This is a genomic window from Belnapia mucosa, assembly GCF_016775475.1.
GTDB lineage: Bacteria > Pseudomonadota > Alphaproteobacteria > Acetobacterales > Acetobacteraceae > Belnapia > Belnapia mucosa.
Genome location: NZ_JAEUXJ010000001.1, coordinates 110523 through 332818, shown reverse-complemented (window position 1 = coordinate 332818; position 222296 = coordinate 110523). Strand labels below are relative to the sequence as shown.

208 protein-coding genes, 2 tRNA genes and 1 other annotated feature (2 of these 211 cut by a window edge) are annotated in these 222296 nt (G+C 70.8%); of the genes, 105 read left to right on the top strand and 105 right to left on the bottom strand.

Annotation, left to right across the window (positions count from 1 at the left end; all coding sequences use genetic code 11):
* Positions 1 to 583 carry the 3' portion of a class I SAM-dependent methyltransferase gene (locus tag JMJ55_RS01565; protein WP_202823726.1) on the top strand. 158 nt of this gene lie to the left of the window's left edge, so 583 of the gene's 741 nt are visible here — the last part of the coding sequence; its start codon lies off the left edge, out of view; it ends in the stop codon at positions 581 to 583.
* 67 nt (positions 584 to 650) lie between these two features.
* Here JMJ55_RS01565 and JMJ55_RS01560 read toward each other — a convergent pair whose 3' ends face one another.
* Together JMJ55_RS01560 and JMJ55_RS01555 are read right to left on the bottom strand one after the other, a co-directional pair.
* Positions 651 to 1829, bottom strand: a complete 1179-nt coding sequence (locus JMJ55_RS01560; protein WP_202823725.1) for an acetyl-CoA C-acetyltransferase — start codon at positions 1827 to 1829, stop codon at positions 651 to 653.
* Between the two features lie 60 nt (positions 1830 to 1889).
* On the bottom strand, positions 1890 to 3122 hold the full coding sequence (locus JMJ55_RS01555; protein ID WP_202823724.1) for an alpha/beta fold hydrolase: 1233 nt from the start codon (positions 3120 to 3122) through the stop codon (positions 1890 to 1892).
* A 267-nt stretch (positions 3123 to 3389) separates the two neighbouring features.
* Here JMJ55_RS01555 and phaR point away from each other — a divergent pair, with 267 nt between their 5' ends.
* The 5 genes from phaR to JMJ55_RS01530 all read left to right on the top strand — a co-directional run bounded on the left by phaR (position 3390) and on the right by JMJ55_RS01530 (position 7331).
* Positions 3390 to 3992 (top strand): polyhydroxyalkanoate synthesis repressor PhaR, encoded by a 603-nt coding sequence (phaR, locus tag JMJ55_RS01550; protein WP_202824313.1) that lies wholly within the window; start codon positions 3390 to 3392, stop codon positions 3990 to 3992.
* A gap of 110 nt (positions 3993 to 4102) precedes the next feature.
* Complete coding sequence (locus JMJ55_RS01545; RefSeq protein WP_202823723.1) at positions 4103 to 4564, top strand: helix-turn-helix domain-containing protein; 462 nt, start codon at positions 4103 to 4105, stop codon at positions 4562 to 4564.
* A gap of 56 nt (positions 4565 to 4620) precedes the next feature.
* Positions 4621 to 5424 (top strand): hypothetical protein, encoded by an 804-nt coding sequence (locus tag JMJ55_RS01540; protein WP_202823722.1) that lies wholly within the window; start codon positions 4621 to 4623, stop codon positions 5422 to 5424.
* 72 nt (positions 5425 to 5496) lie between these two features.
* A complete protein-coding gene (locus tag JMJ55_RS01535; RefSeq protein WP_202823721.1) occupies positions 5497 to 6207 on the top strand; it encodes a ribonuclease activity regulator RraA in 711 nt (236 codons plus the stop codon).
* Positions 6208 to 6278: 71 nt separating this feature from the next.
* Positions 6279 to 7331 (top strand): EamA family transporter, encoded by a 1053-nt coding sequence (locus JMJ55_RS01530; protein WP_202823720.1) that lies wholly within the window; start codon positions 6279 to 6281, stop codon positions 7329 to 7331.
* Here JMJ55_RS01530 and JMJ55_RS01525 read toward each other — a convergent pair.
* From JMJ55_RS01525 to JMJ55_RS01510, 4 genes are all read right to left on the bottom strand, one after another.
* Positions 7255 to 8733, bottom strand: coding sequence for a SulP family inorganic anion transporter (locus JMJ55_RS01525; protein ID WP_202823719.1), 1479 nt, complete (start codon positions 8731 to 8733; stop codon positions 7255 to 7257). The two genes, JMJ55_RS01530 and JMJ55_RS01525, sit on opposite strands and share 77 nt — an antisense overlap.
* Positions 8734 to 8795: 62 nt before the next feature.
* Positions 8796 to 8851: a sequence feature (sul1 is cis-regulatory element that is thought to sense ions involved in sulfur or methionine metabolism; They are found in Alphaproteobacteria), on the bottom strand.
* A 53-nt stretch (positions 8852 to 8904) separates the two neighbouring features.
* The gene (locus tag JMJ55_RS01520) at positions 8905 to 9726 is read right to left on the bottom strand and encodes an ABC transporter permease (protein WP_202823718.1); all 822 of its coding nucleotides are present in this window, start codon (positions 9724 to 9726) and stop codon (positions 8905 to 8907) included.
* Entirely contained in the window at positions 9723 to 10661 is a 939-nt protein-coding gene (locus JMJ55_RS01515) for an ABC transporter permease (protein WP_202823717.1), read from the bottom strand. Before JMJ55_RS01515 ends, JMJ55_RS01520 begins: the two co-directional genes overlap by 4 nt.
* The gene (locus tag JMJ55_RS01510) at positions 10662 to 11426 is read right to left on the bottom strand and encodes an HpcH/HpaI aldolase family protein (RefSeq protein WP_202823716.1); all 765 of its coding nucleotides are present in this window, start codon (positions 11424 to 11426) and stop codon (positions 10662 to 10664) included.
* A gap of 132 nt (positions 11427 to 11558) precedes the next feature.
* Between JMJ55_RS01510 and JMJ55_RS01505 the strand changes: the two genes are divergently transcribed.
* The 14 genes from JMJ55_RS01505 to JMJ55_RS01440 all read left to right on the top strand — a co-directional run bounded on the left by JMJ55_RS01505 (position 11559) and on the right by JMJ55_RS01440 (position 30128).
* Positions 11559 to 11840 (top strand): hypothetical protein, encoded by a 282-nt coding sequence (locus JMJ55_RS01505; protein WP_202823715.1) that lies wholly within the window; start codon positions 11559 to 11561, stop codon positions 11838 to 11840.
* A 38-nt stretch (positions 11841 to 11878) separates the two neighbouring features.
* Complete coding sequence (locus JMJ55_RS01500) at positions 11879 to 12736, top strand: dimethylarginine dimethylaminohydrolase family protein (RefSeq protein WP_202823714.1); 858 nt, start codon at positions 11879 to 11881, stop codon at positions 12734 to 12736.
* Positions 12733 to 14127, top strand: a complete 1395-nt coding sequence (locus JMJ55_RS01495) for an FAD-binding oxidoreductase (RefSeq protein WP_202823713.1) — start codon at positions 12733 to 12735, stop codon at positions 14125 to 14127. Before JMJ55_RS01500 ends, JMJ55_RS01495 begins: the two co-directional genes overlap by 4 nt.
* 30 nt (positions 14128 to 14157) lie before the next feature.
* On the top strand, positions 14158 to 15342 hold the full coding sequence (locus JMJ55_RS01490) for an MFS transporter (RefSeq protein ID WP_202823712.1): 1185 nt from the start codon (positions 14158 to 14160) through the stop codon (positions 15340 to 15342).
* 10 nt (positions 15343 to 15352) lie between these two features.
* Positions 15353 to 16183 carry a universal stress protein gene (locus JMJ55_RS01485; protein ID WP_202823711.1) on the top strand — a complete coding sequence of 277 codons (831 nt, stop codon included), beginning with the start codon at positions 15353 to 15355 and terminating at the stop codon, positions 16181 to 16183.
* An 85-nt stretch (positions 16184 to 16268) separates the two neighbouring features.
* Entirely contained in the window at positions 16269 to 17903 is a 1635-nt protein-coding gene (locus JMJ55_RS01480; RefSeq protein WP_202823710.1) for an alpha-D-glucose phosphate-specific phosphoglucomutase, read from the top strand.
* A 361-nt stretch (positions 17904 to 18264) separates the two neighbouring features.
* Complete coding sequence (locus tag JMJ55_RS01475) at positions 18265 to 19458, top strand: efflux RND transporter periplasmic adaptor subunit (RefSeq protein ID WP_202823709.1); 1194 nt, start codon at positions 18265 to 18267, stop codon at positions 19456 to 19458.
* A gap of 6 nt (positions 19459 to 19464) precedes the next feature.
* Positions 19465 to 22662 carry an efflux RND transporter permease subunit gene (locus JMJ55_RS01470; protein WP_202823708.1) on the top strand — a complete coding sequence of 1066 codons (3198 nt, stop codon included), beginning with the start codon at positions 19465 to 19467 and terminating at the stop codon, positions 22660 to 22662.
* Positions 22659 to 23906, top strand: a complete 1248-nt coding sequence (locus JMJ55_RS01465; RefSeq protein ID WP_202823707.1) for a glycosyltransferase — start codon at positions 22659 to 22661, stop codon at positions 23904 to 23906. Before JMJ55_RS01470 ends, JMJ55_RS01465 begins: the two co-directional genes overlap by 4 nt.
* Before the next feature lie 77 nt (positions 23907 to 23983).
* Positions 23984 to 26317: a xanthine dehydrogenase family protein molybdopterin-binding subunit gene (locus tag JMJ55_RS01460; RefSeq protein WP_202823706.1), complete on the top strand. Its 2334-nt coding sequence runs from the start codon at positions 23984 to 23986 to the stop codon at positions 26315 to 26317.
* Between the two features lie 97 nt (positions 26318 to 26414).
* A complete protein-coding gene (ppa, locus tag JMJ55_RS01455) occupies positions 26415 to 26948 on the top strand; it encodes an inorganic diphosphatase (protein WP_202823705.1) in 534 nt (177 codons plus the stop codon).
* Positions 26945 to 27664, top strand: coding sequence for a PIG-L deacetylase family protein (locus JMJ55_RS01450; RefSeq protein ID WP_202823704.1), 720 nt, complete (start codon positions 26945 to 26947; stop codon positions 27662 to 27664). The genes ppa and JMJ55_RS01450 overlap by 4 nt, the downstream gene beginning before the upstream one ends.
* 83 nt (positions 27665 to 27747) lie before the next feature.
* Complete coding sequence (locus JMJ55_RS01445) at positions 27748 to 28938, top strand: DUF445 domain-containing protein (protein WP_202823703.1); 1191 nt, start codon at positions 27748 to 27750, stop codon at positions 28936 to 28938.
* Between the two features lie 155 nt (positions 28939 to 29093).
* Positions 29094 to 30128, top strand: coding sequence for an LLM class flavin-dependent oxidoreductase (locus tag JMJ55_RS01440; RefSeq protein ID WP_202823702.1), 1035 nt, complete (start codon positions 29094 to 29096; stop codon positions 30126 to 30128).
* On the opposite strand, the gene JMJ55_RS01435 is transcribed toward JMJ55_RS01440, so the two are convergent.
* The 7 genes from JMJ55_RS01435 to JMJ55_RS01405 all read right to left on the bottom strand — a co-directional run bounded on the left by JMJ55_RS01435 (position 30065) and on the right by JMJ55_RS01405 (position 35723).
* Positions 30065 to 30670 carry a hypothetical protein gene (locus JMJ55_RS01435; RefSeq protein ID WP_202823701.1) on the bottom strand — a complete coding sequence of 202 codons (606 nt, stop codon included), beginning with the start codon at positions 30668 to 30670 and terminating at the stop codon, positions 30065 to 30067. The genes JMJ55_RS01440 and JMJ55_RS01435 overlap by 64 nt on opposite strands.
* A 32-nt stretch (positions 30671 to 30702) precedes the next feature.
* The gene (locus tag JMJ55_RS01430; RefSeq protein ID WP_202823700.1) at positions 30703 to 31053 is read right to left on the bottom strand and encodes a hypothetical protein; all 351 of its coding nucleotides are present in this window, start codon (positions 31051 to 31053) and stop codon (positions 30703 to 30705) included.
* Between the two features lie 24 nt (positions 31054 to 31077).
* Positions 31078 to 31350 carry a hypothetical protein gene (locus tag JMJ55_RS01425; protein WP_236033379.1) on the bottom strand — a complete coding sequence of 91 codons (273 nt, stop codon included), beginning with the start codon at positions 31348 to 31350 and terminating at the stop codon, positions 31078 to 31080.
* A 97-nt stretch (positions 31351 to 31447) separates the two neighbouring features.
* Entirely contained in the window at positions 31448 to 31879 is a 432-nt protein-coding gene (locus tag JMJ55_RS01420) for an NfeD family protein (RefSeq protein ID WP_202823698.1), read from the bottom strand.
* Positions 31864 to 32820, bottom strand: coding sequence for an SPFH domain-containing protein (locus tag JMJ55_RS01415; RefSeq protein WP_202823697.1), 957 nt, complete (start codon positions 32818 to 32820; stop codon positions 31864 to 31866). The genes JMJ55_RS01420 and JMJ55_RS01415 overlap by 16 nt, the downstream gene beginning before the upstream one ends.
* A gap of 27 nt (positions 32821 to 32847) precedes the next feature.
* Positions 32848 to 34851 carry a DNA/RNA helicase domain-containing protein gene (locus tag JMJ55_RS01410; RefSeq protein ID WP_202823696.1) on the bottom strand — a complete coding sequence of 668 codons (2004 nt, stop codon included), beginning with the start codon at positions 34849 to 34851 and terminating at the stop codon, positions 32848 to 32850.
* The gene (locus JMJ55_RS01405; RefSeq protein WP_328702553.1) at positions 34848 to 35723 is read right to left on the bottom strand and encodes a DMT family transporter; all 876 of its coding nucleotides are present in this window, start codon (positions 35721 to 35723) and stop codon (positions 34848 to 34850) included. Before JMJ55_RS01405 ends, JMJ55_RS01410 begins: the two co-directional genes overlap by 4 nt.
* Before the next feature lie 117 nt (positions 35724 to 35840).
* On the opposite strand from JMJ55_RS01405, the gene JMJ55_RS01400 reads away from it, so the two are divergent.
* Together JMJ55_RS01400 and JMJ55_RS01395 are read left to right on the top strand one after the other, a co-directional pair.
* The gene (locus JMJ55_RS01400) at positions 35841 to 37421 is read left to right on the top strand and encodes an ABC transporter substrate-binding protein (RefSeq protein ID WP_202823695.1); all 1581 of its coding nucleotides are present in this window, start codon (positions 35841 to 35843) and stop codon (positions 37419 to 37421) included.
* Positions 37422 to 37471: 50 nt separating this feature from the next.
* Positions 37472 to 37912 (top strand): GNAT family N-acetyltransferase, encoded by a 441-nt coding sequence (locus tag JMJ55_RS01395; RefSeq protein ID WP_202823694.1) that lies wholly within the window; start codon positions 37472 to 37474, stop codon positions 37910 to 37912.
* A gap of 58 nt (positions 37913 to 37970) precedes the next feature.
* On the opposite strand, the gene JMJ55_RS01390 is transcribed toward JMJ55_RS01395, so the two are convergent.
* From JMJ55_RS01390 to JMJ55_RS01365, 6 genes are all read right to left on the bottom strand, one after another.
* On the bottom strand, positions 37971 to 38741 hold the full coding sequence (locus JMJ55_RS01390; protein ID WP_202823693.1) for a Crp/Fnr family transcriptional regulator: 771 nt from the start codon (positions 38739 to 38741) through the stop codon (positions 37971 to 37973).
* 156 nt (positions 38742 to 38897) lie between these two features.
* A complete protein-coding gene (locus JMJ55_RS01385; RefSeq protein ID WP_202823692.1) occupies positions 38898 to 39155 on the bottom strand; it encodes a DUF6894 family protein in 258 nt (85 codons plus the stop codon).
* 172 nt (positions 39156 to 39327) lie between these two features.
* Complete coding sequence (locus JMJ55_RS01380; protein WP_202823691.1) at positions 39328 to 39906, bottom strand: peroxidase-related enzyme; 579 nt, start codon at positions 39904 to 39906, stop codon at positions 39328 to 39330.
* A 36-nt stretch (positions 39907 to 39942) separates the two neighbouring features.
* Positions 39943 to 40935, bottom strand: a complete 993-nt coding sequence (gene acuI / locus JMJ55_RS01375) for an acrylyl-CoA reductase (NADPH) (RefSeq protein WP_202823690.1) — start codon at positions 40933 to 40935, stop codon at positions 39943 to 39945.
* Between the two features lie 65 nt (positions 40936 to 41000).
* Positions 41001 to 41933, bottom strand: a complete 933-nt coding sequence (locus tag JMJ55_RS01370; RefSeq protein ID WP_202823689.1) for a Gfo/Idh/MocA family protein — start codon at positions 41931 to 41933, stop codon at positions 41001 to 41003.
* 54 nt (positions 41934 to 41987) lie between these two features.
* Positions 41988 to 44606 (bottom strand): PAS domain S-box protein, encoded by a 2619-nt coding sequence (locus tag JMJ55_RS01365; protein WP_202823688.1) that lies wholly within the window; start codon positions 44604 to 44606, stop codon positions 41988 to 41990.
* Between the two features lie 282 nt (positions 44607 to 44888).
* Between JMJ55_RS01365 and secD the strand changes: the two genes are divergently transcribed.
* The gene (gene secD, locus JMJ55_RS01360; RefSeq protein WP_202823687.1) at positions 44889 to 47471 is read left to right on the top strand and encodes a protein translocase subunit SecD; all 2583 of its coding nucleotides are present in this window, start codon (positions 44889 to 44891) and stop codon (positions 47469 to 47471) included.
* A 176-nt stretch (positions 47472 to 47647) separates the two neighbouring features.
* Entirely contained in the window at positions 47648 to 48487 is an 840-nt protein-coding gene (locus JMJ55_RS01355) for an EAL domain-containing protein (RefSeq protein WP_202823686.1), read from the top strand.
* A gap of 6 nt (positions 48488 to 48493) precedes the next feature.
* Here the strand turns inward: JMJ55_RS01355 and JMJ55_RS01350 are convergent, their stop codons facing one another.
* From JMJ55_RS01350 to JMJ55_RS01340, 3 genes are all read right to left on the bottom strand, one after another.
* The gene (locus JMJ55_RS01350) at positions 48494 to 49663 is read right to left on the bottom strand and encodes an iron-containing alcohol dehydrogenase (protein WP_202823685.1); all 1170 of its coding nucleotides are present in this window, start codon (positions 49661 to 49663) and stop codon (positions 48494 to 48496) included.
* Positions 49664 to 49735: 72 nt separating this feature from the next.
* Positions 49736 to 50521, bottom strand: a complete 786-nt coding sequence (locus tag JMJ55_RS01345; protein WP_202823684.1) for a DUF305 domain-containing protein — start codon at positions 50519 to 50521, stop codon at positions 49736 to 49738.
* 93 nt (positions 50522 to 50614) lie between these two features.
* Positions 50615 to 52048, bottom strand: a complete 1434-nt coding sequence (locus tag JMJ55_RS01340; RefSeq protein ID WP_202823683.1) for an amidohydrolase family protein — start codon at positions 52046 to 52048, stop codon at positions 50615 to 50617.
* A gap of 114 nt (positions 52049 to 52162) precedes the next feature.
* On the opposite strand from JMJ55_RS01340, the gene JMJ55_RS01335 reads away from it, so the two are divergent.
* Both JMJ55_RS01335 and JMJ55_RS01330 read left to right on the top strand, forming a co-directional pair.
* The gene (locus tag JMJ55_RS01335) at positions 52163 to 53743 is read left to right on the top strand and encodes an ABC transporter substrate-binding protein (RefSeq protein ID WP_202823682.1); all 1581 of its coding nucleotides are present in this window, start codon (positions 52163 to 52165) and stop codon (positions 53741 to 53743) included.
* Positions 53744 to 53811: 68 nt separating this feature from the next.
* Positions 53812 to 54336 (top strand): hypothetical protein, encoded by a 525-nt coding sequence (locus tag JMJ55_RS01330; protein WP_202823681.1) that lies wholly within the window; start codon positions 53812 to 53814, stop codon positions 54334 to 54336.
* Here JMJ55_RS01330 and JMJ55_RS01325 read toward each other — a convergent pair.
* Genes JMJ55_RS01325 through JMJ55_RS01315 form a run of 3 tightly spaced genes read right to left on the bottom strand, consistent with a single transcriptional unit; the run spans position 54333 to position 56924 of the window.
* On the bottom strand, positions 54333 to 55187 hold the full coding sequence (locus JMJ55_RS01325) for a type 1 glutamine amidotransferase (RefSeq protein ID WP_202823680.1): 855 nt from the start codon (positions 55185 to 55187) through the stop codon (positions 54333 to 54335). The genes JMJ55_RS01330 and JMJ55_RS01325 overlap by 4 nt on opposite strands.
* 2 nt (positions 55188 to 55189) lie before the next feature.
* The gene (locus JMJ55_RS01320) at positions 55190 to 55975 is read right to left on the bottom strand and encodes a class II aldolase/adducin family protein (protein ID WP_202823679.1); all 786 of its coding nucleotides are present in this window, start codon (positions 55973 to 55975) and stop codon (positions 55190 to 55192) included.
* A gap of 1 nt (position 55976) precedes the next feature.
* A complete protein-coding gene (locus JMJ55_RS01315) occupies positions 55977 to 56924 on the bottom strand; it encodes a 2-hydroxyacid dehydrogenase (protein ID WP_236033312.1) in 948 nt (315 codons plus the stop codon).
* A gap of 130 nt (positions 56925 to 57054) precedes the next feature.
* On the opposite strand from JMJ55_RS01315, the gene queE reads away from it, so the two are divergent.
* Positions 57055 to 57669, top strand: coding sequence for a 7-carboxy-7-deazaguanine synthase (gene queE, locus JMJ55_RS01310; RefSeq protein WP_202823678.1), 615 nt, complete (start codon positions 57055 to 57057; stop codon positions 57667 to 57669).
* On the opposite strand, the gene JMJ55_RS01305 is transcribed toward queE, so the two are convergent.
* Complete coding sequence (locus JMJ55_RS01305; protein ID WP_202823677.1) at positions 57666 to 58139, bottom strand: nucleoside deaminase; 474 nt, start codon at positions 58137 to 58139, stop codon at positions 57666 to 57668. The genes queE and JMJ55_RS01305 overlap by 4 nt on opposite strands.
* Positions 58140 to 58228: 89 nt before the next feature.
* Here JMJ55_RS01305 and JMJ55_RS01300 point away from each other — a divergent pair, with 89 nt between their 5' ends.
* Positions 58229 to 59170 carry a Bug family tripartite tricarboxylate transporter substrate binding protein gene (locus JMJ55_RS01300; RefSeq protein ID WP_202823676.1) on the top strand — a complete coding sequence of 314 codons (942 nt, stop codon included), beginning with the start codon at positions 58229 to 58231 and terminating at the stop codon, positions 59168 to 59170.
* On the opposite strand, the gene JMJ55_RS01295 is transcribed toward JMJ55_RS01300, so the two are convergent.
* A complete protein-coding gene (locus tag JMJ55_RS01295; RefSeq protein ID WP_202823675.1) occupies positions 59142 to 60284 on the bottom strand; it encodes a CaiB/BaiF CoA transferase family protein in 1143 nt (380 codons plus the stop codon). The genes JMJ55_RS01300 and JMJ55_RS01295 overlap by 29 nt on opposite strands.
* Positions 60285 to 60341: 57 nt before the next feature.
* The gene (locus tag JMJ55_RS01290) at positions 60342 to 60707 is read right to left on the bottom strand and encodes a cupin domain-containing protein (RefSeq protein ID WP_202823674.1); all 366 of its coding nucleotides are present in this window, start codon (positions 60705 to 60707) and stop codon (positions 60342 to 60344) included.
* Between the two features lie 178 nt (positions 60708 to 60885).
* Between JMJ55_RS01290 and JMJ55_RS31875 the strand changes: the two genes are divergently transcribed.
* Entirely contained in the window at positions 60886 to 63294 is a 2409-nt protein-coding gene (locus JMJ55_RS31875; protein WP_328702552.1) for a PAS domain-containing protein, read from the top strand.
* On the opposite strand, the gene tsaD is transcribed toward JMJ55_RS31875, so the two are convergent.
* Positions 63284 to 64327 carry a tRNA (adenosine(37)-N6)-threonylcarbamoyltransferase complex transferase subunit TsaD gene (gene tsaD / locus JMJ55_RS01280; protein ID WP_202823672.1) on the bottom strand — a complete coding sequence of 348 codons (1044 nt, stop codon included), beginning with the start codon at positions 64325 to 64327 and terminating at the stop codon, positions 63284 to 63286. The two genes, JMJ55_RS31875 and tsaD, sit on opposite strands and share 11 nt — an antisense overlap.
* A gap of 41 nt (positions 64328 to 64368) precedes the next feature.
* Here tsaD and JMJ55_RS01275 point away from each other — a divergent pair, with 41 nt between their 5' ends.
* The 4 genes from JMJ55_RS01275 to JMJ55_RS01260 all read left to right on the top strand — a co-directional run bounded on the left by JMJ55_RS01275 (position 64369) and on the right by JMJ55_RS01260 (position 67905).
* Positions 64369 to 65106 (top strand): uroporphyrinogen-III synthase, encoded by a 738-nt coding sequence (locus tag JMJ55_RS01275; RefSeq protein ID WP_202823671.1) that lies wholly within the window; start codon positions 64369 to 64371, stop codon positions 65104 to 65106.
* 8 nt (positions 65107 to 65114) lie between these two features.
* Positions 65115 to 66467: a hypothetical protein gene (locus JMJ55_RS01270; protein ID WP_202823670.1), complete on the top strand. Its 1353-nt coding sequence runs from the start codon at positions 65115 to 65117 to the stop codon at positions 66465 to 66467.
* Between the two features lie 4 nt (positions 66468 to 66471).
* Complete coding sequence (locus JMJ55_RS01265; RefSeq protein WP_202823669.1) at positions 66472 to 67782, top strand: heme biosynthesis HemY N-terminal domain-containing protein; 1311 nt, start codon at positions 66472 to 66474, stop codon at positions 67780 to 67782.
* Between the two features lie 48 nt (positions 67783 to 67830).
* Positions 67831 to 67905 (top strand) — tRNA-Thr (locus tag JMJ55_RS01260).
* Between the two features lie 19 nt (positions 67906 to 67924).
* Here JMJ55_RS01260 and JMJ55_RS01255 read toward each other — a convergent pair.
* A complete protein-coding gene (locus JMJ55_RS01255) occupies positions 67925 to 68158 on the bottom strand; it encodes a hypothetical protein (RefSeq protein ID WP_202823668.1) in 234 nt (77 codons plus the stop codon).
* A gap of 92 nt (positions 68159 to 68250) precedes the next feature.
* On the bottom strand, positions 68251 to 69564 hold the full coding sequence (locus JMJ55_RS01250) for an NtaA/DmoA family FMN-dependent monooxygenase (protein ID WP_202823667.1): 1314 nt from the start codon (positions 69562 to 69564) through the stop codon (positions 68251 to 68253).
* A 92-nt stretch (positions 69565 to 69656) separates the two neighbouring features.
* Here JMJ55_RS01250 and JMJ55_RS01245 point away from each other — a divergent pair, with 92 nt between their 5' ends.
* Positions 69657 to 70994 carry an MFS transporter gene (locus JMJ55_RS01245; RefSeq protein WP_202823666.1) on the top strand — a complete coding sequence of 446 codons (1338 nt, stop codon included), beginning with the start codon at positions 69657 to 69659 and terminating at the stop codon, positions 70992 to 70994.
* Here JMJ55_RS01245 and JMJ55_RS01240 read toward each other — a convergent pair.
* Entirely contained in the window at positions 70934 to 71824 is an 891-nt protein-coding gene (locus tag JMJ55_RS01240) for an NAD(P)H-hydrate dehydratase (RefSeq protein ID WP_202823665.1), read from the bottom strand. The genes JMJ55_RS01245 and JMJ55_RS01240 overlap by 61 nt on opposite strands.
* Entirely contained in the window at positions 71821 to 72579 is a 759-nt protein-coding gene (locus tag JMJ55_RS01235) for a histidine phosphatase family protein (RefSeq protein WP_202823664.1), read from the bottom strand. Before JMJ55_RS01235 ends, JMJ55_RS01240 begins: the two co-directional genes overlap by 4 nt.
* Positions 72580 to 72695: 116 nt before the next feature.
* Here JMJ55_RS01235 and JMJ55_RS01230 point away from each other — a divergent pair, with 116 nt between their 5' ends.
* Positions 72696 to 73958 (top strand): Gfo/Idh/MocA family protein, encoded by a 1263-nt coding sequence (locus JMJ55_RS01230; RefSeq protein WP_202823663.1) that lies wholly within the window; start codon positions 72696 to 72698, stop codon positions 73956 to 73958.
* Positions 73959 to 73968: 10 nt separating this feature from the next.
* On the opposite strand, the gene JMJ55_RS01225 is transcribed toward JMJ55_RS01230, so the two are convergent.
* From JMJ55_RS01225 to JMJ55_RS01215, 3 genes are all read right to left on the bottom strand, one after another.
* Positions 73969 to 74050 (bottom strand) — tRNA-Tyr (locus JMJ55_RS01225).
* Between the two features lie 37 nt (positions 74051 to 74087).
* Positions 74088 to 74633, bottom strand: coding sequence for a hypothetical protein (locus JMJ55_RS01220; RefSeq protein ID WP_202823662.1), 546 nt, complete (start codon positions 74631 to 74633; stop codon positions 74088 to 74090).
* Complete coding sequence (locus JMJ55_RS01215; protein WP_202823661.1) at positions 74630 to 75640, bottom strand: hypothetical protein; 1011 nt, start codon at positions 75638 to 75640, stop codon at positions 74630 to 74632. Before JMJ55_RS01215 ends, JMJ55_RS01220 begins: the two co-directional genes overlap by 4 nt.
* 188 nt (positions 75641 to 75828) lie before the next feature.
* Between JMJ55_RS01215 and JMJ55_RS01210 the strand changes: the two genes are divergently transcribed.
* Positions 75829 to 77466 (top strand): peroxidase family protein, encoded by a 1638-nt coding sequence (locus JMJ55_RS01210; protein WP_202823660.1) that lies wholly within the window; start codon positions 75829 to 75831, stop codon positions 77464 to 77466.
* 23 nt (positions 77467 to 77489) lie between these two features.
* Positions 77490 to 77915 (top strand): hypothetical protein, encoded by a 426-nt coding sequence (locus JMJ55_RS01205; RefSeq protein ID WP_202823659.1) that lies wholly within the window; start codon positions 77490 to 77492, stop codon positions 77913 to 77915.
* A 10-nt stretch (positions 77916 to 77925) separates the two neighbouring features.
* Here the strand turns inward: JMJ55_RS01205 and JMJ55_RS01200 are convergent, their stop codons facing one another.
* The 3 genes from JMJ55_RS01200 to JMJ55_RS01190 are packed head-to-tail and all read right to left on the bottom strand — an operon-like array spanning position 77926 to position 84394.
* Positions 77926 to 79977, bottom strand: coding sequence for a BTAD domain-containing putative transcriptional regulator (locus tag JMJ55_RS01200; protein WP_202823658.1), 2052 nt, complete (start codon positions 79975 to 79977; stop codon positions 77926 to 77928).
* Positions 79978 to 80013: 36 nt separating this feature from the next.
* On the bottom strand, positions 80014 to 81282 hold the full coding sequence (locus JMJ55_RS01195; protein ID WP_202823657.1) for a YcaO-like family protein: 1269 nt from the start codon (positions 81280 to 81282) through the stop codon (positions 80014 to 80016).
* A 31-nt stretch (positions 81283 to 81313) separates the two neighbouring features.
* Positions 81314 to 84394 (bottom strand): Ig-like domain-containing protein, encoded by a 3081-nt coding sequence (locus JMJ55_RS01190; RefSeq protein ID WP_202823656.1) that lies wholly within the window; start codon positions 84392 to 84394, stop codon positions 81314 to 81316.
* Between the two features lie 201 nt (positions 84395 to 84595).
* Here JMJ55_RS01190 and purC point away from each other — a divergent pair, with 201 nt between their 5' ends.
* From purC to purQ, 4 genes are read left to right on the top strand one after another with little or no spacing between them, the layout of a single operon-like run.
* Positions 84596 to 85360: a phosphoribosylaminoimidazolesuccinocarboxamide synthase gene (gene purC, locus JMJ55_RS01185; RefSeq protein WP_202823655.1), complete on the top strand. Its 765-nt coding sequence runs from the start codon at positions 84596 to 84598 to the stop codon at positions 85358 to 85360.
* Entirely contained in the window at positions 85357 to 85596 is a 240-nt protein-coding gene (gene purS / locus JMJ55_RS01180; protein WP_202823654.1) for a phosphoribosylformylglycinamidine synthase subunit PurS, read from the top strand. Before purC ends, purS begins: the two co-directional genes overlap by 4 nt.
* Positions 85597 to 85600: 4 nt before the next feature.
* Positions 85601 to 85837 carry a hypothetical protein gene (locus tag JMJ55_RS01175; protein ID WP_236033311.1) on the top strand — a complete coding sequence of 79 codons (237 nt, stop codon included), beginning with the start codon at positions 85601 to 85603 and terminating at the stop codon, positions 85835 to 85837.
* Between the two features lie 4 nt (positions 85838 to 85841).
* Positions 85842 to 86540: a phosphoribosylformylglycinamidine synthase subunit PurQ gene (purQ, locus tag JMJ55_RS01170; protein WP_202823653.1), complete on the top strand. Its 699-nt coding sequence runs from the start codon at positions 85842 to 85844 to the stop codon at positions 86538 to 86540.
* Between the two features lie 7 nt (positions 86541 to 86547).
* Here the strand turns inward: purQ and JMJ55_RS01165 are convergent, their stop codons facing one another.
* Positions 86548 to 88314: an LCCL domain-containing protein gene (locus JMJ55_RS01165; protein WP_202823652.1), complete on the bottom strand. Its 1767-nt coding sequence runs from the start codon at positions 88312 to 88314 to the stop codon at positions 86548 to 86550.
* 102 nt (positions 88315 to 88416) lie between these two features.
* Between JMJ55_RS01165 and purL the strand changes: the two genes are divergently transcribed.
* The 6 genes from purL (at position 88417) to JMJ55_RS01135 (ending at position 95679) form a co-directional block, all read left to right on the top strand.
* Positions 88417 to 90615 (top strand): phosphoribosylformylglycinamidine synthase subunit PurL, encoded by a 2199-nt coding sequence (gene purL / locus JMJ55_RS01160; RefSeq protein WP_328702565.1) that lies wholly within the window; start codon positions 88417 to 88419, stop codon positions 90613 to 90615.
* Positions 90616 to 90620: 5 nt separating this feature from the next.
* The gene (locus JMJ55_RS01155; RefSeq protein WP_202823651.1) at positions 90621 to 90854 is read left to right on the top strand and encodes a BolA family protein; all 234 of its coding nucleotides are present in this window, start codon (positions 90621 to 90623) and stop codon (positions 90852 to 90854) included.
* Positions 90855 to 90872: 18 nt separating this feature from the next.
* Entirely contained in the window at positions 90873 to 91211 is a 339-nt protein-coding gene (gene grxD / locus JMJ55_RS01150; RefSeq protein WP_202823650.1) for a Grx4 family monothiol glutaredoxin, read from the top strand.
* A gap of 223 nt (positions 91212 to 91434) precedes the next feature.
* Complete coding sequence (locus tag JMJ55_RS31870) at positions 91435 to 92958, top strand: AAA family ATPase (RefSeq protein WP_202823649.1); 1524 nt, start codon at positions 91435 to 91437, stop codon at positions 92956 to 92958.
* 33 nt (positions 92959 to 92991) lie between these two features.
* Complete coding sequence (locus JMJ55_RS01140; protein ID WP_202823648.1) at positions 92992 to 95034, top strand: NAD(+) synthase; 2043 nt, start codon at positions 92992 to 92994, stop codon at positions 95032 to 95034.
* Positions 95035 to 95070: 36 nt separating this feature from the next.
* Complete coding sequence (locus JMJ55_RS01135) at positions 95071 to 95679, top strand: cysteine hydrolase family protein (protein ID WP_202823647.1); 609 nt, start codon at positions 95071 to 95073, stop codon at positions 95677 to 95679.
* Positions 95680 to 95758: 79 nt separating this feature from the next.
* Here the strand turns inward: JMJ55_RS01135 and JMJ55_RS01130 are convergent, their stop codons facing one another.
* Genes JMJ55_RS01130 through JMJ55_RS01105 form a run of 6 tightly spaced genes read right to left on the bottom strand, consistent with a single transcriptional unit; the run spans position 95759 to position 101911 of the window.
* Positions 95759 to 96070: a DUF4387 domain-containing protein gene (locus JMJ55_RS01130; protein ID WP_202823646.1), complete on the bottom strand. Its 312-nt coding sequence runs from the start codon at positions 96068 to 96070 to the stop codon at positions 95759 to 95761.
* Positions 96070 to 97410: an acyclic terpene utilization AtuA family protein gene (locus JMJ55_RS01125; protein WP_202823645.1), complete on the bottom strand. Its 1341-nt coding sequence runs from the start codon at positions 97408 to 97410 to the stop codon at positions 96070 to 96072. The genes JMJ55_RS01130 and JMJ55_RS01125 overlap by 1 nt, the downstream gene beginning before the upstream one ends.
* Positions 97411 to 97421: 11 nt before the next feature.
* On the bottom strand, positions 97422 to 98399 hold the full coding sequence (locus JMJ55_RS01120; RefSeq protein WP_202823644.1) for a Bug family tripartite tricarboxylate transporter substrate binding protein: 978 nt from the start codon (positions 98397 to 98399) through the stop codon (positions 97422 to 97424).
* Positions 98396 to 99751, bottom strand: coding sequence for an LLM class flavin-dependent oxidoreductase (locus JMJ55_RS01115; RefSeq protein WP_202823643.1), 1356 nt, complete (start codon positions 99749 to 99751; stop codon positions 98396 to 98398). Before JMJ55_RS01115 ends, JMJ55_RS01120 begins: the two co-directional genes overlap by 4 nt.
* A 16-nt stretch (positions 99752 to 99767) precedes the next feature.
* A complete protein-coding gene (locus JMJ55_RS01110; RefSeq protein WP_202823642.1) occupies positions 99768 to 100973 on the bottom strand; it encodes a CaiB/BaiF CoA transferase family protein in 1206 nt (401 codons plus the stop codon).
* Positions 100970 to 101911, bottom strand: coding sequence for an HpcH/HpaI aldolase/citrate lyase family protein (locus tag JMJ55_RS01105; protein ID WP_202823641.1), 942 nt, complete (start codon positions 101909 to 101911; stop codon positions 100970 to 100972). The genes JMJ55_RS01110 and JMJ55_RS01105 overlap by 4 nt, the downstream gene beginning before the upstream one ends.
* Before the next feature lie 12 nt (positions 101912 to 101923).
* Here JMJ55_RS01105 and JMJ55_RS01100 point away from each other — a divergent pair, with 12 nt between their 5' ends.
* Both JMJ55_RS01100 and JMJ55_RS01095 read left to right on the top strand, forming a co-directional pair.
* A complete protein-coding gene (locus JMJ55_RS01100) occupies positions 101924 to 102823 on the top strand; it encodes a LysR family transcriptional regulator (protein ID WP_202823640.1) in 900 nt (299 codons plus the stop codon).
* A gap of 6 nt (positions 102824 to 102829) precedes the next feature.
* Positions 102830 to 103735, top strand: a complete 906-nt coding sequence (locus tag JMJ55_RS01095; protein ID WP_202823639.1) for an alpha/beta hydrolase — start codon at positions 102830 to 102832, stop codon at positions 103733 to 103735.
* On the opposite strand, the gene JMJ55_RS01090 is transcribed toward JMJ55_RS01095, so the two are convergent.
* Genes JMJ55_RS01090 through JMJ55_RS01080 form a run of 3 tightly spaced genes read right to left on the bottom strand, consistent with a single transcriptional unit; the run spans position 103732 to position 105952 of the window.
* Positions 103732 to 104421, bottom strand: coding sequence for a glutathione S-transferase family protein (locus JMJ55_RS01090; RefSeq protein ID WP_202823638.1), 690 nt, complete (start codon positions 104419 to 104421; stop codon positions 103732 to 103734). The genes JMJ55_RS01095 and JMJ55_RS01090 overlap by 4 nt on opposite strands.
* A gap of 20 nt (positions 104422 to 104441) precedes the next feature.
* Complete coding sequence (locus JMJ55_RS01085; protein ID WP_202823637.1) at positions 104442 to 105668, bottom strand: anion transporter; 1227 nt, start codon at positions 105666 to 105668, stop codon at positions 104442 to 104444.
* A complete protein-coding gene (locus tag JMJ55_RS01080; protein ID WP_202823636.1) occupies positions 105665 to 105952 on the bottom strand; it encodes a hypothetical protein in 288 nt (95 codons plus the stop codon). The genes JMJ55_RS01085 and JMJ55_RS01080 overlap by 4 nt, the downstream gene beginning before the upstream one ends.
* Positions 105953 to 106073: 121 nt before the next feature.
* Between JMJ55_RS01080 and JMJ55_RS01075 the strand changes: the two genes are divergently transcribed.
* Positions 106074 to 106829: an SDR family NAD(P)-dependent oxidoreductase gene (locus tag JMJ55_RS01075; protein WP_202823635.1), complete on the top strand. Its 756-nt coding sequence runs from the start codon at positions 106074 to 106076 to the stop codon at positions 106827 to 106829.
* Between the two features lie 12 nt (positions 106830 to 106841).
* Here JMJ55_RS01075 and JMJ55_RS01070 read toward each other — a convergent pair whose 3' ends face one another.
* The 11 genes from JMJ55_RS01070 to purD all read right to left on the bottom strand — a co-directional run bounded on the left by JMJ55_RS01070 (position 106842) and on the right by purD (position 118352).
* On the bottom strand, positions 106842 to 108011 hold the full coding sequence (locus tag JMJ55_RS01070; RefSeq protein WP_202823634.1) for an acyl-CoA dehydrogenase family protein: 1170 nt from the start codon (positions 108009 to 108011) through the stop codon (positions 106842 to 106844).
* A gap of 4 nt (positions 108012 to 108015) precedes the next feature.
* Positions 108016 to 108789, bottom strand: a complete 774-nt coding sequence (locus tag JMJ55_RS01065; RefSeq protein WP_202823633.1) for an enoyl-CoA hydratase/isomerase family protein — start codon at positions 108787 to 108789, stop codon at positions 108016 to 108018.
* Positions 108786 to 109856: an acyl-CoA dehydrogenase gene (locus tag JMJ55_RS01060; RefSeq protein ID WP_202823632.1), complete on the bottom strand. Its 1071-nt coding sequence runs from the start codon at positions 109854 to 109856 to the stop codon at positions 108786 to 108788. Before JMJ55_RS01060 ends, JMJ55_RS01065 begins: the two co-directional genes overlap by 4 nt.
* Positions 109853 to 110491, bottom strand: coding sequence for a 3-oxoacid CoA-transferase subunit B (locus tag JMJ55_RS01055; protein ID WP_043359562.1), 639 nt, complete (start codon positions 110489 to 110491; stop codon positions 109853 to 109855). Before JMJ55_RS01055 ends, JMJ55_RS01060 begins: the two co-directional genes overlap by 4 nt.
* 14 nt (positions 110492 to 110505) lie before the next feature.
* Positions 110506 to 111201 carry a 3-oxoacid CoA-transferase subunit A gene (locus JMJ55_RS01050; RefSeq protein WP_202823631.1) on the bottom strand — a complete coding sequence of 232 codons (696 nt, stop codon included), beginning with the start codon at positions 111199 to 111201 and terminating at the stop codon, positions 110506 to 110508.
* 69 nt (positions 111202 to 111270) lie between these two features.
* Entirely contained in the window at positions 111271 to 111843 is a 573-nt protein-coding gene (locus JMJ55_RS01045; RefSeq protein WP_202823630.1) for a 3'-5' exonuclease, read from the bottom strand.
* Between the two features lies 1 nt (position 111844).
* The gene (locus JMJ55_RS01040) at positions 111845 to 112705 is read right to left on the bottom strand and encodes a MaoC family dehydratase (RefSeq protein WP_202823629.1); all 861 of its coding nucleotides are present in this window, start codon (positions 112703 to 112705) and stop codon (positions 111845 to 111847) included.
* 70 nt (positions 112706 to 112775) lie between these two features.
* The gene (locus JMJ55_RS01035; RefSeq protein WP_202823628.1) at positions 112776 to 114908 is read right to left on the bottom strand and encodes an acetate--CoA ligase family protein; all 2133 of its coding nucleotides are present in this window, start codon (positions 114906 to 114908) and stop codon (positions 112776 to 112778) included.
* Between the two features lie 82 nt (positions 114909 to 114990).
* Positions 114991 to 115209, bottom strand: a complete 219-nt coding sequence (locus tag JMJ55_RS01030) for a hypothetical protein (RefSeq protein WP_202823627.1) — start codon at positions 115207 to 115209, stop codon at positions 114991 to 114993.
* A 92-nt stretch (positions 115210 to 115301) separates the two neighbouring features.
* Entirely contained in the window at positions 115302 to 116840 is a 1539-nt protein-coding gene (locus JMJ55_RS01025; protein WP_236033309.1) for a transglycosylase SLT domain-containing protein, read from the bottom strand.
* 243 nt (positions 116841 to 117083) lie between these two features.
* Entirely contained in the window at positions 117084 to 118352 is a 1269-nt protein-coding gene (gene purD / locus JMJ55_RS01020) for a phosphoribosylamine--glycine ligase (RefSeq protein ID WP_202823625.1), read from the bottom strand.
* 45 nt (positions 118353 to 118397) lie between these two features.
* Between purD and xseA the strand changes: the two genes are divergently transcribed.
* The 3 genes from xseA to JMJ55_RS01005 are packed head-to-tail and all read left to right on the top strand — an operon-like array spanning position 118398 to position 121471.
* Complete coding sequence (xseA, locus tag JMJ55_RS01015; protein ID WP_202823624.1) at positions 118398 to 119855, top strand: exodeoxyribonuclease VII large subunit; 1458 nt, start codon at positions 118398 to 118400, stop codon at positions 119853 to 119855.
* Complete coding sequence (locus tag JMJ55_RS01010; protein ID WP_202823623.1) at positions 119852 to 120658, top strand: M23 family metallopeptidase; 807 nt, start codon at positions 119852 to 119854, stop codon at positions 120656 to 120658. Before xseA ends, JMJ55_RS01010 begins: the two co-directional genes overlap by 4 nt.
* 54 nt (positions 120659 to 120712) lie before the next feature.
* Entirely contained in the window at positions 120713 to 121471 is a 759-nt protein-coding gene (locus JMJ55_RS01005) for an SDR family NAD(P)-dependent oxidoreductase (RefSeq protein WP_202823622.1), read from the top strand.
* Positions 121472 to 121489: 18 nt separating this feature from the next.
* On the opposite strand, the gene JMJ55_RS01000 is transcribed toward JMJ55_RS01005, so the two are convergent.
* Entirely contained in the window at positions 121490 to 123118 is a 1629-nt protein-coding gene (locus JMJ55_RS01000; protein ID WP_202823621.1) for an ABC transporter substrate-binding protein, read from the bottom strand.
* Between the two features lie 225 nt (positions 123119 to 123343).
* Between JMJ55_RS01000 and JMJ55_RS00995 the strand changes: the two genes are divergently transcribed.
* Complete coding sequence (locus JMJ55_RS00995) at positions 123344 to 124570, top strand: ABC transporter substrate-binding protein (RefSeq protein WP_202823620.1); 1227 nt, start codon at positions 123344 to 123346, stop codon at positions 124568 to 124570.
* An 83-nt stretch (positions 124571 to 124653) separates the two neighbouring features.
* Complete coding sequence (locus tag JMJ55_RS00990) at positions 124654 to 125100, top strand: OmpA family protein (protein WP_202823619.1); 447 nt, start codon at positions 124654 to 124656, stop codon at positions 125098 to 125100.
* Between the two features lie 99 nt (positions 125101 to 125199).
* Here the strand turns inward: JMJ55_RS00990 and JMJ55_RS00985 are convergent, their stop codons facing one another.
* A complete protein-coding gene (locus JMJ55_RS00985; RefSeq protein WP_202824308.1) occupies positions 125200 to 125691 on the bottom strand; it encodes a CHAP domain-containing protein in 492 nt (163 codons plus the stop codon).
* 139 nt (positions 125692 to 125830) lie between these two features.
* On the opposite strand from JMJ55_RS00985, the gene JMJ55_RS00980 reads away from it, so the two are divergent.
* Positions 125831 to 126478 (top strand): hypothetical protein, encoded by a 648-nt coding sequence (locus JMJ55_RS00980; protein ID WP_202823618.1) that lies wholly within the window; start codon positions 125831 to 125833, stop codon positions 126476 to 126478.
* On the top strand, positions 126475 to 126990 hold the full coding sequence (locus JMJ55_RS00975) for a hypothetical protein (RefSeq protein WP_202823617.1): 516 nt from the start codon (positions 126475 to 126477) through the stop codon (positions 126988 to 126990). Before JMJ55_RS00980 ends, JMJ55_RS00975 begins: the two co-directional genes overlap by 4 nt.
* A 53-nt stretch (positions 126991 to 127043) precedes the next feature.
* Here the strand turns inward: JMJ55_RS00975 and JMJ55_RS00970 are convergent, their stop codons facing one another.
* Both JMJ55_RS00970 and JMJ55_RS00965 read right to left on the bottom strand, forming a co-directional pair.
* Positions 127044 to 127940 carry a hydroxymethylglutaryl-CoA lyase gene (locus JMJ55_RS00970; protein ID WP_202823616.1) on the bottom strand — a complete coding sequence of 299 codons (897 nt, stop codon included), beginning with the start codon at positions 127938 to 127940 and terminating at the stop codon, positions 127044 to 127046.
* Complete coding sequence (locus tag JMJ55_RS00965; RefSeq protein ID WP_202823615.1) at positions 127937 to 129124, bottom strand: CaiB/BaiF CoA transferase family protein; 1188 nt, start codon at positions 129122 to 129124, stop codon at positions 127937 to 127939. Before JMJ55_RS00965 ends, JMJ55_RS00970 begins: the two co-directional genes overlap by 4 nt.
* A gap of 275 nt (positions 129125 to 129399) precedes the next feature.
* Here JMJ55_RS00965 and JMJ55_RS00960 point away from each other — a divergent pair, with 275 nt between their 5' ends.
* Together JMJ55_RS00960 and JMJ55_RS00955 are read left to right on the top strand one after the other, a co-directional pair.
* Positions 129400 to 129579, top strand: a complete 180-nt coding sequence (locus JMJ55_RS00960) for a hypothetical protein (RefSeq protein WP_202823614.1) — start codon at positions 129400 to 129402, stop codon at positions 129577 to 129579.
* The gene (locus tag JMJ55_RS00955) at positions 129576 to 130970 is read left to right on the top strand and encodes an amidase (protein WP_202823613.1); all 1395 of its coding nucleotides are present in this window, start codon (positions 129576 to 129578) and stop codon (positions 130968 to 130970) included. Before JMJ55_RS00960 ends, JMJ55_RS00955 begins: the two co-directional genes overlap by 4 nt.
* Here JMJ55_RS00955 and JMJ55_RS00950 read toward each other — a convergent pair.
* Positions 130967 to 131770, bottom strand: a complete 804-nt coding sequence (locus JMJ55_RS00950; RefSeq protein ID WP_328702551.1) for an SDR family NAD(P)-dependent oxidoreductase — start codon at positions 131768 to 131770, stop codon at positions 130967 to 130969. The two genes, JMJ55_RS00955 and JMJ55_RS00950, sit on opposite strands and share 4 nt — an antisense overlap.
* 98 nt (positions 131771 to 131868) lie before the next feature.
* Here JMJ55_RS00950 and JMJ55_RS00945 point away from each other — a divergent pair, with 98 nt between their 5' ends.
* Genes JMJ55_RS00945 through JMJ55_RS00925 form a run of 5 tightly spaced genes read left to right on the top strand, consistent with a single transcriptional unit; the run spans position 131869 to position 136603 of the window.
* Complete coding sequence (locus tag JMJ55_RS00945) at positions 131869 to 132222, top strand: hypothetical protein (protein ID WP_202823612.1); 354 nt, start codon at positions 131869 to 131871, stop codon at positions 132220 to 132222.
* Entirely contained in the window at positions 132219 to 133016 is a 798-nt protein-coding gene (locus tag JMJ55_RS00940; RefSeq protein ID WP_202823611.1) for an ABC transporter permease, read from the top strand. The genes JMJ55_RS00945 and JMJ55_RS00940 overlap by 4 nt, the downstream gene beginning before the upstream one ends.
* Before the next feature lie 3 nt (positions 133017 to 133019).
* Positions 133020 to 133667 carry an ABC transporter ATP-binding protein gene (locus tag JMJ55_RS00935; protein WP_202823610.1) on the top strand — a complete coding sequence of 216 codons (648 nt, stop codon included), beginning with the start codon at positions 133020 to 133022 and terminating at the stop codon, positions 133665 to 133667.
* Complete coding sequence (locus JMJ55_RS00930; protein WP_236033308.1) at positions 133624 to 134826, top strand: capsule biosynthesis protein; 1203 nt, start codon at positions 133624 to 133626, stop codon at positions 134824 to 134826. Before JMJ55_RS00935 ends, JMJ55_RS00930 begins: the two co-directional genes overlap by 44 nt.
* On the top strand, positions 134816 to 136603 hold the full coding sequence (locus JMJ55_RS00925) for a polysaccharide biosynthesis/export family protein (RefSeq protein ID WP_236033307.1): 1788 nt from the start codon (positions 134816 to 134818) through the stop codon (positions 136601 to 136603). Before JMJ55_RS00930 ends, JMJ55_RS00925 begins: the two co-directional genes overlap by 11 nt.
* A gap of 22 nt (positions 136604 to 136625) precedes the next feature.
* Here the strand turns inward: JMJ55_RS00925 and JMJ55_RS00920 are convergent, their stop codons facing one another.
* Together JMJ55_RS00920 and JMJ55_RS00915 are read right to left on the bottom strand one after the other, a co-directional pair.
* A complete protein-coding gene (locus JMJ55_RS00920; protein WP_202823609.1) occupies positions 136626 to 138857 on the bottom strand; it encodes a glycosyltransferase family 4 protein in 2232 nt (743 codons plus the stop codon).
* Between the two features lie 97 nt (positions 138858 to 138954).
* Positions 138955 to 139125 (bottom strand): hypothetical protein, encoded by a 171-nt coding sequence (locus tag JMJ55_RS00915; protein WP_202823608.1) that lies wholly within the window; start codon positions 139123 to 139125, stop codon positions 138955 to 138957.
* A gap of 162 nt (positions 139126 to 139287) precedes the next feature.
* Here JMJ55_RS00915 and JMJ55_RS00910 point away from each other — a divergent pair, with 162 nt between their 5' ends.
* Positions 139288 to 140634 (top strand): glycosyltransferase family 4 protein, encoded by a 1347-nt coding sequence (locus JMJ55_RS00910; protein ID WP_202823607.1) that lies wholly within the window; start codon positions 139288 to 139290, stop codon positions 140632 to 140634.
* Positions 140635 to 140956: 322 nt separating this feature from the next.
* Positions 140957 to 141397: a response regulator gene (locus JMJ55_RS00905; protein WP_202823606.1), complete on the top strand. Its 441-nt coding sequence runs from the start codon at positions 140957 to 140959 to the stop codon at positions 141395 to 141397.
* Between the two features lie 9 nt (positions 141398 to 141406).
* Here JMJ55_RS00905 and JMJ55_RS00900 read toward each other — a convergent pair whose 3' ends face one another.
* The gene (locus JMJ55_RS00900) at positions 141407 to 142579 is read right to left on the bottom strand and encodes an E22 family MetX-like putative esterase (RefSeq protein WP_236033306.1); all 1173 of its coding nucleotides are present in this window, start codon (positions 142577 to 142579) and stop codon (positions 141407 to 141409) included.
* A 179-nt stretch (positions 142580 to 142758) separates the two neighbouring features.
* Here JMJ55_RS00900 and JMJ55_RS00895 point away from each other — a divergent pair, with 179 nt between their 5' ends.
* Entirely contained in the window at positions 142759 to 144876 is a 2118-nt protein-coding gene (locus JMJ55_RS00895) for a sodium-translocating pyrophosphatase (protein WP_202823605.1), read from the top strand.
* An 80-nt stretch (positions 144877 to 144956) separates the two neighbouring features.
* On the opposite strand, the gene JMJ55_RS00890 is transcribed toward JMJ55_RS00895, so the two are convergent.
* The 8 genes from JMJ55_RS00890 to JMJ55_RS00855 form a co-directional block, all read right to left on the bottom strand.
* Positions 144957 to 145157: a hypothetical protein gene (locus tag JMJ55_RS00890; protein WP_202823604.1), complete on the bottom strand. Its 201-nt coding sequence runs from the start codon at positions 145155 to 145157 to the stop codon at positions 144957 to 144959.
* A 64-nt stretch (positions 145158 to 145221) separates the two neighbouring features.
* A complete protein-coding gene (locus tag JMJ55_RS00885) occupies positions 145222 to 145428 on the bottom strand; it encodes a cold-shock protein (RefSeq protein WP_043337870.1) in 207 nt (68 codons plus the stop codon).
* A 172-nt stretch (positions 145429 to 145600) separates the two neighbouring features.
* Positions 145601 to 146173, bottom strand: coding sequence for a GNAT family N-acetyltransferase (locus tag JMJ55_RS00880; RefSeq protein ID WP_202823603.1), 573 nt, complete (start codon positions 146171 to 146173; stop codon positions 145601 to 145603).
* Positions 146173 to 148098, bottom strand: a complete 1926-nt coding sequence (gene rpoD / locus JMJ55_RS00875) for an RNA polymerase sigma factor RpoD (RefSeq protein WP_202823602.1) — start codon at positions 148096 to 148098, stop codon at positions 146173 to 146175. The genes JMJ55_RS00880 and rpoD overlap by 1 nt, the downstream gene beginning before the upstream one ends.
* A gap of 60 nt (positions 148099 to 148158) precedes the next feature.
* Positions 148159 to 150030, bottom strand: coding sequence for a DNA primase (gene dnaG, locus JMJ55_RS00870; RefSeq protein WP_202823601.1), 1872 nt, complete (start codon positions 150028 to 150030; stop codon positions 148159 to 148161).
* A 43-nt stretch (positions 150031 to 150073) separates the two neighbouring features.
* Entirely contained in the window at positions 150074 to 150856 is a 783-nt protein-coding gene (locus JMJ55_RS00865; protein WP_202823600.1) for a GGDEF domain-containing protein, read from the bottom strand.
* Positions 150856 to 151308, bottom strand: coding sequence for a hypothetical protein (locus JMJ55_RS00860; RefSeq protein WP_202823599.1), 453 nt, complete (start codon positions 151306 to 151308; stop codon positions 150856 to 150858). Before JMJ55_RS00860 ends, JMJ55_RS00865 begins: the two co-directional genes overlap by 1 nt.
* A gap of 63 nt (positions 151309 to 151371) precedes the next feature.
* Positions 151372 to 151836 carry a GatB/YqeY domain-containing protein gene (locus JMJ55_RS00855; protein ID WP_202823598.1) on the bottom strand — a complete coding sequence of 155 codons (465 nt, stop codon included), beginning with the start codon at positions 151834 to 151836 and terminating at the stop codon, positions 151372 to 151374.
* Positions 151837 to 151921: 85 nt separating this feature from the next.
* On the opposite strand from JMJ55_RS00855, the gene carA reads away from it, so the two are divergent.
* From carA to JMJ55_RS00815, 8 genes are all read left to right on the top strand, one after another.
* Positions 151922 to 153304: a glutamine-hydrolyzing carbamoyl-phosphate synthase small subunit gene (gene carA / locus JMJ55_RS00850; RefSeq protein ID WP_202823597.1), complete on the top strand. Its 1383-nt coding sequence runs from the start codon at positions 151922 to 151924 to the stop codon at positions 153302 to 153304.
* Positions 153304 to 154062 carry an SDR family NAD(P)-dependent oxidoreductase gene (locus JMJ55_RS00845; protein ID WP_202823596.1) on the top strand — a complete coding sequence of 253 codons (759 nt, stop codon included), beginning with the start codon at positions 153304 to 153306 and terminating at the stop codon, positions 154060 to 154062. The genes carA and JMJ55_RS00845 overlap by 1 nt, the downstream gene beginning before the upstream one ends.
* 3 nt (positions 154063 to 154065) lie before the next feature.
* A complete protein-coding gene (locus tag JMJ55_RS00840) occupies positions 154066 to 154701 on the top strand; it encodes a LysE family translocator (protein ID WP_202823595.1) in 636 nt (211 codons plus the stop codon).
* Positions 154698 to 154958: a hypothetical protein gene (locus JMJ55_RS00835; protein WP_202823594.1), complete on the top strand. Its 261-nt coding sequence runs from the start codon at positions 154698 to 154700 to the stop codon at positions 154956 to 154958. The genes JMJ55_RS00840 and JMJ55_RS00835 overlap by 4 nt, the downstream gene beginning before the upstream one ends.
* Positions 154959 to 155139: 181 nt before the next feature.
* Entirely contained in the window at positions 155140 to 158385 is a 3246-nt protein-coding gene (gene carB / locus JMJ55_RS00830) for a carbamoyl-phosphate synthase large subunit (protein WP_202823593.1), read from the top strand.
* Between the two features lie 164 nt (positions 158386 to 158549).
* Positions 158550 to 159023, top strand: a complete 474-nt coding sequence (greA, locus tag JMJ55_RS00825; RefSeq protein WP_202823592.1) for a transcription elongation factor GreA — start codon at positions 158550 to 158552, stop codon at positions 159021 to 159023.
* A gap of 9 nt (positions 159024 to 159032) precedes the next feature.
* Positions 159033 to 160244: a threonine ammonia-lyase gene (locus JMJ55_RS00820; protein ID WP_202823591.1), complete on the top strand. Its 1212-nt coding sequence runs from the start codon at positions 159033 to 159035 to the stop codon at positions 160242 to 160244.
* Positions 160245 to 160659: 415 nt separating this feature from the next.
* Positions 160660 to 160908, top strand: a complete 249-nt coding sequence (locus tag JMJ55_RS00815; RefSeq protein WP_202823590.1) for a tetratricopeptide repeat protein — start codon at positions 160660 to 160662, stop codon at positions 160906 to 160908.
* Here JMJ55_RS00815 and JMJ55_RS00810 read toward each other — a convergent pair.
* Positions 160898 to 161377: an Lrp/AsnC family transcriptional regulator gene (locus JMJ55_RS00810; protein WP_202823589.1), complete on the bottom strand. Its 480-nt coding sequence runs from the start codon at positions 161375 to 161377 to the stop codon at positions 160898 to 160900. The two genes, JMJ55_RS00815 and JMJ55_RS00810, sit on opposite strands and share 11 nt — an antisense overlap.
* 160 nt (positions 161378 to 161537) lie before the next feature.
* On the opposite strand from JMJ55_RS00810, the gene trxB reads away from it, so the two are divergent.
* The 7 genes from trxB (at position 161538) to JMJ55_RS00775 (ending at position 170132) form a co-directional block, all read left to right on the top strand.
* The gene (gene trxB, locus JMJ55_RS00805; protein ID WP_328702550.1) at positions 161538 to 162518 is read left to right on the top strand and encodes a thioredoxin-disulfide reductase; all 981 of its coding nucleotides are present in this window, start codon (positions 161538 to 161540) and stop codon (positions 162516 to 162518) included.
* Position 162519: 1 nt separating this feature from the next.
* Positions 162520 to 163407, top strand: a complete 888-nt coding sequence (locus tag JMJ55_RS00800; RefSeq protein ID WP_202823587.1) for a LysR family transcriptional regulator — start codon at positions 162520 to 162522, stop codon at positions 163405 to 163407.
* A 205-nt stretch (positions 163408 to 163612) separates the two neighbouring features.
* A complete protein-coding gene (locus JMJ55_RS00795) occupies positions 163613 to 164803 on the top strand; it encodes a DNA methyltransferase (protein ID WP_202823586.1) in 1191 nt (396 codons plus the stop codon).
* Between the two features lie 69 nt (positions 164804 to 164872).
* Complete coding sequence (locus JMJ55_RS00790; RefSeq protein ID WP_202823585.1) at positions 164873 to 165877, top strand: SH3 domain-containing protein; 1005 nt, start codon at positions 164873 to 164875, stop codon at positions 165875 to 165877.
* Between the two features lie 5 nt (positions 165878 to 165882).
* Positions 165883 to 168771, top strand: a complete 2889-nt coding sequence (locus tag JMJ55_RS00785; protein WP_202823584.1) for a caspase family protein — start codon at positions 165883 to 165885, stop codon at positions 168769 to 168771.
* Positions 168772 to 168788: 17 nt separating this feature from the next.
* Positions 168789 to 169394 carry a nuclear transport factor 2 family protein gene (locus JMJ55_RS00780; RefSeq protein ID WP_202823583.1) on the top strand — a complete coding sequence of 202 codons (606 nt, stop codon included), beginning with the start codon at positions 168789 to 168791 and terminating at the stop codon, positions 169392 to 169394.
* A 15-nt stretch (positions 169395 to 169409) separates the two neighbouring features.
* Positions 169410 to 170132: a hypothetical protein gene (locus tag JMJ55_RS00775; RefSeq protein WP_202823582.1), complete on the top strand. Its 723-nt coding sequence runs from the start codon at positions 169410 to 169412 to the stop codon at positions 170130 to 170132.
* Positions 170133 to 170644: 512 nt separating this feature from the next.
* On the opposite strand, the gene JMJ55_RS00770 is transcribed toward JMJ55_RS00775, so the two are convergent.
* Genes JMJ55_RS00770 through JMJ55_RS00760 form a run of 3 tightly spaced genes read right to left on the bottom strand, consistent with a single transcriptional unit; the run spans position 170645 to position 173794 of the window.
* Complete coding sequence (locus JMJ55_RS00770; RefSeq protein ID WP_202823581.1) at positions 170645 to 171778, bottom strand: bifunctional 2-methylcitrate synthase/citrate synthase; 1134 nt, start codon at positions 171776 to 171778, stop codon at positions 170645 to 170647.
* The gene (locus JMJ55_RS00765; protein ID WP_202823580.1) at positions 171775 to 172251 is read right to left on the bottom strand and encodes a GNAT family N-acetyltransferase; all 477 of its coding nucleotides are present in this window, start codon (positions 172249 to 172251) and stop codon (positions 171775 to 171777) included. The genes JMJ55_RS00770 and JMJ55_RS00765 overlap by 4 nt, the downstream gene beginning before the upstream one ends.
* A gap of 4 nt (positions 172252 to 172255) precedes the next feature.
* Complete coding sequence (locus tag JMJ55_RS00760) at positions 172256 to 173794, bottom strand: MmgE/PrpD family protein (protein WP_202823579.1); 1539 nt, start codon at positions 173792 to 173794, stop codon at positions 172256 to 172258.
* A gap of 120 nt (positions 173795 to 173914) precedes the next feature.
* Here JMJ55_RS00760 and JMJ55_RS00755 point away from each other — a divergent pair, with 120 nt between their 5' ends.
* Together JMJ55_RS00755 and JMJ55_RS00750 are read left to right on the top strand one after the other, a co-directional pair.
* Positions 173915 to 174826, top strand: coding sequence for a LysR family transcriptional regulator (locus tag JMJ55_RS00755; RefSeq protein WP_202823578.1), 912 nt, complete (start codon positions 173915 to 173917; stop codon positions 174824 to 174826).
* A 35-nt stretch (positions 174827 to 174861) separates the two neighbouring features.
* A complete protein-coding gene (locus JMJ55_RS00750; protein ID WP_202823577.1) occupies positions 174862 to 176247 on the top strand; it encodes a dihydroorotase in 1386 nt (461 codons plus the stop codon).
* 3 nt (positions 176248 to 176250) lie between these two features.
* Here JMJ55_RS00750 and JMJ55_RS00745 read toward each other — a convergent pair whose 3' ends face one another.
* Positions 176251 to 177228 carry a Bug family tripartite tricarboxylate transporter substrate binding protein gene (locus tag JMJ55_RS00745; RefSeq protein ID WP_202823576.1) on the bottom strand — a complete coding sequence of 326 codons (978 nt, stop codon included), beginning with the start codon at positions 177226 to 177228 and terminating at the stop codon, positions 176251 to 176253.
* A 137-nt stretch (positions 177229 to 177365) separates the two neighbouring features.
* Here JMJ55_RS00745 and JMJ55_RS00740 point away from each other — a divergent pair, with 137 nt between their 5' ends.
* The 3 genes from JMJ55_RS00740 (at position 177366) to JMJ55_RS00730 (ending at position 179977) form a co-directional block, all read left to right on the top strand.
* Entirely contained in the window at positions 177366 to 178598 is a 1233-nt protein-coding gene (locus JMJ55_RS00740) for an ABC transporter substrate-binding protein (protein WP_202823575.1), read from the top strand.
* 63 nt (positions 178599 to 178661) lie between these two features.
* Positions 178662 to 179627 (top strand): N-carbamoyl-D-amino-acid hydrolase, encoded by a 966-nt coding sequence (locus tag JMJ55_RS00735; protein ID WP_202823574.1) that lies wholly within the window; start codon positions 178662 to 178664, stop codon positions 179625 to 179627.
* A gap of 38 nt (positions 179628 to 179665) precedes the next feature.
* A complete protein-coding gene (locus tag JMJ55_RS00730) occupies positions 179666 to 179977 on the top strand; it encodes a hypothetical protein (protein ID WP_202823573.1) in 312 nt (103 codons plus the stop codon).
* Between the two features lie 8 nt (positions 179978 to 179985).
* Here JMJ55_RS00730 and JMJ55_RS00725 read toward each other — a convergent pair whose 3' ends face one another.
* Genes JMJ55_RS00725 through JMJ55_RS30780 form a run of 6 tightly spaced genes read right to left on the bottom strand, consistent with a single transcriptional unit; the run spans position 179986 to position 186861 of the window.
* On the bottom strand, positions 179986 to 181482 hold the full coding sequence (locus JMJ55_RS00725; RefSeq protein ID WP_202823572.1) for a Ppx/GppA phosphatase family protein: 1497 nt from the start codon (positions 181480 to 181482) through the stop codon (positions 179986 to 179988).
* 4 nt (positions 181483 to 181486) lie between these two features.
* The gene (locus JMJ55_RS00720) at positions 181487 to 183661 is read right to left on the bottom strand and encodes an RNA degradosome polyphosphate kinase (RefSeq protein WP_202823571.1); all 2175 of its coding nucleotides are present in this window, start codon (positions 183659 to 183661) and stop codon (positions 181487 to 181489) included.
* Between the two features lie 9 nt (positions 183662 to 183670).
* On the bottom strand, positions 183671 to 184414 hold the full coding sequence (locus tag JMJ55_RS00715; protein ID WP_202823570.1) for a P-loop NTPase family protein: 744 nt from the start codon (positions 184412 to 184414) through the stop codon (positions 183671 to 183673).
* Positions 184414 to 185565, bottom strand: a complete 1152-nt coding sequence (locus tag JMJ55_RS00710; protein WP_202823569.1) for an AI-2E family transporter — start codon at positions 185563 to 185565, stop codon at positions 184414 to 184416. Before JMJ55_RS00710 ends, JMJ55_RS00715 begins: the two co-directional genes overlap by 1 nt.
* Positions 185566 to 185570: 5 nt before the next feature.
* Positions 185571 to 186194 carry a CDP-alcohol phosphatidyltransferase family protein gene (locus JMJ55_RS00705; protein ID WP_236033304.1) on the bottom strand — a complete coding sequence of 208 codons (624 nt, stop codon included), beginning with the start codon at positions 186192 to 186194 and terminating at the stop codon, positions 185571 to 185573.
* The gene (locus JMJ55_RS30780) at positions 186181 to 186861 is read right to left on the bottom strand and encodes a hypothetical protein (protein WP_236033303.1); all 681 of its coding nucleotides are present in this window, start codon (positions 186859 to 186861) and stop codon (positions 186181 to 186183) included. The genes JMJ55_RS00705 and JMJ55_RS30780 overlap by 14 nt, the downstream gene beginning before the upstream one ends.
* Before the next feature lie 99 nt (positions 186862 to 186960).
* On the opposite strand from JMJ55_RS30780, the gene purM reads away from it, so the two are divergent.
* The 3 genes from purM to JMJ55_RS00690 are packed head-to-tail and all read left to right on the top strand — an operon-like array spanning position 186961 to position 188859.
* Entirely contained in the window at positions 186961 to 188034 is a 1074-nt protein-coding gene (gene purM / locus JMJ55_RS00700) for a phosphoribosylformylglycinamidine cyclo-ligase (protein ID WP_202824303.1), read from the top strand.
* The gene (gene purN, locus JMJ55_RS00695) at positions 188031 to 188690 is read left to right on the top strand and encodes a phosphoribosylglycinamide formyltransferase (protein ID WP_202823567.1); all 660 of its coding nucleotides are present in this window, start codon (positions 188031 to 188033) and stop codon (positions 188688 to 188690) included. Before purM ends, purN begins: the two co-directional genes overlap by 4 nt.
* 10 nt (positions 188691 to 188700) lie before the next feature.
* Complete coding sequence (locus tag JMJ55_RS00690; RefSeq protein ID WP_202823566.1) at positions 188701 to 188859, top strand: hypothetical protein; 159 nt, start codon at positions 188701 to 188703, stop codon at positions 188857 to 188859.
* Between the two features lie 140 nt (positions 188860 to 188999).
* Here the strand turns inward: JMJ55_RS00690 and ndk are convergent, their stop codons facing one another.
* Positions 189000 to 189422: a nucleoside-diphosphate kinase gene (ndk, locus tag JMJ55_RS00685; protein ID WP_202823565.1), complete on the bottom strand. Its 423-nt coding sequence runs from the start codon at positions 189420 to 189422 to the stop codon at positions 189000 to 189002.
* 112 nt (positions 189423 to 189534) lie between these two features.
* Between ndk and JMJ55_RS00680 the strand changes: the two genes are divergently transcribed.
* A complete protein-coding gene (locus JMJ55_RS00680) occupies positions 189535 to 189705 on the top strand; it encodes a hypothetical protein (RefSeq protein ID WP_202823564.1) in 171 nt (56 codons plus the stop codon).
* 44 nt (positions 189706 to 189749) lie between these two features.
* On the top strand, positions 189750 to 191615 hold the full coding sequence (locus tag JMJ55_RS00675; RefSeq protein WP_202823563.1) for an ABC-F family ATP-binding cassette domain-containing protein: 1866 nt from the start codon (positions 189750 to 189752) through the stop codon (positions 191613 to 191615).
* Here the strand turns inward: JMJ55_RS00675 and JMJ55_RS00670 are convergent, their stop codons facing one another.
* Positions 191616 to 192089, bottom strand: a complete 474-nt coding sequence (locus JMJ55_RS00670; RefSeq protein ID WP_202823562.1) for a DUF1203 domain-containing protein — start codon at positions 192087 to 192089, stop codon at positions 191616 to 191618.
* 214 nt (positions 192090 to 192303) lie between these two features.
* Here JMJ55_RS00670 and JMJ55_RS00665 point away from each other — a divergent pair, with 214 nt between their 5' ends.
* Positions 192304 to 192645: a hypothetical protein gene (locus tag JMJ55_RS00665; protein ID WP_202823561.1), complete on the top strand. Its 342-nt coding sequence runs from the start codon at positions 192304 to 192306 to the stop codon at positions 192643 to 192645.
* Positions 192646 to 192828: 183 nt separating this feature from the next.
* On the opposite strand, the gene JMJ55_RS00660 is transcribed toward JMJ55_RS00665, so the two are convergent.
* The 7 genes from JMJ55_RS00660 to JMJ55_RS00630 all read right to left on the bottom strand — a co-directional run bounded on the left by JMJ55_RS00660 (position 192829) and on the right by JMJ55_RS00630 (position 202035).
* Complete coding sequence (locus JMJ55_RS00660) at positions 192829 to 193746, bottom strand: isoaspartyl peptidase/L-asparaginase family protein (protein WP_202823560.1); 918 nt, start codon at positions 193744 to 193746, stop codon at positions 192829 to 192831.
* Complete coding sequence (locus JMJ55_RS00655; protein ID WP_202823559.1) at positions 193743 to 194687, bottom strand: DUF1835 domain-containing protein; 945 nt, start codon at positions 194685 to 194687, stop codon at positions 193743 to 193745. Before JMJ55_RS00655 ends, JMJ55_RS00660 begins: the two co-directional genes overlap by 4 nt.
* 162 nt (positions 194688 to 194849) lie before the next feature.
* On the bottom strand, positions 194850 to 195818 hold the full coding sequence (locus tag JMJ55_RS00650) for a tripartite tricarboxylate transporter substrate binding protein (protein ID WP_202823558.1): 969 nt from the start codon (positions 195816 to 195818) through the stop codon (positions 194850 to 194852).
* 104 nt (positions 195819 to 195922) lie between these two features.
* On the bottom strand, positions 195923 to 198220 hold the full coding sequence (locus JMJ55_RS00645; RefSeq protein WP_236033302.1) for an LPS-assembly protein LptD: 2298 nt from the start codon (positions 198218 to 198220) through the stop codon (positions 195923 to 195925).
* Entirely contained in the window at positions 198217 to 199341 is a 1125-nt protein-coding gene (lptG, locus tag JMJ55_RS00640; protein ID WP_202823557.1) for an LPS export ABC transporter permease LptG, read from the bottom strand. The genes JMJ55_RS00645 and lptG overlap by 4 nt, the downstream gene beginning before the upstream one ends.
* Positions 199338 to 200510, bottom strand: coding sequence for an LPS export ABC transporter permease LptF (gene lptF / locus JMJ55_RS00635; protein WP_202823556.1), 1173 nt, complete (start codon positions 200508 to 200510; stop codon positions 199338 to 199340). The genes lptG and lptF overlap by 4 nt, the downstream gene beginning before the upstream one ends.
* Before the next feature lie 100 nt (positions 200511 to 200610).
* Positions 200611 to 202035, bottom strand: coding sequence for an FAD-binding oxidoreductase (locus JMJ55_RS00630; RefSeq protein ID WP_202823555.1), 1425 nt, complete (start codon positions 202033 to 202035; stop codon positions 200611 to 200613).
* 89 nt (positions 202036 to 202124) lie between these two features.
* Here JMJ55_RS00630 and JMJ55_RS00625 point away from each other — a divergent pair, with 89 nt between their 5' ends.
* From JMJ55_RS00625 to JMJ55_RS00615, 3 genes are all read left to right on the top strand, one after another.
* Positions 202125 to 202487 (top strand): DUF2946 family protein, encoded by a 363-nt coding sequence (locus JMJ55_RS00625; RefSeq protein WP_202823554.1) that lies wholly within the window; start codon positions 202125 to 202127, stop codon positions 202485 to 202487.
* Positions 202488 to 202529: 42 nt separating this feature from the next.
* Positions 202530 to 204587: a TonB-dependent receptor family protein gene (locus JMJ55_RS00620; RefSeq protein ID WP_202823553.1), complete on the top strand. Its 2058-nt coding sequence runs from the start codon at positions 202530 to 202532 to the stop codon at positions 204585 to 204587.
* 82 nt (positions 204588 to 204669) lie between these two features.
* Positions 204670 to 204918, top strand: a complete 249-nt coding sequence (locus JMJ55_RS00615; RefSeq protein ID WP_202823552.1) for a hypothetical protein — start codon at positions 204670 to 204672, stop codon at positions 204916 to 204918.
* A 9-nt stretch (positions 204919 to 204927) separates the two neighbouring features.
* On the opposite strand, the gene JMJ55_RS00610 is transcribed toward JMJ55_RS00615, so the two are convergent.
* Genes JMJ55_RS00610 through JMJ55_RS00600 form a run of 3 tightly spaced genes read right to left on the bottom strand, consistent with a single transcriptional unit; the run spans position 204928 to position 206668 of the window.
* Positions 204928 to 205446, bottom strand: coding sequence for a chromate transporter (locus JMJ55_RS00610; RefSeq protein ID WP_202823551.1), 519 nt, complete (start codon positions 205444 to 205446; stop codon positions 204928 to 204930).
* Complete coding sequence (locus JMJ55_RS00605; RefSeq protein ID WP_202823550.1) at positions 205443 to 206024, bottom strand: chromate transporter; 582 nt, start codon at positions 206022 to 206024, stop codon at positions 205443 to 205445. The genes JMJ55_RS00610 and JMJ55_RS00605 overlap by 4 nt, the downstream gene beginning before the upstream one ends.
* Positions 206025 to 206074: 50 nt before the next feature.
* Positions 206075 to 206668 carry an HdeD family acid-resistance protein gene (locus JMJ55_RS00600; protein WP_202823549.1) on the bottom strand — a complete coding sequence of 198 codons (594 nt, stop codon included), beginning with the start codon at positions 206666 to 206668 and terminating at the stop codon, positions 206075 to 206077.
* A gap of 112 nt (positions 206669 to 206780) precedes the next feature.
* On the opposite strand from JMJ55_RS00600, the gene JMJ55_RS00595 reads away from it, so the two are divergent.
* Positions 206781 to 208814 carry a TRAP transporter permease gene (locus tag JMJ55_RS00595; RefSeq protein WP_202823548.1) on the top strand — a complete coding sequence of 678 codons (2034 nt, stop codon included), beginning with the start codon at positions 206781 to 206783 and terminating at the stop codon, positions 208812 to 208814.
* Positions 208815 to 209273: 459 nt separating this feature from the next.
* On the opposite strand, the gene JMJ55_RS00590 is transcribed toward JMJ55_RS00595, so the two are convergent.
* Positions 209274 to 210089 (bottom strand): NUDIX hydrolase, encoded by an 816-nt coding sequence (locus tag JMJ55_RS00590; protein WP_202823547.1) that lies wholly within the window; start codon positions 210087 to 210089, stop codon positions 209274 to 209276.
* A 5-nt stretch (positions 210090 to 210094) separates the two neighbouring features.
* Complete coding sequence (locus JMJ55_RS00585; RefSeq protein ID WP_202823546.1) at positions 210095 to 211102, bottom strand: Bug family tripartite tricarboxylate transporter substrate binding protein; 1008 nt, start codon at positions 211100 to 211102, stop codon at positions 210095 to 210097.
* A 102-nt stretch (positions 211103 to 211204) separates the two neighbouring features.
* On the opposite strand from JMJ55_RS00585, the gene JMJ55_RS00580 reads away from it, so the two are divergent.
* The 3 genes from JMJ55_RS00580 to JMJ55_RS00570 all read left to right on the top strand — a co-directional run bounded on the left by JMJ55_RS00580 (position 211205) and on the right by JMJ55_RS00570 (position 213931).
* Complete coding sequence (locus JMJ55_RS00580) at positions 211205 to 211924, top strand: DUF1028 domain-containing protein (RefSeq protein WP_202823545.1); 720 nt, start codon at positions 211205 to 211207, stop codon at positions 211922 to 211924.
* 92 nt (positions 211925 to 212016) lie between these two features.
* Positions 212017 to 212799, top strand: a complete 783-nt coding sequence (locus JMJ55_RS31490) for a calcium-binding protein (RefSeq protein WP_202823544.1) — start codon at positions 212017 to 212019, stop codon at positions 212797 to 212799.
* A 55-nt stretch (positions 212800 to 212854) separates the two neighbouring features.
* Complete coding sequence (locus tag JMJ55_RS00570; RefSeq protein WP_202823543.1) at positions 212855 to 213931, top strand: tartrate dehydrogenase; 1077 nt, start codon at positions 212855 to 212857, stop codon at positions 213929 to 213931.
* A 22-nt stretch (positions 213932 to 213953) separates the two neighbouring features.
* On the opposite strand, the gene JMJ55_RS00565 is transcribed toward JMJ55_RS00570, so the two are convergent.
* Positions 213954 to 214586: a hypothetical protein gene (locus tag JMJ55_RS00565; RefSeq protein WP_202823542.1), complete on the bottom strand. Its 633-nt coding sequence runs from the start codon at positions 214584 to 214586 to the stop codon at positions 213954 to 213956.
* A 79-nt stretch (positions 214587 to 214665) separates the two neighbouring features.
* Positions 214666 to 215136, bottom strand: a complete 471-nt coding sequence (locus JMJ55_RS00560; RefSeq protein ID WP_328702549.1) for a MarR family winged helix-turn-helix transcriptional regulator — start codon at positions 215134 to 215136, stop codon at positions 214666 to 214668.
* 59 nt (positions 215137 to 215195) lie between these two features.
* Here JMJ55_RS00560 and JMJ55_RS00555 point away from each other — a divergent pair, with 59 nt between their 5' ends.
* The 3 genes from JMJ55_RS00555 to JMJ55_RS00545 are packed head-to-tail and all read left to right on the top strand — an operon-like array spanning position 215196 to position 218008.
* Positions 215196 to 216176, top strand: coding sequence for an MBL fold metallo-hydrolase (locus tag JMJ55_RS00555; protein ID WP_202823540.1), 981 nt, complete (start codon positions 215196 to 215198; stop codon positions 216174 to 216176).
* A 6-nt stretch (positions 216177 to 216182) separates the two neighbouring features.
* Positions 216183 to 217784, top strand: coding sequence for an FAD-dependent oxidoreductase (locus JMJ55_RS00550; RefSeq protein ID WP_202823539.1), 1602 nt, complete (start codon positions 216183 to 216185; stop codon positions 217782 to 217784).
* A complete protein-coding gene (locus JMJ55_RS00545; protein WP_202823538.1) occupies positions 217784 to 218008 on the top strand; it encodes a DUF2783 domain-containing protein in 225 nt (74 codons plus the stop codon). The genes JMJ55_RS00550 and JMJ55_RS00545 overlap by 1 nt, the downstream gene beginning before the upstream one ends.
* Here JMJ55_RS00545 and JMJ55_RS00540 read toward each other — a convergent pair.
* A complete protein-coding gene (locus JMJ55_RS00540) occupies positions 217992 to 218927 on the bottom strand; it encodes a class I SAM-dependent methyltransferase (protein ID WP_202823537.1) in 936 nt (311 codons plus the stop codon). The two genes, JMJ55_RS00545 and JMJ55_RS00540, sit on opposite strands and share 17 nt — an antisense overlap.
* Before the next feature lie 87 nt (positions 218928 to 219014).
* Here JMJ55_RS00540 and JMJ55_RS00535 point away from each other — a divergent pair, with 87 nt between their 5' ends.
* Together JMJ55_RS00535 and JMJ55_RS00530 are read left to right on the top strand one after the other, a co-directional pair.
* Positions 219015 to 220193 carry a M20 aminoacylase family protein gene (locus JMJ55_RS00535; RefSeq protein ID WP_202823536.1) on the top strand — a complete coding sequence of 393 codons (1179 nt, stop codon included), beginning with the start codon at positions 219015 to 219017 and terminating at the stop codon, positions 220191 to 220193.
* An 80-nt stretch (positions 220194 to 220273) separates the two neighbouring features.
* Positions 220274 to 222208 (top strand): AI-2E family transporter, encoded by a 1935-nt coding sequence (locus tag JMJ55_RS00530; RefSeq protein WP_202823535.1) that lies wholly within the window; start codon positions 220274 to 220276, stop codon positions 222206 to 222208.
* A 24-nt stretch (positions 222209 to 222232) separates the two neighbouring features.
* On the opposite strand, the gene JMJ55_RS00525 is transcribed toward JMJ55_RS00530, so the two are convergent.
* A protein-coding gene (locus JMJ55_RS00525; RefSeq protein WP_202823534.1) for an MFS transporter crosses the window boundary here: on the bottom strand, positions 222233 to 222296 show its end. It continues 1424 nt past the right edge of the window; the window shows 64 of its 1488 coding nt (coding positions 1425-1488); the start codon falls outside the window, past its right edge — the gene reads right to left on this strand; the stop codon is at positions 222233 to 222235.

Genomic DNA, 222296 nt, shown 5'->3' with positions numbered 1-222296 from the left:
AGATGACAGCCGGGTGGTGGATGTCGGCTGCGGCGCGGGCCGGCTCACCGCCCAGCTCACCCGCTATCCGGGCCTCCGCTACCTTGGCCTCGATGTCGTGCCGGAACTGTTGGATTATAATCGGCGGAAGGCGGCGCGGCCGGATTTCCGGCTGGAGCTGTGCCAGGACAACCGCATCCCGCTCGGCGAGAATGGGGCGGATTTTGTCACCTTCTTCTCGGTCTTCACCCATCTGTTGCACGAGGAGTCCTATTTCTACCTCGAGCAGTGCCGGCGGGTCCTGGCGCCGGGCGGGCGGGTGATCTTCTCCTTCTTCGAATTCGCCGTGGACCAGCAATGGAGCGTCTTCGAAGGCAATGTCGACTGGGTGCGCAAGCGCTCCTATCTTGGCCACATCAACGTCTTCATCCATGCCGACGACTTGCGGCTCTGGGCCCGGCGCCTCGGCTTCGAGGTCGTGGCGATGGAGCGGGGCGATGCGCCGGCGGTCGTCGTCACCTCGGCCAGCGCCGGGGGCAAGGTCGCCCCCGGCCAGCACGCCCTCGGCCAGTCCTTCTGCGTGTTGGAGAAGCCGGGCGGCTAGTATTCTCCCGCCTTCCACGGCCAAGCCGTGGAAGGCCGTCGGGCAGGGTCGAGTCCCGACCGGTGCGCTACTGCACCCGCTCCAGGCACATCGCGACGCCCATGCCGCCGCCGATGCACAGCGTCGCCAGGCCACGCTTCGCCTCGCGCCGCCGCATCTCGAACAGCAGCGTGTTCAGCACCCGCGCGCCCGAGGCGCCGATCGGATGGCCGAGCGCGATCGCCCCACCATTCACATTCACCTTGGACGTATCCCAGCCGAGATCCTTGTTCACCGCGCAGGCCTGCGCCGCGAAGGCCTCGTTCGCCTCGATCAGGTCGAGGGTCGCGATATCCCAGCCGGCCTTCTGCAGCGCCTTGCGGCTGGCCGGGATCGGCCCCGTGCCCATGATCGAGGGGTCGACACCCGCCGTCGCCCAGGAAGCGATGCGCGCCAGCGGGGTGATGCCGCGCTTGCGGGCCTCCTCGGCCGACATCACCACCAGCGCCGCGGCGCCGTCATTGATGCCGCTGGCATTGCCCGCCGTCACCGTGCCGTCCTTGCTGAAGGCCGGGCGCAGCTTCTGCAGCACCTCGAGCGTGGTCTCCGGCTTCGGATACTCGTCGTCGGAAATCGTCACCTCGCCCTTGCGGGTCTTCACCGTCACCGGGGCGATCTCGTCCTTGAAGCGCCCGGCCCGCATCGCCTCGCCCGCCTTGCGCTGGCTGGCGGCGGCGAATTCATCCTGCTGCTCGCGGGTGATCTGATACTTCTGAGCGACGTTCTCGGCGGTCGTGCCCATGTGGTAGCCGTGGAAGGCATCCCACAGCCCGTCCTTGATCATGGTGTCGACCAGCTGCAGGTCGCCCATCTTCTGCCCGGCGCGGAGCTGCTGGGCATGCGGCGCCTGGGTCATGCTCTCCTGCCCGCCGGCGACGACGATCTTCGCATCGCCCGTGGCGATCTGCTGCGCCGCCAGCGCCACGGCGCGGAGGCCGGAGCCGCAGAGCTGGTTGATGCCGAAGGCGGTCCGCTCGACCGGGATGCCGGCGGCCACGGCCGCCTGGCGGGCCGGGTTCTGGCCGGCCCCGGCGGTCAGGATCTGGCCGAGGATGACCTCGTCCACCTCCTCCGGCGCCACGCCGGCCCGCTCCATCGCCGCACGGAGCGCGATGGTGCCCAGAGCATGCGCCGACAGCGTGGCGAAGGCGCCCGAGAAACTGCCGACCGGCGTGCGTGCCGCCGAGGCGATGACGATATCGGTCATGTTTGGCTCTCCACCCTTGATCTGATGCTGCGCCGCAGTGTGGACCAGCGCCGGCCGGCGCTACAAGCCGAGCCCCACCATCCAGTGCCGCAGCGGCTGCCAGAGCGCCGCCTCGGCCCCCTGTCCCGCCACCATGCCGATATGGCCAGCCGCGGCGTGATGCACCAGGGGCCCCGGCAGCGCCGTCGCCAGGGCAAGCGCCGAGGCCGGCGGGACGATCCGATCTCGCTCCGGGATCGCCAGGAAGGTGGGACAGGTCAGCCGGCCCGGCGCCACCGCTTCGCCGAGGATGCGCCACTCGCCCCGCGCCGGGGTATTGGCGCCGTACCAGCCGCCGAGGCATTCCCGTGCCACCGGCGCCGCCAGCGCGATGCCATCGTTCAGCCAGTCCTCCAGCGCGACGAAGCGCCGCGCCCGGAGGCTGTCCGGGTCGAGTTCCCCGAAGCTGCGATATTTCGCAGCAATGGCGAAGGGATCGGGCAGGGCGAACAGCGCCTGGATAGTATCGACCGGCAGCGCGCCGGTCGCGGCCAGCAGCGGCTCCAGCCCCCGCAGCATGGCGCCGATCGCCCGCGCCCGCTCCGGCGCCTCGGCCCAGAAATCCCAGGGCGTTGCCAGCAGCGCCAGCCCCCGGACCCGTCCCGGCTGGCGCTGCGCGGCGGCGAGCGTGAGCAGCCCGCCCATGCAGTAGCCGGCGAGCAGGACCGGGCCATCGGCGGCGGCCACCGCCAGCGCCCGCTCCAGCCGCCCGGCGATGTAATCCGCAAGGCCGAAGCCCCGCTCCACCGGCCCCGGCTCGCCCCAGTCGAGCAGCAAGACCCGCAGACCCTCGCCCGCCAGGTAGCGCAGCAGGGAGGCGCCCGGCTGGAGGTCGAGGATCGAGGCCCGGTTGATGAGGGAGGGGACGACCAGCACCACCGGTCCCTCCCCGCCATAATCCAGCAGCCGGCTGCCCCCTTCGGCCCAGGCGACCGGCAGGTCCGGCTCCTCACGCCGCGAGGGATGCCGGCGATAGGCGGTGATCCCGCTCAGCAGCCCGGCATCCGCCCGGTTCAGCGCCTCAAAGACCGCGGCGGCGAAGGCTTCAGGCGCGTGGCCGCCGGCTTCGAGCTTTTGGGCGATCCGCGCCATCGCCGCGGGCCTCGAGCGCGGCCAGCCGCTGCTCGAGCCCGGCGATCCGGGCTTCGAGGCGAGCAAGGGCAGCGCCGCCATCGCCATCCAGCGGCGCATCGCCATCAGGCCGAGATGCAGCGGCAGCGGGCGGGGCCCCCGCCGGGGGGTGCCTTGGCTCATGCAGACCTCCCCAGCCCGCCAGCGCCTGGCGCCAGACGGCGGCGGCATCCCCGTCCGCGGCCAGCGCGGCGATCTCCTCCTGCCACAATGCGATCCATTCCTCGGCCAGCCCGTCGAGGCCGGGTCTGCTCCCCTTCTCGGCCATGGCACCCCTCTCCCACAGCCCTGCACGCGGAAGTGTGCAATGCAAAAACCCGCTTCCGCGCGAGGCCGGCCCGCGTGCTACTCTTCCTGTCCTGTCGCAAACCCATTTTCGTCGGAACCGTCATGGCCGAAAGCACTGCCCGCGCCGAACCCGCGACCGAGGCGTCTTCCGCCGGGACGCCGCCGGTGGTGGTCAAGAAATACGCCAACCGCCGCCTCTACAACACGGAATCCTCCAGCTACGTGACGCTGGAGGACCTGGCCGGGATGGTCCGGCTGGGCCGCGACTTCGTGGTCTATGATGCCAAGACGGGCGACGACATCACCCGTTCCGTGCTGACCCAGATAATCGTCGAGGAGGAGTCGAAGGGCCGCAACCTGCTGCCCGAAAGCTTCCTTCGCCACCTGATCGGCTTCTACGGCGACAGCCTGCAAAGCGTGCTGCCCCGCTATCTGGACGTCGCCATGAACGGCTTCGCCCGGCAGCAGACCCAGCTTCGCCGCTCGATGGAACAGGCGATGGGCGGTTTCCTGCCCTTCCCCGGCATCGAGGAGATGAGCAAGCAGAACATGGCGATGATGGAACGGGCCATGAGCCTCTTCGCACCCTTCCGTGCGAATGACAGCTCGCAAACCATTGAATCCCTGAGAGAGGAAAACGAGGCGCTGCGCCGCCAGCTCGCCGAGCTCCAGGGAACCAAGCCGGGCGCATCGCGCTCCGGGTGAATCACTCGCGACTTGGCTCCATCACGCATACGTCACGCGCAACGGTGGAACGGGGAGGGTGCCACGGCATTGCCCAAGGTGAGACAACCCTGGGCCATAAAGGATACAATATGCCGCCTAGCACCGAGACCACCCTTCCTCGGGCCGGAGCTGCCAAGGTTGGCCAGCGTGCCAATGCGGCGGACCGCCATGTGGGTGCCCGGATCCGGGAGCGGCGGGTGATGATGGGGCTCTCGCAGCAGCAGCTCGCCCGCATGATCGGCGTCACCTATCAGCAGGCGCACAAGTATGAGCGCGGTCTGAACCGGATCTCCGCCGGTCGGCTGTTCGAGATCGCCCAGGTGCTGAACGTCGCCGTTTCCTGGTTCTTCGAGGGCCTCGCCGATGAGGGCGAGCCGGCCGAGATCTCCCCGCGGCAGCGCATGTGCCTGGAGCTCGCGCGGAATTTCGCGCTCATCGACAACGAGAAGCATCAGGAGGCGCTGAGCCAGATGGCCCGTGCGCTGGCGGCCCAGAGCCTGGCCGAGCACCCTGAGCGCGAGCTGGCCGTCGAGACGGCCGAGCGCCACTGAGCGGCAGCCGCAGCCCGCGCCCGGGCCTTTCGGACCCGGCGCATGGCCTGAACCGCATGCTGGACCGGCGCCCACCCGCCCCGCCCCTGCTGCGCCCGCAGCGGCGGCAGGGGCGCGTGGTGCTGGTCGGGCTGGTGCTGGCGGTGCTGGGTCTGGGCGGCGGATTGCTGCTTGGTCTCGGCCTGCGGCATCCCCCCGTCGCGCCGCCTGTTGCCCAGCAGGCTGCGGCGCCGGCTGCCATGCCGGTCCCCGCCGCCCCGGTGCCTGCCGTCCCCCCTGGCCCTGATCGCACCGCGCTGGAGGCCGATCTCGCCTCCCTTCGCGCCTCTGTCGCCGCCGAGCAGGCACGGCTCAATGCCCTGCGCGAGGCGAGGCAGGCAGCCGAGGCCGATCTCGCCACGACCCGCCGCGAGCTGGCTCTCGCCCAGGCCCAGGCCAGCCGGCGCGAGGCCGCGCCGCCGCTTCCCTCGGTGGCGCAGCCGCCCGCGCCGCCAATCGTGCTCGGCGCCCCGCCGCGCCCGCTGACCCTGCCGCCCGGCATCGCAGCCACGCCGGCGCCGTCGGCCGGCTCCGGCCAGGCGCGCGTCTTCCTGCATATGCGCGCCGGCTCGGTGGCGGCGGCGGATAGCGCGGCCGAGCTGGTGCCGCAGCTCCGCGATTCCGGCTTCGAGGTGGCCGATACCCGCCTCGTCACCAGCACGCCGTCGCAGCGCGTGGTCCGCTACTTCCACACCGAGGATGCGGCGGCGGCGGCACGGCTCGCCGGGCGGCTCGGCCGTGGCTGGGCGATCCAGGATTTCCGCAATTACGAGCCGGCTCCCTCCTCCGGCACGCTGGAGATCTGGCTGCCGGACCGCTAGCCGGCGCCGCCTCGACAGCCGGAGTGCAGTCTCGGCAGACTGGCCGGGCCAGATCACAGCCGCAGGGACGCCATGAACCCCGAAACCCGCCGCAAGCTCGCCGAGGTGAGCACCGCCACGCTGACCACCGTGCTGTTCAAGCACGGCTTCCGGAATCTCTTCCTCCAGGGCCCGCGGCTGGTGAACCCCGCCGCACCACGGCTGGTCGGCCCCGCCTATACGCTGCGCTACATCCCGGCCCGCGAGGATCTCGACAAGCTCGAGGCCTTCCTCGATCCCGACCATCCGCAGCGCAAGGGCGTCGAGGAGTGCCCGGCCGGCAACGTCTTCGTGGTGGACAGCCGCGGCGACCCCAAGGCCGCCAGCGCCGGCGGCATCCTTCTGACGCGGCTCATGGCCCGCGGCGTCGCCGGCGCCATCACCGATGGCGGCTTCCGCGATACGCCGGAGATCGCCGAAATGCCCTGGCCGGTCTACCACGCCGCGCCCAGCGCCCCGACCAACCTGATCCGCCACCATGCGGTCGACCTGAACGTGCCGATCGCCTGCGGCGAGGTCCCGGTCTATCCCGGCGATATCATGGTGGGCGATGGGGAGGGCGTGGTCTGCATTCCCGCCCATCTCGCCGACCAGGTTGCCGAGGAAGCCTATGAGCAGACGGTCGGCGAGGATTTCGTCCAGGAGCGCGTCGCCGCCGGCCACACGATTCGCGGCCTCTATCCGATGACGGATCCGAAGAACCGGGAACTCTTCGCCGCCTGGCGGAAGGAGAAAGGGCGCTAGATCAGCGCCGAACTTTGCCGCGCCACCCGTGTTCGCCCCTCCTGCGCTGACGGCCGGAGGGGGGAGGATTCATGGCCAGGTCCTTGCCGCGCGCCATGGGCTGGCGCGTCCCGCTCGCCCTGGCCGCGACCTATGCCAGCTTCGGCTCCGGACCGGCCGGTGCCCGGGCGGCGCTGGATACGCTGCCGCCGCTGCTTCTCGTCGGTGTCCGGGGGCTGGTGGCGGGGGCGGTCCTCTTCGCCTGGTCCCGCGCCGCCGGCGCGCCGCGCCCGACCCGCCGCCACTGGCTGGCGGCCTTCGGGATCGGGCTGCTGATCCTCGCCCTCGGCGCCGGGGTCGGGACGGCCGGGCAGCGGACGGTGCCCTCCGGCATCGCAGGGGTGATGTCCGCGCTGCTGCCGATCTTCGCCGCCTGCCTCGGCTACGTGCTGTTCCGCGAGCGCCCGCATCGCCGTGCCCTGCTCGGCTTGGTGGTCGGGGTGGTCGGCCTCGGCCTGCTGCTGCGCCCCGGCGCCGGGCTCGACCCCTTCGGCGTCGCGCTGCTGGTCGCCAGCCAGGGCGCCTGGGCGCTAGGCGCGGTGCTGGCGCCGCGCGTCGGCCTGCCGGAAGATCCTCGGCTGGCGGCAGGGATGGAGTTGCTCTGCGGCGGCGCCGTCCTGCTCATCGCCGCCAGCCTCAAGGGCGATGTCACCGGGCTGGACTGGCACGCTGTATCGGGCCAGTCCTGGCTCGGCCTGCTCTGGCTCACCCTCACCGCCGTGGTCGGCTTCACCGCCTATGGCTATCTGGTCAGTGCGGTGGTGCCAGCGGTGGCGACCACCTTCTCCTATGTGAACCCGGTGGTGGCGATGGGGCTCGGCTGGCTCATCTTCGCCGAGCCGCTCTCGCCGCTGGCGATGCTGGCGACGGCCGTGGTCGTCGCCGGCGTCTGCCTGATCATCTCCAGCCGGTCGGAGGAGTCGGGACCGGCGCATCATCCGATGACCTCGGGCCACGGCCATCGCCGCTTCATCGTGACGTCCACGCCGTTGCCGGAGGCCCGCGCGGTCAATGCGCGGCCGGCGCCGCCCCGTCCTGCCGATGCGTCCCGAAGCGTTCCACCATGGTCTCGCTCGCCGCGTTGAGCCCGATGACCTCGACCGCCCTGCCCTGGCGCCGCGCCTTCATCACGACGCGGTCCAGCGCGCCGACCGCCGAGATGTCCCAGAAATGGGCGGCGCCGACATCGATGACGATGCGCTCCACCGGCTCCGTCACGTCGATCGCCTCGGCGAAGCCGCCGGCCGAGGCGAAGAAGACCTGCCCCTCCACCCGGTAGGTCCGCACCGTCCCATCGGCTGAGAGCTCGCCCGTCACCCGGCTGAGGCGCGAGACCTTGCCGGCGAAGAACACGCCCGAGAGCAGCACCCCGACCAGCACGCCCTTGGCCAGGTCCGCCGTCGCCACCACCGTCGCCACCGTCGCCAGCATGACCACGGAGGAGGGCAGCGGGTTGCTCCGCAGCCGGGCAATGGAGTCCCAGGAGAAGGTGTTGACCGAGACCATGATCATCACCGCCGTCAGCGCCGCGACGGGGACGATGGCGAGCAGATCCTGCAGCAGCACCAGCAGCACAAGCAGGAACAGGCCGGCGACGAGGGTCGAAAGCCGCCCCCGCGCGCCGGAGCCGACATTGATCACCGACTGCCCGATCATGGCGCAGCCGCCCATGCCGCCGAAGAAGGCCGAGGCCATGTTCGCCAGCCCCTGCCCGGCGCATTCGCGGTTCTTGTCGCTCGGCGTGTCGGTCATGTCGTCAACGATCTGCGCCGTCAGCAGCGACTCCAGCAGCCCGACCGCGGCCAGCGTCAGCGAATAGGGGGCGATGATCCGCAGCGTCTCGAAGCTCAGCGGCACATCCGGCAGGATGAATTCCGGCAGCGCCGAGGGCAGCTGGCCGAGATCGGCGACCGTCCGCACGTCGAGGCCGAGCCAGGCCGTCAGCGCCGTCAGCACCGCGATGGCGACCAGCGGCGAGGGCACCGCCCGCGTCACCCGCGGGAAGAGATAGATGATGGCCAGGCCGAGGGCGATCAGCCCATAGGTCACCGGCGGCACGCCGATGAGCTCCGGCAGCTGGGCCAGGAAGATCAGGATCGCCAGCGCATTGACGAAGCCCGTCATCACCGAGCGGGAGACGAAGCGCATCAGGCGCCCCAGCCGGAGCGCCGCGGCGATGAGCTGGAAGATGCCCATCAGGATGGTCGCGGCCAGCAGGTATTGCAGGCCATGGTCGCGGACGAGGTCCGTCATCACCACCGCCGTCGCCGCCGTCGCCGCCGAGATCATGGCCGGCCGGCCGCCGGCGAAGGCGATGACGCAGGCGATCAGCACCGAGGCATAGAGCCCGACCTTCGGATCGACCCCGGCAATGACCGAGAAGCCGATCGCCTCCGGGATCAGCGCCAGGGCGACGACGATGCCCGAGAGGATGTCGGCGCGCGGGTTGCCGAACCAGTCGCGCCACCAACGAGAATGCGTTTTCATGAATATCATCCGCACAGGGCGAGCGCACCGCGTCCTGCGCGGTTGGACTCACCGGATCGATGCGTTGTCCGGCGGATCGGCGGCCGGAAGAGCCACCCGGGTTTGCACCGGGTCCGAGCGAATGACGCGACCGTAAACCGCACCTCGCTGCGGCGCAACAGCGCCCCGGCCTCAGCGGCGCCGCAACCCGTCCGCCGCCAGGGTGCAGCCCGCGACAGCGAGCAGGATGCAGAGCCCCGGCCAGACCGCCTGCATCGGTGCCGAGAAGACCATCTCCTGCGCGTTGGAGAGCATGTTGCCCCAACTCGGCGCCGGCGGCTGAATCCCCAAGCCGAGGAAGCTCAGCGTGCTCTCGGCCAGGATCGCTCCGGCGACGGCCAGCGCCGCGGCGACTCCGATCGGCCCCGCGATATTCGGCAGCACATGCCGCAGCAGCACCCGCCCCTCGCTGGCGCCCGAGACCCGCGCCGCCGCCACATAGTCGAGCGAAAGCTGCGTCAGCGCCGCCGCCCGGGCCAGCCGCGCCGTGCCCACCCAGCCGAAGATAAGGAGGATCAGCACGATCCGCAGGATGTCGGAGGCCGCCTCGCCCCGTAGCAGGCCGAAGCGCCCGGTATCCACCGCGGCCAGCACCACCAGCAACGGCAGGGCCGGCAAGGCGAGCATGCCGTCCGCGACGCGCATCAGCACCGCATCCACCCAGCCGCCCCGCCAGGCCGCCAGCAGCCCGATCGCCGTGCCGAGCCCCGTCGCCCCGACCGCCACCGCCAGCCCGACGCTGAGTGAGACCCGCGCGCCATGCAGCAGCCGCAGCAGCAGGTCCCGCCCCAGCTCGTCGGTGCCGAGGGGATGGGCGGCGGAGACCGGGCCATAGCGTGCCATCAGGTCGGGAGCGAAAGGGTCGGTGCCCAGCCAAGCCTGCACCCAGGGCGCCGCCAGTGCGCCGAGCCCGAGCATCCCCAGCAGCAGCAGGCCCAAAGCCAGCCGGATCAAGCGGCCAGCCGCGGGTCGATGATCCGCTGCACGATATCGGCCGCCAGCGTCGCCAGCATCGTCACCAGCGCCGCCAGCAGCAGGGCGAGCAGCGCCAGGTTGTAGTCGTTGCCCATGATGCTGTCATAGATCAGCTTGCCCATGCCGGGGCGGGCGAAGATCGTCTCCGTCACCAGCGCGCCGGAGACCAGGCTGCCGGCATCCAGCGCCGCGACCGTCACCACCGGGATGGCGGCATTGGGGAAGGCATGGCCCCAGATCACCTGCCGCTCCGGCAGGCCTTTCATGCGCGCGGTGCGGATATAAGGCTGCGCCATCTCCTCCCGCATGGCCGAGAGGCTGTGCCGCGCATAGGCGGCGATGTTGACGAAGGCGAGGGTCGCCACCGGCAGCGCCAGGAAGCGCGCGCCCTCGGCGAGGCCCCAGCCTTCGGCCATGCCGCCCGCCGGCAGCCAGCCGAGCTCCACCGCGAAGAGGATGATGAGCAGGATGCCAAGCCAGAAGCCCGGCAGGGACTGCGCCAGCAGGGCCACGCCATCCGCCAGCACCCCGGCGCCGCGCCGCACCGCCCCCAGCACGCCGAGCCCGATGCCGAGCCCCGCCGAGAGCAGCAGCGACCAGCCGAGCAGCACCAGGGTGGAGCGCAGCGCCGGCCAGAGCACCTCCGTCACCGGCACCGCATAGAGGCGGGAGAAGCCGAACTCCCCCCGCAGCACCGCCCCGGCCCAGGCGAGGTAGCGCTGCCACAAAGGCTGGTCGAGCCCGTGCAGCGCCCGGAGCCGCGCCGCATCCTCGGCGGTCAGCCGAGGGTCGGCGCTCAGCGCCAGATCGACCGGGTCGCCCGGCATCAGCCCCATCGCCAGCCAGGTCAGTGCCGATAGGAGGGTGAGCACCACCCCGATCTGCACCAGCCGGCCGGCGAGGAGGCCCGGCATTCAGCCGCCGCGCGCTTCCTTGATCGCGGCCTTGGCTGCGTTGACCATCAACCCGACATCGTTGCCGCCGACGGTCACCAGCTTGAAGCCCATATCGATCATCTTCTTCGCGTATTTCGGCGAGGAATTATGCAGCCCGGCCGCGATGCCGCGCTTCGAGGTCTCCTTGATCAGCCGCTCGTAGATCTTGAGGATTTCCGGCTCCTCGCGGTCGAGGATGGCCGGCATGCCGAGCGACAGGCCGAGATCTGAGGGGCCGACATAGATCGCGTCGATCCCCGGCACGTCGAGGATGGCTTCGAGGTTGTCGAGCGCGGTCTGGGTCTCGATCATCGGGATGACGAGGATCTCGTCATTGGCGGTCTTCTGGTAGCCGCCCGCCTCGCCATAGACGCCGGCGCGGATCGGGCCGTTGCTGCGCGTCCCCTTCGGCGGATACTTCGAATACTGCACCAGGGCGCGCGCCTCGGCCTCGGTATTCACCATCGGGCAGATCACGCCATAGGCGCCGGCATCCAGCACCTTGCCGATGATGCCCGGCTCGTTCCAGGGCACCCGCACCATGGGGGTAACGCCGGAGGGCTGCATGCCCTGGAAGCAGGCGACGCAGGAGAGGTAGTCCTGCACGCCATGCTGCATATCGACGGTCACGCTGTCCCAGCCGGCCTGGCTGTACATCTCGGCGCTGAAGGCATTGGGAATGGCGAGCCAGCCATTCACCACGGCCTTGCCGGCCTTCCATGCTGCCTTGACCTTGTTGGGCATCGCTTCCCCCTTGGGATTCCATTCGCAGGGGCGACGCTAGGCGCCGGGCAGAGGGTCGTCAACGCGAGGGCGGGCCGGAGAATGCGCGGGGCCGCAATCCGCCCGCCATGCCCCGGCAAGCGGAACAGGCCCATGGTCAGCCGTCTGGACCGGTCTCGCCGCATGCATCTCCGCACCCTCGTCATCACCCGGGATGACCCGGAACGACCCGGGCTGCTGATCCGCCGCTACGCCTGCGTCCGCGTCTGCTGGGAGCCGACCCTCGGCAATTGGGGCTGGCAATTGCTGAACGCGGCCGGCAAGCCCGCCACGGCGATGATCGGCCCCTTCCCGGCCGGCGATGCGGCCTTCGAAGACACCATCGCCCGCCTCGGGGGGCATTGGGAAACCGAGGACTCCGTCCTGCGCCCCTGACCCTGGACGCCGCCCGCCCGCGGCGGCACCCTGGCGCCATGCCTGAATGGACCGTCACCTCCGAGACCGGGCGGCTGCGCGACGTGCTGGTCTGCGCGCCTGACCATTACCGCTGGCTGCCGACCAACAGCATCGCCCGGCGGACGCTGGCCGGCGGCGGCCAGGCCGACCTCCAGAGGCTGCAGGCCCAGCACCGGGAACTGGTCGCGGCGCTGGAAGCGGGTGGCGCCACCGTCCATCACCTGCCGCCCGAGCCGCACCTGCCCTACATGGCCTATACCCGGGACAGCGTGGTGGTGACCCATCGCGGCCCGGTGCTCTGCCAGCTGGAACGGCCGCAGCGGCGGGGCGAATATGCTGCGCTGATCGATTGGCATGAGGGCCGCTTCTGGCGGAAATCCTCGGCCGGCACGCTGGAGGGGGGCGACATTCATATCCTCCGCCCCGGCCTTGCCCTGATCGGCGCCAGCGGCGGCCGCACCGATCTCGACGGCGCCGAACAACTCGCCGGCTGGCTGCGCGCCGAGGGCTGGGAGGTCCGCATCCAGCCCTTCGAGGAGCATTTCCTGCATCTCGACGTGCTGTTCTGCCTGGCCGCGCCCGGCCTCGCCGTCGCCTGCCTCGATGTCCTGCCGGATGATTTCACCGCCTGGCTGGCGGCCAGAGGCATCCGCTGCCTGCCGGTGCCCTACCGGGCAGCGATGCAGCTCGGCTGCAACATCCTTTCCCTCGGCGCGGGCCGCGTGATATCCGCGGCCGAAAGCCGCGACCTGAATGCCGCGCTCCGGGCCGAGGGCCTCACCGTGCTCGACCCCGCCCTTTCGCTGTTCACCGCCGGCGGCGGCGGCCCGCATTGCCTGACCTGCCCGCTCGCGCGGGACGAGGAAACCCCATGAACACCATCGCTTCCCGCCCCGTCGACGCCGTCATCGCCGGCATCCGCGACCTGATCGGCGACCGCCTCTCGACCGCCCAGGCGATCCGCGAGCAGCACAGCCGCGGCGAGGACCAGACGCCGCCGACCCTGCCGGACGCGGTCGTTTTCGCCGAATCGACCGAGGAGGTCAGCCGCATCCTCGCCCTCTGCAACCAGCATGGCGTGCCGCTGGTCGCCTTCGGCGCCGGCACCAGCCTGGAGGGGCATGTGAACCCGGTGCGGCGGGGCATCTCGCTCGACCTCTCGCGCATGGCCAATATCCTCGAGGTCAATGCCGAGGATATGGACTGCCTGATCGAGCCGGGCGTGACCCGCCAGCAGCTCAACGACCATCTGCGCGACCAGGGCATGTTCTTCCCGGTCGATCCCGGCAGCCATTGCACCATCGGCGGCATGTGCGCGACGCGCGCCAGCGGCACCGCCGCCGTCCGCTACGGCACCATCCGCGAGAATGTCCTGGGGCTGGAGGTGGTGCTGGCTGATGGCCGGGTCATCCAGACCGGCGGGCGGGTGCGGAAGGCGGCCAATGGCTATGACCTCACCCGGCTCTTCATCGGCTCCGAGGGCACGCTCGGCGTCATCACGAAGATCCGCCTGCGCCTGCATGGCATCCCGGAGGCGATGTCGGCCGCGGTCTGCCAATTCCCTGACCTGAAATCCGCGGTCGAGACCACCATCGCCACCATGCAGGCCGGCATCCCCGTGGCCCGGATCGAGCTGCTGGATGCCGACCAGATGCAGGCCTGCATCCGGTATTCGAAGCTCGAAGGCTACCGCGCCACGCCGACGCTCTTCCTCGAATTCCATGGCAGCCGCGCCGCCGTCACCGAGCAGGCCGAGGCGGTGGAGGCGATCGCGGCCGATTTCGGCGGCGAGGGCTTCGCCTGGGCGACCGATGCCGAGCAGCGCAACCGCCTCTGGAAGGCCCGGCACGATGCCTATTGGGCGGCGATCGCGCTGATTCCCGGCTGGCGCGGCATCACCACCGATGTCTGCGTGCCCATCTCCCGCCTCGCCGAGGCGATCCTCGGCGCCAAGGAGGATGCGCTGGCCGCCGGCGCCACGACCTGCATCGTCGGCCATGTCGGCGACGGCAATTTCCATCAGGTCATCCTGTTCGACCCGAACGACCCGCAGGGGCATGAGAAGGCCTGGGAGATCGACCGCAAGATCGTCGCCCGCGGCCTCGCCCTCGGCGGCACCTGCTCGGGCGAGCATGGCGTCGGCCTCGGCAAGCGCGAATTCCTCGAGCAGGAGCATGGCGCCGAGGCACTGGCCCTGATGCGCGGCATCAAGGCGAGCTTCGACCCGAAGGGTATCCTCAACCCGGGCAAGATGTTCCGGAACTAGGCCGCAGGACCCATCACCCTGGGAGGAAACGTGCCGCAGAATCGCGGCCCCGCGGTGCCGATCCTGGCGCTCGCGCTCGGCCATGTGCTCTCCAATGCCGTCCGCACCCTGCCGGCGATTGCAGCCGATGTGATGCAGCGCGATCTCGGCCTATCGGCCGAGGGGCTGGCGGCGCTCACCGGCGCCTTTCCCTTCGCCTTCGCCATCGCCATGGTCCCGGTCGGCGTCGGGCTGGACCGCTTCGGGGTGCGGCGCACCGCGCTCTCGGTGCTGGCGGTGGCCGGGATCGGCGCGGCGCTGGCAGCCATGGCGCCCGGCGTGCCGGGCATGCTCCTGGCGCAGCTCGTGCTCGGCACCGGCTGCGCCGGGATGCTGATGGGCCCGATCACCTATGCCGCACGCGCGGTGCCGGCCAGCCGCTTCGGCCTCTGGTCCGGGATCATCCTGACGGTCGGCAATACCGGGATGCTGCTCTCCTCCAGCCCTCTCGCCTGGCTGGTGGACCGGTCGGGCTGGCGGGCCGGCTACTGGGCCATGGCGGGGCTGGCGGCCTTCGCCTTCACCGCCGTCGCGCTCACCGTCCGCCAGCCGGCACCGCCGCGCCAGGCCGGACGATCCCTGCTGCAGGATGCCGGGGAGGTGCTGGCGATCGCGGTCTCCCCGGCGCTGCGCGCCCTGATGGTCTTCGGCTTCGCCAGCTTCGCCGTGGTGCTCGGGCTGCGCGGCCTTTGGGGCGGGCCCTGGCTGATGGAGGTGAAGGGCCTCACCCGGATCGAGGCAGGGCATATCCTCTTCGGCTGCGCCCTGGCACTGACCATCGCCCCCGTGGTCTGGGGCTGGGTGGAACGGGTGGTCGGGCGGCCGGTGCTGCTGCTGGCCGGCAGCCATTACGCGGTGGCCGCGCTGATCCTGGCGCTGATCGCCGGGGTGAGGCTGCCAACAGGCTGGGATGCGGTGATCTTCGCGCTGATCGGTGCCATCATCTCCTTCCAGATGGTGGCCTTCGGCCTGGTCCGCGCCGCGGTGCCGCCGGAGCGCACCGGCCGGGCGCTCTCGGCGCTGAACATCGCCTTCTTCGGCGGGGCGGCGGTGATGCAGGCGGTCTCCGGCCTGGTCGCCGCCTGGGGTGGCATCGGCGCGGCGCTGGCAAGCCTCGCCGTCGCGCTGATCCTCTGCACCACCGGCTTCCTGGTCCTCCGGCGGCAGGCGGCTTAGGCTGCGGCCCATGCTCCGCAGCATCCTGCTCGCCCTCGATGACACTCCTGGCGCCCTGGCGGCGCGGGCGATGGCGATTGCCCTCGCCCGCCGCACTGGCGCTGCCCTCACCGCCGCGGCGATCCTCGACCGGCCCCATACCCTCGGTGCGCGCGAAGCTGTGCCGGTCGGCGGCGCTGCCTTCGCCGCGCATCGCAATGCGGCGCTGGCCGCCCGGCTGGAGGCGGAGGCCGCCGCTGCCCTCGCCGCGGCGCGGGAGGCAGCCGGCGACCTGCCGATCGAGACCGTCACCCTGGAGGAGGCGCCCGAGCCTGCCCTGCTGCGAGCCGGGGTGCGGCACGACCTCATCATGCTGGGCCGCGACAGCACCCTCGGCCGGGAGGAGACGGAGGATGGCCTCGCCCCGGTGATCCCGGCCCTGCTGCGCGACGGCGCCCGGCCATTGCTGGTCGTCCCGCCTGGCCCCGCAGCCGCAGGGCCAGTGCTGGTCGGCTATGACGGCTCGCTGCCGGCGATGCGGGCGCTGCACTCCTTCGCCCTGCTCGGCCTCGGAGCGGGTGCGCCGGTGAAGCTGTTCTCGGCCGATCCGGATGCGGCGGAGGCGGCGCGGCTGGCGGCCGAGGGCGCCGCTCTTCTCCGCCGGCACGGGCTGGCGGTGGAGGAATGGGCCGTGGCCGGCGGGCATCCGGCCGAATTGCTGTTGGCCGAAGCCACCACGACCCATGCCCGGATGCTGGTCATGGGTGCCTTTGAGAATTCCGGGCTGCGCACCCTGCTGCTCGGCTCGGCGACGCGCATCCTGCTGCGCCGGGCACCCTGCCCGATCTTCGTGCAACACTGAGAGGCCCCCGGCCTCGTGGCTTGACGCGGCCGGAACGGCGCCCGAATCCCTCCCCGGACGTCCGCCCCCCTGCCGGAGACCGCGCATGAGCATCCGCATCGTGCCCACCCGCCCCTATGCCGACCAGAAGCCCGGCACTTCCGGCCTGCGCAAGAAGGTCGCGGTGTTCCGGCAGCCGCATTACGTCGAGAATTTCGTCCAGGCGATCCTCGATACCGTGGGCGAGCGGCTGCGCGGCGCCACGCTGGTGCTGGGCGGCGACGGGCGCTTCCTGAACCGCGAGGCGGCGGAGACGGTGATCCGCATCGCCGCGGCGAATGGCGTCGGCCGCATCCTGGTCGGCCAGGGCGGATTGCTCTCGACCCCCGCCGCCTCTGCCCTGATCCGATCGAGCGGCGCGGTCGGCGGCATCATCCTCTCGGCCAGCCATAATCCGGGCGGGCCGGAGGGTGATTTCGGCATCAAATACAACATGGCCAATGGCGGCCCGGCGCCCGAGGAGGTGACCGGTGCCATTTACCGCCGCGCCTCGGCACTGACCGGATACCGCATCATGGAGGAGGCGGCCCCGAATCTCGACCGGCTCGGTGAGACGCGGCTTGGCGAGGCACGGGTCGAGGTGGTCGACCCGGTCACCAACTACGCCGCGCTGATGGAGCAACTCGTCGATTTCGACCGGATCGCCGGCCTGTTCCGTGGCGGCTTCCGCATGCGCTTCGACGCGTTGAGCGCGGTGACCGGCCCCTATGCGCAGGAGATCCTGGAGCGCCGTCTCGGCGCCCCCGCCGGCACGGTGGTGAATGCGACGCCGCTGCCCGATTTCGGCGGCCACCACCCGGACCCCAACCCGGTCCATGCCGAGGCGCTGATGGCCGAGATGATGGGGCCCGATGCGCCCGATTTCGGCGCCGCCTCGGATGGCGATGGCGACCGCAACATGATTGTCGCACCCGGCCTTTTCGTGACGCCGAGCGACAGCTTGGCCATCCTCGCGGCGCAGGCGCATCGCGCCCCCGGCTATTCGCGGGGCCTCTCGGGCGTCGCCCGCTCCATGCCGACCAGCCGGGCGGTGGACCGGGTGGCGAAGCGCCTCGGCGTCCCCTGCTACGAAACGCCGACGGGCTGGAAATTCTTCGGCAACCTGCTGGATTCCGGCCGCATCACCCTCTGCGGCGAGGAAAGTGCCGGCACCGGCTCCGACCATGTGCGGGAGAAGGATGGGCTCTGGGCCGTGCTGCTCTGGCTCGACATCCTCGCCGCCACCGGCCAGCGCGCCGATGACCTGGTGCGGGCGCACTGGGCGGAATACGGCCGCGATTACTACACCCGCCACGACTATGAGGAGGTGGATGCCGCTGCCGCGCAGGGGCTGATGACCGCCCTGCGTGAGCGCCTCGCCACCCTCCCCGGCACCCGCTTCGGCGGGCTGACGGTGGAGGCGGCGGACGACTTCGCCTATGCCGATCCGGTCGATGGCTCGGTCACCGCGGCGCAGGGCGTGCGCATCCTGTTTGCCGAGGATGCGCGGGCGGTTTTCCGCCTCTCCGGCACCGGCACGGTCGGCGCCACGCTGCGGGTCTATCTCGAGCGCTTCGAGCCGGATCCGGCGCGCCATGCCCTGCCGGTGCAGGAGGTGCTGGCCCCGATCATCGCCGCCGCGCGCGAGATCGCCGGGATCGAGGCGCATACCGGCCGGGCGGAGCCCTCCGTCATTACCTGAGGGCGGCTCCTGGAACACCAGCTGGGCCAGGCGATGCAGGACGGACACAGACGAAGGCTGAGAGGCGGCGGGCGTCAGGATGGGTCGCGGCGTCTTGCAAGTGAGAATTCGAGGCAAAGACGAGCTGGTGACGACCTCACGCATTCCGGAGCGTCTCGAATTGTTGCATCGCTCACCGGTTTTTACAGAATGTAACTGCATTTTCGGCATTCGGACGGTCCCGGGCCTTCGAGCGGCGCCGGAAGCGGCGGCAGCCATCGCAGGCTTGCGAAACTTCGCGACATGGATATGTGCCAAAGCCGTCTGGTGCCGGGTTCCCCACCCTGGTATCGCGACGCGCCCCCCGATCCGGATTGCATCGATGCGCCTCCTGCCTGCGGCCCTCCTGCTCAGCCTGCTCGCCCTGCCGGCGGCAGCCCAGTTCGGTCCGCAGGGGCCGCCGGCGGTCGGCGTGATCCCGGCCGACCGCCAGCCGGTCACCGAGAGCACGGATTTCACCGGCCGGATCGAGGCGGTGAACCGCGTCGAGATCCGCGCCCGCGTCACCGGCTTCCTCCAGGAACGCGCCTTCACCGAGGGCCAGGAGGTGAAGGCGGGCGACGTGCTGTTCCGGATCGAGAAGCCGCCCTTCGAGGCGCAGCTGGAACAGGCGCGAGCCAATGTCGCCTCCGCCCAGGCGACGCTCGAGAATGCCCGCGTGGCCCTGGCCCGGGCGCGGGAGCTGCAACAGACCGGCGCCGGCACCCGCGTCGCACTCGACAACGCCCAGGCGCAGGAGCGCACGGCGAATGCCCAGCTGCTCGGCGCCCAGGCGGCGGTGCGGGTCGCGGAGATCAATCTCGGCTACACGGACATCCTATCGCCGATCGACGGCAAGATCGGCCGGGCCAGCCTGACGCCGGGCAATGTGGTGACGCCGACCCTGACCGATCCGCTGGCCGTGGTGGTCAGCCAGGATCCGATGCGCGTCGTCTTCACCGTCAGCTCCCGCGCCGCAAATGAGCTGCGCAACCGCTACGAAAGCCGTGGCGGGGCCAGTGCCGTGGTGATCCGCGTGCGGCTCAGCGACGGGCGCCCCTATCCTCAGGCCGGACGGATCGAGTTCATCGACACCCAGGTGGACCGCAACACCGACAGCATCCTGCTCCGTGCCCTCATCCCCAATCCGGTGCGCAGCGGCGTCCAGGCCGGCACGCCGGGCGACCGCGAGCTGATCGACGGGCAATTCGTCACCGTCGCGGTGGAGGGCAGCGAGCCGGTGCAGGCGATCGTCCTGCCCCGTGCCGCGGTCCTGCAGGACCAGGGCGGCAATTACGTCCTCGTCGTCGACAATGAGAAGAAGGCGCAGCGCCGCCCGGTCCGCCTCGGCCGGACCGTCCGCGACCAAGTGGTGATCGAGGACGGGTTGCAGGGCGGCGAGCAGGTGATCAGCGAGGGGTTGCAGCGGGTGCGGCCGGGCCAGGAGGTGAATGCCGCACCGGCCGGCGCCCCGCCCGCAGGGGCAAGGCCACCCGGCGCTCCAGCGGCCACGCCCGCCGGCGGCCGGCCGGGCTGATCCGCCATGATCTCCAGCGTCTTCGTCGACCGCCCCCGCCTGGCGATCGTTATCGCCATCGTCATCACGCTCGCGGGCCTGCTCGCCCTGCTGCGCATCCCGGTGGCCCAGTTCCCGGACATCGTGCCGCCCCAGGTCTCGGTGAACGCGACCTATCCGGGCGCCTCGGCCGCCGTCATCGAATCGACCGTCGCGCAGATCATCGAAAGCGCCGTCAACGGCGTCGAGAACATGATCTACATGCGCTCGAACAGCGCCAATGACGGCACCTATCAGCTCTCGGTCAGCTTCGCGCTCGGCTCGAACCCGGATATCAATACCGTCAACGTCAACAACCGCATCCAGGCGAATATCGCCCGATTGCCGCAGGAGGTGCAGCGGGCAGGCCTGATCGTGCGCAAGCAGTCCTCCTCGGTGCTGCAATTCATCGCGCTGACCTCGGCCAACCCGGACCACAACCCGCTCTTCCTGTCGAACTACCTCACCATCAACATGGTGGACCGGATGTCGCGGGTGCCGGGCGTCGGTCAGGTGAACATCTTCGGCGCGCAGAACTACTCGATGCGGGTCTGGTTCGAGATCGATCGGCTGACCAGCCTGAACCTGACGCCGCAGGACATCATCGACCAGATCCGCAGCCAGAACATCCAGGCCGCGGTCGGCCGCATCGGCGCCCAGCCGATCCCCGATACGCAGCAATTCCAGATGAACATCCAGACGCTCGGGCGGCTGATCACGCCGGAGCAGTTCAGCGACATCATCATCCGCGCCAATTCGGACGGATCGGTGCTGCGGGTGCGCGACGTGGCGCGGGTCGAGCTCGGCGCCCAGAGCATGGACACGGTCAGCCGGCTGAACGGCCAGCCGGCGGTGACGGTCGGCGTCTATCTTTCGCCGGGCGCCAATGCGGTGACCGTCTCCAACGCCATGAAGCGCACGCTGGAGGACATGGCGAGCCGCTTCCCCGAGGGGATGCGGCAGCAGGTGCTCTATGACAGCTCGACCTTCGTGGTGGATACGATCCAGGAGGTCATCCGGACCCTGCTCGAGGCCTTCGTCCTCGTCGTCATCGTGGTCTATCTCTTCCTCGGCTCGCTCCGCGCCACCATCATCCCGACCATCGCGGTGCCGGTCAGCCTGATCGGCGCCTTCGCCATCCTGCTGGCTATCGGCTACAGCGCGAATACCGTCTCCCTGCTCGCCATGGTGCTGGCCATCGGCATCGTCGTCGATGACGCGATCGTCGTGGTGGAGAACGTCGAGCGGGTGATGGAGGAGCATCCGGACTGGACGCCGTCGCAATCGGTGAAGCAGGCCATGGCCGAGATCACCGCGCCGATCATCGCCATCACCCTGGTGCTGCTCTCGGTCTTCGTCCCGATCGCCTTCATCCCGGGCCTGTCGGGCGTGCTGTTCCGGCAATTCGCGGTGACGATCTCGGCCGCTATGGTGATCTCGGCGCTGAACGCGCTGACCCTCTCGCCGGCGCTCTGCGTGCTGTTCCTGCGGCATACCGGGCCGAAGCGGGGGCCGATCAAATACGTCCTCCGCGGCATCGACAAGGTGCGGGACGGCTATGCGGCGGTGGTGCGGCGGCTGGTCCGCATCTCCATCCTCTCGCTCGCCCTCACCGCGGCGATCGCCTTCGGCATCTTCACCATCGGCTCGAAGACCCCGCAGGGCTTCCTGCCGCAGGAGGACCAGGGCACCTTCTTCGTCCAGGTCTCCCTGCCCCAGGCGGCCTCGCTGTCCCGCACGCGGGCGGCGGTGGAGCAGGTGGAAGACATCCTGCGCGGCATCCCGGCGGTCGAGAACATCCTGGCCATCGTCGGCTTCTCGCTGATCGACCAGGGCGCGCAGTCGAATTCCGCCTTCATGGTGGCGCGGCTGAAGCCCTTCGAGGACCGGACGAGCGCGGCGGATTCGGTCTTCGCCTCCATCGGCCGGGTCTTCCAGCAGGGCGCCGGGGTACGGACGGCGACCGTCGTCGCCTTCAACCTGCCGCCAATCATCGGCCTCGGCACCGGCGGCGGCTTCGAATACCAGCTCCAGGACCTCCAGGGGCGTGACCCGGCGGAACTGGGCAGCGCGATGCTCGGCCTCGTCGTCGCGGCCAACCAGGATCCCCGGCTGCAGCAGGTCTTCTCGACCTTCTCGGCGGCGACGCCTTCGCTCTTCCTCGATGTGGACCGGGACAAGGCCCAGGCGCTCGGCATCCCCATCTCCAACATCTTCTCGGCGCTGCAGGCGGCGCTGGGCGGGTTCTATGTCAACGACTTCAACCTGTTCGGCCGCACCTGGCAGGTGAATATCCAGGCCGAGGCGCAGGACCGCGACGACATCGACGACATCTGGCGCATCCGGGTCCGCAACACCCGCGGCGACATGGTGCCGCTGCGCGCCTTCGCCGATGTGCGGATCGTGGTCGGGCCGCAGACGATCAGTCGCTACAACAACTACCGCGCGGTGCTGGTCAATGGCGCGCCGAAGCCCGGCATTTCCTCGGGCGATGCGCTGAACGCCATGGAGGAGCTGTCGCGCCGCGTGCTGCCGGCGGGCTATGGCTATGAATGGACCGGCACCGCCTATCAGGAGAGGCTGGCGGCGGGACAGACCATCTATGTCGTCGCGCTGGCCATCCTCTTTGCCTACCTGTTCCTGGTCGCGCTCTATGAGAGCTGGACCATCCCGGTGCCGGTGCTGCTCTCGGTGGCGGTGGGTGGCCTCGGCTCCTTCCTCGCCATCCAGTTCTCGGGGCTCAGCCTCGATGTCTATGCGCAGATCGGCCTCGTCGTGCTGATCGCGCTGGCGGCGAAGAACGGCATCCTCATCATCGAATTCGCGAAGGATGCCCGGGAACGCGGCATGCCGATCCGCGACGCGGCGATCGAGGGCTCCCGCCTCCGGTTCCGCGCGGTGATGATGACCTCGATCGCCTTCGTCCTCGGCCTGGTGCCACTGGTGACGGCGACGGGCGCGGCCATGCTGTCCCGCCGCGCGGTCGGCACGCCGGTTTTCGGCGGAATGCTGGCGGCCTCCATCATCGGCATCTTCATGATCCCGATGCTCTACGTGGTCTTCCAGGCCACACGTGAGAAGGTGAAGGGCTGGATGGGCATCCGCCCGGTGGAGGCGCATGCCTCGGTCGGTCCCGGCCAGTCGCCGCATCCGGCGCCGGACAAGACGGACAGCACCCGGTCTTGAGCCGGATCCTTCTCGCCACCACTGGCTCGCTGGGGGATCTCTTCCCCTATCTGGCGGTGGCGGCGGGGCTGCAAGGCCGGGGCCATCGGGTGGTGATCGCCACCGCGGATGGCTACCGCGAGAGGGTGGAGGCGGCCGGACTCGGCTTCGCCCCCATGCATCCGCATATGCCGGAGGGCGAGCCGGACCCCGCCCTGTTCGCCCAGGCCATGGACCCGCGCGGCGGGCCCGAATTCGTCTGGCGCAAGCTGGTGGCCGAGCCGATCCGCGAGGCCCATGCCGACCTACTCGCGGCCTCCGAGGGCATGGACCTGATCCTCGCAAGCCCGGTCGCCGCCGCGGCACCGATGGTCGCCGAGCAGCGGGGCATCCCCTGGGCCCCGGCCTATCTCCAACCCCTCACCCTCTTCTCCGCCGAGGATCCCGGCATTCCGGCGGGCTATGCCTGGCTCGGTCGGATGGATTGGCTGCGGCGACTGCTCGGCCCGGTGATGCGGCGCACGGCGCGGCGGATCGTGCGCGGCTGGTCGCGCGAGGTCACGGCCTTCCGGGCGGAACTCGGCCTCGCCTTCGCCCGCGACCCGATCCTGAACGCGGCGCAGCCGCCGGCCTTCTCCCTGGCGCTGTTCTCGCCGCTGCTGGCGCAGGTTGAGCCGGAGCCGACCGGCTTCCCCTTCTGGGACGAGCCGGCGCCGATGCCGCGGGCGCTGGCACGCTTCCTCGCCGCCGGCCCGCCGCCGCTGGTCTTCACCCTCGGCTCCGCGGCGGTCCATGCCCCGGGACGCTTCTTCGCCGCGAGTCTGGCGGCGGCGCAGCAGCTCGGCCAACGGGCGGTGCTTCTGACTGGGACGGCACGGAGCCGGGAGGCGCTGGGGCCACTGCCCGAGACCGTGCTGGCGATGGATTACCTGCCGCATGCGGCGCTCTTCCCCGCCGCCTCCGTCATCATCCACCAGGGCGGGATCGGCACCGCCGCCCAGGCCATGCGGGCCGGGCGGCCGATGCTGGTGGTGCCCTTCAGCCATGACCAGCCGGATAATGCGGCGCGGCTGGCCCGGCTCGGCATCGCCGGCATCCTGCCGGCCCCGCGCTACCGGGCGGACCGCGCCGCCCGCGCCCTCGCTCCTCTGCTGCGGGAGGAGGGCTTCGCCGCCCGTGCCGGCGCCATCGGCCTTGCGGTCCGGGCGGAGGACGGGGTCGGCGCCGCCTGCGATGCAGTGGAGGCCAACCTGCGCCGCGGGTGATTTCCAGACCACCCCCCCTTCCCGTCCCCCCCTTCCTCCGCAGATGATACGGCAGACATCCCAGGGAGGGTTTCCCCATGGCCAAATTCGGGCTGAGCCAGCCGGTGCGACGGATCGAGGATCCGCGCCTCCTGATCGGCGGCGGACGCTATACCGACGACATCGTGATGCAGGGCGTCGCCCATGGGGTGGTGCTGCGCAGCCCGCATGCGGCGGCGACGATCCTCTCGATCGACACCGCGCCGGCGCTGGCCGTGCCGGGCGTGCTTGCCGTCATCACCGGCAAGGACTGGGAAGCCGAGGGCCTCGGCGAGATTCCCTGCGTCATCCCGTTGAAGAACAAGGACGGCAGCAGCCGCGCCGATACCCCGCGCGGCGCCCTGGCCACCGATCGGGTGCGCCATGTCGGCGACCCCGTCGCCTTCGTCGTTGCCGAGACGCCGAAGGCGGCCCGGGACGGCGCCGAAGCGGTGATGGTGGAATACGATGTGCTGCCGGCCGCGACCGATCTCGCCACCGCGCATCAGCCCGGCGCGCCGCTGGTCTGGGACAACATCCCGAACAACATCGTCTTCGACTGGGAGACGGGCGACAAGGCGAAGGCCGAGGCGCTGGTCGGCCAAGCGGCCCATGTGACGCGGCTGACTGTGGTGAACAACCGCGTGATCGTGAACAGCATGGAAGTGCGCGCCGCGACCGCGGAATACGACTCGGCAAACGAGAAGTTCACCCTGTTCTGCGGCACCCAGGGTTCCTGGCTGGTGAAGAACCTGCTGGCCGAGACCGTCTTCAAGCTGCCGCCGGAGAAGTTCCGGGTGGTGACGCCGGATGTCGGTGGCGGCTTCGGCATGAAGCTCTATCTCTATGCCGAATATGCGCTGGTCTGCATGGCGGCGCGGCGGCTCGGCCGGCCGGTGAAATGGACCAGCGAACGGACCGAGGCCTTCCTGTCCGACACCCAGGGCCGCGACAACATCACCGAGGCAGAGCTGGCGCTCGACAAAGAGGGCAAGTTCCTGGCGCTGCGCACCACCAACTATGCTGGGATGGGCGCTTATCTCTCAACCTTCGCGCCGATGATCCCGACCGGTGCGGGCACCAAGGTCCTGGCCAGCGTCTACAATTTCCAGGCGATCCACGCGAACGTCATCGGCGTCCTGACCAACACCGTGCCGGTCGATGCCTATCGCGGCGCCGGGCGGCCCGAGAGCAATTACGTGGTCGAGCGGCTGATCGACGCCGCGGCGCGGGAGACGGGCATCGACCGCATCGAACTGCGTCGGCGCAACATGGTGCCGCCGAGCGCCATGCCCTATATCACCGCGGTCGGCCAGCGCTATGACAGCGGCGATTTCGCCGCGGTGCTGGAAGCGGCGCTGAAGAATGCCGACTGGTCTGGCTTCGCCGCACGCCGCGCAGCCTCGGAGGCCAAGGGCAAGCGGCGCGGAATCGGTCTCGCCTATTACCTCGAGGCGACGGGCGGCGGGCCGACGGAGCGGGCCGAGGTGCGCTTTGCCGCCGATGGCATGGTGGATGTCCTGGTCGGCACCCAGAGCACCGGCCAGGGGCATGAGACGGCCTATGCCATGCTGACCAGCCATGAGCTCGGCATCCCGATGGAGAAGATCCGCATCGTCCAGGGCGATTCGGACGAGATCCCAACCGGCGGCGGCACCGGCGGCGCGCGCAGCCTCTATTCCGAAGGCCAGGCGATCCTGCTGACCGCCGCCACGGTCATCGAGAAGGGCAAGCAGGCCGCCTCCGAGCATCTGGAAGCCTCTGTCGCCGATATCGAGTTCACGACCACGGGCGGCCGCTTCTCGGTGGTCGGCACGGATCGCGGGGTCGACATCCTCTCGCTGGCCAATATCCAGCGGGAGCGGGCGGCGCGGGGCGAATCCGCCACGCTGCTGGACGCGGCCGAGGTCGCCGAGATCAAGTCCCACACCTTCCCCAATGGCTGCCATGTCGCCGAGGTGGAGGTCGATCCGGATACCGGCCTGATCGAGGTGCCGCGCTATGTGGTGGTGGATGATGTCGGGCATGCGATCAACCCGATGATCGTCCGCGGCCAGGTGCATGGCGGCGTCGCCCAGGGCATCGGCCAGGCGGTGCATGAGAAGACCGCCTACGACCCCGAAAGCGGCCAGCTCCTCTCCGCCTCCTTCATGGACTATGCCGTGCCGCGGGCCGAGGACCTGCCGGATATCGAGGTCGAGTTCCTCTCCGTCCCCTGCGAGACCAACCCGCTCGGGGTGAAGGGGGCCGGCGAGGCAGGGGCGGTCGGCTCGCCGCCGGCGCTGATGAATGCGCTGGTCGATGCGCTCTCGACCATGGGCGTGACCCATGTGGACATGCCCGCGACCCCGGAGAGCGTCTGGAAGGCGATCGCCATGGCGAAGGCCGCCTGAGCGGCCTCACGCCGGACGGATTGGCCCCCAGGGGCCGGTCAAGGTAAAGGAAAGGGACCCGGCCCAGATTGGGGCCCTTTCCGGAGATCACTCGCCCATGCGTCTCGACGCCATCGCCATCGGCAAGAACCCACCCGAAGACATCAATGTGGTGGTGGAGGTCGCGATCGGCGGCGAGCCCATCAAATACGAGATGGACAAGGAAGCGGGCACGCTGGTCGTGGACCGCTTCCTCTACACGCCGATGCGGTATCCGGGGAATTACGGCTTCGTTCCGCATACCCTCAGCGACGACGGCGACCCGATCGACGTGCTGATCGCCAATACCCGTCCGATCGTCCCCGGCGCGGTGATCAATGTCCGGCCGGTCGGCGTCCTCAAGATGGAGGACGATGGCGGCGTCGATGAGAAGATCATCGCCGTCCCCTCGACCAAGCTGACCCGGCGCTACGAGAAGGTCGCCAACTACTCCGACCTGCCGCAGATCACCCTCGACCAGATCAAGCACTTCTTCGAGCACTACAAGGATCTCGAGCCCGGCAAATGGGTGAAGATCACCGGCTGGGGTGACGCGGCCGAAGCCAAGCAGCTGATCCTGGAAGCGATCGAGCGGGCCAAGACGGCGAAATGAGTGCCGGCACCGCCCTGGTCGTCAGCGCGCATTCGGCGGATTTCGTCTGGCGCGCCGGCGGTGCCATCGCGCTGCATGCCGATCGCGGCATGCAGGTGACGGTTGTCTGCCTCTCCTTCGGGGAGAGGGGCGAGAGCGCCAAGCTCTGGCGCCAGCCGGACATGACGCTGGAGCGGGTGAAGACCGAGCGCCAGGGCGAGGCGGAGCGGGCCGCCGCCGCCCTCGGCGTGCACGACTTGCAATTCTGGGATCTCGGCGACTATCCGCTGACCCTCTCGCAGGACAGCCTGTTCCGCTTGGCGGCGCTCTACCGCGCCATCCGGCCGCGCTTCGTGCTGACGCACAGCAAGGACGACCCCTACAACCACGACCATCCGGCGACGACCGACTTCGCCCAGCATGCCAGGATCATCGCCCAGGCCCATGGGCATGAGCCGGGGGTGCCGGTGATCGCAGCCCCGCCGGTCTTCCTGTTCGAGCCGCATCAGCCGGAACAATGCGGTTGGAAGCCGGACATGCTGCTCGACATCACCCCGGTCTGGGAGCGGAAGCTGGCCGCCATCCGCTGCATGGCCGGGCAGGAGCATCTGTGGGAATATTACACCCGCGTCGCCCTGCAGCGCGGGGCCCAGACCGCGCGAAATTCCGAGAAGCCCATCACCTATGGGGAGGGCTTCCAATCCGTCTTCCCGCATGTGGTGGAGAGCCTAGCCTGACCCTGCCGCCCACCGACCCCGAAGCCCCGCTCCGCCGGGCGCTCGCGCGCCAGCGCGCCATCGCCACCGGCCTGCTGTTGCTGATGGCGGGGCTGCTGCTGCTCGGCTTCTGGCTGCCGCCGGGCTATTGGACCGATCTGTTGCAGGCGGCGGCCAAGGCAGGCGTCGTGGGCGGCATCGCCGACTGGTTCGCGGTGACGGCGCTGTTCCGCCGCCCGCTCGGCCTGCCGATCCCGCATACCGCCATCATCCCCCGGCAAAAGGAAAGGCTGGGCCAGGGCCTCGGCCGCTTCGTCGCCAACCATGTCTTCACCGAAGCCGAGATCCGGCGGGTGCTGGGCCGGCTCGACCTCGCCGGCATCCTGCGCGGCTTCATGGCCGACCCTCAGGCGGCGCGCCCGGCGGCGGAGGCAATGGCCGCCACCCTGCCCCGGTTGCTGGCGAGCCTCGAGGACGGGCGCGCGAAGCGGCTGCTCGGCCGGCTGCTGCCGCGCATGGCGGGCGGGCCGGGGACGGCGCGCATCCTGGCCCGGGCGCTCCGGGCGCTGGTCGCCGGCGGCAAGCATCATGAGGTCTTCGACCTCGCCATCGCCCAGCTCCGCGTCATCCTCTCCAGCAAGGAGGAGCAGCTCCGCGGCGCGATCGAGGCGCGCGTCAGGGTGGAAGGTGGGGCGCTGGTCGGCTGGCTGGCCGGCGCCGCGGTCGCCCGCCGCATCCTCTCGACCGTGAATGCCGAGCTGGCGAAGATGGAGCCCTCGGACAGCGACCTGCGCGCCGCCTTCGAGGCCTGGCTGAAGAGTGAGATCGACCGGCTGGAGACCGACCCGGAACGCGCCGCGGCGGTCGGCCGGGCCCTGCGGCAGGCTGTCGCCCACCCCACCGTCGCCGCCTGGATCGAGGATATCTGGGGCCGGCTGAAAGCGGCGCTGGTCGCCGATGCCGGCAATCCCTCCGGCCGGACGGTGGCGCTGCTGGAAGGCGCCTTCGCCAATGCCGGCACCCTGCTGGAACAGGACAGCGTGGCGCGGGAGAGGCTGAACCGCGCGGTGGAAGCCCTGCTGGTCCGGCTGATGCCGACCGCCCGGGCCCGGCTGGCGGATTTCATCGCCCAGGTGGTGGCGGGCTGGGACACCGCTCAGGTCACCGAAAAGATCGAGCTGCGGGTCGGGCGCGACCTGCAATATGTCCGGATGAACGGCACCCTGGTCGGCTTCCTGGTCGGCGGCGCCCTCTTCGCCTTGCTGACGGCGGCCTTCGGTCAGGTTGCGTTCTGAATTGTGCAAGTAAGCCTGCCGTGATGTGCACCGCCCATGCCGTGCCGCTGCTGCATCGGGACCGGGATTTCGCGGCGATGGCGGCGCATTGCGGGCTGCGGGTCCAGCCGGCCTGACCCCTTCCGCCCCGGCCGGAGCGGGGCCAGACTGGCGGCATGACGCTTCGCCTCGGCATCCTCGATCAATCGACCATCGCCTCCGGCCGCGGGGCCGACGCGGCGATCCGCGAGACGCTGGCCCTGGCACGGCTGGCCGATGAGTGGGGCTTCGGTCGCTATTGGCTGGCCGAGCACCATAACAGCCAGTCTCATGCCGGCTCGGCGCCGGAGATGCTGGTCGCCGCCATTGCCGCCACCACGCAGCGCATCCGGGTCGGCACCGCCGGCGTCATGCTGCCGCACTACTCGGCGCTGAAGGTCGTCGAGCAGTTCAAGGTCGCGGAGGCGATCGCGCCGGGCCGGATCGATCTCGGCCTCGGCCGGGCGCCAGGCAGCGATGGGCGCACCGCCTTCGCGCTGAACCCGAATGCCAACGAGGCCGCCGACCGCTTTCCCAACCAGGTCGTGGACCTGCTGGGCTGGCTGGGCGATGGCCTGCCGGAAGGCCACCCCTTCCGCGCCGTCGCCGCCAGCCCGCAGGTGCCGACCCGGCCTGAGGTCTGGATTCTCGGCTCCAGCGATTACGGCGCCCAGCTCGCCGCCTATCTCGGCCTGCCCTACTGCTTCGCGCATTTCATTTCCGACCGCGGGTCGGAACAGGTGACGGCGCTCTACCGCGATGGCTTCCGGCCGCAGCCGGGGCGGCTCGCCGCGCCGCATTGCGCCCTCGGCGTTTTCGCCCTGACGGCCGAAACCGAGGCGGAGGCTTGGCGGCTCTACAAGTCGCGCGAGCTCTGGCGGCTGTTCCGCGATACCGGCCGCTTCCCACCCCTGCCGAGCGTGGCGGAGGCGGAGGCCTACCCCTATTCCGAGGCCGAGCGGGCGCATCTGGACCGGATTCGCGCCCGGGCCATTGTCGGCGCGCCGGAACAGGTGAAGGCGAAGCTGGAGGCGCTGGCCGCGGCGCATGGGGCGCAGGAAGTGGCCGTCCTCACCCCCTGCCACGATCCAGAGGCGCGGCAGCGTAGCTACCGGCTGCTGGCCGAGGCCTTCGGGCTCAAGCCGGTCCCCGCCCCGCTCGCCGCCGCATAGCGCCAGGCGATCCCGGCCAGCGGCAGGGCCAGCACCGGCAGGACCAGGCCCTGCGCCTCGGCGAAGCCGGTGCCGAAGCGGCGCGACAGGGCCAGCACCGCGGCCAGCAGGACAAGATTGACCAGCAGGTGCAGCAGGAGGGCAAGCGCGAAGCCGGGCGCGAGCCTGCCCCGCCGCCGTGCCACGGCCCCAGCCAGGCCGCCCAACGCCGCATGCAGCACCACGGCGCCCAGGGCACCGGCCAGTAGGGGGCCGATCGGCGCGGGCGGCGGATGGACCAGGCGCAGCATCGCCTCGCAAAGGCCGAAACTGGCGCCGAGCGAGGCCCAGCCCAGCAGGCCGCCAGCGAGCCGCAGCATCAGCAGCTTCGCCGCCTCGGACATAACCGGGACCAGCAGGCCGAGCCAGAGCATGCCCGCGACCCGCGCCGGCAAGCCGAGCGCCGGCAAGGCCAAGGAAGCCACACCGCTGCCGAGAAAGGCCAGACCATAGGCCGCCATGCCACCGAGCATGGGCCGCCAGAGCCATGCGAGTGCCGCCATGGCGGGGAGCCTAGCAGTAATCCGTAACGATCTCACCCATGCCCGGAGGGGAAATCGCGGCTGCGACTGAGATGCCGGTGGCGATGCGGACGCCGATGGCGCCACCAGTCGAGCACTGGTCCGACCGCAACCAAGGGCGTCGCCGCGAGCATCGCCAAGGCTAAGCCAGCCGCCCAGAGCCGGGCACCCAGGACGAAGCAGAGCACGCAAAGCCCGGCCAGTGCGCCAGTCACCATCGCGCCGAGCGCGGTCCAGGCCAGAACCTGCCGATGACGCGGGCCGAGCCATTCGGGGTCGGTGCCGGTATCGGTCCGAGGAATGCCGTCGCGGCCCACTTCGTAAAGCCGCGCATGATCGATCTGGAAGGGCCGCTGTTCAGCCATGCTGGCCCGTCCCCGGGCCGGCGCTCAGCGCCGGATGACGACGAAGCGGACCGGGCCCGCCCCACCAGCACGGCGCAGCCGCCGCAACCGCCACCAGAAGGAGACGAAGGCGATCAGCCCAGCGCCGAGCACCACCGGCAGCAGCAGCCCGACGAAGACCAGGGCCAGCGCCACCAGCACCAGCCCGCCCCCGGCGAGCGTGACCAGCAGCGCCAGCCCGCCGACGCGCCCCAGCGCCCGGTCGAGCCAGGTTCGGCGCGGCGGGGGCGGGTCCCGAAATTGTCCATCCGCCGTCATGTCCAGCACGGGCGGGGACGGGTCCCGGCCAGGCGGGCCGGGGCGCCGAAAAGGGTCCATAGGGCAGATGTTGCCCGTCCGCCCGCCCGGTTCAAGTCTATTCGGGCCGGACAATGAGGGTGGTGCCGTCCACCCCCTCCACCCGCACCTTCAGCGCGACATCCGGCACCTTGATGTCGCGCGGCAGCCGCGCCTGCCATTCGGAATCGCCGATGCGGACGCGGAGCCCGGGCCCCGCCGCCTCGCCCAGCGGCAGCAGCAGCCCGCTGCGCCCGACGAGACCCGATCCGGGCGTATTGAGCCGCGACGCGGGCGCCGGCCGGCGCAGCCGGAGCGCCAGCCAGATGCCGCCGCCGAGCAGGGCCAGGAAGACCATGCTCGCCATCTCGAAGGAGGGCGTGGAGAGCAGCAGCAACAACCCTGTCCCGATGGCGGCGATGCCGATCCAGAGCAGGAAGATGCCCGGCAGCGCCAGCTCGGCCAGCAGCAGCAGCAGGCCGGCGAGGACCCAGATCAGCCCCGGCTCCACGGACTGGCCCCCGTTGGTGCGGCGCCTGCCGGCGGCGGGTTCTGCCGCAGCAGCTCCATCGCCTGGGTGATGCCGCCGGCCATGGCAGAGGCCTCCATCGGCACCACCACCAGCTTGCTGCTGGGGTTGGCCGCCAGCGCCTCGAAGGCCTTCACATATTTGTCGGCAATGAAGTAGCGCAGCGCATCACCGCCCGCCCCGGCCGCCGCGGCGGCGACCATCTGGGTTGCCTTCGCCTCAGCCTCGGCCAGGCGCTCGCGGGCCTCGGCATCGCGCATCGCTGCCTGTTGCCGCCCCTCCGCCTGGAGGACGAGGGCCTGCTTCTCGCCCTCGGCGCGCTGGATGGCCGCCGCCCGGTCGCCCTCGGCCTTCATCACCGTGGCCCGGCGCTCGCGCTCGGCGGTCATCTGCAGGTTCATGGCGCGGACCAAGTTCTCCGGCGGCTCCACCTTGCGCAGTTCGACGCGGCTGACCTTCACGCCCCAGGGATCAGTCGCACCATCGAGGATGCCGAGCAGGGAGGAGTTGATCCTCTCGCGCGAGGAAAGGGTGGCGTCGAGGTCCATCTCGCCGATGACGGCGCGGATATTGGTCATGGCCAGCGCATTCAGCGCCTGCTGCAGGTTCTGCACCTGATAGGCGGCCTTCGCCGGGTCCATCACCCGGTAATAGACGATGCCGTCCACAACCACCGTCGCATTGTCCTTGGTGATGACGGATTGCTCGGGGATGTCGAGCACCACCTCCTGGACGTTCAGCTTGTGACCGACGGCGTCGATGAAGGGGATGAGGAAGTTCAGCCCCGGCTGCAGCAGCCGGGTGAAGGCGCCGAAGCGCTCGACGGTCCAGACCTGGCCCTGGGGCACGGTGCGGATGCCGCGGGCGGCGGTGACGATCGCCAGCAGCAACAGGGCGATGAGGACGATCTGGGTGCCGGTCATCCGGGGGCTCCGCGGGGAAGGGCCAGATTATAGCAGCCCTGGAAGGAGTTGGGGCGCCGGTCGAGGTTGCGGCGCCAGCGGCCGAGCGCCGCAGGCGAGGAGGTGCTCGGCGATGGCATCCATCTCGGCGGCTGGCCGGGTCGCATCCGCGAAGGGATCATCGGCCGGGGAGCCGCGCGGGACCCAGAGGATCGTCTCGTAGCGGGCGCGGGTCAGCAGCACGCGATAGGTGTTGCGGATGAAAACGCGCTCCTCGGCGCCCCGCACCTGCTGCCAGCCGGTGCCGGCAAAGCGGCGGGCCTGCCAGCCCCCGGCGGCGCGGATGAAATCGCCGCCCCAGGCAAGGCCGACGACATCAAGCTCCAGCCCTTGGCAGTCATATTCGGTGGCGAAGGTCTCGAGCGCCTCGGAGCTGCGGATATCCGGCCAGCGGTTCAGGAACCACTCGGCCACATCCGGCACCTGCACGCCGAGCCCCTCGGCCCGCAACCGCCGCGCCCCGGCCGAGGCAACGAGGCCGGCACGGCGCAGCCCGCGGCAGAAGCCGCGCAGCCCAGCGCGGAGCGCGGCGAGGTCGCGGGTGACGAAGAAGGGCACGCCACCCGCCGCCTCGGCGATGCGCTGGGCCTCGGCCGCATCGCCGCGCAGCAGCGCATCGACCCAGGGCGCGCCGGCGGCATCGCGCACGCTGCGCATGGGCACGGTCAGGTCGAGATCTTTGTCGATGCCGAGCCAGGGCGGCTCGCCCTCGGCCAGGCGCTGCGCTGGCTCCACGGAGGCCAGCACCCGAGGAGCGGCAACCGCGCGCCAGCGCGGATCGGCGGCGATGACGCGGCCCCATTCGGCGAGGCCCGCCTCGCCGGTATTGATCTCCTGCCCCTGCCCGATCAGCGCGATGATGACCGACCAATCCTCATGGCGGGCCATGATCTCCAGCGCATGCGCCGGCTCGCTGGTGGTGAGGTGGCTGCGGCGGCGGAGACTGCCCTTGGTCGCCTGTGCCGCATCCCAGGCGCGCTGCGCCTCGTCGAAGACGATGATGCGGGCTTCCGGAACATGCTCCGGCTGGAGGACATGCGCCTCGAGGAATTGGTGAACGTTCTGCAGCGCCGTGACGGCGCGGCGATGCGCCAGGGCGCGGGCCTGGCCGCCCGCCGGGGCGGCATCGCGCGCCAGCGCCTCGCGCAGCACCGTCACCAGCGGCGCATTGCCGGTGAGGAAGGCAGCGCCGTCCTCGCGCAGCGCGCCGAAGACGATGTTGAGGCCGCAGAGCGTCTTGCCGGCGCCCGGGATGCCGGTGACGAAGACGACGCAATGCCCGCCCTCCTGCCGCGCCGCCGCGATCGCGCGGGCGATCGCCGCCGTGGTGCGGGTGAGGTTCGCCGCATCGGCCCGGGCGGCGGCCAGGTCGGCGACCGAATTGCGCCGATAGAGCAGCGTTGCCGCCTCCAGCACGGTCGGCACCGGACGATAGGGCGCCATCTCCCAGGCGGCGGGGTGGAGCGGTTCGGCCGGTGGACCGATCGCCGCCTGGGTGGCGGCCAGCAGCGGGCCGAGGCTCTGCGCATTGGCGCGCAGCACCGGGGCGACGCCGTGCCAGAGCAGCGGGAAGTCTACCTGTGGCTCCGGCGCCTCGGTCGCCACCAGCACGGGAATGACGGAATGGCGGCGGCTGCCGGCATGGAAGTCGTGCAGGTCGAGCGCGTAATCCTCCGCCTGACGGAGATCGGCCGCCTCGAAGCGCCGTGCGCCCTGCTTGAACTCCAGCACCAGAATGGCGCGGTCGGTCAGCAGCACCGCGTCGACGCGCTTTTCCAGCCGCAGCAGGTCGAATTCGAAGAGTAGGCGCCAGGCAGGATCGGCCCCGGCCAGGGCGGCGTGCAGGATGCCGGCCGCGGCTTCCCAGGCCTGACGCTGCGCAAGTTCCAGGGTGGCGAAGCGCCCGGCCTGGGCATAGGCGAGGCGCGCGGCCACCTCCGCCGGGGTCAGCGCCGCGAATTCAGCGATGGAGAGGGAGAGCCAGGCCCTCATCCCCGCCCCCTCCCCGGCCAGGTCGCCAGCAGCAGGCTCGCCCCCATCAGCAGGAAGCCCAGCCCGTGCACCGGCGTGAACTGCTCCCCCAGCACCACCACCGCAACCACCGCGGCGCTGGCCGGCAGCAGGGTGGTGAAGATGCCCGCGGTGCCGGCCGGCACCTGCCGCAGCCCGGCATACCAGAGCAGCAGGCAGAGCACGCTCGCGGTCAGGCTGTGGAAGACCAGCAACCCGGCGAGCCGCGGCTCGGCCAGCGCTGCCGCGGCACCCACCCAGGGCAGGGAAAGCGGCACCAGCAGCGCCGCGCTGAAAGCCTGCATCCAGAAGCTCGCCGTCACCACGGGCACCTGACCCGCGAGGCGCTTGGCGAGGAGCACATAGGCCGCCTCCCCCATCACCCCGCCAAAGACCAGCAGATTGCCGAGCGCATGCCCGCCGCCCCCGGCGCCGAGCCGCGCGATGGTGATGACCGCCATGCCGACCACCGCCAGCGCGGCCGCGGCCCATTGCCGGGCCCCCAGCCTCTCCCGCAGCCAGAGCGCGCTGCCGAATGCCACCACCGCCGGGAGCGTCGCCAGGACGAGGCCACCTTCCAGCGCCGTGGTCAGCCGCAGCCCGGCCAGCAGCCCGGCATTGTAGAGGACGGTGCCGAACAGCGCCTGCAAACCCAGGTTCCGCAGCGCGGCGGGCCGCGGCCGGACGCGCCCCTCCATCACCCGCGCCAGCGGCCAGAGCACCAGGCAGGCGAGGAGGCAGCGCAGGCAGGCGATCATCGGGATTGGCAGCGCCTCGGCCAGCAGCTTGGCCACGCCGACATTGGCGCCGACCAGCACCATCGCGCCGGCGAGCTGGGCATAGGCAAGCAGCACCGGCGGCGATCCCCCTCCCCCCCGCCTCATAGCATGCCGCTTGCGCGCCGCATCCTGGGCTGCTTCCTTCGCCGGTGGAGACGCCGGTCCGCCAACCCCCGCCGGGAGAGACCGATCATGCTGAGACGCACCCTGCTCACAGGGGCCGCCACCGCCGCCCTGGCTCGCCCTGCCCTGGCGCAGCCCGCCACCGCGCGCGTTCTGCGCTTCGTGCCGCAGTCCGACCTGACCGTGCTCGACCCGGTTTTCACCACCGCCTACGTCACGCGCTTCCACGCGATGATGATCTACGACCAGCTCTACGGCCTCGACAGCAAGCTGCGGCCGCAGCCGCAGATGGTCGAGGGCCATGTTGTGGAGCAGGACGGGCTGTTCTGGCGCTTCACCCTGCGCGAGGGCCTGCGCTTCCATGACGGCGAGCCGGTGCGCGGGCGGGATTGCGTCGCCTCGATCAAGCGCTGGGCGCAGCGCGACGCGCTCGGCCAGGCGTTGATGGCCCGCGTGGCCGAAATGGCGGCGCCGGAGGATCGGGTCTTCACCATCCGCCTCAACAAGCGCTTCGGCCCGATGCTGGAGACGCTGGCGAAGGTCGGGCCCTCCGCCCTCTTCGTCATGCCGGAGCGCATCGCCAGCGTCGATGCCAACACGCAGATCCGCGAGACCATCGGCTCCGGCCCCTTCCGCTTCAAGGCGGATGAGCGGATCGTCGGCGCGCGCGTCGTCTATGAGCGCAACCCGGACTACAAGCCGCGCGAGGGCGGGACGACGGACTGGGGCGCGGGGCCGAAGCAGGTCTTCTTCGACCGCGTCGAGTGGGCGGTGATGCCGGACCCGGCGACGGCCGCCGCCGCCCTGCAGAACGGCGAGGTGGATTGGTGGGAGAACCCGCCGAACGACCTGCTGCCGTTGCTCCGCCGCTCCCGCGACGTGATGATGAAGAGGAGCAACCCGCTCGGCACCTTCGGCACCGGCATTTTCAACACGCTGCACCCGCCCTTCGACAAGCCGGCGGTGCGCCGCGCCATCCTCCGCGCCATGTCGCAGGCCGACTACATGACGGCGACGGCGGGGGCCGACCCCTCGCTCTGGAAGGCGGGCATCGGCGTCTTTACCCCCGGCACGCCGCTGGCGACCGAGGCGGGGCTGGAGGCGATCACCGGGCCGCGCGACATCGAGCGCTCCCGCCGGGAGCTGCGCGACGCCGGCTACAATGGCGAGACGGTGGTGGTGATGAGCCCGAGCGACCAGCCGACGCTGACCGCGCTCGGCGAGGTCGGGCAGGACCTGCTGAAGCGCCTCGGCATGAAAGTCGATTTCCGCGTCTCGGACTGGGGCACGCTGGTGCAGCGCCGCTCCAGCAAGGAGCCGCCCGAGAAGGGTGGGTGGAGCATGTTCCACACCACCTGGAACGGCATCGATGGCATCAACCCTGGCGTCATGACCTATCTGCGGGCCAATGGGCAGAGTGCCTGGTTCGGCTGGCCGGACGTGCCGAAGCTGGAGGCGCTGCGCCTCTCCTGGTTCGACGCGCCCGACCTCGCCGCGCAGCAGAAGATCGCCGCCGAGATCCAGCAGGTGGTCTTCGACGAGGCACCCTATCTGCCGCTCGGCCAGTATTTCGCCTCGACCGCCTGGCGGAAGACGATCACGGAGCCGATTTCGGAGGTGGTGTCCTTCTGGGGTGTGAAGCGGGCCTGACCGGCGCTCGACCCGGCGACGCGGCGATGGGGATGGGGAAGGCCCAGCCCATGCCCGCTGCCAGGCTCGCCCGCGCGGAGGATCTCGACGGGCTGCTCGCCCTGTTCCGCGCCGCCGAGGTCAGCGCCGCGGCGCCGCCGGAGGAGGCCGCGCACATCTGGCAGACGATGCTGGGGCGGGAGGGGCTGGCGGTTTTCGTCGCCGAGGCGGCGGGCGGGATCGTGGCAACCTGCATGCTGATCACCGCGCCCAACCTGCTGCGCGACGGGCGGGCGCATGGCTTCCTGGAGAATGTCGTCACCGCCGCGGCGCATCGCGGCCAGGGGCATGGCCGGGCGGTGGTGCGGGCGGCGCTCGACCATGCCTGGGCGCTGGGCTGCCACCATGTGCTGCTCCAAAGCGGGCGGGCGGACCCGCGGGTGCACCGGTTCTATGAGGGGTGCGAGTTCGTGCCGGGGCTGCGGCTGGGATATGTGGCGCGGCGGAGCTGATGGTCCGTCGTACCGCGCAGCACGGCAGGCTGGAAGCCTTCCGGCAGCCTGCCCGCCCTCAGTGACAGGACAGAGCCTGCGGTTGCCCCTTCGCCCCGAACAGCTGATCCAGGGCCTGCCTGGCGAGGCCGTAGCACTCGCAGGCGCGGGCCTCCAGCCCGGTCCGGTCGGTGACCTGGATATGGCCCCGCCCGTAATGGATCAGGCCGGCCCGCTGGAACAGGCCCGCCGCGACCGTGACCCCGGCCCGGCGCACGCCGAGCATGGTGGCGAGAAGCTCATGCGTCATCGGGAACGGGCCGCCGCCCGAGCGGTCCTGCGCGGTCAGCAGCCAGCGCGCCAGGCGCTGGTCGGTGGAGTGGCGGCCGTTGCAGGCCGCCATGCGCGCCACCTGCCGATGCTGATACAGGGCGGTGCGCATCAGGAGGCTGCGGAAGGCCGGCGTGCGATCGAGCTCCGCGCAGAACAGGCCCGCATCCATGCGCAGCGCGGTGCCGGGGCCGGGACCGGGGCCGGGGCCGGGGCCGTTCATGACAGCTTCGCAGGTGTCGCTGTCATCCCCGAATAATACGGGCAGTCCGGTGATCCCCTCGGGGCCAACGCCGCCGACCTCGATGGCGTCGCCGCTCGACAGATAGGAGAGCATCGAGACATAGCCGGTCTCGATGAAATGGACGGCCGTGATCGGCTCGCCCGGGGCATAGAGGGTTGCGCGCCCTGGCAGTTGGACCACGTCGAGCCGGGGCCGGAGCCGGTTGAAATCCTCAGGCGGCAGGGCTGCCAGCAGGCGGTTGCGGGGTGCGTTCGTAACGCCGTTGACAAAGGCCATGATGGGCTCCCATGCGACGGGGTGTCGGCGGGAGTACGAGCCTCTCTCAGCCGCCCGCGCCGGATAGCCTCGGCGGGCGATACCCTAAGATATCGGAGGTTGAGAGAGGCGATGTAAGGTCCGTACAGTCGTCAGCCGATCACGGCCGCGTGTCGTTCAACGCTGCGGCCCGGCCCCATCCTTCCATTCCACCTCCAGGGACAGGCTGGCCGAGAGAATCGGCCTTCCGGTCTCGTCCCGCACGAGGATGACGAGACTGTCCCGGTCCGAGCCACTTCCCGGCAAACCGCGCGCCATTTCCGACAAGGTCAGGACGACTTCGTCCCGGGCGGCTTCGTGGTCCCGAAGATCCTGGCCCTCTTCGTCCTGGAACAGCGCGCCCTTGATCTCGGCGTCGAAATAAAATCTCGCCATGCCAGTCGAAGCGCCCCGATCCAGTTCACGGATGTCTGGCCGAAACTGGCTAAGGGAAGATTTACCTGGCTCGGCCTTGCCAGCGTGTGATGCAGGATCGAGGAGGTTGGGGCAGGCGCCGTCTCGCCCCCACCCCCAGCCCGATCGCCGCATGGCCCTCCATGAGGGCTGCCTATCGGCCCATGGTGTAAAATTCGTCGTTCGGCCGCATGCTGGTGACATTCGCCATGCGGTTCGACATGCCGAAGAAGGCTGCGATCGCTGCGATGTCCCAGGCCTCCTCCTGGCCCAGGCCGTGCTGCGCCAGGGTGGCGAGGTCGTCATCGCCCACCGCATAGGCCTCGAAGGCGACCTTCATGGCGAAGTCCAGCATCGCCTTCTGCCGCGGCGTGATATCGGCCTTGCGGTAGTTGATGGCGACCTGATCGGCGATGAGCGGGTTCTTCGCCCGGATCCGCAGGATGGCGCCATGCGCCACGACGCAATACTGGCACTGGTTGGCGTTGCTGGTCGTCACCACGATCATCTCGCGCTCGGCCTTGGTCAGGACGCCGGGCTTGTCCATCAGGGCGTCGTGATAGGCCATGAAGGCGCGGAATTCCTCGGGCCGATGCGCGAGGACGAGGAAGACATTCGGAATGAAGCCGGCCTTCTCCTGCACGAGGAGGAGCCGCTCGCGGATATCCTCCGGCAGCTCCCCGAGCGTGGGGACGGGAAAGCGGCTGATCGGGAGTGGGGCCTGCGCGGACATCGCGTCACCTTCGTCTGGAATTGGGCCGGGCGGCACTCAACCGGCGTCAGGGTTGACCGGGACGATGATCCGGCCGCGGACCTGGCCGGCCATGAGGAGATCGGTCGTTGGGATGACATCGGCCAGCGGGACCTCCCGGGTGAGCGCGTCGAGCTTGCCGGGGTCGAGGTCGCTGGCGAGGCGGCGCCAGGCCTCCAGGCGCTCGGCCCGCGGGCACATCACGCTGTCGATGCCCGCCAGCGTCACGCCGCGCAGGATGAAGGGCGCGACGGTGGCGGGCAGCGCCATGCCGCCGGCCAGCCCGCAGGCAGCGACCGTGCCCCGGTAGCGCATCGCCGCGCAGATATTCGCCAGGACCTGGCCACCGACCACATCCACGGCACCGGCCCAGCGTTCGCGGGCCAGGGGCTTGCCCGGCTGGGTGTAGTCCCCGCGGTCGATGACCTCCCCTGCGCCGAGCGTCGTCAGATAATCGGCCTCCTCCCGCCGCCCGGTCATCGCCACCACGCGGTAGCCGAGCTTCGCCAGCAGGGCGACCGCGACACTGCCGACCCCGCCGGCGGCGCCGGTGACCAGGACCTCGCCCGCATCCGGCGTGACGCCATGCCGCTCCAGCGCCATGACGCAGAGCATGGCGGTATAGCCCGCGGTGCCGATCGCCATCGCCTGGCGGAGGGTGAAGGGCGATTGCAGCGGGACGAGCCAGTCGCCCTTCAGCCGCGCCTTGCCGGCCAGCCCGCCCCAATGGGTCTCGCCGACGCCCCAGCCATTCAGCACGACCTTGTCGCCCGGCTTGTAGCCAGGGTTGTCCGACTGCTCGACGATGCCGGCGAGGTCGATGCCGGGGACCATGGGGAAGCTGCGGACCACGGGGCCCTTGCCGGTGATGGCGAGGGCATCCTTGTAGTTCAGGGTCGACCAGGCGACGCGGAGGGTGACGTCGCCCGGCGGGAGGCGGTCCTCCTCGAGCGTCGTCAGACTGGCGCGCGACCCTTGGTCACCCTTCTCGATCAAGACGGCATCGAACATCCGGAACTCCTGGCATGGGGACCGCGCCCCAGCGTCGCGCGCCGCCCCATGAAAGCCAACCCCCGCTACCCCGCCGCGATCGCTGCCTCCACCCGCAGCGCCGCATCCAGCGCCGCCAGCCCCACCTCCCCGCTCGCCTCGACTGGCGCCCCCGTCTCGATGCTGGCGATGAAGGCCGCCTGCTCGGCCTCCAGGCTGTCATGCTCGGTCCAGGTGGCGCGGGTGATGCCCCAGCCGGGCATGGTCTCGACCGGCTCTGCCCCGCCGGGATGCACCCGCTCCAGGCTGCGGGCGAGGAAATCGACCCGCGTTTCCCCGGCATGGCCGAGGATGCGCAGGCGCCGCTCCATCCCGACGCTGACCCGGCTGGCGGTGATGGTGGCCGCCGCGCCGCCCTCGAAGCGGAGATGCGCCACGGCGAAATCCGGGTGGTCGGACATCACCCGGGCGCCCACCGCCCGCACCTCCGCCAGCGGCGTGGCGGCGAGGCTGAGGACCAGGTCGAGGTCATGGATCATCAGGTCCAGTACCACGGAGACATCGAGGCTGCGCGGCCGGAAGGGGGCGACGCGCGTCGCCTCGAAGCTCCGCGCGCCCTCCCCGGCGCCGCTGGCGCGGAGGGTGCGGATGGCGGCCGAATAGCGCTCGATATGCCCGGTCTGCAGGACGAGCCCGGCGGCGCGGGCGGCCTCGACCAGCGCGCGCCCCTGATCGAGCGTCGCCGCGATCGGCTTCTCGATGAACACATGCCGGCCGGCCCTGATGGCCTGCATCGCATAGTCATGGTGCCAGGCGGTCGGCACCGCGACGATGACGGCGTCCGAGGCATCGAGCAGCGCCTCCGGCGCCAGGGCCGGGGCGCCGGTCTCGGCGGCGATGGCGGCGGCGCGGGCCGGGTCGGCATCATGGATGCCCGACAGCACGCCGCGGGCGGCGAGCTTCAGCGCGTGGAAGCGGCCGAAATGGCCGGTGCCGAGGACGCCGATGCGGATGGCCATGGCGCGGATACCCCCTGATTCGGGCCGCGCTTGTAGCAGCCCCCGGCCGGGCGGTCAGCGCGCCTCGATCAGCTCCCGGATCCGGTTGGCGAGCATCTCCATGGCGAAGGGCTTGGTCAGCACATGCATCCCCGGCTCGAGCCGGCCCTCGCCCATCACCGCCGTCTCGGCATAGCCGGTGATGAAGAGGACGCGCAGCTCCGGCCGCAGCGCCCGTCCGGCATCGGCCAGCTGCCGGCCATTCATCCCGCCCGGCAGGCCGACATCGGTGACCAGCAGGTCGACCCGCGCCTCCGACCGCAAGATGCGCAGGCCCGCGGCGCCATCCTCGGCCTCGATCGGCGCATAGCCCAGCTCCTCCAGCACATCGAGGACGAGCATGCGGATGGTCGGCTCGTCATCGACGACGAGGACCGTCTCCCCGGCCCCCGGTCGCGCCTCGGCGGCGGAGGGTGCCTCGGCCGTCTCCGAAGGGCCGAGATGGCGCGGCAGGTAGAGCGAGACCACCGTGCCCCGCCCGACCTCGGAGCGGATGCGGACCTGGCCGCCGGATTGCCGGGCGAAGCCATAGATCATCGACAGGCCGAGCCCGGTGCCCTGGCCGAGCGGTTTGGTGGTGAAGAAGGGGTCGAAGGCCTTGGCGATGACATCGGGCGGCATGCCGGTGCCGGTATCGCCGACCCGCAGCGCGACATAATCGCCGGGCGGCAGGTCACGGCCCGCCGCCGTCCGGGGATCGAGCTGGCGGTTGGCGGTCTCGATCACCAGCCGCCCGCCATCCGGCATGGCATCGCGTGCATTGATGCAGAGATTGAGCAGCGCATTCTCCAGCTGGCTGCGATCGACCATGACAGTCCAAAGCCCCTCCCCGGCATGGACCTCGACCGCGATGGCGGGGCCGACGGTTCGGCGCACCAGCTCCTCCATCCCGGCGACGAGACGGTTCGCATCGGTGGGCTTCGGCTCCAGCGTCTGCCGGCGGGAGAAGGCGAGCAGCCGGTGGGTCAGGGCCGCGGCGCGGTCGGCGGCGCCGCGGGCCGCGGTGAGGTAGCGCTGCACCTCCGGCAGGCGGCCCTGGGCGATGCGGGCCTTCATCAGTTCGAGGCTGCCGACGATCCCGGCGAGGAGGTTGTTAAAATCATGCGCCAGGCCGCCGGTGAGCTGGCCGACCGCCTCCATCTTCTGCGACTGGCGGAGCGCCGCCTCGGCCTCCATCAGCGCCTCGGTGCGGGCGGCGACCTGGGATTCCAGCGTTTCGGCCAGGCTTCGCAGGTCCCGCTCTGCCCGGCGGCGGGCGACGACCAGACGGGTGCGCTCGGCAACCTCGCGGGCGAAGGCCAGCTCCTCCGGCAGCCAATCGCGCGGGGTCGGGTGGTTGATAAAGAGCAGGCCGATCCGGCCATTGCGCTCGGCGATCGGGATGTTGATCAGGGCCATGGCCGCGGCAGCACGCAATATCTCGGCCCGTGACGCAGTGCGGGGGTCGGCGGCGGCATCGGTGATGACCACCGTCTCGCCACGGGTCAGCGCCTCGATGAAGCTGCCATAGTCGTGCAGCCGGTGCTGGCCGACCATGGCAGCAATGCCGGGGGCGGCCCAGGCGCATTCGATCGTCAGTACCCCGGTGCCGGGATCGATGCTGCCATAGCCGGCGCGGGCGACGCCGAGGGTGCGGCCGAGGACGGCGCCGGCGGCCAGGCCGATCTCCTCCGGCGCATCGAGGCCGCGGACCCGGTCGGCCAGTTCGAGCAGCGCGTGGTCGCGGGCCTCGGCCTGCTTGCGGGCGGTGATGTCGCGCGCCGTGCCGGCGAGGCGGAGCGGCCGGCCGGCCAGGTCGCGGACCAGGCGGGCGCGCAGCTCGACCCAACCGGTCCGGCCATCCGGGCGGCGCAGCCGGTATTCGACCGCATAATCCTCGCCGGTGGCGATGCTATGGGCCAGCGCCGCCTCCATCCGCACCCGGTCCTCGGGATGGGTGGCGGCGCGGAGGAGGTCCCAGGTCAGCGGCGCGTCATGGGCAAAGCCGAAGATGGTGCGGCAAAGCGGCGAGGCGGTGAGCGCCTGCACATCCAGCGCCAGCTCCCAGATGCCGAGCTGGCCGGCCTCGGTGGCGAAGCGCAGCCGCGCCTCGCTCTCCTCGAGCGAGCGGAGCCTTTCATTCAGTTCCGCGAGGAGGGCGGCGTTGTGGCTCTCGAGTCCCTCCAGCCGCTCGCGCTCGCGGGTGACGTCGAGCTGGCTGGCGAAGAAATAGGCCAGCCCCCCGGCCGCATCGCGCACCGGGGCGAGCAGCAGCCGGTTCCAGAAATGGCTGCCATCGCGGCGGTAATTGCGGATCTCGATCTCGATCGGCTCGACCGCGGCGACGGCGGCGGAGATCCGGCGGATGGCCTCCGGGTCAGTCCCGCCTCCCTGGAGAAAGCGGCAATTGCGGCCCAGCACCTCCTCCCGCCGATAGCCGGTCAGGCGGCAGAAGGCGTCATTGGCGAAGGCAATGGGATTGTCCGGCAGGCGGGGGTTGGTCACGATCATCGGCATGCGCGTGGCGCGCACGGCGGCGACGAAAGGGTCCGTGCTGGCATCGAGGCCGAGCAGTTCCGCCCCGATGCGGGCGCGCTCGGCGGCGAGTTCGGTCGGGGTGCTGCCGGGGATGTCGCGCCCCGAGGATTCAGGCATGACGACGTGTCGATTCCGCTGGCCGCCGGATGGAACCGGAGGGTGATAAGGTTGCCTCAGGCAGGTAGCGCCGCTGGGCGGAAGCGCAAGCCGCTGTATACGTCAGGATGGCATGACGGGACATGGCGTCAAATCAGGGGTTGCACGTTCCGCCCCTGAACACCTCCGTGCGGCTCAGGGTTGCATAGGGGGCGCGTGATCGTCACATTCCGCCCCGCCCGTCAGGGGGGTCCGGCACTGCCCCCGGTCGGGATAGTCCCGTGCCATGAGTAGCACCGTATCATGATGTTCTTCGCCCGCTGGAAGACCCTGTCGATCCTGGCGGTCTGCCTGCTCGGGGTGCTGCTCTGCGCCCCCAATCTCTTCCCGAAATCCTCCCTCCCCTCCTGGGCCCGGCAATTCTCGCTCGGCCTCGACCTGCGGGGCGGGTCCTATCTGCTGCTCGAAGTGGATATGGACGCGGTCGTGAAGGAGAGGCTGGAGAGCCTGGCGGATGCCGCGCGGGGCCGGCTGCGGGCGGCCAATATCGGCTATGTCAACCTGGCCGCCGAGCCGGCGCAGCGGCGCGTCGGCCTCCGCGTGCGCGATCCCGGCCAGGTGCAGGCGGCGGTCGCGGTGCTGCGGGAACAGGCGAACCAGATCCCGACCAGCCTCGGCACGACGGTGCCCGATATCGAGGTGGCGACGACCCCCGACGGCCAGGTGACCGCGACGCTGAGCGAGGCCGGGCTGCGCGCCAAGGCGACCGGCGCGGTGGAGCAGTCGATCGAGATCGTCCGCCGCCGCATCGACGAGACCGGCGTCTCGGAGGCGCTGATCGCCCGCCAGGGGCAGAGCCGCATCCTGGTGCAGCTCCCGGGTGTCGAGGATCCGAACCGGATCAAGCAGCTGCTCGGCCAGACGGCGCGGATGACCTTCCACCTGCTGGATGAGAGCGCCAACCCCGCCTCCCCCTCCCCGCCGCCGGGAGTGATGTTCCTGAATGGCGAGGCGCGGCCGGGCCAGCCGCCGACCCGCTACGCCGTGCGGCGGCGGGTCGAGGTGGATGGCGCCAACCTGACCGATGCCCGCGCCGGGCAGGACAACCGCACCGGCGAATGGGTCGTCAACTTCACCTTCGATTCCACCGGCACCCGGCGCTTCGCCGACGTGACCCGGGCCAATGTCGGCCGGCCCTTCGCCATCGTGCTGGACGAGAAGGTCATCACCGCCCCCAACATCCGGGAGCCGATCACCGGCGGCCGGGGCCAGATCAGCGGCAGCTTCGATGCCCGTTCGGCCAATGAGCTAGCGGTGCTGCTGCGCGCGGGCGCACTGCCGGCGCCGCTGACGGTGATCGAGGAACGGACGGTCGGGCCGGAGCTCGGGGCGGATGCGATCCGCGCCGGCATCCTGGCGCTGGCGCTCGGGGCGGCCTTCGTCTTCCTCTATATGGGCTTCGCCTATGGCCTGTTCGGCTGGTTCGCCGACCTGGCGCTGCTGGTGAACATCATCTTCCTCCTCGCCGCGCTGTCGGTGATGGAGGCGACGCTGACCTTGCCGGGCATCGCCGGCATCGTGCTGACCCTCGGCACCGCGCTCGACGCGAATATCCTCATCAATGAGCGCATCCGCGAGGAGGTGAAGAACGGCCGCCCGCCCTTGAGCGCGCTGGAAGCGGGCTTCACCAAGGCCTCCGGCACGATCATGGACAGCAACCTGACCAACCTCATCGCCATGGCCTGCCTCTACGGCTTCGGCAGCGGGCCGGTGAAGGGCTTCGCGGTGACGGTCGCCATCGGCACCATCGTGCAGATGTGGACGGCGACCACGCTGGTGCGGCTGATGGTCTCCGTCTGGTACCGCTGGACCCGGCCGAAGGCTCTGCCGGTGCTGGAGGATGGGCGCGGCTTCTGGGGCCGGATGGCGCGGCCGCTGTTCCGGCTGATCCCGGACGTCACGCATATCCCCTTCATGAAGGGTGCGCGGGCGGGGCTGCTGGTCTCGGCCATCCTGTCGACGGCGTCTTTGATCGGCGCTTTCTACCCTGGGCTGCAGAAGGGAATCGACTTCAAGGGCGGCATCGTCATGGAGGTCCGCACCCAGGGTCCGGCCGATCTGGCGGCGCTCCGGACGAAGGTCTCCGGCCTCGGTCTCGGCGATGTCGGGCTGCAGCAATTCGGCGATGCCGAGACGGTGCTGGTGCGGCTGCCGGTGCAGGGCGACGAGAACGGCACCCAGGCGGCGGTGAATGCGGTGCGCGGCGGCGTGGAGCAGGTGGCGCCGGGCGCCCGCATCCTCCGCGTCGAGGCGGTGGGCAACCGCGTCTCGGACGAGCTCTTCCTCGGCGGGATGATCGCGCTCGGGATCAGCCTGCTGGCGATGCTGATCTACATCTGGTTCCGCTTCGAATGGCAGTTCGCCATCGCTGCCATCGTCACGCTGATCCTTGATACGACAAAGACCGTTGGCTTCATGGTGCTGTTCGGCGTGGAGTTCAACCTGACCACGGTCGCGGCGATCCTCACCGTCATCGGCTTCTCCGCCAACGACAAGGTCGTGGTGTTCGACCGTATGCGGGAGAACCTGCGGAAGTACAAGCAGATGCCGCTGCGGCAGCTGGTGGACCAGTCCATCAACGAGACGCTGAACCGCTCGCTCGGCACCTCCATGACGCTGCTGCTCTCGGCGGTGCCGCTGGCGCTGTTCGGCGGCGACACGCTGGCGGGCTTCGCCTGGGTGATGCTGTTCGGGATCGTGGTCTCGGCCTCCTCCTCGGTCTTCATCGCGGCGCCGATCGTGCTGTTTACCGGGGAGAACCGGCTGCGCCGCGGCGAGGCGCCGGCGCCGGTGCGGCCGGGGAACCAAGCCCCGGCCGGTGTGTGAGGCCCGATGCAACGGAGAGAATTGCGCGGGAATCAGGGGTGAATCTCAATAAAACTACGCCCCCGTGACGATTGGCCATGGCGCTGGACGAGCCCTCCCGGTATCGTGTCATGCAAGGTCACCGGAAAGATGCCTAGCCCATGACGATGGCGGTCGGGCCCGCGATGTTGCGTCCCTTGTCTCCGCCACTGGCTGTATTGGCGGAATTTCCGCTGCGGTCCCCCCAGGGCACGGCGCATGTTCCCCATGCGGATGCGGCGGCGCTGGCCGAAGGCCTGTGCAATGGCGAGGTGCAGGTCCATTACCAGCCGGTCGTGCGGCTGGCCGACCGCCGCCCGGTGATGGTCGAGGCGCTGGCGCGCTGGCACCGGCCGCCGGTGCCGATCTCCCCCACCCGTTTCGTCCCGCTGGCCGAGCGCAGCGGGCTGGCGCGCGACCTGTCGGTGCTGGTTGCGACGCGGGCGGCTTCCGAAGTGGCGCCGCTCTGGCAGCGGCTGCGGCTGAAGGTCTCGGTCAACCTGCCGCTGGGGGAGCTGCTGCTGCCCGACCTGCCGGCCTGGTTGCGCCGGGCCTTGCGGGCGGGCGGCCTGCATCCGGCCCAGGTGGCGCTGGAGCTGACCGAGACGACCGAGGTGCGCGACCGCTCCGCCCTGCGCCGGGCATTGCTGCGTCTGCGCCGGGCCGGGCACCGGGTGCTGCTGGATGACGTCATCCTGCATGATGACCGGAGTTGGCTGTTCTGCCTGCCCTTCGCTGCCATCAAGCTGGACCGGTCGCTGGTGGAGCGGTTGCCGAGCGATGCCCATGCCCGGTCCGAGGTACGGCGCCTGGTGCGGCTGGCCAACCGGCAGGGCAAGCAGGTGATCGCCGAGGGCGTCTCCGACCGCCGGCTATGGCAGGCGGCGCGGGCACTCGGCGTGCATCACGCCCAGGGCTACCTGGTCAGCCGGCCGCTCCCGGCCGAGGCGTTGACGGAATGGCATGGGCAGTGGCGGGGCTTCCGCAGCCCCGCCTGAGGCCGCTCAGGCATAGACCCGGCGATAGAGGTCGATGATATCCGCCTCGCTCGGCACCCGCGGGTTGTTGGCGGGGCTGCCGGAGGCGAGCGCCTGCTTCGCCATCAGGGGCAGCAGCCCCTCCCAGCGATTACCGCCGATGCCGTAATCCTTCGGCGTCGGCACGCCGAGCTCCTGGTTCAGCGCCCGCAGCTCCTCGAGCAGCTTGGAGGCCGCGGCCTCGTCGCTATCCTCGCGCGTGGCGACACCGATGGCGCGGGCGGCTTCCGCATAGCGCGGCAGGGCGTCGTTCAGGCCGAATTCCGTCACCGCCGGCAGCAGCATGGCGTTGGACAGCCCGTGCGGGACATGGAAATGCGCGCCGATCGGCCGGCTCATCCCATGCACCAGGGCGACCGAGGAGTTGGAGAAGGCGAGCCCCGCCTGCATGGCGCCGAGCATCATCGCCTCCCGCGCCTTCGCATTCTTCGGCTGGTGGAAGGCCGGGCGGAGATGCCGGCCGATCAGCTGCATGGCCGAGAGCGCCAAGCTGTCCGCATGCGGGTTGGCGCGCTTCGAGACATAGGCCTCGAGCGCATGGGTCAGGCTGTCGATGCCGGTATCGGCGGTGGTACGGGGCGGGACGCTGAAGGTCAGCTCGTAATCGACGATGGCGGCGAGCGGCAGGGCGCCGAGGCCGGCGATCAGCATCTTCTCATCCGTCTCGGTATCGGTGATGACGGTAAAGCGCGTCGCCTCTGACCCCGTGCCGGCGGTGGTCGGGATGCAGACGACCGGGACCAAGCCGCGATCGGCCTGGGCCGGCACCTTGAACTCCCGCATCTTCGCGCCCGGCGCGGCGGCGGCGAGGATCGCCATCGCCTTCGCCGTATCCATCGGGCTGCCGCCGCCGAAGCCGATCAGACAGTCATGGTCGCCGCCGCGCAGCAGGGCAGCGCCGGCCTCGATCACCGTGTCGGTCGGGTCGGGCACGGTCTCGCTGAAGATGGCGAAGGGGATGCCGGCGGCCCGCAGCGGGGCGAGCAGCGCACGCTCGATGGTGCCGGAGGAAACCATCCAGGGGTCGGTGACGATCAGCGGGCGGGACAGGCCGATGAGGGCCAGCACCTCCGCGGCCTGGGCGACGCTGCCGCCGCCGATGCGCATCAGGCGCGGCGAGACGATGGTGGCGGTCATGGGCGCGGCTCCCTCCCCGGATTTGGCCGCGGAGGATAGGCGCGCCGGCCCCAAACATCCAGGCGGGCCGGGTCAGTGGCGATGCGGTGCCGGCGCCGGATTGGAATGGCCTTCATGGCCCGTCCCCGCCATGCCCATCCCCTCCATGCCATGGATCATCGAGGGGTCGAGCGGTACCGAATCCGGGTTGCCCGGATAGGCGGCGATGACCCGCTGCATCAGCGCGATCTCCTGGCTCTGATCGGTGATGATGTCGATATTCATCAGGGCGAGGAAGCCGTTCCGCGCCGCCCGGTTGGCGTGATAGGCGCGCGCCATCTCCAGCGCCGCCTGGTGGTGCACGATCATGCCCTTGGCGAATTGCACATCCCGCGCGGTCACCGGCGCGCCGGGATCGGCCAGCGCGGCCGCGGGGCCCGGGATCGGGGTGCGGATGAAGCGCTGAATCTGGGCCATGCCCTCGGTCGCCACCGGCTGCAGGGAGAGGCGCGTGAGGCCGAGATTCACCACCAGCGGCGGGCGGTCGAGATTGCGGGACACCTCATCCAACAACCCGATCTCGAAGCGCTGGTTGCGGATGATGGCCTGGGCGAGCGCCTTGAGGATCGGGCTGCTCGCCGCGGGATCGGCGAGATAGGCCTCGCTCATCGTGAGCGCACCGGCATGGTGCGGCCGCATCCCGGCCAGATAGTCGCGGTCGGCCTGCCGGGCGGCGGCATCCATCCGCTCGAACCAGGTCGTCGGCACCGGCGCACCGCCCGGGTCGTAGCCATCCTCGATGGCGGCCCGGGCGGGGCCGGCGAGCGGCATGGCGAGGGCGGCGGCAAGGCCGAGCCGGGCCAGGATGGGAAGGGGCATGGTCGCATATCCTGCTATCCGGCCGCGCTTCGGATCGCGGCCGGACAGGGATATGGGGCTTCCCCCTATGGGAGGGTCAAGGCTCCGGCGCGGCTACTTCCAGAGGAAGCTGGGCGGCGCAATCTTCTCGGCTGGCCGGTGCGCCCAGTCGCGCTCCGGTACGGTCTCGGCGACGCGCTTCTGCGCCTCGTTCAGCTGCTCGGCGGCGGCGCGGTAGTCCATGGTCAGGACCTCGCCATCCTCCACCACCTTCTGGCCATCGACATAGACCGCCTTCAGGGCGCGGTCGCCGGCGGCGTAGATCAGGCTGCGGACTGGGTCGCGGGCCGGGCGCATCATCGGGTGGGTGATGTCCACCATGACGAAATCGGCGCGGCAGCCGGGGGCGAGCCGACCGATATCGTCGCGGCCCAGCGCCCGGGCGCCGCCGATGGTCGCCGCCTCGAACAGCTCGGTCGTGGTCAGGCTGCGCGGGTCGGTCGCCTGGGTGCGGGCGAGATAGGCGGCGAGCCGCATCTCATCCAGCATGTTGTGCGGATAGGTATCCGTGCCGAGGCCCATATTCACGCCCGAGCGCTTGTAGCGGCCGAGATGCTTCAGGGTGATGCCGCGCCGGGCGAAGACGGTCGGGCAATGGGCGACGGTGGTGCCGGTCTCGGCGAGGATGTCGAGGTCGCGGCGGGTGTGCCAGGGCGTACTCGGATGGTCGTCGAGGAAAATGCCATGGCCGATGATCGCCCGCTGGTCGAGCAACCCCTGCTCCTGCAGCCAGCCGACCGGGGTGAAGCCGTGGCGGCGAGTGATCTCGTGGAATTCCGAGACCGACTGCGCCGCATGGATCTGCCAGGAGATGCCGCGCCGGCGCGCCTCGTCCCGGCTGTCCTTCAGCAGCTCCGGCGTGCAGGTGTCGATCTGCGCCGGCACCGCCATGCCGAAGAGCCGCCCGCTTTCATGCTGCTCGGCGCGCTCGACCAGAGTGAAGGCTTCCTCCATCGCCTTCTCGCCGGCCTGCGGGTCCCAGGCATATTCCACCATATGCCCGTTCTTGGTGTACCAGCGGGCGGAGCGGAACATCGGCGCGACGCAGACGCGCATGCCCGATTCCGCCAGCAGGTCCAGCCAGCCCGGATGCGCCATGGAGAGATCGGCGACGGTGGTGACGCCCGACAGCAGCAGCTCCGACAGCGCGACGCGGACGCAGCTATGCACCGCATCCGGCTCCGGCCGGAAGATCGGCAGGTATTCGTAGAGCGAGGAATTATAGAGACCGGGCGTCCCCACCTCGTCGGTGAAGCCCTTGTTCATCGGCTCCGAGGAGGGGTGGGAATGGATGTTGACCAGGCCGGGCATGAGCATGAGGCCGCTGCCGCTGAGCGTCTCCGCCGCCGGGCCGCGATAGTCGCGTCCAACGAAGAGCAGGCGCCCATCCTCGAAGGCGAGATCGGCATTCGGCAGATAGACATGCTGCTGCGCCGCCGCGTCCCAGGCGAGGACGAGATCGGCATTCTGGATCAGGGTGACGGGCATCGCGGGACCTCGCTCGGCTCAGGCGAAGCCTCCGATGCGCGGCGGGCCCGGTCAAGCGTTGCGCGGGCAGCGCGGTGCGGCGAGACTGCGCCTCTCCGCCGAAACGGGGTGACGATGACCCGACGCTTCCGCCTCCTCGCCGCCGCCGCGCTCTCGGCGCTGCTCTCGACCTCCCTCCCCTTGGCCACCACGGCGCAGACGCTGCGCGTGGTGCTGGTGAACGACCTCGCCAGCCTCGACCCGGTGCAGTCCACCGCGGCCTTCGTCCGCAACCACGGCTTCATGGTCTATGACCAGCTCTTCGCCCTCGACAGCAAGGGCGAGGCGCAGCCGCAGATGGTGGAGCGCTTCGAGCGCTCCCCCGACGGGATGTCCTGGCGCTTCATCCTGCGCGAGGGGCTGGCCTTCCATGACGGCACGCCGGTGCGGGCGGCGGATGCGGTCGCCTCGATCCGGCGCTGGGCGCAGCGGGACGTGGTCGGGCGGGCGCTGGCGGCGGCGACCGGATCGCTGGAGGTGGTGGACGACCGGACCTTCAGCCTCACCCTCGCCCGCCCCTTCGCCCTGGTGACGGAGGCGCTGGCGCGACCGACCGCGAGCGCACTCTTCGTGATGCCGGAACGCCTGGCGCAGACGCCGGCGACGACCGCGATCACCGATGCCACCGGCTCCGGGCCCTTCATCTTCCAGGCCAATGAGTGGCAGGCGGGCAACCGCGCCGTCTATCGCCGCAACCCCGCCTACCGGCCGCGGCCGGAGCCGGCGGATGGCCTGGCGGGCGGCAAGCGGGTGATGGTGGAGCGCCTCGAATGGCTCTCCATGGCCGATCCGGCGACGGCGGCGGCGGCGCTGCAATCGGGAGAGATCGACTTCCTCGAGAACCCCTCCCCCGACCTGATCCCGACGCTGGAGCGCAACCGCAATATCCGGTTGTTTGCGCTGAATCCGGTGGGTTCGGTGGTCTGGCTGCGGCTGAACCATGCGCAGCCGCCCTTCAACGACCCGCGGGCGCGGCGGGCGCTGCTGTACTTGATCAACCAGAAGGAAAACCTGGACGCGATCGGCATCCGCCCCAGCGAGCAGGTGCCCTATTGCCCGGCCTATTTCCTCTGCGGCACGCCGCTGGAGAGCACGGCCGGAGCCGAGGGGCTGCGGGAGGCACAGCCCGACCGCGCCCGGGCGCTGCTGCGCGAGGCGGGGTATGACGGCCGCAAGGTGGTCTTCCTCAACGCCACCGACAGCGCCGCAAACAATGCCGTGACGCTGACCATGGCGGAGGCCTTCCGCAAGGCGGGGCTGAATATGGACGTGCCCGCCATGGACTGGGCAACCCTAACCCAGCGGCGCAACCGGCGCGACCCGGTCGAGGCGGGCGGGTGGAATCTCTTCGTGACCATCGCCAATGTGCTCGATGCGCAGAACCCGCTGACCAACCTCTACCTCGCCAGCCCCTGCGAGGGCGGCCTCGCCGGCTGGCCCTGCGACGAGGAGTTGGAGCGGCTGCGCCGCGCCTGGTGGGAGGAGCCGGACCCGGCGAAGCGCCGTGCGGTGCTGGAACAGGTGCATGCCCGCGCCTACCAGGTCCTGCCTTATATCAATGCCGGGCAGTACCGGACGCTGAGCGCCCATCGCGCCGCCATCGAGGGGCTGCGGCCCACCACCATCCCGGTCTTCTGGGGGGTCGAGAAGAAGTAGGTCCAAGCCAGGGCACCGATCCCTCCGTTCCGCGTTCTTCCACCGGAACCTGACGGAAAGGGATCGAGATGAGCGAGCGCTTGGAAGGCAGCGGGGCCGCGGCGGTCGGGGCCCACAGCAAGGATGCGATGCAGTCGGGCGCCATGCCGGGCGGGCGGCCGCAGGGGATCGATCCCTCGGCGGTTGGCAGCAAGGCGGCGGGCACCGCGGATGATGCCGCGAGCCAGGTGCGCGACAAGGCGGGCCAAGTGGCAGGCCAGGCCAAGGAGATGGCCGATGACGCCGCAGGCCAGGTGCGCGAGAAGGCGGGCCAGGTGGCCGGCCAGGCCAAGGAGATGGCCGACGACGCGACCGACCGCGTGCGCGAGGTCGCCGACCAGGCCTGGGACCGCGCCGGGGAATACGGCGCCCAGGCCGGGCAGATGGCGCGGCAGGCGGGCGAGAGCCTGTCCCAGGCCGGTAGCCAAGCCTATCGGCAGGGTCAGCAGGCCGGCGACTATATCGGCGAGCGCGTGCGCGAGGAGCCGCTTCTGGCGCTGCTCGGCGCCGGTGCGGTGGGCTTCGCCCTGGGGCTGTTGCTCGGCCGACGCTAGGCGCGACGGCTCCGCGGCAGCACCACGTCGCGGAGCCAGTTGCCCAGCTCGACGGTATGGCGCCGGCGGTCCAGGACCTCCGGCCCTATACCCGTGCGCCAGGCGAGGTCCCGGCGCTCCGGCGCCGCTTCCAGCGCCCGGAGATCGGCGGCATGGGCCGCCATCGCCGCCTCGCTTTCGGCGAAACCCTCGGCGACCAGCACATCGGCGCGCAGCGTGACCAATGCGGCGATGCAGCCGAGGGTCATCTCCGGATGATACTGCGTGCCGTGAAAGGTGCCGCCCCCTGGCAGGTGCAGCGCCATGGCCTGTACGCCGCTGACCGCATTCCAGGCCAGCACCTCAGCGCAGGGCGGCGGTGTCTCTACCTCATCCATATGCGAGCAGATCGCCTCGAAGACCGGCGGCCGGCCCTCCAGTAGCGGATGGGCGCGGCCGGACTCCGTGCGGGTAATGCCGCGGGCGATGCCGATCTCACGGCCGCGCGGGTTGCTCCGCACGGTCCCGCCGAGCGCGGCGGCGGCGAGTTGCAGCCCCCAGCAGCTGCCCCAGACCGGGATGCCGGAGGCGAAGGCGGCGCGGGTGAACTCGACCTGACGCATCACCGCCGGACCGCCACCGGGGATGTGCAGCGGCGAGCCGGTGAGGACCAGCCCGCTGAAATCACCGAGCGTCGCCGATTGCGGCAGCGCCTCGCCATCGGCGAGGTTGAAGGCAAGGCAGTCCAGCCCCGGCTCATGCAGGCGCAGCGCCGCCTGGAACATCGCGATGTTCGAGGGGCCACCGAACACCATGAGTTCCGCGGTGGCGGCGGCCGGGGTGCAGTCGGCGATCAAGATGCGGGGCGTCACGGTCAGTTCTTGTAGTCGGGCTGCTCGCGGTCCAGCTTCCGCTTCAGCGCCTGCCAGGGCAGCCAGCCCTTGTTCGGGCCGGGGTTGCTGAACTGCATCCGCGTCCGGGCCAGGGTCTCGGCCGAGGGCAGCGCCAGCGGCACGCCGGATCCCTGCGCCGCGATCTGGATGCGGCAGGCCTGTTCCAGATACCACATCCAGTAGAAGGCCTCCCGCACCGAGGCGCCGACCGTCAGCAGCCCATGGTGGCGGAGGATCATGCAGGGCATCTCGCCGAGGTCGCGCACCAGCCGCTCGCGTTCCGAGAGGTTGTCGTCAGCGGCGACGCCTTCGTAGTCGTGGTAGGCGACGCGGCCGTCGAACTCCATGCTCATCTGGTTCAGCGGCAGCAGCCGGCCCGCCTGCGCCGCGACGGCCATGCCGGCGAGCGTATGGGTGTGCATCACGCAATGCGCGTTGTCGCGCCCGAGATGGACGGCCGAATGGATGACGAAGCCGGCAGGGTTCACCGGCCAGTCGGTCTTCTGGGCCGGCTCGCCCTCGGCATCGACGACGACGAGGGAGGAGGCGGTGATCTCCTCGAACAGCAGCCCGTAGGGATTGACCAGGAAGCGGTGGCCCGGCCCCGGGATGCGAGCCGAAAGATGGGTGAAGACCAGATCCGTCATGCCGTAGAGGGCGATGAGGCGATAGGCGGCGGCGAGGTCCTCGCGCAGTTCCCGCTCATCCGGGATGTGGTCAGGGTCGGGCCGGCGGGGCGGCGGCGGCAGCGGCAGCGGCAGCGGCATCTCAATAGCCCTTTGCATGGTCGAAGAGGTTGGGCAGGGGCTCGCCCCGCTCGAAGGCGGCGATCCGCTCCACCACCGCGGCGGCGCGCTCGGCCCGGCTCGGCAGGCTGGCGACATGGGCGGTGACGATGGCGCGCGGATGGGTCCAGAGCGGATGCTCGGGCGGCAGCGGCTCCTGCTCGAAGACATCGAGCACGGCGCCGGACAGGTGCCCGCTGTCGAGTGCGGCGAGGATGTCGGGCAGGTTGTGCTGCATCCCGCGCCCGACGCCGATGAAGCCGGCGCCCTGCGGCAGCTTCGCAAGCAGGGGCGTGGCGATGATGCCGCGTGTCTCCGGCGTCGCCGGCAGCAGGCAGACCAGCATGTCGCTGGCGGCGAGGAAGGCGTCCAGCTCGGCCAGGCCGGCATAGCTCTCGATCCCGGGGACGGATTTCCGCGTGCGCGACCAGCCGATGACGGGAAAGCCGATCCCCCGCAGCATGGTCGCGGCGCGGGTGCCCATCTCGCCGAGGCCCATGATGCCGATGGTGCGCTGGCTGGCGCGGTGCGGCGCATTCACCTCGTCCCAACGCCGCTCGGCCTGGGCGATCGCCATCCGGCGCGCTTCCTTCAGCAGCGAAAGCGCGGACCAGCAGACGAATTCGCCCATCCGCTCGGTCGCGGCCGGGATGCTCATCCGCACCAGCGGGATGTGCTTCGGATAGGCGGGGTCGGTGGCAATCGCATCCACCCCAGCGCCGGAGCCGAAGCAGGCCCGGAGATTGGGCATGGCGGCGAGACGGCCGGGCTCGGGGTCCCAGACCAGGGCGTAGTCCACCTCCTCGGGCCGCAGTGCCGGGTCGTCCCACCAGCGCAGCTCCAGCCAAGGGGCAGCGGCGAAGCCCGCACGCCATTCGGGCAGGGCTGCCTCGCCGCCCGACTTCACCACGATCACGCGACGCGCCGCCATCCGGACCTCATGCAGGGGATTCCAGCCTAACGGCTAGCATGATTCAGGCCAGCCCCACTCGGCGGCGAGGCTTACCATTGACAGGGGACCGGGGCTGGCGGAAGGGGGGCGCCAGACCGGAACCCTGCTTGTGTCCTATACTGTTCACGAAATATTCCTGACTGCCCAGGGCGAAGGCGCCAATCTCGGCCGCACCGCCGTCTTCATCCGCTTTGCCGGCTGCAACCTGTGGTCCGGGCGGGAGGAAGACCGGGCGACAGCCGTCTGCCAGTTCTGCGACACCGAATTCCGTGGCGGCGAGCGGCATGACGCGGCTTCCCTGGTCGCCGCCGCCTCGGCGCTCTGGCCCGAGGGCGTCGGTGGGCGCTTCTGCGTCCTGACCGGGGGCGAGCCGTTGCTGCAGGTCGACGCGCCGCTGCTGGCCGTCCTGCGCGCCGCCGGCTTCACCATCGCCATCGAGACCAACGGCACCCAGCCCCTGCCCGGTCCGATCGACTGGGTCTGCGTCAGCCCCAAGGCCGGCGCGCCGCTGGTGCTGGACCGAGCCGATGAGCTGAAGCTGGTCTTCCCGCAGGCGGGACTCAGCCCGGCCGATCTGCGCGGCTTCCCGGCGCGGGAGCGCTGGCTCTCGCCGATGGACGGGCCGGCGCTCGCCGCCAACACCGCCGCCGCGGCCGAGTATTGCCTGCGGCACCCGGAATGGCGGCTGAACATCCAGGCGCATAAGGCCTGGGGCGTGCGTTAGCCCCAGTCGTAGCGCGCCATGATTGCGACAGCCTCCGCCCGCAGCAGCTCGCCCCGGATCTCGGGCATCCGCCAGCCGGGACGGTGCTCGGCCGCCCAGGCGGCGGCGCCGGTCAGGTCGGCCTCGAACAGGCGCCGCGCCCCGGGCACCTCATCCCCACGCGCGGCGAAGACGACGCGGCGGAGGCCGAGCTGGGTGATGGCACAGCTGCACATCAGGCAGGGCTCGCAACTGGTATAGAGGGTGCAGGCGGCGAGGCCCTGCCGGTCGCCGAGCCGGTTCCAGGCGGCGCGCAGCGCCACCACCTCGGCATGCGCCGTGACGTCCCGGTCGGCGGCGACGGTGTTGTGGCCCTCGCCCAGCACGGCGCCCTCGGCATCCACCACCACCGCGCCGAAGGGCGCCTGGCCCGCCGCCAGCGCGGCCTCGGCCCAGTGCAGCGCCCGGCGCATCCCGTCGTCGTCCTCCATCGGCCCCTCCGTCAGCGCCTCAACGCGCCGCGGGCCCTGGCGTGCCGCCGCATGGAGGGGGATGCTCGGCCCCGGGAGGATCGAAGACCATGCCAGGCCGCCGCGCGCTGCTCGCCGCCCTTACCCTGCCCTTGCCGGCCCTCGCCCAGGCGCGGCCGATGCGGATCATCGTGCCCTTTGCCCCCGGCGGCTCGGGCGATATCACCGCCCGGCTGGTCGGCCGGCATATCGAGGCCACGACCGGCCAGCCGGTGGTGGTGGACAACCGCCCCGGCGCGAATGGCGTCATCGGCACCATGGCGGTGAAGGCGGCGGCGCCGGATGGGCTGACCCTGCTGCTGGCGACCAGCAGCACCCATTCGGCCAATCCCAGCCTGGTGCGGGACCTGCCCTATGACCCGGAGCGGGACTTCACCGGCATCGGCTTCTTTGCCTCGAACGGCGCCTATCTCATGGTCCGGGCGGATTCGCCCCTGCGCAATGTCCCCGCCCTGGTCGCCGAGGCCAAGGCGCGGCCGGGGCGGATGTTCTTCGGCCATTTCAACGCCTCCTCCCGCCTGCCGGGGGAGATGCTGAACCTGATGGCCGGGACGCAGATCCAGGGCGTGCCCTACCGCACCATCGGCGCGGCCTTCGGCGACCTGCTGGCCGGGCGGCTCGACCTGATCTTCGTCGATACCACGGCGGGCGATGCCTATCTGGCGCAGGGCCAGACGCGGGCGCTGGCGGTGACCTCGCCGCGCCGCTGGGCCCGCTGGCCCGAGCTGCCGGCCATGGCGGAGACCTGGCCGGATTATCACCTGACCGGCTTCCTCGGCCTCGCTGTGCCGGCAGGCACCCCGCGGCCCGTTGCCGAACGGCTGAACGCTCTGGTCAACGAGGCAGGCCAGGCCGAGCCGGCACGCAGCAAGATGCGCGAATTCGGCCTCGACCCGCAGGTGCTCGACCTGGAGCAGATCGCGGCGCTGCTGCGGACCGAACGGGAGAAATGGTCCCGCTTCGTCAGGCTCGCGGGGATCGAGCCGGAATAGGCGCGCCCAGCTCGGTATTCGCCTCGCCGAGGGACGGCGCGCCGGTGCGGATCGGCGGCCGCGCACCGTCGAAGGAGACGGGCAGGCCGATGCTGCGCGGCGCCGCCGGTCCCGCCGTCACCATCCCCAGCGCCTCGGTCTGCGGATGCGTCGCGACCGCGGCGAGGTCGTGGATCGGTGAGCAGGGGATGCCCGCCGCCTCCAGCGCCTCGGCCCAGTCCTCGCTGCCGCGAGTCCGCATTGCCGCCTCCAGCAGCAGCAGCAGAATCTCGCGATGCGCGATGCGGTCCTTGTTGGTGCGGAAGCGCGGGTCCTCGCCCCATTCGGGATGGCCGAGCACGGCGGCGAATTTGGCAAACAGCCGGTCATTGGCCGCGGCGACGACGATCTCGCCATCCGCCGTGTCGAAGGCCTGGAAGACGATCAGCTTCGGATTGCCGCTGCGGTGCCGCGGCGGCTGCCGCCCCGTCTCGAAATAGCCGGCGAAATGCTGCCCCATCCAGCCGAGCCCGGTCTCGAAGAGCGAGGTATCGACCGTCGCCCCCTCCCCGGTCAGGTGCCGCCGCTGCAAGGCCGCGAGGCAGCCGAGCGCCGCCCAGACGCCGGTGCCGAGATCGAGCACCTGCATGCCCACGCGGGCCGGCGGCGCCTCGGCGCTGCCATTCACGCTGAACATGCCGGCGAAGGCCTGCACGATCGGCTCGTAGCCCGGCTTCAGCGCCAGCGGCCCGACCGCGCCGAAGGCATGGAGCGAGCAGTAGATCAGGCGCGGATTCAGCGCCCGCACCGCCTCCGGCCCGAGGCCCATCACCTCCAGCGAGCCGGGGCGCATGTTCTGGACGAAGATGTCAGTCTCCCGCAGCTGCCCGCGCAGCCAGTCCAGCGCCGCCTTGTCCTTCAGGTCCAGCGCCACGCTGCGCTTGTTGCGGTTCACCGCATGGAAGGTGGTGGCGGTCCCGGCATGGAAGGGCGGGCCCCAGCCTCGGGCGTCATCGCCCTCCGGCCGCTCGATCTTCACGACCTCGGCGCCGAGCATGGCCAGGATCTCGCTGGCATAGGGGCCGGCGAGGTTCTGGCCGATCTCGACCACCTTCACCCCCTGCAAGGGCAGCATGGCGGCGCATTCCTTCCGGACGTTGTCCGGGCAAGTCTGCGCCCCGGCCGCTGCCGGTCAAGCCGGGTTGAAGTCGAAGTCGCCGTCGCGGGACTGCCATTCCTGCACCGTCAGCACCTGGGCGCCGCCCTCGCTCTCATGCGGGCCATGCACCTGGCCGGCGGCATGGGTCAGGAAGGCGCCGGGGCCGAGCCGCCTTCCGGCATCGATCAGGTCACCGCTGAGGACGTAATGCATCTCGCTGCCCTGGCGGTGGGAATGCGCCGGGATATGCCCGCCGGGCGGAATATGGACGATGCTCGTCACCACGCCGCGCGACTGGTCCTCGTTCAGCAATTGGATGCGGAACTCGCCCTTTCCGCCTGGAATCATGAAGGGCGTCGCCGCGACCTCCGTCGCCATTGCCTGCACCGTATCCGCCATGCGCCCCGTCTCCCGGCCCTTGATCCGGCGGGCAACGCCCCGTCCGGAGGCCGGGTTGCCGATACGCCTCCCGAATTGTTGAGCAGGCATGGACCGCTCGGCAGTCGCATGGCCGCGACCGCCATCCTAAAGGGAGGTTCCCGGTTTCGGGACTCAACCAGGGCGCGTCACGGCATCGGTGGAACGGGGAACCCTCAGCCTTCGCGCGCTGATGCTGCTGCTCGTCGGAGCGGTGGCGCTGCCGCTCACCCTCCTGGCGGGGCTTGGCGTCTGGCAGGCGCATGAGCAGGCCTGGGCGCGCGCCGAGTCCGAAGCCCTGGGCCAGGCGCGGCTGCTGGCGGCGGCGGTGGACCGCGAATTCGACCGGCTGGAGGTGGGGCTGCGGGCGCTGGCCAATTCCACCGCCCTGGCCGAGGGCCGGCTCGACGGCGTCGAGGCGGAGATGCGCGCCCTTTCCTCCCAGCTGGACGGCACGCCGATCGGGCTGGTGAAGGCCGGCGGGCCGCAGCTGGTCAGCACGGTCTGGCCGCCGGGCGAGCGGCGGCCGGAGGCAACCATCCCGCCGGCGGTGGTGGGAAGCCTGGCCAGCGGCCGGGCCGAGATCAGCGACCTCATCACCAGTCACAATACCGGCCGGCAGGTGATCGCGGTGGTGATGCCGGTGCCGCCGCCGGCGCCGGATGGCCGGCCGGGCCCGGTGCCGCCGACCCATGCCTTCGCCGCCGCCCTGCCGCCGGGCTGGCTCGCCACGGCGCTGCGCCGGCCGGCAGGGGCGGAGGCGGAGGCGCCGATCGTCACCGTCATCGACCGCACCGGCCGGATCGTCGCCCGCAGCCGGGGCGAGGCGGAATTGCTGGGGCGGGCGGTGCGGCCCGCCTTCCTCGACCGCCTGCATGGCGCCGCCGAGGGCATCTTCACCAATGCCGCGACCTATGAGGGCGAGTCGGCGCGCTTCGCCTTCGCCCGCGCCCCGCGCAGCGGCTTCACCGTGGCCCTGGCCCTGGCGGAGGCGGATCTCCAGGCGCCGCTGCAGGAGGCGCTCGGCCGGGTCGGGCTGCTGGCGGCCGGCATCCTGGCCGCCGGGGCGGCGCTGGCCGCCTGGCTCGCGGCGCGGATCGCCCGGATGCTACGGCGGCTGGGCGCCGCGGATGCCAGCCGGCCGCTGCTGCGGGAAGTGGACGAGCTGGCCGGCGCCATCGCGGCGCGCGACCGGGCGATCCAGCGCCTGGCCGAGAGCGAGCGGCGTTTCCGCGCCCTCGGGGCGGCGGGCGCGCTGGTGCTGTGGCGGGGGGATGCGGGCGGCGGCATCCTCGAGGCCGAGGGCTGGGAGACGCTGACCGGCCAGCCCGATACGGCGCTGCGCGGCGATGGATGGCTGACCATGCTGCACCCGGCCGACCGGAATTCGACGGTGGCCGTCTGGGGCGCGGCGCGGTCGGCGGGCAGTCCGGTCGATGTCGAATACCGGGTGCGGACCCGGGCAGGCGATTGGCATTGGGTGCGCGCCCGCGGCGTGCCGGTCGGCGATGGCGATGCGCTCGAATGGGTCGGCGTGGTCGAGGATGTGCATGAGCGGCGCCTGGCGGCGCTGGCCCTGGCCGAGCGGCAGGAACGGCTGCGGCTCGCGGTCGAAGCGGCGCGGCTGAACACCTGGGAATACGAGCCGCCGAGCGACCGCGGCACCCGCGCCGCCCGGGTCGAGGAGGCGCTGGTGGCGCCGGAAGGTTCGGGATTCCGCTTGGCCGACTGGATCGCCTCGGTCCATCCGGAGGATCGGGCGGCGGCGGAGGAACAGTTGCGGTCGCTGATCGAGGGGCGGAGCGCCGCCTTCCGCGCCGAATTCCGGGTGCGCCGCCGGCCGCCGGCCGAGGGCTGGGCCTGGATCGCCACCTATGGCGCGGCCGTGGAGCGGGATCCGGCGACCGGGCAGGCGCTGCGCCTCGCCGGCGTCTCGCAGGATGTCACCGAGCGGCGGGAGGCGGAGCAGCGCCGCACCCTGCTGATGCGGGAGGTGGACCACCGGGCGAAGAATGTGCTGGCGGTGGTGCAATCCGTGCTCCGCCTGACCCGGCGCGACGACCCAGCCCGCTTCGCCACCGCGGTCGAGGCCCGGGTCGCGGCGCTGGCCCGGGCGCATACGCTGCTCGCCGAGGCGGGCTGGGCCGGTGCGGAGCTGCGCGAGCTGGCGGGGCGGGAATTGGCCGGCTGTCCAGCCAGAATGGAGGGGCCGCGGCTGACCATCGCCGCCGCCGCGGTGCAGCCCCTGGCTATGGTGCTGCACGAGCTGGCGGCCAATGCCGCCAAGCATGGCGCGGCGACGCGGCCGGAGGGGCGGATCGCCCTGACCTGGCGGCTGGAGGGCGACCGGCTGCTGCTGGCCTGGACCGAGCAGGGCGGCCCGCCGGTGCAGGCGCCGGCACGGCAGGGCTTCGGCTCCCGCATGATCGAGGCGATCGTGCGGAACCAGCTCGGCGGGACGCTGGAGATGCGCTGGCTCGCCGCCGGGCTGGATTGCCGGATTTCCCTGCCCGCGGCACGGGTGGTAGCGGGCGAGGAGGCATCCCCCGTGCCGGCCGCTACGCCGTAAGCTGATCGAGCGGCCAGCGCGGCCGCGGCGCATGGCCGAGCGGGTCCGTGAGACCGCGCCGCAGCCGCTCGATCCCTGCCCAGGCGACCATCACCGCATTGTCGGTGCAGAGCCGGATGGGCGGAGCAACCATCGGCAGCCCACGCTCCCGCGCGGCGCCAGCCAATGCAGTGCGCACCGCGCCATTGGCAGCGACCCCGCCGGCGACGACCAGGGCGGTGGCGGCTGGCAGCATGTCGAGCGCATGCCGGGCGCGGTCGGCCATCACCGCCGCGACCGAGGCCTGGAAGCCGGCGGCGAGGTCGGCCCGGTCCGCCTCGGGCAGCGCCCCCGGCGGGTGGCGGGCGACAGCATGGGCGACCGCGGTCTTGAGGCCACTGAAGGAGAAGTCGCAGCCGGCGCGGCCGAGCAGCGGCCGCGGCAGGCGGATGCGCGCGGCATCACCGGTGGCGGCCAGCCGTTCCAGCGCGGGGCCGCCGGGCCAGGGCAGGCCGAGTAGCTTCGCCGCCTTGTCGAAGGCCTCGCCCACCGCATCATCGAGGGTGGTGCCGAGCCTTCGGAAGTGGCCCACCCCCTCCACCGCCACGCACTGGCAGTGCCCGCCCGAGAGCAGCAGCAGCAGATAGGGGAAGCGGGCACCGCCCTCGACCAGGCCCGGCAGGGTCGCGGTCAGGGCATGCGCCTCAAGGTGGTTCACCGCGACAAAAGGCAGGCCATGGGCGATGGCGAGGCCCTTGCCGAAGGAGGCACCGACGATCAGCCCGCCGATCAGCCCGGGGCCCGAGGTGGCGGCGATGCCGGCGAGATCGGCGAAGCCGAGCCCCGCTTCCGCCATCACCCGGGCGGCGAGGCGCGGCAGGTGGTCGAGATGGGCCCGGGCCGCGATCTCCGGCACCACCCCGCCGAAGGCCGCATGCTCCTCAAGCTGGCTGAGCACCGCCTCGGCCAGGATAGTGCCGTCGGCGCGCAGCACCGCGGCGGCGGTCTCGTCGCAGCTCGATTCCAGGCCCAGCACCGCGGCCGTGTCGTCCATCCGCCCTTTCCCCGTCGAAACGCCGGTTCTATGACGCGCCGATGCCGCTTGACGACCCCCACCCGCCCCCGACCGGCATATTGGTCACCCGGCCGGAGCCGGGGGCGGCGGAGACGGCGCGACGCCTGGCGGCGCTGGGTTGGGACCCGGTGGAGGCCCCTGCCCTGCAGCTGGCCCCGCGTCCGCTCGTCGCTCCAGAGGCGGCGCAGGCCCTCCTACTGACCAGCCGGGCGGCAGTGCCGGCCCTGGCGAACAGCGCCCTGCCCCGCACCATGCCCGTGCTGACGGTCGGCGCCGCCACAGCCGAGGCGGCGCGGGCGGCGGGTTTCGCGAACGTGATTGCGGCCGACGGCGATGCCGCGGCGCTGGAGACGCTGGTCGCGGCACGGCTCGTCCCAGCGGCGGGACCGCTGCTGCTGGCGGTCGGCGCTGGCTATGCCCAGGATCTGGCGCTGGCACTGCGTCGGCGGGGCTTCCGGGTGCTGCGGCGCATCGCCTATGCCGCGGCACCGGCCCCAGACCTGCCTGACCCGGCGCGGGCGGCGCTGCGGGAGGGGCGGGTCGTTGCTGCGCTGTTCTTCTCGCCGCGTTCGGCGCAGTGTGCCATCGCCCTCATCAGGCAGGCCGGGCTGGCCGCAACCACGCCGGCGCTGGTCGCGTTGGCGCTGAGCCCCAGGGTCGCGGCGGCGCTGAGCGCGTCGCCCCTGGCATGGCGCGCGGTACGCGTTGCTGACCGGCCCGACCAGGACTCACTACTGCAACTGCTCGGACCCAGGTAAGCCGCACCATGAGCAAAGCACCCGATTCCAAGGCGAAGGCGGCCGCCGCCTCGCCACCCCCGCAGCCCACCGCCGCGGCGCCCCCGCCGCCGCCGCGCAATTCGCCACTCAACCCGCCACGCCAGCCGGGGCTGCTGGCTGGGCGGCGGCTCGACCCCGCGGCGATCATGATCGGCATCGGCGGCCTCGTGCTGGTGCTCGCGGTCTGGTGGCTGCTGGTGACGCCGCGCTCCTCTTCGGATGCCGCGGTCGATCCGGCGCGGGTGGCGCAGATCGAGCAGCGGCTGACCGCGCTCGACGGGGTGCGCGGCGAGGTCGGGGCGCTCGGTGCCCGGGTGCAGGCGGTGCAGCCGCTGGAAGGCCGCGTGCATGCGCTGGAAGAGCGCCCGCGCCCGGTCGATATCCGCCCGCTCGAGACCCAGCTCGCGGCGCTGACCGAGCGGCTGGCCGGGCTGGAGCGCAACACCACCGGCGCCGGCGAGCGCGACGCGGCGGTGGAGCGCCGGGTGCAGGCGCTGGAGGCGAAGCCCGCCATCGATCCCGCCACCCTCGCGCCGCGCGAGGCGGTGGATGCGCTGAACGGCCGGATCGAACGCCTGACCGAGCGGCTGGAGGCCCAGGCCAAGGCGCTCGAAGCCCAGGGCAAGACACTGGACGACCGGCTGGCCGAGGCAGCACGCGCTGCCGAGCAGCGCCAGGGGCAGCAGGACCAGGCGCTGCAGCAGCGCCTCGGGCAGCTCGACCAGGCGGCCCAGCAGCGCGGTGCGGCGCTGGAGCAGACCATCACGCAGCGGCTGACCGCGCTGGAGGGCACGCTCACCCAGCGCATGACAACGCTGGAGCAGGCCCAGGCGCGGATCGCCGCGATCGAGGGACGGACGGCGCGGCTCGCTGCGGTGGACGGGCTGCGCGGGGCGCTGCTCGCTGGCCAGCCGCTCGGCGATTCCCTCGGCCGCCTCGGCCAGGGGGCGCCGCCGGCGCTGACCCGCTTCGCCCAGGTGGCCCCGCCGACCGAGTCCTCGCTCCGCCTTTCCTTCGAGGATGCGGCCAAGGCGGCGCGCGCCGCCTCGGATGCGGCACAGGCGCCGGATGGCAGCCGTGGCGGCGTGGTGGACAGCGCCCTCGCCCGGCTCGGCGGGCTGGTGACGGTGCGGCGCGGTGACCAGGTGGTCTGGGGCGATGCCGCCGAGGGACAGATCGAGCGCGCCCGGCGGGCGCTGGAGGCCGGGGATATCGAGATGAGCCTGACGGAGATCGACAAGCTGCCGCCCCCGGCGCGGGCGGCGATGCAGAACTGGGCCGAGCAGGCGCGGGCCCTGGTCGCGGCGCGCAGCGCGCTGCGCCAGCTGGCGGCGGGCTAGGCCGATGCTGCGTGCGATCTGGATCCTGCTGCTGCTCGGCATCGGCGTCGCGGTGGCGATGTATCTGGGCGAGCTCGGCGGGACGGTCGAGATCCAGGTGGGCCAGGCCTATGTGGGCACGAGCTTCCCTATCGCCCTGCTGATCCTCTGCCTCACCTTCCTGCTGCTCTACGCCGTGCTTGCGGCGATCGGCGCCCTGCGGCGCTGGCCGTCCCGGATGCGGGCACGGCGCGAGGCGCGGCACCGGCGCGAGGGCGATGCCGCGGTCTCCCGCGCGCTGGTCGCGCTGGCCGCCGGCACTGCCGATGCGGCACGGCTGGAAGTGCGGAAGGCGCAGCGGCTGCTGGGCGAGACGCCGCAGACCCTGCTGCTCTCGGCCGAGGCGGAGCGCCTGTCCGGCCATGAGGAAGCGGCGGCGGCGGTGTTCCAGAAGCTCGCCGAGCGGGATGATTCCCGCTTCATCGGACTGCGCGGGCTGCTGCGCCAAGCGATGGCGCGCGGCGACTGGGAAGCTGCCGCGCAGCTAGCGCAGGAGGCTGAGCTGGTGCAGCCGGGTGCGGCGTGGCTGCGCGAGGCGCGGTCCCAGCTCGCGCTCCAGACGCGGAATTGGCGGGAGGCCCTGAGCCTCGCCCCGGCGGGCGAGCCGCAGCAGCGGGCGCCGCTGGCCCTCGCCGCGGCGGGACAGGAACCGGACCCGGCGAAAGCCGCCGAGCTGGAGCGGCAGGCGGTGCAGGCCGACCCGGCCTTCGCCCCGGCGGCCCTGGCTTATGCCGAACGGTTGCGCGCCGAGGGCAGCCCGCGCCGCGCCAAGGCGGTGCTGGAGGAGGCCTGGGTGCAATCGCCGCATCCGAACCTCGCCGAACCCTATCTGGCCGATGAGCGTGACCCGCTGATGCGGGTGAAGGCAGTGGAGCAGCTGATCCGACGCAATCCGACCGCAGCCGAAAGCCGGCTGCTGCTGTCGCGGGTGGCGCTTGCCGCCCGGCTGACCGGCCGCGCCCGCAGCACGCTCGAGGCGCTGGTGCAGAGCGGAGATGCGGATCGGCGGGCCTATCTCCTGCTCGCGGAGCTGGAGGAGGCGGAGCATGGCGAATCCGCCGAGGCCCGCGCCGCCCAGTCGCGCTGGCTGCGCGAGGCGGCCGGCGCCCGGCCGGAGCCGCGCTGGCGCTGCGGGCAGTGCGGGACGGAGCAGCGCGCTTGGGCCCCCGCCTGCCCCGCCTGCGGCACGGTGGGGCGGATCGGCTGGGGCCTGGCGGCGGAGGGTGTGGAGCCCGGACCGCGGCCGGGGCCAGCATTGCCGGCCTTGGCCGGTTAAGGTGTTGCCGAGGCGGGCGCCCCGCTGTATCAAGCGCCCGCCTGCGTGGCCGACATAGCTCAGCGGTAGAGCAACTGATTCGTAATCAGTAGGTCCCCAGTTCAATCCTGGGTGTCGGCACCAGTGCTTCCCAACAAGCGGTTCAAGCTGCCAGCGGCGTCGATTGCGGCCGCCAGCGCTGACCCTCTTCCAGCATCACCAGCACCTTCTGCCCATCGCGCCAGGCATCCTCGGCGCAGCAGAAGCTGCGCTCTGCGCGTTCGGTCAGGGTGTCGCAGCCTTCCTTGTAGATGCGCCAGGTCCAGCGCCGTGGATGGCGGGACTGGAGCTCGACCTTCACATAACCATGGAACTGCTTGCGGCGCTCTGCTTGCATGGTCCACCCTGCTGCGAAACCTGTGGTGGCATGACGCAGCAGACCGCAGCCGGATCATTCTGGTTTGGGTCACATCGGCGTAAGTCGGGTGGTTAGTCCAGCTCCCGCAGATTCTCCCGCAGCGTCCGTCCGCGATACTCCCGCCGCACCAGGCCGCGCCGCTGCAGCTCCGGCACCACCATGCGGCCGAATTCCTCGAAGGTGCTGGGGAAGACGGTGGGCGGCAGGATGAAGCCGTCGCAGGCGCCGCTCTTGAACCAGTCCTCCATCCAGTCGGCGATCATCGCCGGCGTGCCGGCCAGAAGGGCGCGCGGGCGGCGCACCGCCTCGGCGAAGCTGATGCCCTGCTCGCGTGCCACCTGCAGCATCCGGTCGCGGTGGCCCTGGACGCCCTGGTTGCTGCCGCCGCCATCCAGCGCCTCCGGCGTCTCGATCCGGCTGAGATCGGCGACCACCGACCAGGAACTGGCGGCCAGCACCAGCTCGGGATCGACCAGGGATTCAAGATAGGCAGCACGCTCGCGGGCGATGCTCTCGGTCTCGCCCACCACCACGGTGACGGAAGGCAGGACGGCGCAATGCTCGGGCGGGCGGCCGAAGGCGGCCATGCGGCGGTGGATGTCCTGGCGATAGGCCAGCGCATCCGCCTTGGTCGCCGGGGTGCAGAACAGCGCCTCGCCCCAGCGTGCGGCAAAATCCCGCCCGCGCGGCGAGGAGCCGGCCTGCATCAGCACCGGCCGCACCTGCGGGCTGCGCGGGATCGACAGCGGGCCCTCGGTGCTGACATGCCGGCCCTGGTAATTGGCGGGGTGAATCTTGCCGGGATCGGCGAAGCGGCCGCCCGCGCGGTCCAGCACCAGCGCATCCTCCTCCCAGCCGGACCAGAGCGCGTCGCAGGCCTCCAGCACCTCATCGGCCATGTCGTAGCGCTGGTCCTTCGGCGGCAGGCCGGCGGGCATGCTGCAATTCCGCGCCTCGAAGTCGCGCGCCGTGGTAACGACATTCCAGGCGGCGCGGCCTTCGCTGAGAAGGTCGATCGAGCCGAGATAGCGGGCGATGATGTAGGCCGGCATGAAGCTGGTGGAGAGCGTGATGCCGAGGCCGAGATGCCGCGTCACCCGCGCCATCAGCGGCAGCAGCGCCATCGGATCGACCAGTGTGAGCTGCCCGCCGCGGCCGACATAATCGGCATAGCTGCCCTGGTAGAGATCGGGGATGCCGAGCCCGTCGGCGAAGAAGAAGGCGTCGAAGCAGGCGGCTTCCAGCACGCGGGCGATATGCTCCCAGCGGCCGGGGGTGAAGAGGTCGTCGAGGCTCGCCTCCGGATGGCGCCAGCTGCTCGGGTAGCTGGCCGAAGGACCGGCCTTCAGATAGGCGACCAATGCCATCCGGCGCCGCTCGGCCATGCTGTCTCTCCTCTCCTGCTGCCCTCACGCCCACGGCAAGAACCGGGCCGGGATGCCGGCGTTCGGGCCCCGCCGGGATGCGGGAGGAGAGTATGGCAGTCATTGAAGCCAAGACACCGCGCATCCGGGCCATCCAGCGCACCGCGCTGGCGCTGCTCGTCATCAGCGGCGTCGTCAATTACATCGACCGGGCGACCTTGTCGGTCGCCAATCCGCTGATCCGCGAGGAGCTGGGGCTGTCGGTCGCGGATATGGGGTTGCTGCTCTCGGCCTTCCTCTGGGCCTATGCGCTGGCGCAGCTGCCGGTGGGCGCGCTGGTCGATCGGCTGGGGCCGCGGCTGATGCTCTCGCTCGGGCTCGGCCTCTGGTCGCTCGCCCAGGCGGCGGGCGGGTTGGTGCACAGCTTTGCCCAATTCTTCACCGCCCGCGCCGTGCTCGGCCTCGGCGAGGCACCGCAATTCCCGACCGCCGCCCGGGTCAGCCGCGACTGGTTCAACCCGGCCGACCGCGGCACCGCGACCGGCATCTGGAATTGCTCCTCGACGCTCGGCACCGCGCTCTCGGTGCCGCTGCTGACCTTCCTCATGCTGCATCTCGGCTGGCGCTGGATGTTCGGCATCATGGGCGCGCTCGGCGTGCTGGTCGCGCTGGCGGCCTATGCAATCTACCGCAACCCGGCCCAGACCGTGCTGACGCCGGAGGAACGGCGGCACCTGACCGAGGGCGAACCGCCGCCGGCCGCTCGCCTCACCTGGCCGGAATGGCGCCGGCTCTTCGGCTTCCGCACCACCTGGGGGATGCTGATCGGCTTCTTCGGCACGATCTACGTCACCTGGATCTACGGCGCCTGGCTGCCGAGCTATCTGGAGATGGAGCGGCATATGAGCATCGCCCGCACTGGGGTGATGGCCGCGATCCCCTTCGCCTTCGGCGTGGTCGGCAGCCTGCTCGGTGGGCGGCTGGCGGATGCGCTGGTGCGGCGCGGCGTCTCGCCGATGAACAGCCGGAAATGGCCGATGGCGGCGGCGCTCGCCGGCACCGCGGGTTTCACCGCCGCGGCGGCGCTGGTGGCGGACAACAACCTCGCCATCGCCTGCATCTCGGCGGCGATGTTCCTGTCCTATGTGTCGAGCTCGACGGCCTGGGCCATGGCCTCGGTCGCGGCGCCGGCCAATTGCACCGCTTCGCTCGGCGCGATGCAGAATTGCGGCGGCTATCTCGGCGGCGCGCTGGCGCCCACCGCGACCGGCTTCATCGTGCAGGCCACCGGCTCCTTCGCGCCGGCGCTGCTGCTCGGCGCCGGCGTCGCGCTGGTCTGCTCGGTGCTCTACTTCCTCATTGTGCAGGAGCCCATCCCGCCGCTGGCCCTTCAGCCTAGTAGCGAGGCCATGATGCCCGGCACCTCGCCGGGAATCTCCCGGGCGAGATAGCCGACGGGGCCACGGGCGCGGGCGAGTCTCTCGCCCGCCTCCGCATGCAGGAAGACGCCCCAGAGTGTGGCGGCCAGCGGCACCGCGCCGCGAGCCAGCAGCCCGGCAATGATGCCGGCCAGCGTATCGCCCGAGCCGGAGGTGGCGAGGCCGACATTACCGCGGCCGCAGAGCCAGGCCTTGCCGTCCGGCGTCACGACATGCGAGCAGCCGCCCTTCATGTCGACGACGGCGCCGAAGCGCATCGCCGCTTCCCGCCCCGCCGCCAGCGGGTCGGCGGTGACCCGTGCCTCGGGCCAGTCGAGCAGATGTGCCATCTCGGTCGCATGGGGCGTGAGGATCAGGCACCCGGCATGGCGGCGCAGCGCCTCGCGGCTGCCGGGCAGGGCGGCGAGCGCCGCGGCATCGAGCACGAGGGCCGGGCCGGTCGCCACTTCGGCGAGCAGGCCGGAGGTGAATTGGCGCGCCGTCTCGATCTCCATCATGCCTGGCCCTACCACCAGCGCGTCGCAGCCGCCGCAGCGATGAGCCAGCCGCCCGGCCTCGGTCGGGTCGATATCGCCCTCCGGCGTCTCGGCGAGGCCGGTGACACGCGCCTCGGGCATGGCCAGCGCCAGCTGCGCCGCCATCGACCGGACGGTGGCGAGCTGCACCTTGCCCGCGCCGGCCCGCAGCGCCGACTCGCCGGTCAGCAGGGCGGCGCCCGGCACCTCGACGCTGCCGCCGATGACGAGGACGCGGCCGCGGGAATTCTTGTCCGCCCCTTCAGCATGAGAGGGCAGCGGCATGCTCCGCAGCAGCTCGGGCGTGATCGGGGTCGGGGAGCTCATCGGGCGGCTACCGGCGCATCGGGCTCGGCTGTCACCGGCGCACCCTCGGCCTCGATCGGGATGGTGTGGTTGTAGGCGCGCAGCACCAGCCCGCCGCGCGGCCCGGCAGCCGGGTCGAAGGCATAGGCGGTGATGCTGCAATTGGCGACATCGCCTTCGGCATCCACGGCGAGGATCTGATCCTCCGTCATGCCCTCGATCAGGTAGCGCAGGCAGAGTACGACCACCTGATGCGCCACGATCATCACCCGCTGCCCGGCATGGTGCAGCGAGATGGTGTCGAGTGCGCCGCGCAGCCGCAGGATCACGTCGCACCAGCTCTCGCCGCCCGGCGGACGGTGGTAGAATTTGCCCAAGATGCGGCGCAGCTCCGCCTGCTGCGGATGCTCCGCCTCGATCCCCCAGCGGGTCAGCCGGTCGAGGATGCCGAATTCCTTCTCGCGCAGCCGCTCGTCCTGGAGGAAGTCGCGCGGGTCGGCCTCCATCCCGCCTTCCGCCTGCATCAATGCAGCGGTCTGCTGGGCGCGCAGATAGGGGGAGACGAAGACCACATCGGGCCGCAGGTCCTGGCCAGAGAACCAGCGGCCGAGGGCGCGGGCCTGGGACTCGCCCCGCTCGCTCAGCGGCACGTCCACATCGCGGGCCAGGGTGTCGATGCGCGGCAGGCGCGCGGCATGGGCCGCGTCGCGGGCGAGGTTCCCGGCGCTCTCGCCATGCCGGATGATCCAGAGGTGGTCGGGCCAGCGCTGGTTCATGGCTGCTCCTGTCGTCACGCAGCGGCAACGCGGCAGGGCGGCGCCGGTATGCGCGGGAATCGGCAACCCGCGACAGGGCGGCCCGTTCGCCTGGGCATCCCAGGAAAGCGACCTTCATGCCTCCCATTCCCAGCACCCGCCGCGGCCTCGTCCTCGCCGCCGCCGCGCTCGGCACGACCGGGGCCGGCGCGCCCGGCTACCCGCCCCCCTCCCCGATCGATTCCGGCAATGTCGAGGGCGGCCGCATCCGCTTCCCCGACTGGCGCGCCCCGGCCGATCCGCCGAGCGGGGCGCTGCCGCAGCCGCTGCCGCCCGGCGAGCGGGTCGGCTTTGCCGTGATCGGGCTCGGCCGCATCGCGCTGGAGGAGGTGCTGCCGGCCTTCGCCCAGTGCAAGACCGCGCGGCCGGTGGCCCTCGTCAGCGGCAGCCCGGAGAAGGCGCGCCTCGTCGCCGCGCAATACGGCATCCGGCCCGAGGCGGTGCATGGCTATGCCGAGATGGAGCGGCTGCGCGACGACCCGGCGGTGCAGGCCGTCTACATCGCCCTGCCGAACGGAATGCATCGTGAATACACCGAACGCGCGGCGGCGATCGGCAAGCATGTGCTGTGCGAGAAGCCAATGGCGACCAGCGCCGAGGATGCCCGCGCCATGGTCGCGGCCTGCGCCAAAGCCCAGCGCTGGCTGATGATCGCCTATCGCTCGCAATACGAGCCGACGAACCGCGCCGTCATCGCCCTCGTCCGCTCCGGCGAGCTGGGCAAGCTGCGCTTCATCGAGGCGACGAATACCCAGGCCAATGGGCCGGGGCCGCAATGGCGCTACAGCAGGCAGCTCGCTGGCGGCGGGGCGCTGCCGGATATCGGCCTCTATTGCCTGAACGCGGCCCGCTACGTCACGGGCGAGGAGCCGGTGGAACTGACCGCGACCACGCTGAGCCCCGAGGGCGACGAGCGCTATCGCGAGGTGGAAGAGAGCGTCGCCTTCCAACTCCGCTTCCCCTCCGGCGTGCTGGCGCGCTGCCTGTCGAGCTATGGCGCCTATCAGGACCGGATGCTGCGGCTGCAATTCGAGCGCGGCGCCGTCACCATGCCGCATGCCTTCGACTACCAGGGCCAGCGGCTGGTGGTGCAGCGCCGGGTCGGCGACGTCCCCGGCGAGGAGGAGCGGATCATCCGCCCCCGCAACCAGTTCGCGCAGGAGATCGACCATTTCGCCGGCTGCGTCCGCGAGAACCGCCGCCCGCACACGCCGGGCGAGGAAGGGCTGCAGGACCAGGTGCTGATGGAGGCGATCTACCGCGCCGCAGCGGAACAGCGGCCGCAGCATCTGCGCCCGCCGGCGGAGGCGACGCGCGGGCCGGAACCGCAGCAGGGGTAGAGGAGAGGAATGGAGGGGGTTGGATTCGAACCAACGTAGGCTGAGCCAGCGGATTTACAGTCCGCCCCCTTTAGCCACTCGGGCACCCCTCCGGAGAGCCGGGGGGATATCCGGCTTCACCCTGCCCTGTCAATCCGCAGAGGCCTGTCCGGCGAGGAACTCGCCCAGCCAGCGGATGCGTGTGGCCTGGAGGTTCCAGGCCGTGGCCTCGGGGCTGCCCTCGGGCGGGTCGGGGACATCGGCCCGCACTTCCTCCCCGCCGCGGCGGCCGCGCAGATGGGCGTAGCGACCGGCCGCCTCCAGCCGCAGCGCGCCGGCCGGGCCAGCCAGCCGGGCGATTCCGTCGCTGGGATGGAAGACGCCGGCCAGGCTGAGGCCGGGCGGGCAGTGGCGGAGCAGGAGGAATTGGTGCCCCTCCCCCGCCATCCTGAGGCCGAGAAAGGTCGCCTGCGGGCGCAGGCCGATCGGCGCCTCGGCCTCGCCCGGATCGCCGGCCGGACCGGCGCGGGCGATGCTGAGATACTCGCCCTCCTCTCCCCAGCGGCAGAGGATCAGCCATTCCGCCGTGGCAGGGCCGGAATGGTGGGGCGCGTCATAGGGAGCGAAGGCGAGGCTGCCGCGCATCGCCATCGCAAAGCCTTCGGGCACCATGGCGCGGGGATCGGTCTCGATCATGCACCGATGCTCCCGTTGGCTCCACGGCGGCAGAGCTCCAGCACCTGGTTCTCCGGATGGCAGTCCGGCAGCAGGCGGCAGAGCGCCAGCTCGGCCGGCGGCAGGCCATGCGCCAGGCGCAGCATCCCGGCGCCGTCGCGCTGGAAGCGGACCCAGTCGAGGCAGGCTTCGAGATAGCCGGCATCCACCGCCTCGCGGTCGGTATTGGCCAGCAGCAGCCGCCCGCCCGGGCGCAGCAGGGCGAAGCAGGCGGTGGTGACGGTATGGGCCAGCCGGTCCGTCAGGTCGTCGAACAGCATCGTCGCATAGATCAGGTCGAAGCCGCCGCGCGGCAGGGTGCCGTCGAAGGTCGCCTTGGGGCTGCGCTGCAGGGTCTCCACCCCGGCATGTTCCATCTGCACCAGGGCCAGCGAGGCGGCATCCTGGTCGAGCGCGACGAAGCGGCCGATCCGCCCCGAGCGCAGCGCGCGGGAGAGCCCGGCCTCGCGCAGATGGCCGCAGCCGAGGGCGAGGATATGCGGCGCTTGGCGCTCCTCCGCCGCCGCGTCGATCGCCCGCGCCATGATCCCGATCCGCTCCCGCGCCGCGACGGCCGACGGGGCGGCCGTGTCGCGGCGGAACAGCGCCGCGCCGAGCGGCGTGACCTTCTCATTCGTGAGCGCCGCCTCACCCAGATAGAGCATGTCGAGCATCGGGGCATCGCCGGCATAGCCGCGCGGCTTGTGAAAGCTGCGGCGCGCCAGCGGATTCTCATGCAGCAGGGGCAGCAACGGATGGGCGCGGAGCGCCTGGACGCTGCGCTGCCAGGCGGCAGGGGCGGCGGTGTTGCGCAGCCAGCGCAGCCCATCGGCGAGCGCATCCACCACGGCGCCCGGATCCTCCCCGCCGCGCAGCCGCGCCAGTTGCTCGTCCAGCAGCCGGCGCGGGTCGGGCGAGGCGGAGGCAAGCGAGGGGCGGGGGGTTCGCGCCGGGGGCTGGGCTGCGACCGGCATCGGCATATGGGTCATGGGGTCGCCTCATCCGCTGGGCCACCCTGGACCGGAGGTCCGGGCGGCGTCTGTCTCATGCGGCGGAGACTGGAACAGCCAGCGTGACCTCAGCGTGAATGCCGGGACCGGCCGCGGCTTCGGCGCGTAATTCACGCTGGCATCACGCAGGTGTGGGGAGGATCATTCCGGCACAAGGGAGGCAGGGGATGACGGGTGCGGCGCAATGCCCCTTCGGGGCCGGCATCACGGGGCCGCTGCCCGGCTTCCGCCACCTGTTCGGCTCGCCGGAGCCGAATGAGCGCTTCGCAGTGGACGGCGCCGACCCGCGCAGCAGCCGCGAGGCGTTGGCGGTGCTGCGGCGACGGATGCGCGGCCTCGCGACCCTGATGAATGAGCGGCCGGAGGGAGCGGCGGAGAATCCGGGCATCCCCTCGGGCTATACCTACCTGCTCCAGCTCATGGCGCATGATCTGGTCTCGACCACCATGGCCTTCTGGGCCGCCGAGGGGCCGGCGCCGGGCGTGGCCAATGCGCTCGGCGCGCCTCTGCGGCTGCGGACGCTCTATGGCGATGGGCCGGGCGCCTGCCCCTTTGCCTTCGCCCCCGACGATGCGCGCGACCAGTATCGCAGCCGGTTCCGCTTCTCCGCGGTTGGCGGCGATGCGCCGAAGACCGCGGCGCAGTATCGCGATATCGGCCGCGCGGCGACGCCGGGCGTCTCCGCCAGCCGCGGCGGACGCGGCGAGGCCCTGATCGCGGATTCACGGAACGACCAGAGCGCCCTGCTCTCCCAGGTCACAGGCCTGTTCCAGATGCTGCACAATGCGGTGCTGGAGATGATCCCCGCGCCCGGCACGCTCCCCGCCAAGCCGCTGCGCGAGGCCACGGCGGCCCGTTTCGCCTTGGCGCGGGAAGCGGTGACGCTGGTCTTCCGCACCCTGCTGCGCGACGACCTTCTGCCGCGCCTGCTCGACCCCGCGGTGCGCAACGCCTATGCGGCCGCCGGCGGCCCGCTGCTGGAGCCCCGCCCGGAGCCGGGCATGCCGCTGGAAGCCACGCATGGCGCGCTGCGCTTCGCCCATGCGATGCCGCGCGACCGCTACCAGATCGGCGGATTCACCGACGCGACGCTCGCCGACCTGCTGCGGCAATCCTCGACCCGCAGCCCGAATGCCATGCCGCTGACGGCGAAGTGGATCCTGCGCTGGTCGCAATTCTTCCCGCTGCCGGGGCAGCCCGCACCCAATCTCAGCATGCGGCTCGGGCCGCAGCACAGCGCGATGCTGCTGGGCGACGGGCTGTTCGACCCGATCGAGGAGGGCGACCCGGCCGGCCTCGCCTTCCGCGACCTGATGAGCGCGGGGCTCTGCGGCCTCCGCTCCGTCGCCAGCCTTGCATCGCGGGTGGTGCAGGCGGCGCCGCAGCTCGCGGCGCGCTCGCCGATGCTGCGCGACCGCGCGGCGCGGGAGGCGGCGTTGGCCGACTGGCTCGGGCGCGATGCGGAGACCAGCCTGCTGACCCCGGCCGATGTCGCCGCGCTGGCCGCCAATCCGCCGCTGCCCTTCTACGTGCTGTTCGAGGCGGAGCGGGAGGCCGATGGCCGGCATCTCGGCATCCTCGGCTCCCTGCTGCTGGCGGAGACCGTCCATGGCGCGCTGGCGCGGGAGCGGCTGGCCTCGGAAGTCGCCGGGGAAAGCCTCGCCCAGGCGCTCAACCGGGCCTGCGCCTTCTGGCGCCCCGGCTGGCATTTCCCGGATCCGCCGGCGGTGCATGACATGGCCGGCCTCGTCACCTGGCTGGCCCGGCGGCTGCATCTCGGCGCTGCCGATCCCGCCTTTCTCTAGACCCCGAGGAGAGGACCCAAGCGATGGCGATCGACCCGACCGAGCCGGTGAACATGGTGCCGGTGAATTACGAGAATTGGGGCAAGCTGGTGAAGAGCTGGGCCACCGGCGAGGACTACGTGAAGAACGGCCATAAATACCCGGTGCCGAAGACACTTGATGAGGTGAAGCAGCAGCTCAAATCGGCGCATACCGGCCTCACCCTGCCGGCGCGCATCCAGCATCTGCAGGTCGTGGTCGGACGCAGCGACACGCTGCTGCTGCGGCTGCCGCCGCCCGATCTGGTGAAGGCTTCGGAGAAGCGGCTGACGACCGAGGATTACGCCCTCCCCGCCTTCTATAACGACCATTATTCCGGCCAGGCGCCGACGCCGCTGCCGGACAAGGCGGCGCGGATGAAATTCCACGCCCAGCGGATCGGCGACTACTCGATCGCCAATTGCCAGTGACGGCGGGCGCCTACCAGTCGCCGTGCCGGGCGCCCTCGGTGGGCAGCCCGGCCAGTGCCAGCCCGTCGTGCAGCCGGGTCCATTCCTCGGCCCGGCGAATGGGATAGAGATGGAGCAGCCAGCGCACCGCTTCCAGGTCGCTCGGCGGCGGGCCGGTGCACCAGGCGGCGCGGATGCCGCGGAGATAGCGCTCCGCCGCCCCTCGCGCCTCCTCCAAGCGGCCGAGCCGGGCGAGCGCGGCGGCGCGCCAGGCCGGCAGGGTGCGGATCACATCCTGGGCGCGGTCGCAGGCTTCCAGCGTCGCCGCATCGTCGCCGCGCAGATAGGCGATGGTCACCTGATAGCCCCAATGGGTCAGGCTCGGCATCAGCGTCATCTCGAGCGACTGCGCGGCCAGCTCCGCCGCGCGCTCATGCTCGCCGCAAAAGGCATGGAACAGCGCGGTCGAGATCAGCGTCCAACTGTCATTCGGATTCAGCTCGCAGGCAAGGCGCATCGGCACCTCCGCCTGGGCATGCTGGCCGCTCATCGCCAGCGACCAGCCGAGGGTGAGCTGGGCGCGGGAATCGGTCGGGTCGAGATGCACGGCACGGCGGGCAAGGCTGACCGCGCGCGCCTCCCGCTCCCGCCCGCGCCGCTCGCCCGGATGGATGATGTGGACGGAATTCTCCATCTGGGCGAGGCCGCTATAGGCCGAGGAGAAGCCCGGCGTCGCCTCGATGCATTCGCGGAAAAGCTGCTCGGCGCGGGTCCAGTTCTGCGGGCTGAAGCTGCGGATCATCGCCGTCGCGCGCAGCCAGCGGTCATAGCTTTCGAGCGAGACATCGGATTCGACCGAGAGCCGCTGCAGCCGGGCGGAGGAGATCTGCAGGTTCAGCGCGATGGCGATGCGGCGGACGATGTCGCGATGCGCCTCGAACCAGCCATCCAGGCGCAGCTCCATCCGCTCCGACCAGACGAAGATGCCGCTATCCTGCTCGGCGAGGGTCAGCACCAGGCTGATCCGGTCGCCGACCTGATAAGCGGTGGCGCTGATGCGGTAGCGGCCGGAGACGCGACTGCCGGTTTCGGCCGCGGTCGGCATGGCCGGACCATCCACGACGAACCATTCGCGGAACCGCACCAGGCAGGCGATCAGGTCGTGGCGGAAGCCTTGGGCCAGATGAAGCTGCCCCTCGGCGACGCCGTTCAGTGCGAAGGGCTCGACCAGCAGGGCGATGCGGGCCGGGGCGCCGGCAGGGCGGGGCGCCGCCGGCTCCGAAGCGGCGGGCATGGCGGCCACCGGCATGATGCGGCCGAGCTTGATGTCGGCGACCAGGGCCTGGGTCGCGCTGGAGGGCTCGGTATCGTACTCCTCCTCCAGCAGCCGCCAGAGCTGCTCATAGGCGCGCAGCGCGCCGACCGTGTCACCCGCCTCGGCGCTGGCGCGCATCAGCACGCGGCAGGCTTCCTCATGCGTCGGGTCGAGATGGAGGATGGCTTCGGCCAGGCGCTGGCGGGCGGTGCGCGGCCCGGCCTCCGGCCGCATGGCTGATTCCAGCGCCCGCATCAGCCGTTCATGGTAGCCCTGGCGGGTCACCATCAGCCAGCCGCGGAAGGCGGGGTCGAGATCCTCGAAGCCCTGCAGCAGGGTTTCGCTCAGCCGCGGCGTGGCCAGCAGCAGCGGATGGGCCTGGCCACGCTCGGCGGTGCGCAGCACCTCCCGCGCATCGGCCTGCACCCGGGCGGGGTTGAGGCCGATGGCGAGGCGCCCGGCACGGAAGGCGGCGAAGCCAGCGGCGTCCAGCGCCTCGCGCAGCTCATGCACCACCTGGCGGAGCGAGGCGCGGGCCTTCTCCTCCCCGGTCTCGCTCCAGAGCAGGCCGACCAGCCGCTCGCGGCTCTCCTCGCCGGCCTCCATGAGGGTGAGATAGCCAAGCAGCGCCCGCGCCTTGCGGCTGCGCAGCCGCACTTCCCGTTCGCCGACGGTTGCGCGCAGCGGACCCGTGAGCGAAAGCTGGAGCGTCGGAGACGCCGTGGCTTGGCCAGGATCGGCATCGGCCTGCGGCGTTTGCTGCTGCATCAGTCTCCGGCCGGGCTACGGCATCTCATGCGGGTATTACAACAACGCAATTCGTCCATGCTGTCCATCGGCTGAGCCGCTTTCGATCAGAGTCCGGGCCAGTCTCGCGCCAAGAATGCGCGAGGGTTCCACTTCCAACCCTGGACAGACCATGCGTACCACCGGAATGCCGAGCTCCGGACGGGTGAGATCGAGGGCGAGGACCGGAATTCCGCGGGCATCGAGCCGGCCGATCAGCGACTCCATCGCCGGCTCCGGCAGGTCGGGCGCGGGATCGGCGGCGCCAAGCGGATGCAGCAGGGCGCAGTCGCCGGCACGGATGCCGTGATAGCGGGCGAGTAGCGCCTCGTCATGGGCGTTGAGGCGGCTGCCGGGCTCGGCCTGCTTCACCAGCACCACGGCATGCGCCATCTCCATCTGGGCCATCTCCAACACCGCGGCGCGGGCGGCGGCGGCGCGGCTGGGACGGGCGGCGAGGCCACAGCAGAAGCCATCGCCCGCCGGGTTGGTGGAGAGGGCGGCCAGCACCGGCACGCCGAGATCGGTGGTGAGGTCGAGCAGCCAGCTCCGCCGCCCCGCCTGCCCGGCGCGCAGGGTGGCGAGCAGCGAGGTGGCGGCAATGCTGGCCGGATCCTCCAGCGCCACCGGCCGGCCGCGCCGCCCGCCACGCCACCAGAGGGCAGCGGCATCGCGCTCGATCAGCTCCAGCAGGGCATGTTCGGCGGCGGCCTCGCGGGTCGGCCCGGCAGCGCAGCCGATGCTGAGCGGCCAAGGAGCCGGGAAGTCGGGCGCGGCGCGGCGTAGGAGGAGGCCGGCCGGCAGCCAGGCGGAGCCCGGGGCGTCGAGGCGGAGCAGTTCCAGCCATTCCGTCGGGGTGGCGCCAGCGGGCAGCAAGGCGGCGAGCCAATCGGCATGCTCGGGCGCGGCCGGGGCGGGGCGGAAGGCGGCGCGATCCTCTGCTGTCTCGACCGTGGAGAGCAGTTCCACCCCCTCCCCGACGCAGCCCTCGAAGGCGTCGAGCAGGCTGGCGCCCGTGCCGGAGGCCGCGGCCTGGGCGAAGCCGAGCGGCACCTCGGCGCCGAAGACGGCGAGGCCCGGGGCGGTCGGGCAGTCCAGGCTGAACAGGCGGGTGAAGCGGGCCGCAGCCCGGAGCAGCAAGGCGCGATTCCGCTCGGCCGGGCCGGGGCTGGCGGGGATGGGGCAGCCCAGCCAATCGAGGAACTCCGCCGCATCCTGCGCGGCAGGGCCGAACGGGTCGAGCAGGAGACGGGCGGCGTCCTCGCAGAGCGCGGCGGTGTCGTGCATGGGTCGAGGCTACAGGCGGCAGGGCGGCGCGTCAGCCGATCAGGACATCGCCGGCGGCGAGCGCAGCCTTTGGGACGTGCAGCAGGGTCAGGCTGTCGCCGCCGCCGAGATCGATGACGGCGCTGCCGGCTCGCTCGGTAGTGGCGGCGAGCACCGCGGCAAAATTGGCGAAGCCGCTTAAGCGCAGATGGTCGGCGCCTGGGGTGAAGTCGCCGATCAAGGTCGCGCCATGGCCGACCAGGAACAGGTCGGCGCCCGCACCGCCGAACAGGGTATCGCTGCCTCCGCCGCCATCCAGCGTATCCGCGCCGGCCCCGCCGAGGAGCCAGTTGCCGGAAGCGCTGCCGGTCAGGCTGTTGTTGCCGGCATTGCCGCGGCCGAACAGCGTGGTGCCGAGCAGCACCAACGCCTCGACATTTTCGGGGAGGGTCGCGCCGCCGCCCGGGATGTTGGCCAGAACGGTGTCCCAACCGCCACCCGGCCGTTCCATCACCCGCTCGCCCCCGCCATGGATCAGGTAGCGGTCATCGCCCGGGCCGCCGATCAGCAGATCGGCCCCGCCGCCGCCATCGAGGCTGTCGTCGCCACCCAGGCCACGCAGCAGATTGGCCCCGGCGGTGCCGGTAATGCTGTTGTCGCCGGCATTGCCGCTGCCATTGCGGGCCGCGCCGACCAGCCGCAGCGCCTCGACATTCGCCGGCAGCGTGGCGTCCACCGAGGCGAGCAGCGTGTCATGCCCGTCACCGGGCGGAACCTCAGGGCCGGGACCAGGGGTGTCCTGGATAAAGAGGTCGTCGCCCGGCCCGCCGCCCCCGCCATAGCGGAGGGTGACGGCGCCGAGCCCGCTGCCCTCCCAAGGGTTGCCGGCGGCATCGGTGAGGCTGGCGCTGCCCAGCCGCAAGCCGAGGATCTGCACATCCTGTGGCGCCGCGGCGAGATCAAGATGGAAGGCCAGCCGATCCGGCGAGGGCGTGCCGGCCAGCCCCGCCACCATCGCCACCCCATCCACCAGCAGGTCCAGCTCGGGGGCGCCGCCAGACAGGATGAGGGGTTCCGAGAAGAGCAGGGTCAGGTCGAAGGGCGCACCATGGCCGGGCGGCTCCGGCCGCAGCAGCACCGGTGGCTGCTGGTCCTCGGGCCAGAGGCTGGCGGCAAGCGGGCCGCTCGGAAGAGTAGCGTGGAGCGGATTGCCGGCAGCGTCCTGCAATCGGCCCGCCGGATCGTCGAGGCCGAGCAGGGTGATGCCGCTGCGGGCCAGGTCGCCCGGCTGCACCGCCAGGCTGAAGACAAGTTTGGTTGAAGTGCTGAGCGCCGCATCGAAGACCGCCGGCCGGATGGCAGCCCCGACCCCGACCAGCAGGGCAGGCAAGGCGTCGCCGGGGGCGAGGTGCACCGCCTCCGAGACCGCAAGGGTGAGACGGAGGGTCTGGCCGGGGATGAAGCGGGCGGTGGCGGGGGCGATAAGGGTGGCCTCCGGGACCACCCCATCCAGCAGCAGCCCGGCCAGGGACGGAGCGGCCGGCAGGCCGGGCAGCAGGACATGGCCAGCCGCGTCCTGCACCGCCCCCTCCAGACCGAGCAGCGTGAACCCCTGCCCAAGCAGGCCGGGCGAGACGATGAAGCCGAACCGGAGCAGAGTCGGATCGGTCCCGCCCGGGAGCATCGCCGCGGTCACCGCCTGGCCACCGACCGAGAGGTCGAGCTGGGTGGTCGGGCCGGCGATCACCGCCTCGCTGAGATGCAGGGCGATCACGACCATGGCACCTAGGCCGGCGGGACCGCCACTCTCCAGGGCGATGGAGGTGATCGCAGGCGGGTCGAAATCTGCCTGGACGAAGACCGAGGAAAAATCAGGCAGCGTACCGAGCGCGCCGGACCAGGCATTGCCGGCCCGGTCGGTCACGGTGGCGCCATCCAGCAGCAGCCGGCCGAGGGCAATGCCGGTCTGCGCCACCGCCTCCGCCTCCACCACCAGGCCGAAGGCGAGGCGGTTGGGCGCCGGCTGGCCGGTCAGCGCGGCCTGCCAAGTGGTGCCGCCGATCAGCACCTCCAGCACCGGTGCGCCGCTGCCAGCGAGTTGGACTGCTTCCGTGAAGACCAGGGTGAAGGCCAGCAGGTCGCCGGCCCGGTGATTGCCGGGGGCGGGGCCAAGGATGGCGGCGATGGCGGGCGGGGTGAGGTCCGCCGCGACCAGCACGCCAGAGAGGTCCGGCACCCCGGCCAGCCCGCCGGAAACCGGATTGTTCGATGTATCGGTGATGCTGCCGAGCAGCCCACCGAGGCCGATCCCGTCGCCGTCCGATACCCCCGCCGGCAGGATGAGGCGAAACGTCAGCCGATGCGGCGCCGGGCTGGCGAGGTAGCCCGCGGTCAGGATCTGGTCGCCGACCAGCACCTCCAGCCCCGGGATGGGGATGCCGGCGCCGGTATGGATCACGACCGGCTTGTTGAATTGCACGGTGATGTCGATCGCCTGGCCCGGCTGGTAATTGCCCGGCGCCGGGGCCTGGATGGCGGTGACGACCGGCACCGTGGTCTCGCCCAGGCGGAGATTGACCACCGTCCGGGTGGAGGTATTGCCGGCGCCGTCCTCGGCCTCGATCCCGATCGCGTAGTATTGGCCGAGCGGCAGGCTGCCGAGATCGAGGCTCCAGGCCCCGCCGGCCCCGGCCAGGGCGGTGGCGAGCAGGCGGTTGCCGTCCCAGGCCCGGATGATGGCGCCTGGCTCGGCGGTGCCGGCCACACTCGGCGTGGTGTCCACCGTCTGCCAGATGGGTTGGCTGCGGTCCCCGCTGGTGTCGCCGGCGAAGCCCGTGAGCAGCGGGGCGGCGGGGGCGGTCTGATCCACCGCGAGGCGGAAGGGGGCGCTGTCCCCGCCCGCATCCCGCGCGATGAGGGTGACCGAGGCCTCCCCGATCACATTGGCCAGGGCCTGCCAAATGCCGTCCGGCCCGGCGGTGGCGCTGCCGATCTGCACTCCGCCGAGCAGGAGCCGAACCGTGGCCTCTGGGGTGGCGGTGCCGAAGAGCATCGGGGCGGAATCGGCGGTGATGCCGTCGCCCGGCGTGCCGGTATCGTTACGAAGCCCGATGATGACGGGGGGCATGGCCATCCTGGTCCTGTCCGCTTTCGGGCCCAGGATGGGGCGGCAGAGGTAAAGGAAGCGTGGCAGGGATGCCGGGCGGGGCGTGGCGGGATGGGCGGGCCCTTGCTATATCGCATCCGCCGGGGCACCCGCGGGACGGCCAGGGCGCCCCGTGTCCGGCTGCGCGCGCGCCAGCGGGACGTCGCCTATAGAAGGAAACCGGTAACCATGGCGCGACGCCGTCAGCTCTATGAGGGAAAGGCCAAGATCCTGTTCGAGGGCCCCGAGCCGGGGACGCTGGTGCAGTATTTCAAGGACGATGCCACCGCCTTCAACAGCCAGAAGAAGGGCACCATCACCGGCAAGGGTGTGCTGAACAACCGGATCAGCGAATACCTGATGACCCGGCTGATGGAGATCGGCGTCCCGACCCATTTCATCCGGCGGCTGAACATGCGGGAGCAACTGATCCGCGAGGTGGAGATCATCCCGCTGGAGCTGGTGGTGCGGAACGTGGCCGCCGGCAGCCTCTCGACCCGGCTCGGCATCGCCGAGGGGACGCGCCTGCCGCGCTCGATCATCGAATATTATTACAAGAACGATCAGCTGAACGACCCGCTGGTCTGCGAGGAGCACATCACCGCCTTCGGCTGGGCGGCGACCCAGGACCTCGACGACATGGTCGCGCTGGCGCTCCGAGTGAACGACTTCCTGACCGGGCTGCTGCTCGGCGTCGGCATCACGCTGGTAGACTTCAAGGTGGAATTCGGCCGCCTCTACGAGAACGAGGAAATGCGGATCGTCCTGGCGGATGAGATCAGCCCGGATAATTGCCGGCTCTGGGACGCCAAGACGGGCGAGAAGATGGACAAGGACCGCTTCCGCCGCGACCTCGGCAAGGTCGAGGAAGGCTATCAGGAAGTGGCGAGGCGGCTCGGCATCCTGCCCGAGGCGGGGGTACGGGACCTCAAGGGGCCGGAGATGATGCAATGAAGGCGAAAGTCGTTGTGATGCCGAAGGCCGGCGTGCTGGACCCGCAGGGCAAGGCGATCGGCCATGCCCTGGCCGGCCTCGGCTTCGAGGGCGTCGGCGAGGTGCGGGCGGGCAAGGTGATCGAGCTGGAGCTGGCCGAGACCGACCCAGTGAAGGCGAAGGCCGAGGCCGAGGCCATGGCGCGGAAGCTGCTGGCGAATACGGTGATCGAGAGCTTCTCGGTCAGCTTGGACTAAGGCTTTGAAAACCTCGCTCTTCATCATGCTTGGGCTGACGGTGCTGATCGCTATCGGCCTGCGCTGGCGGGAGGAGCGGGTGGCGGTGCTGCGGCCGGCGGCCGGGCCGCGACGCAAGGGGTTCCTGGCGGCGCAGAAGCACCGGCTGAACCGATGGCTGACTGCCGCCACCTTGGCGGCCTTGACGACGATGCTGGTGCTGGGCGGGCTGCATTGGCTGCGCGTCTGGCAGGGAGGTTAGGCGGATGCAGGCAGGGATCGTGATGTTCCCCGGCACCAACCGGGAACGCGACATGGCGCTGGCCCTCCAGCGCGCGACGGGTCGGAAGCCCGCCATTCTCTGGCACCGCGATACGGAGCTGCCGGCCGGCACCGACCTCGTCGTGCTGCCGGGCGGCTTCTCCTACGGCGACTATCTCCGCTGCGGGGCAATGGCGGCGCAGAGCCCGATCATGCGGGCGATTCACGAATTTGCCGGACGCGGCGGGCATGTGCTCGGCGTCTGCAATGGCTTCCAGATGCTGGCCGAGGCGGGGCTGCTGCCGGGCGCGCTGCTGCGCAACGCCTCGCTCCGCTTCCTCTCGATGGACTGCCATATGCGGGTGGAGCGGACGGATACCGCCTATACCGGTCGCTTCCAGCGCGGCCAGATCTTCCGCTCTACCATGGCGCATGGCGACGGCAACTACTTCGCCGACGAGGCGACGCTCGACCGGCTGGAGGGCGAGGGGCTGGTGGCGCTGCGCTACACGACCGCCGACGGCCAAGTGACCGAGGCGGCGAACCTCAACGGCAGCGCGCGCAACATCGCCGGCATCCTCTCGCCCAATCTCCGGGTGCTGGGGCTGATGCCGCATCCGGAGAACCAGGTCGATCCGCTGATCGACGGCACGGACGGCCTGCCGCTCTTCGAGAGCCTGGCGGAGGCGCTGGCGACGGCCTGAGCCGTCGCTACAGCCGCGCCGCCTGCACCCGGCGGTTCAGCGCCCGGCCGCTCTCGCTGCCATTGTCGGCGATCGGCTCATTCGGCCCCCTCCCCTCCGAGCTCAGCCGCTCGGCCGGGATGCCGGCCGCGACCAGCCATTGCCGCACGCTCTCGGCCCGGCGCTGGGACAGCGGCAGGTTGGTGGCCGCCGACCCGGTGCTGTCGGTATGGCCGATCAGCCGCAGCCGCAGCGCGGGGTCGGCGACCAGCGCATCCCGCAACTGGGTCAGTACCGGGGCGGCGCTGATATCGAGATCGGCCGAGTTGGTGCGGAAGGTGATGTAGAGCTGCACCTGGCCGGTGCGCTGCAGGGTTTCGGCGACCGGCGCCTGGACCGGAGCGCTGGATTTTGTCGCCCTCGGGTTGCCGGTGAAGCGGTAGCTGGCGTTGTAGGCGCCGTAATTCTGGCTCTGCACGCCGTTGCGGGTGGTGCCGGGATAGCGTGCGGCACCGGGGAGCATCTGGAGCGCGACGGTGCCGCCGGTCTGGGCGATCATCCCGGCATGGACGGCGGCGCGGCAGGTGGCGCTGTCGGCGGTGTAGGTGTCCGTGCCCCAGACCGCGCCGCGCAAGGTCGCCTCGCCGGGGCAGAGGCAGCTCAGGGCCTCGCCGCTATCGGCATAGCTGGTCATGTCGTCGGGGCAGAGCTGCGGCCCGGCCGAGGCCGCCTGGCGCGGGCCGCCCTGGAAGCGGTAGCTGGCGCCATAGGCGCCGTAATTCTGGCTCTGCACGCCATTGCGGGTGGTGCCCGGATAGCGGGCCGCACCCGGCAGCATCTCCAGCGTCACCTGGCCACCTTGCCGGCCGAGGATGCCGGCATGCAGCGCCGCGCGGCAGGTCGCACTGTCGGCGGTATAGGTATCCGTCCCCCAGACCGAGCCCTGGCCGATCTGAGCGGCCGGGCAGGAGCAGGTCACGGTCTCACTGCTATCGGCATAGGCGGTCATGTCGTCCGGGCATTGGCTGATGGCGGCCGGGCCGGCGGGCGTGGCCTGGGCCGATTGCGGGGCGCCCTGGAAGCGGTAGCTGCTGCCATAGCTGCCGTAATTCTGGCTCTGCACGCCATTGCGGGTCATGCCGGGGTAGCGCGGCTGGCCCGGCAGCATCTCCAGCGTCACCTGACCGCCCTGCCGGCCGAGGATGCCCGCATGCAGCGCAGCCCGGCAGGTGGCGCTGTCCGAGGTATAGGTGTCGCTGCCCCAGACCGAGCCCTGGCCGAGCTGGGCGGCCGGGCAGCCGCAGGTCACGACCTCGGCGCTGTTGGCGAAGGCCTCCATAGTGTCCGGGCACTGGCCGAGATTGGTCGGCGCCGCCGGGGCGGCCGGTGCCTGGGCCTGCTGCGGACTGCCCTGGAAGCGGTAGCTGGCGCCGTAGCTGCCGTAATTCTGGCTCTGCACGCCGTTCCGGGTGGTGCCCGGATAGCGCGGCTGGCCGGGCAGCATCTCGACCGTGACGGTGCCGCCCTGCCGCCCCAGAATGCCGGCATGGACCGCGGCGCGGCAGGTGGCGCTGTCGGCGGTGTAGGTGTCGCTGCCCCAGACCGCGCCCTGCCCCGCCTGGGCGGCCGGGCAGGTGCAGGTCAGGACCTCGTTGCTATCGGCATAAGCCTCCATATTGTCGGGGCACTGGCTCGGCGCCGCCGGGGCCTTGGAACTGCCGCCCAGCGGCTGGCCCAGGGCCGGCGCGGCAGCCAGCAGCAAGGGCAGGAGCAGCGACAGGAGCGCGCGCGGCATGGCAGGTCTTCCTCGGCCCGGCGCGCCGGCCCCCTGCCGGCCGCACCTTTCCTGCTATAACCACCGACATTCCGGCCGCATGGGAATCCCGAACGCGTGAAGATCGACACCCTCGCCCCCGAGAGAGCCCGCCAGCTGGCCGCCGAATTCGGCCTGAAGCCGGACGAGTATGAGCGCGTCCTCGCCATCCTCGGCCGGGAGCCCTCGCTGACCGAGCTCGGCATCTTCAGCGTCATGTGGTCCGAGCATTGCTCCTACAAGTCGAGCCGGGTCTGGCTGCGGGAGCTACCGACCAAGGCGCCCTGGGTGATTCATGGCCCGGGCGAGAATGCCGGCGTCATCGATATCGGGGACGGGCTCGCCGCCGTCTTCAAGATGGAGAGCCACAATCACCCCTCCTTCATCGAGCCCTATCAGGGCGCGGCGACGGGAGTGGGCGGCATCCTGCGCGATGTCTTCACCATGGGCGCACGGCCGATTGCCAACCTCAACGCGCTCCGCTTCGGCAGCCCCGATGCGCCGCGGATGAAGCAGGTCATCGACGGCGTGGTGCGCGGCATCGGCGGCTACGGCAATTGCGTCGGCGTGCCGACCGTGGGCGGCGAGGTGAACTTCCACCCGCGCTACAACGGCAACCCGCTGGTCAATGCGATGACGGTCGGCATCGCGCCGCGCGACCGCATCTTCCTCAGCGCCGCGGCCGGCGTCGGCAACCCGGTGGTCTATGTCGGCTCGAAGACCGGGCGTGACGGCATCCATGGTGCGACCATGGCCAGCACCGAATTCTCGGCCGATTCCGAGGAGAAGCGCCCGACCGTCCAGATCGGCGACCCCTTCGCCGAGAAGCTGCTGATCGAGGCCTGCATGGAGCTGATGGCGACGGACGCCATCGTCGCCATCCAGGATATGGGCGCGGCCGGCCTCACCTCCTCCTCGGTCGAGATGGCCGGCAAGGGCGGCGTCGGCATCGAGCTCGACATGGAGCGTGTCCCCCAGCGCGAGCAGGGGATGAGCGCCTATGAGATGATGCTGTCGGAAAGCCAGGAGCGGATGCTGATGGTGCTCCGCCCCGGTGCCGAGCACATCGCCGAGCGCATCTTCACCAAATGGGAGCTGGATTTCGCCGTCATCGGAAGGCTGACCGAGACCGGCCATATCGTCATCCGCCACAACGGCGTGGTGGAGGCGGACATCCCCCTCGCCCCGCTCGAGAGCGAGGCGCCGCTCTACCGCCGCCCGACCGCCGAGACGCCGAAGCAGCCGGTGCTGGACCCGGCCTCGGTCGCCGATCCGGTGGGGCTGGAGGCGGCGCTGACGACCCTCGTCGCCTGCCCCGATCTCTGCTCCCGCCGCTGGATCTGGGACCAGTATGACAGCATGGTCGGCGGCCAGACGGCGAAACGCCCCGGCGCCGCCGATGCCGCCGTGGTCCGCATCGAGGACCACCGCCGCGCCCTGGCCATGACGACCGACACCACCCCGCGCTATTGCCTCGCCGATCCCGAGGAGGGCGGGCGCCAGGCGGTGGCCGAGGCCTGGCGGAACCTGACCGCCACCGGCGCCCTGCCGCTGGCCGTCACCGACAACATGAATTTCGGCAACCCGGAGAAGCCGGAGATCATGGGGCAGTTCGCCGCCGCCGTCCGCGGCATGGCGAGCGCCTGCACCGCGCTCGACTTCCCCGTCGTCTCGGGCAATGTCTCGCTCTACAACGAGACGGAAGGCCGCGGCATCCTTCCCACCCCCGCCATCGGCGGCGTCGGCGTGCTGGAGGATGTGACCCAGGCGATCGGCCTCGCCCTGCCGGCCGGCACCGAGTTGGTGCTGATCGGCGATACGCAGGGCTGGCTCGGCCAGTCCCTCTGGCTGCGCGAGATCTCGGGGCGGGAGGAAGGCGCGCCGCCGCCGGTCGACCTCACGGCCGAGCGCCGCAATGGCGATTTCGTCCGTGCCCAGATCCTCTCGGGCGCCGTCCGCGCCTGCCACGATTGCGCCGATGGCGGGCTGCTGGTGACTGTGGCGGAAATGGCGATGGCGAGTGGCATCGGCGCCACCCTCCTTCCCAGCCCGGCCGATTGCCCCGCCCATGCCTTCTGGTTCGGCGAGGACCAGGGGCGCTATGTGCTCGCCGTCGCCGATGCTACGGCGCTGATCGCGGCTGCCGAGGCGGCGGGGGTGCCAGCCCGACGGCTCGGCCGCAGCGGGGGGGAGGGCTTGGTTCTCCCCGATGGCCGTTCCATATCGGTAGCCAGTCTGCGGGCGGCGCATGAGGCGACCCTGCCCGCCCTGATGGAGGGCTGAACGGGATGGCGATGCAACCGGCGGAGATCGAAGCGCTGATCAAGGCGGCGCTCCCCGATGCGCAGGTCACCATCGAGGATCTGGCGGGGGACGGCGACCACTATGCCGCCACCGTGGTCTCGGAAGCCTTCCGTGGCCGCAGCCGGGTCCAGCAGCACCAGCTCGTCTATGCCGCGCTCCGCGGCCGCATGGGGGGCGAGTTGCACGCCCTGGCCCTGCAAACCTCTGCCCCTGCCTGACCTATCGGAGATCCCACCATGACCAACCCCGTCTTCGAACGTATCGAGACCGATATCAACGCCAACCCGGTCGTGCTCTTCATGAAGGGCACCCCGGTCTTCCCGCAATGCGGCTTCTCCGCCCGCGTGGTGCAGATCCTCAGCCATATCGGCGTGCCGTTCAAAGGCGTGAACGTGCTGGAGGACATGGAAATCCGCGAGGGCATCAAGGCCTATGCCAACTGGCCGACCATCCCGCAGCTCTATGTGAAGGGTGAGTTCGTCGGCGGCTGCGACATCATCATGGAGATGTTCCAGGCCGGCGAGCTGCAGTCGATGCTGAAGGAGAAGGGCATCCCCGTCTCCGCCGAGGCCTGATCGTTTGGCTGGCCCGCGATCGTCCCAAGTGGAAACACTTGGGGCGTGAATCGCTGGCCGAACGAAAGCCTCCTCCAGGATCGGCCTGACGACAGGCAGGCCGATCCCGGACGAGAAGTGCTGCGAACGCGGCACCCCTGCCACGGGCAAGGTTGTTTCGCCTGTTGGCATACGAATTGTATTCACAAATATAACATGACGGTGTTCTCTTGCTCTCAGTCCCGTGAGCGAGGCCGTCCCATTGCCCGACACCAATCTCCAGACTGACTCCATCGTCGCGCCGGTCGGCCAGTCCGCCGAGGGCGAGGTGTCAGACACCTCCCTGCTCTTCGGCACGCCGGGCAGCCCACCGCTCTGGCTCTGGCTGACCATCGAGACGACCGAGCTGGCCGCGCTGGAGGCGGCGCTGCTGCGCCATCTGCGCTCCCCCCTCTTCCCCTCCCGCATCGGCGAGGAGGCGGTGCGGCCGGGCGACGATGCGGGGCTGCTGGACTTCATCGCCCGCTTCGGCGCCATCGCCGGCCGCTTCGCCGAGGGCCCGGCCCTGATCATCGCCGCCGCCCGGATCGTCGCCGAGCGCGGCGGCAGCCTCGCCCGCCAGGGCGCGCTGGCCTGCATCGAGGCGCTGCAATACCGCCTGCATGCCGAGGCACGCGGCCTCGCCGGCGACCCGACCCGGCTGCGGCATTTCGTGCTGGCGGCACGGCTCTCGGCCGATCTCTGGCTGCGCTTCCTGCCGGGGCCCGAGAGCGCGCGCCCGCTTCCCTCGCGCTTGGCCGAGACGCTGAACCTGCCGCTGCCGCAGCAGGCCCCGGCACCGGCCGCTGCCCCTGCCCCGCCACCGGCCGTCGCCTATCCGGGCAGCCAGGTGGTGGTGCTGCAGCCCTTCACCCCACCGAATGAACGGGCGGAATGGCAGTCCTACCACCCTCTGACCACGCCGCTGCCGCTTCGCCGGGTGCCGCGGGATGCGCTGGCCCGGCTTTCCGCCCTGGCTCAGGCGGCACCGGCCTTCGCCGCGCCGCTGGCCGAGATCCGGCGCAGCCTGGCGCTGGCGGCCCATGCCGGCCGTCCCTCGCCGCGGCTGCGCCCGATCCTGCTGGTCGGCCCGCCGGGCATCGGCAAGACCTGGTTCGCCCGCCGCCTCGCCCGCGCGCTCGACCTGCCCTTCGCCAGCCTCAACCTCGGCGGCGCCACCGACAACCGCTGCCTCCAGGGCACGGCGCGCGGCTGGTCGGCCACCACCCCGGCCTGGCCGATCGCCGAGATGGCCCGGCTTGGCGCGCCGAACCCGGTCTTCTTCCTCGACGAGATCGAGAAGGCGGGCGGCCAGCGCGACACCAATGGCCGCGCCCATGACACGCTGCTGGCGATGATCGAGCCGGAGAGCAGCGCCGCCTGGTTCGACGAATGCCTCCGCACCGCGGCCGATCTGCGGCATGCGATCTGGGTCATGGCGGCGAACGAGACGCGGGGGATCAGCGCCCCGCTGCTCTCCCGCCTCTCGGTCCATCAGATCGAGCCGCCGCCGGCCAGCGCCTTCGCCGGAACCTATGCCGGCCTGCTCTCGGGCATCGCCGAGGATATGGGCTGCGTCCCGGACGAGCTGCCGCCCCTGCCGCCGGAGACGCGGGAGGCCCTGCGGCGGGGCTTCGCCGGGCACCGCAACCTGCGCCGGCTGCGGGCGCAGATGGAGGAATGCCTCGGCATCGCCGCCGAGGCGGCGCTGGCCGGGCCCCGCTGCTGACGAATCCCGCGAAGCGGCGTTATCCTCCCCAGGATGACGCCCTTCACCTCACTCTACCGGCACGGCTTCGCCCGGGTCGCCGCCTGCACCATCCGCACTTCGCTGGCCGATCCGCCGACGAATGCGGCCTCGATCCTCAAGGTCGCGCGGGAAGCCGATACCCGCGGGGCGGCGGTCGCCGTCTTCCCGGAGCTTGCCCTCTCCGGCTACTCGATCGAGGACCTGCTGCTGCAGGACGCGCTGCTGGATGCGGTGGAGCGGGCGGCGGGCGACCTGCTCGAAGCCTCCCGCACCCTCCGGCCGCTGCTGGTGGTCGGCGCCCCGCTGCGCCATGCCGGGCGGGTCTATAACACCGCGCTGGTCATCCATCGGGGCCGGCTGCTCGGCGTGGTGCCGAAGACCTATCTGCCGACCTATCGTGAATTCTACGAGAAGCGCCAGCTCGCCCAGGGCGATGGCGCGCCGGAGGGCGATATCCGCCTCGCCGGCCAGGTGGCGCCCTTCACCGCCGGGCTGATCTTCGAGGCGGAGGATGTCCCCGGCCTGCTGATCCATACCGAGATCTGCGAGGATTTCTGGGTGCCGATCCCGCCCAGCGGGCCGGCGGCCCTGGCGGGTGCGACGGTGCTGCTGAACATCTCCGGCAGCCCGATCACCATCGGCAAGGCGGAGACGCGGCGGATGCTCTGCCAGTCGCAATCCGCCCGCTGCCTCGCCGCCTATGCCTATACCGCCGCCGGGGCGGGCGAATCGACCACCGAGGTCTCCTGGGATGGCCAAGCCGAGATCTGGGAGAATGGCGCCCTCCTGGCCGAGACGCCACGCTTCCCGCGCGACGCTCAGATGGCCGTCGCCGATATCGACCTCGACCTGCTCCGGCAGGAACGGATGCGCCAGGGCACCTTTGACGACAACCGGCGCAACACCCCGGCGGCGGCCGGCTTCCGTCGCATCCCCTTCCGGCTCGACCCGCCGATGGAGGATATCGGCTTCGCCCGGCCGATCGAGCGCTTCCCCTTCGTGCCCGCCCATCCCGAGCGGCTCGCCCAGGATTGCTACGAGGCGTACAACATCCAGGTCGCCGGCCTCGTGCAGCGGATGGAGGCGGCGCGGATCAAGCGCATCGTCATCGGCGTCTCGGGCGGGCTCGACAGCACCCAGGCGCTGATCGTGGCCGCCCGGGCGATGGACCTGCTGGGCCGGCCCCGCACCGACATCCTCGGCTTCACCATGCCGGGCTTCGGCACCTCGGAGGGCACGAAGGGCAATGCGCACCGGCTGATGGCGAGCCTCGGCATCGAGGCGCGGGAGCTGGATATTCGCCCGGCGGCGCGGCAGATGCTGGGCGATCTCGGCCATCCCTTCGCCAAGGGGGAGCCGGTCTATGACATCACCTTCGAGAACGTCCAGGCGGGGCTGCGGACCGACTACCTGTTCCGCGCCGCCAATTACGTGGACGGCATCGTGCTCGGCACCGGCGACCTGTCCGAACTCGCGCTGGGCTGGTGCACCTATGGCGTCGGCGACCAGATGTCGCATTACAACGTCAATGCCGGCGTGCCGAAGACGCTGATCCAGCACCTGATCCGCTGGGTCATCGCCACCGATCAGTTCAGCGCCGAGGTGGGCGAGGTGCTGGGCGCCATCCTCGATACCGAGATTTCGCCGGAACTGGTGCCGGCCGAGGACGGCAAGGCCCTGCAGAGTACCGAGGCCAAGGTCGGCCCCTATGCGCTGCAGGACTTCAACCTCTACTACACGCTTCGGTACGGTTTCAGGCCGTCGAAGATCGCCTTCCTCGCCCTGCAGGCCTGGGGCGATGCGGCGCGCGGCAACTGGCCGCCGCATTTCCCCGAGGCGAAGCGCAACGCCTATGACCTGCCGACCATCCGCCACTGGCTGGAGGTCTTCCTGCAACGCTTCTTCGGCTTCAGCCAGTTCAAGCGCAGCGCCATGCCGAACGGGCCGAAGGTCGCCGCCGGCGGCTCGCTCTCGCCGCGCGGCGACTGGCGGGCGCCGTCCGATGGCAATGCGCGGGCCTGGTTGGAGGAATTGCGGCGGAACGTGCCGGAGTAGAGTGCATCCCGACCACGGCTTCGTCGTTCAGCGGCCATGGCACAAGATGAACTCCATTACGGACCGCTGGACGAACGCTGCCTGCATCTCTGCATCGACATGCAGAATCTCTTTGCCGGGCATACGGAATGGCACACGCCCTGGATGGAGCGGGTGGTGCCGATGGTGGAGCGGCTGGCCGCCGCCCATCCGGACCGCACCATCTTCACCCGCTTCATCCCCGCCGCCCGCCCCGGCGAGGGCACCGGCACCTGGCGCCGCTACTGGGAACGCTGGCCCAAGATGACACGGGAGCAGCTGCCGGAGGGTGCGCTGGACCTGATGCCGCCGCTCGCGCGGCTGGTCCCGCCGGCCGAGGTTTTCGACAAGGCGGTCTATTCGCCCTGGGTCTGCGGCACGCTGCATCCGCGCCTGCAGAAGCGGGGGATCGAGACACTGATCATCAGCGGGGCGGAGACGGATGTCTGCGTCCTCGCCGCCGTGCTTGGTGCGGTCGATCTCGGCTACCGGGTTGTGATCCCGACCGACGCGCTGTGCAGCTCCTCCGACCGCACGCATGACGCGCTGCTGACGCTCTACAACGAACGCTACGGCCAGCAGGTGGAGGCGGTGACGACGGAGGTCATCCTGCGGGAGTGGCGCTGATTATTCCGTCATGCGCGGGCCTGACCCGCGCATCCTGGCCCCGCGGCGAGATGGCCGGGTCAGGGCTGGCCATGACAAGTCAAAGCGGCACCTCCACATCCAGCAGCGGGGCATGCTGCTGCGCGCCGTAGACATCGGTGTCGCCGAAGTCGCCGGCCGGCACCAGGCGCGGCAGCGTCGCCTTGAAGGCGGAGGCGGTGTCGTAGGGGGTGAAGAGCACATCCCCCTCCGCCACGCCGTAGAGCCGGGCGAAGAGCGCGGCGCTCAGCACGCCGGTCGCCTTGACCCGGCGGTACAAGGCCGGGTCCTCGAACAGCACGTCGATCGTGACCATGAAGGGCCCGGCATTCTTGCTCTTGCAGATCTGGGCGATGTCGCGGATCCGGGGCATCACACGCTCTCGTATTCGATGGGGAAGAGGGCGCAGGGGTCGTCCACCGCGAGGGTGTGGAAGATGCTGAACCGGTAGAGCTCGCCGAGCGGAATGTCGGACGGCGAGAAGGGGAAGGCCATGTTGCCCTCCTTGCAGAGCCGGCCGGGGAAGTCGGCATGCAGCAGGCTGGTGCGGGCCATGGCGAGCACGGCATTCGCCACCTCCTGCTCGTCGGCCAGCACCTCGATGACGAAGCCGAGCTCGTGCGAGGAGACGGACTTCACCGGTTCCCACCCCGCCATCACCGCATCCCGCCCGATGACGCGGACGGCCATGCGGTAGCGCTCCGCCGAGACGCCGAAGGAGGCGGCCTTGGCCTCGACCTTGGCCCGGTGCGTGGCGAGGTAGTCGTCGATCTGGCCGATCAGCACCGGGTCCCGCGTGGCGCAGATGGTGATGGCGCGGTAGCCGGCCAGCTCCACCCCTTCCAGCTTCACCGTGTAGGTCTCGGCCGGAGTCCAGCGCATGCCGGCGACCTGCACCGCGCGGTCGGAGACGGGGGTGAAGGTGACGTCCGAGGTGTCGAGCAGGCCGCCCGGCTCCACATGGTGGGTCGGGCTGGAATTCTCATGCAGCGCGAAATTGGCGACCGAGAGCGGCGTGCAGCGGCGGATCGGGTTGGGCGGCTCGCAGACCAGGTGATCGCCCTCGATCGTCACCAGCAGGCAGTCCGGCTCCTTCGGCGTCGTCGGCTCGGCGCCGCATTCCAGCATCTTGCCGGCATACCAGGAGGGCGCCGGCGCCATGCCGGCGCGGATGGCGGGGGCGGCCCATTGCGCCGGGTCGCTGCTGCGGCCGGCGAGGATCACCTGCGCGCCGCCATCGAGCGCGCGGGCGATCGGCTCCGGCCCCATCATGCCGACGATGCGCGTGGCGCGGTCGATCGTCGCCGCGTCGAGCGGCGGCAGCTTCGCCAGCGGCTTCGTCCGGTCGAGGCGGCTGCCGAGCATCGCCTTGTCCTGCTCGGCATGGATCAGCGCCATGCGGAAGGACAGGCCCTCCTCCCGCGCGATCTCCCGCGCCAGCGCCGCCATGCTCTGCAGATGCGGCTCGCCCCCTGCCCCGCCCGAGGTGCCGATGATGCAGGGGATGCCGGCGGCGACGGCCGCCTGCAGCATCAGCCGGAAGTCGCGCTTGACCGAGAGGCGCGAGCAGAAGGAGGTGCCGGCACCGAGATAGTGCGGCCCTGGGTCCGTCGAGCCGCCGTCGCAGCCGATAACCTGCGGCTGGCGGCTCATCCCGATGCGGAGCGACTCCTCGGCATAGCCATAGCCGAGGATGCCGCTCGTCGAGAGCATGGTGAAGGTTTTCATTGGCGGGGCAACAACCCTTCCTTGGCGGCCTTGGCCCAGCGGGCGTCGTCGTCGCGCAGCGTGGCGGCCAGCGCCTCCAAATCCATCGGCGCAGGGTCTGAGGCCATGGCCCTGAATTTCTCCTGCATGGCGGGCGTCGCGCTGACCTCGACGCAGGCGCGGTTGAAGCGGCGGGCGATCTCCACCGGCAGCTTTGCCGGGCCGAAGATCCCGACCCAGCCGATGAAGGTGCAGTCGGGCAGGCCGCATTCAACGAGGGTCGGGCTGTCCGGCAGGAAGCCGGACCGCTCCGGCGAGGTGACGGCGATCACCTTCACCTTGCCGCCCGGCAGCAGCGGCATGGCCGTCGCCGTGCTGCCCCAGGCAAGCTTGAGGTGCCCGCCGGTGAGGTCGCCGAGATAGGCGCCGCTGCCGCGATAGGGCACCTCGGTCAGGTCGATGCCGGCGGCCTTGGCGAATTGATTGGCGGCGTAGGAGGATTGCGCATCGGAGGTTGCCTGCGCGATCTCGCCCTTCGGCCGCGTCTTGGCATAGGCGATGAGGCTCGGGACGTCCTTGAAAGGCGCGTCTGTATTCGCCATCAGCACCAGCGGGTAGCGTGCCATCAGCGCGATCGGGGTGAAGTCATTCGTCGGGTCGAAGGGCAGGTTCGGCACCATGTGGCGGTTCATCACATGGGTGCTGGTGACGGTGACGAAGGTGTAGCCATCGGGCGAGCTGCGCGCCACGGCCTCCGAGCCGACGATGCCATTGGCGCCCGGCCGGTTCTCGACGACGAAGGTCTGGCCGAGGCGCGCGGTCAGCGCCTCCGCCATCGCGCGGGAGGTGAGGTCGGTGCCGCCGCCTGGCGCATAGGCGACGACAAGGCGCACCGTGCGCTCGGGCCAATTGCCCTGTGCGCGCACCGCGGGCGCGGCAAGCAACCCGATGCCGGCCGCGGCCAGCCCCCGCCGGCCGAGAATCGCCTTCCTCATTGTGCCTTCCTCCATTCGCCATGTTGCGGCCGTTGCAGGCCGAGATTCTCGCGCAGCGTGCTGCCGGCATAGTCCTTGTGATACAGGCCGCGCCGCTGCATCTCCGGCACCACCAGCCGGGTGAAATCCTCGAAGGAGCCGGGATTCTGAGAGGCGACGAGGACGAAGCCGTCGCAGGCGCGGCCCTCGAACCAAGTCTGCATCTGGTCCACCACCTGCTTCGGCGTGCCGGTGAAATTGGGGAATTCGCGTGTGGTGCCGCGGCCGGAGAAAGTGACGAAGTCGCGCACCGTCGGGTTCTGCTTGCCGCTCAGCATGACGATGCGGTCCTTGAAGCCGCCCCAGGAGAGGCCGGCGAGCTCCGCATCGGTGAAGGGCTCGTCCATCGGCTTCGAGGCGAAGTCGAAATTGAGCGCCTCGGAGAGCAGCACCACGCCGTCCTCCGCCGTCGCCAGCGCCTCGGTGAAGCGGCGCTTCTCCTCGGCCAGCGCCTCGGTCTCGGCGACGTTGACATAGACGGCGGGGGCGACCGTCACCTCGTCCGGGTTGCGGCCGGATTCAGCGACGGCGCGCTTGAGGTCGGCATATTGCTTCTTCCCCGCCTCGATATTCGGGTAGACGACGAAGATCAGCTCGCCCCAGCGCCCGGCGAAGCGGCGGCCGCGGCCGGACTGCCCGGCCTGGATCAGCACCGGATGGCCCTGCGGGCTCCGCGGTACCGGCAACGGGCCGTGGGTGCGGAAGAACTTGCCCTCGTAGCGCACGGGCCGGACCTTGGACGCATCGGCGAAGCGGCCGCTCTCCTTGTCGAGCAGGATGGCGTCGTCGTCCCAGCTATCCCAATGGCCCATGACCGCTTCCATGAACTCATCGGCGCGGTCGTAGCGGAGGTCGTGCTCGAGATGCTCGGTGCGGCCGAAATTCGCCGCCTCGCTGTCATTGAGCGAGGTGACGACGTTCCAGGCCGCGCGGCCCCGCGTCATCAGGTCGAGCGTGCCGAACAGCCGCGCCACATGGAACGGCTCGTAATAGGTCGTCGAATAGGTGCCGCCGAGGCCGAGCCGGCTCGTCACCTGCGACATGACGGCGAGGATCGTCGCCGGGTCCATCTTGACGACGCGGATGCCGTTCTCGACGGCTGCCACATGGTCCCGCCCATAGATATCGGGCATGGCCAGCCGGTCGTCGAAGAAGGCCAGGTGGAACTTGCCCTCCTCCAGGATGCGCGCGACGCGGGTGAAGTAGTCCGGCGTCAGGAAATCCGTCGCCGCGGCGGGATGCCGCCAGGAGCCGGGTGCGATGGAACAATTCTGCGCCTGCAGGAAGCCCACCATCTTGATCGTGCGGTTCATGTCATTCCTCCCTGGCCTAGATGGCGCCGGACTGCCGCAGCGCGGCGATGTCCTCGGCCACCATGCCCAGCCAATTGCTCAGGATGTCCTGCGTGTCGGCGCCGCGCGCCCGCCCGGCATGGCGGAATGTCGGCGGCGTCTCCGTCAGCCGCGGCACCGGCGCCGGCAGCGCCAGCTCGCCGGCCCGCTCGTCGATGACGCGCAGGATGTTCTCGCGTGCCGCGATATGCGGGTCGGCGAAGATGTCGGCGATGCTGTTGATCGGGCCCCAGGGCACGTCCGCGGCGTCGCAGGCAGCGCCGAGCTGCTCCATCGTCATCCCCGCCGCCCAGTCGGCGACGATGCCGTTCACCTCCGAGCGGTTGGCGATGCGCTGGGCGGTCTTCTCGAAGCGGTCGGGCGCGGTCAGCTCCGGTCGGCCCATGGCCTCGGCGAGACGGGCGAAGATCTTGTCGCTGGTGCAGGCGATCGCCACCCAGCGGCCTTCGCTGGTCTGCCAATGGCCGTGCGGCACCACGGTCGGCACGTCGGCGCCCATGCGCTCGCGGATGAAGCCGGTCTTGGCATAGGCCGGCGCGATCTCGTCGAGCAGGCGGAAGACGCTCTCGTAGAGGCCGATATCGACATCCTGCCCCTGCCCCGTGCGCTCGGCGACGCGCAGCGCCATCAGCACGCCGAGCGCGCCCCAGATGCCCGAGAGATAGTCGGCGAGCGAGGTGGAGCCGGGCACGACGGGCTTACCGTCCGGCTCGCCGGCGAGGAAGCTGAGCCCGCCGAAGCCATGCGCCACGCGGGCGAAGCCCGGCAGGCCGCGCCGCGGCCCGGTCTGGCCATAGGCGCTGACCCGCAGCACGACGAGCCTCGGGTTGATCTCCCGCAGCGCATCGGGGCCGAGCCCCCACTTCTCCAGCGTGCCGGGGCGGAAATTCTCGAGCAGCACGTCGGATTGCGCGATCAGCTTGCGGAACACCGCGGCACCCTCCGGGTGGCGGAGGTCGAGCGTCATGCACTGCTTGTTCCGCGCCTCGCTCAGCCAGGCGAGGGTGTCGCCGCACTCCGTCGGCGTGCCGAAGGCGCGCATCGGGTCGCCGAGCTTCGGATGCTCGATCTTCAGCACCGTCGCGCCGAAATCGGCGAGGATGGTGCCGGCGAAGGGCGCGGCGAGGAAGGTGGCGATGTCGAGCACCTTCACGCCGGCCATTGGCATCGTCAGCTCGCTCATGCCGCCAGCCCCGCCTGCCGCAGGATGTCGCGCGCCATCAGCGCATGCACCGCATCGACCATCATTCCATCCTCCGCTGCCGCGCCGGCGCCTGCCGCCTCTGCTCGGGCCAACACCCCGAGCACTTTCCTGGCCCATGCGATCCGCGCCTCATCCGGCGAGAAGACCGTGTTGATCGGGTCGATCTGGTCGGGGTGGATCGCCCATTTCCCCTCGTAGCCGAGCGCCCGCGAGCGGATGGCCGAGGCGCGGAGCCCTGCCGCGTCGCGGAAATCGGCATAGACGGCATCGATCGGCCGCACGCCCGCCGCCCGGCAGGCATTGGCGATGCGGGCCAGCGCGTAATGCCACTGGTCGTTGGCGGCGCCCGCCAGCGCGTAATCCGGGTTGGGCAGGCCGACGACCGTATCCGGCGTCCGCATCTCCCGCATGTAGTCGCCGAGGCCGAAGATCACCGTCTCGACACGGGGATGCGCCTCGGCGATCTCCTCGGCGCGTCCCACGCCCTTCGCGGTCTCGACCAGCGCGGCGATGCCAATGCGCGGACGCTCGGTCGCCGCTTCGACACCATCGAGCAGCGTGGAGAGGAAGCGGATATCGAAAGCCTCGCCGGCCTTGGGCAGCACGATGCGGTCGAGGCGCGGGCAGGCCTCGGCCACCTCGATGATGTCGCGATGGCACCAGGGCGTGCCGATGCCGTTCACCCGGACCGACATGATGCGCGGGCCCCAATCCACCTCGTTCAGGGCGGCGATGGCGGCGGCGCGCGCCTCCTCCTTGCGGCCAGGTGCCACGCCATCCTCAAGGTCGAGGACGATGGCATCCGCCGCGCTAGCCGCCGCCTTGGCGAAGAACCGGCCGGAGGTCGCCGGAACCGACAGCTCGCTCCGCTGCGGGCGCGCTGCCCTGGCCTCGACGGCCTCTCGTTGCGATGTCACGCTGCGCCCTCCATGCCCGTCAACCTCAAGCTGCTGAACGCCTTCCTGCTGGTGGCCGAGCACCGCAGCTTCCGCCGCGCGGCGGAGCTGTCCGGCCGCTCGCAATCCGCGCTCAGCCTGCAGGTGCGGGAGCTGGAGGGGCAGCTCGGCGCGCCCCTCTTCCACCGCACCACCCGGGCCGTCGGCCTGACCCCGCAGGGCGAGGCGCTGCTGCCCCATGCCCGCCGCGCCAATGCCGAGCTGGAGGCGGGGCTGCGCCGGGTGCGGGCCGCGGCGGCGATGGAGGCGGGGCGGCTCGCCCTCGGCTGCCCGCCGCATATCGCGGAGACGGTGCTGCCGCCGCTGCTCGCCGCCTTCCACCGGGCATATCCGCAGGTGGGGATGCATGTGCGGGAGATGCCGCAGGCGGCGGTGCTGGAAGGGGTGCGGCGGCAGGATCTGGAATTCGGCATCGGCCCGCGCCCGGCCCATGCGCCGAGCCTCAGCTTCACCCCGCTGCGGGAGGAGGCGATCCTGGCGCTGGCCGTGCCGCGCCTGGTCCCGAAGGGTGCGCGCAGCCTGCCGCTCGCGGCGCTCGGCCGGCTGCCGATCGTGATCACCAGCGGCACCAACACCATGCGGGCGATGGTGGAGGAGGCGGCGGCCAGCATCGGCACCTCCTTCGATCCCCGCTGCGAGGTGCAGATGCCGGCGACGGCGATCGCACTCGCGGCCCAGGGGCTGGGGGTGGCGGTGATCCCGGAACTGGCCCTGCCACGGCGGCGCCCGGCCGGGCTGCGGGTGCTGCCGATCACGGATCCGCCGCTGGTGCGGGAAGTGGGGATCGTGCAATTGCGGGGAAGCCGGCTCTCGCCGGCTGCCATGGCCTTCATTGGCCTGCTGGAAGCGGCCCTTGCCGGGCCGGCCGCATAGGACATCATGGTTCCACCCTGTTGCCCCGATCGAAGCCCCTCCCCGGCCCTGTCGTCCAACGAGTTTCGACGAGCGATTGATCGCATTTCGCGATCGCTCGCCCTCGCCCTGCTCCTGCTGCTTGGCGGCTGCTCCGGGGCGGATCTGCTGAACGGCCTCGCCTCCGCGGGCGGGGTGCGGGTGGAGCGGAACGTCCCCTATACGGATCGCCTCACCCTCGACCTTTATGAGCCGGAGGAGCCTGCGCTGGATGCGCCGGTGCTGGTCTTCCTGCATGGCGGCGGCTGGGACAGCGGCAGCCCGGCCGATTACCGCTTCCTCGGCACAGTCCTGGCGCGGCGCGGGGTGCGGGTGGCGATCCCGGCCTATAGGCTTTGGCCCGAGGCGGGGTATCCGGCCTTCCTCGAGGATTCGGCCCGGGCGGTGCGCTGGGTGCGCGACCGGGCGCCGGGGGCGCGGCTCTTCCTCATGGGGCATTCGGCCGGGGCCTATATCGCCGCCATGCTGGCGCTGGACGGGCGCTGGCTGGGCGCGGTCGGGCTGCAGCCGGGGCGCGACCTGGCCGGGGCGATCGGCCTCTCAGGCCCCTATGACTTCCTGCCGCTGACGGGGAAGCGGCTGCAGGCGATCTTCGGGCCCGAGGTCGGCTGGCCGGATACCCAGCCGATCAACCATGTCGGGCCGGGCGCGCCGCCGATGCTGCTGGCGACGGGGCTCGACGACGACACGGTGCGGCCGGCCAATACCGCGCGGCTGGCGGCGGCGCTGCGGGCCGCCGGCCATCGGGTGGAGGAGCACTACTACCCGCAGGTCGGGCATGTGATGACCATCGGCGCCTTCGCCGGCCTGCTGCGGCCGGTGGCGCCGGTGCGGGCCGAGGTGCTGCGCTTCCTCGGCCTCGCCGAAGACTAGGCCGCAGCGGCGGGAGCCGCCCGGGCGAGGCCGCCGAACAGGTCCAGCATCCGCTCCTGCCAGGCATGCACGGCATCGCCCGGCTCCAGCAGCGGCAGCGGGCTGACGATGCGCGGCCACATCAGCGTGCCGAAGACGCAGTAGTCGCCGTAATCCGGCGCGGCGCCGCCGAGAAAGGGTTGGGCACGCAGCAGCAGGCGCAGCGGCATCAGCAGGGCGCGGAATTCCGGCAGCCGCGCCTCCCGCCCCGCCGTCACCTGGTCGAGCGGCTGGCCGAAGCGCTTCTCCCGGCTCTCGATGAAATAGGCGCGGTCCTCCGCCCCCAGCAGCGGCGGGATGTCGGAGACGATGAGCTTGGCCAGCGCCGGCAGCAGCACGCCATCCGACCAGGTATTGACGAAGCGCTGCGCCGCCGGCGCCCCGGCAAACAGCCGCGGCGCATCCGGATAGGCGGCGTCGAGATATTCGGCGATGGCCCAGCTATCGGCGACGCGCCGCTCGCCATCGACCAGCACCGGCACCTTGTCGCTCTCGGCGAAGGCGATCGCCGCCTTCTCGGTGAAGCGCCAGGGCACCACCTCCGCCTCCAGCCCCTTATGGGCCAGCGCCATGCGGCTGCGCCAGCAATAGGGACTGAAGCGCCGCGCCGGATCGGTGCCGCAGAGCTCGAACAGCTGGCGTGCCATGATGCGCTTCCCCTTCCCGTTCAGCGCCACCATAGCCCGATCGCCAGCGTCGCCAAGGTCACCGGAATGCCGGTGCGGGCATAGCGCCAGAAGCCGATCTGCACGCCTTCGGCGGCGGCGCGCTGGGCGACGATGAGGTTGGCGACGGAGCCGACCAGGGTCAGGTTGCCCGCCATGGTGGAGGCCATGGCGACCAGCAGCCAGGCGCGCTGCGGATCGGCCAATGGCTCGATGAAGGGCTTCAGCACCAGCACCGCAGGGACATTGCTGACGAGGCTGGAGAGCAGCGTCGTCACCACGGTCAGCGAGAGCGGGTTCTCCAGATGCAGCCGGCCGGCGGCAGCCAGCACCTCCGGCGTCAGCATCACGCGTTCCAGCCCGTCCACCACGACGAAGAGGCCGGCGAACATCGCCAGCAGCGGCCAGTCCACCTCGCGCCAGACCTTCTCCGGCTTCACGCGCCGTGTCAGCAGCAGCAGCGACCCGCCCAGCAGGCTGGCCAGCGCCACCGGCACGCCGGCGAGGAAGGCGGTGACGACGCCGAGCGCGACCAGCGCCGATTTCACCGCGAGCGCCCGATGGATGCGGGGCAGCGGCGTCGGCTCCGGCACGGGCAGGCGGGCGACGAGGAATTCACCCGGATGCAGCAGCAGGATGATGAGGAAGCAGGCGAGCAGCCCGAACGCCGCGACCGGCGTGAGGGCCAGGGCGAATTCCGCCCAGGAGAGATGCGAGAAGCCGCCGACGATCATGTTCTGCGGATTGCCGGTGACGGTCGCGGCGCTGCCGATATTGGCCGCCATGGCGACCGCCAGCAGATAGGGCAGCGGGTCCCGCCGCAGATGCCGCGCGAGCGCCACGACCAGCGGCGTGACCGCGAGGCAGACCGTGTCGTTCACCAGCACCGCCGAGAGACCGCCGCTGACCAGCACCACCGCCGCCAGCAGCGTTGCCGGATGGCGGGCCCGCGCCGCCGCCATTACCGTGACCAGCCGGAAGAAGCCGGCCAGCCGCAGATTGGCGACCAGCAGCATCATCCCCAGCAGCAGGGCGAGGGTGCCGAGATCGATGGCCTTGAAGGCCTGGCGCTCGGTCAGCGCGCCGCAGGCGACCATCAGCGCCCCGCCCAGCACCGCCGCGCCGGTGCGATCCAGCCGCAGCCCCGGCACGCGCCCCACCGCGACCACCGCATAGGTGGCGAGGAAAACCAGGATAGCGGCGATGCGGGTCAGGTCGGGTGGTGTCATCGGGCGGGGCTCGTCTCGGGCATCATCCACCAGAACAGCAGCGTGCCCACCGCGGCAATGGCGGCCAGCGAAAAGTCAGCGGTGACGATGGGGAAGAGCGCGCCAAACAGCCCGGCGATGGCGGAGGCGGAGAGCGCGATGCCGATGCTTGCCTGATCCCAGTGATGCACCGCCAACAGGTAGATCGCCAGATAGGGGCCGAGCCCATCCCGCACATCGGCGAGGCAGAAATTGAGCGCGTCGAGCGCGCGGCCGGCGCCTCGGCTGTCCGGTCTCGCCATCATGTCTATCCTGCGGGAGCGCGCCCGGAACGATAGCGAACAGCTTCGGTTCCCGGCATGGCCGGTCCCTTGCCGCATCGCAATCCGGGCGCCCATAGTCGGCCGACAGGGGAAGGAAGCAGGCATGGCACGGCTGAACGGCAAGGTCGTCTTCATTACCGGCGCGGGCACCGGCATCGGCCGCGCCACGGCGGAGCTGTTCGCGCGCGAAGGCGCGCGGGTCGTTATCGCCGAGATCGACCGTACCACCGGCGAGGAGACGGCGCAGCGCATCCTGGCCGCCGGGGGTGAGGCCATCGCCATCCCGACCGATGTGCGGGAGGAGGCGCAGGTGGAAGCCGCCATCCGGCGCACGGTGCAGCATTGGGGGCGGCTTGACGTGCTGCACAACAATGCCGGCGGCTCGACCCTCGAGGATGCGACGGTGGTGGAGGCGCCGATCAGCGAGTTCTGGCGGGCGATCACCCTAGACCTCTTCGGCACCTTCCTCGGCTGCCGCTTCGGCATCCCGGCCATCATCGCCTCGGGCGGCGGCTCGGTGATCAACATGTCGTCCATCGTGGCGCTGATGGGTTTCCCGGGGCGGGATTGCTACACCGCGGCCAAGGGCGGCGTCGCAGCGCTGACCCGCTCACTCGCGGTCGAATACGCGGCGCAGCGGGTGCGGGTGAATGCCATCGCGCCCTGCGTCACCTTAACGCCGCGGGTCGAGCAGCTGCTCGCTGGCAATGCGGCGGCGCGACAGGTGGCCGAGGGGCATCTGCTCGGCCTCGGCCAGCCGATGGACATGGCGCAGGCCGCGCTCTGGCTCGCCTCGGAGGAGAGCCGGATCGTCACCGGGCAGGTGATACCGGTCGATAGCGGCGCGGTCGTGGCCTGAGGGAGGGCGTGCTCAGCCGGGGAGGCCGAGCACGTTCTTCGCCAGGATGTTCCGCTGGATCTCGTTCGAGCCGCCATAGATCGTCGCCGGCCGGGCCTGGATGAAGAGGCCGCCGATATTGAGGTCGCGGTTGCCCTCCATCGGCTCCAGCAGCCCGGCATTCTCACCGGCGATCTCGAGCATGGTGTCGGTGATCTTTTGGAACAGCTCGGTCTGGATGATCTTCAGCATGGAGACATCCGGGCCGAGGCTCTCGCCGCGCTTCAGCTTCTCGACGAAGGTACCGTAGAGCGCCTTCAGGTCCTCGAATTCGAGGCGGAGGCGGGCGTAGCGGTCCTGGAACTCGGCATCCTCCCAGACGCCCATGCGCTCGGCGAGGATATTGAGGCGCGACAGGGCGTAGCCGGACTGGCGCGGCGAGCCGAGGAAGATGCGCTCGAAGCCGAGCAGCGCCTTCGCCATGTCCCAGCCCTTGTTGAGCTGGCCGACCAGGTTGGCGGCGGGCACGCGGACATTGTCGAAGAAGACCTCGCAGAACTCGTCATGCATCTCGAGGTTGATGATCGGCCGGATGATGATGCCGGGCGTCTTCATGTCCACCAGCAGGAAGGAGATGCCCTCCTGCTTCTTCGCCTGCTTGTCGGTGCGGACGAGGAGGAAGATCCAGTTGGCGTCGGTCGCCAGCGTGGTCCAGATCTTCTGGCCGTTGACGACATACTCGTCGCCGTCCAACACCGCCTCGGTGCGGAGCGCGGCGAGGTCGGAGCCGGCATTGGGCTCCGAGTAGCCCTGGCACCAGATATGCTCGCCGGTCAGGATCTTCGGCAGGAAGCGCTGCTTCTGCTCCTCGGTCCCATACTTAATGACGAGCGGGCCGAGCATGACGATGCCATGGTCGTTGGTCCGCGCCACGCCGTAGCGCTCATACTCCTCGGTGAGGATGATCTGCTTGGCGGGCGAGAGGCCAAGGCCGCCATGCTCCTTCGGCCAGCCGGGGCAGAGCCAGCCGCGCTCGGCGAGCTTCATGTACCAGGGCCGGTTCTCGTCCCAGTGCAGGCGCTTCGGCGGGTTGCGCAGGTCGTCGGGGTAGTTCTCGTGCAGGAAGGCGCGGACCACCTGGCGGAAATGCTCGTCGTCGAGCGCGTCGAGCTCGGCCGGGGCGGGGATGCGGATGGCGTCCATCGGCTCAGTCTCCCTTGAAGGCGGGCGTGCGCTTACCGAGGAAGGCAGCGCGGCCTTCGGCGAAATCCTTGGTGAGGAACAGCGTCGACTGGAAGTGGCGCTCCTGCTCCAGCGCGCGGTCAAGGCCCTCGCCCAGCATCTGCTTGGTCAGCGCCATCGGCGCGGGAGCCTGCTCGGCGAGGAAGCGGGCCTTCTCCATCGCCGTCGCCAGGGCATGGCCCTTGGGCACGACATGGTCGACGAGGCCGATGCGCTCCGCCTCGGTCGCCGTCATCTGGTTGTGGTAGAGCAGGATCTGCCGCGCCTTCCCCTGGCCGACGCGCAGCGGCAGGGTATGCGGCAGGCCGAGATCGGCCATCAGCCCGATCTTGCCGAAGCCGGCGGCAAGCCGCGCGTCCTCGGCCGCCACTACGGTGTCGGAGGCGCAGGCGATGGAGAGGCCGGCGCCGACGCAATAGCCCTCAATGGCGGCGACGACGGGCACGCTGCCGAGGACCATCAGCCGGATGAGCTCATGCGAGAGGCGCATGCGCTCGCGCCCTTCCATGGCCGAGTTCACGTCCATCCCCGAGATGTCGCCGCCGGAGCAGAAATGCCCGCCCGCGCCGGTGACGACAATGGCACGCGTCGCCTTGTCGCCCTGCGCGGCGCGCAGCGCCTCGATCATCTGCACGCGGAGCGGCATGGCCAGCGCATTGCGGCGCGCCGGCTGGTCGAGCGTCAGGACGAGGACGCCGCCCTCGCGCTCCGAGACGATGCGGGCGATGGGCTCGCTCATTCCTCGACCTCCGGGGCGACGGCCATGAAGCGGCGGCGATGCAGGGCGGCGCTGCCGTAGAGGTTGGCCATCACCATGGCCTTCCGCAGGTACAGGCCGACATCATACTGGTCGGTGTAGCCGATGCCGCCATGCAGCTGGATGCATTCACGCGTCACCAGCATGGAGGAGCTCGCGGCGCGGGCTTTGGCGCGGGAGATGACGGCGCGGCGGGCATCGCCGCTGGCGCCGTCATCGATCGTCGCGGCCGCGGCCTCGATGCTGGCCCGCGTCAGCGCGATCTGCATCCGCACATCCGCCGCCTTGTGCTGCAGCGCCTGGAAGGTGCCGATGATCTTGCCGAATTGCTGCCGCGTCTTCAGGTAATCGAGCGTCATGGCGAAGGCGCGGTCCATGCCGCCCAGCAGGTAGGCCGAGGTCAGCAGCGCGGCCTCGTCGAGCGCCAGCGACAGCGCCTCGCCGATATCGTCGGCGATGCGCGTGGCCGTGCCGAGATTCGGCTCCAGCGTGCCGACATGGCCGCCATCCTGGGTCTGCTCGGTCGTGAGGCCGGCGCCGGCCTGCTGCTCGTAGAGGGCGATGCGGCCGCCCTCGCGGACCGGCAGCAGGAAACTTGCGGCGCCGGCGGCCATGGGGAGGAAGCGGCGGGGCGCGTCGGGGCTGCCCGGCACCTCCAGCGTATCGGGCCGCTCCTGCCAGGCAGTCAGCACCAGCGCCTCGCCGGTCAGCACCCGCTCCAGCGGGCCGGCGCCGACGGCGGCGAGCAGGGAGGCCGAGAGCATCGCGGGGATCAGCGGCTCCGGCACCAGGGCACCGCCCAGTTCCTCGGCCAGCGCGCAGGCCTCGCCGAGGCCGAGGCCGGCGCCGCCGGCCGCGTCCGGCAGGCGGAGGCCGATCCAGCCCATCTCGCCCGTCTGGCGCAGCACCGCCGGGTCGAAGCCGGGGGTCTGGAAGCGGAGCTCGCGCACCCGCTTCATGTCGCCGCCCGGGGGCGCCACCGCGGCGGCGCTGTCCCGGATCATGCGGATGGATTCGGCGCGGTCCTCCCCGCTGAGCGCCGCGCTCATTGGGTGTGCAGCGTGGCGCCGGTCTTGGCCTGCACCTCTTCCAGCGTCACACCCGGCGCCAGGTCGCGCACGACGAAGCCCTTCCCTTCCACGACGTCGAGCACGGCGAGGTTGGTGTAGACGCGGTTGACGCAGGCGAGGCCGGTCAGCGGGTAGCCACAGCGCTCGACGATCTTCGGGCGGCCGTCCTTCGTCGTGTGCTCCATGATGACCCAGAGGCGCTTGGCCCCGGCCGCGAGGTCCATGGCGCCGCCGACGGCGGGCGCCGTGTCGTTCTCGCTGGTCGCCCAGTTGGCGAGGTCGCCATTCTCCGCCACCTCGAAGCCGCCAAGGACGCAGAGGTCGATATGCCCGCCGCGGATCATGGCGAAGCTGTCGGCATGGCCGACGAAGCTGGCGCCCTTGGCGAGGGTGATGAGCTGCTTGCCGGCATTGATGAGCCAGGGGTCCTCCTGGCCTTCCTTCGGCGCCGGGCCCATGCCGATGACGCCGTTCTCGGACTGGAAGATCACCTCCCGCGTGGGCGGGACGTAATTGGCCACCATGGTCGGCATGCCGATGCCGAGGTTGACGCACCAGCCTTCTGGCACGTCATCGGCGAGGCGGGCGGCCATCTGGTCGCGGTTGAAGGGCATGTCGCGTGCTCCTCTCAGACCTGCTCGGGCTTCAGCCAGTCGCCGCCGCGATCCACCTGGACCACGCGGTTCACATAGACGCCGGGCGTGCCGATCATATGCGGATGCAGCTCGCCGAGTTCACGGATGTGCTGCGCCTGGGCGATGGTCAGCTCGGCGGCCATGGCCATGATCGGGTTGAAGTTGCCCCCCGACCCCCGGTAGACGAGGTTGCCCCAGCGGTCGGCCTCCCAGGCCTCGACCAGTGCGACATCGGCCTTAAGGGCGCGCTCCATCACATAGGTCTTGCCCTCGAATTCCCGGCTTTCCTTGCCGCGGGCCAGCAGCGTGCCGGCCGCCGTCGCGGTGTAGAAGGCGGGGATGCCGGCGCCGGCGGCGCGGATGCGCTCGGCGAGCGTGCCCTGGGGGACCAGCTCCAGCTCGATCTTGCCCTCGCGGTAAAGGGTCTCGAAGACCACCGGGTCCTTGCTGCGGGGGAAGGAGCAGACGATCTTCCGCACCTGGCCCTGCTCCATCAGCTTGGCCACGCCGACGCGGCCCGAGCCGGCATTGTTCAGCACGATGGTGAGGTCCTTCGCACCCTGCTCGATCAGGCCCTCGATCAGCACATCGGGCTGGCCGACGCTGCCGAAGCCGCCGATCAATACGGTGGACCCATCCTTCACGCCGGCCAAAGCATCCGCGACCGACTGCACGATCTTGTTGATCATCCGATCCCTCCCGGGGGAAGGCCCTTGGGTAACGCCCCCTCGCCCGGCGGTCCAGCCCCCGTCGGCTGGTCAGGCGGCGATCCCCTCGCCCGGGCCGTTGGTGATCCCGTGCAGCCGCATCGGCACCGGCGGCATTCCGTGCAGCCGGCGGAGCAGCTGGACGGCCAGCCAGGCATCCTCCAGCGCGCCATGCAGCGCCGTCTCCCGCCCGAAGCCGCAGGCCTCGGCCGCCCGGGCGAGGCCGGCCCGCTCCCCCGGATAGGCGCGGCGCCAGGCCTGCATGGTGCAGAAGCCGCCGGCCCAGGGCGGATCGAGGCCGAGCCGGGCGAATTCGCCGCCCAGCATGCGCCGGTCGAAGGCCAGGTTATGCGCCGCCGCGGCCTCGCCGCCGAAGAAAGCCGCGATCTCCCCGGCATGGGCGGCGAAGGGCGGGTGCCGGGCGAGGAAGGCGTCCGACATGCCATGCACCCGGATGGCACCCCAATGGCAGGGCATGCCGGGGGCGAAGGCCAGGTGCAGCGTCTCCTCCGGCTCCAGCGCCGCATCCAGCCGCACGGCGCCGAGGGAGACGACACGGTCGCCCGCGCCGGCCCCGGTGGTCTCGGTGTCGAAGACGGTAACCGGCCCGAGCCTCCAGCCCATTTCAGCCGGCGAAGCGGAAGCGCCCATTGCTGATCACCTGCTTGTCCCGCTCCACCACCCGGGCGCGGAAGGCGGCGCCGCCCTCCTCCTGCCAGATCTCGGTGCGGATGGTCTCGCCGGGGAAGACGGGAGAGGAGAAGCGCAGATCCATCGAGCCGAAGCGCGTGGTGTCGTAGTCGCAAAGCGCCCGCAGCAGGGCGTGGCAGCCCGTGCCGAAGGTGCAGAGCCCGTGCAGGATCGGCCGCGGGAAGCCGGCCCCCTTCGCCACCTCGGGGTCGATATGCAGCGGGTTGAGATCGGCATTGAGGCGATAGACCAGCGCCTGTTCCGGCCGGGTCGTCATGTCGAGAGTGATGTCGGGCGCCCTCGGGGGCTCGGGATGCGGCTGCTTCACCGGGCCGGTCGGGCCGCCGAAGCCGCCATTGCCGCGCATGAAGCTGGTTGAGGTGGTGGTGGCCAGCAGCTCGCCCGTCTTGGCGTCGAGGATCTCGCGCTCGGAATACATCAGCGCACCCTTGCCCTCGCCGCGATCGACCAAGCCGGTGATGCGGGTACGGCCGATCAACTCGCCCTCGGTCGGCAGCGGCCGGTGCAGGACGAGGCCCTGCTCGCCATGGAGGATCTGCTGCCAGACGATGCCGGTATCCGGGTTGCGCGCCCAGAAGCCCGGGGAGGCGAGCACCACCGGCATGGATGGCATGACCTTCAGCCGCGGCTCATAGACGAAGTCGAGCTGCTTCTCGTCCATCGGGTCCTGCCCGAGGCCGATCGAGAAATTATAGAGCGCCACATCCTGCCAACGGAGGGTCTGCCGGACCTCCGGGACCGGGTAGTTCATCAGGTGGTCATGGTTGATGGCCATCTCAGTGCTTCGCTCCATCTGATGTCTGGCGGGCTGATTCAGACCTCCGGCGCCATGGCGCCTCCGGCCATCAGGCCGCACCAACCTCGATCACCGCATCAGCGGCATAACAGCCCTGGCCGGCCGGCAGGACCAGCAGCGGGTTCACGTCGACGCCCGCCAGCCGCGGCCCGGCCGCGACGGCGAAGGCCGAGAGGGCCGAGAGCGCCTTGGCGAGCGCCGCCACATCCGCCTTCGGCCGGCCGCGGGCGCCATCCAGCAGCGGGAAGCCGCGCAGCGAGCGGATCATCCGCTCCGCCTCCGCCGTATCGAAGGGGCAGCGGCGGAAGGCAACGTCCTTCAGCACCTCGATGAAGATGCCGCCCAGGCCCACCATCGCCACCGGGCCGAAGACCGGGTCGCGGAAGATGCCGAGCGCCATCTCGACCGCGCCCCCTTCTCCCTTTGTTGGGATCTGCTTGGCGACAAGCACGCCCTCGATCCGCGCCGCCGGCGCATGGTGGCGGGCGCGGTCGAGCAGGGTCCCGAAGCCCTGCCTCACCTGATCTGCATTGGCAATGTCGAGCAGCACGCCGCCGATTTCGCTCTTGTGCAGGATGTCGGGGCTGAGGATCTTCAGCACCACCGGGTAGCCGATGCTCTCGGCCGCGGCGACTGCGGCTTCGCTATCCGGCGCGGCATGTTCCGGCACGGCGGGCACGCCGGCGGCGTCCAGCAGCGACTTGGCCACGGCCTCGCTCGGCGTGGTCGGCGGCAGCTCGACCTTGGGAAGCGGGATCTCGGGCTGCGGCGCCTCGGCCTTGGCGAAGGCGGCGCCGAAGCGGCCCATCGCCTCGATCGCGACGACGGCGCGCGACGGGTCCTCGAAGCAGAGCCAGCCATCCGCTTCGTAATCGCGCACCTTGTTCGGCGCGAGCATGGACATGACCCAGAGCCGATCCGGATGCGCCTCGCGGATCGCCCGCATCTGCTCATGCAGCTTGGGCCCGAGGCTGCGGCCGGCGGCGGTCTGCGACCAGAAGGAAAGGATGGAGCTGTAGCCACCATCGACGGCCACACTTTCGGCAAATGTCGAGATGAGCTTCAGGTCGTTCGTCACCTGCGCGGTGCAGTCGACCGGGTTGCGCGGGGCGCAGAAGGGGATCAGCGCCCGCAGCTTCGCCTGCGCCTCCTCCGGCATGGGCGGCATGGGCAGGCCGGCGGCCTCGGCCGCGTCCGAGATCAGCACGCCGGCGCCGCCCGAGACGGTCAGCACGCCGAGGGTGTTCTTGGCCGGGTAGATGCGGCGCGTCGCGGCATAGGCGATGTCGAGCATCTCCTCCGTCGTCCGCGCCCGGACCACGCCGAATTCGTCGAGCACGGCCTGGGTGACGGCGTCGTCGCCGGCGATGGAGGCGGTGTGGGACTGCGCCGCGGCGCCGCCCAATTGACTGCGGCCGACCTTCATCATCACGATCGGCTTGCGGTTGCGCCGCGCTAGGTCGAGGGCGGCGAGGAAACTCTCGCGCTCGCGGATACCCTCGGCATAGGCGCAGATGACATCGACCTCGGGGGCCTGGGCCATCCAGCCCAGCACGTCGCCGAGCGCGACCTCGGCCTCATTGCCTGTGGTGATGCAGACCTGGGTGCCGATGCCGCGGTCGAGCGCCGCCGAGAAGATATGCGTGCCATAGGCGCCGGATTGCGAGGCGATGCCGATGCGCCCGGGGATCGGCCAGCCCTTCTCGAAGCTCGCGGTGAAGGTGCCGTAGAAGCGGATGGCGTCGTTGAAGACGCCGAGGCAGTTGGGGCCGAGCAGGCGGATGCCGTGCTTGCGGGCGACCGCCGTCATCCGCTGCTGCTCTTCGGCCCCCTTCTCGTCCATCTCGGCGAAGCCGGCGGTGAAGCAGATGACGGCGCGGCAGCCCTTGGTGCCGAGCTCGTCGAGCGCCTGGATGGCGAGCGCCGACGGCACGGCGATGATGGCGACGTCGGGTGCGGCGGGCAGCTCGGCGATGGAGGCGAAGGCGGGAAGCCCCTGGACGGTCGGGCGCTTCGGGTTCACCGGCCAGATCGGGCCGGCGAAGCCGCGATCCTTCATATAAGCGATGGGGCGGCCGCCGATCCGGGCCGGCTCATCCGAGGCACCGATGACGGCGACGGAGCGCGGCCGCACCAGGGCATCGAGTGAGGCGAATCCCGATATCACCGGCGCAGTAGTCATTGGCAGCTTCCCCCTTTGATCCTGCCGTCCAGCCTGAGCGAGGCGCGGCCGGACGGCAAGGGGGGCTCAGGAAGCGGGGAGGCTACTCCTCCTCCTCATCTTCCTCGTCGAGGTCTTCGTCGTCCTCGTCGTCGAGTTCCTCATCGTCCTCGTCGTCGAGGTCTTCGTCGTCCTCGTCCTCGTCGAGGTCTTCGTCATCCTCGTCGAGATCGGCATCGTCCTCATCGGGGGCGCCGCCGGCATGCAGCAGGGGCCAGGCTTCCGGGAAGCCGAGCTCCATCAGGTCCTCGGTGGTCCGCATCCCGTCCTTCCTCCGCAGCCTGACGATGGGGCCGGCCTGTGCCGGCCCCGCAAACCGTTGAACCCGCCCCGAGGGGCGGGGTTCCGGCGCCGTCAGCTCTGTGCGTCGGGCGACAGCACCATGCAGGCGCCGCTGCGGCGCAGCCGGTCGCAGACCGCCTGGGCCGCAGGCTGGGAGAGGCCGGTGACGCGGGCCCGGTAGAGCGTGCTCCGGCCGGCGGCGACCGGCTGCACCATGGCGCGGGCGCCGGGGCCGCCGCTCGCATCGCGGGCGGTATTGGCGGCATCGCGCGCCAGGTTCTGGCTGGCGAAGGCGCCCACCTGCACCGCCCAGGCGCCAGGCGTCGGCTGCAGCCGCGGCGTCGTGGCCCGCAGAGTGGCGGGGATCGGACTGGCCTGGGCGGTGCCCAGCAGGCCGAAGCCGCGCGCCATCACCGGCTGGGGCTGGTTCATGACCGGGGCCGGTGCCGCCGCGGCCATGGCGACCTGCTGCTGCCGGGGCGCCGGCGCCGCATGGGCGGCGGCGAGCACCGAAGGCCGGGCCGAGGGCGCGGCCGCGCGCACCGGCGGCGCCATCACCGCGGCCATCTGCGTCGGACGCTGGACCGGCGGCGGTAGCGAAACGCTGCGCGGCTCGGGCATGCTGCGCGTCTCGGCCTGGCTGCGCGCCTCCGACTCCATGATGCGGACGGCGCCCTCGGCGGTGGAGCCGTCCGGGATGGGATCCATCCGCACGACGGAGCCGCTGTCGAGCGAGGCGAGTTGCACCGGCGCCGACGCCACGAGGGCGGAGCCGGGCTGCGGCGCGGTCGGCAGGGATTGCGCGAAGGTGCTGCCGTCCGGGATCGGCTCCATGCGCACCACTGGCCCGGCCGGGAGCTGCGCGACCTGGATGCCAGGATCGACCGCCTGCCGCTGCTCACGCAGCGCCAGCATCGTCGCCTGGTCCATCCGCCGGGGCCCCGGCGGGATGCTCAGCGGAATCTCGGCCGCCGCATAGACCTCCGGCGCCGCGCGGCGGCTCGGGTGGTGGGCGACGATATTGGGGCCGATTCGGGCGACGTAGTTGCGCGTCTCCGCCGGCAGCCCCTTGCTGTTCCAGAGATAGTCCTCCAGCCGCCGCGGCCCCGCATTATAGGCGGCAAGGAAGGCGGGCGAGCCGTAGAGGTCGTACATCTCGCGGATATAGGCCGCACCCGCCATGATGCTGTCGTACGGGTGGTACGGATCGTCGCCGAGGCCGTAGCGCGACTGCAGTTCCCGATAGGTGCCGGGCATGACCTGCATCAGCCCCATGGCGCCGACCGGGCTGGTCGCGCTGCTGCGCCCGCCCGATTCCTGGCGCATCACCTCGCGGAGCCAGCGCTCCGGCACGTCGAAGCGGCGCGAGGCCTGACGGATATAGGGCCCCCAGGGATCGCCGGCAGGGCCGGGCGGATCATAGCTGGCAGGCCGGTTGTAATTGCCATGCGTCACCGCGACATGGGTGGTGGCATGGCGAGTCGTGGCTTGCTGCCCGCAGGCTGCAAGCATGGCCAACATCGACAGCGTCATGGCTGGCTGCGCGAGGCGCGCGATGCGCGTCGCCCCGAAGCCCATGGCGTCACGCGATGTCCTGGTCCCTCTGGGCATCCCCATTCGCTCCACCGGGTCTGGACTACCGGGTTCCGAAGCCTGCCCCCCTACGGGTCCCTGCCGTCCCCACGACATGAGCCCCAGGCTGCCCCGAAGACCTGGCGGACGACGAGCGTCCTGACGCCCCTAGCCCTACACGCTCGCCCGGCCGGCAGGCAAGACCGCTTTGACATCGCAATACTGTGCTTGGACAATATCTTGCCCGTTACGAGCAGTTTACGGCCCATTTAAACATTACGGTTACAACGCCCGGTGCGCGATATCGCGGCGGCAGAAGCCTTCCGGCCAGTCGATCGCATCCACCGCGCGATAGGCCGCATCGCGCGCTTCCCGCAGCGTCGCGCCGATGGCGGTGACGCCGAGCACGCGCCCGCCCTGGGCCAGCACCGTGCCATCGGCACCGAGGCTCGTCCCGGCATGGAAGACCTCGACACCCGGGATGGCGGCGGCGCGGTCGAGGCCGCGGATCGCCGTCACCTTGCGATACGCACCGGGATAGCCGGCGGCGGCCATCACCACCGTCAGGCTCGGCCGCGGGTCCCAGTCCAGCGCGACCTCGCCGAGCCGCCCCTCCGCCGCCGCCAGCAGCGCGGCCAGCAGGTCGGAGCGCAGCCGCATCATCAACGCCTGGCATTCCGGATCGCCGAAGCGGACATTGAACTCGATCAGCTTCGGCCCCGCATCCGTCAGCATCAGCCCGGCAAAGAGCACGCCGCGGAAGGGCGTGCCGCGCCGCGCCATCTCGGCCAGGGTCGGGCGGATGATCTCCTCCATCACCCGGTCCTGCATCGCCGGCGTGAAGACGGGCGGCGGCGTATAGGCGCCCATGCCGCCGGTATTGGGTCCGGTATCGCCATCGCCGACCCGCTTGTGGTCCTGCGCCGCGCCGAGCGGCAGGGCGGTCTCGCCATCGCAAAGGGCGAAGAAGGAGATCTCCTGGCCGATCAGGCATTCCTCGATCAGCAGGCTGGCGCCGGACGCGCCATGGATGCGGTCCACCATGATCGCCTGGATGGCCGCCTCCGCCTCCCCGACCGTCGCGGCGACGACCACGCCCTTGCCGGCGGCCAGCCCATCGGCCTTGACCACGATCGGCGCGCCCTGCTGCCGAACCCAGGCGAGCGCCGCATCCGGCGCCTCGAACCGGCGCCAGATGGCGCCGGGCACGCCAGCCGCCTCGGCAACCTCGCGGGTGAAGATCTTGCTGCCCTCCAGACGGGCCGCTGCGGCGCCGGGGCCGAAGCACCGCAGCCCGGCCGCGGCGCAGGCATCGGCGAGGCCGAGGGTCAGCGGCGCCTCGGGCCCGACCACCACCAGGTCGATCCCCTGCGCCGCGGCGAAGCCGATCAGGCCGGGGATGTCCTCGGCGCCGAGCGCCACGCATTCCGCCACCGCGGCGATGCCGGCATTGCCGGGGGCGCAATAGAGCTTCGTGAGCAGGGGGGAACGGGCGATGGCCCAGCACAGCGCATGTTCCCGCCCGCCGCCGCCGACCACCAGGACCTTCATCGCCGCACCCTCCAAAGCCCGGCGCCTCTAGCATAAGGTGGGGCCATGGACACTGCTGCCCCAAAGGCCAACATCCCCGAATTCGCGGTCTCCGAGATCGCCGGGGCCATCAAACGGACGCTGGAGGAGAGCTTCGGCCGCGTCCGCGTCCGGGGCGAGATCACCGAGCTCAAGCGCTACCCTTCCGGCCATATCTACCTCTCCCTGAAGGATGAGGCGGCGAAGCTGGAATCCGTCATCTGGAAGACCTCGGTCGGCCGGCTGGCGGTGAAGCCGGAGAACGGGATCGAGGTGATCGCCACGGGCCGGATCGGCACCTATGCCGACCGCTCGAAATACCAGCTGGTCATCGACCGTCTGGAATTCGCCGGGGAAGGCGCGCTGCTCGCCCGGATCGAGATGCTGCGGAAGCGCCTGCTGGAGGAGGGGCTGTTCGACCCCGACCGCAAGCGCCCGCTGCCCATGCTGCCGGCGACCATCGGCGTGGTGACCAGCGAACGGGGGGCGGTGATCCAGGATATCCGCACCACCATCGCCCGCCGCTTCCCCCGCCGCATCCTCCTCTGGCCGGTTGCCGTCCAGGGTCAGGGCGCGGCCGAGCAGATCGCCGCCGCCATCCGCGGCTTCGGCCGGCTGGAGGGCAGGATGCGGCCGGATGTGATCATCGTGGCCCGCGGCGGCGGCAGCCTCGAGGATCTGATGGCCTTCAACGAGGAGATCGTGGTCCGCGCCGCGGCCGAGAGCCCGATCCCCCTCATCAGCGCCGTCGGGCATGAGACGGATACCACGCTGATCGACTTCGCCTCCGACCGCCGCGCCCCGACGCCGACTGCGGCGGCCGAGATGGCGATCCCGGCCCGCACCGACCTCCTCGCCGACCTGGCGCAGACCGAGGCGCGACTGCTCCAACTCGGCCGGGCGGTGCTGGAGCGGGCGCGGCGCCGGCTGATGGTGGCCGAACGCGGCCTGCCGGACCTGCCGAACATCCTCGGCGCCATGCGCCAGCGGCTGGAGGACCGGGGTGAACGGCTCACCCTCGCCCTGCCCGGTCTGGTGCAGCGGAAGCGCGGGGAGCTGTCCCGGCTGGCGCCGCGCCTGCCGCATCCGCGCGAGGGAATCGCGGCCCGGCGGGCGGCGATTGCCCTGCTGCTGGCGCGCGGCCGCGGCGCCTGGCAGCGGATCGAGGCGCGGGGGCGGACCGCCCCTGCCCTCGCCCGCTTCAGCAGCCGCCCGGTCGAGTCGCTGGCGCGGGAGAAGCGGGTGCGGCTGGAGGGGCTGGTGGCGCGGCTGGAAAGCGTCTCCTTCCAATCCGTGCTGTCGCGCGGCTTCGCCCTCGTGCGGGATGCCGAAGGGACGCCGATCACCAGCGCCGGCGCCGTCCCGCCCGGGGGCCGGCTGGTGCTGACCTTCGCCGACGGCGAGGCCCAGGCGACGGCCGATGGCACCAGGCCCGCGCCGAAGCGGAAGCCACGCGCGACGCCCCCGCAGGAGAGCCTGCTGTGATCCGCCGTCGAACCGCCCTCGCCCTGCCGGCCCTGCTGCTCGCCCGGCCGGCGCTGGCCATCCCGGCCGAAGGGCTGACCCAGGGCGGCTTGGTACGTGGACGGGTGGCGCCGGGGACGCGGCTGGTGCTGGACGGAAGGCCGGTCCGGGTCGGACCCGGAGGCGACTATGCCTTCGGCTTCGGCCGCGACCATGCGGCGGAGGCGGTGTTATCCGTGACCCCGCCTGGCGGCCGGGCGGAGGCGCAGCGCCTGGCCATCGCCCGGCGGGACTGGCCGGTGCAGCGCATCAGCGGCCTGCCCCCGGCCCAGGTGACGCCGGACCCGGAGGCGCTGCGCCGCATCACCGCCGAGCGGGAGAGGCTGGCCGCGGCGCGGGCCACCGACAGCGCCCGCACCGATTTCGCCGCCGAATTCCTGCTGCCGGCGCATGGCCGGATCAGCGGCGTCTTCGGCAGCCAGCGCATCCTGAACGGGGAGCCGCGGCAGCCGCATTTCGGCTTCGACATCGCCGCCCCGACCGGCACGCCGATCCGCGCCATCGCCGCCGGGCAGGTGGTGCTGGCGGCGGATTTCTTCTTCTTCGGCCGGCTGACCGTCATCGACCACGGCCATGGGGTGAACAGCCTCTATGCCCACCAATCGGCGCAGGAGGTGGCGGAGGGGGAGCGGGTCGCAGCCGGGCAGCGGATCGGCGCGGTCGGCGCCACCGGCCGCGTCACTGGCCCGCATCTGCATTTCGGCCTGTCCTGGTTTGCGACCTGGCTGGATGCCCAGCCCGTGTTACCGCCGGTCACGGGCTGAAACCCCCATGGACATCGGCGGTTCAGGCCGCATGACCAACGAGGAGCGTCCGGCATGAGCGGCACCGAAGCCTTTGCCCAGTATCCCAGCCTCAAGGGACGGGTCGTGCTCATCACCGGCGGCGCCAGCGGCATCGGCGCATCGATGGTGGAGCATTTCGCCGGCCAGGGGGCGCGGGTCGCCTTCCTCGATTTCGACCGGGAGCATGGGCCGAAGGTGGCGGAGCGGACGGGATCGCTCTTCCTGCCCTGCGACCTGCGCGACATCGCGGCGCTGCGGGCAGCGATCGGTGAGGCGAAGGCGAAGCTCGGCCCGGTGACGGTGCTGGTGAACAATGCCGCGCGGGACGACCGGCATGGCTGGCAGACGGTCGAGCCGGAGTATTGGGACGAGCGGATGCAGACCAATCTCCGCCACCATTTCTTCTGCGCCCAGGCCGTGGCGCCGATGATGATCGAGGCAGGGGGTGGCTCCATCGTCAATCTCGGCAGCGTCTCCTGGATGAAGGCGCAGGGCGGGATGCCGGCCTATACCACCGCCAAGGCGGCGATCCGTGGCCTGACCCGCGGCCTGGCGCGCGACCTCGGCCCCAGCAAGATCCGGGTGAATGAGGTGGTGCCGGGCTGGATCTTCACCGAGCGGCAGCTGGAGAAATGGGCGACGCCGGAGAGCGAGGCCGACAACCTCACCCGGCAATGCCTGAAGGAACGGCTCTATCCGCCGGATATCGCGCGGATGGTGCTCTGGCTGGCGGCGGATGACAGCCGGATGGTGACCGCGCAGTATTTCGTGGTGGATGGCGGCTCCGTCTGAGCCGCCATCCGACCGAGCTCAACCCGTAACGCGCACCGGCGTCAGGTCCTGGAACCAGGACCGCGCCTGGACGAAGCCCTGCACCCGCCGGCTCATCGCGCGCGGGTTCAGGTCATGCGCGACGAAGAGGAACAGCGCATCGTCCACGATCTTCGCATGCAGCTCGGAGACGAGCCGGTCCTGTGCCGCCGGGTCGAATTCCGACAGGATGCGGCCGATCAGCGCATCGTATTCCGGGCTGGAGAAGCCGCCCCAGTTGTTCCCCGCCGGTGGCGTCAGGTCGCTGCGCAGGAAGCGGATCATCGCGGTGAAGGGGTCGATCGCGGTGAAGGAGATGTTGATCCCCGTGATCCCCCGGTTCGACGGCGCCTTCCAGCCGTCGCGCCAGATGGTCAGCAGGGTGTTCCACTCGAAGACCTCGAACTCGATCTCGATGCCGACCTCCTTCAGCATCTGCTGCAGGGCCTCGTTCATCGCCATCGGCTGCATCTGGCCGGAGCCGCTGGTCGAGATGCCGATTTTTGTTCGTAGCGGCGTGCGGGGCGTCACCCCCGCTTCAGCCAGCAGCTTCTTCGCCGCCGCCGGATCGTAGCCCCATTTGAACTTGGGCACGTCGTTCCAGGTACTGCCGAGCGGCAGCAGCCCCGCACCCTCGTCCATCAGCCCGCCCAGCATCCCCTTCATCGCCGCCCGGTCGATGGCGAGGTTGGCGCCACGGCGCACCCGCACGTCGCGCCAGGGGGAGCCCTCGGCGGTCGCCAGCTGCCAGGTCCAGTTATGCGGATACTGGTTGGTGACGATGGTGAAGCCCGCCTGCTTCAGGCTCGGCACCGCATCGGCTGGCGGCGCCTCGATGAAATCGACCTGGTTGGAGCGCAGCGCGGCGACGCGGGTGTTGGGCTCCGGCAGCGGGATCAGCACCAGCTTCTCGGATTTCGGCACGCGCTTGGCGTCCCAGTAGTCTGCGTTGCGGGCGAGGACGGCACGCTCGCGGATGGAGAAGCTCTCGAGCTTCCAGGGGCCGGTACCGACCGCCTTGTTCATATAGGCGTCCCAGTTCCGCCCCGCGGCTTCCCAGGCAGCCTGATGGACGATGCCGATCCAGCTCACGCCATAGGGCACGGTGCTGTCCACGGTGCGGGTCTCGAGCGCGAAGGTGCGCTCATCCACCGCCTCCCAGCTGGCGACCGTGGGGATGCGGACGCGGCCGAAGGCGGCGGCGCGCTGGTCGAAATGCGGCGCGTCGCTCTTCAGCACGCGGTCGAAGGAGAAGACGACATCCTGTGCCGTCAGCGGCTTGCCGTCATGGAATTTCACCCCCTCGCGCAGGGTGAAGGACCAGCGCTTCGGATTGGCCGGATCGGCCTTCCAGGCGGTGGCGAGGCCGGGGACCAGCACCGCCGGCGCATCCGCCTTCGACAGATCCCAATGCACCAGCTGGTCGTAGAGGGTGACGCCCATGAAGCGGTGGCCCTCGGCGCCCTGATCCGGCACGCCATTGGTCAGCGGCACCGCCGCTGCGGTCATGCCGACGCGCAGCGTGCCGGGGGCCGCCTGCGCCATGGCGAGGTCATAGGGCAGCGCGCTGGCCGCCAGCACGGTGCTGGCACCGCGCAGCAGGCCACGGCGTCCGAGGGTCTGTTCCATGGTGTCCGTCTCCGTTATCCGGCCACGGTCTTCGGGCGGGAGGGCCGTGGCGCGCAAGCGCGATCCTGGCGCTTTGGCAGCCATCCAGACCGCCTCTGCCCATCCTTGCAGCAAGGGGACGAGAGGCTGTCCGCCGCTTGGGCATGGCGCTGCATCGAAGCTCTCGCTAGGCTTCCCGCAGAGAGCAGCCCAGGCAAGGGCCGCCGGGAAGAAGGGAGCCCGTCCATGCCGATCACCCGCCGCGCCGCGCTCGGCGCCGCCGCCGCGTTGCTGCCCGCCCCCGCGCTGCATGCGCAGGGGAGCGAGCCGATCCGCATCGGCGTGCTGACCGACCTGGCGGGCCCCTATCGCGACGTCACCGGCCCCACCTCGGTCGCCTGCGTGCGGCAGGCGGTCGAGGAATTCACCGCCAGCCGGCCCGGCTTCCGGGTCGAGGTCATCAGTGCCGACCACCAGAACAAGCCGGATATCGGCATCAACACCGTGCGGCAGTGGTTCGACCAGCGCGGCGTCGATGTGGTGACGGATGTCGGCAACAGCGCCATCGCCCTCGGCATCAACCCGGTCTGCGTCGAGAAGGACAAGATCCACCTCAACGCCTCCGCCGGCACCTCGGACCTGACGGGCAAGGGCTGCACGCCGAATTCCATCCACTGGGCCTACGACACCTATTGCCTGTCGAACACCTCGGGCACCGCGCTGACCAAGGCCGGCGGCAACCGCTGGTATTTCGTCACCGCCGACTACGCCTTCGGCCATGCGATCGAGCGCGACACCACCCGCTTCATCGAGGCGGCGGGCGGGAAGATGATCGGCGCCTCCCGCTATCCCTTCCCGCAGACGACGGATTTCTCCGCCTTCCTGCTCCAGGCGAGGGCCTCGGGCGCCAATGTCCTCGGCCTCGCCATGGCCGGCGACGACCTGATCAATTGCGTCAAGCAGGCGCAGGAATTCGGCCTGACCCGCAGCATGAAGCTGGCCGCCATCATCGGCTCCATCACCGCCGTGGTCGCCTCCGGCCTGCAGACCATGCAGGGGATGTATATCGCCGAGACCTTCTGGTGGGATCTCGACGAGCGGACGCGCGGCTTCACCCGCCGGGTGCAGCAGAAGCTGCCGGCGGGCATCTTCCCCAATTATGTCCATGCGGCCAATTACAGCGGGGTGCTGCACTACCTGAAGGCGGTGGAGGCGCTGGGCGTCGCCCGCGCCAAGGCCAGCGGGCGAGAGGTGGTGGCGCAGATGAAGCGCATGCCGACCGATGACGACGCCTTCGGCCGGGGCAGCATCCGCGAGGATGGGCGAAAGATCCATCCCTCCTACCTGCTGGAGGTCAAGAAGCCGGGGGAGAGCCGCTATCCGGGCGATGTCTACCGCCTGGCGGCGACGGTACCGGCGGAGGAGGCCTTCCGCCCGCTTTCCGAGGGCGGCTGCCCCATGATTCGGAATTGAGACAGGCTGCGGTTGCCGAGGCAACCAGAAGGCCGGCCAGGCGTTGCCCTGGCCGCTGAACCGTTACCCCGGGGGATCCGATCATGTCCGCTCGCCTTGCTGCCGCCCTGGCGCTGCTCCTGCTGCCTTGCGCCGCCTCGGCCGATCCGGCGTTGCAGGAGACGCCGCGCGGCCCGGCCCTGGTGCTGCCGAGCGATCAGCTCTTCGCCTTCGGCGAGATCGAGCTGCGCCCCGGCGCCGATGCCACGCTGGCCGAGGCGCTGGAGGTGATCCGGCAGCACTCGCCGCAGCGGGTGGCGGTGGTGGGCCATACCGATTCGGTCGGCGCCAATGCGACGAATGACGAGCTCTCGCGCCGCCGGGCGGAGACGGTGCGGCACTGGCTGGCGCGCCAGGGCGAACCGCTGCCGCCCATCGCCGCCGAAGGGCGGGGCGAGCGCGAGCCGCTGGCCCCGAACACGGTGGCCGACCGAGACAACCCCTCGGGCCGCGAGCGGAACCGCCGGGTCGAGGTGGTGCTGGTGAACTAGAGCAAACTCCGGCCAGGCAGGAGCGCCTGGTCGAGTAATTTGCTCGCTCAGACAATAAGCTAGAGCGGCTTCCGTGAGCCTGGGCGAAGGGCAGCCGCTTTAGCGCGAGGCTGTCACGCTTCGCCTATGGATGAAGCCATAGGCCGGATAGGCCGTGGCGCCATAGCCGCTGACACGCGGATACCAGACCCGCACCACTGACCAGTCATTGCCCGCCGAGACATCCAGCACCGGCTGGTCGCGCGCCACCCGGCCCTTGGCCGAGCCGGAGGCCCAATTGGCATGGTCCACCCGGATCTCCCGCGCCGAGACCAGGCCGGAGACCACCGCCACATGCCCCTGCGGCAGGCGTGAGGTGCGCATGAGCACCAGCACGCTGCCCGGCTGCGGCGCGCGGCTGCGGTCATAGCGGCCCGAAGCGGCCTCCCACCACTGCCAGGCATCGCCCTGCAAAGGGATGCCGGAGCGGCTGCGGGCATAGGGAACGCAGGACAGCTCGCCGCCCGCGCCCGGCGCCGCGGGCGATGGCGGCCGAGTCGTGCCGCAAGCCGCCAAGGCCAGCAGCACCCCCAGTAGCAGCAACCGACGCATCGCCACGCCCCGAACCCCCGATCCCCTGCCCCATCCTAGCCCAGGCGGGCGTAACCTTCAGGCGAAATTGGGGCAGCTCAATGGCTTACAGGATATTACTGTTATGCCATCTGCAAGCTCTCGATCTCGCGCGCTGAGTATGCGAAAGACGCTGCGCCAGCGGGAGGGAATCATCGCCATCCGCCGCGCCCCCGGCCGGGCGCGGGAGGTGCTGCCCGGCCCGCCCAGCCAGAGAGGGCCAGGTATGACCGATTCCAACAGGCGCATGCCGCGCCGCGCCGCCATCGCGCTGCTGATGGCCAGCGCCGTGCTCGCCGCCCAGCCTGCCAGCGCCCTGCCGCGCTGCGGCGCCGAGACCGACCAGACCGTCTTCGAGATCGAGGCGCTGAAGACCGAGCTGATGGTGGTCGCCACCACCTGCAAGCAGGAAGACCGCTACAACGCCTTCGTTCAGAAATACCAGCCGGTGCTGGCCCAGAACGGCCGTGCCTTCGGCCAGTATTTCATCCGCACCCATGGCGGCACCCGCCCCGGCCAGCGCCAGAACGACATCTACATTACCGAACTGGCCAATGTGCGCTCGAACGTTGCCCGTTCGCTCGGCAGCGACTTCTGCCTGCGCAATGGCGGCCTCTTCGATGAGGTGATGGCGCTGCAGAGCCCGAACGACCTGCCCGGCTACGCCGCCGGCAAGGACCTCCTCTCCTCCGGCGCCACCGCCTGCCAGGGCGCGCCCGCCCCGCATGCCGCGCCGGCCCGCCGCACCGCTGGAACCCATACCCGATGAACGCTCGCCTTTCCTTCGCCGGCCCGCTGACCCTGGCCGCCGGGCTCGCCCTTCTCGCCGGCTGCGCCCCGCAGCAGGCTGCCAGCCCGGCGCGTCCTGGCGCCCGCATCTATGCGAATGACCTGGCCGGCGCCGCCAAGACCTGCACCGTGCCGCAGCCCGCTGTCCTCTCGGCCGGCCAGCAGGTCGAGACGACAATGACGGTGGACAATGACGGCGGCTGGTGCGGCATCACCGTCGCGCAGTCCGGGCCGAAGCCCTTCTCTTATGGTACGGTGGCGAACCGGCCGCAGCATGGCCGCCTGCATATCCACACCGTCGGCGACAGCACCCGCGTGGACTATATCCCGAACGCCGCTTTCGGCGGCACGGACAGCTTCGCGGTCCAGCTGAAGCCGGGCGATGCGACGATGCGCGTGGCGGTCACCGTGACCTATACCGCCCCGCCCGCGCCGCCGACCCCGCCCGCTCCGCCGCCGCGGCAGAGCCGGACGCCGGCGCGCCGGAGGTAAAAGGAAAGTCTGGGGGAAGGCGCTTCCCCCAGACCCCCTTCGTTTTCCGCGAGTTAGGCCGCCTTGCGGGCGGCGGGGACGCGGCGCATGGCGCCACCGGGCACGGCGCCCGGGATCGCGGCGGCCATATCGGCGGCAGCCAGCAACTTGTCCCAAACCACGCCAGTCTCGACGCCCATGCGGCGGAACATCCAGGCGACATCCTCCATCGCCACATTGCCCGTCGCCCCCGGCGCGAAGGGACAGCCGCCGATGCCGCCCGAGGCCGCATCGAAGACCCTCACCCCCGCCTCATAGGCCGCGACCACATTGGCGACACCCATGCCGTAGGTGTCATGCCCATGATAGGCGAAGCGCTTCCCCCAGGCCGCGATGGCACGCTCGAAGATCCGCCGCACCTGGTCCGGCGCCGCATTGCCAGTCGTGTCGCAGATAGCGATCTCCATCTCCGGGTCGAGCGCCACCACCTGCTCCACCAGGTCGAGCGCCGCCTGCTCCGGCACCACCCCCTCGAAGGGGCAGTGGAAGGCGCAGGAGAGATTGAAGCGGATCGGCGTGCCCTTCGGCGCCTCGCGCACGATGGCGGCGAGATCGGCCAGGCTGTCCGCCCGGCTGCGGTTCAGGTTCGCCTTGTTGTGGCTCTCGGTCACTGACATGAACAGGCCGAGCCGGTCGGCGCCGGCCGTCATCGCCGCCTCGAAGCCACGCCGGTTCGGCACCAGCACGGTGCATTCCAGCCCCTCGAGCTGCTTGGCGAATTGCAGCACCGCCCCGGTATCGGCCATCTGCGGGATGGCCTTGGGCGAGACGAAGCTGCCCACCTCCATCCGCCGCAGCCCAGCCTCGTAGCAGGCCTTCACCAGGGCGATCTTGGTCTCGGTCGGGACGAAGGTGCCGATGGATTGCAGCCCGTCCCGTGGTGCGACCTCAGACAGCGCGACCCCGTTCATCCCCGATCCTCCTGCAGCAATTCTTCGAATACATGCCGGTTGTGCGCCCCGGCGGCCGGTCCCGTCCAGCGCACCATCTCGCGCGGGGCGACCCCGTCGAAGCGGAAGGGCGCCGCCGGATGCAGCACCCGGCCGAGCAGCGGGTCCTCCACTGGCATCACCAGTTCCCGGGCCTGGAAATGCGGATCCTCGGCGCAGTCCCGCATGTCATAGAGGCGGGAGCTGGGCACTTCCGCCCCCTCCAGCACCGCCTCGGCCTCGGCGGCCGGCAGGGTCCGGGTCCAGGCGGCGATCATGGCATCCAGTTCGGCGACATTCTCACAGCGCAGCGCATTGGTGGCGAAGCGCGGGTCGGTCGCTGCGTCCGGCCGGCCGATCGCCGCCATCAGCCGGCGGAAGATCAGGTCGGAATTGCCGGCGATGCAGAGCCATTTGCCATCGGCACAGGGATAGGTGTTGGTCGGCGCCGCGGTCTTGATCGCCGCGCCCTGCGGCTGCCGCACCCAGCCGAACAAGCCGTATTCCGGCAGCATCCCCTCCATCAGAGAGAAGACGCTGCTGACGAGGTCCACATCGATGACGCGGCCCCGCGCCTCCGGGTCGCCCTTCACCTGCCAGCAGGCGGCGACCAGTCCCATCGCCGCATACATGCCCGCCAGGTCGTCGCTGATCGAGACGCCGCAGCGCGGCGGCGGCAGCTCCGTCTGCCCAGGGTTGGCGGTGAGATGGCGGAGCCCCCCCATCGCCTCGCCGATCGCGCCGAAGGCCGGCTTGTCGCGATAGGGCCCGTCCTGGCCGTAGCCGCTGATCCGGGCGATGACGAGGCGTGGGTTCACCGCATGCAGGTCGGCCGGGCCGAGCCCATAGCGTTCGATCTGGCCGGGTCGGTAATTCTCGACCAGCGCATCCGCCCGCGCCACCAGCCGCCGCAGCTTCGCCTTGTCGTCCTCGCTCTTCAGGTTGAGCGTGACCGAGAGCTTGTTCCGGCCATGCACGCTGAACCAGACGGCATGACCCTCCACGGCCGAACCCCAGCCGCGCACCGGGTCGCCTTCCGGCGGTTCCACCTTGATGACCTCGGCGCCGAGATCGGCGAGGAGCCGGGTGGCGAAGGGCGCGGCGATGTAATGGCCGAGCTCGATGATCTTGAGCCCCGCGAGCGGCAGGCGTCCGGGCTGCGACATGCGTTCCTCCACGTCCGGCACCCTGCATAGCGACCCCGGGCGCGGCGCAAAAGTCCGCGGCGGAAAGGGTTTCTTTACGGAGGCGGTGCATTCTCCGCCTCGGGCCGGTTCCGGCCCTCTCTCCTCGCGCCGCAGCGCCTGCCCCCTACCCCCCCGTATGGCAGGCAGCCTCTCCTCCCGGCGGCGCGAAACCTCGGGGGCGGCACCCGCCAGGGTTCCGCCCCCGCTTCTTTTGCGCCACCATCCGTCGCAGCGCAGCATGAGGAGGAGGGGGCATGTCCGAAAATGCCGCAGCCCTGGCCAAGGCCGCCGGCCTGGACCGCGCCTGGCAGGACCACCGCGCCGATGTCGAGGAGGCGCTGGCCCAGGCCGCCCGCTTCCGCGATGCCTTCACCCGCCCTGCCAGCCCGGCCGCCGAGCCAATGCCGCCTTACCGTGCGCCGGGGCAGCCATGACCGCACCCCATGCCATGCCGCTGGCCGAGGCCGCGGCGCTGATCGCCGCCCGGCGCCTCTCCCCGGTCGAGCTGCTGCAATCCTGCCTCGAGCACATCGCCGCGGTGGAGCCACGGCTCAACGCCGTCATCCGCCTGGCCGAGGAAGAGGCGATGGCGCAGGCGCGCGCGGCGGAGGCGGAGATCGCCCGGGGCGGGCCGCGCTCCCCGCTGCATGGCGTGCCCGTAGGGCTGAAGGATATCATCGACCTCGCCGGCCATCCCACCACCTGCCATTCGAAACTGCAGCTCGACCGGGTGGCGGAGGCGGATGCCGCGGTGACGGCGCGGCTGCGGGCGGCGGGCGCCGTCTTCCCAGCCAAGCTCGCCACCCATGAATTCGCCATCGGCGGCCCGGCCTTCGACCTGCCCTTCCCGCCCGCCCGCAATCCCTGGAACACGGCGCATCATCCGGGCGGCTCCTCCTCCGGCTCCGGAGCCGCGGTTGCTGCGCGGATGGTGCCGGCGGCGCTCGGGACGGATACTGGCGGCTCGGTCCGGCATCCGGCCAGCCATTGCGGCCTGGTCGGGCTGAAGCCGACCTATGGCCTCGTCTCCCGCCGCGGCGTCTTCCCGCTGGCCTTCACCCTGGACCATGTCGGGCCGATGACCCGGACGGTGCGGGACAATGCCCTGCTGCTGAACGCGATCGCCGGGCATGACCCGGAAGACCCAGGCAGCGCCGCCCGCCCGGGCGAGGACTATACCCGCGACCTGCATCTCGGCCTGCGCGGTCTGCGCATCGGCTTCGTCCGGCACTTCCATGAGGTGGACCAGCCGGCGGTGCCGGAGATGGCGGCCGCGCTGGAGGCGGCGGCCGATCTGCTCGCCGCCGAGGGCGCCACGATCACCAGCGTGATCCTGCCGCCGCTCGGCGAATTCGCCGGCGTGAACCGCACCATCCTCCTGCCAGAGGCGGTGGCCATCCATGAGACCTGGCTGCGGGAGCGGCCGGGCGACTATGCCGGCCTCACCCGCCGGCGCCTGCTGCCGGGGATGTTCGTGACCGGCGCCGACTATGTCCAGGCGCAGCGCCGCCGCCGCCAGCTGGTCGCCGCGGTGGAGGCGGCCTTCGCCGAGGTCGACCTGCTGCTCTGCGCCAGTTCCATGGAGCCGGCCTGCCGGATCGACGACCCGGCGGAGGTGGACCGCACCTATTCCCGCCAGGCCCGCACGCCCTTCAACGTCACCGGCCACCCGGCCATTAGCGTCATGTGCGGGCTGAGCCGCGAGGCCGGCCTGCCGCTCGGCCTCCAGCTCGTGGCGCCGAGCTTTCGGGAAGCAACCCTCTACCGCGCCGCGGCGGGTTATGAGCGGGCAGCGCCGTGGAAGGACATGGCGCCGCCGCTTTAGTCCTCCGGCTGCACTCGGAAGCGGAAGCGCCGGACCATCCAGTCCGAGACGGGCGCCGGCAACAGGGCGAGGGCGCGGAGCCCCGCCCCCATCGGCCAGGGCAGCACCGCCCTCCCCTCGCCGCGCAGCAGCGCCCGGTGCAGCCGGGTCGCCACCGCCTCGACCGGCAGCTCGAAGGGATGGGCGCCGAGGAAGGTGGCGGACATGGCGCTGGTGAAGAAGCCGGGCGCCAGCACCGTGACGCGCAGCCCGGCCGGGCCATGCGCCGCCCGCAGCGCCTCGCCATAGGCCCAGAGCCCGGCCTTGCTGGCGGAATAGGCCGGGCTGTCCGGCAGGCCGCGGAAGCCGGCGACCGAGCCGACCAGGGCGATGGCGCCGCGCCGCCGCGCCAGCATCAGGGGCAGCAGCGGCTCCACCAGATTGACCGCGCCGAGCAGGTTGACCGCGATCTGCGCGCTCGCCACTGCATGGCCTTCGGGCGTGCCATCGGGCCGGGTGCCGCCATTGATCCCGGCATTGGCGACCGCCGCATCGATCGGCGCCTCCCCATCCCAGGCGAGGAGCTGCGCCGCGAGCGCCGGGGCATCCCGCACATCGAGCCGGGCGGTCTCCACCAGCGCGCCCTGGGCCCGGCAGGCGGCGGCGGTCTCGGCCAGCCCGGCCTCGCCGCGGGCGAGGAGGCCAAGCCTCATCCCGGGTGCGGCCAGCCGCCGGGCGATGGCCGCGCCCAGGCCGCGGGAGGCGCCGGTGACGACGGCATGGCGGATGGCGGCCCGGCCGCTGGTTAAGGCTTCGTTCACGCGGGCAGGCTATAGGGTTTGCCGGGCAAGCCTGCCATGCGAAAGATGCTTGCCGTCGCCTCGCGTTTTGCTAGAGGGGACCGGGGGTCCTGACCGTGATGACATCTGCTGCGCGACTGGCGATTCTTGGCGCCCTGCTGCTGCCGGGCTGTGCCCGGTTCGGCGGCTCGGAGGTCGCATCGACGCCCGCCGCCATGCCGGTCGCCGCGGCGCTGCCGCCCTCGGATCCCATGGTGGCCTTCGCCGCCACCGCCCGGCCGGGCGCCGAGACCATGGTCGGCGGCGCGCGGGTGCGCCTGCTGCGCGCCTATCACGCCGCCAGCGGCCGCGACTGCCGCGAACTCCTGGTCGGCTCCGGCATGGGCGAGCGGTCCCGCCTGGTCTGCGAGGCCGAGGGCCAATGGGCCGAGGCCCGGCCGCTGCTGGGCAGTGGCGGCATGCAACGGCCGTGAGCGCGACCACGCAGCGACGGGCACCGCCCGGCGGCGCCTTCGCGCGCCAGATGCGGGTGATCGGGGCGCTGACCCTGCGTGAACTCGGCACCCGCTTCGGCCGCGACAACCTTGGCTATCTCTGGCTCTTCGTCGAGCCGGCCCTGCTGGGCGGGACGATCGGCGCCGTCCACTACTTCACCGGGCACGGGCTGCCGGGCGGGCTGAACCCTTTCGAGTTCTGGGTGGGAGGCTACGTGCCGTTCTACCTGTTCCGCGGCGTGGTGAACCGTGCGCCCTCGGCGGTGCCGGCCAACCAGTCGCTGCTCTATCACCGGCACATCACCCTGCTCGACATCATGATCGCGCGGGATGTGCTGGAGGGTGCGGCGGTGCTGGGGGCGATGATCGCCTTCCTCGCCATCTTCGGCATCGTCTTCGGCGACTGGCCGGACGATCCCTTCAAGATGCTGATCGGCATGATGCTGATGCTGCTGATCGCCCATGGCGTGGCGATGCTGATCGCCACCGGCGCCGTCTATACCGAGATCTTCGACCGGGTGACGCATCTCGTCACCTATCTGACCCTGCCGATCACCGGCGCCTTCTGGATGGTGTTCTGGCTACCGTCCGAGGCGCAGCAGGCCGCGCTCTGGGTGCCGACCGTCCACCTGTTCGAGATGATCCGCGATGGGCATTTCGGCAAGGTCGTGCCGACCACCTATGACGTGAACTATGCCATCTACTGGGCCGCGGGGCTGAACCTGCTCGGCATGGCCGGGCTCCGACGCGCCCGGCTGGATCTGGTGGTCTAGGCCGTGATCCGGCTGCACGACATCCACAAATCCTACAAGACGCATCTCGGCCTGCGGCCGGTGCTGCGCGGCATCGACGCGACCTTCCGCCCTGGCGAAAAGATCGGCATCCTCGGCCGCAATGGGGCCGGCAAGACCACGCTGCTCCGCCTCATCGCCGGGGTCGAGCATCCGACCCATGGCAAGGTCGAGCGGCGGATGAGCGTCTCCTGGCCGCTCGGCTTCGCGGGGGCCATGCATTACAGCATCACCGGCGCCGACAATGCGCGCTTCATCGCCCGCATCTACGACCGCCCGGTGCAGGAGACGGTGGATTTCGTCGAGGATTTCGCCGAGCTCGGGGAATATTACCGGCTGCCGGTGCGGACCTATTCCTCGGGCATGATGATGCGGCTCGGCTTCGCCCTGTCGCTCGCGGTCGATTTCGAATGCTACCTGGTGGATGAGGTGATCGCCGTTGGCGATTCCCGTTTCGGCGAACGCTGCCGCAAGGCGCTGGCCGATCGCCAGGAGAGGAGCGCGCTGCTCCTCGTCTCCCACCAGGCCGAAACGGTGCGGGCCTTCTGCACCAGCGCCGCAGTCCTCAATGATGGTAGGCTGACCCGATATGACGATCTGGACGAAGCGATCGCCGTCTACCACGCTGCCTGACGCGGCCGGGCTGGATGCGGCGGGCTGGTCCGGCCCGGTCGCCGCGCCGGGGCTCGGGGCGCGGCTGCGCCGCTTCGCCCGGCGCCGGGCTTATGCGCTGACCGTGCTGCTGCCGACGGCCATCGCCGGCGGCTATCTCTTCGGCTACGCCGCCCCGCAATACGATTCCGAGGCACGCTTCCTGGTGCGCGGCCGCAGCGCGCCCTCGCCCAGCATGGGCGGACTAGGCGAGATGATGTCGGGCGCCGGCTTCCGCCCGGCGCAGGAGGATGCCATGGGCATCCGCGACTATCTGGAATCGCACGACGCCGTCGCGGCCCTGCGGACCCGGATGCCGCTGGTCGAGATGTTCCGCCGGCCCGAAGCCGACCCCGTCGCCCGGCTCTGGTGGGAGGAGCCGAATGCCGAGCGGCTGCTGGACTACTTCCGCCGCATGGTGAAGGTCGAATACGACACCACCAGCGGCATCACCACGCTCCGCGTCCACAGCTTCCGCGCCGACGACTCGCAGCTCATCGCCCAGAACCTGCTGGCCCTGTCGGAAGGCATGGTGAACCGACTGAATGAGCGGCTGCAGCAGGATGCGCTGCGGGTGGCGCGCGAGGAGCTGGAGCGGGCCGAGGCGCGGCTGACCGCGGCCCAGCTCGCCATGGCGGAATTCCGCCAGCGCGAGCGCGCGGTGGACCCCACCCGCTCGGCCGCCGTCGCGGTCGAGACCATCGGCAAGCTGGAAGGCGCCCTGGCCCAGGCCCGCGCCGAGCTGGCCGAGGCGCAGCGTTTTGCCCGCGCCGACAGCCCGCGCATCACCCAGCTCCGCAACCGGGTCGAGGCGCTGAACGCCCAGGCCCGCGAGGAGCGGGAACGCGTCAGCGTCGGCGAGGCCGGGCTGTCGCAACAGATCGGCGATTACGAACGCCTGAGCCTGGAGCGGGAGCTGGCCCGCGCCCAGCTCGCCTCGGCCACCGCCTCGCTCGAGAAGGCGCGGGTCGATGCCCAGCGCCAGCAGCTCTTCCTGCTCCGCGTGGTGGAGCCGAATCTCGCGGAATATGCCCGCTACCCGAAGGCGACCCTAACTGTGCTCTACCTCTTCCTCGCCCTCTCCGTGGGCTATGGCCTGGCCTGGCTGCTCGTCGCCGGGATGCGTGAACATGCGGCCTGAGCCGATGCGCGGTGCGCTCCTCGCGGCGCTGCTGCTGGCCGGGCCGGCCATGGCACAGACGCCGCTGCAGAACCTCCAGGCGCAGCAGCAGCAGCTGTTGCTGAACCAGTCGGCGGCAGGGCTCGCGGCCGGGCGCGGCGTGGTGCCGTCCGTCATGGGCGCAGGCGCGCCCGCCGTGCAGACCCTGCCCAACCTGCTGCGCTCCGACCGCGTCGTCTCCCGCCCCGGCGAGGTGACGGAATCGGAAGGCGGGCCGGTCGCCATGGGTCCGCTCGGCGACGGCCAGCGCAGCGCCGGCGCCACCGCCGTCTTCGGCGCCAGCCTCTTCACGCGGGAGGCGACTGCCGTCTCCGACGCGCCGAATCCGAATTACGTCATCACCCCGGGCGACCGGGTCTCGCTCCGCGTCTGGGGCGCGGTGGAGGCGGAGGCGATCGGCGTGGTCGATCCCTCGGGCAATCTCTTCCTGCCGAATATTGGCCCGATCCGGCTTGCCGGCACCCGCGCCGGTGACCTGCAGCGAGTGGTCGAAGGCGAGGTGCAGAAGGTCTACACCCAGCAGGTGCAGGTCTATGCCGTGCTGCTCTCCACTCAGCGCATCGGCGTCTTTGTCACCGGCTTCGTCCGCACTCCTGGTCGCTTTGGCGGCTCGGCGGCGGATAGCGTGATCGATTTCCTGGTGCGTGCCGGCGGCGTCGATCCCGGCCGTGGCTCCTACCGCGAGATCGCCATCCATCGCGGCGGCCGGACCGTCGCCAATATCGATCTCTATCGCTTCCTCCTGGAGGGCTCGCTGCCGCAGGTGCGGCTGCAGGAAGGCGATACGCTGGTCGTCGCCCGGCAGCGCGCCGTGGTCGGCGCCGACGGCGCGGTCCGCAACAACTACCTCTTCGAGGTGCCGGGCCGGGCAATGACGGGGCGGGAGCTGATCGACTATACCCGTCCCCTTCCCTCCGCCACCAATGCCATCGTCAAGGGCACGCGGGGCGGCCAGCCCTTCTCCCGCTATGCCTCACTGACGGAACTCGCCGGGCTGACGCTCGGCGACCAGGACACCGTCACCTTCATCACCGACAGCCCGGCGCGGACCGTGCGCGTCTCGGTGGAGGGCAGCCGGATCGGTCCCTCGGTGCTGGTGGCCGAGCGCGACATGCAGCTGTGCCAGCTGCTCGACCATATCGCGGTGGATCCGGTGCTGGCCGATACCCGATCGGTCTTCCTGCTGCGGCCTTCGGTCGCGCAGCAGCAGCGCCGCGCCATCGATGAGGCGCTGGACCGGTTGGAACGGCAGCTCTTCCTCGCCGTCTCGCCGACGACGGGCGTCGCCGCCATCCGCGCCTCGGAAGCCAATCTCGTCTCCTCCTATATCCAGCGGGCGCGCCGCACCCAGCCGGAGGGGCGGATCGTCGTCTCCGACCGCGACGGGCGCTGTGCCCCGGTGCGGCTGGAGGATGGCGACGTGATCGTCATCCCGGAGCGGTCGCAGACCGTGCTGGTGGCGGGCGAAGTGACGGCGCCGCGCGCCGTGGTCTGGCGGCCGGAATTGCGGCTGGCCGATTACGTCCGCAGCGCCGGCGGCTTCTCCGCCCGTGGCAATGAGGGTTCCATCATGATCCGCCGCGCCAGCGGCGAGCTGGTGCTGGAGCCGCAGGAAGGCCCGCGCCCGGGCGATGAGCTGATCGTCCTGCCGCGGCTCGACCCCAAGGCCTTCCAGATCGGCAGCGACCTGCTCGGGCTGATCTACCAGATCGCGGTCTCGACCCGGATCTTCCTCTGATCCAGGCCCTGGCGGCGGCGCTTCAGCCGCCGCCGACCATCCGCGGCAGCGCCGCCCGTTCCAGATAGTCGAGCCGGGTGGCGATATCGTCGCGGCGGCAGAGCATGAGGCTGCGGAGGCCGAGGCCGACCTGACGCGCCCCACCCTCATCCGGCAAGGTTGCGGCCTGCACGGTCTCGATCTGGACCTCGACCTCGCCCGCCTCGGCCCCGTCCAGGTCGAGGATGCAGAAGAGCCGCTCCCCAGACGTGGCCGAGACGATCTGGGCGGCGCCCATGGCTTCGCCCGCCAGCCCGGCGCGGATGCGACATTCCACCGGTTCCGGCGGCGCCACCATCTCCAGATAGAGGCGCAGCCGGCCGGAGGAAGCGCCAGGCTCGAGCGGCAGCTGCAACCGGCAGGCGCCGGGGCCGGTCCAGACGCCCCACTCCTCCAGCCGGTGCCAACCCTCGCCCTCGCGCAGCGCATCGGCGATGGCCATACGCAGGCTCGGCTCCGGTCCCGGCAGCAGGCGCAGCTCATGCACCTCACCCAGGCGGAAGGCGATCCGCTCGCGCGGGGCGGGCAGGCTGCCACTCGCCTCGCGCAGCACCGATTGCAACTGCGCCGCCAGATCGGCCCAGCGGCGCGGCCGCGGCCCGGCGGCCACCACCGCCTCTTGCGCCCGGCGGAAGCCGGCGTCGAAGATCAGCCGCTCCAGCTTCTCGACCAGGTCGGGCTCGCTTTGCGGGGTGAAATAGACCGCGCCCTCGCGCCCCGCCTCGCGCAGCGAGGAATGGTCGGGCACCAGCGGCACCTTGCCGGCCGCCAGGCTCTCGGTCACCGGAAGGCCCCAGCCCTCGTAGAAGGAATTGTAGAGGGTGAAGAGGCAGTGGCGGTACAGCGCCTCCAGCTCGATATCCGGAATGCCGTGCAACAGATGCACCCTGGCCCGCAGCGCCGGCGAATTCTGATGCAGCTGCAGCGCCGCCTCGGCCAGCCAGCCGCGCTTGCCGACGCAAATCAGGTCCGGCACCGCATCCGGCCCGTGCCGGCGCAGCAGGCTGAGCCAGGCATTGAAGGCGAGCAGGTGGTTCTTGCGGGACTCGATAGTGCCGACGAAGAGCACATAGGGCCGGCCGCCACGCAGCCGCGCCGGCAGGGCAGAGGCCGGCGATGCTGGGTCGGCCGCATCCAGCGGCAGGGTGAAGCAGGGCAGGTCGAGCCCCGGCAGGAGGCGGCGCTGCGCTCGCAGCATGTCGGCCCGGGTGCATTCGGAATTGGCCAGCACCGCATCGGCATGCAGGCAGACCGAGGCGAACCAGCGGGCAAATTCATTCACCAGCCCCGGTGCGCAATGCTCCGGCACCAGCAGCGGGATGCAGTCATGGATGAAGGGAATGTAGCGCAGCCCATGGCGGGCCTTGGCCGCCCGCACCGCCCGCAGATAATCCGGCAGCCACCAGGAGGTGCCGAGATTGACCAGGTTGCTGCCCGGCGTGAAATCCAGCGGCGGGCCGCCCCGCAGCACCTCCTGCACCGCATTCACCGCGCCGCGCCAGCGCGCCTCGGCATTCGAACTGCCCTCGCGCGACAGGGTGGCGAGGCGGAGGAAGATCTCCGGCGGCACCCGCTTCCAGACGCCCGCCTCCGGGTCGAAGCCGGCGATGGCGATGCTGCCGGATTCGGGGCCGGCCAGGGCCTCGCGGATGATGTTGAGCTGCACCCGCTGGATGCCGGTGGGGGCGCGGTTGTGGCGGAAATAGTCGAGCAGGTCGGAGACGTCGAAGACCGTGGCAGTACCGGCCGCCTGGGGCGCGGCAGGAGGCGGGGATAGGACAGGCGGCGCCACGGGCTGCGGGGCCTGGCGCGGCGCATCCTCCAGCCCGGGGTCGAGCGCCATGACCTCCTGCCGCGCGGCGGCATTGGCGGGGTCGAGGGTCAGCGCCTGGACATATTCCTCCAGCGCCTCCTCATACCGGTTCAGCAGCTTCAGCGCATGGCCGAGCTGGAGGTGGATATCGGCATCCCCAGGGTTCTGCCGGTCGGCCTCGCGATAGGCCTGCAGCGCCGCCTCGGGGTCACCGTCTTCCTTCAGGCAATGGCCATACTGGACGCGGATCGCCCAGGCCTCGGGCTGCATCCGCAGATAAGCCGCATAGGCCCGCGCCGCCTCCGCCCAGGCCCGGCGATCCCGGAGCCCATCGGCACGGGCGAGGCATTCGGCCGGCTCCTCGACGGAACCCGGCGCCCCGGACCAAGAGATCATATCCATAAGGGTCATCCCCGCCTGCGATCGGCTCCGGCAGCCTTCGCGCGCGGCGCTCGATCGGCTGGACCCTTGCCGATAAGCGTTACCGGAAGGGTAAACTTCAAGTAAATGCGAGCAGCAGCGCGATCAAGGGCGAGAGGAGGATGAGCATGGCCGTCGCCCGCAGCACCAGCACCGCGAAATCGACCAGGCCGAGCGCCGCGGCGCTGCGCAGCGGCATCGCTGCGGCGGGAGCCAGGATATCGTCAACGCTTCCGGAGGATCGCGACACGTCAGGCTCCCGAACCAATAAGGCGATCAGTCACCACGTCTTTACGCCTTAGAGAAGATATCCCGCAAAGATGAAGCGCAAGGAAACACCTACCCTGCATAACCCGCTTCAAACTTCCGTGTCCACGGAACATTGCCGTAACTCGTCTGGAAAACCTGGCTGATGGCGCCGTCCGCCCCTCGCATCTTCCTCGACGGCTATAATCTGGCGCTCGGCCAGGGCACCGGCGTCGCGACCTATGCGCGCAATCTGAGCTTCGGACTCGGCGCACTCGGCTATGAGGTCGGCGTGCTCTACGGCACCCGCGCCGCGCCCTCGATCAACCCGCTGCTGCGGGAGATCGCCTTCTTCGACGAGAGGGTTGGCGAGCCGCCCCGCTGGCTGGTCCTGCTGCGCCGGCTGCGGCGGATGATGCGCGCGCCCTGGGGCGAGCTGGCCGCGCCGGTGCCGATCACCGGCCAGGTCATCGCCACCACCTTCCGCGACCGGCTGCCGCATTTCGACGAGATCTGGAACACCCAGGACCTGTTCCAGCAGGCGCATGCGCATTTCCGCGTCTTCGGGCGGGAGCTGCGGGTGACGATCCCGGAGCGGCCGCGGCTGATGCACTGGACCTATCCCCTGCCGCTGCGCATCCCCGGGGCGCGCAATATCTACACCCTGCACGACCTGGTGCCGCTGCGCCTGCCCTACACCACCCTCGACAACAAGCGCCGCTACTTCCGGCTGAACCGCCGGCTCGGCCGCCGCGCCGCCCATATCGTGACCGTCTCCGAGGCCTCGAAGCGTGACATCGTCAGCCTGCTCGGGGTGCCGGAGGAGCGGGTGACGAACACCTACCAGGCCGTCGATATCCCGCGGAAATTCACCGATGTCCCGATGGAGACGGTGGCGGCCGAGATCCGCGGCAGCTTCGGCCTGGAGGCCGGCGGCTACTGGCTGTTCTTCGGCGCCATCGAGCCGAAGAAGAATGTCGGGCGGATGATCCAGGCCTTTCTCGCCAGCGGGGTCGAGGGACCGCTGGTGATCGTCGGCAAGAAGGCCTGGAAGTCGGAGGAGGAGCTCCGGCTGATGTTCGACGACCATATCCGCTACCTGGTGCAGGAGGGGATGACGCTCCGCACCCGGCACAAGATCATCCTGCTGGACTATGCCCCCTTCCGCCTGCTGGTGAACCTGATCCGCGGCGCCCGCGCCGTGCTCTTTCCCTCGCTCTATGAGGGGTTCGGCCTGCCAGCGCTGGAATCCATGCTGCTCGGGACGCCGGTCATTACCTCGAACACCGCATCCATGCCCGAGGTGGTGGGCGATGCGGCGCTGACGGTTGATCCCTACGACATCTCCGCCCTGGTCGGCGCGATCCAGGCGGTGGATGGGGATGCCGGTCTGCGGGGGAGGCTGGCGGAAGCCGGGCCGCGCCGGGCGGCCCTGTTCAGCCCGGACCGCTATGCGGAGCGGCTGGGCGCGCTCTATGCGCGGCTCGGCGTGCCACCGGCTGGAGCCGGGTGAAGGCAGAGCGGCGGAGCTCTCCAGGATTCGCCCTTGGGCCGAGGTGGTGCGGGAGGTTATTGGCCGCCCCGCACCTTGCGGTTGCAGAATCGCCCTTTGTGACAATCCAAACGGTCACAGAACCGGGATGGCACCCCGGCAATGGCCCGGAACATCATCCGGAGCGTTACCAGAGCGGCACGGATCACTCGCCATCGGCGCCGCATTCTCTACCCTCAAGAGAACTTGAAGCCGATGTATCCACCAAAGGATTACATCCTTGCCGGACCGGACGAATAGCGCGGGCCGTGGCCGGCAGCGACGCCCGGGATAGGCGGGACAGATGGATCAGGTGCTCATGCGGCAGGAGGGGCTTCGCATTCTGGTTGCGGAGGACGAGCCCCTTGCGGCCATGGTGATCGAGGATGCCCTGACGGAAGCCGGGCATTCCGTGCTGCTGGCGGCCGATGGCGAGGAGGCGGAGCGTCTCGCCCAATCCAACAGCTTCGATCTGCTGATCACCGATCTGGCGATGCCGCGCATGACGGGCTGGGAACTGATCCCCCGGCTGCGCGCGGAGCATCCCAACCTGCCGGTGGTGGTGATGACCGGCTTCCTGCCCCCGAATGGGCGGGAAATCCTGATGGCCGATGGCCGTGGCCCGCTCGCCCTGCTGCTGAAGCCCTTCGAGCTCCATCAGTTGATGTCGGCCATCCAGCAGGTTGCGGCGGCCGGGGCCACCCCGACCGCCATCACCGCCGCCAGCCTGGCCGCGATGCGCTGACCCGTCCGGCTACTGCGCCAGGAAGGCCCGGACCCGGTCGCCCACCGGGCCCATGCCGACGACACCGTTGAGATGGCCGAGCGGGCCCGAAAGCTCCGCCGTCTCCACCTGCTTCCCCGCCCCTCTCAGCGTCTCGATGAAATCCCGCACGCCATCGGCGAGGAAGACCCGGTCGGTCGGCGCCGAGACCACGAGCCAGCGCGCCGGGCCGCCGGCCAGCGCCGCCGTGAAGCTTGGGTATTCGTTCAGGAAGAGCTGGTTGGCGCGCACCATATAGAGGAAGGAATTGGCGTCCGAGGTGCGGGCCCGCGCCGCCGCCGCATCGTCCAGCCAGCGCTCGATGGCGAAGCGGTCGCCGATCCGGCGCGCCGGATCCTGCCCCTCCGGCACCCGCCGGTCATACTGCTTGGCCCAGAGCCGGTCGCGGGCATGCAGGGTGACGATCTTCCAGGCCTCGGCCAGGCCGCGCAGCGGCGGCTCCCGCCCCGGGCCATAGTAATTCCCCTCGGCCCAGTTGGGGTCGAGCCGGATCGGGCTTTCCCAGAGATCCAGCCAGCCCTGCATCCAGGCATCGATATCGGCGGCGATCACCGGCATCACCCGCTCGATGAAGCCGGGATAGGCGGCCGCCCATTCGATGCTCTGCAGCCCGCCATTGGACGGGCCGGCAACCAGCGCCAGGCGCTTCACCCCGAGGCTGTCGAGCAGCCGCTTCTGGCTCTCGACGAAGTCCCGCATCGAGACCACGGGGAAGGTCAGAGCATAGGGCCGGCCGGTATCGGGGTTGATGCTGGCCGGGCCGGTGGTGACGGTGGTCGCGTCCGGCACGTTGACATTCACCAGCGTATCCGCCGAGACGACGAAATACTTGTCCGTGTCGATCGGCTTGCCGGGGCCGATGATGGCGTCCCAGTAGCCGGCCGGGCCATTGGCCGAGAGACGGCCGAAGGCATGGCTGTTGCCACTGAAGAAGTGGCAGATGAGGATCGCGTTCGTCCCCTCGGCATTCAGCCGGCCCATGGTCTGGTAGCCGATGCGGAGATTGGCGATCGTCGCGCCGCCGCGGGTCTGATAGGCGCCGCCCTCGAAGACGCGTTTCTCCAGCACTTCCTGCGCCGGCGCCGCGCCGGACGCCGCCAAACCGCAGGCGAGCACCAGGCCCGCCAAGGCACGCCGCATCATCCCTTCCCCCCGTGATTCCGGTCCGGTCATGGTGGCCGTGCCGGCAGGGCGGAGCAAGCCTGCACGCACCTCCGAATTGCACCGGGGATAATGTTGCGCCACCACCGCCGGACGCATAGCCTTTCCTCGTCAGCGGCGCACGAACCGCTGCGACAGCACGAAGGGGGGCTACTGTCTTGATGACCGTGAGTTTGTTGCTCGTGATCGCCTTGGGGGCGCTGTCCATTGCCTATGGCGTGGTGACGGCCCGGCAGGTGATGGCGTTGGATGCGGGGTCGGCCCGCATGCAGGAGATCGCCCAGGCGATCCAGGAGGGCGCCCAGGCCTATCTGAAGCGTCAGTACATGACCATCGGCATCGTCGGCATCGTGCTGTTCGTGCTGCTCGTCCTCTGGCTCGGCATCGGGGTCGGGGTCGGGTTCCTGATCGGTGCCCTGCTCTCCGGCCTCGCCGGCTTCATCGGCATGAATGTGTCGGTGCGGGCCAATGTGCGCACCGCCCAGGCCTCGACCACCTCGCTCGCCGCCGGATTGGACGTCGCCTTCAAGTCGGGCGCCATCACCGGGATGCTGGTCGCCGGTCTCGCCCTGCTCGGCGTCGCCATCTACTTCTTCATCCTGGTCGTGCTCGGCGGCCATGCGCCGAACAGCCGGCCGGTGATCGACGCGCTGGTCGCGCTCGGCTTCGGCGCCTCGCTGATCTCCATCTTCGCCCGGCTCGGGGGTGGCATCTTCACCAAGGGCGCCGATGTGGGCGGCGACATGGTGGGCAAGGTCGAAGCCGGCATCCCTGAGGATGACCCCCGCAATCCCGCCACCATCGCGGACAATGTCGGTGACAATGTGGGCGACTGCGCCGGCATGGCGGCCGACCTGTTCGAAACCTATGCAGTGACCATGGTCGCCACGATGGTGCTGGCGGCGATCGCCTTCCCGGCCGACATGCTGGCCCGTGCCATGCTGTACCCGCTGGCGATCGGCGCGGTCTGCGTCGTCACCTCCATCGCCGGCACCTATTTCGTCAAGCTGCCGGCCAACAACTCCATCATGGGGGCGATGTACCGGGGCTTCATCGTCACCGGCCTGCTTTCCCTCGTGGTGCTGCTGCCACTGACCTACCTGGTCTTCGGCGGCGGCACGCTGAGCGCGGGCGGGGCGACTTTCAGCGCCTTCTCGCTCTTCCTCTGCGGGCTGGTCGGGCTGGCCGTGACCGGCCTCATCATCGTCGTCACCGAATACTATACCGGCACCGACTACCGCCCGGTGAAGGCCATCGCCGAGAGCTCGGTGACCGGCCACGGCACCAATGTCATCCGCGGCATCGCCGTCAGCATGGAGAGCACGGCGATCCCGGCGCTCATCATCATTGCCGGCGTGCTGTTCAGCTACAACCTGGCCGGGCTCTACGGCATCGCCATCGCGGTCACCACCATGCTGGCGCTGGCGGGCATGGTCGTCGCACTCGATGCCTTCGGGCCGGTGACGGACAATGCCGGCGGCATCGCCGAGATGGCTGGCCTGCCGAAGGAGATCCGGGTCACCACCGATGCGCTGGATGCGGTGGGCAACACGACCAAGGCGGTGACCAAGGGCTATGCGATCGGCTCGGCGGGCCTCGGCGCGCTGGTGCTCTTCGCGGCCTATACCCAGGACCTGACCTTCTTCGCTGCCAATGCTGCGGCCTATCCCTACTTCCAAGGGGTTGGGGCGCTGACCTTCAGCCTTTCCTCACCCTATGTCGTGGTCGGGCTGCTCTTCGGCGGTGCCCTGCCCTTCCTTTTCGGCGGCATGGCGATGACGGCCGTGGGCCGCGCCGCGATGGCGGTGGTGGAGGAGGTGCGGAGCCAGTTCCGCCAGAAGCCGGGCATCATGCAGGGCACCGACCGGCCTGATTACGGCCGCGCGGTCGATATCCTCACCAAGGCGGCGATCAAGGAGATGATCATCCCCTCGCTGCTGCCGGTGCTGTCGCCGCTGGTCTGCTATTTCGGCATCAGCGCCATCGCCGGGAAGGCAGCGGGCTTCGAGGCGCTGGGGGCCATGCTGCTCGGCGTCATCGTCACCGGCTTCTTCGTCGCCGTCTCGATGACGACGGGCGGCGGCGCCTGGGACAATGCCAAGAAATACATCGAGGAAGGGCATTACGGCGGCAAGGGCTCGGATGCCCACAAGGCCGCGGTGACGGGCGATACGGTCGGCGACCCCTACAAGGATACGGCGGGGCCGGCGGTCAACCCGATGATCAAGATCACCAATATCGTGGCGCTGCTGCTGCTGGCGATCCTGGCGCATAGCTGAGCCAGGGCGGCAGCCCAAACGGGACGGGGCCGGCGGATCACTCCGCCGGCCCCGTTCGCGTCAGGAATAGGTCTGCAGGCTCAGGAGTAGGTCCGGAGCCGACTTTCCAGCACCACGCGCTCATGCCCGTCCTGCTGGTGCTTCACCCGGTATTCGCGGTCATTCGCCGGTCCGGGGAGCTGCCGCACCACCGTATAGGCGCCGGGCGGGATATGCCCATCATAGCGGCCGGCGATGATCTCGACCTGCTGGCCGGTAATATAGAGATGCGCCGCCACCATCCTGGCCTCCTATCGATGTAAAACGAAAGAGGCGGACCGAAGCCCGCCTCCATCATTCAATCGCTCAGTCCAGCTTCAGGTTGCAGGCCGAAAGCTTGCCCTGCTGGCCGCGCTGCACATCGAAGCTGAGGCGCTGGCCGTCCTGGAGGCCCTGGAGGCCGGAGCGCTGGACATCGGAGATGTGGACGAAAACGTCAGCGGTGCCGTCCTCGGGCTGGATGAAGCCATAGCCCTTGGTCGCGTTGAACCACTTCACGGTGCCGGTAGACATGTGGGAAGTCCCTATCATGCTCGGTGTTCCGCCCCGCGCCATCGCAGGACGGGCCAATCTGCCTTCGAGGGACGGAAACCAGGCTCGGGGCGCCGGAGCGCAAACGAAACAGGCCGAACCAGACGGGTTGACCCCACCTATATGGGCGCTCCGGGCGCCCGGCGCAACCCGCTCAGGTCAATCGCAGCCGCGACGGGATGGGCAGCCCGAGATGCAACGGCACCTGCCAGACCTCCCGCACGGTCCGCAGCCGGCCGAAGCCGGTGGCCAGGTAATTGGGCAGGGCCCGCGGATGGTCGGCGGTGCAGGTGTTCACGGTCAGCGCCCGCGTCCCCTGCGCCCAGCCATCCTCCACCGCCTGGCGGAGGAAGGCGCGGCCGAGACCGGTGCCCACCGCATGCGGCATCAGCCCGAAATAGGAGAGGTTGACCAGCGGCCGGTTCCGTCGGTCCAGCTCGTAGAAGCCGGCCGGCTCGCCATCGCGGTAGAGGACATGGATGGAGACGGCGGGATCGGCCAGGATCTGGCCGAGCTCCCGGTCGCTCAGCGTCCGCCGCAGCCACCAGACATAGTCGTGCCCGACCGTGTCATAGAGGTAGCGGTAGAAGCCGGTCGTGCAGTGCCCCAGCTCCACCACCCGTGCATCGGGCGGCAGGGCGGGGGCCGGATCGGCGGGGCGCCGGTCCATCCGCAGGAAGGTCACGTCGACGGCGACCGGGACCGTCCGCTCCGCCGCGATACTCATCAGTTGTCGAGGAAGCTGCGGAGCTTCCGGCTCCGGCTCGGATGCTTCAGCTTGCGCAGCGCCTTCGCCTCGATCTGCCGGATGCGCTCGCGGGTCACGTTGAACTGCTGCCCAACCTCCTCCAGCGTGTGGTCGGTGTTCATGCCGATGCCGAAGCGCATACGCAGCACCCGCTCCTCGCGGGGCGTGAGCGAGGAGAGCACCCGCGTCGTCGCCTCGCGCAGGTTGGACTGGATCGCGGCATCCAGCGGAATGATCGCCGCCTTGTCCTCGATGAAGTCGCCAAGATGGCTGTCCTCCTCGTCGCCGATCGGCGTCTCGAGGGAGATCGGCTCCTTGGCGATCTTGAGGACCTTGCGGACCTTCTCCAGCGGCATGCCGAGCTTCTCGGCCAGCTCCTCCGGGGTCGGCTCACGGCCGATCTCGTGCAGCATCTGGCGGCTGGTGCGGACCAGCTTGTTGATCGTCTCGATCATGTGGACCGGGATGCGGATGGTCCGCGCCTGGTCGGCGATGCTGCGCGTGATGGCCTGCCGGATCCACCAGGTCGCGTAGGTGCTGAACTTGTAGCCGCGGCGGTACTCGAACTTATCGACGGCTTTCATCAGGCCGATATTCCCCTCCTGGATCAGGTCGAGGAATTGCAGGCCGCGATTGGTGTATTTCTTGGCGATCGAGATCACCAGGCGCAGATTCGCCTCGATCATCTCCTTCTTCGCCTGGGTCATGTCCCGCTCGCCCCGGCTGACCGTGGCATAGACCCGGCGGAACTCCGCGATCGGCAGGTTGGTGTCGTTGGCGATGGTCGCCATCTGCGACCGCACCGATTCCGCATCGTCGCGCGAGCGGGTGATGAAAGTCTTCCAAGCCTTGCCGGAGAGCTTGCCCAGCCGGTCGAACCAGGCCGGATCGAGCTCGGAGCCGCGCCAGTGCTGGAGGAACTCCTCCCGCTTCACCTTGGCGCCCTCGGCCATCCGCAGCACCTGACCCTCAAGGCTCGTCAGCTTACGGTTGATGAGCTTGAGCTGCTCGACCAGTTCCTCGATCCGGTTATTGTGCAGGTGCACCTTCTGCACCAGCGCCACCAGCTCCTGCCGGGTCTTCTCATAGGTCTTCTCGGAGCGGCTCTGCAGCTCCTCGCCGGCGGTATAGGCCTCCATGCGCTTCGCCTGCAGCTTCTGCAGCCGGGCATAGCCCTGCTCGATCGCCTCGAAGGCCGCTAGCGCCTCCGGCTTCAGCTTCTCCTCGAGGGCGGAGAGCGAGAGGCCGAGCCCCTCCCCTTCCTCGCCTTCCTCGAATTCCTCCTCGGTCTCGGCCGGTGCCGGACCTTCGGGGCTGTCAGCGGCGGCGGTCGCCTCCAGGTCGATCACGTCGCGCAGCAGCATCTTCCCGCCGCGGACGGCCTCATGCCAGGCGATGATCGCCTTGAAGGTCTGCGGGCTCTCGCAGAGCCCGCCGATCATCATGTCGCGGCCGGCCTCGATTCGCTTGGCGATCGCGATCTCGCCCTCGCGCGAGAGCAGCTCGACGCTGCCCATCTCGCGGAGATACATCCGGACGGGGTCGTCGGTGCGGCCGAGGCTTTCCTCGTCGACGTTGCCGCCGCCCTCCTCGTCCTCCTTCTCCTCCTTGTCCTCAGCGGCGGGCTTGGCCACCGGCGCGGCCTCGCCATCCTCGCCATCCTCGGACTCGACCACGTTGATGCCGATCTCGCTCAGCATCGCCATGGTGTCCTCGATCATCTCGGAGGAGACCTGATCGGAGGGAAGAGCGGCATTCAGCTCGTCATAGGTGACGTAGCCCCGCTCCTTGCCGCGGGCGATCAGCTTCTTGACCGCGGCCGTCATCGTGTCGAGGAGAACACCCTCCACGACCTCGTCGCGCGTCTCGACCGTATCCGTACCACCTGCGGCCTTGCTCGCCATGCCTGCGCTCCATGCCTGCAACGGGCGGCCCGGCTGGACGGGCGCCCGTGCGACTAACCTCTAACCTATGGTGCCCGGTTGGGCGGTCTCGTCGGCCTCGCCGCCGCGCAGCGCGTTCAGCGCTTCCTGCAAGCGGATAAGGCGTTGCTGCGCGAGCGGATCATTGGTTTCCACCAGCACCCTCTGCGCCTCGGCCCGATCCTCGATCAATTCGGCCTCGCCCCGCAGCAGGCCGAAGAAATGCCACCAGCCATCCATCGCATCCTTCGGCTGGGCCTCGGGTTGCGCGGCCTGGGACAATCCGGCGGACCTGGTGGCCCAGGCCAGGACGGACTCCAGCCCACGCTCTCGCAGGTGGTCCATCAAGGCCGTCGAGTCAAGAAGATCGGCGCCAGGAAGCCAAGCCAACAGCGCATGCCGCAGCAGCACTGCATCACCCTCCGGCAGGTCGAGCGTGGCGAAAGGCTCCTCAACCTCGGGCAGCAGCATGGGGTGGCGGAGAAGGATGGCGAGGAGGTTGCGCGCGCGTTCCAGCCGGACCGAAGCGGGATCGATTGCTATGCGTTGCAGGCCGGCGATGCTGACCAGCTCCCCCGGCCGGCCGCGCGGGGTCCAGGCCGGGCGCGGCCCGGCGGGGCGTGCGCCGCCCCCGCCCCCGCGTGGCGGCCGGCCCTCGACGAAGAAGCGGTCGAGCAGGACCCGGCGATATTCGCTCGCCAATGCCTTGTCGGGGATGCCGCGCGCCGCCGCCTCCAGCCGGTGGCGGAAGGCGGCGCGCTGCTCGGGCGTCACGGGCGGCGGGCTGCCGGCCAGGAGGTCATAGAGCGCGGCCGAGAGCGGCTTCGCCGCGTCCAGCACCGCCTGGAAGGCCGCCGGCCCACCCTTCGCCACCAGCGTGTCGGGATCCTCGCCGCCGGTCAGCATGGCGATGCGCAGGCTCTGCTCCGGCGCCAGCAGCGGCAGCGCCAGCTCTGCCGTCTTGGCCGCCGCCCGGGCGCCGGCGGCATCGCCATCGAAGCAGAGCACCGGCTCGGGCGAGACCCCCCACAGCGCCTCCAGCTGCTCGGCTGTCAGCGCCGTCCCCAGCGGCGCGACCGCACCGGCGAAGCCCGCCTGGTGCAGCGCGATAACATCCATATAGCCCTCGACCACCAGCACCGGCGCGCCGCGGAAGGCGCCCTCCCTCGCCAGGTCGAGGCCATAGAGGTTGCGCCGCTTGTGGAAGAGGTCGGTCTCCGGCCCGTTGACATATTTCGGCTGGCCATCGCCCAGGATGCGGCCGCCGAAGCTGATGGTGCGGCCGCGCCGGTCGCGGATCGGGAAGATCACCCGGTTGAAAAAGAGATCGACCAGCCCCGCCTCCGGTCGGTCCGGGTCGCGCGGCTTCATCAGCCCGGCGGCGACGAGCTGGTCGGGCGTGATCCCCTCGGCCTTCAGATCGGCGGCGAGCGCGCCCCGCCCCTCCCCAGACCAGCCGAGGCCGAACCGGGCGATGGTCGCATCCGTCAGCCCACGACGGCGGAGATAGTCGAGCGCCGGCCGCCCCTCGGGCAGCATCAGGCGGCGGCGGAAGGCGGCCTCGGCGGCGGCCAGCACGCCATAGAGGTCGCGCGCCCGCCGCTCCCGCTCGGCCGCCTGCGGAGTCGGCTTCGGCACCTCCAGCCCTGCCTCGCCCGCCAATCGCTCCACCGCTTCGGGGAAGGAGGCACCCTCGGCCCGCATCAGGAAGGTGATGGCATCCCCATGCGCGCCGCAGCCGAAGCAGTGGAAATGGTCGTCATAGACGTAGAAGGAGGGCGTCTTCTCGTTGTGGAAGGGGCAGCAGCCCTTCCACTGCCGGCCGTTGCGGGCCAGCCGCGTCTTCCGCCCGATCAGCCCCGGCAGGGGCGTCCGCGCGCGCAGCTCGTCGAGGAATGCAGGAGGGAGTGCCATCGGGGGCAGCGAGTGTAGCGCGCCAGGCGCGCCGCCGCACCCGCTAGGCTGGCTGCAGGCTTTCGATCTGAACGCAATTCCGCCCGGCCGCCTTGGCGGCATAGAGCGCCCGGTCGGCCCGCGCCACCAGGCTCCCGGCACCCTCCCCAGGCCAGGAGGCGGCGACGCCGAGGCTGATGGTGACCACGCCCGGCGGTTCCGGCCGCGCCGGATGCGGCAGCAGCAGCACCTGCACCGCGCAGCGGATGCGCTCCGCCACCGCGGCGGCCTCGGCGCCCGAGACCCCGGGCAGTAGCACAGCGAATTCCTCGCCGCCGATGCGGGCGACGAGGTCCAGCCCTTCCCGCACCTGGCTCCGCACGGCGCGGGCGATCAGGCGCAGGCATTCGTCGCCCTGCGGATGGCCGCAGCTGTCGTTCAGGCGCTTGAAGTGGTCGATATCCAGCATCACCAGGGCCGGCCGCTCCGGCGCGGCGGGGTCCAGCGCCCGATCGAGGGCGGCATCGAAGCCACGGCGATTGGCGACGCCGGTCAGCGGATCGGTCTCGGCCAGGGCGTGCAGCCGGTGGTTGGCGCGGGCCAGGGCGCGGCGTTGCGCCTCCTCCTGCCGGCGCAGCAGGAACAGCCGGCGCTGGTCACGCTCTGCCCCCATCCGGGCGCGCAGGCCGAGCGGCAGGGCGAGCGCGGTGAAGACCAGGAGGTCCCAGCACTCCCGCAGAGAAGGATTGTCGGAGAGCAGGGTGCTGGCAACCAGGACGGCATAGCCACCCAGCACCGCGACCAGGCTGGCCCGCAGGCGCAGCGGCACCACCAGCAGCATGGTCATCAGCGAAAGGCAGCGGCCATGACATAGCGGTTGGCATAGGCCTCGCTCGCCCACCAGCCGACCAGGGCGGCGCAGCCCAGCACGATGATGGCGGCAAGGCCGAACACCACCTCCCGCACCCGCCCGGCCGGCAGGCGCGGGAGCCAATGAGCCGCGAGCAGGGCCGCCGAAAGACCGAGCACTCCCTGCAGGCCTAGGGCAGCCAATAAGGTATCCCGCCCTGAAAGCGGCGCCGCCCAGGCCATGAGCGCGCCGAGCCCGGCGGTGAGGATCAGCCAGTTGCGGGTGATGCGCAGCCAGACGCGTTCGCCCTCGGCCAGGAAGCGCGCCTCGAGCGACGGGTCGAAGCTGGGACAGTGCCAGGGGATTTCGGCTGTTTCCGGTGGCACCGGCTCCGGCGCGTGGGGATCGACCGCGGCGGATTCGGCTGGTCTGACGTCATGCCCTTGCATGGGGGGGAGATAGGTCCTCCCCGTCCCGGTCCGCAACCTCCAATCGAGGTATCGTGTGGTTTCTCAACCACCGAGCGTGGCCTTCACCAGCGGCCCGGCCTTGGCCATGTCGAGCGAGGCGGCATGGCGCGCCTTCAGCGCCGCCATCACCTTGCCCATATCCTTAATCGAGGCGGCGCCGGTCTCCGCCACCGCGGCCTGGACCGCGGCCTGCATCGCTGCCTGGTCCATCTGCTGGGGCAGGAAGGACTCGACCACCGCGATCTCCGCCTCCTCCTTCTCGGCGAGTTCGGGGCGGTTGCCCTGGCGGTAGAGCTCGACGCTCTCACGCCGGCTCTTCGCCATGCCGCGGAGCATGGCGGTGATCTGATCGTCCGGCACCTTGTCCACGCCCGAAGGCCGGGCGGCGATGTCCACATCCTTCAGCTTGGCCAGGATCATGCGGAGGGTGGAGGTGCGGGCGGTATCCTTCGCGAGCATGGAGGCTTTCAGCGCCTCAGTGAAGCGGCTGCGCAGGTCCTCGGCCATGGTGAACTCCGGAAATTTGGGAAATCTCTTCCCAATCTGATGGAACGGACTGGATGTGGGAAATAGTTTCCCATATTCTCAGCCCATGCGGACGGTCGACGACATTATCGCCCTGCTCGGTGGCCAGGAAGCCGCCGCAGCACGTTGCGGCATCGGGACCGAGGCGGTCCGCAAATGGCGGCAGGCCCGCGCCATCCCGCCACGCCATTGGCCCGCCATCCTGGCTGCCACCGGCCTTGCCCTGGCCGATATGCCGGGCGCCCCCGAATCCCGTGCGGAGACGACCATGCCCGACCCCGATACCGTCCCTGACGGCGCGACCGCCTGCCTCGTGCTCGGCGATGGCAGCGTCTTCTGGGGCCGCGGCTTCGGTGCCCATACCGCCGCGGGCGCCGCGCCGGTGGCCGAGATCTGCTTCAACACCGGCATGACGGGCTATCAGGAAACGCTGACCGACCCTTCCTATGCCGGGCAGATCATCACCTTCACCTTCCCCCATATCGGCAATGTCGGCGCCAATCCCGAGGATATCGAAGCGGTGACGCCGGCCGCGCGCGGTCTGGTGGTGAAGCAGGACCTGACCGAGCCGGCCAATTACCGCGCCACGCGGCACCTGGACGACTGGCTGAAATCCTTCGGCATCCCGGGCATCGCAGGCGTCGATACAAGGGCGCTGACCATCCGCATCCGCGACGGCGGGCCGCCGAATGGCGTGCTCTGCTTCCCCGCCGATGGCCGCTTCGACCTGCCGGCGCTCCGCGCCCAGGCCGCCGCCTGGCCGGGGCTGGAGGGGATGGACCTGGCGAAGGAGGTGTCCTGCCGCCAGTCCTACCATTGGGACGAGACCACCTGGGCCTGGCCCGAGGGCTTCGGCCGGCAGACGGCGCCGAAGCACAAGGTGGTCGCGGTGGATTACGGGGCGAAGCGCAACATCCTCCGCTGCCTCGCCTCGGCCGGGCTCGATGTGATGGTGGTGCCGGCGACCGCGACCGCCGAGGAGATCCTGCGGCATCAGCCGGATGGCGTCTTCCTCTCGAACGGCCCCGGCGACCCGGCCGCAACCGGCGAATACGCAGTGCCGGCCATCCAGGGCGTGCTGGAGAAGCGCGTGCCGGTCTTCGGCATCTGCCTCGGCCATCAGCTGCTCGGCCTGGCGCTGGGCGGGAAGACCTACAAGCTGGATCGTGGGCATCGCGGCGCCAACCAGCCGGTGAAGGACCTCGCCACCGGCCGGGTCGAGATCACCAGCCAGAACCACGGCTTCGCCGTCGATGACACGTCGCTGCCGGAGACGGTGAAGGTCACGCACATCTCCCTTTTCGACCAGTCGAATGAGGGGCTGATGGCGACGGATCGCCCGGCATTCTCGGTGCAGTATCATCCGGAAGCATCGCCGGGGCCGACGGACAGCCACTACCTGTTCCATCGCTTCGTCGAGCTGATCGAGAAGCACAAGGGAGGGGCATAATGTTCGACCTGAAGGGGCGCGTCGGCCTCGTCACCGGCGGCAATGGCGGCATCGGGCTCGGCTTCGCCCGCGGCCTCGCCAGGTCCGGGGCGAGCGTCATGGTCGCCGGCCGCAATGCCGAGAAGAACGCGGCCGCCGTCGCCGAGCTGCGCGCGCTGGGCGCCGAGGCCGATGCGGTGGTGGTGGACGTGACCGATGCCGCGAGCATCGAGGCCATGGTGACGGCGACGGCCGAGCGCTTCGGCGGGCTCGACATCCTGGTCAACAATGCCGGGACCAATATCCGCAACCGGCCCGAGGTCTATGCCGAGGCCGACTGGCATGCGGTGATCGACACCAACCTGACCAGCGCCTATCTCGCCTCCAAGGCGGCCTATCCGCATCTGAAGGCCGGCGGGCATGGGCGGGTGATCAACAACGGCTCCATGCTGTCGATCTTCGGCCTGCCCTTCCACATCGCCTATGCAGCGTCGAAGGGCGGCGTGGTGCAGTTCACCAAGTCGCTCGCCGTCGCCTGGGCGGCGGATGGGATCACGGTGAATGCCGTGCTGCCGGGCTGGATCGACACCGAGCTGACGCGCAAGGCCCGCAAGGACATGCCGGGGCTCAACGACAACGTCCTGGCGCGGACGCCGAAGGGCCGCTGGGGCGGGCCGGAGGATTTCGAGGGCATCGCGGCCTTCCTCGGCAGCGATGCAAGCAGCTTCATCACCGGCGTCGCCATTCCGGTGGATGGCGGATTCTCGGTTCAGGGCTGAGCCATGCCGGGCGCGGATACCCTTCTGGTCTTCGCTGCCCTCTCGCTCGGCCTCGCGGTGACACCGGGGCCGAACATGCTCTATCTCGTCTCGCGTTCCCTGGCGCAGGGGACGAGGGCCGGCATGGTGTCGCTGGCCGGCTGCCAGGTCGGGTCGCTCGCCATCATGCTCTGCGCGGCGGCGGGGATCACGGCGGCGCTGCTCGCCATCCCTTATGCCTGGGACGTGCTGCGGCTCGGTGGCGCGGCCTATTTGCTGTACCTGGCCTGGCAAAGCGTCCGGCCGGGCGGCCAGCCGGTCTTCGCGCCCCGGCCGATGCCGCGGGAGCCTGGCGCGCGGCTTTTCGCGGTGGGTTTCGCCACCGCGGCGCTCAATCCGAAGGTCGCACTCTTCTATATGGCGGTGCTGCCGCCCTTCCTCGACCCGGCACGTGGGGACACCTTCCACCAGGCCGCGGTGCTGGGGGCTGAGCAGATCGCCATCTGCACCCTATTCGATGCGCTGCTGGTCTTCGGTGCCTCGGGCGTCGCGCGCTTCCTCGGCACGCGGCCGGGCTGGATGGCGGCGCAGCGCTGGATGCTCGGCGCCGCGCTTGGCCTGCTGGCGGTGAAGCTGGCGAGCGAAGGCCGCCGGGCATGACCCTGCTCTTCATCGGCCTGCTCGCCCTGTCCTGGACCGGGCTGAGCCTTGCGGTGCTCGCCATCGTGCTGCGGCGCATCGGCACGGCACGGCAGGCGGCGTGGCGGGCCTTCGGGATCGGCCTCGTCGTCAACACCATCTCCGCCTGGTATGCGGCGCCGGGCGAGCCGATCGCGGCCGTGATCCTGATCGTGCTCTGCCATCTGCTGCTGCTGCCAGCCCTGCTGCTGGCAGCGCGACGGGAGGAGATGCGGTGACGCGCCTCCTCCCCCTGCTCGGCCTCACGGGTTGTGCGGTGAACCCGACGTACGAACAGCTCCACGCGCAGTGCGAGGCGGAGCGGACCCGGCGCGGCATCCGACGATTGCTGCCGCCCGAGACCCGCGACCGCCCCGAATGCACGGCCCCTGCGGCCCAGAACTGACCGGACCCCGACCTATGCCGAAACGCACCGATATCCAGTCCATCCTCATCCTCGGCGCCGGCCCGATCGTCATCGGCCAGGCGGCGGAGTTCGACTATTCGGGGGCCCAGGCCTGCAAGGCGCTGCGCGCCGAGGGCTATCGGGTCATCCTGGTGAACTCCAACCCGGCAACGATCATGACCGATCCGGGGCTAGCGGATGCCACCTATATCGAGCCGATCACGGTGGAGATGGTCGAGAAGATCATCGCCAAGGAACGGCCGGATGCGCTGCTGCCGACCATGGGCGGGCAGACCGCGCTCAACACCTCCCTCAAGCTGGCCGAGGCCGGCGTCCTCGAGAAATACGGCTGCGAGCTGATCGGGGCGAAGGCCGAGGTCATCGACAAGGCCGAGGACCGGCTGAAATTCCGCGATGCCATGACCAAGATCGGCATCGAGAGCCCGCGTTCGGCCATCGCCCATACGATGGAGGAGGCCCGGGCGGCGCTCGACCTCGTCAAGCTGCCCTGCGTCATCCGCCCATCCTTCACCCTCGGCGGGACGGGCGGCGGCATCGCCTACAACAAGGAGGAATTCGAGCAGATCGTGGCCGCCGGCCTCGATGCCTCGATGACCAATGAGGTGCTGGTCGAGGAGAGCGTCCTCGGCTGGAAGGAGTTCGAGATGGAGGTGGTCCGCGACAAGGCGGACAACTGCATCATCATCTGCTCCATCGAGAACCTGGACGCGATGGGCGTGCATACGGGCGACAGCGTGACCATCGCCCCGGCGCTGACCCTGACCGACAAGGAATACCAGCGGATGCGCGATGCCAGCATCGCCTGCCTCCGCGAGATCGGCGTCGATACCGGCGGCTCCAACGTGCAGTTCGGTATCAACCCGGTCGATGGCCGCATGGTGGTCATCGAGATGAACCCGCGCGTCAGCCGCTCCTCGGCGCTCGCCTCCAAGGCGACGGGCTTCCCGATCGCCAAGGTCGCGGCGAAGCTCGCCGTCGGCTACACGCTGGATGAGTTGACGAACGACATCACCATGGTGACGCCGGCGAGCTTCGAGCCGACGATCGACTATGTGGTGGTGAAAATCCCGCGCTTCACCTTCGAGAAATTCCCCGGCACCCCGGCCACGCTCACCACCAGCATGAAATCGGTCGGCGAGGCGATGGCGATCGGCCGCAGCTTCGCCGAGGCCCTGCAGAAGGGCCTCCGCAGCCTGGAGACCGGCCTCTCCGGCCTTGATGAGATCGCGGCGCCCGGCGATGGCAGCGCCCAGGCCTTCCATGCGGCGCTGGCCACGCCGCGGCCGGATCGGATCGTCATGGCCGCCCAGGCGATGCGCGCCGGCGTGCCGCTGGCCGAAATCGCGGAAGCCAGCAAATTCGATCCCTGGTTCCTGCGAGAGGTCGAGAAGATCGTCGCCGCCGAGCGGGAGGTCCAGGCCCACGGCCTGCCCAAGACCGCGACCGGCTTCCGGTCGCTGAAGGCGCTCGGCTTCTCCGACCGACGGCTCGGCCAGCTCGCCAGGATGTCGGAAGCGGCGGTGGAGGCGGCGCGGCTCGGCCTCGGCGTCACCCCGGTCTTCAAGCGGATCGACACCTGCGCCGCCGAATTCGCCTCCGATACTCCTTATATGTACTCCACCTATGAGGGCGGCTTCGGCACCCCGCAATGCGAGAGCCGGCCGACGGACCGGCAGAAGGTGGTCATCCTCGGCGGCGGGCCGAACCGCATCGGCCAGGGGATCGAGTTCGACTATTGCTGCGTCCATGCCTGCTACGCGCTGAAGGATGCGGGCTTCGAGACCATCATGGTCAACTGCAACCCGGAGACGGTCTCGACCGACTACGACACTTCCGACCGGCTCTATTTCGAGCCGCTGACGGGGGAGGACGTTCTCTCCCTGCTGCGGAAGGAGCAGGAGCGCGGCACGCTGCTCGGCTGCATCGTCCAGTATGGCGGGCAGACGCCGCTGAAGCTGAGCCAGGCACTGCACAAGGCGGGCATCCCGATCCTTGGGACCAGCGCGGAGGCGATCGACATCGCCGAGGACCGCGAGCGGTTCCAGCATCTGCTGAAGGGCCTCGGACTGCGCCAGCCGCAGAACGGCACGGCGCGGACGCTGGAGGAGGCCGCGCGCGAGGCCGAGCGGATCGGCTACCCCGTCGTCGTCCGGCCGAGCTATGTGCTCGGCGGTCGGGCGATGGAGATCGCCTGGAACCGCGAGCAGCTCCTGCGCTTCGGCCAGGAGGCGGTGAAGGTCTCGGGCGAGAACCCGATCCTGATCGACCAGTATCTGGCCGACGCGATCGAGGTGGATGTGGACTGCATCGCCGATGCCGACGGCACGGTCTATGTCGCCGGTGTCATGGAGCATATCGAGGAGGCGGGCATCCATTCGGGCGACAGCGCCTGTTCCCTGCCGCCCTATTCGCTGCCGCCCGCCATCGTGACCGAGCTGAAGGCCGAGACCGAGGCGATGGCGAAGGCCCTGAAGGTGAAGGGCCTGATGAACGTCCAGTATGCGGTGAAGGACGGCGAGATCTTCGTGCTCGAGGTCAATCCCCGCGCCTCCCGCACCGTGCCCTTCGTCGCCAAGGCGACCGGCGTGCCGGTGGCCAAGATCGGCGCCCTGGTCATGGCCGGGCAGCGCTTGGGCGAATTCGACCTCGACGATGCGGCGATCAGCCGGCATGTCGCGGTGAAGGAGGCGGTCTTCCCCTTCAACCGCTTCCCGCAGGTGGATGTCATCCTCGGGCCGGAGATGAAGTCCACCGGCGAGGTGATGGGTCTCGATGCCTCCTTCGAACGGGCCTTCGCCAAGTCGCAGCTCGGCGCCGGGGTGAAGCTGCCGGCCACGGGCACCGCCTTCCTCTCGGTCAAGGAGAGCGACAAGAGCGCGGCGGTGGTGCTGGCCCGGCGCCTGTCCGACATGGGCTTCGCCCTGCTGGCGACGCGTGGCACCGCGGCGCGGATCCGCGAGGCGGGGCTGCCCTGCCAGCTGGTGAACAAGGTGCTGGAAGGCCGGCCGCACTGCGTGGATGCGATCAAGTCGGGCGACATCCAGCTGGTGATCAACACCACCGGCGGCGGGCAGAGCGTGGCGGACAGCTTCGACATCCGCCGCTCGGCCCTGACCAATGGCGTGCCGCACTACACCACTGCGGCGGGCGCCCGGGCGGCGGTGCATGCCATCGCGGCGCTCCGGGCCGGCACCCTTGATGTGGCCCCCCTCCAGTCCTACTTTACCCGTTCCTTTTAGGGCCGGTTGCGGGCTTGGAACTGCAACCGGCCATCCGTGTTTGTTCTCGCCACCCCGTGCCGCGGTCGTAAGGTTGACCCGGCCGGCTTGGCGTTTTTTGGTCGCTTTGGCGGCGGCGGACCGCGCACACTCCGCCTCGACAGGTGCTTAGGGAAGGGCTGGCCGTGCAGAAGTTCCCCATGACCGCGGAAGGTCTGGCGAAGCTGGAAGAAGAGCTGAAGGTGCTGAAGGGCGAGGAACGCCCTGCGGTCATTCGCGCGATCGCCGAAGCCCGGGCGCATGGCGACCTGTCCGAGAATGCCGAATACCACGCCGCCCGCGAGCGCCAGTCCTTCATCGAGGGCCGCATCGCCGAGCTCGAGACCATCATCCCCGCGGCCGAGGTGATCGACGTCTCCAAGCTCTCCGGCGACCAGGTGAAATTCGGTGCCCGCGTCACCGTCGTCGATGAGGAGACGGAGGAGAAGAAGACCTATCGCATCGTCGGCGCCTATGAGGCCGACATGAAGGTCAACTCCATCTCCATCTCCTCCCCGCTGGCCAAGGCGCTGATCGGCAAGAAGGTCGGCGACAGCGTCGAGGTGCCGGCGCCGGGCGGCGCCCGCGCCTATGAGATCACCGCCGTCGCCTTCCGCTGATCCTGGCGGATGCCCCAGTACCAGGTCGGACTGGCCGATGTCCGGGCCGCGGCCGCGCGCATCCGCGATGCGGTCCGGCATACCCCGACGATCGAGGCTGACGCGGTTTCGCGCGCGACCGGCGCGCGGGTCTTCCTCAAGCTTGACAACCTCCAGGCGACCGGCGCCTTCAAGGAACGGGGTGCTGCCAACCGCATCGCCCTGCTGACGGCACGCGAAAGGGCCGTGGGCGTCATCGCCATGTCGGCGGGCAACCATGCCCAGGCGGTGGCGCGGCATGCCTCGCTGGCGGGGATCGCGGCGACCATCGTCATGCCCCGCTTCACCCCCTCCACCAAGGTGGTGCGGACGGAAAGCTGGGGCGCGCGTGTCGTCCTGCATGGCGAAACCCTGGCCGAGGCGGCGGCGCATGCGCATGCGCTCGCGCTGAACGAAGGCCTGACCTTCATCCACCCCTATGACGATCCGGGCGTGATCGCCGGCCAGGGCACCCTCGCGCTCGAGATGCTGGAGGATGCGCCGGCGATCGAAATCGCGGTCTTCCCGGTCGGTGGCGGCGGCATGCTGGCCGGCTGCGCCGGGGCGCTGCGCGAGTTGCGGCCCGAGATGCAGGTCTTCGGGGTCGAGGTCGAGGGCTATCCGGCCATGGCGCAGCGCCTGGCCGGGCGGCCCGTCTCGGTCGGCGGACCGACCATCGCCGAGGGCATCGCCGTGCGCGATGTCGGGGAGTTGCCCTATAGGCAGCTCCGCCGCCTCGGCATCGAAGTGCTGGTGGTGCCGGAACGGGCCGTGGAACAGGCGATCGCCCTGCTGGCCGAAGGTGCGAAGCAGGTGGCCGAGGGCGCCGGCGCGGCCGGGGTGGCGGCGGTGCTGGCGCATCCGGCGCGCTTCGCCGGGCGGGTGGTTGGCACCGTGCTCTGCGGCGGCAATATCGATGCGCGCATCCTGGCCAATGTCCTGCTGCGCAATCTGCTGCGGGACGGGCGGATCCTGCGCCTCCATCTCGATATCCCGGACCGGCCGGGGGTGCTGGCAGATATCACCACCCGGGTCGCGGCCATCGGCGGCAATGTCATCGAGGTCTCGCATCGCCGGCTCTTCGCGGCGCCGAGCGTGCAGACGGCCGAGCTGGAGCTGATGATCGAGGTCCGCGACACCGTCCAGGGTGATGCCATCGTCGCCGCCCTGGAAGCCGCTCATTACGTGGTCCAGCGCGGCTGAGGCCATCAACCTTCACGGGCACCGTTCAGGTGTCCTGCAATTTTTTGGCGAATTCTGGCGGAGATGTTATAAAGAGAAATCTGGATAACACGCCGGAAGGTCCATCCGCAGACGAATGTTCTGCCGAAATTGGGGCCCGCGGCTGCTGGCCAGTACCGCAGCATCAGCCTCAGCGGCTGCACCGCCGAATATACCAAGGCGGGCCTCGGCGCCTGGTTTGAGAACCGGCATCTCTGGCGCGTCTCCCTGCCATCGCTGATGTCCCTGGCCCATGCGGCGGAGATCGCCGTGCCGGGCTATCCAAAGGCGGAGCACCTCCTCGCCCGGGCAATGCGGAAGACGACGCGGGCCCTGCTGCGCGATGCCGAGTACGATCTGATCCTGGTCGATTTCGCCGGCGATCACCTGCGGGATAGTGGAACTGGCCCGGCATGCGGCGCGGCACCGGCGCTGGGCGCGGGCGGAACGCCTCTACCGGCTGGTGCTGCGGCTATGCCCCGGCCAGCCGAAGCTCTGGGTCCAGCTCGGCCATATGCTGAAGGAACAGGGGGCGATGGCGGCGGCGCTCGGTGCTTATCGCATGGCGGAACGCCTGGCACCCGGCGAGGGCGATGCGGTCCGCCACATGGCGGCGGTGCTGGAACGCCTCCTGCTCAAGGTGTGACCGGCACCCCGGTCTCGTCCTTCGAGGTGCGGATCGTCTGCAAGGTCTGCACCCGGGCCACAGCCTCCACCGCCGTCAGGCGGGAGGTGAGCGCATTCTCATGCGCCGTGTCGCGTGCCACCAGCCGCAGCAGGAAGTCGCCGCCGCCGCGGATCATGTGGCATTCCCGGACCTCCGGCCAGTCATGCACCATCCGCTCGAAGGATTGCAGGACTGCCTCCTTCTGGCTCTCCAGCCCGACCAGGGCGAAGAAGGTGATCTCATAGCCGAGCGCCACGGGGTCGAGATCGGCATGGTAGCCGCGGATCACCCCCTCTTCCTCCAGCCGGCGCACGCGGCGCAGACAGGGCGGGGCCGAGAGGCCGACCCGCCGGGCCAGCTCCACATTCGTCATCCGGCCATCCGACTGCAGCTCGGACAGGATCTGCCGGTCCACCTCATCGAGGGAGGGGTCTGTCTCTAGCGTCATGCTCTCGCGATTCATTGCCGTGCGCCCGCGTCCCGCGCAATATCATTGCACAGGGCCGGGGCTGCAAGGCATGCCGGCCACCCAAAGGAAGTTGAGCTTGTTCCGCCGGCCCCGGCACCGAATATGCTCAGCAACGCATCGACTGCCGGGAAACCACACCGTGTCCAATACGCACCGCACGCGTCTCCTCATCCTCGGCGCCGGCCCTGCCGGCTATACTGCCGCCATCTATGCCGCGCGGGCAGGGCTGAAGCCGCTGGTGGTGGCCGGGATGCAGCCGGGCGGCCAGCTCACCATCACGACCGAGGTCGAGAATTATCCGGGCTTCGCCGAGCCCATCCAGGGCCCCTGGCTCATGGACCAGTTCAAGGCCCAGGCCGAGCATGTGGGCGCCAGCATCCTCCAGGACACGATCACCCGCATCGACCTCGCCGCCCGCCCGATTCGCGCCGAGGGCGATTCGGGCGACATCTACCTGGCCGAGTCGCTGGTCATCGCCACCGGCGCTCAGGCGCGCTGGCTCGGCATCCCTGGGGAGCAGGCGCTCTCGGGCTTCGGCGTCTCGGCCTGCGCCACCTGCGACGGCTTCTTCTTCCGCGGCAAGGAGGTCGCGGTCATCGGCGGCGGCAATACGGCGGTGGAGGAGGCGCTCTACCTTTCGAACCTGGCGAAACATGTCACCCTGGTGCATCGCCGCGACGGACTGCGGGCCGAGCGGATCCTCCAGGAGCGGCTCTTCGCCAAATCCAACGTCACCATGCTCTGGGATACGGTGGTGGAGGAGGTTCTCGGGACCGAAGGCGGCCGGTTCCGCGCCGTCCGCGGCATCGCCACCCGCAATGCCCGCACCGGCGAGCGGGGGGAGTTGGCGGTGGATGGCGTCTTCGTCGCCATCGGGCATGACCCGGCGACCGCGCTGTTCCGCGGCCAGCTCGGGATGGATGGGGAAGGCTATATCGTGACCGAGCCGGGCAGCACCCGCACCAGCATCCCCGGCGTCTTCGCCGCCGGCGACGTCCAGGATCGCATCTACCGCCAGGCAGTCACCGCCGCCGGTACCGGCTGCATGGCGGCGCTGGAGGCCGAAAAATGGCTGGCGCACCTGCCCGAGGACGCCCCCGCCATCGAAGCCTGGAGCTGAGATGCCGCTGGACTGGGACAAGCTGCGGGTCTTCCACGCGGTCGCCGAGGCAGGCTCCTTCACCCATGCGGGGGAGACGCTGAACCTCAGCCAATCCGCCGTGTCCCGCCAGATCCAGGCGCTGGAGGAGGCCCTCTCGGTCCCCCTCTTCCACCGCCACGCCCGCGGCCTGATCCTGACCGAGCCGGGCGAGACGCTGAACCGCACGGTGCGGGAGGTTTTCGCCAAGCTGGCGATGACCGAGGCCCTGCTGACCGAAAGCCGGGAACGCCCGGCCGGGCGGCTGAAGGTGACCTGCACCACCGGCTTCGGCAGCACCTGGCTGGCGCCCCGCCTCTCGCGCTTCCTCGAGCTCTATCCGGATGTCCTGGTCACCCTGCTGCTCGACGACAGCGACCTGGACCTGGCGATGCGGGAGGCCGATGTGGCGATCCGCATGCACCCGCCGCGGCAGCCGGACCTGATCCAGCGGCACCTCGCCAGCTTCGGCTGGCGGGTCTGCGCCGCGCCCGGCTACCTGAAGGGCGCTGGCGTGCCGCAGCGGGCCGAGGAGCTGGATGCCCACCGCATCATCTGCTGGGGCGACCACCGCCCGCCGATCGATGAGGTGAACTGGCTGACCGAGGCCGGCCGCCGCCCCGGCGCCGCCCGCCGAGCGACGGTCGAGGTGAACAGCCTGACCGGCATGCTGCGGGCGGTGCAGAGCGGCCTCGGCCTCGCCGCCCTGCCCGACTACATGGGCGCCGAGCTGGACGGTCTGCTCCAGATCCTGCCGGAGCTGAAGGCACCCAGGCTGGATGCCTATTTCGTCTATCCGGAGGAGATGCGGCATTCCAAGCGGGTCTCGGTTTTCCGGGACTTCCTGGTGGCCGAACTGGCCGGACATTGACCTCATGCAATGTGCGCATGGGTGCCGGCCGATTTCACCAATGCTGCATGGCGACATGAGGCGTAGGCTTTGGTCATTCCGGCTTTCGGGTCGGAAAGGGGTCCGGTTCTTGCCGGGCTCCTTCGTCTCCCAGACGTGAAGCCTCCCTGTTGACTTGGCCGCCGCCCGAAAGGGTCGGCGGCTTTCTTTTTGGGCGGAAGATGGGATGCCGGAGGCCTTTGCCGATCAGATCCGCCGGTTCGATGCCTTCGGCGCGCCGAGCCTCGCGCTGGAGGAAGGCGGCATCCCCTATCTGGTCAACGAGTTCTGGACCTCCGCCCAGCGCCAGGCGCACAGCATCCACGAGATCAGCTACCGCGCCTGCTTCAAGCCGCAGCTTCCAGCCTTCTTCATCACCCGCCTGACCGAACCGGGCGATTGGGTCTTCGACCCTTTCATGGGCCGCGGCACCACGCCGGTCGAAGCGGCGCTGCTGAGGCGCCGCCCGGCCGGGAGCGACGTGAATCCCCTCAGCCTGGTGCTGACCCGCCCCCGGCTCCGCCCGGTGCCGGCCGAAAGGGTGGCGGAGGCACTTGCCGCCATTAATTGGCGGAAGGATGCGATCGAGGCACCGGAGTTGTTGGCCTTCTACAGCGAGGCGACGCTCCGCCGCCTCTCCGCGCTGCGCCGCTGGCTGCTGCGCCATGCCCCGATCGGGAGCGAGCCAGACCCGACGCTGGACTGGATTCGCATGGTGGCGCTGAACCGGCTGACCGGGCATTCGGCCGGCTTCTTCTCGGTCTATTCCCTGCCGCCCAACCAGGCGGTCTCGGTCCGCTCCCAGCTCCGGATCAATGCCGCGCGCGGCCAGACCCCGCCGGACCGCGATGTCGCCGCGATCATCCTGAAGAAGACCCGTAGCCTGCTGTCCGATGGGATGCCGCCGGCCGCGCCCGAGTACCGGCTCTCGACCGCGCCGGCCGATGCGGTGCCGGTCATCCCGGATGGCTCGGTCGCCCTCGTCGTTACATCGCCGCCCTTCCTCGATATCGTCCAATATGCCGAGGATAACTGGCTGCGCTGCTGGTTCGCCGGGATCGATGGCGCCGGCGTGGCGATCGCTCGCCACCGGACGGAAGCCGCATGGCAGGCCATGGTACGCGACTGCCTGGCGGAGATGGCCCGCATCCTCCGCCCCGGCGGCCATGTTGCCTTCGAGGTCGGCGAGGTCCGCCGCGGCAGCGTCTTGCTGGAGCGACTGGTCTGGGAAGCGGCGGACGGCCTGCCCTTCCGCCGCCTCTTCGTCATGGTCAACCGGCAGGCTTTCACCAAGACGGCCAATTGCTGGGGTGTCCGCAACAACAGCGGCGGCACCAACACCAACCGCATCATCCTGCTGCAGCGCGCGAAAACGTGAGCACTTGACAGGGCAACCCTGGGTAGGCGGCGCTGCCCGCCCCTCCCCCGTGTCTGTTACGGTCCGGCCATGTCCTCCAGACCAGTCCGGCGCCTCACCGCCAGCCTCACCGCCTTCGCCCTGCTCGCCGGTTGCGCGACGGGCCGCAATGAGCGCATCGGGGCCGATGACGGCAGCGATGCCTGCCGCCCGCAACTCGTCGCGCTCGATTCCACGGGCAACTACTATGCCGAGGACATCATCCGCGGCGCCGCGATCGGCGCCGTCTCCGGCGGCGTGCTGGGCGGGCTGATCGGCGCCGCCGCGACGGGCCGCACCCGCGACATCGCCATCGGCGCCGGAGCCGGCGTGCTGGCCGGCGGCGCGGTGGGTGCGGCGGGCGGCTATCTCGCTGCGCGGCAGCGCCAGGCGCAGGACCAGGCGAGCCTTAGCGCGGCCGTGGGCGGTGACCTCGCCAGCGAGAATGCGCAGCTCGACCGCACCCAGCTCGCCTTCAACCAGCTGGTCGATTGCCGCCTGATGGCAGCCGAGACCATCCGCCAGGATGTCCGCAGCGGCCGCCTCGCCCCCGAGGCCGGGCGCGCCCAGATGGCCGCGCTGCGCGGCCGCATGCAGCAGGACATCGCCATCGCCCGCCGCATCAACGACCGCATCGGCACCCGCGGCGCGGAATTCGACACGGCGATCGACGCCGTCGCCCCCGGCACGCGGCAGGACGTGGCGGCGCGACAGCCGGCCCCCGCCCCTGCCCGCACCCGCGCCCCCGTGCCGCTGCGCATCCGGCCGGAGCCGAGCGCGCCGCAGATCGACCAGGTGGCCGCGAACGAGCCGGTGACGGTTCGCCCGGTGCAGGGCAATTACGCGTTGGTCGAGACCTCCTCCGGCATCCGCGGCTATGCGCCCGCCAGCAGCTTCCCTGGCCGCCGCCCGGCAGCGGTGCCGGCCCCGACAGGCGGCGATGGCAGTGTCCGTGAGCTCGCCGCCTCCAACATCGCCAAGCGGGACAATTTCTCCGAGAGCGTGACCAATGCGGAGCGGGTGGCGGGCGGCCAGGGCTTCGAGCTGGCGAGCTAGCACTGATGCGGCGGCGCTTCCTCCTCCTCGCCCTGCTGCTCGGCGCCGCGGGGGAGCCGCCGCAACAGCCCTTCCTCCGCATTGAGGCTGGCGCCCATACCGCGCCGGTCGCCCGGCTGGCGGTCGATGCGGGCGGCGGGCTGCTGGCCAGCGCCTCGGACGACAAGACGCTCCGCCTCTGGAACCTGCCGGAGGGCACGCAGCGGCTGGTGATCCGCCCGCCGATCGGCACCGCCGAGGATGGCGAGCTCTATGCCGTGGCGATGAGTCCGGATGGGCGCCGCGTCGCCGCCGCCGGCTTCACCGGCCAGTCCTGGGACGGGGTCTTCTGCCTTTATCTCTATGATGCCCGCAGCGGTCGGTTGCTGGCGCGGCTTTCGGGCTTGCCGGCACCGGTGCAGCACCTCGCCTTCTCGGCCGATGGACGGCGGCTGGCGGCGGCGCTCGGCGCCCGGGCCGGCATCCGCGTCTGGGATGCGACGAGCGGCCAGACGCTGTTCGAGGACGCAGCGGGCTATGGCGGCCCGGCGCGCATGCTCGCCTTCGACCGCGCCGGACGGCTGGCGAGCACGGCGGCGGATGGGCATGTCCGCATCTACGACCCCGCCGGGCGGCGCCTGGCCGACCGCGTGCCGCTGGCCGGCGCGCGGCCCTTCGGCCTCGCCTGGTCGCCGGATGGCGGGCTGGTTGCCATCGGCTATGAGGACCGTCTGCGGGTCGAGATCCTGGCCGCGGCGGATCTGCGCAGCGTGGCCCTGCCCGATATCACCGGCCTTACGGGCGAAGGCCTGCCGGCCGTCGCCTGGGCGGGCGACGGCCAGGGCGGCGTGCAGCTGCATGCCGCGGGCTATGCCCGCCTCGCCACGCCCATCACCCCGCCGGGCCGCGCCTTCGTCATCCGCCGCTGGACGGATTTCGGCCTCGGCCCTTCCACCGACATCCCAGCGGCGCGCGACGCCATCGCCCATCTGCTGGCGCTGCCGGGCGGCGGCGTGGCCTATGCTGCGGCCGATCCTGGCTGGGGCCGCGTCGGGCCGGATGGCCAGCTCGCCTTCGCGCCACGCCCACCGGGGGCGGATTTCCGCGCGACCGGTGCCAGCCTCACCGCCATGGAGGAGGGGACGAAGCTGCGCGTCATCCTCCGCCCTGACGAAGCACCGATCCAGTTCGATGCGCTGGACGGGCAGCTCGCCCCGGCCGGCGAGGCGCCGGGATTCCTGCCGGCCCGCACCGCCAGCCCGCGCCTGCCGATGGCCGATTGGCGCAACAGCAACCGCCCGCGCCTCGGCCAGCAGCCGATCCGCCTCGGCGACGGCGAGTACGCCCGCAGCCTCGCCATCCTGCTGCGGGAGGACGGCTTCCTGCTCGGCACCGACACCCATCTCCGTCTCTTCGATGCGGCGGGCCGCCCCGTGGATGCGCTGCCCGTCCCCGGCGCGGTCTGGGGCGTGACGGTCGCCGGCGATGTCGCGGTCGCGGCGCTTGGCGACGGCACGCTGCGCTGGTATCGCCTCACCGGCGGCCGGCTCGCCGAACAGGCCGCGCTCTTCATCGAGGCGGAGACGCGCCGCTGGGTGCTCTGGACGCCGGAAGGGCTGTTCGACCACGCGGCCAATGGCGGCCAGGACCTGGTCGGCGTGCTGCTCAATCGTGGCCGCGCCCAGGGCACCGAATGGGCCAGCTTCCGCCAGGCCTATCGCGCGCTCTACTCCCCGCTCGCGGTGCGGCGGCGCATCGCCGGTGACCAGGCGCCGGCGCAGAAGCGCCTCGCCCAGCTTGGCGAGGTCCGCGAGAGGATCGGCCGCCTGCCGGTGCTGGCGCCGGGCAATGGCCCCTGCGCCGTCGTCGCCGATGACTGCCTGCCGCTGGCCTGGGATGCGAAGACCCTGCCGGAGGGCGCGCAGGCGCTGCGGCTGCGACTGAGCGCCACCGATCGCGGCCTCGGAATCGGCCCGCTCGACGTGCTGGTGAATGATCGCATCGCCGCACGCAGCGAGACGGGCGCGGGCGAGTCCCAGATCGAGGTGCCGCTCGATCCCGGGCCCAACCGCATCGCCACGCGGCTCTATGCCGAGGACCGCACGCTGTTTGCCGATGGCCCGACGCTGGCGCTGCGCCGCGCTGGCGAGGCCGAGCCGCCGCCCGAGGCCGGGCGCCTGGTCGTGCTGGCGATCGGCGTGAACCGCTACGCCAATCCCGAGCTGAACCTGCGCTTCGCCGTACCCGATGCCGAGGAGGTGGCCGGGCTGCTGCGCGCCGGCGCCGGGCCGCTGTTCCGCGAGACCCGCATCCGCCTGCTGCGCGATGCCGAGGCGACGCGGCGCGGCGTGCTGGATGCGCTCTCCGCCGCGGCCGAGGAGGTGGCGCCGGGCGATACCTTCATCCTCTATATCGCCGGTCACGGCATCCGGACGGAGCCGGACAACCGCTTCCTCTTCCTGCCGCAGGATACGCGCGACACCTCCAACTGGGCGGCGCTGCGGGCGCAGGGGATCGATGACGGGGCGCTGGTCGCGGCCCTCGCCCGCATCCGCGCCCGCGACGCGGTGCTGCTGCTCGACACCTGCCATGCGGGGCAGCTGACGATGGAGCAGCTCTCCGCCCTCGGGAACGAGACCGGGCGCTTCCTGCTCGCCGCCAGCGGCAGCGTGCAGGAGGCGCTGGACAGCTATGACGACCGCAACGGCGTCTTCGCCTATGCCCTGCGCGAGGGGTTGCGCGGCCGGGCGCCGATGGATGCCGAGGGACGGGTGAGCGCGCTGGGCCTGGGCGAATGGGTGGTGCGGCGGGTGCCGGAACTGGCGCGGCAGCGGCAACACCAGCAGGATGCGGTCTTCCGCACGGCGCAGCGCGACCTGCGATCCTTCCCGATCGCCCAGGTGCCTCGACCGTAAACCGGGGGACGCCGAGCATGACCGAGGAGCAAGCCGACCGCCTGGCGATCCGGGCGCTGGTGGAGAATTGGGCGGTCTGGCGCGATGCCGGCGACTGGGACCGCTTCGCCACCTGCTGGCATGCGGATGGCTACATGATGGCCACCTGGTGCCAGGCGCCGGCGGCGGAGTTCATCGCGGCGAGCAAGGCGGGCTGGGCCCGCGGCGTGTCCATCCTGCACTTTCTCGGTGGCCACAGCGCCGACCTCGCCGGGACCCGCGCCATCAGCCAGACCAAGATGACCATCAGCCAGCGCGCCGAGGTGCATGGCGTGCTGGTCGATGTGGTCTGCACCGGCCGCTTCTACGACTTCCTCGAGAAGCGGGAGGGACGCTGGGGCGTGGTGCTGCGCCAGCCGATCTATGAGAAGGACCGGATGGACCCGGTGGATCCGGCGGCGCGGCTCGCGCTCGACCCGGCGCTGCTGGCGCGCTTCCCGGAGGGCTACCGGCATCTCGCCTATCTGCAGACCGGGATCGGCTATGCGGTGAAAACCGACATGCCGGGGCTGAAGGGGCCGGAGGTCGAGGCTCTTTATGCCCGCGGCGCGCGCTGGCTGGCGGGCGAGCCGCACGGCGCATGAAGAAGGCGCCGCCCCTTGCGGAGCGGCGCCCTTTCGTCACCCGAGTTCGACGATCAGGTCGCTGGGGTCTCGGCCTCGACCGGCGCGGCCGGCGGCGCCGAGGTGGTGTTCATCGCAGCGGCCTTCTTCGCGGCGCGCGTCGCGGCGGCCTTCTTCGCGGCCTCCGAACGGGCGCTGCTGCTGGCGGTCGCGCGGCTGGTGGCCGTCGCGCGCTTCGGCGCGGCGGCCTTCTTCGCAGCGGGCTTGCGGGCGGCGGTCGCGCGCTTCGGCGCGGCGGCAGCCTTCCGTGCGGCCGGCTTGCGGGCGGTGGCGGTCGCGCGCTTCGGCGCGGCCTTCTTCGCCGCCGGCTTGCGGGTGGTCGCGGCGGCGCGCTTCGGCGCGGCCTTCTTCGCCGCCGGCTTGCGGGTGGTCGCGGCGGCGCGCTTCGGCGCAGCCTTCTTCGCCGCCGGCTTGCGGGTGGTCGCGGCAGCGCGCTTCGGCGCGGCCTTCTTCGCCGCCGGCTTGCGGGCCGCGGCGGTCGCGCGCTTCGGCGCGGCCTTCTTCGCGGCCACGGCCTTCTTCGGCGCAGCCTTACGGGCTGCCGGCTTCTTCGCCGCGGCGGCGCGGCTACGCGCGGTCGCGGGCTTCTTCGCAGTGCGGCGCGGCGTCGCGGCGGCCATCGGCTGGGCGCGGGTGGCAGCAGGGGTTTCAGGCGTATCGGTCATCGTAGGGATCTCCTTGCGCATTCCGGTGTCGTAGGGGCAGCGCGGGGGCGCGGCGCCCTGTTGGCAGCAGGGTCGGCGGTGCGATGACCATGGCGAGCGGATCCGATGTCGCGCCGAGCCATGGCTGCCGCAGTCCTGGTCCGGCGTGCAACACGCGGTGAGAGGCGACCGACGGGCATCTGCCACATCCTGCTGCCGCCTTCCGCATATCCGGCATCGAGCGTCGAGACTTCGCCCTGCTCCGGCGCGACATATGCGGCACGATCTTCGGCCGCCATACCGTCCTGCCCGCGGTCCATGGACCGTCCTTCCCTGCCGCGGCACGCTGTCGCCAATCCCAGTATGCGCTTCGTCGCAGTGACCGCACTGCAAGCGAATCGCGTGCAACATCGTGCGCGCGAATCACGCTATCTGCACACGCAACCATCGTGTCAACAGAATCCGCATCGAACACGCGCTTTTATGCACGCAGCGGAGACGCGAACGGCCGCCGGATCGCTCCGGCGGCCGCGTGTCAGCGCAGCGGAGATGCGTCGGCGCTGGTGCTCAGCGCTGATCCAGCGACGGCACCGGGCGCTGCTCCGGCCCGGTGTAGTGCGAGAGCGGGCGGATGAGGCGGTTGTCCGCCGCCTGCTCGATCACATGCGCCGCCCAGCCGGTGATGCGCGCGGCGACGAAGATCGGCGTGAAGAGCGGGATGTCGAAGCCCATCAGGTAGTAGGCGGGGCCGGCCGGGAAATCGAGGTTCGGGTGGATGTTCTTCACCTTGAGCATCTTCTCCGCCAGCACGCGGGAGGTCTCCATCCAGCGCCGGTCGCCGACCACCTCGGCCATCTTCTCGGCGTATTTGGTCATCGTCGGGACGCGGCTGTCGCCCGACTTGTAGACGCGGTGGCCGAAGCCCATCACCAGCGCCTTGTGATCGAACTTGCCCTCCAGCCAGTCCGCCGCCTGCTCCGGGCTGCCGATCTCCTTCAGCATATGCATCACGGCTTCGTTGGCGCCGCCGTGCAGCGGGCCCTTCAGCGCCGCAATGCCGGCGGTGATGGCGCCGTGGATATCCGCCCCGGTCGAGGTCACCAGCCGCGCCGTATAGGTCGAGGCGTTGAAGGTGTGCTCGGCATAGAGGATGAGCGAGACGTCGAAGGCCTTCAGCACCTCGGGCTGCGGCACCTTGCCGAAGACGAGGTTAAAGAAGTTCTCACCGAAGGAGTGGCTCGGATCCGGCATCACCGGCATCAGGCCCTTCGAGGCGCGGTGCGCGGCGGCGATGGCGGTCGGGATCTTCGCCAGCAGGCGGATCGCCTTGCGGCGGGTGGCCGCCTCGCTGACATCGGCGCTCTCCGGATCCTCCATCCCCATGAAGGAGACGGCGGTGCGGATGGCGTCCATTGGATGGGCGTCGCGGGGGAAGTCCTTGATGACCCGGTGCAGCGCCGGGCTGATCTCGCGCTCGGCCGCCTCGATCGCCTTGAACTCGGCGAGCTGATCCCGGTTCGGCAGCTCCCCGTTCCAGAGGAGGTAGGCGACCTCCTCGAAGCTGCAATTCTCGCAGAGGTCCTGCACGGCATAGCCGCGATAGGTGAGGCTGTTGGTCTCCGGCATCACCTTGGAGATGGTCGAGACATCGGCATAGACGCCGACCAGGCCCTTCTTGATCTCGGGGGTAGCTTCGCTCATGCGCTCTCTCCTTCGCGTGTGATGAGTGGCGGCGGGGTCCAGGCGAGGATCACATCCTCCTCCCCTTCCGCATTGGCCGTGGCGTCGCGGCAGGCGATGGGCCGGAAGCCGCACCGCTCATAGAAAGCGAGCGCGGCTCGGTTGCGCCGGAAGCAGGCGAGGCGAAGGCCGCCCGGCGCGGCGGCCTTCGCCGTCTCGGTCAACATGGTGCCGATGCCCCTGCGATGCAGGACTGGCACCACATGGAGGTGCAGCACCTCCGCCCCATCCTGGGCGAGGGTGCCGACCGGCTGGCCCGCCTGTTCCGCGACGAAGACGCGGTGGCGGGCCAGCAACTCGCCGGCGAACCAGGCGAGCGTCTCGGCCTCCGTCCAGGGCCGCGCCAGGCCGGGCAGCGCCGCATCGAGCGCGGCCCGTTGGATGGCGACCAGCGCCGGCGCATCGGCCGGCGTGCCGGGACGGAGGACGGTCATCGGCCTAGAAGATCCCGGGCTTGCCCTCGGCCAGCGCGCCGTTGGGCAGGGCGACGTTGAGGACGTGCAGCTCCCCGGCCGGGATGCGGGCCAGGTCCTGCACATCGGCGAGGAAGCGGTTGCTCTCCCGCGCCGAGATCAGGCCGTCGGTCAGGATCTGGAACTTGTTGATATAGTCCGCCCGGCCGAAGGGCCTGGCGCCGAGCGGGTGGGCATTGGCCACGGCCAGCTCGTCGGTCAGCACCGAGCCGTCCTTCATGGTGATCTCGACACGGCCGCCGAAGGACAGCTCGTTCGGGTCGCGCGAGTGGTAGCGGCGGGTCCACTCCGCCTCCTCCCGCGTCTCGATCTTGTGCCAGAGGCGGACGGTGTCGGCGCGGCCGGCCCGCTTCGGCGCGTAGCTGTCCACGTGGTGCCAGCGCCCGTCCTGCAGGGCGACGGCGAAGATGTACATGATGGAGTGGTCGAGGGTCTCCCGGCTCGCCTTCGGGTCCATCTTCTGCGGGTCGTTGGCGCCGGTGCCGATGACGTAGTGGGTGTGGTGGGAGGTGTGGATCAGGATCCGCTCGATCGCGTCGAAGTCGCTGATCTTCTCCCGCATGCGGAAGGCGAGGTCGATCAGCGCCTGGGACTGGTACTCGGCCGAGTGCTCCTTGGTGTAGCTGTCGAGGATGGCGCGCTTCGGCTCGCCGGCGCCGGGCAGCGGCACCTCGTAGTAGACCGGCTGGTAGGCGGCCTCGCGGCCCTCCTTGTCGGCCACGGTGCGGCCGGAGAGCACCCAGCCGATGACGCTGTCCTCACCCTCGTAGATCGGGCTCGGCGCGCCCTCGCCGCGCATGGCGCGGTCCACGGCCTCGACCGCCAGCTTGCCGGCATGGGCCGGGGCGAAGGCCTTCCAGGAGGAGATCTCGCCCTTGCGGCTCTGGCGGAAGGAGATCGAGACGTGCAGCGCCTGCTGCACCGCCTGGTAGATCGTCTCCTGCGGCAGCTTCAGCAGGGTGCCGATGCCAGCCGCGGCCGAGGGGCAGAGATGGGCGATGTGGTCCACCTTGTGCTCGTGCAGGCAGATCGCCTTCACCAGGTCGATCTGGATCTCGTAGCCGGTGGCGAGGCCACGGATCAGGTCTCGGCCGGACTTCTCCATGGTCTGGGCGACGGCCAGGATGGGGGGGATGTTGTCGCCGGGGTGGGAGTAGTCGGCGGCCAGGAAGGTGTCGTGCATGTCGAGCTCGCGCACCGCCGTGCCGTTTGCCCAGGCCGCCCATTCGGGGGAAAAGCGCTTGTTGGCGCCGGCGCCGAAGATCGTGGCGCCGCCCTTCCGCGGATGGCCGAGGGCCATGGTCCGGGCGGAGGTGACGGGACGGCGGTTGATGGCGGCGATGGCGACCGAGGCGTTGTCGATGATCCGGTTGATGATCATCCCGGCCACGTCCTTCTCGACCGCGACCTTGTCGGCGGCGACGCCGGCGATCTTCCAGGCCAACTGGTCCTCGCGCTTCAGCAGCGCCTTGGACGGATAGAGCTTCACTTCGTGTTTCTGCATCGGCGGTCTTCCCCGGCCCTGGATGGTGAGGGCTGCTTTGTCCCCCCGCCGCGCATCTTCGTCCATTCCGATTGAGCCGCAAGGACGATAGGATTTTCGGATCGAGGGTCGTTAGGGACGATGGATTTCCGCATCCTGCGCCGCATGGGGCATTTCCTCGCCGTCGCCGAGGAGGGGCATTTCGGCCGGGCGGCCGCGCGGCTCGGCGTCTCGCAGCCGCCGCTGACGGCACAGATCCAGGCGCTGGAGGCGGAGCTCGGCGTGCGCCTGCTCGAACGCACGCGGAAGGGTGCCCGGCCGACGCGGGAGGGCGAGGCCTTGCTGCCGATCCTCCGCCGCCTGGCCGAGGAGGCGAAGCAGGTGGAGAGCCTGGCGCGGGAGCTGCGTGCGGGGCGGCATGCGCCGATGGCGATGGCCTGCGTCACCTCGGCGCTGTTCGACTACCTGCCGCCGCTGGTGCGGGGGCTGCGAGCGGCGGCGCCCGACAGCGCGCTGGCGGTGCGGGAGATGGACACCGCCGATGCCGTCGAGGCGCTGCGGCGGGGCGAGGTGGATTTCGCCCTCGCCCGGCTGGACCGGGACCGGCCGCCGCTCCGGGTGCTGCCGCTCGGCTCGGATGCGCTGGTGGCGGCGCTGCCGGAGGGGCATGCGCTGCTGGCCGACGCGGAGCCGCTGCCGCTGGCCGCCCTCGCTGGCGAGGCGCTGGTGCTGCTGCCGCGCTCCATCAGCCCGGCCTATTTCGATCGTCAGGTGACCGCCTGCCGCGAGGCGGGGTTCGAGCCCGTCGCCATGCGCGAGGTCGGGAGTGCGATGGCGCAGCTTGCCTTCGTCGCCGCGGGCCTCGGCGTGGCGCTGGTGAGTTCGGGGATGGCGGTGCTGCGGCCGCCGGGAGTCGCCTTCCGCGCGCTGGCGGGGCCGGTGGGGTCGGTCGGCGTGGCGCTGGTCTGGAACGGCGAGCGGGAGACGGAGGCGGCGCGGGCGGCGATCCTCGTCGCGCGCGGGGCCTTTCCGGCGGCCGGGGATGCGGCCTAGCCTCCCCGCTTCACGACTCCAGGGACGCCCGCAGCATGGACCAGAGCCCCTTCGACCGCGTCATCCTCGGCGACATCGTGCTGCCCGATGCGGTGCTGCCCGGGGGCTATGTCGCCATCCGTGGCGAGGCGATCGCCGCCATCGGCCAGGGCGCGCCGCCGCCCGCCGCAGCCACTGCCGACTACTCCGGCAAGCTGGTGCTGCCCGGCCTGGTCGATGGGCATATGCATACCAGCAGCAGCACCGGCTGGCCGGGGATCGAGGGGGCGTCGATGTCGGCCGCGGCCGGCGGCGTCACCACCTGCGTCGACATGCCCTATGACGTGCCGCGCCCCGTCACCGATGCCGGAATCCTGCGGGAGAAGGTGGCGGTGGTGGAGGCCACCAGCCATGTGGACATGGCGCTCTATGGCACCATCACCAAGGCGGGCGGGGTCGAGGCCATCGCCGGCCTGGCCGAGGCGGGCGTCTGCTCCTTCAAGCTCTCGACCTATGAATATGATGCGGTCCGCTTCCCGCGCATCGACCACCCGACCATGCTCGCCGCCTTCCGCGAGATCGCCAAGACCGGCCTGATGTGCGCCATCCACAACGAGGACCAGGAGCTGGTGCAGCGCCTGACCGAGGAGGCGAAGGCCACCGGCCGCACCGACCCCATCATGCATTGCCGCACCCGCCCGCCGCTGGCCGAGAGCATGGCCGATCTCGAGATCTTCGAGATGGCGCTGGAGACGGGCTGCCATGTCCATATCGCCCATTCCTCGCTGGCCCGCGGGTTCGAGCTGGCGGAGCTGTTCCGCCGCCAGGGCGCGAAGACCAGCGGCGAGGCCTGCATCCAGTATCTCTGCATGACCGAGGAGGACCTGGTCCGGCTGGAAGGCTTCGGGAAGTGCAACCCGCCCTTCCGCACCGCCGCCGAGGTGGAACGGATGTGGGGCGCCTTCGCCGCCGGCAGCATCGCCTATGTCTCGACCGACCACGCGCCCTGGCCGCGGGAGCGGAAGGTCTACAAGGGTGACATCTTCGCCCCCGGCGCCGGCCTCACGGGGCTGCAGAGCTTCGCCCCGCTGATCTTCACCCTGCTGGAGGAGCGCGGCCTGCCGGTGACGCTGATGGCCCGCTACTGCGCCGAACGCCCGGCCCGCTTCCATGGCCTGGCGCCGAAGAAGGGCGCCATCCGCATCGGCGCCGATGCCGACCTGCTGGTGCTGGAGCGCGGCGAGTTCACCTTCGACGAGTCCAGTATCCGCGACCGGGAGGATGCCCGCTGGTCGCCCTATCACGGGCGGTCCATGCGGGCCCGCGTCGCCGCCACCTGGCTGCGCGGCGCCTGCATCTGGGACGGGGAGACGGTGCTGGCGCGGCCCGGCGCCGGCCGCTTCGTGCCGCGGCAGCACCAGGAGACCTATCTGGGGGAGTAGATCCTACTCCACCCGGATATCGGCCTTGCGGATCACCGGCTCCCAGCGCGCACCGTCTTCCTCAATGATGCGCGCAAGGGTCGGCCCATCCGCCCAGGCGGCTTCGATGCCGCGCGCGGCCATGGCAGCCTTGCCTTCCGGCGTATCCACCGCCTGCCGCACCGCCTCGCTGATCTTCGCCAGGATGGCGGGCGGCACGCCGGCCGGGGCCAGCACGGCGCCCCAATTATCCACCGCATAGCCGGGCAGCCCAGCCGCCTGCGCCACCGTTGGGACGCCCGGCATCAACGGGCTGTCCTGCGCCGCGAGGTTGCCCAGCGCCCGGAGCTGGCCGCCCTTCACCAGCCCCTCCACCGCCGACCAGGGGGCGGAGACCAGCTCCACCTCGCCCGCCACGCAGGCGGTCACGGCCGGGCCGGTGCCGCGGTAATGCACATGGGTCAGCTTGCCGCCGGACATGCTGTCCATCAGCTCGGCCGAGACATGGGTGATGGTGCCGAGCCCCGGCGTCCCATGGTTCAGCAGCCCCGGCTGGGCGCGGGAGATGGCCACGACTTCGGCCAGGTCGCGCGCCTTCAGCTTCGGCCCGCCGGCGATGACGGTCGGCGCCAGCGCCACGCGGGCGATCGGCGCCAGGTCCCGCTTCAGGTCGAAGGGCATGGAGCGGAAGACGAATTGGTTCACCACGATGGTGTTGAACACCGTCACCAGCGTGTAGCCATCGGGCGGCGCCTTGGCGACGGCATCGGTGCCGATATTGCCCCCGGCGCCCGAGCGGTTCTCCGGCACCACCGGCTGGCCGATCGCATCGCCGATCCGCTGCGCCAGCAGCCGGCCGAGGATGTCGCTGCCGCCGCCCGGCGGGAAGGGAATGACCATCCGTAGAGGGCGGTTGGGGAAGTCGCCGGCGGATTGCGCCAGGGCGGGGGCGGCGAGCGGCGCGGCGGCGAGCGCGAGGGCGGCGCGGCGGGTAAGCGGCATGGGCATTCCTCCTTGGCCTGGTGACATGCCGCATGCGGCACCCCCTGTCATCGGGGCTTATGCGCTGGCAGACAGAAAGCGGAACGGTGTAGCCTTCCCGCAGGCGGCGGCAAACGCAGCCCGGGAGGACAACAACCATGACAACCACTCGACGTGCCCTGCTGGGCGCGGGCGCCGCGCTGTCCGCCGGCGGCCTGCCCTGGCGCAGCGCCCGCGCGCAGGCCGCCAATACCATCCGCATCGCCCTGCTCTGCGACTTCTCCGGCACCTACCGCGACGTGACCGGGCCGACCGAGCTGGCCTGCATCCGCCAGGCCGCCGCCGAATTCAGCAATCGCGGCTTCAACATCGAGGTGGTCTTCGCCGACAACCAGAACCGCGCTGATGTCGGCTCCAACGTCACCCGCCAGTGGTTCGACCGAGACGGCGTCGATGTCGTGGTGGATGGCGGCGCCTCATCGGTAGCGCTGGCGGCGAACGAGGTCGTGCGGGAGAAGAACAAGGTCTTCCTCAACACCTCCTCCGCCACCTCCGACCTCACCGGGCCGAAATGCTCGCCCAACACGGTCCACTGGACCTACGACACTTGGATGCTGGCGAGGTCGACCGGCGGCGCTACGGTGCGGGCGGGCGGCGACAGCTGGTACTTCATCACCGCCGACTACGCCTTCGGCCATGCGCTGGAGCGGGATACCGGCACCTTCGTCAAGGGCGCGGGCGGCAGCATCATCGGCTCCGTCCGCACCCCCTTCCCCGGCACCACCGATTTCAGCTCCTACCTGGTGCAGGCGATGGCGGCGAAGCCGAAGGTGATCGGCCTGGCCAATGCCGGCTCCGACACCATCAACTGCATCAAGCAGGCCTCGGAATTCGGCCTGGCCCGGCGCGGCATCAAGCTCGCCTCCCTGTTGATGTTCCTGCCGGATGTGCATGCGCTCGGCCTCGGCACCTCACAGGGGCTCATCTGCACCGAGACCTTCTACTGGGACCTGAACGACCGAACCCGCGCCTTCTCCGCGCGCGTCCGGCCGAATATCGGCAACAACGCCCTCTGCATGAACCATGCGGGCGGCTACGCAGCCGTGCTTCATTACCTGAAGGCTGTGGCCGATATGGGCGTGGCGGCAGCCAAGGTGAGCGGCGCCGAGACGGTAGCGCGGATGAAGGCGATGCCCTGCGACGACGACTGCTTCGGCCCCGGCACCATCCGGGCCGATGGCCGCAAGCTGCACCCGGCTTACCTGTTCGAGGTCAAGAAGCCGGAGGAGAGCCGCGGCCCCTTCGACTACTACAAGCTGCTGCAGACCACGGCGGGCGACGAGGCCTTCCGGCCGCTCGCCGAGGGCGGCTGCCCCTTCGTCAGGGCCTGACCATGGCTTGAAAAGCGGGACGGCGGGTGCGACCACTGCCGCGCCACCCGCCGGAGCCCGCCCATGTCCCGCCGCCTCGTCCTCGCCGCCGCCCAGATGGGCCCCATCCAGAAGGCCGAGGGGCGCGATGTCGCGGTCGGCCGCATGGTCCGGCTGATGGAGACGGCGCACCGGCGCGGTGCCGAGGTGGTGGTCTTCCCCGAGCTCGCGCTCACCACCTTCTTCCCGCGCTGGTACCACGAGGACCTGGCGGAGGCGGACCACTGGTACGAGACCGCCCTCCCCTCCAACGCCACCGCCCCGCTCTTTGAGGCGGCGCGGAAGTTCAATATCGGCTTCCATCTCGGCTATGCCGAGCGCACGCCGGACGGCCACCGCTTCAACACCGCCGTCTATGTCCATCCCTCGGGCGAGGTGGTGCTGAAATACCGCAAGGTCCACCTGCCGGGGCATGCGGAATACGAACCGACGCGGACGGTGCAGCATCTGGAGAAGCGCTATTTCGAGGTCGGCAATCTCGGCTTCCCCGTCGTCCGCGCCCCGGTCGGCGAAACCTCGGTCAATATCGGCATGATGATCTGCAACGACCGCCGCTGGCCGGAGGCCTGGCGCGTCCTCGGCCTGCAGCAGGTCGAGCTGGTCATGCTCGGCTACAACACGCCGAGCCTGAACATGGAGAATCGCGGCTTCGAGGCGCATCATCTGCGCGTCTTCCACAGCCATCTCTCCATCCAGGCCGGCTGCTACCAGAATGCCTGCTTCGCCGCCGGCGTCGCCAAGGCGGGCGACGAGGACGGGCATGAGCTGTTCGGCCATTCCATCATCGTCAACCCGCAGGGCGAGATCATGGCCCAGGCCACAAGCTGGGGCGACGAACTGATCGTCGCCGATTGCGACCTCGGCATGTGCGCCCTGGGACGCAGCACCATCTTCAATTTCGAGAAGCACCGCCGCACCGAGGCCTATGGCCGCATCACCGCGCAGACCGGCAGCGTCGCCCCACCCGAATGGCGGCCGGGCGAGCGGTAGCGCCGGAACCGAACCGAATGCCGGGCGCTAAGCCCGGCATGCCCCACCCTTCCCTGCTTCTCCTCGCCGCCCTGTTCGCCGCCCTGTTCCTCGCCAACCCGGCGCTGGCGCAGACGCCGGCCGAGCGTGCCTCGCGCCAGTTGAACCAGGAGACGCAGCGGGATCGCGTGGTGGACCGGGCCGAGGCGGCGCGGGAGGCCCCGGCGGTGGTGCCCCCGGCCCAGGTCCTGCCGCTGGAGTCGGACCGCAGCTCGCTCCGGCCGGATGTAGGACGGCCGGAGGAAGCGGGACGGATCGGCACCGGCAATGCCGGCATGCAGCCGGGGCTCAACCAGAACACGCAGCGGTAGCGCGGCGGTTACCCCGCGACCTCCACCACCGCCTCCAGCCCCAGCACCGCGCCGAGCTGTTCCACCCGCCGCAGCACGCTCTCCCCGGCGAAGACGCCGGTGCCCTCGGCCAGGCGCAGCACCAGCCGGCTGCCCTGCCGTTCCAGCCGCGTGCCGGCCAGCAGGGCCGGCGTGCCGCCGCAGAGCGTATAGGCCAGCCGCAGCGCCGCCCCCAGCGCCTCCGCCCGGCGGAAGGTCGGCACATCCAGCAGCGCCCGGGTCGGGGCGAGATAGGGCGCGACCGGCTCCGCCTCATACCGCAGGGCGGCGCAGAGGCCGAGGAAGGCCCGCGCATGGTGGTCGAGCCCGGCGCCATGCTGGCGCAGCACCCGCAGGAAGGCCTGTTCCGCCCGGTATTCCGGGTGGTCGTGGCTGCCGATATCGGAGACCCAGCAGGCCGATTCCCGCAGCGCCCGGGTCGCCGGATCCTGTTCGGGGAAGATAGGGTCGGTCCAGGCGATCAGCGCCGGCGGCAGTTGCGGGTCACGGCCCCAGGCGGTGGCCAGTTCGCGCGCCGCGGCCAGCATCGGGTCCTCCGCCCGGACCTCCGCGGGCAGCAGGCGGGAATACCAGCCCTCGCGCAGCCCGTTCGCCGAGAAGACCACCCGCGCCGCGCCCGTCGCCCGCAGCAGGCGGCGCATGGCGACGGCGGCGAAAGGCATGTCGCCCAGCCGCTTCTGCGGCGCGCCCGGCATCCGCTCCAGCACTCGCCGGGAAGCGGCCATGACGACGCCGGCAAGGTCCCGCGCCTCCTCCCGCCGCAGCACGTAGTGGTGGACGATCGCCAGCGGATAGCCGGTCTGCGCCATATGCATCCGCGCCAGGGCCCGCCAGGCGCCGCCGACCAGATAGAGGTCGCGCCCGCCGCCCTCGGCCAACCAGGAATGTTTGGCGAGTTCCGCCTCGGCGATGGCCCGCGCCCGGGCCACCTCGCCGCCGGCGCGCTCGGCCAGGCGGATGGCGCCGATCGGGAGGGAGGCGGCGCGCATCACCCGGCCCTCCGTCAGCCGCACCACCTCCAGGCTGCCGCCGCCGAGATCGCCGAGGATGCCATCCGCCCCAGGGAAGCCGAGCAGCACGCCATCGGCCGACAGCCTCGCCTCCTCCTCCCCGGTCAGGATGCGGATGCGGAGGCCGGGAATCCTCTCCTGCATGGCGGCGACGAAGGCGGGGCCGTTTTCCGCATCGCGCACCGCGGCTGTCGCCACCACCTCCAGCGGGTCGGCATGCATGGCATGCGCCACGGCATGGTAGCGCGTCAGCACGGTCAGCGCGGGGCCGATGGCGTCGTCGTTCAGCCGGCCGGTCGTCTGCAGCCCCCGGCCGAGCCCAAGCACGGCCTTCTCGTTGAAGATCGCCTGCGGGTTCCGCCCCCGCCCCTCGAAGACGACAAGGCGGACGGAATTCGATCCAAGATCGACGACGCCGCAACGGGGCGCGAGGGGGATGGAACGGATATCGGGCACGCGGTCAGTCCTGGGCGATGCGGTCGGGGCGTGGCTTGCGCGCCGCCGCGCGGGCGCTGCGCTGCAAGGCGCTGCCCCGGCCCGAGAGGGAGGGGTTGGTCATGAAATACTCATGCGCCGAGACCGGTTGCACCCCGCGGGCGAGGCGGCGCCAAGCGCCGTCCGCATTCAGCTCCCAGCTCTGCGCCGTGTCCTTCAGGTTCACCACCATGATCTGGTCGAGGATCTGGGCATGCACGGTCGGATTCTCGACCGGCACCATGGTCTCGACCCGCCAGTCCATGTTGCGCGCCATCCAATCGGCCGAGGAGATGAACACCCGCGCCCGGCGCGAGGGCATCCGGTGGCCATTGCCAAAGGCATAGATGCGGGAGTGTTCGAGGAAACGGCCGACGATGGACTTCACCCGGATATTCTCCGAAAGGCCGGGAACGCCGGGACGCAGGCAGCAGATGCCGCGCACGACGCAATCCACCTTCACGCCGGCGCGAGACGCGGCGTAGAGCGCGTCGATCAGCTGCTCATCGACCAAGCTGTTCATCTTCAGCCAGATGCCGGCCGGCTTCCCCTCCTCGGCGAAGCGCCGCTCCTGCTCGATCAGGCCGAGCAGGGTCGGGCGGATGGTCAGCGGGGCGAAGGCCAGCCCCTCCATCCGGTCCGGCCGGGCATAGCCGGTCATGTAATTAAACAGGCGCGCCGCATCGCCGGTCAGCGCTGGGTCGGCGGTGAAGAAGGAGAGGTCGGTATAGATGCGCGCCGTGATCGGGTGGTAGTTGCCGGTCCCGAAATGCGCGTAGGAGCGGAGCGCCCCAGCCTCCCGCCGCACCACCAGCGACATCTTGGCATGCGTCTTCAGCTCGACGAAGCCGAAGACGACCTGGACGCCGGCCGCCTCCAGCTCCCGCGCGAGGGCGATGTTCCGCTCCTCGTCGAACCGGGCCTTGATCTCGACGATGCCGGTGACGTTCTTGCCTGCCTCCGCCGCCTCGATCAGGGCGCGGGCGATCGGGCTGTCGCGGCTGGTACGGTAGAGGGTCTGCTTGATGGCGACCACATTCGGGTCCCGCGCCGCCTGGCGGAGGAACTGCACCACCACGTCGAAGCTCTCATAGGGGTGGTGGACGACGATGTCCTTGGCGCGGATGGCGGCGAAGCAGTCCCCGCCGTAGTCCAGGATCCGCTCCGGGAAGCGCGGCGTATAGGGGGTGAAGAGCAGGTCCGGCCGGTCGTCCACGATCAGCTGACGCAGGTCATCAAGACCGAGCAGCCCGTCCACCACGAAGACGCCGCTGCGTTCGGCATCCAGCTCCTCGATCACGAAATCGACGATATCGGACGGCGTCGCCGAGGTGACGGAGAGGCGGATGGCGCGGCCGCGTCGGCGGCGCTTCAGTGCCGTCTCGTAGCTGCGGACCAGATCCTCGGCCTCTTCCTCGAATTCCACATCGGTGTCGCGGATCAGGCGGAACAGCCCGTGCTCGGCCGGGATGAAGCCGGGGAAGACGCGGCGTAGGCTGAGCTCGATCAGATCCTCGAGCAGCAGGAAGCGGATCGCCGTCTCGCCCTCGACCTTCGGCAGGCGGATGAAGCGCTCGGTCTGCGAGGGCAGCGGCAGCAGGGCGCGCATCGTCCCGCCATCCTCCTCCCGCACCAGCTTCAGGACCATGCAGGCGGCGAGATTCTGGATGAAGGGGAAGGGATGCGCCGGGTCCACCGCCAGCGGCGTGAGCACCGGGAAGACCCGTTCCATGAACCAGCCGTCCAGCCAATTGCGGTCTGCCTCGGTCAGCTCCTCGATCCCGCAGACGACGAGTCCCGCCTCCCGCAACAGGGCGCGGAGCTGCCGCCATTCCGCCTGCTGCGCCTCGATCAGCACCTCCGCCCGGTCATGGATGGCGGCCAGCTGTTGCGGGGGCGTGCGGCCATCCGGCGAGCGGCTGGTGATGCCCGCCCGTTCCTGGCCGATCAGCCCGGCGACCCGGACCGAATAGAATTCGTCGAGATTGGCGGCTGAGATGGCGACGAAGCGCAGCCGCTCCAGCAGCGGGTGCCCGGTATTGCCCGCCTCCTCCAACACCCGTGTGTTGAAGTCGAGCCAGGACAGCTCGCGGTTGATGAAGCGGTCCGGAGCGTGCTCCAGGCCGGTGTCGGTCGGGGTGCGGGTCTCGGCGAGGCTCATGCGGCCACCCTACAGCAGGCTTGGGGGCCCCGGGCAGTCTGGCTCCGCCAATGCCATGGATTCGTCATCCGAACCGAAGCCCGGCAATTCGGCCAGCACCGACCGCGCCAGGGCGCGGGTCACCCGTCCGCCGGCCGCCAGCGCGGCCCGATCCAGCCGCGCCGCCGCCTCGGCCACCGCCGCCGCCTCACGTGGCAGGCGCGCCAGCAGCCAGGCCTGCACCCCTTCCTCCACCCGCAGCTGGCGGCGGGCGAAGTCCCGCCGCAGCAGGGCGGCCAGCAGCGCATCCCCGGGCGGGCGGATGCCGACCGCGGGCATGGCACGCAGCCGGCTGCGGAGATCGGGCAGCGCCACCGGCCAGCGCGCCGGCGCCTCCCGCCCTGCGAGCAGCACCAGCTGGCCGCGCTCGGCGCAGAGATTCAGCAGGTGCAGCAGCGCCCGCTCCTCCGCCGCGCAATCGGCATCGTCGAGGCCGAGGCCGGGGCCGGGCGGCACCTCCGGCAGGCCGCGGAGGCTCGGCCCTTCCAACACCGGCCAGCCGCGCGCCGCTGCCAGGCCTTGCAGCATATGCGTCTTGCCGGTGGCGGCCGGGCCGAACAGGGCGAGCCGCCCCTGCGGCCAACCCTCCGGCCGGCGCAGCCAGGCCAGCGCCTCGGCATTGCTGGCATCGGTCAGCAGCGCGTTGAGTTCGTAGCGGTGGATCGGCGGCAGGGGCAGGATGAGCTGCCGGCCGGCGGGGGCGGCCTCGATCATCACCCGGTGCGCGGCGGGTCGAGATAGAGGGGGCTTTCGATGTAGCGGCGCAGCCAGTAGCGGGCGATGACGCCGATCACCGCCGCCAGCGGCACCGCCAGCAGCACGCCGAGGAAGCCGAAGGCGACACCGCCGGCGAAGAGGGCGAAGATCACCCAGACCGCATGCAGCTCCACCCGGTCGCCGAGCAGCCGCGGATAGATCACATAGCCCTCGATCACCTGGCCGGCGACGAAGATGCCGAGCACCAGCAGCACCCCGTTCCAGGTGCCGTATTGCGCCAGCGCCAGGGCCAGCGCGGTGATGAGGCCGGTGATGGAGCCGATATAGGGGATGAAGGAGAGGATGCCGGACATCAGCCCGACGCTCAGCCCCAGTTCAAGGCCCGCCGCCGAGAGTGCCGCGGCATAGTAGACGCAGAGCAGGGCGCAGCAGAGCAGCTGCCCGCGCAGCCAGGCCGAGAGCACCCGGTCGGTGTCGCGGGCGAGCTGACGGAGCGTCGCCGCCGAGCGGCGCGGCAGCCAGGCATCGATGCGGCGGATCATCCGCGGCCAGTCGCGCAGCATGTAGAAGGCGACGACCGGCGTGACCGTCACCAGCGTGAAGACGCTAAAGAGGGCAATGCCGCCGCTGATCATCCGCGCCAGCGAGGTGCCGAGATAGGAGATGATCGCCCCCGCCTGCCCCACCGCCAGATCCTGCAGCCGCTGGTCGAAGACATCCGGGCCGAGCCGTTCCGAAAGCGCGTTCAGCGCATCCCGCACCGCTTGGCCGATGCCGAGCACATAGCTCGGCAGGCGCTGGAGCAGCACGGTGACCTGCGCGATCAGCAGCGGATAGAGCAGCAGCACGCCGAGCAGGGCGAGCGCCACCAGCGCCAGGATCATCAGCAGGGCGGAGAAGCCGCGCGGGATGCCGATCCGGGTCAGCCGCGTCGCCGGCGGGTCGAGGAAATAGGCGATGACCGCGGCCAGCACGAAGGGCGTCAGGATCGGCGCGAAGATCCAGAAGGCGAAGGCCAACCCGCCCACCACGCCGCCGGCCAGCGCTGCCCGCTGCGCCCGGGTGGAGACCGGTGGCGGGACACGCGGGCGCGGGGCAGCCGGCAGGCTGCCCTCGGGCCGGGCCGGGATGGGCGGCTGCGGCGGCATCTGGTTCACCGCTCCGGCCCTGGGTGATGCGTCCAGTGCAGGGTCGAGACCACATAGGCGATGCCGGAGGCGAGCGTCGTCACCGCCACCGCCCAGATCATCGCCCAGAGCAGCCCACCCATCGCCAGGCCGAAGCCGGCGATCAGCAGCGCCAGGGCCGCCAGCGCGATCTGCAGGCAGGTATTCAGCTTCGAGACCAGGAGCGGGCGGATTCGTGGCGGCTGGCCGAGCACCCAGAGCACCAGCACCCCGCCCACGATCAGCAGGTCGCGGAACACCACCATCAGGGCGAGCCAGTCCGGCAGTTCCCCGATCCCGGCCAGGGTCACATAGACCGAGACGAGCAGCGCCTTGTCCGCCACCGGATCCAGCATGGCGCCGAGTGCGCTCCGGGCATTGGTCACCCGGGCGAGCCAGCCATCGATGCCGTCCGAGATGCCGGCGCCGACGAAGACATAGAAGGCGAGGTCCAGCCGGTGATGCAGGATCAGCCAGATCGTGGCCGGCACGGCGCAGAGCCGCGCCAGGGTGATGAGATTCGGCAGGGTGACGAGCACATGCGGCGGCGCCGGCTCGGGCGAGCCGATGGACTCCCCCCTCGGGGCATCCCGGTCCTCAGCCCCCGGCAAGGCCCAGCCGCCAGGACGGGCCCGCCGCTTCCAGCGCGATGCCGAGCGCGGCGAGCGCCGCCGCGGCCTCGGCCGGCGGCGCGCGCAGCCCGATCCGCAGCCGCGCGGCATCCACCGCGATGCCCTGGATATCGACCGAGGCGACCGGGGATGCGCCCCGGAGCCGCCTCTGGAGTTCGAGCCATTCACCCATGGAGCGATAGATGGCGACGGCCTCCAGCCAATTCGAGGCCGGGGCGCCGGCGGCGACCGGCGGCGGCGCCGCCCCTGGCACGTTCACGCTGCCGCCCAGCGCCGACCGCACCCGGTTGGGGTCGAAGACCACGGTGATGCGGCCGCTGTAGCGGGTCGGTGAGGGTCGTTCCTGCTCGATGGTGATGGAGCGGACCATGTCCTCGATCCGCTGGTCGGAGAGGTTGGTCAGCGGCAGCCCCGCTTCCGACAGGGCCCGCTCCCAGGCGGCGCGGCGGCCCGCGGCCAGCGCCCTCTCCCGCGCCAGCACGCCGTTCTCGGCCGTCGCCTCGGCCGGGACGCCGCGCTGGACCAAGTTGATCGGCGGCGCCTCGGCCGCCAGCGGCAAGGGGGCTTGCGCGGCGGCTGGCACGGCGCCAAGCAGCCATGCGAGGAAGGCCATGCCGCAACCCGAGCGCCCGACGCTGCCCAGCATTCCGCCGATCTCCTGCCTGTTCCGTGATGGCCAGGCGGGACGCGCCGGCCAAGGCGCGCTAGAACGCCGCGAACTCCCCTTAGCCGATCGGAGGCCGACCTGACCAGTTCCCCCCAGACCAGCCTGACCTACCGTGATGCCGGGGTGGATATCGATGCCGGCGATGCGCTGGTCGAGGCGATCAAGCCGATGGCCAAGTCCACCAACCGGGCCGGCACCATGGGCGGCCTCGGCGGCTTCGGCGCGCTGTTCGACCTGAAGGCGGCCGGATTCGCCGACCCGGTGCTGGTCAGTTCCACCGATGGCGTCGGCACCAAGTTGCGCGTCGCCCTCGATGCCGGGCTGCATGGCACGGTCGGCATCGACCTGGTCGCCATGTGCGTGAACGACCTGGTGGTGCAGGGCGCCGAGCCGCTGTTCTTCCTCGACTATTTCGCGACCGGCAAGCTCCGGCTGGAGCAGGCACGGTCGGTGATCTCCGGCATCGCCGAGGGCTGCCGCCAGGCCGGCTGCGCGCTCGTCGGCGGCGAGACGGCGGAGATGCCGGGGATGTATGCCGCCGAGGATTACGACCTCGCCGGCTTCTCGGTCGGTGCCGCCGAGCGTGGGGCGCTGCTGCCGCGACCGGATGTGGGCCCTGGCGACGTGCTGCTCGGCCTCGGCAGCGCCGGGGTGCATTCCAACGGCTTCTCCCTGGTGCGGCGCGTGGTCGCGGCGGGCGGGATCGGGCTCGATGCCCCCTCCCCCTTCGGCGGCGGGACGCTGGGCGAGGCGCTGCTGGCGCCGACGCGAATCTATGTGAAGTCGCTGCTCGCCCTGCACCGGGCCGGGCTGCTGAAGGCGGCAGCGCATATCACCGGCGGCGGGCTGCCGGGCAACCTGCCGCGCGTGCTGCCGGGAGGCGTCGCGGCGGTGGTCGATGCCGGGGCCTGGACCGTGCCGCCCGTCTTCGGCTGGCTGGCTCGCACCGGCAATGTCGCTCCGGAGGAGATGCTGCGCGTCTTCAATTGCGGGATCGGCATGGTGGTGGTGGTCGCGCCAGAGGCGGTGGCCGAGGCGACCGCCCTGCTGGAGGGCACCGGCGAGACGGTCTTCCGCATCGGCAGGCTGGAGGCCGGCAGCGGCGAGGCGCAGGTGCGGATCGACAACCTGCCGGAGTCCTGGCCACGGTGAGACGCCGGACCGCCATCCTGATCTCCGGCCGCGGCTCCAACATGGTGGCGCTGCTGGAGGCGGCGCGCGCCGCGGACTTCCCGGCCGAGATCGCCCTGGTGCTGTCCAACCGGGCGGATGCGGGCGGGCTGGCGCTGGCGGCCGCGGCCGGGGTGCCGACCGCGGTGGTCGAGAGCCGCCCCTTCGGCCGCGACCGCGCCGCGCATGAGGCAGCGGTGCAGGTGGCGCTGGAGGCGCATGGGATCGAGCTGATCTGCCTCGCCGGCTATATGCGGCTGCTGACGCCCTACCTCGTCGGGCGTTGGGCCGGGCGGATGCTGAATATCCATCCGAGCCTGCTGCCGGCCTTCCCAGGGCTCGATACGCATGCGCGGGCGCTTGCCGCCGGGGCGCGGCTGCATGGCTGCACGGTGCATTGGGTGACCGAGGAGATGGATGCCGGCCCGATCCTGGCCCAGGCGGCGGTGCCGGTGCTGCCGGAGGATACCGAGGAAAGCCTCGGCGCCCGGGTGCTGACGCAGGAGCACCGGATCTATCCGGCGGCGCTGCGGCTGGCGGCCGGGGGAGAGGTGAGCTGGCCGCCTGGCTCGGCCGTGCTCGCCAACCCCTTGCCGAGCCCGTTGCCGCTTTCTACACCCCAAACCCAGAGTGCATGAGGACCGGACCGTGGCCGAACATCAGCAGCATTACGACTTCGCGGCGACCGACAACCAGCAGTTGCTGGCCGAGCGGCAGGCGAGCTGGGACGGCTTCGTGCAGGTTGCCACCTGGACCATCGTGGCCACGGTGCTGCTCCTGCTCGGGCTGCTGGTCTTCGTCGCCTAGGGTAGCAGGGCCGGCCCAGAGCATGATCGCCGAAGGCTGGAACGGCCAAAGGCGTGAATCATGCGACCCAACAAAAGCTTAGACCATGATCCGCGGTCCTTGAATCGCGGATCATGGTCCAGCGGCCGGCTCCTATCGCCTCAGCCGACGATTTCGGTGCCGGCGAAGAAGAAGGCGATCTCCGTCGCGGCATTCTCGGCGCTGTCCGAGCCATGCACGCTGTTCGCCTCGATGCTCTCGGCGAATTCCTTGCGGATGGTGCCCGGCGCGGCATTGGCCGGGTTGGTGGCGCCCATGATCTCGCGGTTCTTGGCCACCGCGTTCTCGCCTTCCAGCACCTGCACCACCACCGGGCCGCTGATCATGAAGCTGACCAGGTCCTTGTAGAAGGGCCGCTCCTTATGGACGGCGTAGAAGGCGCCGGCCTGGGCCTCGCTGAGCTGCAGGCGCTTCTGGCCGACGATGCGGAGGCCCGCTTCCTCGAACTTGGCGTTGATCTTGCCGGTCAGGTTCCGGCGGGTGGCATCCGGCTTGATGATGGAAAGCGTGCGCTCGACGGCCATGGTGGCATCCCTTCGTGACGGTGGCGGCGGGATAGGCGGGCGACGGCGCGGATGCAAGCCCAACCCGGCCCCCTGCCCTGCGTTGGCCCCTCTGGAACAGGAGCATCACGGCATGGCCCAGGACGACGCACCCAAGAAACCCCATATCCCCCGCCCGCCCAGCCAGGCCGATATCGACCTCGTGAGCAGCCAGCAGGGCATGGTCTCCGACGAATGGACCGGTGAGCCGGCCCCGAAGCCGCCCTCCCCGCCCGAGGCGGAAACCGAGGGCCAGCCCAGCTAGCGGCGATGCGTGACGGAGGGCCGGGGCGGCGGTAGAAGGCGCGCATGACCGTGCTCGCCATTCGCGACCTCACCCTCCGCATCGCCGGCCGCGCCCTGCTGGAGGCCGCCGACCTCGCCGTCGATCCTGGCCGCAAGGTCGGGCTGGTCGGCCGCAACGGTGCTGGCAAGTCCACCCTGCTGAAGGCGATCACCGGCGAGATCCAGCCGGATGGCGGGGAGATCCGCCTCGCCCAGCGGGCCCGGATGGGCCATGTGGCGCAGGAGGCGCCGGGTGGCCCTGAGAGCCTGCTGGAAACGGTGCTGGCCGCCGATACCGAACGGGCCGCGCTGCTGGCCGAGGCCGAGAGCCATCCCGAGCCGCACCGCATGGCCGAGATCCATGAGCGGCTGATCGCCATTCAGGCCGATAGCGCGCCCTCCCGCGCCGCGACCATCCTGGCGGGCCTCGGCTTCGATGCCGCGGCGCAGGAGCGGCCGAGCACCGAATTCTCCGGCGGCTGGCGGATGCGCGTGGCTCTCGCCCGGGTGTTGTTCCTGGAGCCGGACCTGCTGCTGCTCGACGAGCCGACCAACCATCTCGACCTCGAGGCGACGATGTGGCTGGAGGGCTGGCTGCAGCGCTTCTCCGGCGCCGCCATCATCGTCAGCCATGACCGCGGCCTGCTGGAACGCTGCGTCGACGCCATCGCCCATCTCGACCGCGGCAAGCTGACGCTCTACCCGGGCGCCTTCGACAATTTCGTCCGCGTCCGCGCCGAGCGCCAGGCGCAGCAGGCGGCGATGAACGAGAAGCTCGCGGCCGAACGGGCGCATATCCAGAGCTTCATCGACCGCTTCCGCGCCAAGGCGAGCAAGGCCCGCCAGGCGCAGTCGCGCATCAAGGCGCTGGAGCGGATGCCGGCGATCGAGAGCGTGGTCGAGGACCACGCCACGCGCTTCTCCTTCCCCGAGCCGGTCGAGCTGGCGCCGCCCGTGCTCTCCATCTCCGGCGGCAGCATCGGCTATGACGGGCGCGTGGTGCTGCGTGGCCTCGACCTCCGGCTCGACCAGGACGACCGCATCGCCCTGCTCGGCGCCAACGGCAACGGCAAGTCCACGCTGGCGAAGCTGTTCGCCGGGCGGCTGAGCCTCATGGGCGGGCGGGAATTCCGCTCCCCCAAGCTGAAGATCGGCTATTTCGCCCAGCACCAGACGGACGAGCTCGACATGGAGGGCACGCCGCTCTCCCATATGCAGGCGGCGATGCCGCGCGCGACCGTCACCCAATGCCGCTCGCAGCTCGCCCGCTTCGGCCTCGATGTGGAGCGGGCGACGACGAAGATTTCTGCGTGTTCGGGTGGCGAGAAGGCGCGGCTGCTGCTCGCCCTCTGCACGCGGGAGGCGCCGCAGCTCCTCATCCTCGACGAGCCGACCAACCATCTCGACATCGATGCCCGCGATGCGCTGGTGAAGGCGCTGGCGGACTACAACGGCGCCGTCATCCTCATCAGCCACGACCCGCATCTGGTGGAACTGGTGGCGGATCGGCTCTGGCTGGTCGGCGACGGCAAGGTGACGCCCTTCGACGGTGACCTCGACGATTACCGCGCCCTGCTCGGCGGCGGAAAGCGGGCCTCGCGGAGCGAGCCAGCCTCGGCGCCACGCCAGTCGGAGCGGCGCGGCCGGGCCGAGAACCGCACCGCCCTCGCCCCGCTGAAGGAACGCCTGAAGCAGATCGAGGCGCAGATCGCCCGGCTGGAGGACGAGGCCAAGGTGATCGACAAGGCCCTGGCCGATCCCCGCCTCTATGCCAACAACAAGACGGAGCTGATCAATCGCGCCACCGCCCGCCGCGCAGCCATCGGCAAGATCCTGCCGGGGCTCGAGGCGGAGTGGCTGGAGCTGCAGGAGAAGGTGGAGGCGGCCTGACTACAGCCGCTCCACCGCCGTCAGCAGGCAGCCCGGCCGGGCGGTGTGGATGTTGACGAAGCGTGTGCGCGGATCAGCGAGCGCCCGGTCCAGCAGCGGTGCGACCTCACCTCCGGCGCTGATCGCTCCCAGATCGTAGAGGCACAGCTCCGCCGCGTCATAGGCGCGGACGGAGACGATGGGATTGGCCAGGACGATGGGCGCGATCTCGTCCTCGGCCACGAAGCGCGCGCAGTCGCGGACATGGAGAAAGATCGGGCTCGGCGTCCAATAGACGCCCTGCGGATGCGGCAGGGCATAGCTGCCGAGCAGCATCTCCTCGCCCGGCTCGCCGAGGCCCAGGCAATGGCGGCAGGGGAAGCCCGGCCCGTCCACGGTGCGGCGATGCAGCGCCTCGCCGCGGTCGTCCTGGCCGGTGGCACGCCAGCGGGCAGCGGTCTCGGTGGGGATGGGCGTGCAACGGAACCGGGTCATGCGGGCCTCCTTCCCCACATCCTCGGTCCCGGCAAAGCTCCGCGCCTTCCGGTCGTTGCTCTCGCATCCGCGACCCTGGGGCGGCTTGTCGCTCCCGCACCATCCATTTCGCAAATCATCGGTATGCACCACGCGCATTGGCCAAGCGGAGCCATGCGGTCCATCTATCCCCCCGACGGCAGCACACGAGGCTGCCCCACAAGAAAAGGACTAGATGATGTTCCGCACTCTTCTTCTTGCCTCCGTGATCGGCCTTGGCGCGACGGGCGCTGTTCTGGCCCAGGAAGGCCCGGTTCTGGTCGGCGGCAATGGCGGTGGCGGCCCCGAGGTGGTCTATCCGTCCGTTCCGACCAACAATATTCTCGGTGGCGCCCAGGTCTCCATCAGCGGCGGCGCGCAGAACCGCACCTATACTTATGGCGCGGTGAACAGCTTCCCGGCCCAGGCCGGCACCATCGTCGGCGGCAATGCCGGCGGCGGCCCGGAGGTGGTTTATAACCTCCAGCCGCAGGCTAGCGGCCTGGCCAGCCTCGGCGTCGGCGCCCCGCGCAGCTGAGGCTGACGCCCCTTCGCACTCCCCCCTGCGAAGGGGCTGCCCGAACCCGGGGAGGTCCGCCTCCCCGGGTTCGTCGTATCTGGAGCATTTTCAAGTCCGGCGTGTACGCCAGACGGCTCGGAAAATGCGACCAAACAACAAGCTAGACCCCGTTCACCTGCGCAATGCGCAGGTGAACGGGGTCTAGCGGTAGATTCCGATCTCCGGCTCGGCCCCCGCCCTGAGGGTGCCGCGATACATCCCCGCCGTGCCGAAGGCGATGCCGGGCCGGCCTTCCGCATCCACCGCGATCAGCCCGCCGCTGCCGCCCCGCGCCGGCACCAATTCCTCCGCCACCAGCCGCGCCGCCGCCTCCACCCCCAGGCCGCGATGCCGCATCAGGGCCGAGAGCTCATGCGCCGCGGCACAGCGGATGAAGGCCTCGCCGACGCCGGTGCAGCTCACCGCGACCGTGCCATCGGCCCAGGTGCCGGCCCCGATCAGCGGGCTGTCGCCGACGCGGCCTGCGCGCTTATTGGTCATCCCGCCGGTCGAGGTCGCGGCCGCCAGCCGCCCCGCCGAATCGCGCGCCACGGCGCCGACCGTGCCCATGCGCGAGGGCATGTCGTGGTCGAGCGCCACGCGCTGCGCCGCCCGCGCCGCGTCGAGCTGCGCCCGGCGATGCTCGGTCCGGAAATACTCGGGCGGCGCCAGCTCCAGCCCCTCCCCGGCGGCGAAGTCATCCGCGGCGGCGCCGATCAGCAGCACATGCGGCGTCCGCTCCATCACCACCCGCGCCGCCCCGATCGGGTTGCGGATGCGCTGTACGCCCGCGACGGCGCCGGCCCGGCCCTCCGTCCCGTCCATCACCGCCGCGTCCATCTCGATCGTGCCGGCCGCGGTGAAGGTCGCGCCGCGCCCGGCATTGAAGAGAGGGCAATCCTCCAGCACCCGCACCGCGGCCTCCACCGCATCGAGCGCGGCGCCGCCCCCGGCCAGCACCGCGCCGCCGGCCGCCAGCGCCTCGGCGAGCGCCGCACGGTGCTCGGCCTCGCGGCCGGGCGACATCTCCTCGCGCCGGATGGTGCCGGCGCCGCCATGGATCAGCAGGGTAAAGCTCATGCCTTGGGTCCCTGGATGGCGGCGGCCTGGGCGGGATCCCAGAACCAGGGCGGGTCCGGCAGCACATGCGCGCCGGCATGGAAGCGTGGCGGCGGCCGGAACCGGTCGGTGCCCGCCAGAACGGCGGCGCCCCGCGGCGTCGGCCGCAGCGGATTCTCGCGCATGAGCAGGCGGTTGGGGCCCTGGCGCAGCCGGCCGATCACCTCCCGCACGATCAGGTCGGTGACATGGAAGACGCGGTCGGAGTTGCGGAGGATGCGGAACACCGCCCCCTCCTCGACGGCCCCCTCGGCGATGGCGCGCAGCACGCGCCGCTCCGTCTCGCCGAGTCCATCCGTCGTCCAGGGCAGGTCGCGCAGATGCCTGCGCAGCGCGGCGGCGAGGAAGGGCAAGGCCAGCTCCCGTCGGCTGAAAGCATCCAGCCCCCGCGGATCGGGCGAAGCAAAGGCAGCCCAGGCTTCGGCCGCCTGTTCGATCTGCAGATCCGAGAGCGGCACCGGCTGCAACGCCGCGAGTTCGGCATCGGTCAGCTCGGGGAAAGTGCGCTCTCCATCGGCCGGCATCAGATGCAGCTTGCCGCGGAGGAGGCGCTTCTCGGCCAACAGGGACAGGATGCGGATCAGCGCCGCCTGGTCCCAGAGATCATGCTCGAACCAGAACCAGACTGCTTCGCGCCGGTGCAGCCCATTCAACGCGGCATATTCGCGGCCGAGCCGCAGCCGCACCGCGGCGGGATCCTGCGAGGCATGCAGCGCGACATAGCGCGCCCGCATTCCAAGCCAAGCCATCAGGTCGCCATCATCCTGCGCCGGGCCGACACAGACCGGATCGGCGAAGCAGAGATACTCGCCGGCGATGCCGGCGCTTTGCAAGCGGCTGCGCAGATCATCCCCGCAGCGCAGGTTCAGCAGCGGCGTCACCGCCGGCCGGATCCTTGCCATGCTGGCACGATCCCGGATTTCCCGCCGCCCAGCCTGCAGGCCATGCCTCGCCTCCACTCCCATGCCGGCTTGCGGGCCGATCTTTACGAAGCATGCGATGGAAGTCCCACCCTGCGCCACCCCCTTTGCCACATCGGCAATGATGCTGGCGCGAGGCGATGCTCAGTCCATGCGGAGGCCGAGCTTGCGGATGATCGCGCTCTCCTCCGCATAGGTCTTCATGGCGAAGGCGGCGTAGTCCTCGCTGTTCATGTAGCGCAGCGGCATGTCGAACCGGTCGAGCGTCTCGACATGCTTGGGCTCGAACAGCGCTTCCTTGAAGGCGTCGTGCAGCACCCGCACCACGCCGGGATCGATGCCCTTCGGCGCGCCGAGGCCGAAGGGGCTGTCGGCGACGATATCGATGCCGACCTCGCGCAGGGTCGGCACATCAGGGAAGCGCTTGGCCCGCTCGGCGGTCCAGACCACCAGCAGCCGCAGCTTCCCCTCCTGCACCAGCGGTGCCCAGCCGGTGCTGTCGCTGTTTGCCACCGTCTGGCCCGAGAGTACGGCCTGGATATTGTCTGCGCCGCCGCGGAAGGGCACGTGCAGCCATTCGATGCCCAGCATCTCGCCGATGCGTTCCATCGTGATGTGCAGCGTGCTGCCGACGCCGGGCGTGCCATAGGTGACCTTGCCGGGATTGGCCTTGGCATAGGCGGTGAATTCGCCCCAGGTCTTCCAGGGCTGGTCGGCGCGGACCACCACGCCGAAGACATAGCCGGTGAGGTGGAGGATCCAGCTGAAATCCTTCGCCGGGTCGAAGGTCGGGCGGCGGGACATGGCCGGCAGGCGGAAGACCGTGATTGGTATCTGCCCGACCATATGGCCGTCGCCCCTGGTCTCCTGCGCCATGGTCAGCGCGCCGAGCGTGCCGGAGGCGCCCGGCTTATTCTCCACCACCACTGGCTGGCCGAGCTTCTGGCCCGCCAGCTCGCTCAGCACCCGCAGATGCACGTCGGAGGAACCGCCCGGCAGCCAGGGCACCAGCATGCGGATCGGCCGGTTGGGAAAGCCGGACTGGGCGATGGCGGGGGCGGCCAGCGGGCTCGCCAGGGGTGCGAGGAGCAGGCTGCGGCGGCGGATGGGCATGGCGTCTCTCCCGGTTCGGCCCTTCGGGGCCGGCTTGGCGCCATGGTCGCGGCTGCCGAGCGGCGGCGCAAGCAGGGGCGCCGCCCTCGGGCTTCGCGGAAGGGCTAGATTGCCCGGAAGAAATACTCGCCGAGCGTCTTGAACCCGACCCGAAACAGGATGACCGTATTTGCCGCATAGAGCGACTCGGTCGTCGGATCCTGGGCGAAGCGCTTGATGAAGCGCCCTTCGAAGATGAAGCACTCGTCCTCATAGCCGGCGGCGCCCTGCAGCAGCACCGCGCGGCCGAGGCCGAGATCGTATTTGCCGCTGGCCGTAACGCGCCAGTAATCGCCGATGCGGGCCGTGAAGCCGAGCCCGACCTCATCGCGCGAGCGGACCGGAGCGGTCAGGTAGGGCAGCGGCGGCGAGTAGAGATAGCCGGCAGAGACTGTCACCCGGCCAAGGCCGAGATTGGCGGTGGTATCCACCATGCGCCGGTCGGTCGGGCGTTCTCCATCCAGCCGGATGCGGCCGATCGTGTCGAACCAGGTGGTCGGCGCGACACGCAGCCGGGCGACATAGTCCGAGGCGCGACGGTCGAGGCCCGAGCCGACATAGGGGCTGGAGATCTGGTCATCCAGCCGGAAGGACCGCCCGACCAGGCCCTCGATCTGTCCGCCATTCGGGAAGTCCCAGGCGCCGCGCAGCGCGGCATCGACCCGCGTGCCGCCTTCCTGCCGGTCCCGCCCGGTATAGCGGTTGAGGGCGAAGAGGTTGGCATCGGTGAATTCGAAATCGACGCTGTCCTCGTTCGGCACCTTGTATTGCGGCCCGACCCGCGGGCCGGTGACGAGCTGGACCCGCGGTTCGATGGTCTGGCTGCCCCAGCTTCCGGCATTGCGGACGAAGGGCATGCGCCAATCCACCGCGGCGCGGACATTGCCGACCGCCTGGCTGCCATTGGCGGCCGGCAGATAGGTCGGCGGCTCCTGCAGGCCCTGCGCCCGATAGCCGATGCCATCGGCCTGCACCTTGAATGTCCAGAGTCCGCCGAGGCGGTCCGTCTCCGGCCGCTGCCAGGAGACACGGCTGGAGAGGCGTTGGGTGGAGCTGCCGATATCGCGGCTGATGCCGAGCAGCCCGGCATCCATGGTCAGGAAGCCGCCGAGATACTTGCCGCGCGGCGCATGCTCGACCACGGCATTGGGCAGGACATAGGGAATCTGCCGCGTATCGTCGATCGTCCGCAGGCCCTGATAGGCGCGGCCGTCGATCCGGGCATAGGTGGTCGTGTCCCAGAGGCCCTCGACATAGGCCTGGCTGGTCAGCACCCGGCGGTATTCGTAGCGGAAGGTGCGCAGATACTGCTCGGAGCTGGCGCGGTTCAGGTCGAAGCCGGCGCGCCAGTGCTCGTCGATGGTGAAGCGGCCCTTGAGGAAGATATGCCCCGCCAGTTCCCGCTTGCCGCCGGTATCGGTGCCGTTCAGCCCGCCGATCGAGGCATTGCCCAGGATCTCGCCGAAATTGAACAGCTTCCGGTATTCCAGGCCGAGATTGGGAATCTGCCGCGAGGAGAGGATCGGGATGACCGTCAGGTCGGAACTGTCGTCGATCGCCCAGAAATAGGGCGTCTCCGCGAAGGCACCGAGGAAGCGCGTGTAGCCGAGCGTGGGGAACAGAAAGCCCGAAGCGCGCGGTGCGCTCGGATCGGGATGCGAGAGATAGGGCGTATAGAGCACCGGCCAGCCGCCGAGGCGGACGGTGGCGTCGCGATAGGTGATGCGCTGCTCGTTCTTGTCCTGCGTCGCGCGGCGCGCCTCGACTTGCCAAAGCGGCGGCGCGGTCGGGTCGTCGGCGCAGAGGTCGCAGGAGGAATAGACCACCCGCGACAGCTCGTTGATCGTGCCGCCGGTGCGGCGGGCGCCATTCGCCGCCATCTTGCCATTCGCCGCCAGCAGGGCCCGGACCCCTTCCAGCACGCCGTCGCGGAAGCGGTCCTTCAGCTCCGCCTCATCGGCGAACATCACCGATCCGTCCGGCTCCAGCAGCTGGACATGGCCGCGGGCGGTGGCGACGCCGGTATTGCGGTCATAGGTGAATTCATCGGCGCGCAGCAGCCGCTCGCCCTGCCAGGCCTCGACCCGGCCGCGGGCGATGACGAGCCCCTTCTCGCGGTCGTATTCGACCTCCTCGGCCGTGAAAGTCACCGGGGCATTGCGGTCCACCGAGGGACCGCCGCCACCGGCAGCGCCACCGAAGGGCTGCACCATGGTGCTGCTCTCCGGCGTGACCAGGGAGCGGGTGAGGCCGGAATCGAGCGGCGTCACCGTCGGCTGTTCCATCTGCGCCCGGCCGGCCCCGGGCACGAGGGCCAGGGCACCGAGGACGGCCATAGCCGGCAGCCGGGTGCGGTCGCTCATCCATCCTCCAGGTGCAACAGCAGGGCGAGGGCCAGCAACAGGCCGGCAATGGTCGGGGCCCAGGCGGCGAGATAGACCGGCAGCGTCCCGGCCTCGCCGAATTCATTGGCGATCTTATCGAGCACGAACAGCGCGAAGCCGGCGGCGACGCCAGCCCCGATCATCTGCGCCACCCCGCCGCGGCGGGAGGAGCGCATGGAAAAGCCCGCCGCCAGCAGCGCCATGGCCGCCGCCAGCATCGGCAGCGACAACAGGCTTTGCAGGTGCAGCCGGTGGCGCACGGCGGAAAAGCCCGCGGCCTCCAGCACCGCGATGAAGCCGGGCAGCGACCATACCGAGAGCGTGTCGGGCGAGGCGAAGCTGTTCTCGATCCGGTCGGGGGTCAGCTCGGTCGGGAAGGTCAGGGTCTGCTTCGGCCCGGCGGTGCGGTCGGCATTGAAGGTCACCGCATCCTCCAGCACCCAGCGGCCGGGCAACAGGCGCGCCTCGGGCGCCTCGATCCGGGCCAGGGGCCGGTCCGCCGCCGAGAGCCGCCAGAGGCTGACATCGGCCAGGGCAAATCCCGCCTCCCGCCCTGCCCCGCCCGGCGGGAGCGGCCGGCCGGAGAGGATGGCGACCCCCTGCTCCTCCAGCCCCCGATCCGCCTGGCGCAGCCAGAGCCGTCCGCCGGCGAGCGCGGTGAGGCCGGCGCTGGCGCGCAGATAGGCGTAGTCCAGCCGCTCCGCCCGGGCCAGCATGGCCGAGGAGAGCGGCGAGATGGCCGCCGTGCCGAGCCCACCGAACAGCAGCGCCACCAGCACCGGCCCGGAGAGGAACCCCCAGGCCGAGATGCCCGCCGCCCGCGCCACCACCAGTTCCGAGGAGCGGGTCAGCCGCCAGAAGGCCAGCAGCCCGCCGAGCAGGATGGCGAAGGGCAGGATCTGCAAGGCGACGAAGGGCAGCCGCAGGCCGGCGATGGTCGCCACCAGGGCGAAGCCGGCATCCGGCCGGGTCGCGGCGCGGCGCAGCAATTCGATGAAGTCGAAGAGGGAGACCAGCAGGGTCAGCCCGGCCAGCATGGCGAAGGTGGCGCCGAAGAAGCGCCGCGCCACATAGCGCGTGAGGGTCGCGGCCAGCATCATGGCGTGGCGGCCCCGCGCGACCGGCGCAGCAGCCCGCCCTGCGGCCAGCCCGGCATCCCGGACAGCACCCAGCAGGAGACGAGGCCCGGCGCCAGCACGTTCAGCCAGACCAGCGGGATCAGCCGTGGATCCCGCGCCGCCAGGTTGCCGGCCGTCAGCCCGATCGCCAGCAGCACGACCACCACCATGATGCCGGTGAAGAGCCGGAGGCTGCCGCCATGCCGGCGGAACTGCCCGGTCAGCGCCGTCGCCAGCGCGACCAGCCCGAAGGAGAGGGCGTTCAGCGGCCCGGCCAGGCGCTGATGCGCCTCGGCGATGAAGCGCCGCAGGTCGCGTTCCGGAATCCGTTCGGCCGGATCGGGATGCAGCAGCTCGTCCAGGGTCCGCTCCTGCGCATTGCGATAGCGGCTATCGGTCTCGCCACGGGAGGTGCGGGCGAGGTCGACGCTGTTCTCGCGGAAGGAGAGGACCGTGAGGCGGGTGGTCGGCGCGGTCCCGGGCGGCGCGCCCTGCGGCGGCGGCACCTTCTCCACCTGCTGGCGCTGGCCGTTCTCCAGCGTCACCCGCGGCCCGTTGGGGCCCGGGGTGATGCGCCCGGCCTCGGCCAGGATGGTGACCGGGGCGCCCGGCTCCCGCGCGTCATGCACGAGGATTCCCCGCAGCGTCCCGTCCCGGTCGCGGTAGCGGGCATAGACCGTCAGGTCGTCGCCGACCGAGCTGAACACCCCCTCCTGCAGCAGGATGGCGGCAAGCTGGTTGCGGATCTCGAATTGCCAGGCTCGGAAGGAGGCCTGGCTGGCCGGCACCACCCAGAGGTTCAGCACGTAGCAGACCAGCACCGAGAGGGTCGCCAGCGCCAGGGCCGGCCGCGCCAGCCGCCATTGCGACAGGCCGGCGGCGCGCATCACCACCAGTTCCCGGTCGGTGGAGAGCCGGACATAGACGAAGAGGGTCACGACGAAGGTCGTGATCGGCAGGATCACCGCGAAGAAGCTGGGCAGCAGCAGCCCGGTCAGCTCGACGAAGACAAGGAAGGACAGGCCGCGATCGAGCACCAGCTCGATGAAGCGCAGCGACTGCGTCAGCCAGACAAGCGCCGCCAGGCCGATGGTGACGGCGAGCAAGGCGACGGCCAGTTGCCGGAACATGTAACGGTCGAGGCGGCTCATCACCAGGTCATGCGGAAGCGGGGGCGCACCCTACCCGCTGGCGGGGCCCGGGGCAAAGCCGGAGCGTTGGGAGAACGGCCCCTGCGGGGCCGGAGCGCCCTTAGGGCAACACCTTCCCCGGATTCATGACCCCCTGCGGGTCGAGCGCCGCCTTGATGCGCCGCATCATGTCGAGCTCCGCCCCACCGCGCCAGGCTTCCATCATATCGGTCTTCAGCCGGCCGATGCCGTGCTCGGCGGAGAAGCTGCCGCCGAGGTCGCGGACCACCTCGTTCACCGTATCCATGATGTCATGGCTGCGGGCGAGGAAGGCGGCCGGGTCCATGCCCTCCGGCTGCTGCAGGTTCATGTGGATATTGCCGTCGCCCATATGGCCGAAGGGCACCGGGCGCACCCCGGGGATCAGCCGCCGGCAGGCTTCGGAGGCGCGGCGAATCAGCTCCGGCGTCTTCGAGACGGGGACGGAAACGTCGTTCTTCACCGAGGCGCCCTCGCGCTTCTGCGCCTCCGGATGCTCCTCGCGGATGCGCCAGATGGCGGCGCGCTGGGCCTCGCTCTCGCCGATCGCCGCATCCAGCACCTCGCCGGCCTCCAGCGCCTCCTCCAGGACCGACTCCATCAGGGCGCGCAGCCCGGCATCGGGCCGGGTGGAGGCGAGGTCGACCAGCACGTAATGGTCGGCCGGGGTCGAAAGGGGGACGCTGCCGCCCTCGATGAAGCGGGCATAGAAGCCGACCCCGGTGCCGGACATGTATTCGAAGGCCCGCACCGCGGTCTCGTCCCGGTCGCGGAAGCGGCGGAACAGGGCCAGCGCCGCCTCCTCGTCCCGCACCGCGCAGAGCGCGACCTCCGATTCCCGCGGCCGGGCGAACAGGCGCAGCACGGCAGCGGTGATGAAGCCGAGCGTCCCTTCTGCGCCGACGAAGAGGTGGCGCAGCGCATAACCGGTATTGTCCTTGCGCAGCCGCCGCAGCCCGTTCCAGACCTGCCCATCCGGCAGCACCACCTCGAGGCCCAGCATCAGCTCCCGCGTATTGCCGTAGCGGACCGTGGTGTTGCCCCCGGCATTGGTCGAGAGCACGCCGCCGATGGTCGCCGAGCCCTCGCCGCCAAAGGAGAGGGGGAAGAGGCAGCCGGCTTCGGCCGCGGCATCCTGCGCCGCCTTCACGATGACTCCGGCCTCGGCTGTCATGGTCATGTCGAGCGGGTCGATGTCGCGGACCCGGTTCAGCCGCGCCAGGGACACGATGACCTGTCGCCCGCCCTCATCCGGCGTCGCCCCGCCGACCATCGAGGTATTGCCCCCCTGTGGGACCAGCGGCACCCCGGCGGCAGCGCAAAGCCGGACCGCCTCGGCCAGCTGCGCGGTATCGGCCGGGCGCAGCAGGCAGGGCGAGCGGCCGCGATAGAGCAGGCGCCAATCCGCGAGATGCGGGGCCAGCTCGGCCGGGTCGGTCAGCAGGCCGCGCGGGCCGAGCAGGGCAGAGAGGCGGTCGAGCAGGGGGAAGGACAGGTCGTCGGGCATGGGGAAGATGTCGTGCGGATCAGCCTCCGGGTCAATTTCCCTTGGTGCGGAATGGTGACGCGGCGGCGCATATGCGGCATAGCCGGGGCATGACCCGGCGCCGGCCCCTGCTGACGGTGGTGCTCGCCCTGCTGCTGGTCCTCCAGTGGGGCGGGGCCTTCGCCCATTGCCTGGCGGCGCTGGCCGGGTCCGAGGGCGTCGTGATCTGCTCGGCCGAGGGCGGCATCCGCACCCTGCATCTGGATGCCGAGGGCCAGCCGGCGGCCCCCGCTGCCGCGGCGCATGACAGTTGCCCGGTCTGCCCCGGCGGTGCGGCCCCGGCCCCGCCAGTGCCGGCCCTGCCGGCGCTCCGCATCGCCTATGCTCCGCCTCCTGCCCCGCCGATCGCCGGGATGCCACCCGCCCCGGCCTGCGCCCCGCCGCAGCAGCCCCGAGCCCCACCCGCCGCCTGACGTCAGCGACCGCGTCCCGCTCTCGTCAGGAGTCCCAATCTCATGCATCCCTTGCCGCGCGCCACTTGGCGCGTCCTGCTGCTTGCCGGCATCGCCGGTCCCGCCTTCGGTCAGGCCACCCTCCCCGACCTCGTCGTTACTGGCCAAGCCCCGGGCTCCCTCACCGCCCCCTCGGTCACCGAGCAGCGGGAGGCGCTGGAGCAGACCCCCGCCGCCGTGCGCTTCGTGGATGGGGAGGCGCTGGCCAATCGCTACGCCTTCACCCTGCGCGACGTGCTGGCCGATACGCCCGGCGTCTTCGTGCAAAGCCGCTACGGGCAGGAGCTGCGGCTCTCGCTCCGCGGCTCCGGCATCGCCCGCGGCTTCCACCTGCGCGGGGTCGAGGTGCTGCAGGATGGCGTGCCGGTGAACCTCGCCGATGGCAGCGGCGATTTCTACCAGATCGACCCGAGCGCGGTGCGTTCGGCCGCGGTCTATCCCGGCGGCAATGCGCTGGCCTTCGGCAGCTCGACCCTCGGCGGGGCGATCAATTTCGTCACCCCCACCGCCCGCACGGCGCCCGAGCCGAACAGCCTGCGCGTGGAGGGCGGCACCTATGGCACCTGGCGCCTGTCCGGCCAGGCCTCGGCCGTCTTCGGCGACTGGGATGCGCTGGCGGCCGGAAGCGTCACGCATTCGGATGGTTGGCGCCAGCACAGCCGTGGCCAGTATGAGCAGTTCAACGCCAATCTCGGCTACCGCCTGAATGACCGGGTGGAGACGCGCTTCTATGCCGGGACCTATATCGTCCGGCAGCAGCTTCCCGGTTCGCTGACCCTCGGCGATGCGCTGAACCGGCCGCAGACAGCCAATGCCGCGGCCCTCGCCGGCAACCAGGCGCGCAATATCTGGGCCGAACGCTTCGCCAACCGCACCAGCATTCGGCTCGATGCCGGGCAGGTGGATGTGGATAGCTGGATCATCCACAAGCAGCTCTATCACCCGATCTTCCAGGTGATCGACCAGGACGGGCTGACCTGGGGCATCGCCCCGCGCTGGACCCAGCGCTACGAGGTCGCCGGGCTGCGGGGCGAGCTGGTGTTGGGCGGGCGGTATTTCGCCGGCACCAACGACGCGCTGCAATACGTCAATCTCCGTGGCTCCCGCGGGGCGCTGACGGCGAATGGCGTGCAGCGGGCGCAGAATTACGAGGCCTTCGCCGAGAACCGGCTCTGGGTCCTGCCGACCGTGGCCCTGGTTGCCGGCGCGAAGATGCTGCGCGATGAGCGGGACTATGAGAACCGCCTGAGCGGCCAACGCTTCAGCCGCGCCTATGAGGGGCTGAACCCGAAGATCGGCGTGCTGTGGCAGCCGCGGCCGGCGGTGCAGGTCTTCGCCAATCTCACCCGCAGCCAGGACGTGCCCGACTTCTCCGACCAGCTGCAGACGGTGAACGGGCTGCCCTTCTGGGTGCCGCTGCAATCCCAGCGGGCCTGGACGGTGGAGGCCGGCACCCGCGGCCGATACGAGGGCCATGGCTGGGACCTGACGCTGTTCCGCTCCACCATCCGGGGCCAGCTGCTGCAATACACGGTCGATCCGAGCACCCCGGCCAGCACCTTCAATGCCGGAACCACGGTGAATCAGGGCGTCGAATTCGCCGGCTATCTGGACCTCGCCCGCGGCGCGGTGGCGGCCGGCGACCGGGTCACGCTGCGGCAGACCTGGACCTGGAACGACTTCCGCTTCCGCGGCGACCGGCAATATGGCGGCAACCGCATCGCCGGACTGCCGCCGCATGTGCTACGCACCAGCCTCACCTACACCGCGCCCGATGGCCTCGGCTTCATCGCGCCGGCGTTGGACTGGGTGCCGGAGGGGGCCTGGGCGGACTACGCCAACACCCTACGGGCCAATGCCTATCTGAAGCTGGGGCTGGAGGCGGGGGTGACGGTCGCCCCCAACCTCCATCTCTTCCTCGATGCCCGGAACCTCACCAACAAGCGCTATGTCAGCGATCTCGGTACGCTGCAGAACGCCCGGGCGCCAGGGGCCAATACCGCCGTCTTCTACCCGGGCGAGGGCCGGAGCCTCTATCTCGGGGCGCGGATGAGCTTCTGATTATCGGCGCCTTAACCGGCGCCGCGCGAGGCTGCGGGTCTGGCAGGGGGTCCTCCCCTGCCGCATCCGGAGCCAGCCCTGCATGACCAAGCGCCTGCTCGCCGCCGCCCTGCTGCTCACCGCCCTCGCCCCCATGGCCCGGGCCGCCTGCACCGACCAGGCCATGGAAGCGAAGACCATTGAGCTCACCAACCTCCTCATGCCGCTGATGCAGCGGAACCCGGCCGAGGCGCATAAGATCAGCGAGGCGATGACCGCCGCCATGGGCCAGCCGGCGAGCGACCAGACCTGCGCGCTCTATGACAGCCTGATCGCCCGCGCGAAGCGTTGAGGCGGACCCTCAGCCGAGAAACACCGCCCCCAGCACCGCGCCTCCGGCGAGCACCCAGAGCGGACTGTAATCGGTCCGCCAGACGAAGACGGTGGCGACGGCCACCACCAGCAGCGGCATCAGACCATGGCTATGCGCCGCCGCCGCCATGGTGATCCCGGCGGCGAGGATCAGGCCGATCGCCACCGGCACCAGCCCGGCCTGGGCCGGCTTCAGCCAGGGCGCGCCGCGCAGCCGATGGGTCAGCCCGGCCATGCCCCAGGCCAGCACCGCCGCCGGCACCAGCATGCCGAAGGTCGCCGCCGCCATGCCCCCAGCGCCTGCGATGCGCCAGCCCATCACGCTGGCGACCAGGATATTCGGCCCCGGCGCCGCCTGGGCCAGGGCGTAGAGCTGCGAGAAGGTCGCGTCGTCGAGCCAGCCGCGCAGCTCGACCAGCTGGCGGTGCATCTCCGGTAGCACGGCATTGGCGCCGCCGATCGCCACCAGCGACAGGATGGAGAAGGTGAGCAGGACCTGGAGGATCATCGCGGCGCCGTCCCCCGCAGCAGCCCCGACCGCCGCAGCGACAGGGCGATGGAGATGGGCGCCAGCACCAGCACGATGACCGGCAGCGGCAGCCGCAGCGCCGCGGCACCCAGCGTCGCCAGCAGCAGGATCACCAGCGCGTCCCATTGCAGCTTCAGCTTGCCCGCCATCTTGAAGGCGGTGCCGATCACCATCCCCGCCGCCCCGGCCGCGATCCCTGCCATCACCGGCGCCACCGCCGGCAATTGGCCATAGCGGTCGTAGAAAAGGCAGAGCAGGACCAGGATGCAGAAGGGCGCCAGATAGAGGCCCGCCGTCGCCAGCAGCGCCCCGGACAGGCCGTGGAAGCGCCGCCCGATCATCACCGCCGCATTGCCCACATTCGGCCCCGGCAGCACCTGGCCCAGCCCCAGCACCTCGGCATAGTCCCGCTCGGTCAGCCAGTGCCGCTCCTCGACGATGACGCGGCGGGCCCAGGCGGCGACGCCGCCGAAGCCGAAGAGCCCGATCTTCAGGTAGCCGGTGAACAACTCGGCAAGGCTGGGCAGCACGGTCTGCGGTGGCGGGGCTTCGGGCAAGGCGGAGGCTCCTCGGGGCGCCGCCATGCTGGCACGCCCCTGCCGGCCGGTCAGCCCCGCCCGAGCGCCGGCCCATGCGGGTCATGCGCCACCCGCCGCAGCCGCCAGCCGAGGCCGATCAGCACCGCCCCCGTGGCCACCGCCTGGATGCCGACGATCCAGATCAGCGCCAGCAGCCCCGGCCCCGGCGCCGAGATCAGCCAGGCGCCGATGAAGACCGAGATCGCCCCGAACAGCCCCATCAGCACGGAGGAGAGGCGGAAGGCCAGGACCATCCGGATCACCCCGATGGCGATCGACCAGAAGCCGGTCACCAGCACCAGGCCGAGCGCCGAGGCCCCCGGCGCCAGCAGCAGCGCCGCCGCGGCGAGGAGGGAGATGATGCCGTCGATCCAGAACCAGGCGCCATGCCGCTCCGGCGGGCCCCAGATCGCCTGGTAGATCGTCCCCGCCCCGTCCAGCGCCATCCAGGCCGCGAGGCAGCCGAGGATGACCGCGAGGCCGAGGCCGGGCATGAGGAAGGCAATCAGGCCGAAGAGGATCGCCAGGACCCCGCGCAGGACGAACATCCACCAGCCGCGCGCCATCAGCCGCACCAGGGGGAAGCGGCCGACCGGGGTCATCGGGGCATCGGGCAGGGCCATGCGGGTCTCCTTCATCGAGGCGAATGGCGCCGCAACGCGCCGGCGCTGCCCCCGGTTGGGCCAAATCCGGCGGGCTGCTACAGGAAGCCGGGAATCGGGAGCACGCCAGCTTATGAGCACGACCCTTCCGCCGGAAATCCCCGCCGGCGCGCTGGATGACACCACCGCCGCCCGGGTGGAGGCGCTGATCGAGGAGGAGGAGGGCGCCCAGAACCGCTATCGCGGCTGGCTGGCCTATGCCGCCACGGCGCTGGCCGTGGCGATGGCGCTGTTCCACCTCTGGGCCGCCTGGGACATCGTCCCGACCACGACGCTGCGCTTCGTCCATGTCGGCTTCGCCATGGCGCTCGGCTTCCTGCTCTTCCCGGCGGCGCGGCGCTTCCGGCACCGCTTCATGCCCTGGGACCTGGCGCTGATCGCCCTCTCCCTCGGCGTGACCTGGTATCTCCTCTATGGCGGCGACATGATCGGCACGGAGCCGCTGATCGACCGCTATGTCTTCCCCGAGGGTTGGGACCTGATCATCGGCTGGGTGCTGATCCTCCTGGTGCTGGAGGTGACGCGGCGCTCCACCGGCTGGGTGATGCCGGTGATGTCGGGCCTCTTCATGCTCTATGCCTTCTTCGGCAACCTGCTGCCCGCCCCCTGGCGGCACCAGGGCTATGGGTCGGAGAGGCTGATCCCCCACCTCACCATCACCCTCGACGGCATCTTCGGCACGGCTGTCGATGTCTCGGCCAGCCTCATCATCCTCTTCACCATCTATGGCGCCATCCTGCAGGTGAGCGGCGCGGGCAAGTTCTTCGTCGATTTCAGCTTCGCCGCGACCGGCGGGCGGGCGACCTCGGCGGGGCGGACGGTGGTGCTCTCCTCCTTCCTGCTCGGCGGGCCCTCGGGCTCGGGCGTCGCCACCACCGTCACCCTCGGCACCGTCGCCTGGCCGATGATGCGGCGCGTCGGCTACCGGCCGGATGATGCCGGCGGGCTGCTCGCGGCCGGCGGGCTCGGTGCCATCATCTCGCCCCCGGTGCTCGGCGCCGCGGCCTTCCTGATCGCCGAATATCTCAAGATCGGCTATCTCGAGGTGCTGCGGATGGCCGCCGTGCCGACCGTGCTCTACTACGCCTCGCTGCTCTTCATGGTGGAGCTCGACCAGCGCCGCATCGGCGCCGAGCATGCCGAGGCCGGCACCGAGCGCGAGGCGATCGCGGTCGAGAGCCCCTGGGCGCTGACCAAGAAATACGGCTTCCACTTCTCCTCGCTGCTGGCGATCGTGGTCTTCATGATCCTCGGCTATTCGCCGACCATGTCCGTGCTCTACGCCATGATCGTCGCGGTGCTGCTCTCCTTCCTGCGGCCCGAGAGCGCGCTCTGGCCGCGGCGGCTGATCGATGCGTTGGCCTCGGGCGCGGTGCAGTCGGTTGGCATCGCCGCCACCTGTGCCTGCGCCGGCATCATCGTGGGCGTCATCACCCTGACCGGGCTCGGGCTGAAATTCAGTGAGATCGCGATCCAGGCGGCCGGCGGGTCGCTGGTGGTGACCGCGCTCTATACCGCGCTGATCGTCTGGATCGTCGGTCTCGCGGTGCCGGTGACGGCCAGCTACATCATCTGCGCCGTGGTGGCGGCGCCGGCCCTGACCAAGCTCGGCGTGCCGGATTACGCCGCACATATGTTCGTCTTCTACTACGCGGTGCTCTCCGAGGTCTCGCCGCCCACCGCCCTCTCGCCCTTCGCCGCGGCGGCGATCACCGGGGCGGGGCCCTACCGGACGACGCTGCAGGCCTGGAAATACACCCTGCCGGCCTTCGTCCTGCCCTTCGTCTTCGTCACCGATCCCGATGGGGTGGGCCTGCTGCTGGCCTTCAAGCCGGGGATGACCTGGGTGGATGTGGCGGTGCAGATCGGCCTCGCCGCCGCCGGCCTCGCCGCCCTCTCGGCCGCCTGCCAGGGCTTCGCGCGGCGGGCGCTGGCGGGGTGGGAACGCGCGGGCTTTGCCATCGCCGGGGTGCTGATGATCTTCCCGGCCCTGCTGGAGGCCGCCTTCGGCAATGCCGTCCCGGCGCCGCACCTGATCGGCGTCGCGCTGGGGGTGGTGCTGCTGGCGCTGCAATGGCGGGGGAGGCCGGCGGCTGCCCTGCCCTAGCCTCGCGGGCCCCGAAAGCAGGACTTGCAGCTTTCGGACAAAATGGGCTGCGGGGGTTTCCGCGCGGCCTGAGGTGGCAAGGCGGGCGGGATCGGCGATCGGCGGGGCCTCCGGTTTATAGGACGCTGATCCTATAACTCGTTGCCCCACCGGTGCAAGATAATCTCCTTAACGCGTGCCGGCACGGCCCGGCTGGTTGCCGCTGCCCACGCCGCCGGCGCCGCCCGGCTGCACCGGCGTCGGCACGCCGCCACCGGTCGACATGCTGTTCACCGAACCGGTCGGCGACCTGGCGGACGGCGCCATCGGTTCGCCCGGTGTGCCCGGGCCGCCCCGGGCGCAGGCGCCGAGTGCGAGGGAGAGAGCCAGAAGCCCGATCAGACCACCACGCATGAGCATCGTTCCCCTATCAATGATGACAGGGACGTAACCGGGACGGGCTGGGAAGGTTCCGCCCGCTTATCCGGCAGGCCGCACCTTCGGCACCATCGCTCGGACGCCGGCCGGAAAAAGCGGCCCGCCATAGCCGGCCTCGACCGGGATGCGGAGCATCTTCCGCCCTTCCGCATCCACCTCCAGCACCGGCTGCACCGTCACCACCGGCCGGCCGGCGGCGAGCGACATGGCATCGCCCAGGCTCTGCGCCTCGGCCAGGCGCAGCAGGTTCAGCCGGGTCGGAAACAGCAGGGTGCGCTGGCCGGCCTCGGCCTCGGCCAGGGCCTGGCCAGGGGTGATCCAGATGCTGTCCACCGCCTCCCGCCCGTCATGCGTCGCGGCATGGCCGCCCGGGGCCGGGGCGAGGAAGAAATGCGTGTCGAACCGCTTGGAGAGATCGGCCGGCGTCACCCAATGGGCGAAGGGGACCAGCGCATCGATATCCGGCCGCAGCCCCTCGGCCTGGAGCAGGGCGGCGAAGCCGCGGCTGCCGGCATTCAGCGCGTCCCGATGCGCGGCCGCGATGGCGGCGCCCTGGGTCGGGTCGAGGGCGATGCCGGAGTCCGTCCGGGCCAGCAGCAGCCCGCTCTCCTCGAAGGCCTCGCGGATGGCGGCGACGCGGAAGGCGGCCAGCGGGTCGCCGCTGCCGAGGGCGGCGGCGATCTCGGCATCGGCCGCATCGACGCTGCCGCCCGGGAAGACCAGCGCGCCGGCGGCGAATTCGATCTCGCGGTGGCGGACCACCATGAAGATCTCCGGCCCCGCCGGGCCGTCGCGCAGCAGGAGGACAGTCGCAGCGGGCCGGGCGGTGACCGGCGTGGTGGGCTTGGCCTCGGACAAGGGCGCTACTCCGTTCGGATGCCGGCGGACTGGATGAGGGGTGCCCAGCGGGCATGCTCGGCCTGGATGAAGCTGGCGAATTGCGCGGGGGTGCCGCCGACGATCTGGCCGGCCTGGGTCTGCTCGATCACGCGCGCCACCTCCGGCTGCCGGAGGGCGGCATTGAAGACCCGGTTGGCGGCCTCGACCAGGGGCTCCGGCAGGCCGGCCGGTCCTATGATGCCGTGCCAGACCGTGGCCTCGAAGCCGGCGAGCGCCGGGCCGCCGGCCTCGGCGATGGTCGGCACATCGGGCAGCAGGGGGACGCGCTCGCGGGCAGCGACGGCCAGCGCCCGGACCTTGCCCTCGCGGATGAAGGGCAGCGTGGTGGAGACGGTGATGATGGCGCTGCCCGTCTCGTCGGCGATGATGCTGCGCACCACCTCGGCGCCGCTGCGATAGGGCACGGGCGTCATCGTCACACCGGTGCGGCGCAGCAGCAGCTCCTGCGCCAGATGGCCGACATAGCCGATGCCGGGATGGGCATAGACCAGGTCCCGCCGCTGGCGGGCGAGGTCGAGCAGGCCGGCCAGGTCCCGTGCCGGCGAGGCGGCGGGGACCACCAGCACCAGGGGCAGGTTGACGAGGTGGCAGATCGGGGTGAAGGCCCGCATCGGGTCGTAGCTGAGGCTCGGCTGCAGGTCCCGTGCGATGGCATTGGCGCCGAGATCGGCCATCATCAGCGTGGCGCCATCGGGCCGCGCCTGGGCGACGACGGCACCGGCGATGGTGCCGCCCGCCCCGCCCCGGTTCTCGACCACCAGCGTCTGGCCGTTGGCGAGCGGCGGGAAGGCATTGGCGACGGTGCGGGAGAGCGTGTCGATCGCGCCGCCGGCGCCGAAGGGGACGACGAGGCGCACGGGGCGGTCAGGCCATGCGGAGGCCTGCGCATGGGCGCCGCGGGACAGCAGCGCTGGCGCGGCGAGGCCGAGCAGGATGGCGCGGCGCCCGGCGCCTCGTGACGGATGCGGCATGATGGCAACCTCCCGGATTTTTCGTGCAGGGGCCGCGGCCGGCCCACCCTTGGCCGCAGCTTTGCCCTATCCTGCCTGCGCTGCCCAGGGGAGGAAGCCTGCATGACCTGGTCGATCGTCGCGCATGACCCGGCGACCGGCGCCTTCGCCGTCGCCGTCACGACCTGCGCCTTCGCGGTCGGGGCGAGCTGCCCCTTCGTCCGCTCCGGCGTCGGCGCGGTGTCGACGCAATCCATCACCAACCGCTATCTCGGCCCGGCGGTGCTGGACGGGATGCAGCGCGGCCTGTCGCCGACCGCCGCGATCGAAAGCGCGCTGGCGGGCGATGAAGGGCGCGGGCTGCGGCAGATCCATGCGGTGGACCGGCATGGGCGGAGCGCCGCCTGGACCGGCAAGAATTGCGTGGAGTGGTGCGGCGACCGCGCCGGCCACGGCTTCTCGGTCGCGGGCAATATGCTGGCCGGCGAGGCAGTGCTGACCGACACCATCGCCGCCTTCGTCACCCGCGACGACCTGCCGATGCCGGAGCGGCTGCTGGCCGCGCTCGATGCCGGCGATGCGGCGGGCGGCGACCGGCGCGGCCGGCAATCGGCCGCGCTGCTGCTGACGACGACCGAGGATTTCCCCGATATCAACCTCCGCGTCGACGACCATGCGGAGCCGCTGGAGGAGCTGCGCCGGCTGCTCGGCATCTGGAGGCGCGACCGGGAGCCGGGGCTGCGCGACCAGCCGCGCAAGGCCAATCCCTCCGGCTGGATCGACATCGATGCGATCGAGGCGGCCTGGGCGCGCCGCGGATCGACGCTGCGGTTTCGCCGATAAGGGGAATTCGCTCCCGGCTTTGTGCAGTGTGAGGTGTGGCTCTCTCCTATAGCGTGCATTTTGTATTCTGAATGCACCTAGGGAGCCACCCGATGCCCAAGCAGCATGGCCCGATCTTCGGTAGCACCGGCGCCGACACGATCCATACCGGCTCGCTCGACGACCTGATCTATGGCGACGGGCTGGCCGGCCCGCATGCGCCGATCTTCCCCGGTCCCTCCTCCGTCACCGTCATCGCCGCGAACACCATCACGGCCGGCGCCGGCAACGACACGGTCTATGCCGGCTATGGCGCGGATCAGGTGCAGGGCGGGCGCGGCAACGACCAGCTCTTCGGCTATGGCGTGCTCGAGGGCGATGATGCCTGGGGCAGCGCCCGGGCGCGCGACAGCGATCTCGGCGACACGATCTCCGGCGGCACTGGCAACGACAGCATCCATGGCGGCGGCGGCAACGACGTGCTTCGGGGCGATGGCGGCGACGATGTGCTGGAAGGCGGCGTCGGCGCGGATACGCTGACCGGCGGCGCGGGGCAGGACATCTTCCGCTTCGGCGAATATGACAGCCGGGCGAAATTCCCCGTCTTCGACACGCCGGGCGATGTGGTGACGGATTTCCGCCATGGGCAGGACAAGCTCGACCTGACGCCCTTCCTGAGCCATTTCGGTCCCGCGCTGCAGGCGGATTTCCTCGGCGAGCAAGCCTTCACCGATGCGACGCATATGCAGGTGCGGGCCGTGACGGAGGGCGACCATACGCTGGTCGAGATCTACGTCCCCCTCTTCAGCGGGCCGAACCCGCCGGCCGGGCCCAGCGCCACCATCACCCTGCTCGGCCATCCGCATCTGGACGCATCGGATTTCATCCTGGCTTGATGGGGCGGGCGGCGCGGCGTAATCCGGCCCGAACGACACCGGGAAGGAATACACCATGCGCCGCCTGAGCATTGCCGCCATCGGCGGGGACGGCATCGGCCCCGAAGTGATCGAGGCCGGGTGCCGCGTGCTGGAGGCGACGGCCGCCGCGGATGGCGGCTTCGCCTGCCAGTTCCGCCGCTTCGACTGGGGCAGCGCGATGTATCGCGCCAGCGGCCGGATGATGCCGGAGGACGGGCTGCGGCAGCTCGAAGGCTTCGATGCCATCTTCTTCGGCGCGGTCGGCGCGCCCGACATCCCGGACCACATCACCCTCTGGGAGCTGCGCCTGGCGATCTGCCAGGGCTTCGACCAGTACGCGAATGTCCGCCCGACCCGCCTCCTCCCCGGCATCACCGGGCCGCTGCGCGAGGAACTGGGGCGGCAGATCGACTGGGTGATCGTCCGCGAGAATTCCGAGGGCGAATATGCCGGCGTCGGCGGCCGGGCCCATCGCGGCCTGCCGATCGAGGTCGGGATGGATGTCGCCGTCTTCACCCGCGCCGGCGTCGAGCGCATCTGCCGCCATGCCTGCGAGATCGCCATGAGCCGGCCGCGCAAGCTGCTGACGGTGGTGACCAAGTCCAATGCCCAGCGGCATGGCCTCGTCATGTGGGACGAGGTCTGCGCCGAGGTGACGGCGCAATACCCCGAGCTGACCGTCGACAAGATGCTGGTCGATGCGATGACGGCGCGGATGGTGATGAAGCCGGGCACGATCGACACGGTCGTCGCCACCAACCTGCATGCCGATATCCTCTCGGACCTCGCCTCGGCGCTGGCGGGGTCGCTCGGCATCGGCGCGACGGGGAATGTCGATCCTTCGCGCCGCCGGCCCTCGATGTTCGAGCCGATCCATGGCTCGGCCTTCGACATCACTGGTCTTGGCATCGCCAACCCGCTCGGCGCCTTCTGGACCGCGGCGATGCTGCTGGAGCATTGCGGCGAGCCGCGCGCGGCGGGCCGGCTGATGGCGGCGGTGGAGGCCGTGACCGGGCGCGGGACGGTGCTGACGCCCGATCTCGGCGGCACTGCGACCACGGCCCAGGTGACGGAGGCGGTGATCGCGGCGCTGGCGGGGGCGAACGCCTGAGCGGCGCCGCCCCCTCGGCGATCTAGCGTACCGTGTAGTTCGTCACCGAGCAGGCATTCACGTTCCGCCTCTCCTGCGACTGGCCGCCGGCGAAGACGATGCGGATGTCATAGGTGCATTCGCCCTGCGGCAGCCGCACCGGGAAGGTCGCGCCGGCCTGCACCACATCGTCGCCCAGCCGGTCCGGGCCCCAATTCTGCTGCGAGGAGGGCGAGGCGTAGAATTCCTCGATCACCTTGCCGCTCTGGTTCACCAAGTTGAAGGACGGGTTGCCCTGCTGCGTGCTGTTCGGCTGGGTCCGCGGCGCGGTGCGCGGCGCCGGCCCGCCCGGCTGGCCGAGCACGAGATCCGTCATGTTGCAGGTGTTGAGGTTCCGCCGCTCCTCCGCCGTGCCGCCCTGATAGACGATGCGGATGTCGAAACTGCAGTTGCCATCGGCTGGCAGGCGGATGATCTGCGAGGCGCCGGGGGCGATCACCTCATTGCCCAGCCGGTCATGGCCCCAGCTCCGCTCGGAGGAGGGCGAGGCATAGACCTCATTCACCACATTCGGCGTGTTGTTGACCACCCGGAAGGAGGGATCGTTGGACTGCGCCCGGCCCGGTCCGGCCCAGGCCAGCAGAGCGAGAGCGGCCAGCAGCACCCGACGCGACATATGAACCTCCTGCACGAATTGGCCCCAGAATAACCCCTCCGCGAGGGCGACTGCCAGACCGGGCGGCTACACGGCGGCGTCAATCGGGTCCCTCGGCGCCGGGTCCCGCGCCCATCTCGGTCAGGCGCCGGTCGAGCGCATCCAGCAGCCGGTGCAGCGCGGCGCGGTCGGCGACACTGGTGCCGGCCAGCAGTTCCGCCTCCAGCCCGCGCGCGAGCGGCAGGATGCGGGCATGCACGGCGCGCCCCTCGGCGGTCATCGCCAGACGCTGCACGCGGCGATCCTCGGCATCGCCCTCGCGCGCCAGCAGCCCGCGGGCGAGCAGGGCGCGGACGGCGCGGCTGACCTTCACCTTGTCCATCGCCGTGCGCTCCACCACCGCGCTGGCCGAGAGGCCGCCGAAGCGCCCGACCACCGCCAGCACGCGCCATTCGGGGATGGAAAGGCCGAATTCCTCGGAATAGCGCCGGGCGAAGAGGCGCGAGGTGCGGTTGGCCGCGACCGAAAGCCGGTAGGGGAGGAATTCCTCCAGCGCGAAATCGGCTGGCACGGTTGCCTTTGGTTTCATCGGTAACTAGCGTGCCCCTCAAATACCAAGGGAGCAAGCGCATGTCCGGCTTCGCCTCGACCAACGACATGGCCGCGAAGACGGTCTCCTTCGACGAGCTGGGCCCCGGCCTCTATGCCTATACGGCGGAGGGCGATCCGAATTCCGGTGTCATCGTCGGGCCGGATGGCGTCGTCGTCGTGGATGCCCAGGCGACGCCGGCCATGGCCGCCGATGTCCAGGCGCGCATCGCGACGGTCACCGACCGCAAGGTCACCCAGATCGTCCTCTCGCACTACCACGCCGTCCGGGTGCTCGGCGCCTCCGGCTATGGCCACGTGCCGGTCATCGCCTCGGAGGTCACGCGCGACCTCATTGTCGAGCGCGGCCAGCAGGACATGGACAGCGAGATCGGCCGCTTCCCGCGCCTGTTCCGCGGCAAGGAGAGCATCCCCGGCCTCACCTGGCCGACCCATACCTTCCAGAAGCGGATGACGCTCTGGCTCGGCGAGCGGGAAGCGCAGGTCATCCATATCGGCCGCAGCCACACCGCCGGCGACACCGTGGTCTGGCTGCCGAAGGAGCGCGTCCTCTTCGCCGGGGATTCGGTCGAGTTCGGCGCAACGCCCTATTGCGGCGACGCGCATTTCACCGACTGGCCGGCGACCCTCGCCGCCATCCGGGAGCTGGGGCCGGAGAAGCTGGTGCCCGGCCGCGGCCGCGCGCTGCTGACGCGGGCGGATGTCGCGCAGGGGCTGGCGGATACCGAAGCCTTCACCTCCACCCTCTTCGCCCGCGTCCGGCAGGGCGTGGAGCGGGGCTGGGCGCTCGGCGAGATCTATCGCGACACCATGGAGCATATGCGCCCGACCTACGGGTCCTGGGTGATCTTCGAGCATTGCATGCCCTTCAACGTCTCCCGCGCCTATGACGAAGCGAAGGGCCTCGACCACCCGCGCATCTGGACCGCCGAGCGCGACATCGAGATGTGGCGGGCGCTGGAACATGGCGCGGCGGCGAAATCGGGCGAGATCGAGCGCTAGTCAGCCATGGGCTTCCAGCCGCCGCGCTATCCCTGGCACCCGCCCGTCGCGGCGCGGGAGGCGGCGCAGGTCGTCATCGCCGGCGGGGGCCTGGTCGGGCTGACCCTCGCACTGGACCTGGCGCGGCAGGGCATCGCCTCGGTCCTGCTGGATGAGGATGACACGGTTTCGACCGGCTCGCGCGCCATCTGCTGGGCCAAGCGGACGCTCGAGATCTATGGCCGGCTCGGCCTCGGCGCGCGCTTCCTCGAGAAGGGCGTCACCTGGAATCGCGGCCGGGTCTTCCATGGCGAGCGCGAGGCCTATGCCTTCGACCTGCTGCCGGAGCAGGGCCATGAATACCCGGCCTTCGTGAACCTGCAGCAGTATTACGCCGAGGCCTGGCTGGCCGAGGAATGCGCCGCCAGTGGCCTGGTCGACCTGCGCTGGCGCCACCGCGTCGCGGCGGTGGAACACCGGCCGGACGGTGCGCTGCTGCGCGTCGAGACGCCGGGCGGCGAGTATCAGCTGGAAGCCGAATGGCTGCTCGCCTGCGACGGCGCGCGCAGCCCGATCCGCGAGGGCATGGGGCTGCCCTTCCTCGGCCAGGTCTTCCGCGACCGCTTCCTGATCGCCGATGTGCGGATGCACGCGCCCTTCCCGGCCGAGCGCTGGTTCTGGTTCGACCCGCCCTTCCATCCTGGTCAGTCGGTGCTGCTGCACAAGCAGCCGGACGACATCTGGCGGATCGATTTCCAGCTCGGCTGGGAGGCCGATCCGGAGGCGGAGCGCGACCCGGCCCGGGTGCGGGCGCGCGTCGCGGCGATGCTCGGGCCGAAAGTATCCTTCGAGCTGGAATGGGTCAGCGTCTACAGCTTCCGCTGCCGGCGGATCGAGCGATTCCGGCATGGCCGCACGATCTTCCTCGGTGATGCGGCGCATCAGGTCAGCCCCTTCGGCGCCCGCGGCGGCAATGGCGGGGTGCAGGATGCCGATAACCTGGCCTGGAAGCTGGCCGCGGTGCTGCGCGGCGCCACCCCTGCCCTGCTGGACAGCTATGACCGGGAACGGGTCCCGGCCGCCGAGGAGAACATCCTGAACTCCACCCGCAGCACCGATTTCATCACCCCGAAGACCGCGGCCTGCCATGCCTGGCGGGATGCTGTGCTGGAACTCTCGGCGGCGCATGGCTTCGCCCGGCCGCTGGTCAATTCGGGCCGGCTCTCGCGCCCGGCGGTGCTGGCGGACAGCCCGCTCTCGACCCCGGATGCCGAGGCCTGGGGGGGCGGGCTGCCGCCCGGTGCGCCGGCCGTGGATGCGCCGATGCTGCGGGCCGGCCAGCCGGACTGGCTGCTGCGGCATCTGGGCCGGGAGCCGGTGCTGCTGGCCTTCGCCGGGCCGGGCGTGCCGGCGGCCGAGGCGCCGGCCGGGCTGCGGCGGGTGGTGGTCGCGGCGGATGAACGGGTCGGGACCCTATGGGACCATTCCGGCCTGGCCGCGGCGCGCTGGGGTGCCCGGCCGGGCGATGCGGTGCTGCTGCGGCCGGACCAGCATGTCGCGGCGCGCTTCCACGCCCCCTCCCCCGCCGCCATCGCCGCCGCCCGGGCCCGCATGATGGGAGAGGCGTGATGCTCCGGACCGAGCCGCGGATCGAGGATCCGGACGGGTTCTACCAGGCGGTGATGGACGCGCATCGCGGGCTGGATGAGGCGGCGGCGCGGCGCTTCGACGCCCGGCTGGCGCTGATCCTCGCCAACCATATCGGCGATGCGGCGGTGCTGCGGCAGGCGGTGGCGCTGGCGGCAGCGACAGGCGAGGCGCCAGCGGCCCCTCTGCCTAGCGCGCCGGCCTGACCTCCAGCACCGCCCGCGCCACCAGGTCGTCGGAGGATGGGCGCATCGCCTCCGGATGCGGCCGCGCCGGGCCGCGGGGGCGGCGGGACCAGACGGTGGCTTCCGGCACCTCCACCTGGAAGCCGGCCCGGCGGAAGCGGCCGACCATGGCCGAGAGGCCGAGCCGGTTCACATAGATCCCCGCCCGGCCGACCAGCGGGCTCGCCCAGAAGGCGTCGCTGAAGCGGAGATGCTGCAGCCCGCCGCCGAGATGGTCCTGGAAGTCGATCCGGTGCAGGCCGATGCCGTCCGGCGCGGTGATCCGGCGGAGCTGGGCTAGCAGCGGCCCCATCTCGTCGCGCCGCACATGCTCCAGCACCGCCTCGCTCACCACGCAATCCACCGCCCCATCCGGGATGGCCGCCAGCACTGCCGGGCCGCCATGCAGCAAAGTGGCGCCGCAGCGGCGCAGCACGGCGGCGCGGTCGGCGCAGCCCTCGAGATCCGGGACCGCGACACCATGGCTGCGCGCCAGCGCCGCCACCGCCTGATAGGCGGCGGCCTCGGCCGGGGCGCTATCGGCCGGGTCGATGAACCAGACATGCTCCAGCCCGAGCCCGGCCAGGATCGGCGCCCGCAGCACCATCCGGCCCGGCCCGACCTCCAGCAGGGTGCGCGGGCGGCGGCCCATCAGCCGGGTCGCGTCATTCACCCAGGCCGGCGGCGCGCCGAGCAGCTTCCCCGGATCCCCGGCATCGAAGGAGGGCCGCGCCAGGCCGAAGGCCCGGGCGCGGGCGCCATGAATGCCGAGGGCAGCCAGGCCCAGCTTCACCCCGAGCTTCGCCCACCAGGGCACCGGGGCTCCGCGCGAGAGGCCATTCGGCGCTGGCAGGACACGCCGCGGCCGCGCCATGTCCTCCGCTTGCTGTTCGATCGACACGTGGTTGACCCGCTGCTGTCACAGGCTTAGCCGGGACGGCATAGCGCAAGGGGACGGGGCTTGCCCACCTCAACCGCAGGAGAAGCCATGAATCCCATCGAGCATATCCGTCGCTGGCAGGAAGAACTCACGGGCTGGCGCCGGGATTTCCACGCTCATCCGGAAACCGGCTTCGAGGAGGTGCGGACGGGCGCCCTGGTCGCGGAACGGCTGGAATCCTGGGGTATCGAGGTGCATCGGGGCATCGGCCGGACCGGGCTGGTCGGCGTGCTGCGCTCGGGCAATGGCGACCGGGCGGTGGGGCTCCGGGCCGATATGGATGCGCTCGACATGCCGGAGGCGAATGGCTTCGCCCATCGCTCGACCGTGCCGGGGAAGATGCATGGCTGCGGCCATGACGGGCACACCACCATGCTGCTCGGCGCCGCCAGGTATCTGGCGGAGACGAAGAACTTCAACGGCACCGTCCATTTCATCTTCCAGCCGGCCGAGGAGGGCCAGGGCGGCGCCCGGGCGATGGTGGAAGAAGGGCTGTTCCGCCGCTTTCCCTGCAATGCCGTCTATGGGCTGCACAACCGCCCCGGCATGCCGGTCGGGCAATACGGCATCCGCGAGGGCGCGATGATGGCGGGCTGCGCCTTCTTCGACCTGCTGATTCAAGGCAAGGGCGGGCATGGCGCCCGGCCGGAAAGCACCGTCGATCCCGTGGTCTGCGGCGCCGCCATCGTCTCGGCCTTTCAGTCGATCATCGGCCGCAACGTCGCCCCGAACGATACCGGCGTCGTCAGCGTGACCGGCTTCAGCGCCGGCACCGCCTACAATGTGATCCCCGACCAGGTCTCGCTCCGCGGCACCGTCCGCGCCTTCAAGACCGAGACCATGGCCTTGATCGAGCGGCGGATGCATGCCCTGGCCGCCAGCATCGCCGAGGGCTTCGGCGCCACCGCGAGCCTCGATTTCCGCGAGGTCACGGTGCCGGTGGTGAACGGCCCCGAGCAGACGGCGAAGATCGCCGATGCCGCCGCCGCCATGGTGGGCGAGGCGGCGGTGGACCGGAACCGCATCCCGGCCATGGGGTCGGAGGATTTCTCCTACATGATGGCCGAGGTGCCGGGCGCCTATATCCTCGTCGGCAATGGCGAGGGCGAGGCGGGCGGCTGCGAGGTCCACAACCCGCATTACGATTTCAACGATGCCGCGATCCCCTATGGCGCCGGGGTCCTGGCCGCCGTGGTGGAGCGCGAGCTCGCGCGGATGGAGAAGTAGGCAAGCGCAACGTACGGCCGGTCCGGGCGTTCGCGCAGGACCGGCCAACCCAGGCCGGCCGAACAACGATCCGAGGCCGGATGCCCGACGCAAGCCCACCGCCCGCGCCGACCCATACGCCGCCGCGCGGCCTGAGCGCCGCCGGCACGCCAGCCTCCGGCCTGCAGATGCTGCAGGGCGCGCTGCTGATCATGGCGGTGCTCTATTTCGGCCGGGAGCTGCTGGTGCCGCTGGTGCTGTCCGTGCTGCTGGCCTTCGTGCTGGCGCCGGTGGTGCGGCTGCTGCGGCGCGGCTTCGTGCCCCGCTCGGCTGCGGTGCTGGTGACCGTTGCCCTGGCCTGCGCCGTCATCCTCGGCATCGGCGCCCTGATGGGCCGGCAGGCGAGCGTCCTCGCCGAGAACCTGCCCAGCTACCAGGTGGCGATCGGGCAGAAGCTTTCGGGCCTGCAAAGCGCCGGCGGGCTGCTCGACCGCCTCAGCGGCGCGGTGCATGCGGTCGGCCAGGGCATCGGCAACAGCGCCGGCGGCGGCACCACGGCGCGGGAGGCGGCGCCGACCGCCCTCGACGCCCCCACCGCGCCGATGCCGGTCGAGATCCGCACCCCCGACCCGACCCCGGTCGAGATGCTGCGCCGCGTCGCCGAGCCGCTGCTCGGCCCGTTGGCAACGGCCAGCATCGTCGTCATCCTGGTCATCTTCATCCTGCTCTACCGCGAGGATCTGCGGGACCGGCTGATCCGCCTGGCGGGCGCGCGGGACCTGCACCGGACCATGGCGGCGATGGACGACGCGGCCTATCGGCTGTCCCGCTTCTTCCTGGCGCAGACCGGCATGAATGCCGGCTTCGGCCTGTTCATCGCCGCCGCGCTCTGGCTGATCGGCATCCCGAACCCGCTGCTCTGGGGCTTCGTCGCCGGGCTGATGCGCTTCGTCCCCTTCATCGGCAGCTTCATCGCCGCCGGCTTCCCGGCGCTGCTGGCGCTGGCGGTCGATCCGGGCTGGGGCACCCTCGTCGCCGTCATCACCCTGTTCGCGATCAGCGAGGGGGCGATGGGGCAGGTGCTGGAGCCGATGGTCTTCGGCCATTCCACCGGGCTTTCGCCCATCGCGGTAATCGCCGCCGCGACCTTCTGGACCTGGCTCTGGGGCCCGATCGGGCTGCTGCTGGCGGTGCCGCTGACGGTCTGCCTCGTGGTGCTGGGGCGGCATGTGGACCGGCTGGAATTCCTCGAGGTCATGCTGGGCGACCGGCCACCGCTCGACCCGGAGGAGACCTTCTACCAGCGGGCCCTGGCCGGCGACGCCAATGCCCTGGCCGAGCAGGCGGAGCGCTGCCTGAAGGAGAAGCCGCTGGCCGAATATCTGGATGCGGTGGCGCTGCCGGCGCTGCGGCTGGCCCAGGCGGATGCGGTGCATGGCGCGCTGCGGCCGGAACGGCGCGAGGCGCTGCTGCGCAGCGTCGAGCTGCTGATCGAGGATATCGAGGAGGAGGAGGACCCGCCGCCGCCCGAGGGCGAGGCCCCGCCCCAGCCGGTGCCCTCGGCCTGGCATGTGCCCGGGGCGGTGCTCTGCCTGCCGGGGCGCGGACCTTTCGACACGGTCGCGGCGAATATGGTGGGGCAGGTGCTGGCGCGGCGCGGCTTCGGCGTCCAGGTGGGCGGTGTCAGCACCGTGCCCGGGGCGCCGCCGCGGCTGATCTGCCTCTGCCTGCTGGAGGGCGGCAGCAGCAGCGCCACAGCCCGCTACCTGCTGCGGCGGGCGCGGCGGCGGCTGCCGGGCGTGCCGGCCATCGCGCTCGCCTGGACGCCGAACGGGGCCGAGACGCCCGAGGGCATGCTGGCCCGGGCGCTGCGGGCCGAGGGCGAGACGGCGCCGCTGCAGCTGGCGATGAGCCTGACCGAGGCGCTGGACCTGGCGGTGGAGGCAGCCGGGACGGAAGCCGGGCCGGTGCTGACCGCGCCGGCACCACGGCCGGAGCCGCCGCCGGCGATGGGGGTGGCGGTGGCGCCGGCGTGAGGGGCCGGGGCACTAACCCGCCCCCTACCCCAACCGCTGCATCGGCACCCGCCCCGCCAGCCAGCTCCCCAGCCCCGCCAGCGCCGCG

What these genes read in the sequence shown, in the direction of transcription:
- JMJ55_RS01560 (WP_202823725.1), bottom strand. Translation starts at nt 1,829, where the DNA reads ATGACCGATATCGTCATCGCCTCGGCGGCACGCACGCCGGTCGGCAGT.
- JMJ55_RS01555 (WP_202823724.1), bottom strand. Translation starts at nt 3,122, where the DNA reads ATGAGCCAAGGCACCCCCCGGCGGGGGCCCCGCCCGCTGCCGCTGCAT.
- phaR (WP_202824313.1), top strand. Translation starts at nt 3,390, where the DNA reads ATGGCCGAAAGCACTGCCCGCGCCGAACCCGCGACCGAGGCGTCTTCC.
- JMJ55_RS01545 (WP_202823723.1), top strand. Translation starts at nt 4,103, where the DNA reads ATGCCGCCTAGCACCGAGACCACCCTTCCTCGGGCCGGAGCTGCCAAG.
- JMJ55_RS01540 (WP_202823722.1), top strand. Translation starts at nt 4,621, where the DNA reads ATGCTGGACCGGCGCCCACCCGCCCCGCCCCTGCTGCGCCCGCAGCGG.
- JMJ55_RS01535 (WP_202823721.1), top strand. Translation starts at nt 5,497, where the DNA reads ATGAACCCCGAAACCCGCCGCAAGCTCGCCGAGGTGAGCACCGCCACG.
- JMJ55_RS01530 (WP_202823720.1), top strand. Translation starts at nt 6,279, where the DNA reads ATGGCCAGGTCCTTGCCGCGCGCCATGGGCTGGCGCGTCCCGCTCGCC.
- JMJ55_RS01525 (WP_202823719.1), bottom strand. Translation starts at nt 8,733, where the DNA reads ATGAAAACGCATTCTCGTTGGTGGCGCGACTGGTTCGGCAACCCGCGC.
- JMJ55_RS01515 (WP_202823717.1), bottom strand. Translation starts at nt 10,661, where the DNA reads ATGCCGGGCCTCCTCGCCGGCCGGCTGGTGCAGATCGGGGTGGTGCTC.
- JMJ55_RS01510 (WP_202823716.1), bottom strand. Translation starts at nt 11,426, where the DNA reads ATGCCCAACAAGGTCAAGGCAGCATGGAAGGCCGGCAAGGCCGTGGTG.
- JMJ55_RS01505 (WP_202823715.1), top strand. Translation starts at nt 11,559, where the DNA reads ATGGTCAGCCGTCTGGACCGGTCTCGCCGCATGCATCTCCGCACCCTC.
- JMJ55_RS01500 (WP_202823714.1), top strand. Translation starts at nt 11,879, where the DNA reads ATGCCTGAATGGACCGTCACCTCCGAGACCGGGCGGCTGCGCGACGTG.
- JMJ55_RS01495 (WP_202823713.1), top strand. Translation starts at nt 12,733, where the DNA reads ATGAACACCATCGCTTCCCGCCCCGTCGACGCCGTCATCGCCGGCATC.
- JMJ55_RS01485 (WP_202823711.1), top strand. Translation starts at nt 15,353, where the DNA reads ATGCTCCGCAGCATCCTGCTCGCCCTCGATGACACTCCTGGCGCCCTG.
- JMJ55_RS01480 (WP_202823710.1), top strand. Translation starts at nt 16,269, where the DNA reads ATGAGCATCCGCATCGTGCCCACCCGCCCCTATGCCGACCAGAAGCCC.
- JMJ55_RS01475 (WP_202823709.1), top strand. Translation starts at nt 18,265, where the DNA reads ATGCGCCTCCTGCCTGCGGCCCTCCTGCTCAGCCTGCTCGCCCTGCCG.
- JMJ55_RS01470 (WP_202823708.1), top strand. Translation starts at nt 19,465, where the DNA reads ATGATCTCCAGCGTCTTCGTCGACCGCCCCCGCCTGGCGATCGTTATC.
- JMJ55_RS01460 (WP_202823706.1), top strand. Translation starts at nt 23,984, where the DNA reads ATGGCCAAATTCGGGCTGAGCCAGCCGGTGCGACGGATCGAGGATCCG.
- ppa (WP_202823705.1), top strand. Translation starts at nt 26,415, where the DNA reads ATGCGTCTCGACGCCATCGCCATCGGCAAGAACCCACCCGAAGACATC.
- JMJ55_RS01450 (WP_202823704.1), top strand. Translation starts at nt 26,945, where the DNA reads ATGAGTGCCGGCACCGCCCTGGTCGTCAGCGCGCATTCGGCGGATTTC.
- JMJ55_RS01445 (WP_202823703.1), top strand. Translation starts at nt 27,748, where the DNA reads ATGGCGGGGCTGCTGCTGCTCGGCTTCTGGCTGCCGCCGGGCTATTGG.
- JMJ55_RS01440 (WP_202823702.1), top strand. Translation starts at nt 29,094, where the DNA reads ATGACGCTTCGCCTCGGCATCCTCGATCAATCGACCATCGCCTCCGGC.
- JMJ55_RS01435 (WP_202823701.1), bottom strand. Translation starts at nt 30,670, where the DNA reads ATGGCGGCACTCGCATGGCTCTGGCGGCCCATGCTCGGTGGCATGGCG.
- JMJ55_RS01430 (WP_202823700.1), bottom strand. Translation starts at nt 31,053, where the DNA reads ATGGCTGAACAGCGGCCCTTCCAGATCGATCATGCGCGGCTTTACGAA.
- JMJ55_RS01425 (WP_236033379.1), bottom strand. Translation starts at nt 31,350, where the DNA reads ATGACGGCGGATGGACAATTTCGGGACCCGCCCCCGCCGCGCCGAACC.
- JMJ55_RS01415 (WP_202823697.1), bottom strand. Translation starts at nt 32,820, where the DNA reads ATGACCGGCACCCAGATCGTCCTCATCGCCCTGTTGCTGCTGGCGATC.
- JMJ55_RS01410 (WP_202823696.1), bottom strand. Translation starts at nt 34,851, where the DNA reads ATGAGGGCCTGGCTCTCCCTCTCCATCGCTGAATTCGCGGCGCTGACC.
- JMJ55_RS01400 (WP_202823695.1), top strand. Translation starts at nt 35,841, where the DNA reads ATGCTGAGACGCACCCTGCTCACAGGGGCCGCCACCGCCGCCCTGGCT.
- JMJ55_RS01395 (WP_202823694.1), top strand. Translation starts at nt 37,472, where the DNA reads ATGCCCGCTGCCAGGCTCGCCCGCGCGGAGGATCTCGACGGGCTGCTC.
- JMJ55_RS01390 (WP_202823693.1), bottom strand. Translation starts at nt 38,741, where the DNA reads ATGGCCTTTGTCAACGGCGTTACGAACGCACCCCGCAACCGCCTGCTG.
- JMJ55_RS01385 (WP_202823692.1), bottom strand. Translation starts at nt 39,155, where the DNA reads ATGGCGAGATTTTATTTCGACGCCGAGATCAAGGGCGCGCTGTTCCAG.
- JMJ55_RS01380 (WP_202823691.1), bottom strand. Translation starts at nt 39,906, where the DNA reads ATGTCCGCGCAGGCCCCACTCCCGATCAGCCGCTTTCCCGTCCCCACG.
- acuI (WP_202823690.1), bottom strand. Translation starts at nt 40,935, where the DNA reads ATGTTCGATGCCGTCTTGATCGAGAAGGGTGACCAAGGGTCGCGCGCC.
- JMJ55_RS01370 (WP_202823689.1), bottom strand. Translation starts at nt 41,933, where the DNA reads ATGGCCATCCGCATCGGCGTCCTCGGCACCGGCCATTTCGGCCGCTTC.
- JMJ55_RS01365 (WP_202823688.1), bottom strand. Translation starts at nt 44,606, where the DNA reads ATGCCTGAATCCTCGGGGCGCGACATCCCCGGCAGCACCCCGACCGAA.
- secD (WP_202823687.1), top strand. Translation starts at nt 44,889, where the DNA reads ATGATGTTCTTCGCCCGCTGGAAGACCCTGTCGATCCTGGCGGTCTGC.
- JMJ55_RS01350 (WP_202823685.1), bottom strand. Translation starts at nt 49,663, where the DNA reads ATGACCGCCACCATCGTCTCGCCGCGCCTGATGCGCATCGGCGGCGGC.
- JMJ55_RS01345 (WP_202823684.1), bottom strand. Translation starts at nt 50,521, where the DNA reads ATGCCCCTTCCCATCCTGGCCCGGCTCGGCCTTGCCGCCGCCCTCGCC.
- JMJ55_RS01340 (WP_202823683.1), bottom strand. Translation starts at nt 52,048, where the DNA reads ATGCCCGTCACCCTGATCCAGAATGCCGATCTCGTCCTCGCCTGGGAC.
- JMJ55_RS01335 (WP_202823682.1), top strand. Translation starts at nt 52,163, where the DNA reads ATGACCCGACGCTTCCGCCTCCTCGCCGCCGCCGCGCTCTCGGCGCTG.
- JMJ55_RS01330 (WP_202823681.1), top strand. Translation starts at nt 53,812, where the DNA reads ATGAGCGAGCGCTTGGAAGGCAGCGGGGCCGCGGCGGTCGGGGCCCAC.
- JMJ55_RS01320 (WP_202823679.1), bottom strand. Translation starts at nt 55,975, where the DNA reads ATGCCGCTGCCGCTGCCGCTGCCGCCGCCGCCCCGCCGGCCCGACCCT.
- JMJ55_RS01315 (WP_236033312.1), bottom strand. Translation starts at nt 56,924, where the DNA reads ATGGCGGCGCGTCGCGTGATCGTGGTGAAGTCGGGCGGCGAGGCAGCC.
- JMJ55_RS01305 (WP_202823677.1), bottom strand. Translation starts at nt 58,139, where the DNA reads ATGGAGGACGACGACGGGATGCGCCGGGCGCTGCACTGGGCCGAGGCC.
- JMJ55_RS01300 (WP_202823676.1), top strand. Translation starts at nt 58,229, where the DNA reads ATGCCAGGCCGCCGCGCGCTGCTCGCCGCCCTTACCCTGCCCTTGCCG.
- JMJ55_RS01295 (WP_202823675.1), bottom strand. Translation starts at nt 60,284, where the DNA reads ATGCTGCCCTTGCAGGGGGTGAAGGTGGTCGAGATCGGCCAGAACCTC.
- JMJ55_RS01290 (WP_202823674.1), bottom strand. Translation starts at nt 60,707, where the DNA reads ATGGCGGATACGGTGCAGGCAATGGCGACGGAGGTCGCGGCGACGCCC.
- tsaD (WP_202823672.1), bottom strand. Translation starts at nt 64,327, where the DNA reads ATGGACGACACGGCCGCGGTGCTGGGCCTGGAATCGAGCTGCGACGAG.
- JMJ55_RS01275 (WP_202823671.1), top strand. Translation starts at nt 64,369, where the DNA reads ATGCCGCTTGACGACCCCCACCCGCCCCCGACCGGCATATTGGTCACC.
- JMJ55_RS01270 (WP_202823670.1), top strand. Translation starts at nt 65,115, where the DNA reads ATGAGCAAAGCACCCGATTCCAAGGCGAAGGCGGCCGCCGCCTCGCCA.
- JMJ55_RS01265 (WP_202823669.1), top strand. Translation starts at nt 66,472, where the DNA reads ATGCTGCGTGCGATCTGGATCCTGCTGCTGCTCGGCATCGGCGTCGCG.
- JMJ55_RS01255 (WP_202823668.1), bottom strand. Translation starts at nt 68,158, where the DNA reads ATGCAAGCAGAGCGCCGCAAGCAGTTCCATGGTTATGTGAAGGTCGAG.
- JMJ55_RS01250 (WP_202823667.1), bottom strand. Translation starts at nt 69,564, where the DNA reads ATGGCCGAGCGGCGCCGGATGGCATTGGTCGCCTATCTGAAGGCCGGT.
- JMJ55_RS01245 (WP_202823666.1), top strand. Translation starts at nt 69,657, where the DNA reads ATGGCAGTCATTGAAGCCAAGACACCGCGCATCCGGGCCATCCAGCGC.
- JMJ55_RS01240 (WP_202823665.1), bottom strand. Translation starts at nt 71,824, where the DNA reads ATGAGCTCCCCGACCCCGATCACGCCCGAGCTGCTGCGGAGCATGCCG.
- JMJ55_RS01235 (WP_202823664.1), bottom strand. Translation starts at nt 72,579, where the DNA reads ATGAACCAGCGCTGGCCCGACCACCTCTGGATCATCCGGCATGGCGAG.
- JMJ55_RS01230 (WP_202823663.1), top strand. Translation starts at nt 72,696, where the DNA reads ATGCCTCCCATTCCCAGCACCCGCCGCGGCCTCGTCCTCGCCGCCGCC.
- JMJ55_RS01220 (WP_202823662.1), bottom strand. Translation starts at nt 74,633, where the DNA reads ATGATCGAGACCGATCCCCGCGCCATGGTGCCCGAAGGCTTTGCGATG.
- JMJ55_RS01215 (WP_202823661.1), bottom strand. Translation starts at nt 75,640, where the DNA reads ATGACCCATATGCCGATGCCGGTCGCAGCCCAGCCCCCGGCGCGAACC.
- JMJ55_RS01210 (WP_202823660.1), top strand. Translation starts at nt 75,829, where the DNA reads ATGACGGGTGCGGCGCAATGCCCCTTCGGGGCCGGCATCACGGGGCCG.
- JMJ55_RS01205 (WP_202823659.1), top strand. Translation starts at nt 77,490, where the DNA reads ATGGCGATCGACCCGACCGAGCCGGTGAACATGGTGCCGGTGAATTAC.
- JMJ55_RS01200 (WP_202823658.1), bottom strand. Translation starts at nt 79,977, where the DNA reads ATGCAGCAGCAAACGCCGCAGGCCGATGCCGATCCTGGCCAAGCCACG.
- JMJ55_RS01195 (WP_202823657.1), bottom strand. Translation starts at nt 81,282, where the DNA reads ATGCACGACACCGCCGCGCTCTGCGAGGACGCCGCCCGTCTCCTGCTC.
- JMJ55_RS01190 (WP_202823656.1), bottom strand. Translation starts at nt 84,394, where the DNA reads ATGGCCATGCCCCCCGTCATCATCGGGCTTCGTAACGATACCGGCACG.
- purC (WP_202823655.1), top strand. Translation starts at nt 84,596, where the DNA reads ATGGCGCGACGCCGTCAGCTCTATGAGGGAAAGGCCAAGATCCTGTTC.
- purS (WP_202823654.1), top strand. Translation starts at nt 85,357, where the DNA reads ATGAAGGCGAAAGTCGTTGTGATGCCGAAGGCCGGCGTGCTGGACCCG.
- purQ (WP_202823653.1), top strand. Translation starts at nt 85,842, where the DNA reads ATGCAGGCAGGGATCGTGATGTTCCCCGGCACCAACCGGGAACGCGAC.
- JMJ55_RS01165 (WP_202823652.1), bottom strand. Translation starts at nt 88,314, where the DNA reads ATGCCGCGCGCGCTCCTGTCGCTGCTCCTGCCCTTGCTGCTGGCTGCC.
- JMJ55_RS01155 (WP_202823651.1), top strand. Translation starts at nt 90,621, where the DNA reads ATGGCGATGCAACCGGCGGAGATCGAAGCGCTGATCAAGGCGGCGCTC.
- grxD (WP_202823650.1), top strand. Translation starts at nt 90,873, where the DNA reads ATGACCAACCCCGTCTTCGAACGTATCGAGACCGATATCAACGCCAAC.
- JMJ55_RS01140 (WP_202823648.1), top strand. Translation starts at nt 92,992, where the DNA reads ATGACGCCCTTCACCTCACTCTACCGGCACGGCTTCGCCCGGGTCGCC.
- JMJ55_RS01135 (WP_202823647.1), top strand. Translation starts at nt 95,071, where the DNA reads ATGGCACAAGATGAACTCCATTACGGACCGCTGGACGAACGCTGCCTG.
- JMJ55_RS01130 (WP_202823646.1), bottom strand. Translation starts at nt 96,070, where the DNA reads ATGCCCCGGATCCGCGACATCGCCCAGATCTGCAAGAGCAAGAATGCC.
- JMJ55_RS01125 (WP_202823645.1), bottom strand. Translation starts at nt 97,410, where the DNA reads ATGCTCTCGACGAGCGGCATCCTCGGCTATGGCTATGCCGAGGAGTCG.
- JMJ55_RS01120 (WP_202823644.1), bottom strand. Translation starts at nt 98,399, where the DNA reads ATGAGGAAGGCGATTCTCGGCCGGCGGGGGCTGGCCGCGGCCGGCATC.
- JMJ55_RS01115 (WP_202823643.1), bottom strand. Translation starts at nt 99,751, where the DNA reads ATGAACCGCACGATCAAGATGGTGGGCTTCCTGCAGGCGCAGAATTGT.
- JMJ55_RS01110 (WP_202823642.1), bottom strand. Translation starts at nt 100,973, where the DNA reads ATGAGCGAGCTGACGATGCCAATGGCCGGCGTGAAGGTGCTCGACATC.
- JMJ55_RS01100 (WP_202823640.1), top strand. Translation starts at nt 101,924, where the DNA reads ATGCCCGTCAACCTCAAGCTGCTGAACGCCTTCCTGCTGGTGGCCGAG.
- JMJ55_RS01095 (WP_202823639.1), top strand. Translation starts at nt 102,830, where the DNA reads ATGGTTCCACCCTGTTGCCCCGATCGAAGCCCCTCCCCGGCCCTGTCG.
- JMJ55_RS01090 (WP_202823638.1), bottom strand. Translation starts at nt 104,421, where the DNA reads ATGGCACGCCAGCTGTTCGAGCTCTGCGGCACCGATCCGGCGCGGCGC.
- JMJ55_RS01085 (WP_202823637.1), bottom strand. Translation starts at nt 105,668, where the DNA reads ATGACACCACCCGACCTGACCCGCATCGCCGCTATCCTGGTTTTCCTC.
- JMJ55_RS01080 (WP_202823636.1), bottom strand. Translation starts at nt 105,952, where the DNA reads ATGATGGCGAGACCGGACAGCCGAGGCGCCGGCCGCGCGCTCGACGCG.
- JMJ55_RS01075 (WP_202823635.1), top strand. Translation starts at nt 106,074, where the DNA reads ATGGCACGGCTGAACGGCAAGGTCGTCTTCATTACCGGCGCGGGCACC.
- JMJ55_RS01070 (WP_202823634.1), bottom strand. Translation starts at nt 108,011, where the DNA reads ATGGACGCCATCCGCATCCCCGCCCCGGCCGAGCTCGACGCGCTCGAC.
- JMJ55_RS01065 (WP_202823633.1), bottom strand. Translation starts at nt 108,789, where the DNA reads ATGAGCGAGCCCATCGCCCGCATCGTCTCGGAGCGCGAGGGCGGCGTC.
- JMJ55_RS01060 (WP_202823632.1), bottom strand. Translation starts at nt 109,856, where the DNA reads ATGAGCGCGGCGCTCAGCGGGGAGGACCGCGCCGAATCCATCCGCATG.
- JMJ55_RS01055 (WP_043359562.1), bottom strand. Translation starts at nt 110,491, where the DNA reads ATGCCCTTCAACCGCGACCAGATGGCCGCCCGCCTCGCCGATGACGTG.
- JMJ55_RS01050 (WP_202823631.1), bottom strand. Translation starts at nt 111,201, where the DNA reads ATGATCAACAAGATCGTGCAGTCGGTCGCGGATGCTTTGGCCGGCGTG.
- JMJ55_RS01045 (WP_202823630.1), bottom strand. Translation starts at nt 111,843, where the DNA reads ATGGGCTGGAGGCTCGGGCCGGTTACCGTCTTCGACACCGAGACCACC.
- JMJ55_RS01040 (WP_202823629.1), bottom strand. Translation starts at nt 112,705, where the DNA reads ATGGCCATCAACCATGACCACCTGATGAACTACCCGGTCCCGGAGGTC.
- JMJ55_RS01035 (WP_202823628.1), bottom strand. Translation starts at nt 114,908, where the DNA reads ATGACTACTGCGCCGGTGATATCGGGATTCGCCTCACTCGATGCCCTG.
- JMJ55_RS01030 (WP_202823627.1), bottom strand. Translation starts at nt 115,209, where the DNA reads ATGCGGACCACCGAGGACCTGATGGAGCTCGGCTTCCCGGAAGCCTGG.
- JMJ55_RS01025 (WP_236033309.1), bottom strand. Translation starts at nt 116,840, where the DNA reads ATGCCCAGAGGGACCAGGACATCGCGTGACGCCATGGGCTTCGGGGCG.
- purD (WP_202823625.1), bottom strand. Translation starts at nt 118,352, where the DNA reads ATGAAGGTCCTGGTGGTCGGCGGCGGCGGGCGGGAACATGCGCTGTGC.
- xseA (WP_202823624.1), top strand. Translation starts at nt 118,398, where the DNA reads ATGGACACTGCTGCCCCAAAGGCCAACATCCCCGAATTCGCGGTCTCC.
- JMJ55_RS01005 (WP_202823622.1), top strand. Translation starts at nt 120,713, where the DNA reads ATGAGCGGCACCGAAGCCTTTGCCCAGTATCCCAGCCTCAAGGGACGG.
- JMJ55_RS01000 (WP_202823621.1), bottom strand. Translation starts at nt 123,118, where the DNA reads ATGGAACAGACCCTCGGACGCCGTGGCCTGCTGCGCGGTGCCAGCACC.
- JMJ55_RS00995 (WP_202823620.1), top strand. Translation starts at nt 123,344, where the DNA reads ATGCCGATCACCCGCCGCGCCGCGCTCGGCGCCGCCGCCGCGTTGCTG.
- JMJ55_RS00990 (WP_202823619.1), top strand. Translation starts at nt 124,654, where the DNA reads ATGTCCGCTCGCCTTGCTGCCGCCCTGGCGCTGCTCCTGCTGCCTTGC.
- JMJ55_RS00985 (WP_202824308.1), bottom strand. Translation starts at nt 125,691, where the DNA reads ATGCGTCGGTTGCTGCTACTGGGGGTGCTGCTGGCCTTGGCGGCTTGC.
- JMJ55_RS00980 (WP_202823618.1), top strand. Translation starts at nt 125,831, where the DNA reads ATGCGAAAGACGCTGCGCCAGCGGGAGGGAATCATCGCCATCCGCCGC.
- JMJ55_RS00975 (WP_202823617.1), top strand. Translation starts at nt 126,475, where the DNA reads ATGAACGCTCGCCTTTCCTTCGCCGGCCCGCTGACCCTGGCCGCCGGG.
- JMJ55_RS00970 (WP_202823616.1), bottom strand. Translation starts at nt 127,940, where the DNA reads ATGAACGGGGTCGCGCTGTCTGAGGTCGCACCACGGGACGGGCTGCAA.
- JMJ55_RS00965 (WP_202823615.1), bottom strand. Translation starts at nt 129,124, where the DNA reads ATGTCGCAGCCCGGACGCCTGCCGCTCGCGGGGCTCAAGATCATCGAG.
- JMJ55_RS00960 (WP_202823614.1), top strand. Translation starts at nt 129,400, where the DNA reads ATGTCCGAAAATGCCGCAGCCCTGGCCAAGGCCGCCGGCCTGGACCGC.
- JMJ55_RS00955 (WP_202823613.1), top strand. Translation starts at nt 129,576, where the DNA reads ATGACCGCACCCCATGCCATGCCGCTGGCCGAGGCCGCGGCGCTGATC.
- JMJ55_RS00945 (WP_202823612.1), top strand. Translation starts at nt 131,869, where the DNA reads ATGACATCTGCTGCGCGACTGGCGATTCTTGGCGCCCTGCTGCTGCCG.
- JMJ55_RS00930 (WP_236033308.1), top strand. Translation starts at nt 133,624, where the DNA reads ATGACGATCTGGACGAAGCGATCGCCGTCTACCACGCTGCCTGACGCG.
- JMJ55_RS00925 (WP_236033307.1), top strand. Translation starts at nt 134,816, where the DNA reads ATGCGGCCTGAGCCGATGCGCGGTGCGCTCCTCGCGGCGCTGCTGCTG.
- JMJ55_RS00920 (WP_202823609.1), bottom strand. Translation starts at nt 138,857, where the DNA reads ATGGATATGATCTCTTGGTCCGGGGCGCCGGGTTCCGTCGAGGAGCCG.
- JMJ55_RS00910 (WP_202823607.1), top strand. Translation starts at nt 139,288, where the DNA reads ATGGCGCCGTCCGCCCCTCGCATCTTCCTCGACGGCTATAATCTGGCG.
- JMJ55_RS00905 (WP_202823606.1), top strand. Translation starts at nt 140,957, where the DNA reads ATGGATCAGGTGCTCATGCGGCAGGAGGGGCTTCGCATTCTGGTTGCG.
- JMJ55_RS00900 (WP_236033306.1), bottom strand. Translation starts at nt 142,579, where the DNA reads ATGATGCGGCGTGCCTTGGCGGGCCTGGTGCTCGCCTGCGGTTTGGCG.
- JMJ55_RS00895 (WP_202823605.1), top strand. Translation starts at nt 142,759, where the DNA reads ATGACCGTGAGTTTGTTGCTCGTGATCGCCTTGGGGGCGCTGTCCATT.
- JMJ55_RS00890 (WP_202823604.1), bottom strand. Translation starts at nt 145,157, where the DNA reads ATGGTGGCGGCGCATCTCTATATTACCGGCCAGCAGGTCGAGATCATC.
- JMJ55_RS00885 (WP_043337870.1), bottom strand. Translation starts at nt 145,428, where the DNA reads ATGTCTACCGGCACCGTGAAGTGGTTCAACGCGACCAAGGGCTATGGC.
- JMJ55_RS00880 (WP_202823603.1), bottom strand. Translation starts at nt 146,173, where the DNA reads ATGAGTATCGCGGCGGAGCGGACGGTCCCGGTCGCCGTCGACGTGACC.
- rpoD (WP_202823602.1), bottom strand. Translation starts at nt 148,098, where the DNA reads ATGGCGAGCAAGGCCGCAGGTGGTACGGATACGGTCGAGACGCGCGAC.
- dnaG (WP_202823601.1), bottom strand. Translation starts at nt 150,030, where the DNA reads ATGGCACTCCCTCCTGCATTCCTCGACGAGCTGCGCGCGCGGACGCCC.
- JMJ55_RS00865 (WP_202823600.1), bottom strand. Translation starts at nt 150,856, where the DNA reads ATGACCATGCTGCTGGTGGTGCCGCTGCGCCTGCGGGCCAGCCTGGTC.
- JMJ55_RS00860 (WP_202823599.1), bottom strand. Translation starts at nt 151,308, where the DNA reads ATGCAAGGGCATGACGTCAGACCAGCCGAATCCGCCGCGGTCGATCCC.
- JMJ55_RS00855 (WP_202823598.1), bottom strand. Translation starts at nt 151,836, where the DNA reads ATGGCCGAGGACCTGCGCAGCCGCTTCACTGAGGCGCTGAAAGCCTCC.
- carA (WP_202823597.1), top strand. Translation starts at nt 151,922, where the DNA reads ATGCGGACGGTCGACGACATTATCGCCCTGCTCGGTGGCCAGGAAGCC.
- JMJ55_RS00845 (WP_202823596.1), top strand. Translation starts at nt 153,304, where the DNA reads ATGTTCGACCTGAAGGGGCGCGTCGGCCTCGTCACCGGCGGCAATGGC.
- JMJ55_RS00840 (WP_202823595.1), top strand. Translation starts at nt 154,066, where the DNA reads ATGCCGGGCGCGGATACCCTTCTGGTCTTCGCTGCCCTCTCGCTCGGC.
- JMJ55_RS00835 (WP_202823594.1), top strand. Translation starts at nt 154,698, where the DNA reads ATGACCCTGCTCTTCATCGGCCTGCTCGCCCTGTCCTGGACCGGGCTG.
- carB (WP_202823593.1), top strand. Translation starts at nt 155,140, where the DNA reads ATGCCGAAACGCACCGATATCCAGTCCATCCTCATCCTCGGCGCCGGC.
- JMJ55_RS00820 (WP_202823591.1), top strand. Translation starts at nt 159,033, where the DNA reads ATGCCCCAGTACCAGGTCGGACTGGCCGATGTCCGGGCCGCGGCCGCG.
- JMJ55_RS00810 (WP_202823589.1), bottom strand. Translation starts at nt 161,377, where the DNA reads ATGACGCTAGAGACAGACCCCTCCCTCGATGAGGTGGACCGGCAGATC.
- JMJ55_RS00800 (WP_202823587.1), top strand. Translation starts at nt 162,520, where the DNA reads ATGCCGCTGGACTGGGACAAGCTGCGGGTCTTCCACGCGGTCGCCGAG.
- JMJ55_RS00795 (WP_202823586.1), top strand. Translation starts at nt 163,613, where the DNA reads ATGCCGGAGGCCTTTGCCGATCAGATCCGCCGGTTCGATGCCTTCGGC.
- JMJ55_RS00790 (WP_202823585.1), top strand. Translation starts at nt 164,873, where the DNA reads ATGTCCTCCAGACCAGTCCGGCGCCTCACCGCCAGCCTCACCGCCTTC.
- JMJ55_RS00785 (WP_202823584.1), top strand. Translation starts at nt 165,883, where the DNA reads ATGCGGCGGCGCTTCCTCCTCCTCGCCCTGCTGCTCGGCGCCGCGGGG.
- JMJ55_RS00780 (WP_202823583.1), top strand. Translation starts at nt 168,789, where the DNA reads ATGACCGAGGAGCAAGCCGACCGCCTGGCGATCCGGGCGCTGGTGGAG.
- JMJ55_RS00770 (WP_202823581.1), bottom strand. Translation starts at nt 171,778, where the DNA reads ATGAGCGAAGCTACCCCCGAGATCAAGAAGGGCCTGGTCGGCGTCTAT.
- JMJ55_RS00765 (WP_202823580.1), bottom strand. Translation starts at nt 172,251, where the DNA reads ATGACCGTCCTCCGTCCCGGCACGCCGGCCGATGCGCCGGCGCTGGTC.
- JMJ55_RS00760 (WP_202823579.1), bottom strand. Translation starts at nt 173,794, where the DNA reads ATGCAGAAACACGAAGTGAAGCTCTATCCGTCCAAGGCGCTGCTGAAG.
- JMJ55_RS00755 (WP_202823578.1), top strand. Translation starts at nt 173,915, where the DNA reads ATGGATTTCCGCATCCTGCGCCGCATGGGGCATTTCCTCGCCGTCGCC.
- JMJ55_RS00750 (WP_202823577.1), top strand. Translation starts at nt 174,862, where the DNA reads ATGGACCAGAGCCCCTTCGACCGCGTCATCCTCGGCGACATCGTGCTG.
- JMJ55_RS00745 (WP_202823576.1), bottom strand. Translation starts at nt 177,228, where the DNA reads ATGCCGCTTACCCGCCGCGCCGCCCTCGCGCTCGCCGCCGCGCCGCTC.
- JMJ55_RS00740 (WP_202823575.1), top strand. Translation starts at nt 177,366, where the DNA reads ATGACAACCACTCGACGTGCCCTGCTGGGCGCGGGCGCCGCGCTGTCC.
- JMJ55_RS00735 (WP_202823574.1), top strand. Translation starts at nt 178,662, where the DNA reads ATGTCCCGCCGCCTCGTCCTCGCCGCCGCCCAGATGGGCCCCATCCAG.
- JMJ55_RS00730 (WP_202823573.1), top strand. Translation starts at nt 179,666, where the DNA reads ATGCCCCACCCTTCCCTGCTTCTCCTCGCCGCCCTGTTCGCCGCCCTG.
- JMJ55_RS00720 (WP_202823571.1), bottom strand. Translation starts at nt 183,661, where the DNA reads ATGAGCCTCGCCGAGACCCGCACCCCGACCGACACCGGCCTGGAGCAC.
- JMJ55_RS00715 (WP_202823570.1), bottom strand. Translation starts at nt 184,414, where the DNA reads ATGATCGAGGCCGCCCCCGCCGGCCGGCAGCTCATCCTGCCCCTGCCG.
- JMJ55_RS00710 (WP_202823569.1), bottom strand. Translation starts at nt 185,565, where the DNA reads ATGCCGCCGCAGCCGCCCATCCCGGCCCGGCCCGAGGGCAGCCTGCCG.
- JMJ55_RS30780 (WP_236033303.1), bottom strand. Translation starts at nt 186,861, where the DNA reads ATGCTGGGCAGCGTCGGGCGCTCGGGTTGCGGCATGGCCTTCCTCGCA.
- ndk (WP_202823565.1), bottom strand. Translation starts at nt 189,422, where the DNA reads ATGGCCGTCGAGCGCACGCTTTCCATCATCAAGCCGGATGCCACCCGC.
- JMJ55_RS00680 (WP_202823564.1), top strand. Translation starts at nt 189,535, where the DNA reads ATGGCCCAGGACGACGCACCCAAGAAACCCCATATCCCCCGCCCGCCC.
- JMJ55_RS00675 (WP_202823563.1), top strand. Translation starts at nt 189,750, where the DNA reads ATGACCGTGCTCGCCATTCGCGACCTCACCCTCCGCATCGCCGGCCGC.
- JMJ55_RS00670 (WP_202823562.1), bottom strand. Translation starts at nt 192,089, where the DNA reads ATGACCCGGTTCCGTTGCACGCCCATCCCCACCGAGACCGCTGCCCGC.
- JMJ55_RS00665 (WP_202823561.1), top strand. Translation starts at nt 192,304, where the DNA reads ATGATGTTCCGCACTCTTCTTCTTGCCTCCGTGATCGGCCTTGGCGCG.
- JMJ55_RS00660 (WP_202823560.1), bottom strand. Translation starts at nt 193,746, where the DNA reads ATGAGCTTTACCCTGCTGATCCATGGCGGCGCCGGCACCATCCGGCGC.
- JMJ55_RS00655 (WP_202823559.1), bottom strand. Translation starts at nt 194,687, where the DNA reads ATGGCAAGGATCCGGCCGGCGGTGACGCCGCTGCTGAACCTGCGCTGC.
- JMJ55_RS00650 (WP_202823558.1), bottom strand. Translation starts at nt 195,818, where the DNA reads ATGCCCATCCGCCGCCGCAGCCTGCTCCTCGCACCCCTGGCGAGCCCG.
- JMJ55_RS00645 (WP_236033302.1), bottom strand. Translation starts at nt 198,220, where the DNA reads ATGAGCGACCGCACCCGGCTGCCGGCTATGGCCGTCCTCGGTGCCCTG.
- lptG (WP_202823557.1), bottom strand. Translation starts at nt 199,341, where the DNA reads ATGATGCTGGCCGCGACCCTCACGCGCTATGTGGCGCGGCGCTTCTTC.
- lptF (WP_202823556.1), bottom strand. Translation starts at nt 200,510, where the DNA reads ATGAGCCGCCTCGACCGTTACATGTTCCGGCAACTGGCCGTCGCCTTG.
- JMJ55_RS00630 (WP_202823555.1), bottom strand. Translation starts at nt 202,035, where the DNA reads ATGCCCGACGACCTGTCCTTCCCCCTGCTCGACCGCCTCTCTGCCCTG.
- JMJ55_RS00625 (WP_202823554.1), top strand. Translation starts at nt 202,125, where the DNA reads ATGACCCGGCGCCGGCCCCTGCTGACGGTGGTGCTCGCCCTGCTGCTG.
- JMJ55_RS00620 (WP_202823553.1), top strand. Translation starts at nt 202,530, where the DNA reads ATGCATCCCTTGCCGCGCGCCACTTGGCGCGTCCTGCTGCTTGCCGGC.
- JMJ55_RS00615 (WP_202823552.1), top strand. Translation starts at nt 204,670, where the DNA reads ATGACCAAGCGCCTGCTCGCCGCCGCCCTGCTGCTCACCGCCCTCGCC.
- JMJ55_RS00610 (WP_202823551.1), bottom strand. Translation starts at nt 205,446, where the DNA reads ATGATCCTCCAGGTCCTGCTCACCTTCTCCATCCTGTCGCTGGTGGCG.
- JMJ55_RS00600 (WP_202823549.1), bottom strand. Translation starts at nt 206,668, where the DNA reads ATGGCCCTGCCCGATGCCCCGATGACCCCGGTCGGCCGCTTCCCCCTG.
- JMJ55_RS00595 (WP_202823548.1), top strand. Translation starts at nt 206,781, where the DNA reads ATGAGCACGACCCTTCCGCCGGAAATCCCCGCCGGCGCGCTGGATGAC.
- JMJ55_RS00585 (WP_202823546.1), bottom strand. Translation starts at nt 211,102, where the DNA reads ATGCCGCATCCGTCACGAGGCGCCGGGCGCCGCGCCATCCTGCTCGGC.
- JMJ55_RS00580 (WP_202823545.1), top strand. Translation starts at nt 211,205, where the DNA reads ATGACCTGGTCGATCGTCGCGCATGACCCGGCGACCGGCGCCTTCGCC.
- JMJ55_RS31490 (WP_202823544.1), top strand. Translation starts at nt 212,017, where the DNA reads ATGCCCAAGCAGCATGGCCCGATCTTCGGTAGCACCGGCGCCGACACG.
- JMJ55_RS00570 (WP_202823543.1), top strand. Translation starts at nt 212,855, where the DNA reads ATGCGCCGCCTGAGCATTGCCGCCATCGGCGGGGACGGCATCGGCCCC.
- JMJ55_RS00565 (WP_202823542.1), bottom strand. Translation starts at nt 214,586, where the DNA reads ATGTCGCGTCGGGTGCTGCTGGCCGCTCTCGCTCTGCTGGCCTGGGCC.
- JMJ55_RS00555 (WP_202823540.1), top strand. Translation starts at nt 215,196, where the DNA reads ATGTCCGGCTTCGCCTCGACCAACGACATGGCCGCGAAGACGGTCTCC.
- JMJ55_RS00550 (WP_202823539.1), top strand. Translation starts at nt 216,183, where the DNA reads ATGGGCTTCCAGCCGCCGCGCTATCCCTGGCACCCGCCCGTCGCGGCG.
- JMJ55_RS00545 (WP_202823538.1), top strand. Translation starts at nt 217,784, where the DNA reads ATGCTCCGGACCGAGCCGCGGATCGAGGATCCGGACGGGTTCTACCAG.
- JMJ55_RS00535 (WP_202823536.1), top strand. Translation starts at nt 219,015, where the DNA reads ATGAATCCCATCGAGCATATCCGTCGCTGGCAGGAAGAACTCACGGGC.
- JMJ55_RS00530 (WP_202823535.1), top strand. Translation starts at nt 220,274, where the DNA reads ATGCCCGACGCAAGCCCACCGCCCGCGCCGACCCATACGCCGCCGCGC.